The following is a 230,686-nucleotide window of genomic DNA, read 5'->3' on the forward strand; positions in this document are numbered from 1 at the left end:
CGGCCCGGGAAGCGCTGCGGCGCGGGTTGCGGCTGCGCGTGGCGCACGCCTGGGGAGGGGCTGCCGCCAGGACGAGGAACCCGTGACCCTGCCCGAGTTCGAGTTCCGCCGGTACTGGGCGCGGCGGATCCTGCGGGGCACGGTGGACCGCCCTGGGCGAGCGCTACCCGCAACTGTCCCTGGACCCCGAGCAGATCCGCCAGGCCGCCCGTGCCCGCGCTGCTGGCGGACGGGCGGAGTCCGCCGACACGCTGGTGCTCGGCAACCAGGGCTTCGGTGGCCTCGGCGGTCTCCTGGCCGGATCGGTGGCCATGGCGGTGGTGGCGCACGCGCGCACCCCGGTGGTCCTGGTACGGGCGGGCTTCGGCGCCACCGACGAGCATGTGCCCAACGGCGACGGCGCGCCTTGGCCCCTTCAGTCCCAAGGAAGCGACCACCCTGATCGACCGTGTTACGCAACACGAGCAGCCGCAGGCACCAGCGCTGGAGCGATCCCGCTCCAAGGACGCGCTGCTGCACGTCGCCGAACTCTGCGGGCACCTCCCCCTGGCCGTCGCCCTCGCCGGTCGCCGCCTGCGCACCCGGCCGTCCTGGTCCATCGCGGACCTGGCCCGCCGTCTGGAAGCCGACCAGAGCCGACTGCGCCATCTTGCCGTCGGCGGGCGGACAGTGGAGGCCGCCTTCACGTTGTCGTACCAGTCGCTGCCCGAACCCCAGCGCAGGGCCTTTCGCCTGCTGGCCCTGCATCCCGGCACCGACTACACACCGGACTCAGCCGCGGCCCTGCTCAACACCAGCCGCACCGACGCCGAGGACCGACTGGAAGCCCTGCTCGACGAGCACCTGCTGCACAGCTACACCCATGGGCGTTACCGCCACCACGACCTGCTACGCCTGTACGCACGAGACCGCGCCCACGCCGAAGACACCCAGCAAGCGCGCTCCACGGCCCTGCTGCGGCTCGTACGGTGGTACTGCGACACCGCCGAAACCGCGCGCCGACAGCTCGAACCCTGGCAGGCGGACCAAGGACCCGCCCCGGCTCTGGCCCCGGCCGGGGCCGAGCCCGAGACCGGGCCCGCGGCAGCCCTGCGGTGGCTGCAGCGCGAGCGCGCCAACCTGACCGCCGTGACCAAGGAGGCCGCCCGCCGCGGCTGGCACGACTGCACCCAGCGCCTCGCCGCCGCAGCCCACGCCTTCCTCGCCCTGCACGCCTACGGCACGGACAGCCTCGCCGGGCTGCACCTCGGCCTGGAGGCGGCCTGTCAGGCGGGCGAGCGCCACGGCCAGGCCCAGGCCCTGCGCGACCTCGGTGCCGTATATGGCGCTCTGGGACGGCACGAGGAAGCAGCAGAGTTGCACCAGCGCGCCCTTGCCCTCTCCCAGGCCGCCGGGGACGCCCTTGGAGTGGCCAGGGCGCGCTGCGCGCTCGGCCAGACACACGCGGCGCGCGGACACCACCTGGACAGCCGCGAGCAGCACCGCCAGGCCCTCACCGTGTTCCGCGAGCATCACGACAGGCACGGCCAGGCACGCTCGCTGGCCGGACTCGCCCTGGCCGACTGGTTCACCGGCGCCACGCCTCAGCGGAGCACGGCGCAGCACCGGCGTGCGTTCGCGCTGTTCCGGGAGCTCGGGGACGTACGCGGGCTCGCCCTGGAGACCAGCAGGCTGGGCATGGCGCACTGGTTCTTCGGGGACTACCGAGCCTGCGCCGAGCAGCACCGCCGCGCGCTCACGCTGTTCGAGCAGGCCCACGACCGGCGCGGGCAGGCCCTCGCTCGCAGCGGGCTCGCCCTCGCCCAGTGGCATCTGGGACAGCCCGAGCGCTCTCTGGACACATACCGGCGCGCGCTGGCCGCCTACCAGGACACCTGCGACCAGCAGGGCCAGGCCGTGGTGCTGCAACGGCTGGGATATGTGCACTGGGCCACCGGCCACTACGACAAAGGCGAAGCCGAGCTACGCGAAGCACTCGCCTTGTGCGCAATCACGGAGAGCCGCACCACCCAGGCCTGGGCACTCACGTCGCTGGGGTATCTGTACCTGCGGCTGCGGCGGGACGATGGGGCGGCACACCTGCTGGGCCAGGGGCTCAGCCTGTCCCGGGAACTCGGCGACCGGCACTGCCAGTCCAGCGGCCTACTCGGACTCGCCCTCACCGCCCTGAACCAAGGCGACCTGTCCGGCAGCCAGCACTTCGCCCGGCAGTCACTGGACCTCGCGCGTGCCCTCGGCAATCCGCACGGACAGGCCTGGGGGCTGATCGCCACGGGGCTGACGCACCTCCACGGCCACACTCCCACGGAAGCCGCGGAAGCCGCGGAGGCCACGGACTGCTTCCGGACGGCCGCCGCCATCGCCGAGCACATCCACGAACCCCACACCACAGCCATGGCCCGCCACGGCATGGGCTGCGCCGCCGCCCTTCTCGATCACCTCGACGAGGCCGAGGCGCACTTCCGCACAGCCCTCGTCCTGCGCGGCCGGATCATGGATCGGCACGGTGAGGCCGAGACCCGCGCGGAACTCGGCGCGCTCCTGCGGCGTACGGGGAGGCCGCGGGAGGCCCGTGCCGAGGAGGAAGCAGCGTCCGCTCTGTACGCGACCATGCTCACAACAGCGCCAGCGCCACGGCCAGCACCAGCGTCGCTGCCGCTGTCGCTGTCCTCCGGCCGTCCTCGCCGCCCTCGCCGCACCCCCGGTTCCCGTTAAGGCGAGGTGGTGGGTTTCCAGGGTGTGGGAGGGGCTTTTGGTCGGCGTACTTTCCTTTCAGGAATCGTCGGCCTCAGTGGCTCGGGTCAATCGAAGGTGATGTCCAGGCTGGACGAGTAGCCGGAGTCGGCGTCGTCGCGGCTTCCGCGTCTTGGCCTCGTTCCTGCGGTACGGACATGTACGGCACGCCAGTGGTATCCGTCCTGCTCTTCTTCTTCGACGGAGAAGACCACGGAATCACCCACGCTCAGTTCGCGAAATCCGTCCGCGTCGATGCTGGAGAAGTGGGCCCATACGGGGCCTGCAAGGTGTGGGGAGGTCAGCACCCCCCAGCCCTCTTCCACGTTCCACTCGCTGACCACTCCTGAAAACACCTCACCTGAGGCTGCGCCAGGCATAATCCCCCCATTATTCATTATTGGAGTCGCGGAGGCCTTTCGAACCGCTGGTCAGGCAGTCCGTGATCGGCGACCTGGAACGTATCACCGGGGCCATCCGCGAGCAATGCGCGCTTCTGTGGGGAGTTTGGCGGTCTCCTTGCAGCCCCGGAAAGGGGTGGTGTCGGCTGGGCGAGGCGTCAGGGCCGGAAGGTGCGGCGGTAGGTGTCCGGGGGGACGCCCACGCTGCGGTGGAAGTGGCGGCGCAGCGTGGTGGCGGTTCCCATGCCGGTGGCGGCGGCGATGGTGTCCACGGTCGCGGTGGTGGTTTCCAGGAGTTCCTGGGCGTGGCGGATGCGCTGGGTGTGGAGCCATTTGAGGGGTGTGGTGCCGGTGAGGTGTTTGAAGTGGCGGGTGAGGTGGCGGGAGCTCATGCCAGCCTGGCGGGCGAGGTCTTCCACGGTGAGGGGCTGGTTCAGGCGCTCCTGTGCCCAAGGGAGGAGGTCGGCCAGGGGGTGGTTGTCCGGGGCGGGCAGGGGGGTGGAGATGAACTGGGCCTGGCCGCCGTCGCGGTGGGGCGGGGTGACCAGACGGCGGGCGATCTTGTTGGCACCGGCTGAGCCGTGGTCGCGGCGGACCAGGTGGAGGCAGAGATCCATCGCGGCGGCCTTGCCCGCGGAGGTGAGGACGTCGCCGTTGTCGACGTAGAGGACGTCCGGGTCGACGGTGACCGCCGGGTGGCGTTGGGCCAGTTCCTGTGTGTGGGCCCAGTGTGTGGTGGCGCGCTTGCCGTCGAGCAGTCCGGCCGCGCCCAGGATGAACGCGCCGGTGCACAGCGAGGCCACGCGGGCGCCAGCCGTGTGGGCGGTGCGGAGGGCGTCGACCAGGTCGGCGGGCGGTTCGCGGTCGGTGTCGGCCCAGCCGGGGACGATCACCGTGTCGGCGTGGGCGAGGCGGTCGAGCCCGTGATCGGGTTCGAGGTGGAAGCGGCCGACGCGTACCGGGCCGTTCCCGCACAGGGTGAAGTCGTACCAAGGGGCCACGAGGTGGGTCAGGTCGGTGCCGAAGACCTCGATGGCCACGGACAGTTCGTAGGGCAGCATGCCGTCGGTGACGGCCAGCGCGACTGTGGGCATGTCTGGAACTGTATGGGGCGTGTCGTTTCCGACACTCGTGTGCGGTGTTGTCGCGGGGACAGGATGCGGGGGGGCAGGTCGCAGGTCGTAGGCGACCAGCGGGCTGGCGGGCTGGCGGGCTGGCGGGGCAGCGGGCCTGTGAGTCAGGGAGTCCGGGAGTCGGTCGGCCAGCGGCGCGGCGGTGTTTCTCGTGCACAGGAGCGGAACTCATGGGATCAGGTCAGTTGGTGGCGGTGTTCGGCGCGTACGGGCACACGGGGCGGTTCGTGGTCGCCGAGTTGGTCGCGCGCGGGTTCGTTCCTGTCGCGTCCGGGCGTGACGCGCGGGCTCTGCGGGAACTGGCCGACGAGCGCGGCCTTGAGGCGCGGATCGCGTCGGCCGGTGATCCGGCCTCGCTGGACCGGGCCCTGGCGGGGGTGGCGGCGGTCGTCAACTGCGCCGGGCCCTTCGCCTCGACCGCCGGTCCGGTGATCGAGGCCGCGCTGCGGGCCGGGATTCCGTACCTCGACGTCGCCGCCGAACTCGAAGCCAATCTCGACACCTTCGCCCACTACCGCGAGCGGGCGCGGGGCCTGGGCGCGGTGGTCGTTCCCGCCATGGCCTTCTTCGGCGGCCTCGGCGATCTGCTGGTGACCGCCGCGATGGGCGAGTGGACCGCGGCCGACGAGGCCCATATCGCATACGCGCTCAGCAGTTGGCATCCCACCGCTGGCACCCGGCTCTCGGGCGCGGTCTCCCGCGAGCGGCGCGGAGGCCACCGGCTGCGCTACCTCGGCGGGCAGTGGGAGCGGCGGGCCGATGCCGCGCCCACCCTGGAGTGGGCCTTCCCGGATCCGATCGGGACCCGGCAGGTGGTCGGGGAGTTCACCATGGCGGACGTCGTCACCGTTCCCCAGCATCTGTCCATCCCCGATGTGACCGCGTACATGAGCGTCGAGGCGGTCCGTGACATCGCCGCTCCCCACACTCCGGCCCCGGCCGCCGTGGACGCCAGCGGCCGCTCGGACCAGACCTTCCTCGTCGATGTGGTGGTGCGTTCGGGCGGGGCCGAGCGCCGGGTCACTGCCAGCGGGCAGGACATCTACGCCGTTACCGCGCCCCTGGTCGTCGAGGCTCTCGACCGTGTACTGACCGGCCGTACCAAGGTCGTCGGTGTTGCCTCGGCTGGGGAGGTCTTCGACGCGGCGGACTTTCTGCGCGCGCTGGTTCCGCATATCGCAGTCGACCTGCTTCCGGGGAAGCGGATCAGCTGACGCGGTCATCGGCAAGTGGCCGAGGAGCGCGCCGGGTTCGCTGGTCTTCGCCGCGGGCAGCCGAACCGTCTGGAAGGCGGCTGCCCGTACGCCGCGCGCCTGCGCCTTGGCCTGCGCCTGCGCCTGGGAAAGCGGGGCCACGATCGGTCATGCGCCGTGCGCGCTCTCATCACCCCGGTCCCCCTGCTGCGGTGGTTGTGGGTCCAGCCAGCTTCGAGTGAGTGGCTTGAGCTGGGCGTTCGTGGGTTGGGGGCGGTGGCGGGTGCTGGTCCTGGCAGGGGCTTTCGCGGTGTTTGCCGTACGCATGACGGGTTGGCGGAGAGGGGGAGCCATGGTGTGGCTTTCGTCATAGCTGTGGTGATCTTGATGTGGTGGGGTGGGTCTTGACCATCTGGGTACGTGCGTCCCTTTCCGCTCATACGTCATGCGAGACGTGGGGGGATGGAGGTTGGGGTTGGGGGTTGTTTCGTCGTGCCCAAAAGCAGTGCGGGATAGGGGAACTTCGGGCGCATGTCCGACAGCGCGGTCGACCGCACCATGTTGAGGCGCGCCGCTGTGCTCGTCTCCGCGCTCGCAGCTGGTGCGGTCTTCGCCACCAGCGGCGTGGCGCAGGCGGCTGAGGTGGCTCCTCGCGGCGATTCCCTTCGCGCCCAGCGCGCAGCAGGTCGCCTAGGCCGCCTATCCCGGCGACGCCGAGGCCCAGGCCCAGGCCGCCATGCTGCCTGTTCTGGCCAACGACAGGGGCCGCTCCGCCGCCGTCCACACGCCTGCACCTGACACTTCTGGCACTTCTGGCACTTCGGAAAGCCCGCACCTGACTCTGTCTGAGGGGACACGTGACCCTGGAACACGTCTCTGTCGCCGTTCTGGCCTCGGAGATCATCATCATGCTGCTCGCCCGCCTCGGCACCGAAGGGCGGCACTGGCGCCACTACAAGAAGGGTGAGGCGCCGCCCCGCAAGCGGGACGACATCAGACTCGGCCCCGGCCTGGTGTACTCGATCGCCGCACTGGCGCTGATCGCCAAAGCCGTACTCAGCGGAATCGACCTGGAATGGAACATCGGCACGCTGAGCCTGCTGGGTGTCCTTGGTGTCCTGGTTCCCGGATACGCCGCCCACTCCGTCATGCTGCTCGGCACACGCGGCGACAGGAAGCCACTCAGGGGCTGGCAGGAGGCGCTGGCATACGTGCTGGCCGCGCTCGGCGGGGCCGCTGCGGTCGCGTTCGTCTGACCTCCGCTGGCCGCTCGGGCGACCAGCCACACCGACGGTGGTGGGCACCCACCCGCCGGTGCGTGCCCAGCACCGTCTTCCTTTTGGGGCCCGGGCCCTGCCCGGACTTCCACCCGCTGCACCCCAGAACCCCTGGCTCCACACAGGCCCTCACCCGGTGTCCCCGCGACCGCCACCACCGCAGCACGGGCGGGTGCGCCTCCTGTTCGACCTTGCTGACGCGTCGGCCGACCACGTGGCGGGGGGCCGGGGCGCGCCGATCGGCATGCCGCGTCGGAAAGGTGGGCGTCATGAGCGGCATACAGGGCAGGTCGGTGTGTCGGGGAGGTAGAGGGAGCGTTCTTGGGGGGTGACGTCTCGGTGGACGGCTTGGCAGATTTTGCGGATGGATTGGGCGGGGGTGGGTAGTTCGCCGTCCCACAGTTGTACGGTTCCGTAGCCGCTGGTGGCCTGGGTGTGGCCGTCGGGGCTGAGTGCCACCGCGAACATGGGGCCCTTCTGGCCGGTGAGGGTGCGGCGGGCCTTGCCGGTGGCGGTGTCCCACAGGCGCATGACTCCCGTGTCGTCGCTGGTGGCCAGGGTGCGGCCGTCTCTGCTCCATGCCATGGCGTGGACGGAGTCCGTGGGGCCGGTGAGGGTGTGGCGGGGCTTTCCGGTGGCGGTGTCCCACAGCCGTACTGTCTCCGCCTGGTCGCGTTTGACGCTTTCGGCGGCGAGGGTGCGGCCGTCGGGGCTGAGGACCGCCGCGGACACGGGTCCGATGTCGCGGGTGCGTCGGGCTCGGCCCGTCGCGGTGTCCCAGAGTTTCACGGTCCCCGCGTCGGAGACGGCTGTCAGGGTGGTCCCGTCCGGGCTGAACGCCATCGTGTACGTGGGCTCGCCGGGGAAGGGCAGGGTGCGCCGGAGCGTCCCGTCGGCCGTGTTCCACAGTCTCACCGCGGTCCGGTCGGCGGTGGCGAGGAGGTTCTTGGCGGGGCTGAACACTACTGCGGACACGTATCCGTCGTGGCCGGTGAGGGTGCGGCGTGTTCTGCCGGTCGCGGTGTCCCACAGGTGCACGGTGTCGGCGTCGCCGGCGGCGAGTGTGTCTCCGTCCGGGCTGAAGGCCATTCCTCCGACCATGGCGTCGCCGGGTGCGCGCAGGGTGCGCCGGAGCTTTCCGCGGGGCACGTCCCACAGGCGTACGGCGTCCCGGTCAGCGGCGGCCAGGGTGCTTCCGTCGGGGCTGAAGGCCACGTCGGGCACCTCTCCCGTGTGACCGGCGAGGACACGGCGAGGCTGGCCCGCCGCGACGTCCCACGCCCGCACGGTCCCGGTGTCGGCGATGGTGGTCAGGGTGTTCGTGTCCGGGCTGAACGCCATCGTGAGCGGGGCGTCATCGGAGGCGGGCAGGGTGTCTCGGAGCCTGCCGTTGGAGACGTCCCACAGGCGCACCCTCTTCTCGTCGGCGGTGGCCAGGGTGTTGCCGTCGGAGCTGAACGCCACCGCGGACACCGCCCTGATGTGACCGGTGGGGATGCGCCGGGTCCTGCCGGTGGTGGCGTCCCGCAGGTGTACCACTCCGTCGATGTCGGCGGTGACCAGGGTGCGCCCGTCCCGGCTGAACTCCGCTACGGAGAACGAGCTCTCGAAGCCGGTGAGGGTGCTGCTGTCCGCCTTCCCACTGGCCACGTCCCACCGTTGGAGCACCGCCTCGCCGTCTCCGGCACCGGCACCGTCGTCACCATTGTCGGCGGCGCTGACGGTGCTCAGGGTGCGGCCGTCGGGGCTGAACACCACCGCGGACATGGTCGTGACGTGGCGGGTGAGGGTGCGGCGGAGCCTGCCGGTGGCGGTGTCCCACAGCTCCATCCGGCCTCCGTCCTCACCCACGGCGAGCGTGTGCCCGTCCGGGCTGAACACCACCGCGGCCGCGGCGTTGGTGGACTCGATGGAGCTGGGAAGGATGTGACGGACCTTGCCGGTCGCGGTGTCCCACAGGCGGACCTCGAAGATGTCGGCGGTGGCCAGGGTGCGCCCGTCCTCGCTGAACGCCATGGCGAGCGCGGGGACTTCGGCGCCGGTGAGGGCGCGGCGGGGGGTGCCGGTCGCGGTGTCCCACAGGCGCACCGCCTTGTTGTCGGCGGTGGCCAGGGTGCGGCCGTCCCTGCTGAAGGCCGCCACGCGTACGGGGCGGGCGTAGCCGGGCAGGCGGTACCGGCGGGCGAGGTCCGCGGCGGCGTACAGGCTGGTCGTGGCTTCGCTGGTGGGGGCGGTGCGGTAGGCGTGGACGGCCAGCAGGGAGGCCAGGTCGGGGTCGGTGGCCAGCAGCGCGGAGGACTGCGCGGCGAGCTGCCGGGACACGGCGGTCTGCTGGGCGGCCACCGCGCGTGCGCGCTGCTGGTCGCTGGCGCGGCTCTGCTGCCAGGCGAGGACGCCCGCGGTCAGGGCGAGGACGAGCAGCGCGGACACGGCGATGGAGAACCGGCGCAGCCGCCGGGTGGTGCGGGCGGCGGTGTGGCGTTCCTGTTCGCGGGCGGTGACGCTGGCGTGCAGGAAGGCCTGTTCCAGGTCCGTGAGGGGGCCGTGGGGGTGGGGGAAGTGTTCTTCGGCGGTGGCCAGGCGGGTTCCTCGGTACAGTGCGCCCGGGTCGTGGTCGAGTTCGGCCCATGCCGTGGCGGCGTCCGTCAGGCGGCGGTGGGCGCGCAGGCGTTCGCGGTCCTCCTCGATCCAGCCGTGCAGCCGGGGCCAGGCGGTGATCAGCGCTTCGTGGGCCAGGTCGACGGTGCTGTCCTCCAGGGTGATCAGGCGGGCGCGGGACAGCAGGTCGAGCACCGTGCGGGTGTCGGCGTGCCGGTCTTCCTCCAGTTCGCTGACGTCGATGGGGCGGCGGGTGTCCGGGGTGCCCTCGCCGGGGGTGATCAGGCGCAGCAGGATGCGCCGGGCCGTCTCGGTCTGGGCGGGCGCCAGTCGGGTGTAGCAGTCTTCGGCGGTCTGGGCGATGGCGCCGTGCAGGCCGCCCGTGGCCTCGTACGCCTGCGTGGTCAGCGCCCGGCCGCGGCGTCGGCGCCAGGTCTCCAGCAGCACGTGGGACAGCAGGGGCAGTGCCCCCGGCTCCTCCCCCACTTCCTCGATGAGACGCGCGGTCAGCGCGCGTTCGACGATCAGGCCTTCGGCCGCGGCCGGTTTGACGATGACCTCTCTCAGTTCGGCCGGTGTCATGCGTCCGACCGGCAGGCTCGCCTCCCGGATGACCGTGTCCAGGCCGGGCTGTTCCAGGCAGCGGGCGTAGAAGTCGGCCCGTACCCCCAGTACGACGCGCAGTCGGTGCTCGGGGTGTCGGGCGGCCAGCAGGCGGGTGAGGAAGGCGGTCCGCTCGGCGGGGTCCTGGCAGAGGGTGAAGACCTCCTCGAACTGGTCCACCACCAGCCAGGTCTCTCCGTGCCCGGCCGCGGGCTCCAGGGTCTTGGCGTGGGTGCGCAGGGGGTGTGCGCCGGGGGTGAGGACGCGGATCGCCGCCGGGCGCGGCCCGTCGTCCTCGGTGGTGCGCAGGCGCGGGATGAGTCCGGCTCGCAGGAGGGAGGACTTGCCGCTGCCGGACGGGCCGAAGACCACCGTGACCGGGTGCTGTCGGGTGAGCCGTGACAGGTGGCCGGTCAGCTGGTCCCGGCCGAAGAACAGCGGCGCGTCGGCCGTCTCGAACCGGGCGAGGCCGCGGTAGGGCGCCTTGGCGGTGTCCTCGTCGGCGGCGGTGGTTTCGCTCTGCTCGCGGAGGGCCGTGTGCCAGCGCCGGTGCCAGTCCCGCTCGTCGCCTCCGCAGGCCGTGGCGTAGGCGAGCGTGAGGTCCAGGGAGGGGAGTTTGTCCCCCGCGGCGGCCTGGGACAGCGCGGTGATCGAGTATCCGGTGCGCTCGGCCAGTACCCGGTAGGTGATCCCCCGGCCTCGTCGCGCAGTTTGCGCAACTCCACCGCGAACCGCGCCACCGGCCCCGCCGCCGGGTCGACCGGCTTCTCCCTGCGCCCCATCCTGATTCCCCCGACATCCGGATGATCTTTCCGGGTCACGCTACGGATCCGGTACAAGCCGGACAAGCCACCCGTTGGCCATCCCTGGTTCCTCCGCCCGGCCGGAACCCGATTGTTCACCCCCACCGACCTGGGCTGATGAAAAACGCCCCGGCGAGGTGAAATCGGTGCCGGACCGCCTCAGGCGCTCCGGCCCTCCCCTCGGGGTGCACAAACGGGGGTGTGCCCGGCCGGGCTGCGGCCTCTCCGGGCACCGGCACCACACACATGGCGGAGGGCGGGCGCCCGGCGCGCCTCGGGTACGAGGCCGGACGCGGGACCACCGGCACGAGGGTCTGTCTTCTGACCGCTGACACCAAGGAGTTCCACTTTGCGAAGCACACAGTTCGGCCGCGGCGCGGTCATGGCGCTGGCGGCCACCACGCTGGCGGCCAGCGGCGTCCTCGCCGCGTCCGCCTCGGCCCCGGCGCAGCCCACCGCGCAGCGCGGCAGCGCCGCCGCGGCCCCGTCAGACTGTCCGTACGGCTACTTCTGCGGGTACAAGGACGCCAACTTCAAGCGCCTGGCGTTCCGGTACAAGGACTGCTACATGCAGGAGATCCCCGACGGGCTCAACAGCGGCGGCTCCTGGTACAACAACCAGACCAGGGGAACCAAGGCGAAGATGTACAACAAGAACAAGCAGCTCATCTACACCACGCCCGGAGCCCCTTCGTCCGACTCCCACGGTGACTGGGGTCCCGTGTGGTACGTCGACGCCTGCTGACGGACCACCTGGCGGGCCCGCGCTGAGCTACGGCGCAGCGCGGGCCCGGCGCCGCGAGGCCTGTGCTCGAAGGCTCCGTGCGGGTCTTCCCTCGACACACCGACACCAAGGAGTCCCGTCATGTACCACACGGCGTTCGGCCGTGGCGCGGTCATGGCGCTGGCGGCCACTGCGGTGGCCGTCGGCGGCGTCCTCGCCACGTCCGCCTCGGTTCCGGCGCGGACCGCCCCGCAACGCGGTGCCGCCGCCCCGGCGGACTGCCCGTACGGTGCCCTCTGCCTGTACAAGAGGCCCGACTACAAGGACCTGCTGGCCACGTTCACCGACTGCTCCCTGCGGGAGGTCCCCGACGTCGTCAACCGGGGCTCTTGGTACAACAACATGTCCCGGGGAACCAGGACGAAGCTGTACGACAGGAACAAGCAGCTCATCTACACCACGCCCGGAGCCCCCTACGGTTCGCCGCTCGGCGGCGGGAGCCCTGTGCGGTACATCGCCCCCTGCTGACGGGCCACCCGACGGCCACGGCGGACACGGCGGGTTCGGCGGTAGCGTGGCCCTACATGTTCGATTTCAGTACGTCGACCTCGCAGCCCGGTGCGAACGCGTCGAAGCCGTGGTCGATGAGCCAGCGGACGCCCAGCAGGCTGCGCGCGGACCACCATGCTCGGATCACGTCGACGTCGGCGTCGGTGCCGTAGCCGGTGAGGACGTCGTCGAGGTGCTCCTGGTGGCCGAGGGTGAGGGTGGCGACGTCGAACAGGGCATCGCCCCGGCCCGCTTCGGACCAGTCGAGGATGCCGGTGACCCGGTCGCCGTCGACGAAGACGTGCTCGGCTTGCAGGTCGCCGTGCGTGAACGCCGGAGTCCACGGGCGGAGCGCGGCCTCGGCGACCTGGCGGTTGCGGGTGACCAGGTCGGCGGGCAGGAGGCCGTTCGCCACGAGCGCCTCGCACTCGCCGTCGAGTTCCGCCGCCAGTTCCTCGGGGTCGCGGCGGCGTCGGCCGGGCCAGGGCGGCAGCGGCGCCTCGTGCAGCTCCCGGAGGGCGGCTCCGGCCGCGGCCCACGCCCGCGGGGACGCGGTCGACGGCTCGCCGAGGCGGCCGAGCGCCGTCCCCGGCAGCGCGGCGAGCGCGAGCACCGGCGGCTTGCGCCACAGGACCCGCGGGGCCGGGACCGGCGCCAGGGCCATCGCCTCGACCTCGACGTCGACGCGCGTCTGATCGGCGTCCACCTTCAGGAACACGTCGCCGACGCGCAGGGTGGCGCGCTCGGAGTGGGCGACGACGACATTGACCTCGTCCATGGGCGCCCAGTATCCCGGGGGTGATCGCCGATGTCGCCCCGTTTATGGCGTACGGGCGGGGCGTCAGCGCGGGGTGGTCGTCTTGATCCAGTCGTCGACCGGGGTGACGTTCGCCCACTGGGGGAAGAGGCGGTCGACCAGGGCGCGGTGGAGTTCGGGGTCGGGGTCCAGGCAGGCGTCGGGGAGGACCGTGAGGGCGAAGTCCAGGTCGTTGGCCTGGCACACCGTGGACAGGACGACGGCGCTGGTGGCGATGCCGGTCAGGACGAGGTGGTCGATGCCGCGGGCCCGCAGGACCACGTCCAGGTCGCTGCCCGAGAACGCGCTCGCCCGTCGTTTGGTGACCACCACGTCGCCCGGCCGGGGCGCGACCTCGGGGTGGATCTCGGTGCCCGGGGCGCCCTCGACGTAGAGGCCCGCCTGTGCGATGGCGGCCAAGGGCTTGTTGTGGGTGCCGACTTCGGGGAATCCGGGGCGCAGCGCGATGACGACGTAGATCACGGGGATGTCCGCCGCTCGGGCCGCGTCGATCGCCTTGCGTACGCGGGACAGGTATCCGGAGCCGTCGTCGACGGCGTCCACGATGGCCTGTTGTACGTCCATCACGAGGAGGGCGCTGTTCATGTGGTCTCCAGGCCGGTTCCGGGCGGGTTCCAGGGCGAGTTCGCGGGCGATTTCGCGGGCGGGTTCTGGTGTTCGGATCCTATGCGGTGGGGCGGAGGGGGCGCGCCTGGGTGGGGCCGTCCTCGCGGTCGGTGCGGGTGGCCTCTTCGTGGTCCTGGGCCAGGCGGCGCAGCGTGGCGAGGACGGGTTCCAGGAGCACGGTCTGGATCACGGCGTGTTCGGCGGCGGTCAGGGCCGGTGCGGGGGGCGCCTCGCGGTCAAGGTCGATGCGGGCCAGGTCGATGCGGGCCGTGGCGTGGGCGAGCCTGGCGTAGGGCAGCAGCTCCTGGGCGGTCCAGGTGGCGCCCAGGGTGTTCAGGACCTGCTGCGCGGTGGCCAGGGAGCGCAGGTGCGGGCTGTCCGGCGGGGTCGTCCAGCCCGCGGCGTCGCACAGCGCGCGGGCCTCGGTGAGGTACGTGTCCTCCGGTGGCGGGTGTGCGGCCACGGCGGGCGGCACCGTGGAGCGGGCCGCCGCCGCGGCCGAGGGGGTGGTGCCCCTTTCGTCGATGGCGCTGAGCACGTCGGCGGCCTCGGCCACGGAGAGCCCGCCGAGGCAGATCAGTGCGCGCGCCAGGCGCAGGCGCCTCAGGGTGTGTTCGCCGTATTCGGCCTGGGTGGGCGCGGTGCGGTCTCCGGCGGGGAGCAGGCCCTCCCGGATGTAGTACTTGATCGTTGCTACGGGCACTCCGCTGCGTCGGCTCAGTTCGGCCATCCTCACGCGGGCTGCGCCTCCGGTCGGGAACGAGCGGATGGGTCTCGGTCGGGGGGATCGTGAGCGGGTGGATCGTGAGCGGGTGGATTGTGAAGCAGGTGGATCGTGAGCAGGTGGTTGGGGTGGATGCTGTCAGGGGGTGGGGTAAGGGGGCATCTTTCAGGTTGCGGTGTTTTCGGGGGCGCTTTCGGGGATCGGGGCCGCTTTCGGCGAGAGGGAAGGGCAGGAAGGCACGGCGGAAGATGAGGGGGCCCGGGGAGGTGTTCCATCCTCTTTCTCATGATGGGTGCCATGAACGAATCGGTGGGAATATCCGGCTGCCGGGTGTGTGGGAGCGACGTACGCACGTTCATTGACTTCGGGCGGCAGCCCGTGTCGAACGCCTTCGTCGATCCGGCGGACACGGCGGGTGAGGTGTTCTACGACCTCGCGATGGGGCTGTGTTCCGCGTGCTCGATGGTTCAGCAGTTGCACGAGGTGCCGCGGGGCGTCATGTTCCACTCCGGGTATCCGTACCGGTCCTCGGAGTCGCGGTTCGTGCGGGAGCACTTCGAGCGGACCGCGGTGGGGCTCGTGGAGGGGGAACTGGGCCGTCGTGACCCGTTCGTCGTGGAGATCGGCTGCAACGACGGGGTGATGCTGGAGACGCTGCGCAGGAGGGGCGTACGGCACTTGGGCGTCGATCCGTCGGCGGGCGCGGCCGAGGTCGCGCGGCGGCGCGGCATCGACGTGCGCGTGGCGTTCTTCGACGAGGCGTCCGCGGCGGCCATCCGCGACGAGGAGGGGCCCGCCGACCTGATCTTCTCCGCCAACACGATCAGCCATCTCGCGTACTTCGACTCGGTGCTGAAGGGCGTCGACGCGCTGCTCGCTCCCGACGGGGCGTTCGTCTTCGAGGACCGCTACCTGGGGGACATCGTCGAGCGCACCGCGTTCGACCAGATCTACGACGAGCACTACTACCTGCTCACCGCGCGCTCGGTGCGGGCGGCCGCGGTGCGCTTCGGGTTCGAGCTGGTGGACGTGGAGCGCCTGCCGGTGCACGGCGGTTCGCTGCGCTACACCCTGGCCCGGCCCGGCAGCCGGGCAGTGCGCCCGTCCGTCGGGGAGCTGCTGGCCCGCGAGGAGGCGCAGGGCCTGGGGGACATCGCGACGCTGCGGCGGTTCGCCGACGACACCGAGCGGATCTGTACGGACCTGGTGGCGCTGCTGCGGGAGCTGCGCGCGCAGGGGTGCACCGTCGCGGGGTACGGGGCGACGTCGAAGAGCGCCACCGTCCTCAACTACTGCGGCATCGGGCCGGAGTCGGTCGCGTACATCTGCGACTCGACGCGGGTGAAGCAGCACTTGGTGACGCCCGGTTCGCACATTCCGGTGCGGCCGCCCGAGGTGTTCGCCGCCCCGTATCCGCAGTACGCGGTGCTCTTCGCCTGGAACCACGCGGAGGAGATCATGGCGAAGGAGCGGCGGTTCAGCGAGCAGGGCGGCCGGTGGATCCTGTACGTGCCGGACGTCCACGTCGTGTAGGGGGCGGGGGCGTCCGTACGGCAGTCGGCGGGGAGCGGGCCTGGGGTCTCGGCCTGCTCCCCGCCGTGTGTGCGGGCGGGCGTGGGGTGGGGTGGGGGTCAGGTGTGGGCGGGGGTGTTCTGGTAGGCGGCCAGGTGCCAGGTCCCCTGGTCCTTGACGACGGTCCAGGTGGCGCGGATGGCCCGCTCGGGGGCCACCTCGCTCTCGCCGGGGGCGAGGACGCCGCCGCGGGTGATGAGCAGCGCGCAGCTGTCGCTGAGGAACGTGAGGTGGAGGGGGTCGCCGGTCACGCGGGTGCCCTTGAAGGGGCCCGCGAACGACTCGGCCATGAAGGCGCGGATGTCGTCCTGTCCCTTCTTGAACACGCCGGGCAGGATCATCGTTCCGTCCGGGGTGAACACCTGGGCGAAGGCCGCGTCGTCGTGGTCCGCCCAGGCGGCGACGATCCGTCCGGGTACGGCCGCCACCGCCGCCTTGTCCGCGTCGGACGGGCCCGTGGTCGTCGGTGCCATGTCTGCTCCCCTTTTCATGGTCGGATGGTTCGCTTGGTGATTTCTGTGTGTGGTGTCTTCCGGGTTTTGTCTTTCGAGCGTCGCAATGGCTTTGGCTTTCGCGCATCTTCTGAATTGCGGTGAATCCTCCGCATTCTGGGAGATGCGGGGCCGTCGAGCCGCTGGCGACGATGGGGAAATCACCGATGGCACGCCCTCGGCAGAGGGAGGAGAGCGTCTTCATGAAGGCTCTGGTTCTGGCCGGGGGTCGGGTTCCCGATTGCGCCCCCTGAGCAGCTTTATGCCGAAGCAGTTGATTCCCGTCGCGAACAGGCCGGTGCTCGCTTACGTTCTGGAGAACGTGCGGGACCTGGGGGTCACCGATATCGGGATGGTGGTGGGCGACTGGGAGCGGGAGATCCGGCGGGTCGTCGGCGACGGGTCGCGGTTCGGGGCCGCCGTCACGTATCTGCGGCAGGACCGGCCGCGCGGGCTCGCGCACTGCGTGCGGCTTGCGCGGCCCTTTCTGGGGGACGACGACTTCGCGATGTTCCTGGGGGACAATCTGCTGCCGGACGGTGTCGCGGGCATCGCGGACCGGTTCCGGCGGGAGCGGCCCGCCGCCCATGTCGTCGTGCGGAAGGTCGACGATCCGCGGGACTTCGGCGTGGTGGAGGTCGACGCGGCGGGCCGGGTGCGGCGGCTTGTGGAGAAGCCGCGGCGGCCCGCGAGCGATCTCGCCCTGGTGGGGGCCTACTTCTTCACGTCCGCCGTGCACCGGGCAGTGGCCGCCATCGGGCCGAGCGCGCGGGGCGAGCTGGAGATCACCGACGCGGTGCAGTGGCTGCTGAGCCGGGGGGCGGACGTCGGCTGGAGCGAGTACCGCGGGTACTGGAGGGACACCGGCCGCGCCGAGGACCTCCTGGACGCCAACCGGCACCTCCTGGACGGGCTGCGCGACACCCCGGGCGGTGGCGCGGCGGGCGGCGTCGACGAGGTGAGCGTGGTGCGCGGGCCGGTGCGGGTGGGTCCGGGGGCCCGCGTGGTGCGCTCCCGCGTCGAGGGGCCGGTGGTCATCGGGCCCGGCGCCCGGGTCGAGGACAGCTTCGTCGGCCCGTACACGGCCGTGGGGGCGCGCTCCCGGCTGCGTACGGTCGACGTGGCCGACGCGATCATCGTGGACGGCACGCTGCTCCAGGGGCCGTCGTGGGCGCGGGGCGCGCTGTTCGGTCCCGCGGCCGTGCTGCCCGGGGCCCGGCCGTCGGCCGGGGCGGTGCCGGTGGCCGCGGGGGGTGAGGAGCGGGCATGAGGCTGTTGGTGACGGGCGGGGCCGGGTTCATCGGGTCGCACTATGTGCGGACGCTGCTGGGGCGGGGCTACGCGGGGTGGGAGGACTCCCGGGTCACGGTGCTCGACGCGCTGACGTACGCCGGGAACCGGGGCAACATCCCGGCGGCGCATCCGCGCCTTGAGTTCGTGGAGGGGGACGTCTGCGACCGGGCGCTGCTGCGGGAGCTGCTGCCGGGGCACGACGCGGTGGTGCACTTCGCCGCCGAGTCGCACGTCGACCGGTCGCTGGACTCGGCCGACCCGTTCGTGCGCACCAATGTGGGGGGCACGCAGACGCTGCTGAGCAGCTGTCTGGAGGCGGGTGTGGAGCGGGTGGTGCACGTGTCGACGGACGAGGTGTACGGGTCGATCGCCGAGGGGTCGTGGACGGAGGAGTCGCCGCTGCTGCCGAACTCCCCGTACGCGGCGTCGAAGGCGGCATCGGACCTGATGGCGCGGGCCTACCACCGGTCGTTCGGCCTGGATGTGCGGGTCACGCGGTGCACGAACAACTACGGGCCCTTCCAGCATCCGGAGAAGCTCATCCCGCTGTTCATCACGAACCTGCTGGAGGGCCTGGATCTGCCGCTGTACGGCGACGGGCACCACGTGCGGGACTGGCTGCACGTCGACGACCACTGCCGGGCGATCCAGCTGGTCCTGGACCGGGGGCGGCCGGGGCGGGTGTACAACGTGGGCGGCGGCAGCGAGCAGTCGAACCTGGCGGTCACCGAGGAGTTGCTGCGGCTGTGCGGCGGTGACCGGTCGCTGGTGCGTCATGTGGCCGACCGGGCGGGGCACGACCGGCGCTACTCCCTGGACGACTCGCGGATCCGCGAGGAGCTGGGGTACGCGCCGCGCGTGGGCTTCGCCGCCGGTCTGGCCGAGACGGTGGCCTGGTACCACGGGCACGCCGAGTGGTGGAAGGAGGTCAAGTACCGGGCGCGGTGAGGGGCTGGGAACGCCGGTGGGGGTGGCGGACAGAGGACCTGTCCGCCACCCCCACCGGCGTTCCCGTCAGCGTTGACTGACGGGGCGTCACAGTGCTTACAGGTAAAGGGTGTTGGGTTCGAGGCCGCACAGGACGCGGCCGTAGAGTTCGGCGTTGGTGTCGGGGTGCATCAGGGCGTGCAGGGTGACGGCCTGGACGTCGCGCTGGAAGCGCTGGATGGGGACGTCCAGGCGGATGGAGGAGGCGCCGCTCGCGGTGTTGAGGAGGTCGACGGCCTCCTTGGCGAGGCGGCAGACCTCGCCCATGTCGGCGCGGGCCCTGACCCGCTCCGGCAGCGTCCACTCGGTCCCCTCGGCGGCCTTGGTGTCGACCTGCGTGGTGAGGCGGTGGGCGTGGAACTCGGCCTGGTCGACGCGCAGGGCGGCGGCCGCGACCTGGTGGTGCGTCAGGGGGGCCTCGCTCTGGCGCTCGTACGCCGTGTACGTGATCTTGCGTTCGGGCAGTCGGGCGAGGAACGCGTCCAGGGCGCCCTTGGCCATGCCGAGGACGGGGCCCACCGAGGAGGCGGCGGCGACGGGCAGCAGCGGGGCCCGGTAGAGGGCCTGGCCCGCGTTGGCCTCGGAGGCGGACTGGCCGGTGAGGACCGCGCCGAGCGGCAGGACGCGGTGCTGGGGGATGTAGAGGTGCTCGGCGATGGTGCTGACGCTGCCGGTGCCCTTGAGGCCCGCGGTGTGCCAGTCGTCGACGACGGTGAGGTCCGCCATGGGCACCAGGGCCATGACCGGCATGGGGTCACCGCCGCCTCCGGCGAGGACGGCGACGACGATCTGCCAGTGGGCGTGCAGGGCGCCGGTGATGAAGTTCCAGCGGCCGTCGACGACGATGCCGCCGTCGGCGGGGGCGGCGGTCGCGGTGGGGCTGAGGGTGCCGCAGACCCGTACGTCGGGGGTGGCGAAGACCTCCGCCTGGGCGGGGTCGGGGAACAGTCCGGCCATCCAGGTGGGGATCCAGTAGACGGCGGCGGTCCAGGCGGTGGAGCCGTCGGCGCGGCCGAGTTCCGTCGCCACGTCGCACAGGGTGCGGGTGTCGCTCTGGAGGCCGCCGTACTGGGCGGGGGCGCGCATGCGGAAGACCCCGGCGTCGGCGAGGGCCTGGACGGTGTCGTCGTGGATGCGGCGGTTCTCCTCGGACCAGTCGGCGTGCTCGCGCACCGTGGTGGCCAACGCCGAGGCCTTGCTCACTAGTTGTTCCCGTGTGGGAGTCCCTGTCGTCGTCTCAGCCGTCAGCACCGTGTCCTCTTTCTCGCGTGAAGAGATCCGGATGAACCGCTTCGAGCGTGGCACCGGGGCCCGCGCGGGCGCATCTTCAGGATTGCGTCCTGACCGCGTCCCGCCCGGGCCCCCGGGGTGGCCTGGCGCGCGGCGGGGTCAGCGGGGCTCCGCCGACGCGGCGACGGTGTCGGTGTCCGGCGCGTCGGGGGTGCCGGGGCCCTCGTCGGACTGCTCCCCGCCCTGGCCGCTGGGGCGTACGTGGCGCAGCACGGCGACGGACAGCGCGGCGAAGGCGACCATGGCGACGGCGGCCGTGACGGCGACGACGTGCAGCCCGCTGGTGAAGGCGTCGCGGGCGACGGACAGCAGGTCGTCACCGGTGGCGGCGGGCAGCGAGGCCGCGGTGTCGGACGCGGCGGAGATGCTGTCGCGGGCGCTGTCGGCGGCGTCGGCGGGGACGCTGTCGGGGACGTCGGCGTCGTACTGGTGGTGGTAGACGGCCGCGCCGACGCTGCCGAGGACGGCGATGCCCATGGCGATGCCGAACTCGCCGTTGGTCTCGGACATGGCCGCCGCCGAACCGGCCTTCTCGGGCGGGGCGGAGCCGACGACGAGTTCGGTGCTGAGGACGCCCATGGGGCTGGTGCCCGCGAAGGCGACGGCGTAGCCGATGACCACCAGGGCGATGCCGCCGGAGGAGTCGGCCTGGGTGAGCAGCAGCAGCCCGCCGGTGGTGACGAGCAGGCCGAGGGCGATGGCGTAGGCGGGGCGGATGCGGCGCGCCAGGTTGGGGGCGGCCATGTTGCCGACGATGGCCAGCGCGAAGGACGGCACCAGCCACAGGCCCGCCTCCAGCGGCGACAGGCCCGCCACCTGCTGGAGGTGCAGGGAGACGAGCAGGGTGACGCCGCCCATGGTGGCCGAGCACAGCAGGGCCACGCCGAGGGCGGAGCTGAGCGTGCGGTTGCGGAACAGGCCGAGGTCGAGCAGGGGGCTGGTGAGGGTGCGCTGGCGCAGGGCGAACACGACGCCGACGGCGGCACCGGCGACGAGGATCAGCAGGGTGGTGGTGTCGAAGCCGTCGGCGGCGAGCTTCTTGGCGGCGTAGATGACCGGCAGGATCGTGGCGAGCCACAGCAGGACGCTCGGCAGGTCGGTCTTGCCCGCCTCGGGGGCGCGGTACTCGGGCAGCAGCAGGGGGCCGAGGATCAGCAGCAGCACCATGACGGGCACGCCCAGCAGGAACACCGAGCCCCACCAGAAGTGGTCGAGGAGCGCGCCGCCCGCGACGGGGCCGAGGGCCATGCCGCCCATGAAGCAGCTCATCCACACGCCGATGGCCGTGCCGCGCTGCTTGGGGTCCTGGAACATGTTGCCGATCAGCGCCAGCAGCGACGGCATCAGCGTGGCGCCGGAGATGCCGAGGACGGCGCGGGCGGCGATGAGGGTGCCGGGGCTGTCGGCGTAGGCGGCGAGCGCGGAGGCCGCGCCGAAGGCGGCGGCGCCGCACAGCAGCAGCTTGCGGCGGCCGATGCGGTCGCCGAGGTTGCCCCAGGTGATCAGGAACCCGGCGATCATGAAGCCGTAGATGTCCATGATCCACAGCTGTTGGGTGGCGCTGGCGCCGAGGTCCGCGCTGAGGTGCGGCAGGGCCAGGTTGAGCACGCTGACGTCCAGGGACAGCAGGAGTGTGGGCAGGGCCAGCACGGCCAGGCCGATCCACTCCCGCCGTCCCGCCCTGGCGGGCGCCTCGCTGGTCGTGCTCGTATCCGTCGCGTCCATCGCTGAGCCTTCCGTTTTCTGCGTTGGGGGGTGGGCGGTGGCCCGGGGTGGCGCCGGTTGGCCGGAGTGCGGGCGGCGGCCACCGGGGCGGGGATGTCGGGGGCCTTGGGGATGTCGGGGGCCTTGGGGATGTCGGGGGTGGCGCCGGTCGGTCGGGGCGCCGGGGCTGTCGTGGGGGGGCGCCGTGGTCGGGGGTGGCATCGGGCGGCCCGCGGGGGAGTGTGCGACTGCCCGATGCCCCTTCCACCCTGCCCAGCGGCACTTTCGGACCGCTGTCGGACGGCATTCGCCCCGGCTTCGGGGGGCCGCGCGATACCGTGGCCCATGCGTTTCGGTGTGTTGGGTCCCCTGTCGGTACTGACCACGGACCGCCGCGAGGTCCGCGTTCCCGAGCAGAAGATCCGCCTCCTGCTGGCCGATCTCCTGGCGCACGGCGGACGGCCGGTCTCCACCGACCGCCTGGTGCAGGACCTGTGGGGCGACGCGCCGCCGGTCAACCCGGTGGGCGCACTCCAGATCAAGGTCTCCCGGCTGCGGCGCGTCCTGGAGGACGCCGAGCCCGGCGGCCGGGACCTGGTGGTGTCCCTCGCCACCGGCTACGCCCTGAGGACGCCGCCCGACGCGGTGGACGCCGAGCGGTTCGAGGCCCTTGTCCAGCGGGCGGGCGACGCCCCCGAGCCGCGGCGCCGGGCGGCGCTGCTGTGCGAGGCGCTAGGGCTGTGGCGCGGGGCGGCGTTCGCGGACTTCGACGACCAGGCGTTCCTCCAGCCCGCGATCACGCGCCTGGAGGAGCGGCGGCTCTCGGCCTACGAGGACCGGGCCGAGGCCCGCCTGGCGCTGGCCGAGCACCAGGCGCTGACCGGGGAACTCGGGGAACTGGTGGGCCGGTATCCGCTGCGGGAGCGGCTGCGGGCCTCGTACATGCTCGCGCTGTACCGCTCGGGGCGGCAGGCCGAGGCACTGGCCGCCTACGAGGAGCTGCGGCGGCTGCTCGTCGAGGAGATGGGGCTCGACCCGGGCGCCGAACTCGTCGCCCTGCACGGGGCGATCCTGCGGCAGGACCCGGCCCTCCGGCTCGCGCCGGGTCCGGGCGCCGCGCCCGCGACGACCCCGGCGGCGGCCCCGACGACCACCCCGGGGACAACCTGCCCGCCCCGCTCAGCGCGCTGATCGGGCGCGACGAGGCCCTCGCCGAGGTACGGGCCCTGCTGGAGACCCGGCGCCTGGTGACCCTCACCGGGCCCGGCGGCGTCGGCAAGACCCGCCTCGCGCTGGAGACGGCGCGGCGGTGCCGGGACGCCTGCGGGGGTGAGGGGGCCCACGACACTGGCGGTGCTGGTGACGCTCCCGGCGGCTTCGGCGGCTTCGTTGACGGGGTGTGGCTCGTGGAGCTGGCCCCGCTGGCGCCGCCCGGTGTCCCGGTGACGGCAGAGTCGGTGGCGCAGGCCGTGATGGCGGTGCTCGGGGTGCGCGAGGCGGCCGCCGCCGAGCGCGGGCCGGGCCCGGGGCGCGCGAGCCTGGCCGGGCAGCTCGCGGACTACCTGCTGACGAAGCGGATGCTGCTGGTCCTCGACAACTGCGAGCATCTGATCGAGGCCACCGCCGAGTTGGCCGGGGCGCTGCTGCGGGCGGCGCCCGGCCTGCGGATCCTGGCGACGAGCCGGGAGCCGCTTCAGGTGGAGGGCGAGGCGAGGTGGCCGGTGCCGCCCCTTGACCTGCCCGACCCGGTGGACGACGCCCGCCCGGAGGCGCTGCGGTGCTCCAGCGCCGTACGGCTCTTCGTGGCGCGTGTCGGCGACAGCCTGCCCGGCTTCGCGCTGTCCGTGGACAACGCCCCGGCGGTGTCCACGGTCTGCCGCAGGCTCGACGGCCTTCCGCTGGCCCTGGAGCTGGCCGCGACGCGGGTGCGGGCGCTGGGCGTGCGGGGGCTGCTCACGCGGCTCGACGACCGCTTCCGCGTCCTCGCCGTCGGCTACCGGGGGGCCGCGCCGCGTCAGCAGACGCTGCGCGCGATGATCGACTGGAGCTGGGAGCTGCTGACGGAGCCCGAGCGCGTGGTGCTGCGCAGGCTGGCGGTGCACGTCGACGGCTGCACGCTGGAGGCGGCCGAGGCCGTGTGCGGGGACACCGTCGCGGGCCAGGACGTGCTGGGGCTGCTGGCGCGCCTGGTGGACCGCTCGCTGGTGGTGGCCCTGGAGGGTGCCGAGGGGAGCGAGGGTGCTCCGGGGGGTGCGGGGGGCGCGGGGGGCGACGGGCCGCGCTACCGGCTGCTGGAGTCCGTCGCCGAGTACTGCCGCGACCAGCTCGGCCAGGCCCGCGACACGGAGCCGGTGCGGCGCCACCAGGACTACTACCGGGGGCTCGCCGAGCGGGCCGCGCCGCACCTGTACTCCGCGGACCAGCAGCGCTGGCTGCGGCTGCTCGACACCGAGCGCGGCAATCTGAGCGCGGCGCTCGCGGGCGCCATCCGGGACGCGGCCGAGGGCCGGGCGGGCGCCGGGGAGGCGGCGCTGCGGTTCGCCAACTCCCTCGCCTGGTACTGGTTCCTGCGCGGGCGCCTGCGCGAGGGCATGGGGCAGCTGGGCATGGCCCTGGACGCGACGGCCCACGAGGGCGACGCGACGGCCCACGGGGGCGAGGGTCGTGCGGGCGAGGGTCGTGCGGGCGAGGGCCGGGGCGGCGCGGGGGCCGCGGTGAGCGCCGCCCGTGCCGTGGCCATGGCCTGGCACGCCGGGTTCACGGTGCTGTCCGGTGACGTCGCCGACGAGGGGCCGCGGCGGCGTGCGGCGCGGGCGCTGGACCAGGGCGGCGACGAGCCCGCCGACCGGGTCAGGGCCCGCTGGTTCCTGGGGTTCATCGAGTGCGACTTCGGCGACCTCGCGGTCAGCGAGCGGCTGGTCGGCGCGGCGCTGGCCGCGGCCGAGGAACTGGGCGACCGGTGGAGCGTGGCGGCGGCGCTCGGCACGCGCGCCAAGCACGCGATGGTCCGCGGCGACCTGGCGTCGCTGCGGCGCGACGGCGAGCGGAGCATGGCGCTGTTCAAGGACATCGGCGACCGCTGGGGGTACCTCCAGGCGACGGACTCCGTGGGCAACCTCGCGGAGATCGCGGGCCGTTACGAGGAGGCCACCGAGCTGCACTGGAGCGGGCTGCGCACCGCGCGGGAGCTGGGCCTGTGGTCGGAGGTGTCCAGCAGGCTGTCCTGGCTGGGCCGGGTGGCGATGCTCACCGGTGACTACGAGGAGGCCAGGGAGCTGCACGAGCGGGCCATCCGGCTGGCCAGGGAGCACAGCTTCAAACCCGGGGAGATCTTCGGCGAGATGGGGCTCGGCATCGCCGCCCGCAAGGCGGGCAAGCTCGACGTGGCCGAGACGCACCTGCGGCGGGTGCTGGACTGGATGCCGCGGGAGCGCTCGGGCCGGGGCAACACGCTGCCGCTGGCGCTGATCCTGCCCGAGCTGGGGTTCGTCGCCGAGCAGCGCGGCGACACCGGGGCGGCGCTGGCCCTGCACTTGGAGGGCCTGGCCGTGGCCCGGCAGCTGGCGGGCGACCCCCGGGGCGTGGTGATCGCCCTGGAGGGCCTCGCGGGGGCGCACGCGCAGCTGGGACGGCCCCGGTGTGCGGCGCGGCTGCTCGGTGCGGCGGACGGCGTCCGGGAGTCGGCCCGCGCCCCGCTGGCACCGGCGGAGCGCGGGGACGTGGAGCGGGTCACCGCGCGGGTCCGCGCGGCCATCGGCGAGGAGGCGTACACGGAGGCGTGCGCCGAGGGCCGCCGGGCCGACCTGGACGAGCTGGTGTCGGGGGCCAGGGAGTCGCTGCCTCAGGCGTGAGGGGCCGCCGGGGACCGGGCCTGCGTTCAGGGGCTCCGGCGCCGCCGTCCGGCGCTGCCCCGGCGCCGTGTCGCGGGGCTCGTCAGGCGGTGCCCCGGCACTCCCCACCGCCGCCGTGAACTCCCGTACGACGGTGTGGGCTTCGGCGTCGGTGAGGGCCTGGTGCAGGGGCAGCAGCAGCGTGGTGTCGCTGGCCTCGTCGGTGCCGGGGAGGTCGGCGGGCGCTTCGTAGAGGGGGACGTGGTGCAGCGGCACGTAGCGGAAGGTGGTGTAGACGCCGCGCTCCAGGAGGGTCTTGGCGACGCGGTCGCGGATGTTCCCGGCGAGCTGGACCCAGTAGAAGTAGTGGGTGCTGACGTGTCCCGGGGGCGGCGCGGGCGGCAGCCGCACGCCGTCGACCCCGGCGAGGTGGGTGTCGTACAGCGCGGTGAGCGCGGCGCGGCGGGCGACGAAGCCGGGGAGGCGGCCCAGTTGGACCTCGCCGATGGCGGCGGTCATGTCGTTGCCGATGAGGCGCCGCCCGGGGCGCTCCACGTCCAGGCCCCACCACTGGTCGGCGCCCTGGGCGGCGGTGGTGAAGGCACTGCGGTCGCCGAGGCCGTGGTAGGCCAGGCGGTGGGCGGCGCGGGCGAGTTCGGGGTCGCGTACGTGGATCATGCCGCCGTCGCCGGTGGTGATGATCTTGCGGGAGTCGAAGCTCCACACGGCGAAGTCCCCGAAGGTGCCGCACATGCGGCCGTCGACGCTGGAGGCGACCGAGCAGGCGGCGTCCTCGATCAGCGCGACGCCGCGGTCGCGGCACAGCTCGGCGATCGCGGCGATGTCCCCGGGCAGGCCCCCGTAGTGCAGCACCATCACGGCCTTGGTGCGGTCGGTCAGGGCGCGGGCGACGTCGGTGGCGGTGGGGTTGAGGGTGCGCGGGTCGACGTCGCAGAAGACGGGGCGGGCGCCGCTGGCGACGACGGCGTTGCCGTTGGCGACGAAGCTCGCCGACGGCAGGACGACCTCGTCGCCCGGCCCGAGCCCGAGCAGCTCCATGGTCAGGAAGAGGCCGGACGTCGCGGAGTTGATGAACAGCAGGTGCTCGGGGTCCACGCCGAGGTGGTCGGCGAAGCGCCGCTCGAAGCGGGCGCAGCGCGGGCCGTGGCCCAGCCAGTTGTCGGCGAACACCTCGCGGATCGCGTCGAGTTCGGCGTCGCCGACGCTCGGCTGGGACACGTTGATCATCGGTTGCTCCCACGGTGGGCGGCGGTAGGCGGCGGGGATCGCTTTACCGCGGTAAAGCGATGGAGGCGGTGACGGCGGTGATGGCGGTGACGGCGGTACGCGGGTCAGGGGCGGTGCTGGGCGGTGAGCTTCTCCAGGACGGGGACGGTGTCGTGGGGCTCGGCATCGCCTGGTGCTCCGCGCGCAGGCGGGCGGCGCCCTCGCGGAACGACGGCTCGGTGAGGACACGGCTGATCCGGGCGCGCATGGCGTCCGCTGAGGGGGACCCGATGTCCAGGACGAGGCCCGCGCCGTGGTCGAGGACGTGGCGTACGGAGACGGGGGACGCGGCATGCTTGGTGGCGCCCATGCCGTCGTCCGCCTCGACCGCGTGGACGTCCGCCTCGGGGGTGTCGGTGATCAGCTGCGGCACGTCGTGGGCGGCGGCGGCCGAGTAGGTGGCGAGGCCGCCGTGGTGGATGAGGGCGGCGCACGTCGGCACGAGCTGGTCCAGGGGCAGGTAGTCGACGGCGCGGACGTTGTCGGGCAGCCGGGGCACGGCGGCGAGCTGCTTGGCGTTGAGGGTGGCGACGACCTCGACGTCGAGGGTCGACACGGCGTCCAGGAGCGCGGGCACGTGGTCCCAGCCGCCTTCCAGGTACGTGCGCCAGGACAGGCCGAGCGACAGGCCCACCCGGGGCCGGTCCGGCAGCGGGTACAGCCAGTCGGGCATCACGGTCTGGCCGGAGAACGGCACCCAGCGGACGCGGACCGTGGGGGTGCTGACGGGGATGCTCATCGCCTCGGGCAGGGTGCTGACGGTCCACTGGCCGCGGATCAGCTCGTCGTCGAGGCGCTGGCCGTAGCGTGCGGCGACGGGGCCGAGGGTCTGGGTCAGGGGGTCGTCGGCGGACGTCTGGGGCGCGGCGGCGGACCCCTGGGGCGCGGCGGCGGTGGCGGCGCGTTCGGCGAGCCGGTCGACGGACCAGCCCCACCAGTCCGGTGCCGTGATGAGCCGGGCCTGTGCCGCCCCGCAGACGCGGGCCGCGACGGCCGCGCCGGGGAAGCAGGGGTCCCACAGGACCAGGTCGGGGCGCCAGTCGCGGGCGAAGGCGACGAGGGCGTCCATGGCCGGGCGCGGCTCGTCCGGCGACGCCCCCAGCGGGTGGAAGTCCCACATGGCCGGGAGCATGAACTGGCTGAAGGTGTCCCAGAGTTCACGGTCGGCGGCGTCGAGCCGCAGCTCCTCGGTGACGGCCGCCACCCGCGCGCGCTCGGCGGTGTAGGCCCGCCCCGGCCCCAGGGGCACGGGCATGTCGTCCGGGTCGCCGAGGGGTACGGCGGTGAGTCCGGCGGCGGCGATGCTCTCGCTGATCTCCGGATGGGCGGCTATGCGGACGTCGTGGCCCGCGCTCCGGAGCGCCCAGGCGAGGGGCACCACCGGGTACAGGTGCGAGGGGTTGGGCCAGACGGTGAAGAGAACGCGCATCGGGGGCCTTTCTGGTCCGGCTCGGGGAGCAGCAGCGTCGGTGGCGGTGGCGTCGGAACGGGCGGTTCGGTACGGGGGCGTGGGCGCGCGGCGGGTCCGGGGGGGCGGGCGCCCACGGGGGGCGGGCGCCCACGGGGGCCAGGCGCCCCCTACGGAGATCAGGCAGATCCCCGGGAGGCGGCCCCCGGGGAGGAAGACCCCCGGAAGGCGAACCCCGGCAGGCAGCCCCCCGGAAGCCCGGGAAGGGATCAGCAGCGGATGGAGACCGCCGGACTCGGCTTGGTGAACATCATGTTGGGGTCGAACTGGACCGCCCGGTAGGTGTGGGTGCCGCTGCCCCGGCAGGGCCAGTCGGCGGTGGCGGTGTCGCCCGGGGCGATGACGTTCTCGGTGATGGTGTGCCACTCGGAGCGGCCCGCGTCGTAGCGCATCAGCCAGAACGTCGCGGGGGTGCTACAGGCGTTGTGGGACGAGCTGAGGATCCGGAAGCCGCTGGGGCTCTTGTGCGGGGTCTTCGGCGCGGAGATGCACTGCTGCGGGGAGGTGGGCGGTTCGGGGCGCGGCGGCCGCGCGGTGCGGTCCGTGCCGAGGGCGTTCATGGTGGTCTGCTCCAGGGTGTTGCCCCGGGAGTCGGTGAGGTGCGCGCGCAGGGACAGGGTCTGCTTCCCGGTGGGCCGGGGCACCGTCGCCCGCCTCTTCCCGGCGCTGTCCGTCGTCACGGGGACCCGCTGCCAGGAGGCGCCGCGGTCCGTGGAGACGCTCAGGCGCAGCTCGCGGACCGTACCGACGTCCGCGCCCGGGTGCGACTCGGCGGTCAGCGGCAGCGTGACGACGGAGGACGGCTTCCCCCGGCCGCCGTGGCCCCCCTCGCCGTGCGTGCCTCCCTTGCCGTGCGTGCCTCCCTTGCCGTGCGTGCCGCCCTTGCCCGGCAGGAGGTTGTTGTGGAGGTCGACGTCGGGGAAGTACCTGACCACCCACAGCGGGAGCGCCGCGCCGTCGCCGCTCGTGGTGTCGGAGGTGAAGCCCCACACCGACCGCACCTCGTTCGACAGGCGGAACATGGACGTGCGGGAGGCGGTGTTCTCAAGGCGGAAGCGGGCCTTGCCCGGGGGCACCTGGGCGGTCAGCTGGCCGCCGTTCGACTCCCCCACCAGCTTGCCGTCGCGGTAGAGCCGGATGGACGCGCTGTCGGTGAGCGAGCCCGCGCGGTGGTCGTCCTGGTCGGTGAAGAGCGGCACTCCGGCCCACAGGGTGTCGCCCTTGCGGCCCGCGTGGTCGGGGCGGAACAGGAACGGGGCGAACACGGCGGCGTTCCACCGCTCGGTGGTGCGCTCACCGGCCCGGTAGGCGCGGTAGTCGGAGCCCATGGCGGTCGCGTACACGGGGAAACCGTCGGGGCCCGCGGTCTGCTCGCCGAACGCGCCGGACCATTCGGTGTCGCGGGTGTCCAGGTAGTGGGTGACCCGGGACGGCAGGTCGAAGGGCAGCATCGTCCCGGACACCGCGGCGAAGCCGGGGGCCTTGCCGAAGAACCCCTTCACGCCCCGCCTGCCGGTGGTCTGGGCGTGGTGGGCGGCCGTCACCCGGGCGAGCGAGTCGTCGGAGACGGTGCGCGCGAAGCCGGTGAAGAACCGGCCGTGCACGGTGTTGAGCAGGTGGTACGTGTACGGGGTGTTCGCGAAGTCGCCGCGCGCCCCCGGGGCGCCCCAGGTCGAGGAGAGGCCGGAGGTCATCTCCTCGTCGGTGACGGGGGCACCCAGCTGGGCGGTGTACAGGCGCCCGAAGGTCGTGGAGCCCAGGGAGACGCCGACGGTGCCCTCGCCGGTGCGGCGCTCGAAGCCGACGTCGACCGCCGCGGGCCGCGCGCCCTTGCGGGTGAGGGTGGTGGTGAGCGGCTTGGTGGTGCGGGCGTCGACGGTGACGCGGGTGTCCCGGGTCAGGTCGAGGGTGGGCCGGACGATCCGGTGCCAGTTCCTGTCGCGGTCGACGACGTCGCCGACCAGCAGGTAGCGGCCGGGCGGCAGGCGCAGCTCGGCGGTGCCGTCGTCGTCGTACAGGAACTCACGTATGTGGCGTACGGGGGCGTCGAGTCCGATCACCATGGTCTCGGCGTCGGCGGCGGGGGCGCCGTCGCGGCCGAGGTGGCGCACGGTGAGCAGGTGGCCCGCGCCGCGGGTGCGGGCGCGGTCGGGGGTGGCCTTCTCGCCGGTGACGCCGGGCAGGCCGATGCGCGGTACGTCTGCCGGGGTGGCCGAACGGGCCGTGCCGGAGGCGGCGTTGGGGGCGGCCTCGGGGGCGCCCTTGGCAGCGGTCTCGCCGTCGCGCAGGCGCTGCCAGAAGTCGGCGAGCTTCGCGGTGGGCACCCGGCGCTGCTTCCCGCCCACCGTCAGCGGCAGGTCCCGCCTGCGCTCGTCGTACCCGGCGCGCGCCAGCGCCGTCACGTCGAACAGGCGGCGGTCGAGGCGCCCGTCCCGCACCAGGTGCCGGGCGTCCTCCGGGACGGCGTACTGGTGCCCGTCGACGCGGTAGGCGCTGAACCGCACGCCTTCGCGGCCCGGGGCCCGCACCACCTCGGTGCGGGGGCGGCCGGGGCCGGGCACGAGGACCCGGTCGCCGGTGATCAGCGTGACGGCGCGGGGGCGTTCGCTCTTCTCGGCGGCCGGGGCGGTCGGGGCGGCGGTCGGGGTGCCGCCGTCCGCCGCGGCGGGCGGCACCAGGGCGGTGCCGAGCAGCGCCGCGGCGGCCAGGCCGATCAGGCCGGGCCACCGTCCTGGTCCGGGTCGGGTGCGGGTGGTCCGGGCCTCCCTGCGCATCAACGTACCTCCGGTGAGGGGGTGTTCGAGATCCACGGCCATGGTCGTGGGCGCGCTCCGCCGTCGGCATCTTCTGAAGTGCGGTGCTGCGGCGGCCCCGTCCCCAGGGACTGGACGGACTGCGCACTTCAGGAGATGCGGCGGCGCGCGCGAAACGCCAAGGTCGGTGCACCAGACGCGACCCAAGGAGGTACCCGCATGACCCGCGCCAGGAACCGTGCCGTGGTGCTCGGCGGCAGCATGGCCGGGCTCCTCGCCGCCCGGGTGCTCGCCGAGTTCTACGCGGAGGTGGTGGTCGTCGACCGCGACCGGGTGGTCGGGGTCCACGAGCCGCGCCGGGGCACCCCGCACACCCGGCACGCGCACGGGCTGCACGCCCGGGGCCAGCTGATCCTGGAGGACCTGTTCCCCGGCTTCACCGAGGCGCTGGCCGCCGCGGGGATGCCGGTCGGCGACCTCGGGGAGATGCGGTGGTTCTTCAACGCGCGCCGACTGCGGCCCGCCCGCACCGGCCTGAAGTCGCTGACGCCGCCGCGCCCCTACCTCGAAGGGTGCGTCCGGGACCGGGTCGCCGCGCTGCCCAACGTGGTGTTCCGCGAGGAGCACCAGATCCTCGCGCCGACCGCCACCGCGGACCGCGGGCGGATCACCGGCGTGCGGATCCGGCAGGCGGCGACCGGCGCGGAGGAGGAGCTGGCCGCGGACCTGGTGGTGGACGCCACGGGGCGGGGCTCGCGCACGCCCGCCTGGCTGGAGGAGCTGGGCTACCGGCGGCCCGACGAGGAGCGGGTGCGGATCGACCTGGCGTACACCACGCGGCACTACCGCACCGAGCCCGGCATGTTCGACGGCGTGCAGTCCATCAACCCGGTGGCGTCGCCGGACCATCCGCGCGGCGCGTTCTTCGGGCAGGTGGGCCCCGACCGCTGCATCCTGTCGCTGACCGGCATCCTCGGTGACCAGCCGCCGACCGAGCCCGGCGCGTTCCTGGAGTTCGTCCGCTCCCTGCCGGTTCCGGACGTGTACGACGCGGTGCGCGGCGCCGAGCCGCTCGACGACCCGGTGTCGTTCCGGTTCCCGGCGAGCGTGCGGCGCCGCTACGAGCGCCTGACCCGCTTCCCGGAGGGCCTGCTCGTCATGGGGGACGCGGTGTGCAGCTTCAACCCGGTCTACGGCCAGGGCATGAGCGTCGCCGCGATCGAGGCGATGGCGCTGCGCGACCGGCTGCGGCAGGAGGGTCCGGTGGCGCCGGGCCCCTTCCACCGGGACGTGTCCCGCGCCATCGACATCCCCTGGGACGTCTCCGCCGGGGGCGACCTCGCCTTCCCCGGGGTCAGGGGCCGCCGCACGGTGAAGGTGCGGGTGGGCAACGCGTACATGGCGCGCGTGCAGTACGCGGCGACGAAGGACGCGCGGCTGGCGGACGGGATGATGCGGGTGGCGGGGCTCATCGACCCGCCGCAGTCGTTGATGCGGCCGCTCACCGCGCTGCGGGTGCTGCGGCATGCCACTCTGCGCCCGCCGAAGGCGCTGGCGCGCCCGGCCTCGGCGGATCCGGTGGCGCCGGGCCCCACGGGGTGAGTGCCCCTCCCCAGCCCCGCGCCCCTTCGGGGCGCTGCCGTGCCGCCGACGTCGAAAGGGGACCGTGCCGTGTTCGCCGAGCAGCTCGCTCGCGTCTATGACCTGGTGTACTCGGCCCGGGGGCAGGACTTCCGGGGCGAGGCCGAGCTGGTGGCCGGGCTGGTACGCGAACGGGTGCCCTCGGCGGCGTCGCTGCTGGACGTGGGGTGCGGCACCGGCGAGCACCTGGTGACGCTGCGGCGGAGTTTCGCGCACGTGGAGGGCGTCGACCTGTCGGAGGCCATGGCCCGTGTCGCCCGCGGCAAGCTGCCCGGGGTCGCGGTGCACGTGGCGGACATGCGCGACCTCGACCTGGGGCGCGCCTTCGACGCGGTGATCTCGCTGTCCACGGCGGTCGCCTACCTCCCGTCGACGGGCGACCTGGCCGTGGCGCTGCGCCGGATGGTCGGGCACCTCGCGCCGGGCGGCGTGCTGGTCGTGGAGCCCTGGTACTTCCCGGCGACGTTCCTCGACGGGCACGTCGCCGCGGACGTGGTGCGCGGCGAGGGCCGGACCGTGGCCCGGGTGTCGCACGCCGTGCGGTCCCCGGGCTCGGCGCGGGTGCACAGCCACTACGTGGTGGCCGACCCGCACGGCATCGAGCACTTCACGGAGACCCAGGTGTTCGGCCTGTGGTCCGAGGAGGAGTACCTGGCGGCGTTCGACGCGGCGGGCTGCGCGGCGCGGTACCTGCCGGGGGTGCAGTCGGGGCGCGGGCTGTTCGTGGCGGAGCGGCGGTAGCGGCGTACACGTATAGCGCGTACAGAAGGACAGGCCGTGTGCCCGGGACCGGGCACACGGCCTGTCGCACGCGCCCCGCTCAGTACAGGGCGCGCCCCGCTCAGCGCAGGGCGTGGCTCGCTCAGCGCAGGGCGCGGCTCGCTCAGCGCAGGGTGCGCGCGAACTTCCGTATGTCCGCCACGAACGCCTCCGGCTGTTCGAGGGAGGCGAAGTGGCCGCCGTGCTCGATCTCCGTCCAGTGCGCGATGGAAGGGTAGTCGCGCTCGGCGAGGGCGCGCACCGGCGCGAAGTCGGGCTTGAGGACGAGGACGCCGACGGGCGCGGGCACCGGCTCGGGCCGTACGCCCGGCGTGAAGACGTCCCGCATGTACGGGCGCGCCTCGTAGAACATGTGCGCCGAGGACGCGGCGGTGGCGGTCAGCCAGTAGAACATGACGTTGGTGAGCAGCACGTCGCGGGCCACGGCGTCCTCGGGTGCCTTGTCCGAGTCGGTCCACTCCATGAACTTCTCGACGATCCAGGCGAGTTGGCCGACGGGTGAGTCGGTGAGCCCGTAGGACACCGTCTGCGGCCGGGTGGCCTGGAGCTTCATGTAGCCGGACAGCTCCTGGTCGAAGCGGGCCATCTTCTCCAGGCGCGCGAGGTCCTGCGGGGAGAGTTCCGCGAGTTCGCCGGGGTCGCCGGAGGGCACGGTGAGCAGCATGTTGACGTGCGCGCCGAGGACGCGCCCGGGGGCGAGGCGGGCGAGTTCGAGGGAGATGAACGCGCCGTGGTCGCCGCCCTGGGTGAGGTACGTGTCGTAGCCAAGGTCGCGCATGAGCGCGTCCCAGGCCTTGGCGATCCTGCGGTAGTCCCAGCCGGGCCCCGGCGGCGGGCCGGAGAAGCCGTGCCCCGGCAGGGAGGGGATGACCAGGTGGAAGGCGTCGGCGGGGTCGCCGCCGTGCTGGCGTGGGTCGCTGAGGGGGCCGATGACGTCGAGGAACTCCACGATGGAGCCGGGCCAGCCGTGGGTGAGGATCAGGGGTCGCGCGCCGGGTTCGGGGGAGGTCACGTGCAGGAAGTGGATGTCGGCGCCGTCGATGTCGGCGCGGAACTGGGGGTGCTGGTTCAGCCTGGCCTCGACTGCCCGCCAGTCGTACTCCGTGCGCCAGTACTCGGCGAGGTCCCTGAGGTAGCCGAGCGGCACCCCGCGGTCCCACCCGGCGTCCGGACCGGCGTCCGGCCAGCGGGTCCGCTCCAGGCGGTGCCGCAGGTCGTCGAGGTCTTCCTCGGGGATGTCGATGTGGAAGGGCCGCACGGGGTGCCTTTCTGACGTCGGTACGGGGGTACGGGGGTGCGGGGCTGCGGGGCTGCGGGGGGATTGCGGGCGCCCGGCGGTCACCCCGCCGCGGTGGAGAACTGGCCGGGTCTGCGGCCCGCACCGGCCGGGCCCCGGTAGGCCTGGGCGATGCCGAGCCAGTGGTCGGCGACGCCGCCGGTGGCGGTCAGGGCGAGGTCGTCGCGGTGGCGGCGGCGGGTGACGAGCAGGCAGAAGTCGTGGGCCGGGCCGCTGATCCGCTGGGCGGCGTCGGCGGGGCCGTACTCCCACACCTGTCCCGAGGGCCCGGTCAGCTCGAACCGGAAGGGCTCGGCGGGCGGTGTCAGGCCGTGCGACTGGTAGCCGAAGTCCCGCGTCAGGACGGCGAAGGCGGCGATGTGGCGCAGCCAGTCGGCCGGTTCGCGGCGGATGCCGAGGGCGTCGGCGACGTCCTGGCCGTGGGCGAAGGTCTCCATGAGCCCGGCGCAGGCGAGCACCGCCGGGGGCAGCGGGTTGACCAGCCAGGGCACCGTCTGCTCGGGCGGTACGGCGGCGAGGGCCTCCAGGGTGGTGGCGCGCTGGGTGCGCCAGCGCGCGAGGAGGGCGGCCGGGGTGTCGGAGGCGTAGGCGGCGAGCGCGGCGTTGACGGCGCCGTCGAAGTCGCCCGCGGCCTTCTCGGTCATGGCGCGGAACGCCGCCGGGTCGGCCGCGGCGGCACCGGCGAGCTGGAACACGAAGGTGAGGTGGGCTATCTGGTCCTTGACGGTCCAGCCGGGGGCGGGGGTGTCGAGCGCCCACTGGGCGTCGTCGAGTCCGGCCACCATGCGGTCGGTCTCGTCGCCCGCGGCTGCCAAGTCCTTGAGTACGTTCGCCAGTTCGGACATCGCTCGCTCTCGTCTCTGTTCGGGGCTGCACGGGGGCAGCTCGGGGGTCGTACGGGGCAGCGCGGTCAGGGAAGTTCGGTCGGTGGGGGCAGCGCGGTCGGAGGCCTTCGGCGGGAGGGGCCGGGGACACCGGATCCAGCCTGGGGCAGCGCGGATCCGGTGTCTTCTCCCAGAGTGCTGACGCGCCCGTCAGCGGGGCCGGGCGAGCCGGGTGCCCGCCCGCCGGGCCGCCGCCAGGGCCGCCCAGGAGGTCAGTTCGACGAGCCGCTGGTCGGCCGGTCCGTCGACGGTGTCGCGTACGGCGTCGATGTCCGCGGGCGACACCTGGTACGAGGCGAGCGCGGTCAGCAGCGCCAGGCGGGCCGCGGGCCGGGTCCCGGCGGGCAGCGGACGCACCCTGTCCTCCAGCCAGGTGCGCGCCATCCCCGGCGGCCGCCCGTCCCAGTCCGCCAGCTCGGCCAGGACGAGGTCGCGGACGGCGGCGGGCACCGCGCGGGCCCCGGCCGCGTCGACGGCGGCCGCCGCGCGGGCGAACGCGCCCTCGATGTGCGCCTTCCCCGCCGCCCACGCCAGGTCGGCGGGGGGCGGCGCGGCGGGCAGCAGCGGCAGGGAGTCACCGGGGGCGGGAGCCCTGGCGCTCTGGGCACGCAGGGAGCGGGTGACGATCCGCAGCACGGGGCCGCGCGCCGCGGCGGGCGTGGTGGCGGGCAGCGGCGAGTCGTCGAGGAAGACGTTCACCATGCGGTTGAGGTAGTGGAAGGCCACGGCGACGCCCACCAGTTCGGGTACGGCGGCCGGGGCGCAGGGCGGTGGCGCGGCCCCGGCGGAGGCGTCCGGCCCGCTGCCGCGCGCCCAGGCGAAGGCCGGTCCGTCGCGTCCGCCGCGGTCGAGGCCGGACAGGGCGGCGCCGTGGATCTGGACGCAGTACGGGCAGGTGTTGGCCTCGGAGACGCCGGTGGCCACCGCTTCCTTGGCGGCCCTGCTCGCGGCGGCCTCCACCAGCAGGGTCTCCCGGAGCATCGCCCAGGCGGCGGCGAGCACGCCGGGCGCGGGCGAGTGCAGGGCGACGGGCGGCGCGAGGGCGCCGAAGTCCCGTTCGGTCTGGCGGTAGACGGCGGCCACCGTGCCGTGGGCCTCCTCCGGGCGGACGGCGGTGACGTGCCGGATCCGCACCAGGCCGCCGCGCAGGGACGTCGCGAGGAGGCCCCTCATCCCGCCGCCAGGGGGGTCAGCGGCAGCACGCCCCGGCGTCCGCTCGTGGCGCCGTCGGGCGCGGGGGCGCCGTAGGTGACGCGGATGCCGCGCTCCTGGGCGGCCCGCACGATGCCGGGCATGGCGCGTTCCGCGACGGCCGCGATGGTCATGGCCGGGTTGACGGTGAGCGCGCCGGGGATCGCGGAGCCGTCGGTGACGAAGATGCCGGGGTGGCCGCGGAGTTCGTTGCCGTCGTCGAGGGCGGAGGTGGCGGGGTCGTCGCCCATGCGGCAGGAGGCGAGGGGGTGGACGGTGTAGGCGCCGACGACGTCGTTGGTCCAGGGCATGACCTCGGCGAGGCCGTCGCGGCCGAGGATGTCGGCCACCTCGGCGTCGGACGCGGCCCAGCCGCGCAGGGTGTTGGGGGTGGGGTCGTAGCGCAGGTTGCCGCGGCCGAGCATCTGCTGGGAGATGCGGGTGGCGTTGCCGGTGGGCGGCGGCGGGCCGAAGACGCCCTCGTTGTCGTCCTCGCTCATGGTGAAGATGGTCAGCCAGGAGCTCCAGCGCTTGAGGATCTCCTTCTTGTCCCGGCCGAACCAGGAGGGGCCGCTGGCGTGGGCGGCCTGGGCGAGGATGGTGCCGAGGCCGGGCGGGAAGTAGAGCTGCTCCAGGGAGTAGCGGGAGAATTCGGGCAGGTTCTCGTCGAGCCGGTCCCAGTTGGCGACGGTGGGCCCGCGGCCGATGTGGTTGGCGGCGTAGGCGCGCTGCTCGTCGCGGCTGAGGCCGAGGACCTCGGCGACCCGGTCCTCGTTGAGGACGGCGGTGTTGAGGCGCTCGCCGTTGCCGGAGAAGTAGCGGCCGACGGCGTGCGGCATGGGGCCGAGGGCGGCCTCGCTGCGCTGGAGGATGACGGGGGTGGCGCCCGCCCCGGCGGCGAGCACGACGAGCTTGGCGTCGATGGCGCCGGAGCCGGTGTGGACGCGGTAGTCCTCCGCGTCGACGGTCTCGTAGTGCACCCGGTAGCCGCCGTGTTCGGTGCGTTCGATGCGCTGCACCTCGTGCAGGTCCAGGATGCGGGCGCCGTGGGCGAGGGCGGCCGGGAGGTAGTTGAAGAGCAGGGACTTCTTGGCGTCGAAGCGGCAGCCCGCCATCATCCAGTTGCAGTTGACGCAGGCGCCGGTGTCGACGGCGACGGGCAGGGGGTTGGCGGTGCGGCCCGCGTGGTCGCAGGCGGCGGCCCACAGGCCGCCCGCGTAGGTGACGTCGTTCCAGCCCTGCGGGGTGACGGGCATGGCCTCGGCGACGCGGTCGTACCAGGGGTCGAGGGTGGCGCGGGTGATGGCCTTGGGCCACATGCGGCGGCCGATGCTGCCGTGGCGTTCGAAGACGAAGCGGGGGGCGCGGGGCATGGAGGCGAAGTAGACGACGCTGCCGCCGCCGACGCAGTTGCCGCCGAGGACGCTCATGCCGTCGCCGACGGTGAAGTCGAAGGCCCTGGTGTAGGAGGAGCCCAGCTTGTAGTCGTGCTCGAAGTCCTGGCTCTCCAGCCACGGTCCGCGCTCCAGGACCGTGACGCGGGCGCCGCCCGCCGCCAGGTGGTAGGCGGCGATGGCGCCGCCGAAGCCGCTGCCGACGACCAGGACGTCGGTGCTCTGTGCGCTGCTCATGCCGGGCTCCCTGAAGGGGTCGTGTCGGGGTGGAGGCGGGCCAGCGGGCGTCCGTAGCTGAACTTCGGGAAGCGCCACAGCCCGTCGGGGCCGGGCGGGGTGAACCCCATGGCGGTCAGGCCGGGGTGGCCCTGGGCGATCGCGTCGGCGGTGTGCAGGTGGGCGGCGGAGTCGTAGGCCATGTTGCTGAAGAGGGTGAGCAGCACCCAGAACTCCTTCTCCGGGTGGCCCGGCGCGGTCAGCTGCCGCACCAGGTCCGTGCGGTGCTCGAAGTCCAGGGCCACGAAGGGCGGAACGGTCGGATCCAGTCGCAGCCCGTGGGTGTCGGCGTGGTCGCGGGCGTGCCCGTTGAGCAGCCGCGCCAGCTCGTCCAGGCCGTCGGCGAGGCCGGTCGCGTCCCACTCCAGCAGCTCCAACGCCCCGGCCGCGACGGCTCCGCCGCCCTCGGCGACCCCCGCCACCGCCCGGTCCCCGGCCCATCGTTTTTCGCCAGGAACGACGGTGTCCGCATACGCCTCAAGAGTGAGGGTTCTCCCGGTGTCCTCGGCAGTTGCCACAGCCATTGCCTCCTGAATGCATCACTATTTTCGGCCACCACCAAACTAGGAATAGCGAGTTCGTTGAAGCAACTCGCAGATTGCGGAACACGGGCCGGGCCGAGCAATGGGCCGAGGGACCCTTGGCCAGAGCTGTTCGAGCCAGTACTCTCATTGAAGCAGCAAAGATCAGCCATGAAGAAGCGTGGTCACGTGTGCCCTAAACCCGCATCCGGCCCAGCATTTCCTGTGTCGAATCGACCGTGAGTCAACTGCGAGTCATCTGCGAGGGAGCTCATTTTGACCAGTGCTCCGCGGTTACGGGCGGGCCGTCACACCGTCGCCATCTCCGACCTCTTGCCAGCCGATTCCCCCGCCTCGACGGAATCGACGAGCGGCATCTGCGGCGGCTCGCCGACTCGGATGCGGAACTTCCGCCGATCCTGGTGCACCGGGCCACGCTGCGCGTCGTCGACGGAATGCACCGGCTGCGCGCGGCGGCCCTGAAGGGCCAGCGGACCGTGGAGGTGACCTTCACCGAAGGCAGCCGCGAGGAGTTGTTCCTGCGGTCGGTCGAGGAGAACATCGCGCACGGCCTTCCCCTTTCGCTGTCCGACCGCAAGGCGGCCGCCGAGCGCGTCCTCGCGGCGTGCCCGCAGCTGTCCGACCGCACGGTGGCCGCCCGCACCGGACTGTCCGCGAAGACGGTCGCCGCGATCCGCCGGGGCGTGGCCACGGCGGCGCCGCGCGGTCAGGCGGCGGCGTGTTCGGCCGCGGAGTCCGCGCACGCGAACAGCCGCGTCGGCGCCGACGGCCGCTGGTATCCCCTGGACGGGGCGGCGGGCCGGTGGCGGGCCGCCGAGATCGTCGCCGCCCGCCCCGACGCGTCGCTGCGCCAGGTCGCCAGGGCGGCCGGGGTGTCGGTGGCGACCGCCCACGACGTGCGCGGACGGCTGCGGCGCGGCGAGCCGCCGGTGCCCGGAAGGGCCGGGGCGGCGCCCGCCCGCCCGGTGGCCGCGGCGCGGGCGGACGGCGCGGGCGAGCGCCTGTCGATCCTGCGCGAGCTGACCGGCGACCCGAGCCTGAGGCACACCGACGCGGGGCGCGGGCTGCTGCGCTGGCTGCACCTCAAGACCGTCCTCGACGAGGACCTGCGGGCCCTGGCCCACTCGGTCCCCGCCCACCGCGCCGACGCCGTAGCGGAACTCGCCCGGCACTGTGCGCGGGCCTGGCAGCACATGGCCGACGAACTCACTCGACAGGAATCAAACGCATGACGCAGGAGGAGTTATGGAAAGCGCCGCCGAGCAAGCCGTGACACGAGTCATCAGCGCCATGTACGAGAACCTCGGCGAGGAGATCACCATCGATGACATGGCGGAGACCGCCATGTTCAGCAAATTCCACTTCACCCGAATGTTCAAAGGCATGACGGGTACCTCTCCCGGCAGATTCCTCTCGGCTCTCCGACTTCAGGAAGCAAAGCGTCTGCTCGTCAGTACGGAGCTGAACATCGCCGACATCAGCAATATCGTCGGCTATCAGAGCGTGGGCACTTTCAGTTCGCGCTTCAAGAGTTCCGTCGGCCTGGCCCCGACCACCTACCGTCAGCTCGGCGGGTTCGCCGAGCGCATCAACACCGTCGCCTCCGGGCCCACGGGCCGGGCGCGCCCGCTGTCGCTGCGGGGCACCGTGCACGCCCCGCAGGGCAGTCCGGCCGGGTTCGTGTTCATCGGCCTGTTCCCCGGCTGTATCCCGCAGGGGCGGCCGGTGCGGTGCGAGGTGCTCGACCGGCCCGGCCCGTATCTGCTGGAGGACGTGCCCGAGGGCACCTGGCACGTGCTGGTGCAGTCGGTCCCGTACGGGATGGAGGAGGTGGAGGGGACGGGCGAGGACGCCTCGCCCTCCATCGGGGCCTACGGGCCGGTCACCATGAGCGAGGACACCCTCCCCAAGCCCGCCGACATCGAACTGCGCCCCATGGGGGCCCTGGACCCGCCGGTGCTGCTGGCGCTGCTCGACATGCGGATGGCCGCGCTCGAAGCGGTGGCCGCGGCGGGCTGACCGCGGGCCGCCGGGGGGCGGGGTCCGGCCCGCGGGAGGGGCCGGGCGCCGTCCCCCGCGGCTCAGGTCCCGGCGGCACGGACCTGGACGAAGAGCCCGCCCTTGACCCGCAGCGACAGCATCGGCTCGGGGACGGCCTCGCGGCCGGGGGCCGTCCGCAGGCTCAGCTCCCGCGCGATCATGGCCGTGACCAGGACGGCCTCGGTCATGCCGAGGTTGCTGCCGATGCAGAACCGCGGCCCCGCGCCGAACGGGATGTAGGCGTAGCGGGGCCGCTCCACCGGCCGTTCGGGGTCGAACCGCTCCGGGTCGAACCGCTCGGGCTCGGGCCAGAACGCGGGGTGCCGGTGGAGGGTGTAGGGGCAGATGAGCACGTCGGTGCCGACCGGCACGTGGTAGCCGCCGACGTCGTCCGGCCGCTGGGCCCTGCGGGGCAGGATCCACACCGGCGGGTAGAGCCGCATGGCCTCCTGGACGACCATCGTCGTGTACGGCAGCCGGTGCAGGTCCGCGAGGCCGGGCAGGCGGACGCCGAGCGCGGCGACGGCCTCGTCCCTGACCCGCTCGGCCGCCCAGGGGTGCCGGTCCAGGAGGTGGAACGTCCAGCCGAGGGTGCTGGCCGTCGTCTCGTGCCCGGCGAGCAGCAGCGTGACCAGGTCGTCGCGAAGGCGCTGCCGCCCGACGCGGGGGTCGGGCTCCTGCCGGGTGAACTCGATCAGCCGGGAGAGCAGGTCGTCGCCTTCAACGGACCCGGCGCCGCCCTCGGCGGATCCGGCGCCGCCCTCGGCGGACTTGGCGCCGCCCTCGGCGGACCTGGCGCCGTGCTCGGCGACCAGCTGGTCCACGACGCCCTGGAGTTCCGCGCGGGCCCGGCGGAAGCGCCGCTGCCGGGGCAGCGGCGCCCACAGCGGCACCATTCCCTGGGTCACCATCTCGAACATCGCCTGGTCCTGCACCGCTTCGAAGGCGTGCCCGACCGCGCCGTGCGCGGACAGGTCGGTGTCGAGCAGGGTGCGCCCCAGCACGCTGAGGGTGAGGTCGGTCAGCTCCCCGGTGAAGTCGACGGGTTCGCCGCCCACGTGGGTGCGGAGCCGGGCGACGAGCTGCGCCGCCTCCTCGGCGATCACGGCGGCCTGCGCGCCCAGGTGCTTGTGCTGGAACGACGGCTGGGCGGCCCTGCGCTGACGGCGCCACAGCTCGCCCTCGCTGGTCAGCAGGCCGTCGCCGAGGGCGCGTTTGGCCTCGGTGAGGCCGATGCCCTTGTGGTAGGAGGCGCTGTTGTCGGCGAGGACGTGCTTGGCGTGGTCGGGGTGGTTGAAGACGTGCAGCGTCCGGGGGCCGAGGACGACCTGGACGGCGTCGCCCAGCTCGGCGGCCTCGGAGAGCAGCCCGAGCCGGTCGGTGACGAGCTTGCGGAACAGCCGGGGCAGCTCTCGGCGCGGTGGTCCCGGCGGGGTGCGCGCCGCCCAGCTCATGCGGCCGCCTCCGCGCGGCCGGGCGCCAGGGCCCGGAAGCGCCCGTCGACGTACAGCAGCGCGTCCCGGCCGCCGCGCCTGCGCATGGCGAGGACCTCCCCGAGGAAGACGGTGTGGTCGCCGCCGTCGTACTGCCGCCAGGGCGCGCACTCGAAGTGGGCGAGCGCGTCGGCGAGCAGCGGCGCGCCGGTCACCGGGCCCGGCCGCCAGGTCCCCTCGGTGAACTGCCCGAGCCCGGCGGGCCGGGACCGGTCGGCGAAGTGCCGGGCCACGGACTCCTGTCCGGCGCCAAGCAGCGACACCCCGAAGTGGCCCGCCTCCGTGAGGACCTGGTGCATGACGGCCTCGCGGTTGACGCAGACCAGGACGAGCGGCGGGTCGAGGGAGACGGTGGTGAAGGAGTTGGCGGTCATGCCGCGGGGGGCGGGGCCACCGGCGGTGACGACGGTGATGCCGGTGGCGAACGCCCCGAAGGCGCGGCGCAGGTGGGCGGGGTCCCTGACGTCGGTCACCCCGTCGGCGGGGCCCGGCGCGTCCGGCAGCGGGCGGGGGCCCGCGGGGCGGGCGCTCACGCCGTCCTCCGCAGCCGGGGCTCGGTGGACTGCGTGTACGGCTCCAGGGCGCGCACCAGCGCCTCGGGGACCAGGGAGGGGACGGTCGCGGTGTTGGGGCCGCGCATGCAGGCCACGCGCTGGCGGCCCCGGGCGACAAGGGTCTCAAGGGCGCCGGGGGCGCCGGGGCCGTCGCCGCCGCCGGGGTCGAGCTTGACGTAGTCGAAGGTGAACTCCAGCTGGGTCTGGGCGAGGTCGGCGAGCCGCATGCGGATGGACAGCTCGTCGAACGCGGTGATCTCGGCGAAGAACTCGCAGTCGACCTTCAGCGTGAAGAGCTTGAGGTCGGCCCGGATCTCGGCAAGCACCTCCGGAGCGTGCCGCTTGAGGAACATCTCTCGGCAACGCCCCTGCCAGCTCAGGTAGTTGACGTAGTAGACGTTGCCGACGATGTTGGTCTCCTCGAAGCCGACGGTGTGCCGGTGCTCGAAGTAGTCCACGTAGTCCGCGTAGTTCGCGTAGTTCGCGTAGTCCGCCATTTCGCTAGCGCCTTCCTGTGAGGATGGCGAGGACGACGGGTTCCGCCGTCCCGCGCACATGGGTGGCGAGCGTCGCGATCCGCAGGCCGCCCGAGGTGAACACGGCCCAGCCGCCCTGCGGGTCGGGGTCGAGGGCGAGCGGCGCCGGGCCGGTGAGCCCGGCCTTCTGAAGGCACTCGGTCGCCGTCCACACCCGGGTCCGGGCGGTGTCGGGCGCCTCGCCGGTCTCGCGTACGACCAGCTCGGCCAGGGCGGCGCGCTCGCCGCCGAGGAGCGCGGCCCACTGGGTGTCGGGGCGCGGGACGACGGCCTCGACGTCGCAGGCGAGCGCTCCTTCCTCAGGGGAAGCCGCGGTGGCCGCGGAGGCCGAGACCACGCAGAGCGTCAGCCCCGGGCCGTGGGCCGCGGAGACCGCCCCGCCGTCCACCCCGGCCAGCTCCGGCCGCCCGTCGGGCCGGTAGCGCAGCTCGGCGGGGCCGTCCAGGGCGCGCCGCAGGGCGGCGGCGGTGCGCTCCCGGCGCTGCTCGGCGGCCCGGGTGACGTCCCCCTCCCCCGGCTCCCCCGGCCCGCCCGGCTCCCCCGGGCCGTCCGGTTCCTCCGGCTCGACGGCGACCGACACCCGTACCCCCAGCAGGTCCTCGGCCATCCGCTCCAGGTAGGGGCCGAGCAGCGGCGCCGCCCAGGGGCCGCGGCCGTCGCCCTTGCGCACGGCGCGCAGCCGCAGCCCCTCCCACCGCTCGACGACGTCGCCGTCCTCGGTGCGTACGGCGATGTCGTACGTGTAGCTGTCGCCGTCCCGGTGGCGTTCGGTGGCGCTGTAGCGCAGGCGGCCCGCCGTGGGCTTGCCGCCGCAGGGGTGGACGCGCTCGACGCCCTGCGGCAGGAGCGTGGCGTGCGGTACGCAGACCTGGTTGCCGTGCATCAGCGCGTCCCGCATGCCGGGGTCGCCGAGGAGCAGGTCGGCGGGGAGGAACCCGGCGAACCAGCGGTCGCCGCCGGACGTGGCGACCTCCGCGTCCACGTGCCGGGCGGCGGCCCGGTGGTAGCGGCGCAGCCGGGTGAAGCGCCCGCTCTGGAACAGCACGTCTCCGTAGAGGTCGGTGAGCGGGTCGAGCGCCACCGGCGTGGTGCCGTCCGCGGCCTGGTGGGGCGGCCCCTCGGGCACGGCCGCGTCCTCGGCGAACACCAGGCGGGCCTTGAAGTGCTCGGCGGCGAAGCCGGTCTCCGCGCTGTGGATGACCGCCGTGACGGTGTCGTCGTCGGTGGCGACCGCGGCGACACGGATGGTGGTGCTGGATCCGGGCGGGACGACGATCGGGCGCAGGAACTCGGCGTCCTCGATCACCGGTACGCCGGTGCGGCCGGTGAGGGCCGCCGCCACCTGGGCCATCGCCTCCATGCCGATCACCGCGGGGAACAGCAGGTTGCCGTCGAGGTGGTGGTCGGCGAGGTAGGGGTCGTTGCCCACGCTCAGCTCGGCCTCGGTGACCAGCTCCACGCCGTGGTAGCGGACCAGGGGCTTGTCGACGAAGCGCAGCAGCGGCAGCGGCGGCTGCTCGCGCCGCACGGTGCCGACGCCTTCGGTGCGGCCGCTGACCACCACCGTGGTGGGCGCGTCGGGGTCGGCGAGCAGCCGCCGCAGGGCCGCCACGCCCTGGTCGGGCGAGATGGGGGTGATGCCGTCGCGGACCAGGGACTCGACGACGGACAGGCGTTCGCCCATGCCGAGGCCCGACCACACCGACCACTCCAGGCACAGCGCGCGGCACCGCGGGTGGCGCCGCGCCACCTCCTCGGTGAGGTCGGTGAGCCATTCGTTGGCGATGGCGTAGTGGGCCTCGCCGCGCAGCCCGGAGCGGCCGATGACGCTGCCGAAGCTGATGAGCAGCCGCAGCCCGCCGGGGTCGACGGCGTCGAGGACGGCGCGCAGTCCGTCGACCTTGGGGGCGAGGGTGCGGCGGATCGCGGCCGGGTCGAGCTGGGTGAGGGCGGTGGGCTCGTTGCGCCCGGCGCCGTGCAGGACGGCGGTGACGGGGCCGAGTCGGCCGGTGAGGCGCTCGACGGCCGCGCGGACCTGGTCGGCGTCGGTGACGTCGGCGCGGGCGTAGCCGACGGTGGCGCCGCTGTCGGTCATCCGCCGCAGGTTGGCGGCGAGTTCCGGGTCGTCGGCGGGGTCGGAGCGGCCGATGAGGGCGAGCCGGGCGCCGCTGTCGTGGGCGAGGGCGAGGGCGCACTCGGCGGTGATGCCCTTGCCGCCGCCGGTCACCAGGAGCACGTCGGACGCGGTCAGGGGCTGCCGCGGGCGGGCCGGGCGCGCGGGCAGGGCGCGCAGCGTGGGGACGGTGCGCACGCCCGCGGTGTCGTAGTGCGCCTCGGTGCAGTGCGTCGTCGCGGCGGTCTCGGCGCACACCAGGGCGACAGGGTCCGCAGTGTCCGCCGCGTCGACGGGCAGGACCACGATGGTCGTCCGCAGGTAGGGGGCCTCCAGGTGCAGCGACTTGGCCAGGCCGCTGGCGCCGCGCCCGTGCTGGACGAGCACGAAGCGGCGGGCGGTGTCGTTGGCGAGCGCGGCCTGGGCGCCGTCGAGGGCCAGGGCGAGCTGGTCGGGCGTGCACGACGGCGGCAGGCAGACCAGGACGCCGCCGCCGAGGGAGGCCCGTTCGAGGCGCTGGCGCAGCTCCTCGGCGAAGGGGTGGTCCGGTTCGGCGTACAGGGTCCAGGGGCCGTCGCCCTGGTCCGCGGCGGTGGGCGCGGGGGCGGGCAGCGGCAGTTCGACCTGGTCCACGGCGAACGGCCGCACCCAGGCGGCGGCCCCGGCCACCGCGGGGGCGGCCTCGCCGTCCGCCGGGTGCCCGGTGTCGGCCAGTTCCTGGAGGGCGTCGGCGAGTTCGCCGACCGTGGCGGTGGCGAAGTTGAGCGGGGTGTGGGCGGCGGGGATGCCGAGCCGCTGGGCGGCCTGGGTCACGATCTGCCCCACGGTGATGGAGCTGAGGTGCAGGTCGTCGAGGAGGCGTACGCCGCTGTCGACTGTCTCCGGGGGGAGTTCGGCGCGGTCGGCGACGATGCGCCGCAGCACCTCGACGGCGGACCCGTCGGTGGCGCCGGTGTCCCCGGCCGGTTCGGGGGCGGCGGTGTCGCCGCCGGGCGGGGTGGCCGCGCCCTGGCCGCCGCGGACGGCCACCTGGGGTGCCTGTTCCGCGGGGCTGGCGAAGAACCGGAGTTCGGCGCCGACTTCCAGGGGCCGCACCAGGCGGTCCTGGAAGAGCCGGGCGTGGCGCAGCGGCGCCCCGGCCGTCCAGGCGGCACCGGCGACGCGGAGCAGCCCGCGCAGCGACTCGTCGTCGGTGTCCAGGGACAGCGCGGGGGTGCCGGTGGCGTCGGCCGCGAGGTGGCCGAGCACCCGGCCGGGGCCGACCTCCACGAACAGGTCGACGTCGGCGGCGGCGCGCTGGACGGCGGGCGCGAAGAGCACCGGGTCGGTGATCTGCCGCCGCAGCAGGGCGGGGATGTCGGTGTCGGCGGCCAGGGCGTCGCCGGTGACGGTGGAGACGACGCGCCGCCCGACGGGGGTGAACTCCAGTTCGGTCAGGTGGGCGGCGAACGCGTCGGCGGCCGGGGCCACCAGCGGCGAGTGGAAGGCGTGCGAGACGGGCAGCCGGGTGCAGACCACCCCGGCGGCCAGGGCCCGGGCCGCGACGGTGCCGATGGCGTCGACGGGTCCGGCCACCACGGTCTGCTCGGGGCCGTTGTACCCGGCGACGACGACGGGCAGCCCGTCGGCGAGGGCGGTGGCGCCGGTCGCGGACGTGCCGAGGGAGGCCATGGTGCCGGAGGCGCTGTGCTCGGCCATGGTCCGGCCGCGCAGCCGGGCGGTGCGCAGCAGCGCCGCCGCGTCGAGGGCGCCCGCCCAGTGGAGCGCGGTGAGTTCGCCGAGGCTGTGGCCGACGGCGACGCCCGCGTCCAGGCCGAGCGCTTCGAGGGCGCGCAGGCCCGCGACGGAGCCGGTGACGATGCGCGGCTGGGCGCTCTCGGTGGCGACGGTGTCGCCGGTGGCGGGCAGCGCGGCCGCCGCGTACACGTCGGCGGCCTCGCGCATGCGGCGGCGCAGCGCGCCGACGGCGCCGCCGCGCCCGGAGCCCTGCCCGGGGAAGAGGTAGCCGAGCCGGGCGGGCCGCTCGGCGTGCCCGAGGAAGGCCTGGCCGTCCGGGGCGAAGTGCTCGGTCCGGCCCGCGTCCAGCGCGTCGAGCAGCAGCCGGAACTGCCGCTCGGCCTCCTCGGGGGAGGCGGCGACGACCGCCGCGCGGTGGGGCGCGTCGCCGAGGTCGCGCTGGAGGGTGGCGCCGAGGTCGGCGAGCTGGGCGTAGGACAGCCTGGGGACGAAGTCGGCGAGCGCGGCAAGGCGTTCGCGCAGCGCGCCCGGCGTGGCGCCGTCGGCCAGGAGCAGCTCGGCGTCCTGCGCGGAGGCGGCCAGCTCCCGGGTGCGGGGGTCGAGGGGGCGGGAGGGCGAGGCGGCGCCGGTGGCGCCGGTGGCGCCGCCGGTCGGGTCGGCGGATGCGGCGGGCACGGCAGAGGCGGCGGACCCGGCAGAGGCGGCGGGCACGGCAGACCCGACGGACCCGGCAGCCACGCCAGCCACAGTGCCCCTGGCACCCCCACTGGCACCCCCACCGGCACCCCCCTTGTCCAGCACCACATGGGTGTTGATCCCGCCGAAGCCCATGGCGGTGACCCCGGCCCGCACGGGCAGGCCGTCCGGCCAGGGCTCGGCGGTGCGCAGGACGCGCAGGGCGGCGGTGTCGGCGGTGAGCAGGGGGTGGGGGTCGACGCAGCCGACGGCCGGGGGCAGGACCTCCTCGTGGACGGCCATCGCCGCCTTGATGAGGCCCGCCACGCCCGCGGCGGCCTTGGTGTGCCCGATCATGGCCTTGACCGAGCTGATGGCGGCGGCCGCGGCGCCCGGTGCCGCCTCGGCGCGGGCCTGGCCAAGCGCGGTCAGCTCCGTGGTGTCGCCGACCTCCGTGCCGGTGCCGTGGCCCTCGAACAGCGGCACGGTCCCGATGCCGAACCCGGCGCGCTCGTAGGCCCGGCGCAGCGCGAGGCGGTAGCCGTGGGCCTCGGGCCGGGTGATGCCGCCCTGGCCGTCGGAGGAGATGCCCCAGCCCGCGACGGTGGCGTAGATCCGGTGGCCCGCGGCGAGCGCGTCCGGCTCGCGCATCAGGACGACCATGCCGCAGCCCTCGCCGGGCCAGAAGCCGTTGGAGCCGCGGTCGTAGACCCGCATCTCGCGCCGGGCCAGGGCGCCGGTCTTGGCGAAGCCGATGATCTCGAACGGGTCGATGGACAGGTCGACGCCCCCGGCGACGGCCACGTCGATGTCGCCCTCGGCGAGCGAGCGGGCGGCCTGGGTGAGGGAGAGCAGCGACGACGAGCAGGCGCCGTCGACGGTGTAGCCGCCGCCGCCCAGGTCGAAGTGGTTGCAGACGCGCCCGGCGATGGTGTTGGAGAGGCCACCGGCCAGGGTGTCCTCGTCGACGGGCGGGAAGGGGCTCTTGTACGCCGCTTCGGCGCCGTCGAGGAAGGAGGCGAGCCGCTCCTCGTCCCAGCCCTGCTCCTGGAGCGCCGCGGCGAACACCCGGCGTACGTAGGGCCAGCGCAGCCGCAGCAGGTTGGCGCGGGTGAACTCGCCGGTGAGGGTGTTGCCGACGACGACGCCGGTGCGCTGGCGGGGCAGGCCCTCGCCGCCGGGGAAACCGGCGTCGGCCAGGGCCTGGCCCGCGACGTCCAGGGCCAGCCAGTGGGTCAGGTCGGTGGAGCGGTAGGTGCTTCCGGCGATCTTGTGGCCGATCCGGTCGAAGGCGTAGCCCTCGATGACGGCGGCGTTGCGGGCGTAGAAGCGGTCGGGGGTGGCAGGGTCGGCGTCCCAGTAGTCCGCGAGGCGCATCCGCTCGTCGGGCAGCCTGCGGAAGGCGCGGCGGCCCGCGAGGGCGTTCTCCCACAGTTCGCGGGGGGTGGCGGCGTCCGGGTAGCGGCACGCCATGCCGACGATGGCTATGCGGGTCATGCGGCGATTGCCTCCTTGTCGTTCCCGGTGGCCGGGAGGGGGGCCACCGGGGGTGCGGCGGTCACGCCGTGCGGTGCCGCCGCCAGGCTCAGGCCGCGTTTGGCCGAGAGGTCGAGCCACCAGTGGTAGCCGCCGCGGATCAGGCAGACGCCCGCGGTGGCGAAGAAGATCCCGTACGCGATGCCGAGCGCCGTCAGCGCGCCGTACGCCATGGCGACGCCGCCGCCGAAGGCGATCTGCGCCACGGGCTTGGAGGGGGTGGTGCCGGGGTCGGTGATCATGTAGTTGGTGAAGAGCACGAACGCCACGCCGGTCATCACGCCGAGGGCGGCGGGGATCGCGGTGCCGAACAGCAGCCCGCGCAGCACGGCCTGGAGGGCGAAGCCGAGCACCCAGGCGGCGATCAGCCACATGCGGTTGGTGAGCTTGGCGTTCAGCATGGTCCCGGCCATCACGATGCCCAGCGGGATCAGCCAGTCGAGGGCCCCGTCGACGTACTCGGTGAAGTGGTACGGGGGCGCGATGCTGGCCCAGGGGAACAGCAGCAGGATCACCGTGATGCCGAAGTTGGACGGGTTCATGTAGTGCCGGAGCCTGCCGCGGACGGGGGCGCGAAGGACCCACTTGGTGCCGACCGCGACGAGGACGCCGAAGAGCATCACCCAGACCCGGTCGTTGACGTAGGTGAGCATGTTGAGCGCGAGGGCGGTGATGTGCGCGGGGTACAGGAACTCGACCATGCCGCGGACGCCGTTGCCGAGGAAGCGCGGGGTGCGGCCCTCGGCGCGGGCCGCGACGACCTCCAGGACGATCTCCACGGCGTAGGCGGTGGCGACGGCGAACAGCGGCCAGGTCCAGGGCTGTTCGAAGCCGAGCAGGGTGTAGCCGAGGATGTTGAAGACGGAGATGGAGATGGCGAAGCGGCGCAGGGCCGTGACGACCTTCGGGTCGTGGCGCGGCGCGTCGGCGGCGCTCGGCGCGCCGCCCGTGCCGCCCGCCGGTCCGGCGCCGTTGCCGCTCGGGCCGGGTGCGTTGGCCGGGCCTGTCCCGTTGGCCGCGGTCGTGTCCGTCACGTCACTTCTCCTTCGCCGTGGAGCCGAGTTCGATCGTGTGGCGGCCGGGCGCGAGGCGCAGCTTGTCGTCGCGGACCTCGCCGGACCGGTCCCGCCAGCGCAGCGTCACGTCCAGGGGGCCGCGGACGCCGTCGCCGAGTCCGATGTGCACGTCGTGGCTGCGCTTTCCGGAGTGGCCGCCGCCGCCGTCGACCCGGCTGATCCGGCGGGTGCCGTCGGGCAGGGTCACGGAGACCTGCGCGTCGACGGCCGGGGAGCCCGAGGGGTGGAGCAGGCGCAGGCCGAGGTGGCTTCCGGCGGCCTTGCTCTGGTTGTGGTAGAAGACGGGCTCGCCCCACTGCCGGGCGACCGCGAGGTCGAGGCGGCCGTCGCCGTCGGCGTCGCCCGTCGCCACGCCCCGGGTGGGGATGGGCACGGCCATGCCGAGCTTCCCGGCGACGTTGATGTAGCGGCCGTCGTCCTTGGAGAAGAACCGCAGCGTCTGGTTGCCGCCGATGTCGTCGCCCTGCTTCACATGGGGCCACCAGTCGGGGTCGGAGACCAGGCCGTCGTTGGACATGGCCAGCTCCTGGAGCTGGGGCCAGCGGTTGGTCTTGCCCTTGACGAAGCCGGTGGCCTGGACGATCTCCAGCTCGCCGCTGTTGTCGAAGTCGCCGGTCTTGACGTCCCAGCCCCAGCCGGACCAGGCGGTGCCCAGCGGGGCGCTGCGGTCCTCGAAGGGCGCCCTGCCGACCTTGAAGTCCGAGCGCAGGGACTTCTTGTCGGCGGCCTTGTTCATGAAGGTGAAGTTGGACTCCTGGATGCCGAAGGAGGTGGTGATGTTGCTGACGAACATGTCGTACAGGCCGTCTTCGTCGAGGTCGCCGAAGTCGACGCCCATGCCCTTGAAGGAGCTGCGGCCGAGCTGCTTGGAGCGGGGGGTGAGCGGGTCGCGCGGGCCGTCCACGGCGGCGAAGTCGATCTTCCCGGGGCTCGACCGGTTGTGGAGGAGGCGGGAGGTGCCGAAGTCGTGGGCGAGGTACAGCTCGGGGAGCTGGTCGCCGTCGAGGTCGGTGGCGGACGCGCCGAGCGTCCAGCCGTTCCTGACGTCCTTGGGCAGCGCGTCGGCGGCCTTCTCGAAGCCGCGCGGGGTCCAGCGGTAGATGAAGTCCTCGCCGCCGTTCTGGGCGTGCGAGAGCGAGTCGTTCATCTCCACGCCGCCGTCGAGGGACGGGTCGAGGACGGGGCTGTCGGGGAAGTAGTTGCCGACGAGGATGTCGTCGTGCCCGTCGCCGTCGAAGTCGGCGATCGTGGTGGCGTTGGTGTTCCACTGGGGTCCGGTGTACGTGGTCGTGCCCACGCCCCGTACCAGCTCGGCCGGTTCGAACGCGGCGGCGCCGAGCTTCTTGGCGCCGGGCTTGGCGTGGAAGATGACGGGGGTGCGGCCCCAGTAGTAGACGAGCAGGTCGGTGCGGCCGTCCTCGTTGAAGTCACCGGCCGCGCAGCCCATCGGCGCCATGGTGTCGCTCATGGGCAGCGGGGCGGGGTCCAGGACGAACGGCTTGTACCGGTCCGCCTTCTTGCCCGGGGTCGGGGTCACGACGACCTGGTCGATGCGGGGGTCGGTGACGCACAGGTCGTTGGAGAGGCCGTCGCCGTCGACGTCGTTCATCGAGATGCCCGCGCCGACCGAGGAGATCCACGCCTCGATGTTCTTGTAGTCCTTGTTCACCTCGCGGATGGTCTGCTGCTCGAAGCCGGACGGCATGGCCAGGGACATGGGCTGGAAGGAGTAGCTCTCCGCGGCGCGCTCGACGTCGGCCTCGGAGGGGGTCGGCAGCCGCACGGCGTAGAAGGCGCTCACCATCAGGGTGAGGGCGACGATTCCCGGGATCTGCCCGCGTAGGCGGGTGCGCAGGGCCATGGTTTCTAGAACTCCCCTCGTGCGGCGATGTCCTGGGCGACCTGCTGCCGCCACTGCTCGTACGCGAGGCCGTCGGCCGCCGCGCTCGCGGTGCCCGACGGCCGCAGGTCGCGGCACACGCGCGCCGCGTCGGCGGCGTCGAGGCCGCACAGCACCTGGGTGCCGAGGTGGGTCTCGGGCCCGGTCAGTCCGGCCTTCTCCCGGGCCTCGGCGGCGAACGCGGAGCCCTGGGCGAGCTGCGGGCGCAGCTGTCCGGCGCGCTGGGCGAGCTTGCGCAGCTCCGCCTCGTCGGCGCCGCCCGCGTAGGTGGCGGCGAGCCCGATGCCGCTGACGAGGTCGCCGCGGCGCTCCGCCGGGAACCTTTCGGTCAGGGTCATGACAGCATCGGGGTCGGTGCCGCCGACGAACCACAGGGCGCGGCCGATGCCCTGGTCCACGGCGCGCCGCACATACGGGGCGGGACCGTCGGGCCAGCGCAGCGACAGGTCCTGGTAGGTCCCGTACACGTATTTCTCCGTCTTGAAGTACGCCTGGTGGAACCCGTAGCCGTCGAGGATCAGCCAGCGGATGAGCGGGTCGGTCGACGACACGTCGGGCCAGCGGAACCGGGGCAGCCGGGCCATGGCCCAGCCGATCCCGACGTACGCCATGTAGACGTGGTGGCGCCCGTCGCCCGCCAGGAGCGCGCTCAGCCGCTTGCCGCCGCTGCCCGGCAGGGCGTCGAGCACGGTGCAGCCCATCGCCGCGCCCTCGTGGGCGAAGCCGCGGAAGCGCTCGGGCACGCCGTCGAGGCGGTGTTCGAGCTCCGCCAGCGTGCGGGACTCGACGGCGTGGCCGTAGCCCTTGAGGAAGTTCCGGCCGATGGTCTCCAGGAGTTCCTGGGCCATCGGGTCCTTCTTGCGAAATCCCCTTCGGTCGAGGCGTACTTGCGCGACACTGGGGGTGAGAACACGGCGCCGCAGCGCACGCAGGTTTGCTCCCATCACGCTGAACTACCCTTCGTCGATTCCCTTTCGCACACCGGCTGTGTTTCCACACTTCGGCACTTCGGTAATTCGGTGGTCCGGTACTTCGGTGGTCCGGCAACGCGGCCATTCGGTGGTCCAGCAAGGCGGCCATTCGGTGGTCCGGCAACGCGGTGGCCCGGTGTTCCTCAGGAGACGCCGGTCGTGACGCGGTCGCGCACATTGCGCCGCCACAGTTCGTAGGCCGGGGTCCCCCAGGCCCCTCCGGCGGGCACCGCGCTGTCGTCGGCGAGCGCGACGGCCGCCTCGGCGGTCAGGCCCGCGAGCGCCTCGGCGGCGGCACGGGTGTGCTCCGGCACCAGACCGGCGTACGACCGCGCCTTCACCGCGAACACCGCGCCCTGCGCCAGCTCCGCCCGGTGCGCGCCCGCCGCGTGCCGCAGCGCCGCCAGGTCCGCGGGCGCGCACCCGCCCGCGAACGCCGCGGCCAGGCCGACACCGCTCCACAGGTCGCCCTGGCGCCGCTCGGCGAACCGGCCCACGGCGGCGGTGACGTGCGCGGCCCGGCCGCCGTGCACGAACCACAGGGCGCGGCCGACGCCCTGGTCCACGGCGCGCGGGAAGTAGCCGGGGGCGCCCTCCCAGGGGTAGGGGGCGGGCACCCGCTGCTCGTCCACCCACCGCCGGGTGTCGAAGTAGGCGCGGTCGAACCCGTACCCGTCGACGGCCAGCCAGCTCATCTGCGGGTAGTCGGCGCCGGTGAGGTCGGGCGCGGCCTTCTTCCACAGCGGCCTCGGCAGCCTGGCCAGGGCGAAGCCGACGCCGATGTACGCGAGGAAGACGTGCGGCCGGGCGGGGCCGCGCAGCAGGGCGGCGGCACGGCTGCCGGGCCCGGCCACCGGCCCCGGCTCACGGGCGGCGCCCCAGCCCCGCCCCCGGCCCATGGCGTCCCGTACGCACAGGGCCATGATCGCGCCCTCGTAGGCGAAGCCCCGCAGCTCCGGGTCGACCAGGTGGACGCGCTGCTCGATCTCGGCCTGGCCGCGAGCCGCGATGGCCCACTCGAAGCCGCACACCACCGTGCGCGGCACGGCCTGGAGCCGGTCCGCCGCGGCGGACGGCGGCACGTCGAACCCGCGCCGCTCGAACCCCACATGGGCCAGCGGCGGCGCGAGCAGCAGTCTGCGCAGTGCGCCGGGTACGTCAGGCATGGGTCACCCCCTCGTCTGGAATGCGCCTCTGGCATGTGTCGATCCCGTGGCGGCCCCGTGTGAGTCCCGTGGGGGACCTGTCCGGGATTCGTGTCGATGAAGGCCATCGTGAGTCCGGGTCCGTGCAGCGGGCATCTTCCCGCGTGCGTTACCCGGCGGTAGCCGACGGTCGAGGCGGTCGCGGCGGTCGCGGCACCTGCGCGAGGCGGCCCAGGGCGATGTGGAGGGCGGCGGCGAGGAGTTCGCCGACGGCCGGGGGGCCGCCGACGCACTCGCCCCCGGCGCGGACGGGTGCCGCCGGGAACGCCTCCGCGTTCTCCGCGGTCCACGCGGCCTCGACGGCATATCGTTCAAACGCGCCGGAGGGAATTCCGGAGGCGGTGCTGAGCGCGGACATAGGCATCGACGTACCCCTTGTTCCGAAGCAGCGCTTTCACGGCAGCGCTTGAGCGGTGACGATTTCGCAGTGGTGTCTCCACGGCGACGATTCCCCGGAGGTGATTCCCCGGAGGTGATTCCCCGGCGGTGATTCCCCGGTGGTGATTCCACGGCGCTTTTTCCGCAGCGGCGGCGGCGCGGAATCCGCGATGCACACCAACGTAACCGGATTCGTCAGCGGGATCGTCTTCCAGATTGCCGGGCCGGACGCGCGGTCACCTCGTCGTCGGCCACCGGCCGCTCGCAGTCCGTACAGATCAGCAGCGGCAACACCAGGCCCTCGCACCCGATGTGCTCGGTGCGGCGGGTCGGGCCGAGTTCGCCCGCGAGGTGCCGGTCGCCCCAGTGCATGTACGCCACCACGACCGGGGTCAGCTCGCGCCCCATCCGCGTCAGGTGGTACTCGTGCCGCAGCGGCCGCTCCTGGTAGGGCACCCGCTCCAGGACCCCGTGCTTCACCAGGTGGTTCAGACGGTCCGTCAGCACGTTCCGGGCGATGCCCAGCTCGCGCAGGAGCCCGTCGAACCGCCTGATGCCGAGCAGCACGTCCCGGACGATGAGCAACGACCAGCGCTCGCCCACCACTTCCAGTGCGTGGGCGAGGGAGCAGTCCTGGCCCTCGTACGTGCGCCTCAGCATCCGGTCATGCTATCGCGCAGTCAGTTTCTTCAAGAGACTCACTAGGGGTGGCGACGGGGGGCGGGGGCGGGGCGGAAGTGCGCAATCGAGGAGAAGACCGCGCCCCGCACACCTGCTGAGATACCTCGGGGATCCGCCCCCGACGCGCCCCTGACCCGCCTCCGACGCGCCCCTGACCCGTACCCGACGCGTCCCTCCCCCATGCCCGACGCGCCTCTCCCCGTACCCGAGCACCCTCCCCGCAAGCCCCTCGCCCCCCTCCTTCTCCCCCTCCCCCTCCCCCGAAGCCCGGTTGATCCGACAACCGCCCCCGCACGTACGGAACTCACCCATGTCCCCGCCCGTACGCCAGTCGAAGGGAACTCCCCCATGGACCGTTTCCGGCACCGAGGTCTGATCCCGCGCCCGCTGCTGTTCTGGGCGGGCATCGTCATCTGCGCGGCGGGGGTGGCGGAGCACATCCGCATGTACGTCGACGCCGCCGGGATGGACTACCACATGGCCCACATGGACATGGGCCCCACGATGTGGACGGCCATGGTGGCGATCGTGGTGGGCCTGCTCTTCTCGGGCGCCGGGCTCGTGCCGCGCGAGCTGACCGCCGCCGACCGGGAGGCGGCCGCGGCGACGCCCCCGTCGACCGCCCCGCCGACTGCCCCGCACACCGAGCCGCCCACCGGGGTGCCGACCACCCCGCGCCAGCGCACCCGGCTGCGGCGACGGCTGATCGCCGTCCTGTCCTTCGCCCTGATCGTCGATCAGATGAAGCCCGCCACGCTGGCGTTCATCCTGCCCGGCGCGCGGGAGGAGTACGGCCTGACCGCCGCGGAGGTGGCCGCGCTGCCCATGGGCGGCCTGACGGGCACGGTGCTCGGCTCGCTGCTCTGGGGGCACCTGGCCGACCGCATCGGCCGCCGCTCCTCCGTGCTTCTCGCGGCCCTGCTGTTCGTGGCGACCACGGTGTGCGGGGCCATGCCGAGCTTCGAGGCGAACGTGCTGATGTGCGTGCTCATGGGCATGTCGGCGGGCGGCATGCTGCCCATCGTGTACGCCCTGATGTCAGAGGTGCTGCCCGGGCGCAGCGCGGTGATGGTGCTGATCGCGGGCCTGACGACGGTGGGCGGCTACCTGGCGGCCAGCGGCCTGACCGCGGCGTTCGAGCCCCACTACGGCTGGCGGGTGCTGTGGTTCCTGCAACTGCCGCTGGCGCTGGCCCTGTTGGGGCTCAACCGCTGGATCCCGGAGTCCCCGAGCTTCCTGGCGTCGCGCGGCCGCACCGCCGAGGCGCGCCGCATGGCCGAGCAGTTCGGCCTGCACCTGGCGCCGCCGGAGCCGCGGACGAAGGGCGGGGCGCGCGCCCTGGTGGGCCCCGGCTATCTGCGCCAGACCCTGGTCATCTCGGCGTTCGCGCTCTCCTGGGGCCTGGTCTACTGGGGCTTCGTCACCTTCCTGCCGACCGTCCTCGACGACTCGGGCCTGAAGACCCCGGCGTCGCGGATCCTGTTCGCCTCGTCGGTGCTCTCCATCCCGGGCACGGCCGTGGCCGCGTGGCTCTACAGCCACTGGTCGTCGCGGAAGACCATCACGCTGTACGGGGCCGTCACCGCGGGGTCGCTGGTCGCGCTCACCGCGCTGCCCCTGGACAGCCCGCAGGTGGCGATCCCCGTACTGATCAGCCTGCTCACCGGCGCCAGCGGCGTCGTCTCGGTCCTCGGCCCCTACACCGCGCAGGTGTACCCCACGTCGTTCCGCGGCCTGGGCAGCGGCCTGTCCGCCGCGTGCACCAAGTCGGGCGGCATCATCGGCCCGCCGATGGTCGGCTGGATGCTGTCCGCGATGCCGACGGGCCGGGTCGCCACGGTCATCGCGATCCCCATGGCCCTGGCGTCGACGGCGTTCGCCAAGTACGGCCTGGAGACCCGCACGCCCCCGCCCTCCACCCCGAACCGCCCCACGACTCCGCACCGGGACGAACTCACCCCGCGCTAGCCGCGGCGCGCCGGGCGTGCCCGAGCCGCCCTCAACTCGCGCGGTGGGTCGCTTCGGTCGCTTCCGCGGCGCAGAGACGGTCGCGGAGGGGCACGTGACGGCGGGTGGCGCGACCTGCCGGGTGGTGGGGCGGGCGCGGGGCAGCAGGAGGCGTGGGCGCCCTACTCGATGGTCGCCGACCAGGCCCCGCGCCTGAAGTGGCAGGTCCCGTCCGGATCGACGCGGACCCTGGCGCCGTAGACCGGCAGCGTTCCCTCGTGGTTGAGGAAGTGCCGGATGCGCTCCAGTTCGTCCCACAGGCGCCGCGGCCCGCTCTGGTGCACCGTCGGCGGGTCCGTCCAGTACCCCTCGGCGCGGGCCCAGGAGCCGTCGGCGTGCAGCAGCCACACGGTGCGCCGCTTGCCGTCGTCCCGGCGCCGGTGCTCGATGCCGGGAACGGTCAGTTCCAGCGTTGACCACACGTCCCAGGCGTCGGGTACGTAGAGCGCCGGGTAGCGGCCGGTGGTCACCTCGTCCCCCTCCGCCTCCCTCGCCTGCTCGTACACGGCGTCGAGACCGGGCGGGTAGTCGTCGCCCTGCCGGGTCTCCATGAACCCGGCGGGGTCCGGCTCGACGCGACCGACGGCGCCGCCGTCCTTGGCCTTGTCCGCCGTCACGATCAAGCCGGTACCGGCGATCGTCGTCACGAGCCGTCCGCCCGGCTTCAACGCGGTCAGCCACGTAGCGGGTACGCCCCGCACGGACACGGTGGAGACGATCCGGTCGTACGTCCCCGGAAGCGGCCCGGTGATGTCGCGGACGGCCGTCCGCGGGCGCAGGCCGATCTCGTACAGGCGGGCCCTCGCCTTGTCCACCAGGGCGGCGTCGACGTCGATGCTCGTCACGCGCTCGTCGCCAAGGCGCTGGCAGGCGAGCGCGGTGCCGTAGCCCGTTCCGGTCGTCACCAACACGTCCGAGTCGTCACCGATCATCGCGTGCCGGTACATCGTGACCACCAGGCTCGGCAGAGTGGACGACGACGTGGGGCGACCCGTAGCGACCTCGGCGCCCAGCTCGGCGTCGTCGGCGTGCAGCGGGCCCACGCGAGTCACCAACGTGCGGTCGCTGTAGGCCGCCCTCATCCACGCCTCGGGCTCACGGGGCCCGTCCTGAAGAACCCACCGCTCGCCGTCGTTCGCCCACCATCGGGGGACGAAGTAGTGCCGGGGGACGGTCGCGAGCGGCTGGCGCCACCGCGACTCGGGCCGGACCGCGGCGGCGGCCAGGCGCGCGGCGTGTGTCTCCCAGTCCAATGCGACCACTCCTCGTTCCAGTGCGGTTCTAGTGCGCGGGCAGGCAGGCGGGGGTTTCGGCCGGTGAGCAGTCGTCGCCGTCCAGGTCCGGGTTGCAGGCGGTCACGGTCCTGTCCGTATCCGTCCCCGGCGAAGGCTGGCACGAGTCCTCCTTGGGGGTGCAGGAGTCGGGTACGCACGCGCCCCGGCGTGGGCGCGGGATCGCGGAGACGAGAGCCGCCCAGGTGTCTGAGGCGAACACGTCGGCCAGTCGCGAGGTCCGCACGTTTCCAGCGGGGTGCAGGAAGCGGGACAGGACGCACGGCCAGACCTGACCGTCGGGTCCGACGGCGGCGCGACCCTGCCCGCAGGAGCCGCACAACTGCGTGACGGACGGAAGGGCGTCGGCCTTGACCGCGGCATTGCCGACTTCGCGGACACGGTCGACGCGTACGTGCGTGACGCCGAGAGATTCCATCTCGGCGCGGGCCTGATCGCTGCGCTGCCCTTCCCTCATATGGATGATGCCGACCTTGATCGGAATGTCGCGGCGCACTGCCTCAAGGATGTTCGCCCGGGTCCTGTCGTGGCTACCACCGCGCCCCGTGATGGCGTCGTGCTCGTCCGGGTCGTCGGAGTAGTAGGACGTGGCGAGGGTGACGCGCGGGTGGGCGAACAGGGCCCACCACTCGAGCCGTACGCGGTAGAGGTTGCTGAAGACCCGCACCGCGAGCCCGCAGTTCAGCGCGTGCGTCAGCAGGGCGGTGAACTGGGGGTGCGTGGTCGGTTCGCCGCCGATCAGCTGCACCATTTCCACGCCGACGCGGGCGGCGTCACTGATGACGTTCCGCCAGTCGTCGCCGGTCATGCTGCCGTGTCCCCTGGCGGGCCCGGCCTCGGCGTAGCAGTGCGAGGCACACGTGAGCTGACAGCGACGGGTGATCTCCAGTTCGAGGAACGTGGGAGCCGCGGGCGTCGCCGGGGCTGTTGACGTAGTCGTCACAGGTCCTTCCCTTCAGGTGAGTCGGGCTTCGTCCGGCCGGGGGCGGGGCCGTCACCGGTAGAGGCGGCGTTCGCGGACCTGGCTGCGGGTTCCGCCCTCGGGCCGCTCGGGTGGCCGCAGGTGTTCACGGCCTGTCCAGGGCACGCTTGTTCGCCGCCGTGACCTCGGCACTCAGCCGTTCCGCTGAGGTGGCCGGGCGGATCTTCGACGGGTCGGCCTCCCACTCACGGCCCCCGCCGACCGGGCGGAGCATCGCGTACGGCCCCGCCTTGCCCTGGTACTGACCCACTTTCCGCACCGCCGGATCGAACACCAGGGCTCCGCGCTCCGGGACCGACACCGCTGCCTCTTGCCGTGCCATCGCAACTCCGTACGCCGTCACTGTCCGCCCCATTTCCACCCGGACAGCCAATTACTTTGGGTACGTTCAGCGTTGCTCAGCGCAACCGTCGGCCACAACGCCGTGCGCGTGCCACCGGCCGACTGACACGGAAGGGGACACCGTGAGCCGTCGCAATGCCACGGGAGGGGCAGGAGCCACGTCCGCCGCCTTGTTCGGCGAGGTGCTGAGACACCACCGCGAGGCGGCGGGACTCACCCAGGAGGCCCTGGCCCGCAGGATCCCCTGCGACCGCTCCCACGTGGCACGGATCGAGGCGGGCACGCGCGTACCGCAGGACACGTTCGCCAAGGCGTGCGATGAACTCCTCGGCACGGGTGGGGTGTTGCTCCGACTGTGGGCACGCATCGACTGGTACCCCGAGGTCGAGCATCCCGACTGGTTCGAGCGGCGGGCGGAGATGGACGCGGAGGCCGTCGCGCTGCGTGCGTACCAGACGCAGTTCATCCCAGGCCTGCTGCAAACCGAGGACTACGCAACGGCGTTGTTCTCCCTGATCGAGAGCGGCGAGGTAGTCGAGGAGCGTGTCAGGGCGCGCCTCAGTCGACAGCAGCGCTTCCTCGCGCCGGACGGTCCGCTGTACATCGCCGTGCTGGATGAGAGCTGCCTACGCACCGTGGTGGGGAACGCGGCTGTCATGCGGGATCAGTGCGCGCACTTGCTGTCCGTCGGTCAGCGCTCCAACATCCGCGTGCAGGTCGCCCCAGCTGACGACCCTGTACTCAATCGCCCCGCCACGTCCATGTCCCTGATCAAGCTTCCCGACGGGCACGAGTGGGTCTACTCAGAGTCCCTGGACCGAGGCCACTTCAACGACGATCCGGCCGTCTACGCCAGCCATAGCCAGACCTATGATGTGCTCAGGGCGGACGCTCTGTCAGCTCGCGAATCCGCCGCTCTGATCAGTGAGGCGATGGAAGGGTACGGGCACCATGGACAGGCACGAACTCCGCACAGCGACATGGATCAAGAGCAGCTACAGCGCAAACAACGGCGGCGACTGCATCGAGATAGCCCCCGGTATCCCCGGCGCCGTCCCCGTCCGTGACAGCAAAACCCCAGACACCCCCGCGCTCATCTTCGAACGATCCACCTGGCAGTCCTTCGTCACGGCCATACGCCAGGACGCGTTCCACGCCTGAAGAGGGAAGGGCACGGACACCATGCACCGTAACGAACCCCACACGACGGCATGGATCAAGAGCAGCTACAGCGGCGACAACGGCGGCAACTGCATCGAGATAGCCCCCGGTATCCCCGACGTCGTCCCCGTCCGTGACAGCAAGACCCCAGACACCCCCGCACTCCTCTTCCAACGATCCACCTGGCAGACCTTCGTCACAGCCATACGACAGGACACGTTCCACGCCTGAGCAGCGCGGAGGCCGGTCGGAGCCTGGTGCGCTGGCGCTGTGGTTCCTTGCGTCCTTCGCCTCTCCGGCCGCTGGCCGAGACCGGGCGGGTTCCGGCCAGTGGGCTGGCCCGGCCGCTCTCACCTTCCGCTTCCGCGTGAAGTCGCTTCGGTCGCTGGCCGTCGCGGGTGGGGCAGTTCGGCGTGGCGTACCGCGCTGGACGTCAGGGCGATGGCCGCGCCCAGGCTGGCGAAGAGGGCGCAGGCCGCGAAGGCGGGGGCGGTGCCCCAGGTCGCGATGGCGGTGCCGACCAGGGGGTAGCTGAGGGGGGCGAGGCCGACCGTGGCGAGCAGGGCGACGGCGGTGACCCGGCCCAGGTGGGCGGGGTCCGTGGCGGTCTGGATGAGGGCGCTGTCCAGGCCGCCGAAGACGCCCGCGCACAGCCCGATGGCCGCGGCGAGGGACGCGGCCAGCCACAGGGACGGCGCGAGTGCGATGGTGGCGGCGCCCGCGCAGCCCGCGAGCAGGGTGCCCGCCAGCATGAGACCGGCGCGCGGCAGCCAGCCGGTGAGGGCGAGCAGCGCGGCGCTGGCCGCCGCGCCCGTGCCGAAGCCGCCGACGATCCAGCCGTAGCCGGAAGGACCCCAGCCGCGTTCGGCGTTGAGGAGCACCAGGCCGACGTTGAGGGTGCCGAGCAGGCTGCACTCGCAGACGGCGCCCGCGGCGACGAGCGGGCCGATGAGCCGGTGGCGGCGGATGTAGCGCAGGCCGTCGAGCAGGTCCTGGCGGGCCGTGCCCGGACGCGGCCTCCCGGGCGCGTCGGGCTCTGGGGGGCGTGTCCGCAGGGTCAGCAGGAGGGGCAGGGAGAGGGCGAAGAGCAGACCGGCGGCGGCGAAGGCGGCGGCCGGTCCGCCGAGTGCCAGGGCCAGGCCGCCGGTGGGCGGGCCCGCGATCTGCCCGAGGCGCGTCGACAGCGAGCGCAGGCCGCTGACCCGGGCCAGCTGAGCGGGGTGGGTGAGGCGCTGCGGGAGGGCGCCGACCGCGGGCAGGAACAGCGCGTCCACGGCGCCGAAGACCAGCGCCAGCGCGACGAGCAGCCACAGGCTCGGGGCCGTCAGCGCGACCGCGGCGGCGACCGCGAGGATCAGCAGGCAGCGCAGCGCGTCGCTGCCGAGCAGCAATCGCCGGGGGTCGAACCGGTCGGCCAGGACGCCTCCGCCGAGCATCAGCAGCGCCCGCGGCAGTGCGCCCGCGGCCATGACCAGGCCGACCTCGGTGGGGCCCGCGGTCTTCTGGGCGGTCCAGCCCAGGGCGACGAAGTACACGCTGTCGCCGACGAGAGACGCGGTGTGGGCGGCGAGCCAGCGCAGGACGTTGCCGTCGCGGTGGGCCGGTGGGGTGGCGGGCTCGGGCGGGGCGGTCTGTGCGGTGGCCATGGAGGCTCCAGGGGTCCGGGGCCCGGGGCCCGGGTGGGGCGGTCGGGCCGGGGCCGGGGCCGCTCAGGGACGGAAGGGGAAGCCGTACAGGTGCACGGAGACGTGCTCGCGGGCGTCGGTGTCACCGGCCGCCCTCGCGGCCTTGCCGCGCTCGCGCCAGCGCCGGGCCACCTCCTCCAACTCGTCGCTCATCTCGTTCAGTTCGTCCGGGGTGAGGTCGAGCAGCCACTCGGAGCTGAAGGCCGCGTCGGTCCACGCCTCGCCCCAGGCGGCCCGCTGGTCGAGGTAGGTGCGGTACTGGGCGGCGCGAATGTCGAACAGGCCGCGGGTCACCGCGCCGACCGCGGCGGCCCCCTCGGGCGTGTCCGCGAAGTCCGAGTCGCGAAAGCCCCAGCCGTCCTCGGACGCCACCCGCCACCACCGCTCGCGGCCGTCGGAGCCCGCGTCGTCCGCCTCGGTCACGAAGCCGTGCTCGGCGAGCTTGCGCAGGTGGTAGCTGACCAGCGACGGCGTCTCGTCGACGCGCTCGGCGAGCTGGGAGGCGGTCGCGGTGCCAGCCGCGTACAGCATCCGGTAGAGCCGCATGCGCAGCGGGTTCATGAACGCCCGCAGGCGTGCCAGGTCGGTGATCCTCTCCGGTTCGCGCTCGGGTCGCATGCGCCTCACCGTAGATGTGAAGCGAAAACTTCGCAATAAGTGCTTCAGACCGCGCAGACCGCGCCGGATCGCCAACAGCCCCTGGGAGTGGTCGAGTTGGAGGGGGGGCGGGGGCACGAGAGCTGCGGGGGCATGGGGGCTACCGCGCGGGCGGCGGTGGAATGCGGGGCGCGCGGTGCAACCCGACGGGCGGAGATCGCTTCTTTGTGAGCGGCAAGGTCCGTGGAGACGACGAGGGCCCGGGGCTGTGTGGGGGCGTGAGGGGGGTGGGTGTGGGGCGTTCTGCGACTGGTCGTTGATCTCGCATCGTCGCCGTGTCGCCCCCCGTACGCGGGGGCGGGGCGGCCCTCTTCGTTCTCGGAGTCCGTTTCGTGAGACCCCTCGCTCGTTGGCGCACCAGTGGTGCCCTGTGGCTGGCGCCGGTGTGTCTGGCCGTCGTCCTGCTGTACTTCTTCAAGTCCCTGCACGAGGAGCCCGGTTACACGGCGCTCGTCGACGGACCGGCGTGGGCGCCCGCGGTGGTGGCGCGGGCGTTGGACCCGTACTTCTGGTTCGCCTATGCCGTGGCCGCCGCGCTGGGCGCGTGGGAGGCGGGGCGGTTGAGGAAGGACGGGGTGTGGGGGCTGGCCCCGGCCAGGTCGCGGTACCGGGTCGCGGCCGAGGCGCTGCTGCCCGGGGTCGTGGTCGGCTGGGCGATGCTCGCGCTGCCCGTCGCCATGGCGCTGGCCGAGACCCGGACCTGGCCGACGGTGAACTCGCTGCCCCTGCTGGGGATGGGCTGGTTCCTGGTCGGGGCGCACACGACGATCGGGTTCACGGTCGGCCTGTGGGTGCACCGGGTGATCGCGGCACCGCTGCTGGGCGCGGCCGTGCTCTACCTGGTGGGCTGGTCGGCGTCCGACGGCGAGCGGTTGTGGCCGCGGCACCTGTCCGGGCAGTACTCCAGCGGGCTGGGGTTCGGCGAGCTGGTCCCGTTCACCGTGCTGTGGCCGCACCTGGCGTTCACCGGGGCGATCGCGGTGTTCTGCGCGGTGGCCTGGGTGCCGTTGCGGGCGCGGTGGGCGCGGGGCGCGTTACGGGTCCTCGCGGGCGGCACGGCCGCCGCGGTCGTGGCCGCCTGCGTGGCCCAGGTGCACACGTGGGGCGCCGTCGGGCCGCTGTCGGCGAACCACGCGCCGCTGGAGTGCGCGGGCAGCCACCCGCGTGTCTGCGTGCCCCGGGCCGCGGACGCCGACGTGGCGGCCCTGCGGCAGGACGTCGTCGGAGCCGTCACCGCGCTGCGGCGGGCCGGGGTCGACGTGCGGATGCCCGACGCGGTCAACGACACGCTGGGCACCGGGCGGTCCGGCACCCGCTCGACCGGCCGCCAGTGGTGGCTGCCGCTGTCCGGGGCGGCACAGCCCGAGGCGGTGCGGCTCGGCGTCGTACGCCAGTCGGTCCGCTTTCCCTGCGCGCGCACCGACCTCGTCAGGTCCCGCTCGGCCGTGCTGTGGGCGGCGACCGTCGTCAGCGCCGACCGGCGCTACCTCGCCCGGCAGCGGCAGGAGGTGCAGCAGTTCGCCCGCCCCGGCGCGGTGCTGGCGGCCATGCGGCACCGGGTCGCCGAGGCGCGGACGCTGACCCCGGCCGGGCAGGCCGCCTGGTTCCAGCGGGAGCGGGCCACGGCGTGCGGGGGCGCGGGCGCGGGGAAGGGCGACCGACGGTGATCTGGTGGTTCAAGGCCCGGCGCGTCGCGCCCGTGGTCGTGCCGTGCCTGGCCGGGTACGCCGTGATCGTCGCCGTACTCCACGGGGCCACCGTCGAGTTCCCTTCGCTGCTGGTCGGCGGGGCGAACGACGTGCCGGTCCTGCTGCTCGCCCCCGTGCCGCTCACCTCGGGACTCCTCGTGAGCCTCACGTCCCGCCTGGTGGAGGGCGAGGCGGCCGCGTGTCGGCGGGTGTCCTCGTACGACACGGCGCTCACGCTCCTCGCCGGTGCCTGCGCCACCGCGGTCGGCTGCGTCGTGGGGCAGGTGTCCGGCGGCGACGACGCCTGGTCGGTCGGCCGCAACACGCTGTTCCTGACCGGGCTGACGCTCCTGGTCCACACCGTCGCGCCCCAGGGAGCCGCGGCCGTGCCGGTCGGCTGGGTGCTCACCGTGGCCTTCGTCGGCTTCGACCAGTTCCACCAGGCCCACGCCTGGACGGTCCTGCCTCGGCCGCCCGCGGACGTGCCCGCCCTGGGGGCCGCGCTCGTCGTCTTCGCCGCCGGTCTGGTCGCCCACGCCCGTCACCGGCCCCGCCCGTAAGGAGGAACTCTCCCCCATGCCGATCCAGTTCGACGCGTGCTCCTACGCCTACGGGCGCCGCAAGCCCGCGGTCCTCGACCGCCTGACCCTTACCGTCCCGGACGGCTTCACCGTGCTGCTCGGCCCCAACGGCGCCGGAAAGTCGACCCTGCTCCGGCTCGCCGCCGGAGTCACCCGCCCCACGGCGGGCGAGGTGCGCCTCGGCCCGCACTCCTCCCGCGGCCGGGAGTACCGCCGCGCCGTCGCCTGGATGCCGCAGACCATCACCGCCATGACCGGGCTCACCGCACGCGAGCAGGTCGCCTACACCGGCTGGCTCAAGGGCATGAGCCGCGCCGACGCCTGGACCGCGGCCCTGGAGGCGCTCGCCCGGGTCGAACTCGCCGACCGCGCCGACGTGCGGACCGCCCAGCTCTCGGGCGGGCAGCTGCGCCGGGTCGGCGTCGCCGCCGCGCTCGTCCACCGCGCCACCGTGCTGCTCCTGGACGAGCCGACCGCCGGAATGGACCCCACGCAGCGCCGCGTCTTCCGCGAGCTGGTCCTCACCCTCGTCACCGGTGACGTACGGGTGCTGATGTCCACGCACGACGTGGGCGACCTCGCCGAAGAGACCCACCACGTCACCGTGCTGGGCGACGGGCGCGTCGGCTTCACCGGCACCACCGCCGCCTTCCTCGCCCACGCCCCCGCCGGGACCCCCGAGGCGCGGCGCGCCGAGGCCGCGTACGGAGCGCTGGCCGCACGGCCCGGCTGAGCGGGCGCCAGCGACCGAAGCGACCGGGCGCGCGGGTCGGCGGTGGCCGGTCGCGGCGCCGGTGGGCGGGGCGCGGGGCGGCCGCGCATCGTCCCTGAGGGGCGGGTCCTGGTCCACCGTGCGGTGGACCAGGACCCGACTGGGGGGTGATTCCGGGGCGGGTGCGCTACGTGAGGGTGGAGCCATGGCGATGACTCCTCCCCCGCGCCCGGCCCCGGGCCCCGTGGCCCCTCGCGTCTGCGGAGAGCGCCCCGACACGGGCTGGGGCGTCCGGCCTCCCGGGGCGTGAACGGCGTCAGGCGGTGCGGCGGTCGCCCTCGTCGTCGCAGGGCAGGGGGTCGGTGGTGTGGCGGGCGAGGTCGCGGGCGGCCTGGCGTTCGGCCTCGGTGATCGCGGTGGGCTTGACGTCGATGATGCCGCCGAAGGGCCGGTCCACGTCCCGGATGACGCACAGCATCGTGGCGAGCAGGGCGGTGATCACGGTGAGGGTGAGGAGCTGCCCGCGGTTGTTGCGGCGGGGCAGGCAGATGCCGAGGGCCACGACGGTGATGGTCAGGGTGGCCAGCAGGAACCAGAAGATGGGGCTGGGGATGCTGGCGGTGGCCTGGGTGAGGCGTTCCTCGCGTTCGTCGGAGCGCTTGTTGTCGGCGGCGACGAGCATGCCGAAGGCGGGCTTGCCCTGGAGGTCGCGGAAGGCGCGGCGCACGTCGGTGGACCACACGCTGGGAGCGGATGAGCCGTCGCCGTCGGACATGGCGGGCCACTCCTGGGCGCGCACGGCCCGGGCGTAGCAGACGGCGTCGGCCTGGATGCGCGCCCGCTGCGCGTCGGGCGCGTACTCGGCGGCCTCGGTGAGCTGGTCCAGGGCACGGGCCTCGCCCCGGGCGGCGGTCTCGGCCTTGCCGTAGGAGCTGGAGGCGGTGACCAGGACGAACGCGAGCAGCAGCACGGTCAGCGTCAGCAGGGGGCCGACGAGGTCCTTGACCGCCATGCCTGTGTCGTCGTCCTCACTGGTCAGCCGGGGCCGCAGGAAGCGGTTCGCCGCGATGCCCGCGAGCAGGGCGAGTACGGCGACGACGATGACGAGGACGGATGACGAGGACAACGGACGGTCACCTCCGGGAGGAGCGGGCGGCGGGCGGCGGGGCACGAGGGCGGCGCGCCCCGGCGGCGGGACGGCCGGGCACCGGCACACCCGGCCCCCGCGGTCATGTCCCGCCCTCCGGCACCCCGGAAACGGCAGAAACGTTTCCTCGCCTTCCAATGGCCGACCCGCGAAGGCGGCGGACCCGCGAAGGCGGCCGCCCGCGAAGGCGGCGGACCCGGTTCCGCCGCCCCGGCCGGACGGAGGCGTACGGCGCTACAGGTGAGGGGTGATCAGCTCGACCACGTTGCCCTTGGAGGACGGCCCGATCCGGGTGCCGACGATCTTTCCGCCCTTGAAGACGTACAGGGTGGGGATGGCGGTGACGTTGTACTTCGGCGGCGTCTCGGGGCTGCGGTCGATGTCGAGCCGGGCCACGGTCAGGCGGCCCGCGTACTCCTTGGCCACGTCGGCCAGGATCGGGTCGAGGGCCCGGCACACGCCGCTCCACTCGGCGCGGAAGACCGCGAGGACGGGCCCGGACGCCTTGACGACCTTCGGCTCGAAGTCCGCGTCGGTCACGTCGACGACGGTGTCGCTCAGGGGAACTCTCCTCTGTAGGAACGGTGGGGCGGCGGTCGGCCGCCGCCCCTGATTCCTGATGCGGGGTCGGTCAGGGCGTGGCGAGGCCGAACCAGTACGCGAAGGTCTCCAGGAGCCCGTTGAGGGTGTCCAGCGGCTCCAGCGTGCCGGTGGTGACGGTCAGGGCGCCCTCCGCCACGAGCTGGTCGGGGGTGGCCTCGCCGATGGTGAGGCGGTTGAGGCCCGCGCGGGTGACGGCGTACGTGGCGTTGGCGGGCTCGGGGTCGAAGGGGCCCGGCGTGTACGCCAGGACGCCGTTGCGGAGCCGGACCGCGCACCAGGCGGGGTCGTCGGGCAGGCCGTCGGTGATCCGGAAGCCCAGGGTGAGCGCGTGGGCGGCGGCGCGCGGGCCGTTGAGGCGGATGCCGAGGTAGTCGAAGAGCATCCGCAGCGGCATCGCCTCCAGGACGGGCTGGGTGATGATCTGCGGCGACGGCAGCCCGGGCGGGGTGCCGTCGGCGGGCCGGGTGCGCAGCTCGTGGGCGGCGGCGAGGTAGAAGTTGCGCCACGGGCCGCTCTCGGCCTGGTAGCCGAGCTGTTCGAGGACGGCGGCCTCCAGCGCGCGGGCGTCGGTGTCGGTGGGGTCGGCGAACACGGCGTGGCTGAGGAGTTCGGCCGCCCACCGGTAGTCCTCGGCGGTCTTGGCGTCGTCGAAGGCCGCCCGGGCCAGCCGCACGACCTTCTTGGCGCCGCCCATCGCCTCGACGTAGCGGGGCCCGGCCTGCTCGGGCGGCAGGGCGTGCAGGTGCGCGGCGTTGCCGTCGTACCAGCCGAGGTAGCGCTGGTAGACGGCCTTGATGTCGTGGTTGACGGTGCCGTAGTAGCCGCGGTTGAACCACCGCTCCGCGAGGCCGCGCGGGACGTGGGCGTCGAGGTCCTCGGCGATCTCGGTCATGGTACGGCCGTGGTTGGCGAGCCGCAGCGACTGGTCGTGGAGGTAGCGGTACAGGTCGGCCTGGCTGGTGAGGAAGTCGGTGATCTCGTTGCCGCCGTCGCTCTTCCACCGGGGCCAGAAGTGGCTGGCGAACAGCGTGTCCGAGCGTTCGCCGTACCACTCGACGGACTCGTTGAGGTAGTCCGACCAGGCCTTGGCGTCGCGGACCTGGGCGCCGCGCAGGCTGTAGAGGTTGTGCAGGGTGGGCGTGGCGTTCTCCGCCATGCACAGGGCCCTGACGTCCGGCAGGTAGAAGTTCAGCTCCGCCGGGGCCTCGGTGCCCGGGGTGAGCTGGAACTCCAGGTTCACCGGCCCGAACGCGACCACGTGGCCGGGCTTGGCGGTCTCGGCGGTGACGGTGTACGTCGGCGGCAGCAGGCCCGCGAGACCGGCGGAGTTGTACTTGCCGAGCCCGGCGTCGACCTGGCCCCGCGCGGAGCGTTCCAGCAGCGCGCCGTACATGAACAGCGCGCGGCGCTGCATGGCGTTCCCGGCGTAGACGTTCTCGCTCACCGAGTGCTCCAGGAACCCCTCCGGGGCGATGACGTCCACGCCCTCGGGCAGGCGCCGGTCCGCGAACAGGCCGAGGACGCCGCCGTAGTGGTCGAGGTGGGAGTGGGTGAAGATCACGGCGCGGATGACGCGGTCGGCGCCGCGGTGCTCCCGGTAGAGCTTCAGGGCCGCCGCCGCGCACTCCTCGCTGATCAGCGGGTCGACGACCACGATCTCCCGCGAGGCGCCGGTGGGATCCTCCAGGAAGGAGATGTTGGACAGGTCCATCCCCCTCACCTGGTAGACGGCGTCGGGTACGACCTCGAACAGCCCGGTGTTCATGTTGAGCAGGGCGTTGCGCCACAGGCTGGGGTTGACGGTGTCGGGCGCCTCGCCGGTCAGGAACGCGTACGGGACGAGGCTCCACGCGGGGACGCCGAGCGCGCCGCCGTCGGCGCGCTCCACGGTGAAGTCCGCTGGCAGGGCGGCGATCTGCCCCCGGGCGGCGAGGGCCGCCTCGGGGTCCTGGTCCGGCGGCGGTACGGCCACGGCGGCGTTCAGGTCCCGGGTCAACGCCGTCGCGGGCTGCGACTGGGGCTCGGGCTGGGGCTGGGGCTGGCTGCGCGGTGGACTGGACAACGGTCCTTCCCTTCGCTCGGCCGGGCGGGCCCGGCGCGGACAGGGCACCCCCGTTGCGTCTGCACGCCGGGCCGGTCACTCCAGGGAAGCGGTCCCCTACGGAACGTGAGGGCCCGACAGTGCGGACCCTGCCAGGTTGTAGGGGGCACCAAAAGCCACCGAATCAGCCAGTCGGCCAGGGTCCCCTCGCGCGACGGGGTCCGGCCACCCCTTGGGCGGCGTACGAGAGGGACGAGGCACACGCCGCGTACGCGACGCATGAGGCGCAGGCGGCCTACGAGGCGTACTAGGCGTACTAGGCGTACGGCTCAGTCGGCCCGGCGGAAGCGGAAGGGCTTCCCCCAGCCCGGGGGCGTGGCCTTCAGGGTGTCCCCGTCGACCACGACGTCCAGGGCCCCCGGGACGTTGACGCTGAAGCACGGCGAGTCGAACGCGATGCGGTACGCGTCGCCCTCGCCGTCCTCCTCGTCCTTGGCCGTCACCTTGGCGTCGCCGCACAGCCTCATCGGCTTCGTACCGAGCACGGCCTTGTCGCCGTCGCTGACGCGGATCATCGCCTGGTCCCCGAAGTCGGAGAACCCCGGTGGCTGCGGCCCGTCCGCGGCCCACTCCCCGTTGATCGGCTCGGCGTCCGACGAGTCGGAACACCCGGCGAGCAGCAGCCCGGCGGCGAGGGCGGTCACAGCGAGCGTTCGACGCATACGGGTCTCCCGGTGGCGGGGGGCGGGCTCGGCCGCATTCAAGCAGAACGGGCCTTGCTCCGGGGCGAGTTCGCGTACGAAGGGATCACCACGGGGGCGCCGTCGGGCGCCGTACGACCCGTGAAACACCTTCACCGCCAAGGGAGTTGACCCTCCAAGGAGCCCCACAGGGCAGCGGCGCCGCTAGGGCCCGGACGGCGCCGCCGCCAGGGTCGCGAGGCGGGTCAGGCCCGCGCGCAGCCGCCGCTCCCCCAGCTCCGGCAGGAGCGCGGCCACGTGCTCGGCGGCCAGGGGGGCGAGCAGGGCGTGGGCGGCGTACTCGGGGTCGGGCGTGGAGGCCAGCAGGATCGCGGTGTGGCGGTGCCAGAACCGGTAGGCGCCGATGCGGTAGCGGGCGCCGACGGCGGCGGTCTCGGAGGTGCGGACGAGGGTCAGGTTCTCCAGGAGGTAGTCGAGGTAGGCGTCGACGAACGCGGCGAGCCGGTCCACGGCGGGGGCGCCGGGGCCGAGCGGGGGCGGCCCGTACAGGATCGCCTCCTGGAGGACGCGCTCGCGGGCGTCGAGCAGCGCGGCGGCGAGCCCGGACTTGTCGCCGAACCTCCGGTACAGGGTGCCCTTGCCGACCCCCGCCTCCGCCGCGACCTGGTCCATGGAGACCGCCTCCACCCCGTGCTCGGCGAAGAGCCGGGCGGCCGCCTCAAGGACGGCGGCGCGGTTGCGCGCCGAGCGCTGCTGCTCCTTCGGCGGCGGCGTGCGGAGGAGTTCGAGGAGCGTTGCGGAATCGGACTGCGGTCCGTTACTGTCATGAGCCACAACCGGACTATAGTCCGATTCCTGAAAGGCAGTGGCATGACCGCACTCATCACGCGCGACGAGCTGAAGGCCGCGATCGACGCGGGCACCGTGACCGTCCTCGACACGCTGGGCGGCGAGTACTACGCCAAGCAGCACCTGCCCGGCGCGCTCGAACTGGTCCGCGCCGACGTGGACGCCCGCGCCGACGCCCTGCTCCCCGACCGGGACGCCGCGATCGTCACGTACTGCTCCAACCCGGCGTGCCCCAACAGCGGACAGGTCGCCGACCGGCTCACCGCCCTCGGCTACACCAATGTGCGCAAGTACCGCGAGGGCATCCAGGACTGGGTGGAGGCCGGTCTTCCGGTCGAGTCCGCCTGACGTCGGCGGCGGAGGCTCCCGTCCCCTCGCCGGGCGGGTCCGGTCGCCGGGGCGGGTCCGGGGCCTCCACCGCGGGGTGGCCCCGGGCCGCCGGTCACAGGTACTTGCTGAGCAGCAGTTCGTCGCCCTCCCGCAGCCGTGCCCGGATCTCGCTCGCCGGTGTGATGACGGAGTCGGCGAGAACGCCGTGGCAGTGGCACTCCTCGTACGGGTCCAGGGATTCGAGCAGCGCGACCAGGGCGGCCTTGGCGGCCACGCTGTTCTGCTTCATCACCTGGGTCACGCTGTGCGCGCTGACGTCGTCGTAGCCGTCGCGCCAGCAGTCGTAGTCGGTAACGAGCGAGAGCCCCGCGTAGCAGAGTTCGGCCTCCCGGGCGAGCTTGGCCTCCGGCAGCGCCGTCATCCCGATGACGTCCATGCCCCACGACCGGTACAGCTCCGACTCGGCCCGGGTGGAGAACTGCGGGCCCTCCATGCAGCAGTACGTGCCCCGCTCGTGCACCCGCGCGGTGCTCGCGGTCCGCACCGCGGCAGCCAGCCGGGTACGCAGCCGGGCGCAGTAGGGGTCGCCGAAGGGCACGTGGACGACGACGTCGCCGTCGAAGAACGAGGCGGCGCCGCGGCTGCGGGTGCGGTCCACTATCTGGTCCGGCACCACGAGGTCCCCGGGCCGGTAGTCCTCGCGCAGGCTGCCCACGGCGCTGACGCTGATCACCTGCCGGGCGCCGAGGCTCTTGAGCGCGTAGAGGTTGGCCCGGGCGGGCAGCCGCGAGGGGGTGATGTGGTGGGTGCGCCCGTGACGAGGCAGGAACGCGACCCCCACCCCGGCGAGAGTGCCGGTGATGAGCGCGTCACTCGGGGAGCCGTACGGCGTGGGCACACTGATCTCGCGTACTCCGATGAGGTCTTCGAGCTCGTACAGCCCGCTGCCTCCGATGATTCCCACCTGAATATCCGGCGTTGACGTCACACTGTTGGCCACGGGACGGCACTCCTCAATTCACGGGCGACGCGGTTCCTTTGGAGGCTACTGAGGGAAGGCATCAGCGGCCAGGAACCACGGGAACAGCTCTGATGTACCGAAAGACGTAGGGACGTCTCCCTTGTGGGCTGGAATGCCGTACGTGTCTTCTGTGCCGATGGATTCTCCTGGAGAGTTGGTCACGCTGTCACCCCTCTTTTGCTTATCGGAGGAACGCGTGAACTCTTTTCTTTCCGGCCGCGACCGGGCGCCCGCGCGCGCGGCCCTGCTCGCCACCGGCATGACCGCCGAGGACTTGGCGAAGCCCATGATCGGGGTGGCGCACAGCTGGATCGGCACCATGCCGTGCAACCTCAACCACCGGCGCCTCGCGCAGGCCGTGATGGCGGGGATACGGGCCGCGGGGGAACGCCGGTGGAGATCAACACGGTCGCCGTATCGGACGTGATCACCATGGGCACCGCGGGCATGCGGACGTCGCTGGTGAGCCGTGAGGTCATCGCGGACTCGATCGAGCTGGTCGGGCGGGGGCACGCGCTGGACGGACTCGTCACCCTGGCGGGCTGCGACAAGACCATCCCCGCGGCCGCGCTGGCCCATGTCCGCCTGGACGTACCGGGGCTGCTCCTCTACTCCGGCACGATGCTCCCGGGCCTGTTCAGGGGCGACGAGATCACCCTCCAGGACGTCTTCGAAGCGGTGGGCCGCACCGCGGCGGGGGAGCTGGACGACGGAGACCTCCAGGAGATGGAGCGGGCGGCGTGCCCCGGTGAGGGGGCGTGCGCCGGGCACTACACGGCCAACACGATGGCGATGGCCATGGAGTTCCTCGGGCTCAGCCCATTCGGGTCGATGGATCCCCCGGCGTCCGACCCGCGCAAGACCGGAGTGTGCGAGGCCGCGGGCCGGTTGGTGATGCGGCTGGTCGAGCGGGACCTGCGGCCCGGGCGAATTCTCGACACCCGGTCGCTGCACAACGCCATCACGGCGGCGGTGGCCACAGGAGGCTCCACCAACGTGGTGCTGCACCTGCTGGCCCTCGCCCGCGAGGCGGGACTGCCCCTGGACATCACGGAGTTCGACACGATCAGCGCCCGCACACCGGTCATCGCGGACCTGCGCCCCAGCGGCCGCTACACGGCGGTGCACCTCGACCGGGCCGGGGGGACACGGCTGGTCGGGCGCGTGCTGTCCGACGCGGGGCTGCTCGAAGGAGAGGCGCTCACCGTCACCGGGCGCACCGTCGCGGACGAGGTGGCCGAGGGCCGGGCAACACCCGGACAGCGGGTGGTCCGCCCCGTCGAGCGGCCCCTGAGCGCCACGGGCGGGCTGTGCGTCCTCAAGGGCAACCTCGCGCCGCGCGGCGCCGTGGTGAAGACGTCGGCGGCGGTCACCCCGCGCATCGAGGGGCCCGCCGTAGTGTTCGACTCGGAGGAGGACGCCATGGCGGCCGTGCAGTCCGGCGCGATCACGGCCGGTGACGTAGTGGTGATCCGCTACGAGGGGCCGCGCGGCGGCCCCGGGATGCGCGAGATGCTCGGCGTCACCGCCGCGCTCGTGGGGCGCGGGCTCGGCCGGTCGGTGGCCCTCGTCACCGACGGCCGCTTCTCGGGCGCGACCCGGGGGTTGATGGCCGGTCACGTGGCGCCCGAGGCCGCCGACGGCGGTCCGCTGGCGGCACTGCGCAACGGCGACACCGTCACGATCGACCTGGAGAGCCGAGGGCTCTCGGTCGATCTGACGACCCAGCAGATCAGCGAGCGCATGCGGCACTGGGCGCCGCCGACGTCCCCGTACGCGACGGGGGTCATGGCGAAGTACCGCGACGCCGTCTCCTGCGCGTCGCGGGGAGCGGTCACCGTGCCGGGGTGCGACGAGCGCGGCCGGTGGCGGGAACGGCGTGCCACGGGTGGAGGGAAGGCTGAAGGCACTGAGAGGGCTGAGAGGGCTGACGGGAAGGAATGAGAACATGGCGGTCGACCCGACGGGCGCGAGCCTCAAGCAGTTCGTGCAGGACCGTCCCGACTCCCCGGTGACGATGCTCAACCTGCTGCGGTTCCGGGAGGGCGGGGAGCAGGGCTATGCCGCGTACCTGCGCCACTTCCGGCCGCACGCCGAGCGCGTCGGGGCGAGGATCCTCTACTACGGGCTCGGGGACCGGGCCGTGGTGGGCGAGGCGGGCCAGAGCTGGGACGCGGTGCTCCTGGTCGCCTACCCCTCGCGCCGGGCCTTCTCCCAGATGGTGCGGGACGAGGAGTACCAGCGCGGTACGCACCTGCGCACCGAGTCCCTGACGGAGGCGGTGCTCCAGCCCACGGACGACGCCTGGCGGACGGTGTGGGGCGACTGAGTCCGCCTCCCGCGCGCCCCGGCCGACCCCCAGCGACGCCCGGCTGAACGTACGGGAAATCCCGTACAGGACTCCTGTGCGGGATTTCCCGTACGGCGTCAGTGGTGGTCGGGCAGCAGGGTGAGGACGCGGGCGGGGGCCAGGCGGGCGGCTCCGCTGAGCCCCGGCACCGAGGTGATCACGGCGTGACCGGTCACCCGGCCGTCGGCGGCGGCGACGAGTTCGGCGGCCGCGGCGAGGGTGCCGCCGGTGGCGAGGACGTCGTCGACGATCAGGACGCGGTCGCCGGGAGCCACGGCGTCGTGCTGGAGTTCCAGCGTCGCGGTGCCGTACTCCAGCGCGTAGTCGGCCCGGTGCACCGGGCCCGGCAGCTTGCCCTGCTTGCGGGCCAGGGCCAGCGGCAGTCCGCTGGCGGCCGCCACCGCGGTGCCGAGGACGAAGCCGCGGGCCTCGACGGCCAGGACGCGGTCGAACGCGCCGTCGTAGGCGTCGACGACGGCTTCGGACAGGCGCCGCACCAGCGCGGGCCGCCCGAACACGGGGGTCAGGTCCTGGAACTGGACGCCCGGCTCGGGGAAGTCGGGGACGAAGCGGATGGCGGAGCGCAGTTCATCGGTCAGTGACGAGGTGCTGAGCATGGCGGTCTCCTTGAGGGCTGGGCGAGGGGGCTGGGCCGTCGGTGCGGGAGGCGGGGTCACTGGGCGAGGTAGCCGCCGTCGACGGGCAGGACGGTGCCGGTGATGAAGGACGCCTCGTCGGAGGCGAGGAAGCAGATCGCCGCGGCGACCTCCTCGGGCTCGCCGATGCGGCCAAGGGGGTGGCGCCGCTCGATCGCGGCCAGGTACTCCGGTCCGCCCGGCTCGTCGGGCAGCCGTCGCACCCGGTCGGTCCTGACGGTACCGGGGGCGACCGCATTGACCCGGATGCCTCGGTCGGCCCACTCCACGGCGAGGTGCATCGTGAGGCCCGAGGCGACGAACTTGGCGGGTCCGTAGGTGCTCTGCCCTCGCTGTCCGGCAAGACCGGAGATGGAGGAGAGCAGCACCAGGGCGCCCCGCCCGCCGACGAGCATGGCCTCGATGGCGTACTTGCAGGTCAGGAACATGCCCCGGCCGTCCACGGACATCACCCGGTCCCAGTCGTCCGCGGTCGCCTCGGTGATCTCGTGCAGCGGGATCACCCCGGCGTTGGCGACCAGCACGTCGAGGCCGCCGTAGGCGTCGACTGCGGCGGCGACCATGCGGCGGGCGTCGCCCGGGCGGGAGACGTCGCCGACCACGGTGCGGATGTCGCCGCCCTCGGCTTCGAGGGCCTTGCCGAGTTCGGCGAGCGCCTCGGCGTCGATGTCACTGACCACCAGCCGTGCGCCTTCGCGTACGAAGCGCCGGGCCGTGGCCTCGCCGATGCCGCGGGCGCCGCCGGTGATGAGGCAGGCCTTGCCGTCGAGTCGGCCTGGACGGACGTTCACGGGACCTCCTGAGGTATGTCCGCCGCGGTCCTGTCGCGGAGCGTCGGGGCGGACGGCGGCTGTGGTGCGGCCGGCCTGGCGTGCCGGAAGGAGCGCTCAAGCCAGAATCCGGCGATCTGGCAGGTGACGACCGACATCAGGACGAGCGTGGCGAAGAACGAGCCGTTGATGATGCCCGCGTCGTAGGTGACCGTGGCGAGCAGGACCCCGGGCGTCCCCGGGCGTTGAGGGCGAGCGCGAGGCGGGTGGAGACGGTGCGGGTCTCACCGGCCAGGACACCGGCGAGCCAGACGCTGCCGCCCTTGACCGCGCAGGCCAGCACGAGGAACCAGACGAAGAACAGCGGGTCGAGCTGGTGCACCAGATCCAGGTGCAGGCCGACGGTGGCGAAGTAGACCGGCACGAACAGCGCGAGCGAGAAGTGCCGGATGGCGTCCCAGGCGTGCAGCGCCCGGCCCTCCGCCTGGAGGTCGCCGTTGCCCGCGTCGCCGCGGGCCGCGCAGACGCCCGCCATGAGCGCGCCGAAGACGGTGTTGATGCCGAGCGCGGTGCAGCAGCCGACGCCCGCGAACAGGAAGACCAGCCGGAACGCGGTGGGGTTCTGGCGCTCGATGACGTTCCACGGGCGGGACGCCAGCCACTGGAACAGCCGCGGCCCACGCAGCGCGCAGACGCCGAAGAACAGCAGGGTGACAGCGACGTAGTAGGCCGTGGTCGGCAGCAGCGCGTCGGTGCCGACCGCCGACCAGAGCCCGGTGCCCTCGCTGGAGTGGGCCGCCGCCAGGCCCAGAACCACGGCGAGCACGACGTAGAGCAGTGCGTCCTCGATGACCGCGACCATGAGTACGATCCGGGCGAAGGCCGTGTGCTGGATGCCCAGATCCATCAGGATGCGGGAGATGACGGGGATCGCGGCGACCGCGGTGGCGATGCCCAGCGTCAGGGCGAGGGTGACCGCCGTTCCGTTGGGGCCCGTGATGTCCGCGCGGCGCATCACCAGGGCCATGCCGATGCCCGCGGCGAACGGCACGGCGAGACCGGCGGTGGCGACCAGGGCGGCCGTGCGCCGCTCGCGCCGCCCGGCCTGCGTACGCAGCTCCGAACCGGCGAGGAACATCAGCAGGAGGAGCCCCAGTTGGTTGACGACGTCCAGGCCCGCCGCGACCGGGCCGGACGTGGGGAAGAGCGCGTCCATGGCGTCCGGCGCGAGCGCGCCGACGACCGTCGGGCCGAGCAGCAGCCCGCCGACGATCTCGCCGATCACCGGCGGTTGGCGCAGCCGGGCGAAGAGGCGTCCGGTGGTGTGCGCGGCGAGGACGATGACCATGAGGGCGAGCAGCAGGTGCGCGATTTCATTCGTGGACAGCGCCATCAGTCCTCCGGAAGGGGATATGCGCCGGAATGGATTCCGGAAACCATATCGGCCGACGAAAGCCCGGACTATTTGCGGCAGGGAACAAAAAGGGTGCGTATATCGCTCCGACTCCGGTGCACCTAGGGGACATGCACCGATACGCCTTCCGGTCGATGCGCGGCGCCTTCTCGCCCTTCGAAACTGAGGCCGCGTATCCATGCCTCCGTGACTCCGCTGATTTCCGAAGGAGCGGCCCATGATTGTTCTGTATTTCGGGGATGTCGTCGGCGAACGCGCTTCCGCCTTGCTGGCCGAGCGACTGCCCGCGCTGCGCCACGAGCACCGAGTGGACCTGGTCATCGCCAACGCCGAGAACTCCGCCCCCAACGGCCTGGGCATGGGCGGCAAGCAGGTGGAGGAGTTGCTGGCGGCGGGCGTCGACGTCATCACGGGCGGCAACCACTCCTGGGACAGCGAGGAGTCCGTGGGCCTGCTCTCGCTGCCACGGGTGATCCGGCCGGAGAACCTGGCGGCCGGGGTGCCGGGCCGCGGCACCATCGAGGTCGAGGCGGCCGGTGAGACCGTGACCGTGGTCAACCTGGCCGACCACTGCGCGATGAAGTCGGTCAAGGCCACCGCCGGTAAGTTCCTTCCTGCATACGAGAGTTGGTGTGCGGCGAGCAAGAACGGCGTGGTCATCGTCGACTACCACGGGGACCATGTGCTGGAGAAGCAGATCTTCGCGCACGCGGTGGACGGCGCCGCTGCGGCCGTGCTCGGCAGCCACACGCACGAGGCGACCGGGCCGCTGCACATCCTGCCCCGGGGCACGGCCTTCGTGGCCGAGGTGGGGATGACCGGGCCCGGTGACGGCGTCCAGGGCTTCGCCCCCGGCAACCTGGTGTCCGGGCTGCGGGCGACCGGCGATCCGTTCTCCGCTCCGCTGCCGTCGGTGAGCCTCGGCCCCGTCGTCCTCGGCGCGGTGCTCCTGGACATCCGCGACGGGCGGACCGTCGGCCTGGAGCGGCTCGACTGGCCCGCGCCCGTGGGAGCCGCCCAATGACCACCGACGCTTCCGCCGCGCGGGCCGTCGCCGCCGCGCCGGCCGGGGACAGCGACATCGTCGACCTGTCGCTGCCGCTCGCGGAGGACCTGCCCTGTCATTGGTCGACGCACCAGCCCTTCCAGCACAAGGTGTGGAGTTGGTTCGCCACCCGCAAGGAGGGGGCGGGGTCGGTCCACAACCGCGGCGGCGCCCCGTACTCCACGCGCTGGATGACGATCGACGAGCACACCGGGACCCACTTCGACGCGCCGAGCCACTTCATCCCGCCGCCCGGGTCGGGGCTGGAGAACGCGTCCCCGCTGGGCGAGGTCACCGCCGAGAAGGCTCCGCTGTCCCAGCTCATGGGCGCGGCCTGCGTGATCGACGTGTCGGCGCTCACGGACGCGTCCGCCGAGCCGGGGGTGAGTCCGCTGATCGAACCCGGGCACCTCGCGGCCTGGGAGGAGCGGCACGGGCGGATCGGGCACGGCGACGTCGTGCTGCTGCACACCGGCTGGGACCGGCACTACCGTCGCGGGGCCGAAGGGAGCCGCTATCTGCACGACGTGATCGTCACGCGGTCCGCCCCGGGCTGGCCCGCGCCGAGCGTGGCCGCCATGGCGCACCTGATCGAACGCGGGGTGCGGTGCGTGGGCATCGACGCGCCGTCCATGGGGGCGGCGCACGACGGGGTGCCCGTGCACGTGCGGGGGCTCGGCTCGGGGGTCCTGTACGTGGAGGGTCTCACCGCGCTCGGCCAACTGCCGCCCCGGGGCGCCTGGTTCTGCTTCCTGCCGCTGAAAGTGGAGGACGGCACCGGTGCGCCCGGCCGTGCCGTGGCCCTGCTCCCCCGGGTGGACGCGGGCTGACGGCACGGCCGGGCCCTCGCCCGGGGCGTGGCGAGGGGTGGTGGGCGCGTACGGACGGCGTACGGGCGCGGGGCGGAGGGGCCGGATCCACTGGGTCGGGCCCCTTTGTCGCGCACCCCTTAGTCGGCTGTCGCGCACCCTTTAGTCGGCCACCCGCTGGCCGCCGCGCGCCCTGCTGCCCTGTACCTGCCCGTCGCGTACTCGTCCGCGACGGTCCCGTCCGGACCAGGGAAAATAGGTATGGGCAGACGTCCGGCCCGGGCATATGATCACCGCCGTGGCGACGAGACTTGTGCAGATTCACATGAAGGCCCTGGACGACTCCGCCGTGGGCCGGTTCTGGGCCGAGGCGCTCGGCTGGGGCACGGACAGCGAGGGCCCCGGGGTGACCAACCTCGAGCCGAAGGGCTTCACCTACCCCGGCCCCACCGCCGTCTGCATCGACGTCGTCCGCGACCCGAACCCCAAGACGGTGAAGAACCGTCTGCACGTCGACCTCGCCACCACCTCCGCGGCGCACCAGGCCGACCTGGTCGCCCGGCTGCGCGCGCTCGGCGCGACGCCCGCCGACATCGGCCAGGGCGAGGTGCCGTGGACGGTCCTCGCCGACCCCGAGGGCAACGAGTTCTGCGTACTCGAACCCCGCGAGGTCTACCGGGACACCGGGCCGATGGCCGCGGTGGTGGTCGACTGCGCCGACCCGCGGGCCATGGCCCGGTTCTGGGGCGAGGCGATGGACTGGACCGTGCACGAGGTGACCGACGACCAGGCGGCGCTGCGCTCGGCCAAGGGGGTCGGCCCGTACCTGGAGTTCGTCCGCGTGCCCGACGCGAAGACGGTGCGCAACCGCGTCCACCTCGACCTCCGCCCCTACCCCGGCGACGACCACGCGGCGGAGGTGGCCCGGCTGCGGGACCTCGGCGCGACGCCCGCCGACGTCGGCCAGGGCGACGTGCCGTGGTCGGTCCTGTCCGACCCGGAGGGCAACGAGTTCTGCGTCCTCACCCCGATGTGACGCGGCCCCTTCCGCGTCACCGGCGGGGCCACCGCCAGCTCTCGTTCACCCACCGCTCCAGCGTCGCGGCGGGCCGCCCCATGTCGGCTGCGGTGGTCTCCAGGGACGCGCCGCGGTGCCGGAGGCGGTAGTGGTACAGCTCAACCGCGGCGACCTGGTGGTCCGGCGGCGGGGGCAGGGTGCCCGGCTGCTCCGGGCGGGGCGTGCGGTCGCGGCCCTTGAACGCCTTCCTGAGAAAGCCCTTCATGGTTCCTCCCGATGGTGTGGGGGCGGTCAGCTGCGGGGCAGCGCGCGCTGGCTGAGGGCCGCGGTGGCGCACAGCAGCGCGGCGGCGAGCAGGAGGCTGACGCGCAGTCCCCCCAGGTCGTAGGCGTCGTGCTGAGTGGCGACGAGGGAGCCGAAGAGGGCGACGGCGAGCGCGCCGCCGGTCTGGCGCAAGGAGTTCAGCAACCCGGATGCGATGCCGGTGCGGTGGCCCGGTACGGAGTCCATCAGCAGGGCCGTCAGCGCGGGGACCGTGAGAGTGCCGATGCCGAAGGGGAGCAGCAGGAGCAGCAGCGCCCAGTGCGGCGTGCCGGTGCCGAAGCCGAGCAGCACCAGGAGGGAGGCGGCCAGGACGAGTTGGCCCTGGACGATGACGCGGCGGCGGCCGAACCGCTCGACCAGGCGGGGGGTGCGCAGGCTGGCGATGGTGGCGACGAGCGCGATGGGGACGAACATGAGTCCGGCCTGAGTGCCGGACATGCCGCGCAGCTGCTGGTAGTAGAGGCCGAGCGTGAAGAAGGTGCCGTAGTAGCCCGCGCTGATGGCGAAGCCGACGGCCAGTGGGACGCTCACCTCACGCTGGCGGAGCATGTCGAGCGGCACCATGGGGCTGCGGTGGCGGGCCTCGACGGCCCGGAAGGTGACGGCGGCGGCGACGGCGACCGCGAGGGCCGCGGCGACCGGCCAGGACGTCCAGCCCGCGTGGCCGCCCTCGATCATCGCGTAGGCCACGGCGGCCAGGACGAGTACGGCGGCGATCTGACCGGCCGGATCGAAGGGCGCGGGACGCTTGGCGGAGCGTTCGACGCCCAGCAGGAGGGCGAGGATCAGCAGGCCGAGCGGCAGGTTGAGGAGGAACACGGCGCGCCAGTCGGCGGCTTCCGCGAGCACCCCGCCGAGGACCGGCCCGACGGCCATGGCCAGGGAGCCGCCCACCGACCACAGGGCCACGGCGTGCGCGCGGCGCTTGGGGTCGTCGTGAGCCTGGCGGATCAGGGCCAGGGACGCGGGCATGACGACGGCGGCGGCCGCTCCCTGGAGGACGCGTGCCGTGATGAGGGTGCCGATGTCGGGGGCCAGCGCACAGCCCAGCGAGGCGAGCGTGAAGAGGCCGACGCCCCACGCGTAGGCGCTGCGTGCTCCGGACCGGTCGGCCAGGGACCCGGCGGAGAGCATGAGGGCGGCGAACATCAGCGTGTAGGCGTCGACGACCCACTGCTGCCCGGTGATGCCGCCGTGCAGCGACGAACGGATCGCGGGCAGCGCGATGTTGACCGCCGAGACGTCGATGGTGATGACGGCGAAGCCGAGGAGGGCGGCGCAGGTGGCGATCGCGGGCGACCGTCGGCCGGGCCTCGCGGCGGCGGCCGCCTCGGGGGGGCCGAGTAACCGGGCTCGGGGCGTCAGGGCAGGCATGAGCGAGCCTCCGGGGAGAGTGCGGTGCGTGGTGGCGGGTGTCGTGGTGCGTGCCGTAGTACGCGGCGGGGTGGGCGGTGCGGCACGGGCATGGGCGGGCCACGCCGCCGCCCGACGGGGCCGGGGGAGGTACCGGGGCGGCGGCGGGGCCGGTTCGCGGGCCGTGCGGGTGAGGGGCGCGGAGCGGGGCTCTGTCGGGTACACGCGTCCGGTGCACGCGCGGGGGGCGCCCCCGCTGGGGGCGCGGGGTCAGGCGAGGAAGCGCAGCAGGGCCGCCGCGGTGTCGGCCGGGTTGTCCTCGGCGACGAAGTGGCCCGCGTCGGGCACGGTCGCCGTGCGGGCGCCGGGGATGGCCGCGGCGAGGCGCTCGCCGGTGCTGAGGGGGATCCACTGGTCCTGCTCGCCCCACAGGACCAGCGTGGGCACGCTGATCTCGCCGAGGCGGGCCACGGCCTCCCGGGTGTCCTCGAAGCTGACGGCGGCGACCTGGTCGAGCCAGCGCCGCTGGCCCTCGGAGCCCGCCCAGGGGGCCAGGTAGGCGGCGGCCGACTCCGGGGTCAGGGCGCGGTGGGTCGCCGTGCGGAAGCGGGCGGCGACGAGGTCGCCGAAGATGTCCGGGGGCATGGTGCGGTAGACGTCCGCGTGCTGCTGCTGGTGCTCGGTGAAGGGCGTGTTCCACGGGCCGAGGACGGCCGCGTCCACCAGCGCGATGTGACTGGCGGGCACGTGCTCGACGAGGTGCGCCCTGATCACCGTGCCGCCGCCGATGTCATGGCCGACCAGGGCCGGGGCGTCGAGGTCCCAGTGCGCGACGAGTTCGGCGAGAGTGCGGGCCTGGCGGGCGATGGAGGGGGCGGCCCCGGGGTCTGTGCGGGAGTCGCCGAAGCCGAGCAGGTCCCAGACGTACACGGTGTGGCGCCGGGCCAGCAGGGGGGCCACGTCGCGCCACAGGTACGACCAGGCGGGGGTGCCGTGGACGAGCACCACGGGCGGTCCCTCGCCGAGCACCCGGGCCGCCACCTCTCCGCCGGTCACGCGGATGCGCTGGTCGAGCCTCCAGGTCTGCGTGGTCCGCATCGGCTGCGTGGTCTGCGTGGTCTGCGTGGACATGGCACCCACTCCCAACCTAAGGGGTAAACTTGACTTTCTCCGATTACTCTAGCATGGAGTAAGGCTTGAAATTCGATTTTTCAGATTACGCATGGGGGGCGGCGGTCGCGACGGGCCTGGTCAACACCTCCGCAGAGGTGCGCAGCATCGGCGAGGTGCTGACCGACCCCGACGCCTTGGCGCGCTTCCTGGACGAGCACGGGCTGCGGCCGTCCGCCCTGGGCGACGGCGGCTCCCCCGGCCCGGAGGACCTGGCGCAGGTGCACGCCCTGCGCCAGGAGGTCCGGGACATCCTGGAGACGGAGTCCGAGGCCGCCGTCGTCGCGAGCGCCACCGCGCTGATCGGCCGCGGCGGCATGGGCCTCACCCTGACCAGGGACGACAGGGACCAGTGGCAGTGGAGCGTGACGACCTCCCCCGGGGCCACGCTCGCCGAGCAGCTCGCCGTCCTGGTCGGCACCGGCCTGCTGGGCACCCTGCGCACCCTCAGCCTCGGCCGCTTCCGCCACTGCACCGCGCCGGACTGCAACGGCATGTTCGTCGACACGAGCAAGGCCGGTCGCCGCCGCTACTGCATGCCCGAGGTGTGCGGCAACCGCCGCAACGTCGCCAACTACCGGGCCCGCCGACAGACCGCCGCCGCCCCGTCCCGGCGCACCACGCGCCCTTAGGGGCCCGACGGAGCGCTTCCGACGCCGCGGCCCGTACCCGCGGCCTGAATCGTGTCACCGACGCCCGCGGGGCAGACACCGGGCAGCACCGCCTCCCAGACCCGGGCCAGCGGCAGCGGCTCGTCCTCCGCTCCCCAGGGCAGCGCGGCCACGGGGGCCGTCTGCACCGTGACGAGTCCGACGGCGACGACCGCGACCGCGTCAGGGCTGGTTCCCGCGCGCAGCTCCCCGCTGCCCTGCGCCCGCACGCACAGGCCGCGCAGGGTGGGCACCCAGGTGCCGAACCAGCGGTGCTCGTCGTCCAGTCCACCGTGCAGTTCGCCGTCCAGCCGGTAGCTGGCCCGTACCGTTGTGTCGGTGTGGAGCAGCAGGGCCACGGCGTGCGTGATGTCGACGACGGCCTGGAGGGCGCTGGGCGTGCCGTCGGTGATCCGGTCGACCCCGCGCCGGACGACGTCGCTGCCGCAGGCGTGTACGGCGGCGGCGAGCGCCCTCTTCGAGGGGAAGTGGAACATCAGCGCTCCGCTGGTCAGCCCCGCGGCCCCGGTGATGTGTGTGAGGTTGGTGCCCGCGAACCCGCGGCGGCCGAACTCGGCCGCCGCGGCCTCGATGAGACACCGTCGCGTCCGTGCGGCTCTCGTCTGCCTCATATCCGGGTCGTCTTGGTCCCTTCCGTCCCTGTGCCTCGTGCCCCGTGCCGCGGCCGGTCGGCCCGTGCCGGGCTAGGCGCCGCTCTGCGGCACGATGGCGTCCGCCTCGACCTCCACGAGCAGCGCCGGGTGGGCCAGGGCGGACACCTCGACGAAGGCCGACGCGGGCCGGATGTCACCGAAGACGGCGGCGTGTGCCCGCGCGACGGCCTCGAAGTGCGCGATGTCCGTGAGGTAGACGCGGGTGCGCACGACCTGCGAGACGTCCGATCCGGCCTCCTTCAGGGCGGCGGCGATGCGGGCCAGGACCTCGGCCGTCTGCCGCTCGGGGTCGCCGCCGCCGACCGGGCCGTCGGGGCCAGAGGCGGTGGTGCCGGAGACGAAGACGAACGGGCCCACCCGCACCGCGCGGGAGAAGCCCACGGCCGCCTCGAACGGCGACCCGGAGGGGTACAGCGTGCGGTCCGTCGTGGACAGGGTCATGAGGTTCACGCTCCTTGATGTGTGGTCGTGCGCGCCGTGGCGTGCACCGGGGTCAGCCACCCGGGGTGGGTGAAGCGTGCGCCCGTGGTGGCGTTGCGGAAGGCGGTGGCGAGGGTGTCGAACACGGGCCGCTCGGCCGCGTACGCGTGCTCGTCGAGGGCGGCCACGGGTACCAGCTCGCTCGCGGTGCCCGTGAGGAAGACCTCGTCGGCGGCGCGCACGTCCTCGGTCTCCACCGGCCCCTGGTACACGGCGAGGCCGAGCTCGCGGGCCAGAGTGAGCACGGTGTCCCGGGTGATCCCGGCCAGGAGACTGTCGCAGAGCCACGGCGTGTGCAGGGCGCAGTCCCGCACCAGGAACACGTTGGACACCGTCGCCTCGGCGACCCGCCCGGAGCCGGGGTCGAGTTGCAGCGCGTCGTCGTACCCGGCGGCGACCGCCGCGCTCTTGGCGAGCGCCGAGGTGACGTAGGTGCCGACGGCCTTGACACGGGGAGGGAAGGACGACGGCGAGGGGCGGCACCACGGTGAGACGGTGAGACGCACGCCCGGACCGCGGGCGGCGGCCCCGGGCGCGGCCATGGGCCACACCTCGACGCCCAGGGTGAAGGGCAGCCGCCCCACGTCGATGCTGAGCACGGGGTCGGCGGCGAAGAGGCCGGGGCGTACGTAGCAGTCGTGCAGTCCGCTCGCGGCGGTGGCCTCGATCACCAGCTCGCGCAGCCGGTCGAGGTCGTAGGCGTGCCGGATGCCGAGTTCGCGGGCCGAGCCGAGGAGCCGGATGAGGTGGTCGTCCAGGCGGAACAGGTGCGGTTCCCCGGTCGTGGACGCGTAGGCCCGGATGCCCTCGAAGACGGCGCTGCCGTGCTGGACGCTGCTGCTGCCGAACGGTATGCCCCGGCCGGGCCCACACCGCCCGTCGTACGGCCCGTCCCAGAAGGTGTGGGCTGACACAGGTGGTTTCATCTCGCGTGGTCCTTCGTCACAGCGCCGTGAGCACGGCGCGGGTGGTGTCGGCAGTGGTGGCCGATCCGCCCAGGTCGGGCGGGCGCACGCCGCGCCGGAGCGCGGTGTCGACGGCGCTCTCCACGGCATCGGCCGCGGCGGCCCGCCCCAGGCCGTGCCGCAGCATGAGGGCGGCGGAGAGCACCATGCCCAGCGGGTTCGCCAGGCCGCGCCCCGCGATGTCGGGGGCCGACCCGTGCACGGGCTCGAACAGGGCCCGGCGCACGCCGTGTTCGGGGTCCGGCGGGGCGGGCAGCGAGGCGCTCGGCAGCAGGCCGAGCGAGCCCGCGACGGCCGCGGTCTGATCGCTGAGGATGTCGCCGAACATGTTCTCCGTCAGCACCACGTCGAAGGCGGCGGGCTCGGTGACCAGGCGCATGGCCGCGGTGTCCACGAGCAGGTGCGCCACCGGCACGTGGGGGTACTCCCGCGCCGCCAGGTCCTCGACGACCCGCCGCCAGAGCCGGGAGGTGTCCAGGACGTTGGCCTTGTCGATCGAGGTGACACGGGCGCCCGGACCGCGGCGGGCCGCCAGTTCGAAGGCGACGCGGCTCACCCGCTCGATCTCGTGGGCCGTGTAGGAACAGGTGTCGAAGGCCTCGTCGGCGGTGCGCCCGCGGCGGCCGAAGTAGAGGCCGCCGGTGAGTTCCCGGACCACGACGAGGTCCGCGCCCGCGACCCGCTCGGGCTTGAGCGGGCAGACGTCCGACAGTGCCGGGAAGGCCCGTACCGGCCGCAGGTTGGCGTACAGGCCGAGGGCGCGACGCAGGGTCAGCACGCCCGCTTCGGGCCGCGGTGCCTCGGGGTCGGCGGGGGTCTCCCCGGTTCCGACCGCGCCCAGGAGCACGGCGTCGGCCGCCCTGCACGCGGCGAGGGTGGCCTCGGGCAGCGGCACGCCGGTCTTGTCGATGGCCGCCGCGCCGATGAACTGCTCGTCGAAGTGGAAGTCGCCGACGGCGCGGAGCACGTCGAGGGCCGCGTCCATCACCTCGCCTCCGATGCCGTCACCGGCGAGGACCGCGATGCGGAAGGGGCGGGAAGGGCCAGAGGGGCGGCCGGGGGCGGTCACAGGTCGTCCGGGGAGCTGAGGCGACCGCGGACCGCCGTGGCGGCGGCGACCGGCGGCGACACCAGGTGCGTCCGGGCCCGGTCGCCCTGGCGGCCCTCGAAGTTGCGGTTGGAGGTGGAGGCGCTGCGGCCGCGCGGCTGGAGCCGGTCGGGATTCACGGCGATGCACATCGAGCACCCCGCGGACCGCCACTGGGCGCCGGCCTCCTGGAACACGGTGTGCAGCCCCTCGGCCTCGGCGTCCAGGCGCACGCGGGTCGATCCGGGGACCACCAGTGCCCGTACGCCGGGGGCGACCCTGCGGCCGCGCAGCACCTCGGCGGCGGCGCGCAGGTCCTCCAGACGGCCGTTGGTGCAGGAACCGATGAAGACGGTGTCCACGTCGATGGAGCGCAGCGGTGTGCCGGGTTCGAGCCCCATGTAGGCCAGTGCCGCCTCGGCCGCGGCGCGTTCGCCCGGTGCGGCGAAGGAGCCGGGGTGCGGGACCTCGCCGTCGAGCGGTCCGCCCTGCCCCGGGTTGGTGCCCCAGGTCACGTAGGGGCTGAGCGTGGTGGCGTCGATGTGGACTTCCCGGTCGAACTCCGCGTCGTCGTCGGTGCGCAGGGTCCGCCAGTGTGCGAGGGCCTGGGCCCAGTCGTCGCCCCGCGGGGCGAACCTGCGCCCGCGCAGATAGGCGAACGTCCGCTCGTCCGGGGCGATGAGTCCGGCCCGCGCGCCCGCCTCGATGGACATGTTGCACACCGTCATCCGGGCTTCCACGGACAGCTCGCGGACGGCCTCGCCCCGGTACTCGATGACGTGCCCCTGCCCGCCGCCCGTACCGATCCTGGCGATCACGGCGAGGATCAGGTCCTTGGCGGTGACGCCTGCCGGGAGGCGTCCGTCGACGTTGACGGCCATGGTGCGGAACGGCGCGAGCGGCAGGGTCTGGGTGGCCAGGACGTGTTCGACCTCGCTGGTTCCGATGCCGAACGCCATGGCGCCCAGCGCTCCGTGGGTGCTGGTGTGGCTGTCCCCGCAGACGATCGTCATGCCGGGTTGGGTGAGGCCGAGCTGGGGGCCGATGACGTGCACGATGCCCTGCTGTTCGTCCGACAGGTCGTACAGTTCGATGCCGAACTCGGCGCAGTTCTCGCGCAGTGCCCTCACCTGCTCCCGGGACACCGGGTCGGTGATGTCGCGCGAGCCGAGTTCGGTCGGCACGTTGTGGTCCGCGGTCGCCACGGTCAGGTCGGGCCTGCGCACCGTGCGTCCCTGTGCCCGCAGACCGTCGAAGGCCTGCGGGCTCGTCATCTCGTGCATGAGATGCATATCGATGTACACCAGGTCCGGTAATCCGTCGGACTGGTCGACGACGTGATTCCGCCAGATCTTCTCTGCCAGTGTGAGCCCCATGAACGGGAATATTACCCACGGCAATTGGCCCTCGAAAGGAGAGTTCCGCCGCCGCTGGCAGAACACCCGTACCTGGACATCGGCACTACGACCTAAGTCACATCACGGCCGCGGTTCGACACATCAGAGGTGTCCCCGCCGGGCGATATACCCGGCGGTGTCGCGTCGCCAGACTCGGGGGCGTGACTACCTTCCACGGAAATCCCCTGGCCCGCCGCATTCAATCACAGCCGAGCGGAATGCCCGTGCACAAGTACCGCCGGTACCGCCCCTTCACCCTGCCTGACCGCACCTGGCCCGACCGTGTGCCGGAAGAGGCTCCCCTCTGGTGCAGCGTGGACCTCAGGGACGGAAATCAGGCCCTGCTCGACCCGATGGACCTGGACCGCAAACGCACCATGTACGAGCTTCTGGTCAAGCTCGGTTTCAAGGAAATCGAACTCGGCTTCCCCATGTCCAGCCGGTCCGATCTGGAATTCACCCGGGACGTCATCGAGCGCGACGCCATTCCGGACGACGTCACGATCCAGGTCATGTCGCCTATTCGCGACGGCATGATCGAGGACACCGTCAAGGCGATCGAGGGCGCCCCGCGCGCTATTGTCCAGATCTTCAACCCCACGTCGGTAACACAGCGCCACGCCGTGTTCGGAATGAGCCGCGCCGAGGTGAAGGCGCTGGCCCTGCGGGGCGCCGAGACGGCGCTGAAGCTGCGGGATTCCCTGCCGGGAACGGAGATCTACCTTCAGTACGGGACCGAGTCGTTCACCCAGACCGAGCCGGAGTTCGCCCTTGAGGTGCACAACGCGGTCTTGGAGCTGTGGCGGCCGCGGCCGGAGGAACAGGTGCGGGTCGTGCTGCCCGCGTCAGTGGAAGCCTACCCGCCGCACGAGTTCGCCGACCGCATCGAGTGGATGCACCGCAACCTCGCCTACCGCGACGCCATCACCCTCACCCTGCACACCCACAACGACCGCGGCAGCGCGGTCGCCGCCACCGAGCTGGCGGTGCTCGCCGGGGCGGACCGGGTGGAGGGCACGCTGTTCGGCAACGGCGAGCGCGCGGGCAACGTCTGCCTGATCACGCTGGCGATGAATCTGCTGTCGCAGGGCATCGACCCGCGCCTGGACCTGAGCGACCTCGATGAGGCCCGGCGGATCACCGAGCACTGCAACCGCATGCCGGTCTCTCCGCGCCACCCCTGGGTGGGGGACTTCGTGTACACCTCCTTCGCGGGCTCGCACCAGGACGCCATCTCCAAGGGGCTGAAGGCCCTCGAACGAGCCGGGTCGACGGTGTGGGACGTTCCGTACCTGCCGGTCGACCCCCGTGACGTGGGGCGCGACTACCAGGCGCTGATCCGGATCAACTCGCAGTCCGGCAAGGGCGGCATCGCGCATCTGATGCGCACCGAGCACGGCTTCGACCTGCCGCGCCGCCTCCAGATCGAGTTCGCCGCCGTGGTCCAGGCCCAGGCCGAGTCCGGCGGCGAGGTGGCGGCCGAGCAGCTCCTCGACTGGTTCACGCGGGAGTATCTCGCCCCGGCCGGGCCCCCGCGAGCGCTGCCCGCGATCGACTCCCAGGAGGCGGCGGGCCGGGTCCTGAGCGACCTCATGGCCGACCGCGGGGCCAGTGGCACGGTCCGTGAGGTGCACGTGCAGGCGCCGAGCGGAGGCGATTCGGGCCCCTGGGTGGTGTACGTCGAGGCGGGCTCGGGCACCGTGGTGCGCTGGGGCGTCGGCGTGGGCGCCACCGAGCAGGAGGCCGCCGAGCGCGCCCTGCGGTCGACCGCGGAGCGGCTGTTCCGGGCGGTGTCCGCATGAGCCCGGCGCCGCTGTCCGGACACCGCGGGACGGTGATGCCGCTGCGCCGCCGCGATGTGGACACCGACCAGATCATTCCCGCCGAGTTCTGCAAGCGCCTGGGGCGCACCGGTTACGCCGACACGCTGTTCCACCGCTGGCGCGAGGATCCCGGGTTCGTGCTCAACCAGCGGGCGTTCGGCGGTGCCAGCATCCTTGTCGCCGGGCCGGACTTCGGCATCGGATCGTCGCGCGAGCACGCGGTGTGGGCGCTGCGCGACTTCGGCTTCCGGGCAGTCGTCGCACCGGGCTTCGGCGACATCTTCCGTGCCAACGCGGGCAAGAACCAGCTGCTGACGGCCCAGGTCACTGAGGCAGAGGTGGAGTGGCTGTGGCAGCTCGTCGAGGCGGCGCCCGACACCGTGGTGGCGCTGGACCTCACGCGACGCACGATCGCCGCGGGCGGGCGCCGGTTCCCCTTCGGCATCGACGACCACAGCCGCCGGATGCTGCTCGAGGGCCTGGACGACATCCAGCTCACCGCGCGGCGCGCTGGTTCCATCGAGGAGCACGAGGCCTCCCGGCCCGGCTGGCTGCCCCGGCTGCCCCGGGCGCCCCGGTCCGCGGCGGGCTGAACGCGGCCGGTCGGCCCCGTCGCACACTCACGTGGCCCGCAGCCGTGCTGGCTGCGGGCCACGTGAGTGTGCGGGAGTGCCGTCGGGTGCGGTGCCCCTCAGTGACAAGGTGTCGGCCGGTCGGTCACAAGGCGTCGGTCCGGGCGGGCAACAACCGCAGCTCCATGGCCTTGTTGATGGCGTTGAGGCGGGACCGGACGTCGAGCTTGAGGTAGATGTTCGTCAGGTGGCGCTTGACCGTCCCCGGAGAGATGAACAGGCGCGCGGCGATCTCGGTGTTGCTCAGCCCGGTGGCGACCAGACCGAGCACCTCCAGCTCCCGGGCGGACAGCGGTCCCCTCTCGGGGTGTTCGAGCCGCCCCAGGGTTTCCTTCGTGACGGAGAGGACCACCCGGTCGGGGGCGACGCGCACCGCCCGTACGGCGGCGAGGAGTTCCTCGCGCGTCGAGCTCTTGGAGATGTACGCCTGCGCTCCGAGCGCCAGCAGGCTGCTGACCATGCGGGCGTCGTCGTGCATCGTCAGGACGGCGACGCGGGGCGCTGCCCGCAGCGCCAGGATCCGGGTCAGGGTGCGCTCGGCGCCGGGGCCCGGCATCTCCACGTCGAGCAGCACCACGTCGGGTTCCGTACGCCGGGTCAGGTGCACGGCGCTCTCGCCGTCGACGGCCTGCGCGACGACGTCGAGGTCCTCCTCGGCCGCGCAGATCTCCGCGATGCCCTCCCGGAAGAGGGTGTGGTCGTCCGCGATGACGAGCCGGGCGGGGGCGGCCTTCCCGTACATCAGCGGACCGCCATCGGCACGGTCACGTTGACCTGTGTGCCGCCCGAGGGGCCGCGCTCCATCGTGAAGGAGCCGCCGAGCAGCGCCGTGCGCTCCCGCATCGACTGGAGTCCGAGGCTCGCGTGGTGCTCCCGCAGGCCCGGCGCCACGCCGGAGCCGTTGTCCTCGACCGAGGCCGACACGGTGCCGCTGGCGGCGCGCAGGCGGATCGTGATGTCCCGGGCGCCGGAGTGCAGCAGGGCGTTTCCCAGGGCCTCCCGCAGGATGAGGAAGACCTCCGCCTCGTCCACGGGGCACCGGGGGACGGCCTCGGCGACGGCACCGCGCCGCCCGGGCTCCGCGCGCCCGGCGGGCGCGCGGAGGTGCTCGGCCAGTTCCTTGGTCGTGCACAGCGCCTGGCGCAGCGTCTCCTTGGCGCGCGCGTGCTTGGCCCGCGCCTGGTCCGGGTGGTCGGTGTCGGCGAAGTGGCCGCTCAGGTCGAGGCTGTTCAGCGCGGCCGCGATGAGCTGGGCGACCCTGTCGTGGAGCTCCCTGCTCAGGGCTCGCCGCTCGTCCTGGCACAGCGGCAGGCTCCGCTCGTCGTGGGCTGGGCGGGCCTCGGTCCACGGGGTGGGGGGCTCGGTTCTTCGGCGGCCCGGTCAGCGCCGGGCTCTCGGAGGTTGTGCAGGAGACCGGCAGGTAATGCCACGTCAGATCACTTCCCTCAGAAGACACTCATCCGAATCGTGCGAGACGGCTGCGCGGGACGGCGCCGTTGACGCAGTCCCCGTGGGCAGTCCCTGTGGGGGGCGCACAGATCGACCGGGCACGGCGCGTGCGGGCACGCGCCACCCGGGGCCACAACAAAAACATAGTAGCTTTTATGTGTCATGGGTAGAGGGGGTGTACGCCCCCGCGCCGTCGTGAGTGCCGTGGGTCTCCTTGGCCCCTTCGGTGACAGCCGCCGCGTTCCCCGAACGGTGTACGCCTCTGCGCCCCGGCCCGTACCCCGATGGCGCACAGGGCGTTGTGACCTTCGCCCGATGTGCCGCCTCCCCCGCTCGCGGGACGCTCCAGGCATGACGGACGACACGAGCACCAACAGGAGGGTGGCCGTGGTCACCGGCGCCCGGCAGGGCATCGGACGGCGCATCAGCGAACTGCTCGCCACACGCGGATACCGGCTGGCGCTCATCGACCAGGTCAGTGCCGCCGACACCCTCGCCGCACTGCACCGCGACGGCGAGGCGCCCGCCGTCTCCATCGCCGCCGACGTCTCCGACCCGGGGGCCGTGGACCGGGCGAGGGAGGAGGTCCTGGCGCGGTTCGGCCGCGTCGACGTGCTGGTGAACAACGCCGGGATCGGGATGATCACCCCCGCCGAGGAGACCCCGCTCGACCAGTGGCGTCGCGTCATCGACGTCAACCTCACCGGGCCGTTCCTGCTCAGCCAGGCGTTCGGCACGGCGATGCTGGAGTCGCCAGCGGGCGGAGCCATCGTCAACATCGCGTCGATCGCCGCGCTCGGCGGCATCCCGGACCGCGTGGCCTACAACGCGAGCAAGCACGGGCTCCTCGGCCTGACCCGCACCCTCGCCGTCGAGTGGGGGGCGCGGGGCGTGCGGGTCAACGCGGTCTGCCCGGGGTTCGTCAGGACCGAGATGGACGAGGCCGACCTGGCCTCCGGCGCCTACACCGTGGACGACATCGTCGAGCGCGTTCCGCTGGGCCGGTTCGCGGTGCCCGACGACATCGCCGAGGCGGTCGCGTTCCTGGCGGACGCGGAGCGCAGCGCGTACGTCAACGGAGTGACCCTGCCGGTCGACGGGGGCTGGATCGCCGACGCCGCCTGGCGCACGCTCCGCCTGCGCAAGCGGCAGGCCGCACTCGGGACGCCGTCGGGCCACGCCGCCTGACGCCCCGTGCCCCGGGCCGCTCTCGGCCGCACGGTTCCCCCTCCCCCGCCCCCCGGAAGCCACCCACCGTTCCACGCACCGTCCTGGAGCCGACATGACGTCCCAGTTCTTCACCTCGGAGTCCGTGACCGAGGGTCACCCCGACAAGATCGCTGACCAGATCAGTGACACCATTCTCGACGCGCTTCTGCGGGAGGACCCCACCTCGCGGGTCGCCGTGGAAACGCTCATCACGACCGGCCTCGTGCACGTCGCGGGTGAGGTCACGACCAAGGCGTACGCGCCGATCGCGCAGCTGGTGCGCGAGAAGATCCTGGAGATCGGCTACGACTCGTCGAAGAAGGGCTTCGACGGTGCCTCCTGCGGCGTGTCGGTGTCCATCGGCGCGCAGTCGCCCGACATCGCGCAGGGTGTCGACACGGCGTACGAGTCCCGCGTCGAGGGCGCCGCCGCAGGTGACGACGGTGACGAGCTGGACAAGCAGGGCGCGGGCGACCAGGGCCTGATGTTCGGCTACGCGTGCGATGAGACGCCCGAGCTGATGCCGCTGCCGATCCATCTGGCGCACCGCCTGTCGCGGCGGCTGTCGGAGGTCCGCAAGAACGGCACCATCCCCTACCTGCGCCCCGACGGCAAGACGCAGGTCACCATCGAGTACGACGGTGACAAGGCGGTCCGCCTGGACACGGTGGTGGTCTCCTCGCAGCACGCCTCGGACATCGACCTGGACTCGCTGCTGGCTCCCGACATCCGCGAGTTCGTGGTCGAGCCGGAGCTGAAGGCCCTGGTCGACGACGGCATCAAGCTGGAGACCGAGGGCTACCGCCTGCTGGTCAACCCCACCGGCCGCTTCGAGATCGGCGGCCCGATGGGTGACGCGGGCCTGACCGGCCGCAAGATCATCATTGATACGTACGGCGGTATGGCCCGCCACGGCGGCGGCGCCTTCTCCGGCAAGGACCCCTCCAAGGTGGACCGCTCGGCGGCGTACGCGATGCGCTGGGTCGCCAAGAACGTCGTCGCCGCGGGCCTGGCCGCCCGCTGCGAGGTCCAGGTCGCCTACGCCATCGGCAAGGCCGAGCCGGTGGGCCTGTTCGTGGAGACCTTCGGCACGAACACGGTCGACACCGACAAGATCGAGCAGGCCATCAGCGAGGTCTTCGACCTCCGCCCCGCCGCGATCATCCGCGACCTGGACCTGCTGCGCCCCATCTACGCCCAGACCGCGGCCTACGGCCACTTCGGCCGCGCCCTGCCCGACTTCACCTGGGAGAAGACCGACCGCACGGAGGCGCTGCGCCGCGCCGCCGGTCTGTGACCGCCCGTCAGCGACTCGCCGCCGCCAAGGAGAGCACCGTGCACATCGCCGTCACCGGCTCGATCGCGACCGACCACCTCATGGTCTTCCCCGGGCGCTTCACCGACCAGCTGATCGCGGAGCGGCTCGACCGCGTCTCGCTGTCGTTCCTCGCCGACCACCTGGAGGTCCGCCGCGGCGGCGTGGGCGCGAACATCGCCCTCGGCCTGGCCCGTCTCGGCCTCACCCCCCTGCTCGTCGGCGCCGCGGGCACCGACTTCGCCGACTACCGGGCCTGGCTCACGGACGCCGGCGTGGACACGCGGTCGGTGCGGGTCAGCGAGACGCTGCACACCGCACGGTTCGTGTGCACCACGGACAGCGACCAGAACCAGATCGCCACGTTCTACGCCGGAGCGATGGCGGAGGCGGGCGAGATCGACCTGGAGCACACGGCCCAGCGCGTGCGGAAGCTCGACCTGGTGCTGGTCGGGGCCGACGACCCGGCCGCGATGCTGCGCCACACGGCGACCGCCCATCGGCTCAACTGTCCCGTGGCCGCGGACCCCTCCCAGCAGCTCGCCCGCGTCGACCGGCAGCAGGCCAGGGCCCTGGTGGACGGCGCGCGCTACGTCTTCACCAACGAGTACGAGGCGGCGCTGCTCCTGGAGCACACCGGATGGACCGAGTCCCAGGTGCTGGGTCGGGTCGGCACCTGGGTCACCACGCTCGCCGAGCGCGGAGTCAGCCTGGCCCGCGCCGACGGCCGCCACGAGGTCGTACCGGCCGTCGCCACGGACCGGGTCGCCGACCCCACGGGGGCGGGTGACGCGTTCCGCGCGGGCTTCCTGGCCGGTGTCTCCTGGGGTCTGCCCCACCGGCGCGCGGCCCAGGTCGGCTGTGCGCTGGCCTCGACCGCGCTGGAGTCGGTCGGGACTCAGGAGTACAAGCTCGTCCCGTCGGAACTGGCGCAGCGCATCGCCCTGGCCTATGGGCAGGAGGCGGCGGACGCCGTCACCCCGCCCCTGGGGGACGCGCCCTGACCGGCGGCTCCCGGCCGGGCCCGGTTAGACCGCCGTGCAGCCCCCGTCCACGGGCACCGCTCCCCCGGTGATGAAGGAGGCGCGGTCGCTGCACAGCCACGCGGCGGTCTGCGCGACCTCTTCGGGGTCGGCCAGCCGGGGCTGGATGGCCCGGTGTATGAGGTCGGACTCGGCGACCGGCACCGGGCCGTCGAGCACGCTCTGCACCATCTCCGTGCGGGTGGCGCCGACGACCAGGGCGTTGATCCGAATGCCGTGGCGGCCGTACTCGGCGGCGGCGGCCTTCGTCATGCCCAGGACCGCGTGCTTGGCGGTGACGTACGGCGAGATCGCGCCCGTGGCGAACAGCCCGGCCGTACTGGAGGTGTTGACGATGGCGCCGCCCGCACCGCGCTCCACCATGCAGCGCAGCTGGGCGTGCAGGCAGTTCCACACCCCCCGTACGTTGACGTCCATGATCTGCTCGAAGACGGCGTGGTCGACCTCGTGCAGGGAGGGGCCAAGACTGCCCTGACCGGCGTTGTTGAACGCGGCGTCGAGGCCGCCGAACTCCTGCTCGGCGACCTTGACCGCCCGCGCCACGTCGCCGGGCCGGGTGACGTCGCCGACGGCCACCGCGACACGGCTGCCCGACTCGTCGGCCTGCTCGGCCACTTGTCTGAGCCGGTCCTCCCGGCGCGCCATGAGCACCAGGCGGGCCCCCTCGGCGGCGAACAGCCGGGTCGCCGCGGCGCCGATGCCGCTGGAGGCACCCGTGATCATCACGGTCTTGCCGGTGAGTAGGCCACGCCCGTCCGATGCTGTCTCCATGGCACCGCCCCCTGCGGACTCGGTTCCCTATGCGGATGTACCTCGCTACGCGCCCAGATCCACCGTGGCTGCCACCTCCGGGGGAACGATCGCTGGCAGCAGACAGTGCCACATCTCGGCGACACGGGCGGGCAGATCACGCCGATCGGTCTCCAGCTGGGCCTGCATCTGCGCGCCCGTACAGGCGTTGACGATCAGTCGGGCCAGGGCGTGGATGTCAACGTGGTCGTAGAGCTCACCGGCCTTGTGCGCGCTGCTCAGGTCCTCCTCGATGATCATTATCCATTGCGTGTGAGAATTCTCCTGCGAACCCGCGAACAAGTCCTGTTCCATGACCAGGCGGGCACCGGCCAACAGCACCACGTCGTCCTGGAGTTGGCGCGCCCACCCCGTCGTCAGGCTCACCACGCGCTGGAGACCGGTGGCGCCTTCGGGGCGCGCCACGCGGTTGGGCTGGGCGAGCACGATGGCCCTGGCCAGGTCGGCCTTGGACCTGAAGTGGAAGTACAGGGCTCCCAGCGTGAGCCCCGCCCGACCGGCGATGTCGGCTACCTTCGCACCCGCATAGCCTCGCTCGGCGAACTCCTCGCTCCCCGCCTGGAGGATGGCGGCACGCGTCTCGATCGCCCTGGCTTGCCGTGGCTCTGGTGGCATGTCGTTCTCGCTTCACCCTCGACAGAAAAAATAATAATCACTATCTTGCCAGAAGGGTCGCTGCTCCCCCCACCCCCCAGGACACGCCTGTCCGCACACGTACGCCTCTGCCTACCTTCGAGGAGAGACTCCGTATGCCCGTCCAGACCAGTGACCGCGTTCCCCCCACCAAGGCGCCACCGGCAAGGTTCCCGGCAGCCTGGTCCGCAAGACAGTGCCGTCCGAGATACTGATCACGGGCTGGAGCCGACTCTCGGGCACCACGCACCGATTAACCGCGACCTGGCCGCAGGACCACCCCTTCTACATACCCCGCGCGGACCGGTCCGCCTACAGCCCGCAGCTGTTCACCGAGACCGTCCGCCAGGCCCTGAGCCTGCTGACCAACACGGCGCACGGCATCCCGCTGGCCTACCGGCTGGGCTGGGAGTACAGCGCCACGACCGTCAACCCGTCGGCGCTGCGCGTGGGCTCGGACCCCGAGGTGCAGCTGACGGTCGACCTGACCGTGCCCGACCTGCGCCCGACGCGCCGAACGGTCAAGCTGGCGGCCAGGATCCGCGCCACCCGCGGCGGCGAGCCGCTCGGCGCGGCGCACATCCGCTACTCGGCCCACGCCCCGGCCCTGTACGACCGGCTGCGCGGGCGGTACGCCGACGCCAAGGCGTGCACGGCCGCCGCCCTCCCGCCGTCGGCCCCGCTGCCGAGCGCCGTCGCGGGCCGCGCCCGCGCGCACGACGTCGTGCTCTCCCACACCTCCGAACCGTACGTGTGGCGGCTGCGCGTGGACCCCGGCCACGCGCAGCTGTTCGACCACCCGCACGACCACGTGCCCGGCCTGCTCATGCTGGAGGCCGCCCACCAGGCGGCCCAGTGCATGGCGGGACCCGATCCGATCACCCCCACGACGACCCGCACCCAGTTCGACCGCTATGTCGAGCTGGACGCGCCCTGCCTGGTCCGGGCCACTCCCCTGGCGTGGCCCCACCCCGACGTCGGCCACACCAGCCTGGTCGGCACCCAGCGCGGGCGGACCGTCTTCACCACCGAGCTCGTCACGCGCCGCTGACACCCCCGCCGCCCGCTCCGTCCTGCACCCCAAGCCGACCTGACGCCTTGTCAGCGATCCTGCCCGAGCAGCTCGTCGAGGTGCTTGGCGCGCTCGGTGAGCCCGTCGAGCGGTAGCGGGTCGGCGAGTTCGGGGGCGATGTCCGCCACGGCGGCGCGGCAGGCCTCGGTGAAGTGGACGGTGCCGTCGTCCTCGACGCGCTCGACCCCGTCCTGCCGCGCCAGCCGCTCGTTGAAGGAGACGGCCTCCTCCAGGGACTGCCCGGGCGGCAGGTCGAGCGTCACCTGCCCGTCGGTGATCCGCACCGGATAGCCGCCCGGAAGTCCGGCCGGAGCGGGCACCGACCAGTGCAGCGGCTCGCCTCCCCCGAGGAGTGCCTCCAGAACGGGCAGTGTCGCGGCCGCCGTGACACGGTTGTAAATGCGTCCCGGCGCGAGCGAGGGCGCGCGATAGGCGAGGGAATCCCGGCGCTTTCCCTCCGCTCCGAGATAGACCCGGCATCGGTCGTTGGCATCGGCTGGTTCATTCGCCTGCATCACTCCGAAAACCTGCGCGTGGTGGCCGACGATGCGCACGAGCGGCAGTTTCCCGGTGGGCGCGGACATACGCAGCGCGGTGCGTACCCGGCGGAGCATGATTCCCGCGTTGCCGAGGCCCAGGGTCGGGGCCAGGCCGAGCGGCCTGAGGATCGGGCCCACCACGTCCGGGAAGGAAAGGTTAGCGACGGGGCCCGGATACCCGGCGTCCCGCACCGCCCTCATGACCGAGACGACGGGCGGGAGTTGATAGGGCAGGCGCAGCGCGAGTCCCGCCCCGTTCACGGCCCGGGCCGCCGCGTCCGTCCGCCCGAACAGCGCCCAGGGGCTCTGCGACGAGGCGCACTGCACCACGAGGTCGGGGCGGTGCCGGTCGAGGGCTTCGGCGAGGTCGTCGCGGCGCAGCACGTCGGCGACGACCGGTTCCACGAAGCAGTCGGTCTGGCTGGCCACGCACGCGGCCGTGTCCGCGAGTCGCTGAGGCGAACGGCCGACCAGGGTGAGCCGGGTGGTCCTGCCCTGGGCGGCGAGACCGGTGGCGAGGCGTTCGCCCATGTCTCCCATGCCGATGATCATCACATTGCTCATGCGGCCACCGTACGAGCCGGAAGCCGAGCGGAAAACGACCCTTCTACCGGTTCGGGAAAACCGTTCCGGTGATTCTGGCCGGATGTCCCAACCGATGTGCACCAAAAGGCACATCGGTGTTTGTGCCCCGCTGCGAATTGTCCGGCGCGAGCCCGCCGAAGAATGATGAGGGAGGTCAATCGGGAATCACACGACGGAAGGTCGGATCGGTGGAGAACCCCATCATTGCTTATCTGTCAGACATCGGCTCCCACGACGAGGCGCACGCCCTGGGCAAGGGACTCATCCACACCATCGCCCCCGGTGTCACCATCACCGACATCACCCACCAGGTCACGCCGTTCGACGTGCGCGAGGGCGGCCAGTACCTCCTGGACGTGCCGAAGAGCTTCCCCGCCAACACCGTCATCTGCGCGTACGTGTACCCGGAGACCGGCACCTCGACCCGGACCGTCGTGGTCCGCAACGAGAAGGGCCAGCTCATCGTCGCCCCCAACAACGGCCTGCTGACCTGGGCCCTGGGCGCCGTCCCGGCCGTGGAGGCGTGGGAGGTCACCTCGCCGGACGTCATGAACCAGCCGGTGGAGCCGACCTGGTATGGCAAGGACGTCGTCGTCGCCTGCGCCGCGCACCTCGCGGCGGGCGTGGACCCGTCCGCGGTGGGCCCCCGCCTGGACCTCGCCGACCTGGTGCGGCTGCCCACCACCGACGCCGTCCGGCAGGCGGACGGCTCCGTGCTCGGCGAGGTCACCCGCATCGACAAGGCGTTCGGCAACGTGTGGACCAACATCACTTTGGACGCGGTGTCCGGCGGCGGCGAGCTGGAGGGAAAGACGCTCCAGCTCGTCTCCGGTGACGTCACCCTGCAACTGCCGTACCACGCCACCTTCGGCAAGGTTGGCATAGGTGAGCCGCTGGTGTACACCAACAGCCGCGGCACGGTCGCCCTCGGGCTCAACCAGGGCAGCTTCCTCGACAAGTACGGCATCGGCCAGGGCGCGACCCTCACCCTGAGCGTGGCCTGACGGGACCGCGGCCCGGACCGTGGCCCGGCGGTCACGGTCCGGGCCGCGACGGGCCGTGGACCACCCGACGCGGAACTTCCCCGGAGCGTGTCGCATGACGGAAAGCCGCACCATCCTCGACAAGTCACACCAGTTCGACGGCGACGCCAGCCGACTGGACTCCTACTACGGCGACTGGGCCAGCACCTACGACCAGGACGCGCACAACCTCGGCTACCAGGGTCCACACGTGATGGCCGACCTCTTCGCGCGGGCGGTGGCCAAGCACCTGCCCGGGCAGGAAGCCGTCTCCGTCCTGGACGCCGGGTGCGGGACCGGGCTCGTCGGGCCCCTGCTCGTGGCGCGCGGCGCGACCGCGCTGGACGGCTTCGACCTCAACCACGCCATGGTCACCGAGGCGTCCCGGACCGGGGCCTACCGGATTCTGGCCAGCGGCGTGAACCTGGACGGCGGCCTGCGCGAGTTCGCGGCCGACACCTTCGACGTCACGGTCTGTCTGGGCGTCTTCACCACGGGGCATGTACGGCCGAGCGCCGTCGAGGGGCTGCTGCGGGTCACCCGGCCCGGCGGTCTCGTCCTCATGACGACGAGCAGCCGCTATCTGGCGGACACCCCCTTCACCGCGCACCTCGAAGCGCTGGCCGCCGACGGGCACGTCCATGTGCGCGACTGCCTGCCCGACCACACCTACCTGGGCCATCAGCAGGCGCACTACTGGACCCTTCAGCTCCCCGACGGCCCGCGCTGAACCGCCCGAGGCCGTCGCGCCCCGGGCGCGGCGGCCCGCCGCACCGGTCCGTCCCGGACAGGTGGCGTGGTTGAGCCGTGAACGGGGCAGGCTGCTCCCTGGCTCGTCCCGCACGACTTCCGCGCTGGGTCGCTTGGGTCGCTTCGGTCGCTCGCTCCCGGGTCCGGCCGGGACCTCGGCGCGCCCTCGACGATCTGTCGCGGCCCTGACAAAAGTGACCGGATTGAGCCGTCACAAAGGAGTGTCATCTGCCGTTCACTTCTCGGAAGTCTTGGAAGCGGTGCATGGACGAGGGGTATCCACGGTGCGGCGATCTCTGCGCTATCTGTTGTTCGCGGCCGCCACCGCCGTGTTGGCCCTCGCGGTGACGGCCGTGCACGGCGTGGCCGAGCCACGCGGGGCCGTCGCCCTGTACGCCGACGGTCTCCTCGCCCTGTACTGGGTCGTCGTGGCGGTGCTGCTGCTGCGCCGCAAGGCCCCGGGCGGGTGCGGCGGCGACGCTTCCGCTTCCTGTCGCCAGCGTGCCGTGCGGTTCTCCACCGAGGGCGAGCCCCTCGCCCGTACGCACTGGGCCGGTCGTTACCGCCCCTGATCCGGCCAAACTCCTGGTTCGGCCCCGCGCCGGGCGCCCCTGCTTGCGAGCATGATCGGCGGCCGTGTGTCGAGGAGCGCGAGGAGCGCATTGTGACCGAGGTGACCAGGACTCAGACCGGCGGGCCTCAGACGGGCGGGACCCGGGTGAGTTCGGCCGTCATGACCCATCCCGTGCGCCTCGCGCAGGCGCGGGACCTCGCGGACCGGCTGGGGCTCGACGGCCTCGCCGTGGACCCCGATCCGCAGGGACCGCCCTCCGCGCTGCGCACCGCGCTCGTCGCCTGGTCGGCCGCCGGGGCCGGGGCCAGCCACCACCTGGTGGTGCAGGACGACGTCGAGGCGCCCCCCGAGCTGCGCCGGATCGTGGCCGACGCCGCCGCCCGGTTCCCCGACGAGGCGCTGGTGTACTACACCAACTGGCACGCCCGCAACGGCGGCGCCGCGCGGCTCGCGGCGCTCGCGGGCGCCTGCTGGGTGCGGGCCGTGCCCGACGAGTTCACGCCGTCCCTCGCGGTGTGCCTGCCGGTCGCGACGGCCGCCGCGTTCCGCTCGTACGCGAAGGACAGCGCCGAGCGGCACGACGACGAGCTGTTCTCGGTCTTCTTCCGCGGCCGCGGCAGGATGGCGCTGCTCGCGGTGCCGAACATCGTCGAGCACATCGGCACCAGCAGCATCAACGGCCATGCCGCGCAGGGCATCCGGCTCGCCGTCTGCCCCACGTCCGCCGCCGACGCCGAGCCGCTGCTCGCCCACGGGCCCGTCCTTGAGGACCCCGGCTGGGTGCCCTACATGCGGTACGGAGAGGGGTTCATCCGGCTGCCCGGCCAGGAGCGGGGCGCCGACGGCGGGCGCGGGCACCACCCGTGGCGTGAGGCGCTGCCCGCGACCGGGCTCACCGAGGCGGGCGTGGACGCCGCGCGCGCCGCCCACATGCCGGAGGAGCTGGCGGCCGCGGTGGCCGCGCCGTTCGGGCGGGCCTTCGCCGAGGAGCTGTGGACGCACTGCCTGCTGCTCGGGCACCAGGCCGCCGCCGCCCGTCGCCGCGTCGGGGCCGCCCTCGCCGGGTTGCCGGAGGGCGCGCTCGACCGGATGCGGCGGTCGGCCCTGGCTACCGCCGGGCCCGCCGGGTTGCCGCCGGAGCGGCGGCCGGAGGCGGGGGCCGCGGAGGTGCGGGCGATGGCGGCGTTGGCGGAGAGTGCGGTGCGGGTGGGGGAGGCGATGGGGTGACGCTCCGCGGGGGCGCTGCCGCTGTGCCGGGTCGCCGGGCTGTGCCGTGCCGCCAGGCCGCCGCGCCGCCGCGCCGCCGGGGCGTTCTGCCGCGCGATGCCGTCGTTCGGCTGCCGCGCCGTCGTGGCTTGTCGCGCAGTTCCCCGCGCCCCTTTGGGGCGCTCCTCGCACCGGCGGTTCCTAGTCGCGCCCCTGACGCCCCCTAAGAACCCACCCCGTGCGTGATCCACACCCCCGGCTCCCAGTACGTGCACAGGTCCGCGTCCCGGTCCACGTGCAGGGGGGCCAGGCCGTGGGGGAAGACGTAGTCGCCGTCCTCGGGGAAGGCCATGTCCGTCCAGGACTCCCACTCGGCGACCGTGCCGGTGATGCGGGAGGAGTGGGCGGAGGCCGCGGCGATGGTGCCGCCCGCGCCCACCTGGGTGCGGATCCAGGGGTCGAAGGGGGTGCCGTCGTCGCGGGTCCAGGCCGCGTAGCGCTCGATGGGGGCGAGGGGGTAGCGCTCCTTCCAGGTGGGGCGGACGGGGACCAGGACGGTGGCGAGTCCGGCGCGCCGGGCGGTGTCCGTCATACCGTCGAGGAGGACCTTGGACAGGCCCTGGCCCTGGTGGTCCTCGGCGACCTCGATGCCGAGGGCGCACAGCGCGCCGGGGGCGCGTCCGGCGTCGCGGTCGGCGAAGGCCCGGGCGATGGAGTCGTCGAGGCCGGGGCCGAGGTCGCCCGGCGTGCCGTCCCAGGTGCGGGGCAGGGAGCGGCCTGCTCCGGCGATGACGTCGCGCTCGTCGTCGTAGAGGAGGAACTGGAACTCGGGGAAGTCGTCGAACAGGCGGTGCCAGTAGTCGCCGTTGATGTCGCCGTGGAGGTTGTACTCGGGCACGACGCCCGCGAAGCGTTCGGGGATGCGGTCCCACAGCTCGGGGTGTTCGCTGTGGCGGACGAGGGCCAGGGCCATCGGGTCCGGTTCCTTTCTCCGGGTCTGCGAAGGGCTACGCGGGGACTTCCAGGTCCCAGACGATGACGATGGGCAGGCCGTCCCAGGCGGCGCGGGACGCGTCGGCGATGACCTCCTCGTAGCCGCCGGGCGCGAGGCGGCCGTTGAACAGAGGCTCGTGGCAGGCGCGCACGCGCAGCCCGGCCCGGCCGAACGCCTCCAGGTAGCGGCCGGGCAGGTGGACGTGGTTGCGGACGAAGGCGAGTTCGTCGGAGCCGCTGACGAACAGGCACTGGCCCTGGAGGGCGATGACGAACGGGTGCAGGTCGGTCACGACGATCCGCCCGCCGGGCCGCACCACGCGGGCGAGTTCGGCGGCGCCGGTGGTGAGGTCGGGCAGGTGGGTCATGGCGAGCGCGCAGACGGCGAGGTCCACGGAGTCGTCGTCGAGGGGCAGCCGCTCCAGGCGGCCGACGTGGAAGGTGGCCTCGGGCGTGTTCGCGCGGGCCTTGGCGAGCATCTCCGGTGACTGGTCCACGCCGATCACCCGGTGGCCGCGCCGGGCCAGCCTGCGGGTCTGGCGTCCGGTGCCGCAGGCGGCGTCCAGGGCGACGCCGGGCGCGAGGCCGTCCAGGATGGTGTCGACGACCGGCTCCTCGACCTCGATGTAGGAGCTGGGCAGCGAGTCGTACACCGCCGACCAGGCCGCGTACCCGGCGGCCGCGTCGAGTTCGCTGACGGCGGCTCCGCCGTCGGGCAGGTCCTCGTCCTGCGCGTCCGCGAGGGCGAGGCGGCGGATGTCGGCCACGCGCTCGCGCAGGAAGGCGTCGTCGCCGTCCACCGCGTGGCGCAGCAGGGCGAGTCCCTGGATTCCCAGCATCAGTTCCCGTACCCGGAATTCACCGCTCATGCTCTTCCCCCAGTGGTGGGCGGACGGCTCGTTCTTCTGCTTCTCCTGCCGGACCTCGCCTTACCCAGAAGGGGCGTCAGCGATTCAAAAAGCGCCTCCCGTGTCCGAAAACGAGACGGGAATGGCTGGTTGGCCGTGCGTTGTCGTCGTGGGGGCCGCTGTCTAGCATGAGCCGCATGATCGAGGGTTATGTCGGATGTGAAAGCGTCACCGTGGGTGGTGAATTGGTGGTGCATGTATCCACTGATTCCCGTCGTTTTCGGCTGCGTTTCTATCGGTTGGGCCGCACCTTGGCCTTCGTTGGCGATTCGGGTGAGTACGCGGGGTCCTTGTACGACGTTCCTGGGCATCCCGACGGGTTACCCGGCGTGGCGTCCCCGGCCGCCGACTGGGATTGGCCTTCGCTGCGCGTTCCCGTGCCCGACGCGTGGGAGCCGGGAATTCACCTCGTGGAATTCGTGGAGTGCGGGCCCGGTCGCGCGGACGATCCGCCGCTGCTCGACCTGGCGCGTCTGGAAGGGCCCGCGCGGGAATTCTTCGTCGTACGCCCCCGCGTTCCCGGTACGGTCTCGCGCATCCTCTACAAGAAGTCCACCTTCACGCGGCACGCCTACAACCGCGCGGATGGGCCCGGCGCGGACCGGGGCGCGAGCCTGTACGACCACCCCGTGTACGGGCCCGGCGCGGCGGGCGTGCCGCGCGGGCACAAGGTGAGCTTCCACCGGCCCGGCGGCGTCATCGACCTGGCCTACTGGGACGCGCCGTTCGTCGGCTGGCTGGAGCGCCACGGCTATCCGGTGGAGTACTGCACGGACCTCGACCTGCACGCCGACCCCGGCCTCCTCGCCTCGTACGACCTGCTGCTGAGCGTCGGGCACGACGAGTACTGGAGCGAGGCGATGCGCGCCCACGCGGAGGAATTCGTCCGCGACGGCGGGAACATCGCTTTCCTCAGCGCCAACGCCTGCTGGTGGCGGGTCCATCTGACGGATGACGGCACGGCGTTCGTCTCCGATACCGACCACCATGTCGGCACGGAATATCCGCACCTTCCCGCGACCGACCAGTGGTGGGCTCCCCCACCCGACGGCGTCGGGCGCCCGGAGAACTCGCTGACCGGGGTGAGTTTCCGCAACGGCGGAATGTGGCCCGCCACCCAATGGCCCGGCGACCGCCCTCGCGCCGGATACACCGTGCAGCACGCCGACCACTGGATCTACGAGGGGACGGGGCTGCGCGACGGATCGCGGGGAGGGATTCCCGACCGGCTCGGCGCCGGAACTCCGCTGATCGGGTACGAGTGCGATGGCGCCGCCTTCTCCTATGACGAGGACGGAATCGCCCGCGCCACCGGAGAGGACGGAACTCCGAACTCCTTCCTGATTCTCGGCCTGTATGTCCTCGAACCGGTGCACGAGGATTTCCACCACTTCAAGTGGGGGCACTGGAACGGCCCGGTGCGCGAGTCCTCCGTCACCAGTCCGCGCGCCGCCACCATGGGGCTGTACACCGCCGGTGGCACGGTGTTCACCGCCGGGACCACGGACTGGCCGGTGGTGTGCGGGCACGAGCAGGATCCGGCGGTCACGCGGGTCACCCGTAACCTCCTGGACCGGCTGCGCCACCGCTCGCCCCGGTCAGCAGCTCCCCGAGGCCGCTGACGCGTGCCGCCCCGGCGGGCAGGGGCGGCTCGGCGCCCGCCACCGCCCGGTCGGGGCGGGCCACGTGGACGGCCCGCATGCCCGCGGCCAGCGGGCCGAGCACGTCGGGCGTCCACATGTCGCCCACGAACAGCACCTGGTGGGGCGGCAGCGCGCAGCGCTCCAGGAGGGTGCGGTAGATCAGCGGGTGCGGTTTGCGGGCGCCCGCCTGCGCCGAGCCGACGACCACGTCCACGGCGTCGGCGAGGCCGGTCTCCGCGATCCGCTCCCGCAGGTTCCAGAACCAGTTGGAGCACACGCCGATGAGCAGGCCCCGCTCCCGCAGGGCCTTCAGGACGTCCGGCGCGTCGGGGAAGAGTTCCAGGTGGACGGCCTTCATCGCCCGGTCGAGTTCGTCGACCAGGTCCTCAAGGTCCTCCTCGGGCACGCCGCAGGAGCGGGCCCGGCGGCGCAGCCGGTCCCGTTCCCACGCCGTGTACGTCTCCTCGTCCGCCGAGTGCTCCCGGTGGTCCTCGCCTTCGCCGGGGCCCACCGACCACTGGTCGCCCCACAGCTCCCCCTGGGCGGTGAGGCCCCGGCGGGCGAAGATGCCCTGGTGGTCGGGCGGCAGCGGGTCCACCATGCGTACGAGGGTGCCGTAGAAGTCGAAGACCACGGCACCTGTTCCGTCCGGCAGCACCGGTGCGTCTCCTTGCCTGCCGGTCCGCCTAGAAGCGGCCGTACCTGCGGGGGAAGTAGTCCTGGAGGGACCCCTCCCGTTCGATGTCGACGGTGGCGCAGTGCAGTCCGCCGCCGAAGGGGCCGACCGCGCGGAACGGGACCGGGACGATCTCGAAGCCGTAGCCCGCCAGCTGCTCCGAGAGCCGCACCTCGCTCTCCTCGATGCACAGGGTGTTCTCGTCGAGGTTGAGCATGTTCCCGGCGAGCCAGGGGCTGCAGAACGACAGCTTCGGCGGGTGGTCCCAGCTCGCGGGCTGGACGGCCTCGACGATCTCCCAGTCGTTGAGCTTGAAGAACTCCATCAGCTCGGCGTCCGCCAGCCGCTCCCCGCAGTGCAGGACGAGGCCGGGGCGCAGCGGCACCCAGGTGGCGTCGATGTGCAGCGGGTGGGTGTTGGTGGAGGTCACCGCGTGCACCCGGTGGTCGGGGAAGTGGCGGCGCAGCCAGTCGTAGCCGCTCTTGTTGGTGACGAACGACAGCTGGACGAAGAGGTCCTTGCCGAAGCGGGCCACGTCGGCGGCGTCGAAGAGCGGCTCGGCCTCGGTGAGGACCAGGTCGTAGTCGCGGACCCGGGCGAGCTGCTCCTCGGTGGGCAGGTCGTTGTAGGTGTCCCAGAAGGTGGTGTTGTAGGAGGCGTCGGTGAGGCGGGGCTTGGGGGCGGCCTCCCAGCGCATGCGGTCGTCGCTGTCGAACAGGTCCTGCAGGATCGGCCGGTAGCACAGGTACTCGAACCAGCGGCTGCGGTACGACATGGTCGCTTCGAGGACCTCGTTGCCGACCGTGAGCAGCAGGTCCCGCGGTGGCATGCAGCCGAACATGGAGTCGTGCGTCCACTCCGGGGTGCTCACCTGCTGGGTGAAGTCGATGGGGGTGGGCCGGTCCACGCGGATGCCGCGCCGTCGCAGCATGTCCGCGAAGTCGTCGAGCTGCTGCTCCGCCTCGGCGACCATGTCGGCGGGCATCGGACCGTGCGTGCCCAGCGGGAAGCCGTCGTCGGGGTAGTCCCGGCGCACCGCGTGCTCGGGGGCCTGGACGACGGTGCCTTCCGCGCGGCCGACGATCACGTGGCGCAGCGGGTCCCAGCCGTTCCAGGAGTTGACCCGCACGGGGCGGGCGGAGGTGTCGGGTTCGGTCGTCCTCTGCTCGGTCACGTACAAACCCTTCGTTCGGAAGTCGCGGCAGTGCCGCTGGGGGCAAAACTGCGGCACCGCACTGATCACCGTCAAGGGCGGCCCGGTCACGCACCGTCGTGTTCGCGTCAGCGTGGCGGGAGTACGGCCCTGTCGTTTTCCGTGCCGTACGGTGTTCGTGCAGTCCAGCGGTGCGCGACACCGTTCAAGAGGTCTGGACCACCGCCTTCTTCCGGCCGAAATCCCTCTGCCGAGCGAGGAGTTGGGGCCAGCTGGGTAGGGACTCATACCGTCGCCGCCCCCCACGCGCCCCACCCGCCCCGACGCACCTGCATGGAGGAATCCGATGGCACTACGCATGCCCATCCGGCCCCTGGTCCTGGGGGCGCTCCTCGTGCTCACGGCGGCGGGGTGCGGCTCCGGCTCCTCCGGCGGCGGCAAGGACGCCGACAAGCTGACGGTGTGGCTCGCCGTGGACGCCAGGGAGAGCTGGCCGGGCCTGGTCGCGGAGGCCAACGCCCGGTTCCGCAAGGAGCACCCGGGCGTGAAGGTCGAGGTCCAGTACCAGCAGTGGACGACGAAGAACCAGAAGCTCGACGCGGTCCTCGCCGGGCGGAACGTGCCCGACGTGGTGGAGATGGGCAACAGCGAGACGACCAACTACATCGTCAACGACGCCTTCGCGCCCGTGGACGCGAAGAAGTTCGACCACCACAAGGAGTGGCTGCCCGCGCTCGGCGACGCCTGTCGCCACGAGGGCAAGACGTACTGCGTGCCGTACTACGTGGGCGCGCGGGTCGGCGTCTACCGCACCGACTACTACAAGCAGGCGGGCCTGGACCGCCCCGACGACAGCTACGAGGGGCTGATCGACGACCTCGACAAGCTGAAGGAGAAGTTCGGCGCCAAGGACCCGCGGTTCTCGGCGTTCTACATGCCGGGCCGCTACTGGTACGCGGCGATGGCCTTCGTGAAGGACGCGGGCGGCGAGATGGCGGTGGAGAAGGACGGCCGCTGGCGCGGCGCGCTCTCCTCGCCGAAGTCCGTCGAGGGCCTGACCACCTGGAAGAAGCTCCTCGACGAGTACTACGTGGGCGACCGGGCCAAGGACAACGGCGACCAGCCCGCCGTCGTCGGCCAGGGCAAGGTGGGCGTCTTCTACGGCAACACCTGGGAGGCGCAGGCCGCCGCCGACCCCCGGTCCGGCGGCAACCCCGGCCTGAAGGGCAAGTTCGGCACGTTCGCCTTCCCCGGCCCGTCGGGGAAGCCGCTGCCGCCGTTCCTCGGCGGGTCCACCCTGGCGGTGCCCGCGAAGTCGCCGAACGCGGACCTCGCCACGGACTGGATCCGGATCTTCACCGACCGGAAGTCCCAGCGGAAGCTGATCGCCGTGAACACCCTGCCCAACAACAGCGTCCAGCTCGCCGACGTCGCCAAGGGCGGCGTCAACGGCCCGGCCGCCAAGGCCGCGACGCGCGGCTGGGTCACTCCGCTCGCCCCGGGCTGGACGGCGGTGGAGAAGTCCAACATCCTGCCCGAGATGCTGGAGCGGATCGCCACGGGCAAGGCGTCCGTGCGGGACGCGGCGCGCGACGCGGACCGCCGGATAGACGCGGTGATCAATGAGCGCTGATCCGGTTCCGAACGCGGACCGGCCCCTCCTGGAGGAGGGGCCGGACCTGGAGGACGGGCGGACCGCGGACGGCGGCCGGGCCCCGGTGGACGGATCGGGCGCGGCGCGTGGGCCGAGCGGGGTGCGCGGAGGCGGACGGCGTGTCGGGGCGGCCCGGCGAGGCGTCCCCGGCGCGCACACTGGTGCGGTGCGCAAGACCGTCCCGGCCCGGCGGGCCCCGCAGGACCGGCGCGCCGGTGCGCTGCGGCGCCGGGCGCGCCCCCTGGTGCCGTATCTGCTGATCACCCCGACCCTGCTGGCGCTCCTGGTGGTCCTCGGCTACCCGCTGGCCGACATGGTGACCCTGTCCTTCCAGGACATGACCCGCAAGGAGCTGTTCAGCGGGGCGGCGCCGCCCTGGGTGGGCTTCGAGCAGTTCCGGACGATCCTCGGCGACGGGTTCTTCTGGACGGTGGTGGCGCGCACGGTGCTGTTCACCGTGGTGTGCGTGACGCTCACCATGGTGCTCGGGCTGCTGATCGCGCTGCTGATGCGGCGGGTGTCGCCGTGGGTGCGGGCGGTGCTCGCCGGGGTGCTCGTGGCGGTGTGGGCGATGCCCGTGATGGTGGCGTCGGCCATCTTCCGCTGGCTGTTCGACGCGGACTACGGGGTGATGAACTGGCTGCTCTCGCGGCTGCCCGGCGTCGACCTGTCCCGGCACAACTGGTTCACCGACCCCTGGCAGGGCTTCGCCGTGATCACCGCGGTGGTCGTGTGGGGGGCGCTGCCGTTCGCCGCGATCAGTCTGCGGGCGGCGCTCGCGCAGATCCCGCCGGAGCTGGAGGAGGCCGCCGTGATCGACGGCGCCCGGCCCTCGCAGGTGTTCCGGTATGTCACCTTCCCCTGCGTGAAGCCGGTGTTCGTGGTCATCACCACGCTGAGCGCCATCTGGGACTTCGGCGTGTTCAACCAGGTCTGGCTGATGCGCGGCGGCCAGCCCGAGCGCGAGTACTACCTGCTCGGCGTGTACTCGTTCATCGAGTCGTTCGCCGTCAACCGCTACAGCGCCGGGGCCGCCATCGCCGTGGTGACCGTGGTCCTGCTGCTCGTCGGTGCCGTGGTGTACCTGCGGCAGATGCTGAGGCTGGGAGAGGCCGAGTGACACGGACGGAAGCACCGAGACGACCCCGGACCCGACCGCACCGGGGGCGTGGCGCCCGGCCCGGGCGGCCGCCCCGCCGCCGCTACGACGTGCTCGGCCTGCTGGTGGCCGCCGTCCTCGGCTTCCCCGTCTACTGGATGGTCCTCACGGCGTTCCGGCCCGCGACGGACATCCTCAGCGTGACCCCGGAGTTCTGGCCGAGCACCCCCACCCTGGACAACTTCTCGCGGGCGATGCGCTCGGAGAACTTCTGGGCCAACGTCCGCTCCAGCGTCGTCATCGGCGTCGGCACCGTCGTCGCCTCGCTCGTGGTCGGCACGCTCGCCGCGTTCGCCCTGGCCCGGTTCCGCTTCGCCGGGCGCAAGGCGTTCGTCGTGGTGATCCTCACCGTCCAGATGATCCCGCTGTCGGCCCTCATCATCCCCGTATACCTGCTCCTCAACGACGCGGGCCTCACCGACAGCCTGACCGGCGTCGTCCTCACCTACCTCGTCTTCACGCTGCCGTTCACCGTGTGGATGCTGCGCGGCTTCGTCGCCGCCATTCCGGCGGAGCTGGAGGAGGCCGCGATGGTCGACGGCTGCGGGCGGCTCGGCGCGTTCACGCGCGTCGTGTTCCCGCTGCTCGCGCCCGGCCTGATCGCCACCTCGGTGTTCGCGATGGTGCAGGCGTGGAACGAGTACGTCCTCGTCTACGTCCTGCTGTCCACTCCGGAGAAACAGACTGTCAGCATCTGGCTGGTCTCGTTCCAGACCAGCTTCGGCACCGACTACGGCGGGCTGATGGCCGGAGCCACGCTCACCGCCCTGCCCGTCGTCGTCTTCTTCCTGGTGCTTCAGCGCAAGATCGCCGCTGGGCTCGCCACCGGGGCCGTCAAGGGCTGAGCCCTGCCCCGGACGCACGGCGGTCCACCGACGACACCCCGTTCATCCCCGTGGAGGAGAACACCGTGACGCACGACCGCCTCGACCTCGTCTCCAAGCTGTACCAGCCCTCGGGCTGGCCACGGGTCCTGGAGGCAGCTTCCGGTGCGCCGTCGAGCGCACCGCTGGTCGTGGACCTCGACCCGACCACGTTCTGCGACCTCGCCTGCCCCGAGTGCATCAGCGGAAAGCTCCTCAACCAGAGCCGGTTCACCCCCGAGCGGCTCGCGGCCCTCGCCGAGGAGCTGGTGTCCCTGTCCGTACGGGCCGTGGTCCTCATCGGCGGCGGGGAGCCGTTAGCGCACCGCGGTACCCGCCAGGTGCTGCGCACCCTCGGCGAGGCGGGCCTGGGCATCGGCGTCGTCACCAACGGCACGATGATCAAGCAGAACCTCACCGAACTCGCCCAGTACGCCAGCTGGGTCCGCGTCTCCATGGACGCCGGGACCAAGGAGACGTACGGGATCTTCCGGCCCGACCGCAAGGGCCGCAGCGTCTTCGACAAGGTCGTCGAGAACATGCGGCTGCTCGCCGCGGAGAAGAAGGGCGCCCTCGGCTACTCCTTCCTGCTGATGTCGCGCCGGGAGCCGGACGGCCGCGTCGTCACCAACCACCACGAGGTGCTCCAGGCCGCCGAACTGGCCCATGACATCGGCTGCGACTACTTCGAGACCAAGGCCATGTTCGACGACGACCACCACATCGTGCAGGTGCCCGAGGAGATGCTGGAGTCCGTCGACCGGCAGCTCGCCGAGGCCGCCCGCCTGGAGAGCGACCGCTTCCAGCTCGTCAACTCCTCCACGCTGACCTCGCTGCGCACCCACGTCGGCCCCGTGCAGCCCAAGGAGTACCACCGCTGCCGGGTCGCCGAGCTGCGCACCCTCATCACGCCGTCCGGGGTGTACGTGTGCTCCTACCACCGGGGCAATCCGCTGGCCCGGCTCGGGGACGCCGTCACCGACTCCCTCACCGACATCTGGCAGACCTCGGACCGGGGCATCGTCGACCCGAGCCGGGACTGCCGGTTCCACTGCGCGCGCCACGGATCCAACGAGGCGTTGGAGCGGATCGGGCGGGGGGCCGGGGGCAGCCGCTCGCGGAGGACTTTGATCCGTTCCTCTAGCGGCTGAGGGGCTGCCCCGTCCCGTCCTCTGCCGACCGCGGGTGCTCCGGGGCTGAGCGCGCCGTTCCCCGCGCCCCTTCGGGCGCGGGGAACGGCGCGTCTAGGTGCCCGGTGCCGCGCGTACGGGGATGACCCGTGCGCCTGGGTGGGTGTCGGCCAGCGCCCGGGTCAGGCGGGCCGTCGTGTCCGTCGCCGTGGCCGCGGGGCAGACGCCGACTAGGGCGCCGCCGCCGCCCGCGCCGCTGAGCTTCAGCGGCAGGTCGGCGGCGCGCAGCGCGAGGGCCCGCAGGTCCTCCAGGAGCGGCGTCGACATCCGCTGGTGGTCCCGCATGGCCTCGTGGGCCCGGACCATCGCGGCGCCGAGGCCCGGCAGGTCCCGCTCGCGCAGGGCCCGCCACACCTGTCCTGACGCCTCGTCGGCGGTGGCCCGGTAGGCGGCGAGCGCCGGGTCACCGGCGGCGAGCTGGGCGCGGACGTCGCGGATGTGGTGACGGGTGTCCTTGCGGGTGCCGGAGTCCACGACGACGATCCGCCACTCGGGCGGGAACGTGAGGCGCTCCCGCACCGCCGGGAGTCCGCGCTCGCGGCCCTCCAGGAGCAGCGCGCCGCCCTCGACGACCGCCAGGTGGTCCATGCCGCCGCCGTTGAACACGGCGAACTCGAACTCGTAGGCCCACTGGGCGATCGCGGCGTCGTCGACGCGTTCGCCGGTGAACGTCGGGTGGGTGAACGCCCGGAACAGCGCCACGATCCGGGCCGTGGACGACGACAGGCCGCTGGCGGCGGGCGCCTCGCTGGTGGTGGTGACGGCGGGCGGGCGCGGGGCGAGGCCGGGCAGGCGCTGGCGCAGGAACGCCCACACCTCCCCTGCCCAGCCGTCGTCCGCCGCGGCGTCCTGCGCCGTGTCCTGCGCCGTGTCCGCCGGGGCGGCGGGTGCGGCCTCCACGGTCGTCGGCAGGTCGAGGGCGACGCTGACGCTGCGGCCGTCGCCGAGCCAGTCCAGGTCCTCGCCGGACAGGCAGGCGCGGCAGGGCACCACGGCGCGCACCGGGTGCGGGGCGGGGGCTCCGCCGGGTGCGGAGCGGGGTGGGCGGTGGGCTGTGCGGTGGTCTGTGCGATGGGCTGTGCGGTGGGGCGTGTGGGGCTCACCGGGCCTGGAACCTTCCCTCCGTGCGGTACTTCTCGTACAGGGCGAGCACCACGGCCGTCGGCGGGTGCAGCGGGTGCGGCGGGGCGTCGAGCGGCGCGAAGGCGGCCTGGCGCACCTCGTCGGCGCCCGGGGCCAGCTCGCCCGTCCAGCGCCGGGCGACGAAGCACAGCGCGAAGCAGTGCGTCACGTCGCCGTTCGGATAGGTCAGGGTGTGCACGTCCGGGTCGGACAGCGACGCGAACGCCTCCAGGTCGTCGCGCTCCACCCGCAGGCCGGTCTCCTCGGCCAGCTCCCGCACGGCGGCGTCCGCGAAGTCGCCGCCCTCCTCGCAGGCGCCCGCCGGGAGCTCCCAGACGCCGTTGTCGACGCGCTGCTGGAACAGGCCCCGGCCGTCGGCGTCGAGCAGCAGCACCTGCGCGCCGGGCACGAGCAGGGTGCGGGAGCCGACCTGCTGGCGCAGGGACCAGATGTAGGAACCGGTGTAGGTCATGTTCTATCGTCCGTCGGTTCGGCCGTGGATTCCGCCGTGGACTCCGCCGTAGATTCCGCCGTGGATTCCGCCGTGGATTCCGCCAGGGACTCCGCGAGCCAGCGCGGGGTGGCGTCCGGGGTGGCGAGCAGCCAGCGCACATAGCGGTCGACGCCTTCGCGGACGCTGATGCTGGCCTGCCAGCGCAGCAGTTCGCGGGCGCGCTCGGTGGAGGCGTAGCCGCCGAGCGGGTCCCCCTCGGGGCGGGGGGTGGTGATCATGCGGGCGCCGGGGAAGTAGGGGGCGATGAGGTCGGCGACCTCGCGGACGGAGGTGGGGACGCCGGTGCCGATGTTGACGGTCTGCGCGGCCATCTGCTCCTCGATGAGGGCGAGCGCGGTGGCCTCGGCGATGTCGTCGACGTGGACGAGGTCGCGGACCTGGACGCCGCCGCCGTTGAGGCGCATCGGGCGGCCGAGGCGGGCCTGGAGGGAGAGCCAGGGCACCATCCAGGAGTGGCTGCCCGGCTTGGGTATCTGGGGTTCGCCGTACACGGAGAAGTAGCGCACCACGGCGTACTCGGTGTCGCTGGAGGCGTTCAGCATCAGGCGGGTCTGGTGCTCGGCCCACAGCTTGGAGTTGGCGTACACGGACACCGGGAACAGCGGCTGGTCCTCGTGGAAGACCTGGGGCCCTGCGTCGGCGGACGTGCCGTCGCCGTACACGGAGGCGGAGGAGACGAGGACGAGGCGGCGCACGGAGTGCTTGACGGCCTGTTCGAGGACGATCTGGGTGCCTTCGACGTTGGCGCGGAAGGCGATGTCGGGACGGCGCGTGCAGGCGGCGACGTCCGCGTAGGCGGCGGCGTGGACGACGAAGTCGGCGTCCTTGAGCAGCGCGCCGACGGTGTCGGCGTCGCGGACGTCACCGACGACGAGGCGGGCGTCGCTGCGGGCCACGCCGAAGACGTCGTGGCCGCCGTCGGGGTAGGCGTCCATGCGGTCCAGGACGGTGACGTTCGCGCCGGATCTCTGGAGCACGGCGACCAGCCTGCTGCCGACGAGGCCGCCGCCGCCGGTCACGACGACGCGGGCGTCGCGGAGCTTGTCGAGCCGGGAGCGGACGGTCTCCGCGGTGACGTCGGGGGTGGTGGCCGCGGCGGACGTGCGGGGTAACGCGGGCATGGGTGCCCCTTTCGGTGTCGGTGGGGGTGGGTCGAGGCAGGTCCGGGGACGTCGAGGGGGTCGCGGGGGTCGAGAGGGGTCGCGTGGCCGAAGCACGCGGTCCGTGACGTGATCGACGTGCCCGGCCCAGCATTCACGCGCCCCTCACCCGGCTACCAGAGGGCCATTTCGGCACTCTTGCGGGCCCTCGTCGCGGCCCGTACTGTCCGGGACCGGCTGGCGGAAGCGGCCCGTCGGGCGGGGTCCGGAGCCGTCCGGGCCGCCCGGGGCGGGTCCGTTCCGGGCCCGGACGGCCGGGCCGGTCCGGCCGTCCGAGCAGGAGAGGGAAGGATCCCGATGGCGCGTCAGCGGCTCAGCGCGGTGGTCATGACCCATCCCCGGCGCCGTGCGGCGGCCGAGGAGCTGGCGCGGAGCGCGCCACCGGGCCTGGTGCGGGTCGTCATGGACCCCGACCCGACCGGCACGCCCTCGGTGCTGCGCACGGCGCTCGCGGCGTGGTCCGCGATCGAGGAGGGGGCCACACATCAACTGGTAATTCAGGACGACATGACGTTGTCCGAAAACTTCTTCGACCGGGTGCGGTGCGCCATCGAGGAGTTGCCGGACGCGGCGCTCGCGCTGTTCGCCCTGTGGGACTCGCGCAACGGGGCGGCCGTGCGCTGGGGCGCGCTGGCGGGCGGCCGGTGGGTGGAGGCCGTCAACGAGTACTTCCCGTGCGTGGCCATCGTGCTGCCGCGCGCGGTCGCCGAGGGGTTCGTCGCGTACGGCAGGGCGCGGCTCGGCGGCTGGCCCGACGACATCCTGATGCACCGCTACCTGCGCGACCGCGGGGTGCCGCGGTACGTGGCGGTGCCCAACCTCGCCGAGCACCAGGACCACGGCTCGATCTCCGGCAACGCCTTCCGCGGGCCGCGCCGCTCGGTGGGGTTCCTGCCCGGCGACGGCACGCGGGCGGAGGGGCGGACGGTGGCCGCCCCGGACGTGCTGCCGTTCTTCAAGCACGGCGTCGCGCAGTGCGCGGTGCGGGTCCCCGGCCCGGGTCCGGTGCGCCGACTGCACCTGAGCGCCGAGCAATACCTGCGCGGCGCGGGCCTGCCCCAGTCGCTGCTCGACCCGCCGGGCGGGGAGGCGGCCGGGGCCGATGTGCGCGGGACCTGGCTGACGGCGCTCGCCACGGGCTTCGAGGCGGGCCGCGCCGGACTCCTGGCGCCGCCGCCGGACTCGGAGGCGTACGACGCCTATCGGGAGTGCGTGGCCACCATCGGCATCGGCGGCGTCAGCAACGTCAGCACGGAGGAGCACCTGGCGCGGCGCCGGGAGCCGCTGGCGGAGGTCGCGCACCGGGGTCTTGCCGCCGGGCGGGAGGCGGCGGCCGCGCTGCCGCGGAGCGGGCCGGGGCGGCCGGGCGGGCTCGTCTGGCGGGGCGCCGGGAGCCCCCTCGGTGAGCATCTCGTGCGCAGGCTGGCCGACTTGGGGGTGGACGCCGACGCCGTCGTCGACCTGACGCGGCTCGGGGCGCCCGACCCGGCGGTCACCGTCCACCCGCAGGGCGACCCCCTGCCGTACACCCTGGCCGTCGGCGAGGTGTACGGCCCCGGCTGCTCCCGGCACACGCCGGTCGGGCGCCTGGTGTGGGACGCGCTGCGCAGCCAGCCCCTGACGGTGCCGGGCGCCCCGGACGCCGAGGTGCACCCGGTGTACGTCGACGACCTCGCCGACGCCATCGCGGCGGTGCTGCGCGTGCGGCCCGCCGACCGCGTGCTCGCCGCCGCCCCCGAGAAGCCGTGCACGGCGGCGGAGCTGGCGCAGGCGGTGCACGACGCGGTGCGCCCGGTGCCGGTGGCACAGGCGCCGGAGGAGGCGGCCGTGTGGCACTGCCCCGCCGAGGGCGTGCCCCGGCCCCCGGGCTGGACGCCGTCGACCGGTCTGCCGCGGGGGCTGCACGCGTTCTGCCAGTGGCTGGCGTACGAGGGCGTCCTGCTGGAGCCGAACTGACGGACCGTACGCTGGTCGTCCGTGGAAGCACGTACACGCACCGGTCCCGTTCCCCCGCCCGCCGCCCCGCTCAGGGTGTTCCTCCTCGACGACCACGAGGTGGTACGGCGGGGGGTGCGGGACCTGCTTGAGGCCGAGCCGGACATCGTGGTGGCCGGGGAGGCCGCGAACGCCCGGGAGGCGCTGGCGCGGGTGCCCGCCGCGCGGCCGCACGTCGCGGTCCTCGACGTGCGGCTCGGCGACGGCGGCGGTGACCGCGCGGGCGTGGAGGTGTGCCGGGAGCTGCGGGACCGGATGCCGGGGCTGGCGTGTCTGATGCTGACGTCGTTCGACGACGACGAGGCGCTGTTCGACGCCGTCATGGCGGGGGCCGCCGGGTACGTCCTGAAGCGGATCGACGGCCCGGGCCTGGTGGACGCCGTGCGCACGGTGGCGGGCGGCGCGTCGACGCTGGACCCGCGCGCGACGGCACGGGTGCTCGCGCGGCTGCGCGATCCGCGCCCGGAGCCCGCGCTCGCCCCGGAGCTGGAGCGGCTGTCCCCGCGCGAGGCGGAGATCCTCGCCCTGATCGGCGAGGGGCTGACGAACCGGCAGATCGCCGACCGGCTGTTCCTCGCGGAGAAGACCGTCAAGAACCGGGTGTCGTCGCTGCTGGCGAAGTTGGGCGTGGCGCGCCGGGTGCAGGCGGCGGTGATCGCCTCACGGCTGCGGTAGCGCTCCGCCGGGGCCGTTGGGCCCTGGGGGCGGGCCCGGGTGGGGGCTGTTCGGCCCTGGTGGGGCCGGGGGTGCTCGCGGGGATCATGTGACGGCGGCCGGGGAGCGCCGCGGTCATCCCCCGTAGCGGGCGCTTCCCGGTCACCGTCGACGTGAGCGATGACCAGGGCCTTTCGGCCCTGTGAGGTGGGGCCCTCCGGGCCCCTGAGCCCGGTGCGACACTGGCGCCGCCCTCCCCCGGGAAGGCGCGCCCGACCCTCATCGGCAGGAGACCCCCAGGTGACACCCGACCCCGCGTCCGACCAGTACTCCGACCAGTACGAGGAGTACCGCGCGCTGCTCTCCCGGCAGGAGGCGATGCGGCTGCGGCAGCGCCTGCTGGCCCCGACCGCCGCGCAGGGCCCGGCCGACACCGCGTACGCCGACGGCCTCGGCGAACCCGACGCGCCCGGCGGACCCGGCGCACCCGGCGCACCTGGTGGCCCGGCCGACGACCACCGTCTGATCACCCAGACCCTGCACCTGGTCACCCCCTTCGACGAGCTGATCACCGACCTGTACGCGGCGCTGTTCGCCGAACACCCCTATCTGCGGGGCCTGTTCCCCGAGTCGATGGCCTTCCAGCAGGCCCATCTGGAGCGAGCCTTCCGCTACCTCATCGACCACCTGGACCGCCCGGACGAGGTGACCGCCTTCTGCACGCGCTTGGGCCGCGACCACCGCAAGCTCGGGGTGCGGCCGGTGCACTACGAGGTGTTCGAGACGGCGCTGGTGACGGCGCTGCGCCACCGCGGGGGCGCCTGGTGGCCCGCGGACGCCGAGGAGGCGTGGCGGCGGATGCTGCGGCGCGCGGTGGCGGCCATGGTGCGGGGCGCGGAGCGGGCCCTGGCCGAACGGCCCTTCTGGGACGTCACGGTGACGGCCCATCAGCTGCGGGGGCCGGATCTGGCGGTGCTCAGGGTCGCCCCGGCCGAGCCGTACCCCTACCGCGCCGGTCAGTACGCGCTGCTCCAGTCGCCGCTGCTGCCGCGCGCCTGGCGGCCGTTCAGCGTGGCGTGCGCGCCGCGCCGGGACGGCGAGCTGGAGTTCCACGTCCGCCGCACCGGCCGGGGCGGGGTCAGCGACGCGCTGGTCACCGGCACGGGCGTCGGCGACGCGCTGCGCCTGGGGCCCGCGCAGGGGGCGATGACCCTGGCGGACGGCGACCTCGGGGACGATGTGCTGATCGTGGCGGGCGGCACCGGCCGGGCCGGGGCGAAGGCGCTCGTCGAGGACCTGGCCCGCAGGCGCCTGCCGGGCCGCGAGGCGCGGCTGCTGCTGTGCGGGCCGCCGTACGCCCCCGGCGCCGACGCCGAGTGGGAGGCGCGCTGGCCGTGGCTGCGCACGCTCTCCCTGGCCGACGAGACCGCCGTGCTCACCGCCCTGCCCCACCCGCCCCGCGCCACGGTCCTCGTCAGCGGCGCCCTGCCCGCGACCGTACGGCACCTGACGGCCCTGGGCCTGCCCGCGGACCGCGTACGGCACGACCTCACCGGCCTCCCCGACGCCTGCCCTCCGGTGGCGCGAAGGCCCGGCGCGTGAGTGGGTCCCCCTCCTGCCCGTGCGGGGTCTCGGGCTGCCGTCTCCACGCGGCCAGTGGCCGAAGTGCCTCCCCCCTACGGAATCGTCCTCACGGCGGGCAGGACCAAGGCGCGGGCGGAGAGGCTGTAGCGCAGCGTGTCGTCCCTGACGGTGACGCGATACAGGGCGCCGCGGCGCAACGTGGCGAGCACCCGGTGGTACTCGGTGCCGACGGGTTCCGCCGCCAGCTCCGCCCACAGCCGTAGCGCGTCGGGGCCGTCGTGCTGCCCCCGATGACCCTTATGGCCCGCACGGGGACCCACGGAGCGTCGAGCGGCGGGGCGATGTGGTCGGCCAAGTGCCGCGCCTGGGCCGTCAGCCACCGCAGGGCCAGGCGCGGGCTGGGCGCCAGATAGCCGCGCACCAGCCACTCGCGGGCGCACTCGGGAGCGACGGCCTCCGCCGCGGTGGCCTCGCACCACAGGGGCGGCGGGCCGAGGGCGGTCACTGCCAGGCCCCGGGGACGGCGCGGTAGGGGCGCGTGATGTGCTCGCGGTAGTCGAGGTGCGCCGGGTTGGCCCTGAGGTGGGCGAACGTCCACTCCTCACCGTCGGCGCCCAGGCCGCTGGGCGCGCTGGCCGCGCCGCAGCGCGTGCACTCCCGCCACCACGTCCACGGCTCGGCGTCGGCGTCGGTGTTCGGGGCGAGCGTGTACGTCCGGTACGCGGCGCGGAAACGGGTCACCGGTCGACCTCCTGGCGCAGGGTGGCGAGATGCCGCGCGATCTCCTTCTGGAGCTCGGCGATGCGCGCCGTCAGGCGGTCGGCCCTCGGCTCGCTGACGGTGCGCTGCTCCGGTGGTTCCTGGTCTGTCGGCATGCGGGGCCCCTCAGCAGATGGGCTGTACGGGTGTCTTCGCCACTCCGGGCAGGAGTGGCCGTCACCGCATGGTGGCCCCGCGCAAAGGCCCCGACTATCAAGAGATGCTGATAATCGGGGCCAAAGCGTGACGGACCGCTATGCGCCGAGCCAGGTGCCGTAGGAGAGGAAGCTGTCGGGGAGCTGCCGCTTCGCGGCCTCAAGCCCGGCGTAGGTCTCCCGCACCGTCGGGTGGTACCGCGCCTGTTGGGGGGCGGCTTTCCGGGACTTCAAGAGGTTGTCGAACGCGGCAGGGAGGTCACCCGTCCACATCAGCGAGCGGGCATACTCTGCGTAGTGGTGGCTACGGCGTGAGGCTGGCCAGTCCTTCGGGAACCGCACCGTGCGCCCGGCGCTGACGGCATCGGCGTACTCATCGAGTTCGGCGGCGACGCTCACCCTGTGCACGGCTACGTTGGTGGGCCCGAAGCTCAGCCAGTGCACGGTGACGGCCTCCCCCGTGCGCTCGGCCATGCGCTCGGCTTCGTTCAGGTGTCCCTCCGCGCGGTCGCCGTCGTGCGCGCGCCCGGCCATGACGGCGGCGCCGAGGTGGAGTTGGCCGGTGACTACGTCGCGTTCGCGTCCGGGGTCGGCCTGTTCCAGGATGCCCAGTCCCATGCGGACCAGGCGGTCTCCGGTACGGAACTGGCCTTCGCGGAGATAGGTCAGCGCGCGCATGTAGCGGTACATGCCTCCGAACACGGCGTCGGAGCCGCGGTGCGCGGCCCAGTCCATGCGGGACAGCGCGATCGCGGCGAGGTCCGCGAAACCCAGCTTGGTCGCGACGTCATAGGCCGTGCGATAGGTGCTGGCGAGGAGCAGCCATCCCTCGGTGGTGTTGGCGGTGTGCGCCGCAGTGGTGACTTCTTGAATCAGTCCGGCGACTTGGGCGGCCGCGTGTTTGATCTCTCCGGCGCGGACCGCGACGAGCAGGCTTTCGGCGTCGTCGGCCAGGAGCGCGTGCGGGCGGGGGAGATGTCGGGGTCGGCTCCCAAGTCGTAGACGTCAAGCGCCTCCCGGATGGGCCGTATCAGAACGTCGAGCTCATCCATGCGCAGCTCGGCCAGGTACGGCTGGCCGTTGATGGTCGCGACGTCCACACGCAGCGCACGCGCGACACTGGCGATGAGGTGAGGGCTGGCCGGAATGACGCCCTGCTCTGTCTTGGTGAGGGTGCTGTACGGCACTTGGGAGAGATCTGACAGCGCGCGCTGGGTGAGGTGGCGCTCCAGGCGCAGGCGCTTGATGCGCCTGCCGGTGTGGTCATGAGGTAGAGCGTGCATGGCTGGCTCCTGTCTGACGCGACACCTGAACGGTACCCGTAGGGATTCATGGGGATCAGCGGCTCCGGGCTGACGCGTACGCGGTGGCGTGCCGTCGCCGGGTCCGCGGCGCGGGTGGTTGCGCAGCCCGCCAACGGGCACCGGGTCACGACCTACGATCTCGGCTTCGGTGACGGGCACGTGGCCGAACGCTCCCTCCGTTACTGCCGTTCTTTCACGGCTACCGTGGAAGTAGTTGCCGACTTGGGGAGAGCAGACGTGGATCGTCGAACGTTCATGGCAGCAACACCATTCGCCGCCGTGGCGGCGGTCGGCCCGTCGCGCGACTGGTTGCTCAGCACCCTTGATCAGGACACCCCCCGCACAGGGCCACGAGTGCGGCTGGAGGACGTGACCGCCGTGCGCAACATGTTCGGCGAGTTCCAGCGGATGGATGTCCTCCAGGGGGGCGGGTCCGGGCGCCTCATCCTGGCTGAGTACATGACGCAACACGTCTTCCCGCTGCTGCGCCGCACCTACTCGGAGTCCGTGCGGCGGGCTCTGTGCGAGGCCGCCGCCGAGCAGACGTACCTGTTGGGATGGATGGCGTACGACAACGGCGAACACGGCATCGCGCAGCGCTACTTGATCCAGTCGCTGCGGCTGGCGGAGGAGTCCGGGAACTCAGCCTTGGGCGCCCATGTGCTCGCGGGCATGGCTGATCAGACGACGCTGCTCGGCGCTCCGGAAGAAGGTCGCCGCTTGGCGCAGGCGGGGCGCGCCGGGCTGGGGAAGAGGACGTCTCCGGCCTGCCTCGCCGACCTGTGGGCCCTGGAGGCGAGGGCCCTTGCCAAGCTGGGTGACAGGAGCGCGGCCGCACACGCCGTCGCCCAGTCCGAGGCGGCGTTCGAGCGTGTGCGCGTGGACGAGGAGCAGGAGTGGGCGGCCTTCATCGATCCGGCCTACCTGCACGGCGAGCACGCCAACACGTTCCGGGACCTGGACCGGCCGCAGGAGGCGGCGCGGCACGCCCGCACGTCGATCGACCACGCGCGCAAGCAGGGGCGTGCCCGCCGCGGCGCCATGTCCCAGGCGGCACTCGCGGCCTCGCACTTGCAGAGGCGGGACCTGGAAGCGGCACACGCGGCGGGCCTGCGCACGCTGAAGCTGGCTCGGCAGGTCAGGAGTTCACGCTGCGTCGAAGCGGTGCAGGATGTGCGGCGGCGTATGGAACCCTTCGGCAGCCACCGCCTCGTAGCCGACTTCACGGAACGCGCGCACGACCTCGTCGCGGCGGCTTAGGGGACCGGCGGACCAGGGCGGTGGCCGTTCCGCTCACGGCTCCGGGCCGACGCGTACGCGGTGGCGTGCCGTCGCCGGGTCCGCGGCCGGTCGTCGACGTCCAGGGCGACGATGACCCGGCTCAGCACGGGGTGCCGTTCTCGGGCGGCGGCCAGGGCTGGGTCAGGCGGTGCAGGGCGCGGGTGGCCGGTGGGCCCCAGGTGGGTTTGCCGCCGGGGCGGCCGCGGGTGCCCGCGTCGCCGATGAGGGCGCAGCTCAGGGCCTGGGTGGCCGCCCAGCCGCGGGCCCGGCGCAGGGTCGCGGTGTCCAGGGCGGGGCGGTGGGCGCGGTGGAAGCGGGCGGCGGCCTCCTCCGGCAGCAGCAGCCACGCGGAGGCCAGGTCGCAGGCCGGGTCGCCCGCGCACAGGTCGCCGAAGTCGACGACGCCGCACAGCGTGCCGTCCGCGGTGAGGACGTTGGCCGGGTGCAGGTCGCCGTGCAGCCACACGGGCGGGCCCGTCCAGGCGGGCGCGGCGGCGGCGTCCTCCCAGACCGCGCGCAGCGCCTCCGGGTCGGCGACGAGGCCGAGTTCCGTGGCCGTGGCGAGCTGCCGGGCGAACCCCTCGGCGTGGTCGGCGAGCCTGCCGCCGCGCCCGAAGCGACCCACCGGCGCGTCGTCGGGCGCCGCCTGGTGCAAGGCCGTCAGGAACGCCGCCAGCGCCTCGCCCGCCTCGGCCCGGGTGACCGGGGCGCGGTCGGCGGGCGTCCCCGGCACCCACGTGGTGACCGTCCACGGCCGCGGGAACCGCCGCGACGGCTCGCCCAGGCGCCGCGGCACGGGCACCGGCAGCGGCAGCCGCGCGGCGAGCGGCGGCAGCAGGGCGTGCTCCTTGCGCAGCAGGTCGTCCGCGGCCGCCGTCGCCCACGGCAGCCGTACCGCGAGGTCGTCGCCGAGCCGCCACAGCTGGTTGTCCCAGCCGCGCGCCCCGAGCCTCAACGGCCGGTCCGCCAGGTCGGGATGCTGGTCCCGCAGCAGGTCCCGGACCAGCTCCGCGGTGATCTCGATGTCGGTGTGGGTCATGCGCAGCCACCGTAGCGGGGCGCGGGCCCCGGGCCGGGGCCGCTACGGCGCCCGGGGCCCTGCGGACGGCACGCGATGAGTTACGCCCGCCGATCGCGTAGCGCCGGGTGCGTGGAGGGCCCTTCGGCGCGGTCGTGCGGGAGGTCGCCGAGGAGACCGGCCGCACCGCGGTCGTCGAGCACCTGCTGGGCGTCGGCTCACGGGCGGTCCCGGCGGCCGCCCGAGGCCCGAACGGCCCGGAATCGGCAGCGGCGCACCCGCCCGGCCACCGGCCACGTGGCGCCCGTACTGGTCGGGGCCTGATCCGGCACTGATACGAACACTGTCCCGACCGGCCTTCTGGCGCCGCGCCACCAGCCGCGTCCGCGCCCACGCCGGGCCGCCGCAGGGCGTGCCTGGCACCGCCGCTCAGGGGGACCACGTCCGGCGCGAGGACGTCGGGCAGGCCCCGCGACTCGCCGGTCCCGACGGCGCGTTGGAAGCCTCGGAGCGCGGCCCGGGTCCGCGCCGGGGAGCGGGCCCGCTCGCCGCGCGCGTCGCCCTCGGCCTGGCCCTGTGCGCGATCACGCTCCGCGCGCGGGCGGGCGGGGCGCCAAAGCTGAAGGCTCGCGCTCCGCGCGCGCGGGCGGGCAGCCGTGTGTCGACGACGCAGCCGATCTCGACGAGCTGTCCGGGCAGGGTCAGTTCGGTGACGCCCACGACCGTGCTCGCGGGGGGGTCCCCGAAGTACGCCAGGTTCCCCGCGGCCGTCGCCGCCGCGTTCCGGCGCAGGTCCACCACGTACACCGTCTGCGAGACGACCTGGGCGCGGGTGGCGCCGTAGTGCGCCAGGACCCTGTCCAGGTCGGCGTGGGTCCGGCGGAGCTGGGCGGCGAAGCCGTCCGCGTGCCGGAACGCGCCCGCCTCGTCGAAGGCGAGCTGTCTCGATACCCTCACCGAGCCGGGCCGCGGGCTGCGCGCCACGGTCGACGCCCTGTGCGGCTGGACGCACCAGCACCTCGGCCACATCGAGGGGGCGCGGCGCCGGTTCGACGGGGCCTGACGGGCGCCGGACCGACGGGGGCGGGACCTCCCGGCACCCCAGGTTCTACGCCTCTGTAGAGTAACGGCGACTTTTGCCCGCCTTTACTCGGCATTTGCCGCTACATGACCCATATCCGCAGGAGACAGAGCATGCCCCCCTTCATACGCCCGCGCCGCGCCACGGCACTGCTCGCCTCCTCGCTCCTCGCGGTCCCCGTCCTCGCCGGGTGCGGCGGCGGGTCCGACGGCGGGGACGAGAAGGGCGAGCAGCACGACAAGGGGAGGCCGAAGGCCACCGGGGCGGCGGCCGGGCTGCCCGCGGCCCTCACCGGCCAGCGCCTGGCCTGGCGCTCCTGCCCCGCGCCGTCCCCCGCGCAGGGCACCGACGAGGCCCCCGGCAAGGAGTGGCAGTGCGCCGCCATGAAGGCCCCGCTGGACTACGCCAAGCCGAAGGGCGAGACCGTCGACGTGGCGCTCATCCGCAAGAAGGCCACGAAGCCGGGCGAGCGGATCGGCTCCCTCGTCTACAACTTCGGCGGCCCCGGCGCCTCCGGCGTCGCCACGCTGCCGCAGGCCGCCGGGGACTACGCCAAGCTCAACGCCGCGTACGACCTGGTCGGCTTCGACCCGCGCGGCGTCGGCGACACCACGCCCGTGAAGTGCCTGGACGACAAGGCCCTCGACCGAGGCGCGGACAGCGGCGACGCGTTCAAGGACATCAAGCGGTTCACCAAGGCCTGCGAGAAGAACTCCGCCAAGGTGCTCCCGCACGTCTCCACCGCCACCACCGCCCGCGACATGGACCTGCTGCGCCACGTCCTCGGCGACGAGAAGCTGCACTACTTCGGCATCTCGTACGGCACCGAACTCGGCGGCGTCTACGCGCACCTGTTCCCCAAGAACGTGGGGCGCGCGGTCTTCGACGCGGTCGTCGACCCGAGCCAGGACCCGGTGCGCCAGAGCCTCGCCCAGACCAGGGCGTTCCAGAAGGCGCTGGAGTCCGCCATGGCGTACTGCGCCAAGGAGTACGGCGCGAAGTGCCCGACCGGCAAGGGCCCCGCCGAGGGCAACCGGCGCCTCACCGCGCTGCTCGCCGAACTGGACGAGAAGCCCGCGCCCACCACCGAGGGCGACCGCGAGCTGACCAAGGAGCTGGCCCTGACCGCCATCGGCGCGACGCTGTACGAGGGCGAGGACGGCTGGAAGTTCCTGGCACAGGCCCTCGGCGAGGTCATCGAGGACGGCACCGGCGACAACCTGCTGATGCTCGCCGACCTGTACAACGGCCGTGACGACAAGGGCCGTTACAGCAATATGCACGCCGCCCACGCCGCGATCACCTGCGCCGACACCGCCCGGCGCTACACCCGCGCGGACGTGGCCGCGCACCGGCCCGCCTTCGAGAAGGCCTCCCCGGTCTTCGGCCCCTCCCAGGTGGACGGCCTGCTCGGCTGCTCCCAGTGGCCGGTGCGCGGCACCGCCGACAAGCCCCAGGTGGCGGCGCCCGGCGCCGCCCCGATCCTGGTCATCGGCAACACCGGCGACCCGGCCACGCCCGTCGCGGGCGCCCGGCGCATGGCGGAGCGGCTCGGCAAGGGCGTGGGCGTCACGCTGACCGTGCGCGGCGAGGGCCACGGCACGTACGGCGACAACCGCTGCGCCACCAAGGCCGTCGACGCCTATCTGCTCGACGGCGAGACCCCGGCCGACGGGACCGTCTGCGCGTAGCCGCGAGGACCTGGCGGCTGGCTCCGCGGGCGGCCCTGGCGGGCGGCTTGGCGGACGGCCTAGCGGGCGGCCCTAGCGGGCGGCTTCGCGGGCGGCCGAGAGGTCGCGGACGGTGTCCGAGATGATCCCGGCGACGTCCTCGCCGTATTCGTCGAGGTAGAAGTGGCCGCCCTCGAAGACGCGCAGGGCGAACGCGCCGGTGGTGTGGTCCCGCCAGGCCTCGGCCTCGGCGACCGTGGTGTGCGGGTCGTCGTCGCCGAGCAGCATGGTCAGCGGGCAGTCGAGGCGGACGCCGGTGACGCGGGGGTGGGTCTCGATGGCCGTGTAGTCGCCGCGGACGGCTTCGAGGATGGCGGTCCGCAGGTGCTTGTTCTCCAGGTAGACGGGGTCGGTGCCGCCGACGGAGCGCAGCTCCTCGATGAGCCCGGCCTCGTCGCGCCGGTGCACGGTGCCGCCGCGCAGCCTGGAGGGCGCGGGGTAGCCGGAGGCCAGCAGCCAGGCGGGCGGGGCGCCGGTGTCGTCCTGGTAGCGGCGGGCCACCTCGAAGGCGAGGATCGAGCCCATGCTGTGCCCGAAGAACACGGTGGGGCGGCCGTCGTCGGCGCGGCGCAGGGCCGCGTAGGTGAGGTCGGCGAGTTGGGCGAAGTTCTCCACGCAGCCCTCGGCCCGCCGGTCCTGGCGCCCCGGGTACTGGACGGTGAGCACGTCCAGGCCGGGGGCGAGCGCCTCCGACAGCGCGTAGAAGTAGCTCGCCGCGCCCCCGGCGTGCGGGAAGCAGACGATCCGGAACTCACTGTCGTCGGTGGGGTGGAAGCGGTGGATCCACTCCCCGGGGTACTTCTCGTCGCCGTTCGCGCCGACGGTCGCGCCGCCGTTCGCGCCGACGGTCGTGCCGCCGTTCGCGTCCTTCTTCGCCGACCCTGTCATGCCGGACCTTTCTGTGGGGTCTCTGGAGTCTCTGGGGTGGTCGTGTGCTCGGTCGTCAGGTCGTGGCACGGCCGTCGAGGAGGGACGCCACCAGGCTCGGCTCGGCGTTGCCGCCCGAGACCAGGACGCCGATGTCGCGGGCGCGGCCCTCGGCGGCGAGGCGCAGGGCCCCGGCCACGGCGGTCGCGGCGGCGGGCTCGACGAGCAGCCGGGCGTGGACGAGGACCAGGCGCAGCGCGTCGGCGATGGCGTCCTCGTCGAGGGTGAAGACCCCGGCGACCGCCCGGTGCGCCAGGTCGTAGGGGAGCTGGCCGACGCGGTCGGGGCGCAGGCCGTCGGCGATGGTGGGCCCCGCGTCCACGGTGACCGGCCCCCCGGCGCGCAGCGCGGCGGTCAGGGCGGGCACGGCGGTGGGCTCGGCGCCGTAGACGTCGATGCCGCGGCCCGCGGTGGCCAGGCAGGCCCCGGCGATCGCGCTGCCGCCGCCGACGGGGACGACCACCGCGTCCAGGTGGCCGCCGACCGCCTCCACCTGGTGCAGCAGGTCGGCGGTGGCGGTGCCCTGGCCCGCCACCACGTCGGGGTTCTGGTAGGGGTCGATCTCGTCGTAGCCGCGGGTGGCCCGCACGTCCCCGACGACCGCGATCCGCTCGGCGAGGGTGGTTCCGGCCTGGAGGACCTCGGCGCCGGTCTCGCGGATGCGCCGCACCTTGGTGGGGGCGGCGTCGGTGGGCAGCACGAGGACGGCCGGGAGCCGGTGCTCGGCGGCGGCCATGGCCACGGCGATGGCGTGGTTGCCGGTGGACTGCGCGACCACGCCCGGGCTGCCCACCGCCCGCAGCCGCTCCACGGCGAGCAGGGCGCCGCGCATCTTGAAGGAGCCGCCCCGCTGGAGGTTCTCCGCCTTCAGCCAGAGGCGGGCGCCGTGGGCGGCCACCCGCTCCAGTTCCTCGCTGCGTACGACGGGGGTGCGCACCACGCGGTCGGCGATGCGGCGCCGCGCCTCGTGCACGCCCTCGTGGCTGAGCGGCGGCAGTTGGTCGGCGAGTGACATGGTGCGGCTCCGTTTCCGGTCTCGGGGGCGGGTGCGGCGCGGGCGGGGGTCGGCGGGCCTCGCCGGTCGGGGTCGGGGGACCTCGCCGGGGGGCGGGGGCCTCGCCGGGGGTCAGAGGACCTCGCCCTCCTTGGTGCGCCTGCGCAGCGTGGGCCTGCTCGCCTGGGCGGTGCTGTCCTGCCACTGGTCGGCGAGTCCGGCGATGGTGCGGGCCGCGAACAGCGTGCGGATGGACACCTCCTGCTTCAGCTCGGCGCGGATCAGGCCGACGAGGCGGATGGCCCGCAGCGAGTTGCCGCCGAGGTCGAAGAAGTCGTCGTCGATCCCGATCCGGTCCAGTTCGAGGGCCTTGGCGAAGACCTCGGCGAGCACCCGCTCGGTGTGGTTGCGCGGCGCCCGGTACGGGTCGTCGGCGGGCCGGGGCTCGGGCAGCGCCGCCCGGTCCACCCGGCCGTCGGCCGTCCGCGGCAGCCGGTCGAGGACCGTGAACGCCGACGGCACCATGAACTCGGGCAGCCGCCCGGCGGCGAAGCGGCGCAGTTCGTCGTCGGCGGGGCCGGTGCGGCCGGGCGCCGGAACCACGTACGCCACCAGGCGCCGCTGTCCGGACGGGTCCTGCCGGGCGGTGACCACCGCCCGTGCGAGGCCGGGGTGTTCGGCCAGCGCCTCCTCGACCTCGGCCAGCTCGACCCGGGCGCCGCGGACCTCCGCCTGGGCGTCGGCCCGGCCCACGTACTCAAGGAGGCCGTCGGACGTCCAGCGCACCCGGTCGCCGGTCCGGTACATGCGCGCGCCCGCCGGGCCGAACGGGCAGGGCACGAAGCGCTCCGCGGTCCGCCCGGGGTGCGCGGGGTAGCCGCGGGTCACGCCGGGCCCGGCCACGTACAGTTCGCCGGTCACGCCCGCGGGGACCGGCGCGAGGCCCGGACCCAGCACGTACAGGGCGGTGTGGTCCACGGGGCGGCCGAGCACGGGGTGCGGCGCCTCGGGCGCGGCCGGGCGGTGGGCGGCGGCGGACGCGGTGGTCTCCGCCGGGCCGTGGCCGGTGACGACCGTCAGCCCGGGGCAGGCCCGGCGCACCCGGCGCAGCGCCGCCGCGGGGACGCGGTCGCCGCCGGTCCACACCTCGCGCAGCCCGGCGAGGCGCTCGGGACGGTCGGCCGCGATCGCCGCGAACTGGTCCGCGGGCAGCCGCAGGGTGGCGGGGCCGTGCGCCGCGGCCAGCGCCTCGACCGCCTCGGCATCGAGGTCGCCGTCGGGCGCGACGACGATCCGGCCGCCGTTCAGGAGCGGTACCCACACGTCGAGGGCGAGGGCGTCGGCGGACCGCGTGTGCGGGGCGTGCCATACGACGGTGCGGGGGGCGCCGTCCCGCCAGTGGTGGTCCAGGGCCAGGCGCTCCAGGTTGCGGTGGGTCACGGCGACGTGCGTGTCGGTGTCGGTGCCGGGCAGGACGGCGAGGAGGGCGTCCTGGCGCGCCGGGGCGTCACCGGGGGCGCCAGGGGCGGCAGGGTCCGCGAGGTCGGCCCGGTCGTCGAGGTCGGCCAGCAGCACCGTCGGTACGTCCGGCGCGGTGCCGAGCGCGCCCGCGGTCGCCGCGTCGGTGAGCAGCAGGCGCGCGCCCGTCCCGCCGAGCGGCGGCGCGGTCGCCGCCGGGTCGACCGGCAGGTAGGCGCCGCCCGCCCGGACCACGCCGAGCAGGGCGGCGACCAGGTCGGCCGAGCGGGGCAGCGCCACCGCCACGACCGTCTCGGGGCCGACGCCCCGGCGGCGCAGCGCGGTGGCCAGGCGGCTGGAGCGCTCGTCGAGTTCCCGGTACGACAGGGCCGTGTCGCCGGACACCAGGGCGACGGCGTCGGGGGTCCGCGCCGCCTGGCGGGCGAACAGCTCCGGGACCGTCAGGCCCGGCAGCGGCGCGGCCGTGGGGTCCGGCGCGGCCAGCAGCCGGTCGCGCTCGGCGCCGCCGACCACGTCGAGGGCGCCGACCGGGCGCTCGCCCGCGGCCACCACGGCGCGGACGTGGGCGATCAGGTCCTCGCCGATGAAGCGCAGCTCCGCGCGGGAGTACAGGCTCGCGGGGGCGTCGAGGCGGATGTACAGGTCGCTGTCCGGGCTGCCGTCGGTGTAGACGCCGACGGCGAGTTCCTCGAAGGTGCCGGTCGTGCCGCAGAGGAAGCGCGCGGGGCTCTCGGCGAAGTGCAGCCGCTCCGCGAACTCGACGACGTTGATGACGGCGCCGAAGCCGCCGCGGTCGTTCAGGGCGGTTCCGCTGGCCCGCTGGATCTCCGAGTAGTGGCAGGCGGAGTGGTCGAAGATGTCGTACGTCTCGTCGCCGATGGCGTCGGCGATATCGGCGAAGGTCGCGTCGAGCGGGACGCGCACCCGCACCGGCACCACGTTCACCGCGAGGCCGGGCGTCCGGCTCGCCACGCCGACCCGGTTGGCGACGGCCAGCGACAGCAGGAACTCCGGGCGGTCGCAGCGGTGCCGCAGGTAGACGGCGGTGGCCGCGGTCAGCAGCGACGACATCCACACGCCCAGGGACTTCGCGGCCTCCGTCCAGGCGTCGGCGTCGGCGCGCGGGACGGTCAGGGTGCGGCTGACCATGCCGATGGGTTCGGTCAGCTCGCCCCAGCGGTCGGCGCTGCCCGTCGGCTCGTCGAGCGCGGCCCGCGCCGCGTCGGTCAGGACGACGCGGGGGACGCGCGCGGGGGGCGGGGCGTCCCTGAGGTAGTCGCGCCAGAACGCGGTGTCCTCGGTGAACCGCTCGGACGCGCGGTAGTCCGCCGCCTCGTTCGCGAACGGCTCGACGTCCCAGGGGTGCGGCAGTTCGGGGACGTCCGCGCCGCGCGCGAGGGCCGTGTACGCCTCGGCGAGGCGCCGCGTCAGCAGTCCGGCGGCGCCGAACCCGTCGGATATGAGGTGGTGGTAGATGATGACGAGCACCGAGCGGGCCGCCGCGAGCCGGACCACGCCGAGCCGGAACAGCAGGTCCCGCTCCAGGTCGAAGGGCTGCCGCAGCAGTTCGGCCAGCTCCTCGCGGGCCGCTCGCTCCGGGTCGTCCGCCGCGCTGACGTCGAGGAGGAACGGCCGCCAGTCCCCCAGTTCCCTCGGCACCAGGCGCAGCCCGTCGTCGCCGTCGACGAAGGTGACGCGCAGCACCTCGGCCTCGCCCATCACGTGCAGGAACGCGGCCTCCATGGCCACCGGGTCCAGGTCGCCGTCCACGTCCCACAGGGTCAGCGCGTGGTTGAGGGTGTCGGGGAACATCTCTTGCGCCCGCCACAACCCTTGATGCGCGGACGACGCACGGAACGAACGCACGGAGATCATCCCCCTCAGCAGAATCAGCAGAACCAGCAGAACCAGCGGAATCAGCAGAACTAACGGAACCAGCGGAATCAGCGGGACCAGAACGGCCGGGAACCGGAGGCTTCACCCTCGTGGAAGTGGATCAGCCGTACAAGGCACCCGGGTGGCGCCCGCGGGCCCGGTGACCGGCGGGCTTGCGTCCCGCCGGCGGGACGGTGCGCGGAGCCCGGGCGGGCTCCGCGCGCGGTCGGGTCACGTCCGGCCGCCGCCGGTCATCGAGGTGACGATGTGTCCGGCGACGCGCCGCGGCGTCGGGTGCCGCAGCACCATGCTGGGCCGCAGCCTGAGCCCGGTCGTCGTGGTCAGGCGCTTGCTGAGCTGCACGGACAGCAGCGAGTCGAAGCCGATGTCCTTGAACTCCCGGTCGGGGTCGATGGTGTCGCCCGACGCGTGCCCGAGGACGACGGCGACCTTGGCGAGGACGTGGTCGAGGACGGCGGCGGCGGCCTCGTCAGCGGGGAGCGCGGCGACCAGCTCCGGCAGCGGAACGGTCTCCTCCTGTCCGGTGGTTCCGGGCTGTCCGGGCAGCTCGATCGACGGTGCCTCGGCGGTCGCGCCGCCGGAAACGGAGTTCAGCCAGTAGCGCTGCCGCTGGAAGGCGTACGTCGGCAGGTCCACGCGGCGGCGCGGGCCGAGCACGGCGTTCCAGTCCACGGCTCCGCCCTGGGCGTGGAGCTGGGCGAGGGAGCCGAGCACGGCCTCCGCCTCACCGCGGTCGCGCCGCGCCGAGGACAGCACGACCGCCTCGTCGGCGCCCGCGGCACCGGCGGAGTCGGCCGCATCGTGGGACTCGGCGGCGTCGGCGGCGTCGGCGGCGTCGTCGAGGATCTCCTGCACGGGGACGGTGAGGACCGGGTGCGGGCTCATCTCGATGAACACCCGGAAGCCGTCCGCCGCCAGCCGCCGTACGGAGGACTCGAACCGCACCTGCTCGCGCAGGTTGGTGTACCAGTAGTCGCCGTCCAGCCGCGCGGTGTCGATGGTCTCGCCGTACAGCGTCGAGTAGAACGGCAGCGCGGACGTGGTCGGGCTCAGGTCGGCCAGCGGGGCGATGACCTGGTCGCGGACGCGGGTCACATGGGGGGAGTGCGAGGCGTAGTCGACGGAGATCCGCTTGGCCTGGGCACCCTCGGCCTTCATCTTCTCGACGAACTCGTCGAGCGCGTCGGGCTCGCCGGAGACCACGACGGAGCGGGGGCCGTTGACGACGGCGATGCTCACCCGGTCCCGCCAGGGGGCGAGGCGGTCCTCGACGACGGCCGCGGACTCCGCGACCGACGCCATGCCGCCGTGCCCGATGAGGTCCACCAGGGCCTTGCTGCGCAGCGCCACGACCTTGGTGGCGTCGCGCAGGGACAGCGCGCCGCACACGTGGGCGGCGGCGATCTCGCCCTGGCTGTGCCCGATGACCGCGGCGGGCTCCACGCCCCAGGACCGCCACAGGGCGGCCATGGACACCATCACGGAGAACAGCGCGGGCTGCACCACGTCCACGCGGTCCAGAGCGGGCGCCCCCTCGGCGCCGCGCACCACGTCGAGCAGCGACCAGTCGACCCACTCGGCGAGGGCGTCCGCGCACGCGTCGAGGCTGCGCGCGAAGACGGGGAAGGCGGCGTACAGCTCACGGCCCATGCCGACCCACTGCGAGCCCTGCCCGGGGAACACGAAGGCGGTGCCGCCGAGGTCGCGGGCGGTGCCGCGCACCACGGCGGCGGACTCGGTGTCGTCGCCCAGCGCGGTGAGCCCGGCGAGGAGTCCGTCCCGGTCGTGGCCGAGGACGACCGCCCGGTGCTCGAACGCCGTCCGGCTCGCCACCAGCGACCAGGCGGCGTCGGCGAGGTCCAGGCCGGGGGCGGCGGCGGTGAAGTCGCGCAGCTTGCGGGCCTGTCCCCGCAGGGCGGCCGGGGTCCTGCCCGACAGCACCCAGGGCACCAGGCCGCCGGGCGGCTCCGCGCCGGGCTCGTCCGGCCGCTCGCTCGGCGGGGCCTCCTCCAGGATGACGTGGGCGTTGGTGCCGCTGACGCCGAAGGAGGACACCGCGGCCCGCCGGGGCCCGTCCGCCGGGGTCCACTCCCGGCCCTCCAGGAGCAGTTCGACGGCGCCGGACGACCAGTCCACGTGGTGCGAGGGCGTGTCCACGTGCAGGGTCTTCGGCAGGTGCCGGTGGCGCAGGGCCATGACGGCCTTGATGACGCCGCCGACTCCGGCGGCGGACATGGAGTGCCCGATGTTCGACTTCAGGGAACCGAGCCACAGCGGTCGGCCCTCGGCCCGGCCCTGCCCGTAGGTCGCGAGGACGGCGCCCGCCTCGATGGGGTCGCCGAGGGTGGTGCCGGTGCCGTGGGCCTCGACGAGGTCGACGTCGGCGGGTGTGAGGCCCGCGTTGGCCAGGGCCTTGCGGATCACCTTCTCCTGGGCGAGGCCGTTGGGGGCGGTCAGGCCGTTGCTGGCGCCGTCCTGGTTCACGGCGGAGCCGCGCAGGACGGCGAGGACCGGGTGGCCGTTGCGGCGGGCGTCGGACAGCCGCTCCAGGAGCAGCACGCCCACGCCCTCGGCCCAGCCGGTGCCGTCGGCGGCGTCCGCGAAGGACTTGCACCGGCCGTCGGGCGACAGTCCGCGCTGCCGGGAGAACTCCACGAACAGCGCGGGCGTCGCCATCACCGACGCGCCGCCCGCGAGCGCCAGGGAGCACTCCCCCGTGCGCAGCGACCGCATCGCGGTGTGGATGGCCACGAGCGACGACGAGCAGGCCGTGTCGACGGTGATCGCCGGTCCGGTCAGGCCGAGTTCGTACGCCACCCGGCCGGAGGCGACGCTGAGGGTGCTGCCCTGCACCAGGTAGCCCTCCAGGTCGCCGCCGCTCGACTCCAGGAAGCGGTTGCCGTACTCGGGGAAGCTCACCCCGGAGAACACGCCGACCTCGGTGCCGCGCACGTCGGCGGGGAGGATGCCCGCCCGTTCGAGGACCTCCCAGGACGTCTCCAGGAGGAGCCGCTGCTGCGGGTCGACGGCGAGGGCCTCGCGCGGGCTGATGCCGAAGAACCCGGCGTCGAAGTCGGCCGCGTCCCTCAGGAACCCGCCGTGGCGCGTGTAGGAGGCGCCGAGCGTGTCGGGGTCGGGGTCGTAGATGTCGCGCCAGCCGCGGTCGGCCGGGAAGTCGCCGACGACGTCGCGGCCCTCGCGGACCACGTCCCACAGCTCCTCGGGGGTGGCCACGCCGCCCGGGTAGCGGCACGCCATGGCGACGACGGCGATGGGTTCGCCGCACCCGGCCTTCAGGGCGTCGTTCTCCTGCCGGAGGCGGTCGCGTTCCTCAAGGAGGGCGCGCAGCGCCCGCTCGACCCGGTCGCCGCCCCGCGCCGGGCGTGCCGCGGCGTTGTCCGTGCTGTCCGTGCTGTCCGTGCTGTCCAGGTGGCCCATGTCAGTTGCCCCTCTCGTCCAGAGCCAGGTCGACGAGTGCGTCCAGGTCCAGGGCGGCCAGTGCGTCGGTGTCGGTGTCTGCGGCTGTGTCGGCGGCGACCGGAGTGCCGTGGGTGTCAGTGGTGCCGTGGGTGCTCGCGGTGCCGTGGGTGTGGGGGCCCGGACCGGCGGCGTCCAAGTCGGCGGGGGCGGCGCAGGCGAGGACGAGGTCCAGGACGCCCGCGCTGCGCAGCCGTTCGATGGGGACGGTGCGCAGCACTTCCCGGATCTCCGCGTCCCCGGCCGCCGCGCCGGGGTCCGCCGCGGGACGCAGCAGGCCGCCGAGGTGCCGCGCCAAGGCGCTCGGGGTCGGGTAGTTGAAGACGATCGTGGGCGCCAGCTTCAGGTCGGTCGCGGCCGCCAGGCGGTTGCGCAGCTCGACGGAGGTCAGCGAGTCGAAGCCGAGTTCCTTGAACGCCTTCTCGGTGTCGATGGTGTCGGGCGTGTCGTGGCCCAGTACGAGGGCGACGTTGCCGCGTACGAGGGTGGCGAGGGCGTCCTCGGCCTCCTCGGGGGTCATCCGGGCCAGGCGGTCGCGCAGGGTGGCGGCGCCGGTCGCCGTGGCGGCGGCTCCGGCCCTGCGGGCGGGTGCGCGCACCAGGCCCTGGAGGACGGCGGGGAGGGTGCCCGCCTCCTGGTGGGGGCGGAGCAGGGCGGGCGCGATCCGGGCGGGGACCAGGGTGGCGGCGCCCGTGGCGCGGGCGGCCTCGTACAGCGCCACGCCCTCGTCGGCGGTGATCGGTTTGATGCCGAGGCGGGCCATGCGGGTGCGGTCCACGTCGTCCATGTGGCCGGTCATGCCGCTGCTGTCGGACCACAGGCCCCACGCGAGGGAGGTGGCGGGCAGCCCGGCGGCGCGGCGGCGCTCGGCCAGCGCGTCGAGGGCGGCGTTCGCCGCCGCGTAGTTGCCCTGGCCCGGGGTGCCGAGGACGCCCGCCACGGAGGAGAACAGCACGAACTCGGCGAGGTCCGCGTCCCGGGTCAGCTCGTGCAGGTGCCAGGCGGTGTCGACCTTGGGGCGGAACACCCGGTCGACGCGCTCCGGCGTCAGCGAGGTGACGGTGGCGTCGTCGAGGACCCCGGCGGTGTGGACGACGGCGGTGAGGGGGTGCTCGGCGGGGACGGTGTCGAGGAGCGCGGCGAGGGCGTCGCGGTCGGCGGTGTCGCAGGCCGCGACGGTGACCCGGGCGCCCAGTGCCCGCAGCTCGGCGGCGAGTTCGGCCGCGCCCGGCGCGTCGGGCCCGCGCCTGCTGGTCAGCAGCAGGTGCCCGGCCCGGCCCGCGGCCGCGTACCGGCGGGCGAACAGCCCGCCGAGGGTGCCGGTGCCGCCGGTGATCAGGACGGTGCCGCCCGCGACGGGCTCGGGCGCGGCGGGGGCGTCGGCGCCGGGCGGGGCGTGCCGCACGAGCCGGGGCACGTGGGGGGCCGGGCCGTCGTGGCGGACGGCGAGTTGGGGCTCGCCGCTGGCGAGGGCGGCGGCGAACGGCTCGGCGGGCACGGCATCCTCGTGGGCGACGCCGTTCCCGGCGGGCAGGTCGATCAGCGTGAACCGCTGCGGGTTCTCCGCCTGTGCCGTACGCAGCAGGCCCCACGCGGCGGCGGCCGCGGGGTCCGGCGTCTCGCTGTCGGCGTGGACGGCGACCGCGCCCCTGGTGAGGAGCACCAGGCGGCTGTCGGCGAGCCGTTCCTCGGCGAGCCAGGCCCGCGCCAGGTCCAGGGCGTACCGCACGGACTCCCGTGCCGCGCCGGGCAGTTCGCGGTCCCCGTCCGTGCCGGAGCGGCCCAGCAGCCCGGTCGCGACGACCACGTCCGGCGGCGCGGCGGAGTCACGGGACCCGTCGGGCCGCGCGGTTCCGTCGGCCCCAGCGTCCCCGTGGGCGCCGTCGGCCTCGCCGGGGAGCAGCGTCGCCAGCTCGGTGTGCCGCTCGGCCGTGACGCCCTCGGGCAGCGCGGTGAGCAGCGCCTCGGGCACGGCCTCGCCGAGGTACGCCACGCGCGTGGCCGTCAGGGGTCCGGCGGCGGGCGCGGGCGTCCAGGTCAGGCGGTACAGGTGGTCGTCGCCGCCCGCGGCGGCGGCCCGCGCCAACTGCTCGGTGCTGATGGGCCGCAGGGCGAGGGAGGCCGCTTCGGCGACCGGCTGCCCGGTGGGGTCGGCGAGCCGGACGCGCACCGTGTCCGCGTCGGCGGGGCTGATCTGGACGCGCAGCGCCCGGGCGCCCACGGCGTGCAGGGCGACGTTCGACCAGGCGAACGGCAGCAGCACCTGGTCGGCGTCCCGCTCGGGCCCGGTGCCGACGACCGGGTGGAGCGCGGCGTCGAAGAGCGCGGGGTGGATGCCGTAGGGGGTGGCGGCGCTGTCGGCGGGGTCGTCGGCGGCGAGGGCGAGTTCGGCGTACAGGGTGTCGCCGTGCTGCCAGACGCCGGTCAGGCCCTGGAAGGCGGGGCCGTAGTGGTAGCCGCGGTCGGCGAGGCGGTCGTACAGGGCGTCGACGGACACGGCGGTGGCGCCGGGCGGCGGCCAGGCCGCGAGGTCCGCCCAGGCGGCCGGGTCCGGCGCGGCGGGCGCGCGGGGGGTGAGGGTGCCGTGGGCGTGGCGGGTCCAGGCCTGGTCGGGGGTGGCGTCGTCGGCGCGGGAGTGGAGGGTGACGGCGCGGCGGCCGTCGCCGTCGGGGGCGGCGACGTGCACCTGGAGGTGGCGGCCGCCGGTCGCGGGCAGGGTGAGGGGGGCTTCGAGGGTGAGGTCCTCCAGGTGCGGGGTCTCGGTGGCCTGCCCGGCGTGCAGGGCGAGTTCGACGAACGCGGTGCCGGGCAGCAGCGGCGTGTCGTGGACGGCGTGGTCGGCGAGCCAGGGCTGGCCGCGCAGCGACAGGTGCCCGGTGAAGAGGTCCCCGCCGCCGTCGGCGAGGGCGACGGCGGCCCCGAGCAGGCCGTGGTCGGCGGTGCCCAGGCCGAGCCCGTGCGGGTCACCGGTGGTGGTGGCCGCCGTGATCCAGTACCGCTGCCGCTGGAAGGGGTAGGTGGGCAGGTCGGTGTGGGCGGGCCGGGCGGCGGGGAAGAAGCCCGCCCAGTCGACGCCGGTGTGCGTGTGGGCGGCGGCCAGCGAGGTCAGCACGCGCTGCCAGGTGTCGTCGTCGCGGCGCAGGGTGCCGGTGACGGCGACGGCGCCCTCACCCAGGTGGTCCTCGGCGGTCTCCTGGAGCGGGTGGGTGAGCACGGGGTGCGGGCTGACCTCGACGAACAGGGTGTGCCCCGCGTCCAGCAGGGCACGGGTCGTCGCCTCGAACGCCACGGTGGTGCGCAGGTTCTCGTACCAGTAGGCCGCGCCCATGGCGGTGGTGTCGCTCAGGGCGCCCTCGGCGCGGTCGCCGACCGTCGAGTAGAACGCGACGTCGGCCGCGCGGGGGCGCACCGGGGCGAGGAGTTCGAGGAGTTCGTCGTGGAGCGCCTCGACGTGCGGGGTGTGGGACGCGTAGTCCACGGGGATCCTGCGGGCGCGGACGTCGCGGCTCTCGCAGTGGGTGACGAGTTCGTCGAGGGCGTCGGCGTCCCCGGCGACGACGGTGGCCGAGGGCCCGTTGACGGTGGCGATGAACACGCGCCCCCGCCAGCGGTCGGCCAGCTCCTGGGCGTCGGCGAGCGGCAGCGGCAGGGACACCATGCCGCCGCGGCCCGCGATGTGGGCGATGGCCTGGGAGCGCAGCGCCACGACGCGGGCGGAGTCGTCCAGGGACAGCACACCGGCGATGTGCGCGGCGGCGATCTCGCCCTGGGAGTGGCCGACGACGGCGTCGGGGGTGACGCCCAGGTGCTCCCACAGCCGCGCCAGCGAGATCATCATCGCCCACAGGGCGGGCTGGATGACGTCGACGCGGTCGAGTCCGGGCGCGCCCGGCTCCCGCCGGAGCACGTCGAGGAGGTTCCAGCCGGTGTACGGCTCCAGTGCCGCCGCGCACGCCGTGAGGTGCGCCGCGAACACCGGTGACGTGCGCGTCAGTTCCACGCCCATGCCGACCCACTGCGAGCCCTGCCCGGGGAAGACGAACACCGTCCCGCCGGGCTTGGCGGCGGCGGTGCCGGTGATGACCTGCGGGGCCGGTTCGCCGTCGGCGAGGGCGGCGAGGGCGCCCCGGAAGTCGGCCGGTTCGCGTCCGATCACCACGGCCCGGTGGTCGAACGCCGACCGGGACGCCGCCAGCGCGTGCCCGATCTCCGCCGGGGTGGCCTCCGGGTGCCGGTCGAGGTGGTCGAGCAGCCGCCGCGCCTGCTCGCCGAGCGCGGCCCGGGACTTGGCGGACAGCGGCCACGGCAGGGTGCCGTCGGTGGCCACCACCGGCTCCGGGGCGTCTTCGCCGGGCGCGGCGCCTGAGGTGTCGTCGGGGGTGTCGTCGGGGGCCTGCTCGACGATGAGGTGCGCGTTGGTGCCGCTGATGCCGAACGACGAGACGGCGGCGCGGCGCGGGCGGTCGCGCTCCGGCCAGGCGCGGTGCTCGGTGAGGAGTTCCAGGGCTCCCGCGGACCAGTCGACGTGTGGGGTCGGCGCGTCCACGTGCAGCGTCCTGGGCAGTTCGCCGTGGCGCATGGCCATGACCATCTTGATGACGCCGCCCACGCCCGCCGCGGCCTGGGAGTGGCCGATGTTGGACTTCAGGGAGCCCAGCCACAGCGGCTGGCCCTCGGGGCGGTCCTCGCCGTACGTGGCGAGCAGGGCCTGCGCCTCGATGGGGTCGCCGAGGGTGGTGCCGGTGCCGTGCGCCTCGACGGCGTCGACGTCGGCGGCCTCCAGGCCCGCGCTGGCCAGGGCCTGGCGGATGACGCGCTCCTGCGAGGGGCCGTTGGGGGCGGCCAGGCCGTTGGACGCGCCGTCCTGGTTGATGGCGGAGCCCCGGATGACGGCGAGGACCCGGTGGCCGTTGGCGCGCGCGTCGGAGAGGCGTTCGAGCAGCAGCAGGCCCGCGCCCTCCGCCCAGGCGGTGCCGTCCGCCGCCTCGGCGAACGCCTTGCACCGCCCGTCCGCCGAGAGGCCGCGCTGGCGGCTGAACTCCACGAACATGCCCGGCGTCGCCATCACGGCCACGCCGCCCGCGAGGGCGAGGGAGCACTCGCCGCCCCGCAGCGCCTGCGCCGCCATGTGCGTCGACACCAGCGAGGACGAGCAGGCGGTGTCCACGGTGACGGCGGGGCCCTGGAGGCCGAGGGTGTACGCGATGCGGCCGGAGGCGACGCTCGCAGTGGTGCCGGTGAGCAGGTACCCGTCGAACCCGGCGGCGCCGTCGTGCAGCTGCGGGCCGTACTCCTGGGTCATGGCGCCGACGAACACGCCGGTCTGGCTGCCGCGCAGCGCGGCCGGGTCGATGCCCGCCCGCTCGATCGCCTCCCAGGAGACCTCGAGGAGCAGCCGCTGCTGCGGGTCCATGGCCGTGGCCTCGCGCGGGCTGATCCCGAAGAACGCGGGGTCGAACGCCGCCGCGTCGGAGAGAAAGCCGCCCTTGGCGACGTACGTGGTGCCGGGGCGCTCCAGGTCGGGGTCGAGGAGCCGCTCGGTGTCCCAGCCGCGGTCGGCGGGGAAGTCGCCGATGGCGTCGACGCCCTCGCTGACAAGCCGCCACAGGTCCTCGGGGGCGCGGACGTCACCGGGGTAGCGGCAGGCCATGCCCACGATCGCGATCGGCTCGTCCGCGTCGGCGGCGGCGCGCGCGGTGCTGTCGGCGGCGGTGGTGCCGGGTTCGTCGGGGCCCAGCAGTTCGGCCTGGAGGAAGCGGGCGACGGCGGTGGGGGTGGGGTGGTTGAACAGCAGCGTCGTCGGCAGGTCGAGGCCGGTGAGGGCGTTGAGGCGGTTGCGCAGTTCGACGGACGCGAAGGAGTCGAAGCCGAAGTCCCTGAAGGTGCGGTCGCCGTCCACCGCGTCGGCGGCGGCACGGCCGGTGATGGCGGCGACCTCGGCCCGGACGCGGTCGGTGAGGATCTGCTCCCGCTGGGTCCGGGAGGCCTTGGTGAGCCGGTCGAGCAGCGGCGAGGATCCGGCGGGTTCGGCGGGTTCGGCGGGTTCGGCGGTTTCGGGTGCCGGGGCGGGGGCCTGGGCGTCGGCGTGGAGGTCGGTCTGGCCGTCCGTGGGCAGGTCGATCCAGTGCCGCTGCCGCTGGAAGGGGTAGGTGGGCAGGCCGGTGTGGGCGGGCCGGGCGGCGGGGAAGAAGCCCGCCCAGTCGACGCCGGTGTGCGTGTGGGCGGCGGCCAGCGACGTCAGCACGCGCTGCCAGGTGTCGTCGTCGCGGCGCAGGGTGCCGGTGACGGCGACGGCGCCGTCGCGGCCCTCGGGGCCCTCGTGGCCCCGGACGGTCTCCTGGAGCGGGTGGGTGAGCGCGGGGTGCGGGCTGACCTCGACGAACAGGGTGTGCCCGGCGTCCAGCAGCGCGCTGGTGGCGGTCTGGAAGTGCACGGCGGTGGCGAGGTTCTCGTACCAGTACTCGGCGCCCATCACGGTGGTGTCGGCCATCGGGCCGCCCAGGTGGCCGTCCACGGTCGAGTAGAACGCCACCGAGCCGGGGCGTGCCCGGACCGGTGCCATGACCTCCATCAGCTCCTCGCGCAGCGGGTGCACGTGGGAGGTGTGCGAGGCGTAGTCGATGGGCACCTTGCGGCCGCGCAGGCCCTCGGCCTCGCAGTGGGCGAGCAGTTCGCGCACGGCGGCGGTGTCACCGGCGACGACGGTGACCGAGGGGCCGTTGACGGTGGCCACGACCAGGCGTCCCTCCCACCGGGCGATCAGCGCCTCGGCGTCCGCCAGGGGCAGCGGCAGCGACACCATCCCGCTGCGGCCCGCGATCCGCACGAGCGCCCGGGACCGCAGCGCCACGATCCGCGCGGCGTCGTCGAGGGTGAGGATCCCGGCGACGTGCGCGGCGGCGATCTCGCCCTGGGAGTGGCCGACGACGGCGTCGGGGGTGACGCCCAGGTGCTCCCACAGCCGCGCCAGCGAGATCATGACCGCCCACAGCGCGGGCTGGATGACGGCGTCGCCCTCCAGTGCCGGTGCGCCCTCGGCCTGTCGGAGCACGTCGACGAGGGTCCAGCCGGTGTACGGCTCCAGCGCCGCCGCGCACGCCGTGAGGTGCTCGGCGAAGACGGGGCTGGCCGCCATGAGCCGCACGCCCATGCCGACCCACTGCGGGCCCTGCCCGGGGAAGACGAAGACGGTCCTGCCCGGCTGGGCGGGGGCCGTTCCGGTGACGACCCGGGCGGAGGGCTCGCCGTCGGCGAGCGCGGTCAGCGCGCTGTGGAAGTCGCCCGGTTCGCGTCCGATCACCACGGCCCGGTGGGGAACACCGACCTGGCGGCCATCAGCGCGTGCCCGATCTCCGCCGGGGTGGCCTCAGGGTGCCGGTCGAGGTGGTCGAGCAGCCGCCGCGCCTGCTCCTCAAGGGCGGGCCGGGACTTGGCGGACAGCGGCCACGGCAGGGTGCCGTCGGTGGCCACCACCGGCTCCGGGGCGTCCTCGCCGGGGGTGGTGCCGGTCCACTCGCGCAGCACGACGTGGCAGTTGGTGCCGCCCATGCCGAAGGAGCTGGTGCCCGCGATGAGGGGGCGGTCGGGGCGGGGCCAGGGGGTGAGGTCGCTCTGGACGCGCAGGCGCAGCTCGTCGAAGGCGATGTCGGGGTTGGGGGTCTCGAAGTTGAGGCTGGGCGGCAGCTCCCGGTGCCAGATGCTGAGGACCGTCTTGAGCAGGCCGACGACGCCCGCGGCGCCCTCCAGGTGGCCGACGTTGGTCTTCGCGGAGCCCACGCGCAGCGGCGCGTCGGCCCGGCGCCCGGTGCCGAGGGCGGCGCCGAGGGCCGCGGCCTCGATGGGGTCGCCGACGCGGGTGCCGGTGCCGTGCAGTTCGACGTACTGCACGTCGTCGGGGCGGGTTTCGGCCTGTGCGTGGGCGCGGCGGATGACGTCCTCTTGGGCGCGGGCGCTGGGCACGGTGAGGCCGGGCGTGGCGCCGTCGTTGTTGACGGCGCTGCCCTCGATGACGCAGTAGATCCGGTCGCCGTCGGCCACCGCCCGGGACAGGGGCTTCAGGACCAGGTAGGCGCCGCCCTCGCCGCGTACGTAGCCGTTGGCGCGGGCGTCGAAGGTCTTGCACAGGCCGTCGGGTGACAGGCCGCCGAACTTGGTGGAGCCGATGGTGCTCTCGGGGACGAGCGCGAGGTTGACGCCGCCCGCGAGGGCGAGCGCGCAGTCCCCGGCGCGCAGGCTCTCCGCGGCCAGGTGCACCGACACCAGCGACGAGGACTGGGCCGCGTCGACGGCGAGGCTGGGGCCCTGGAGGCCGAGGGTGTAGGAGAGGCGGTTGGCGATGATGCCGCGGTGCAGGCCGGTGACGGAGTGGTGGTTGACGCGCTGGACGCCGTGCTTGTAGAGGCGCAGCGCGTAGTCGTCCCAGATGGCGCCGACGAAGACGCCGGTGCGGCTGCCCGCGAGGTCCGCGGGGACGATGCCCGCGTCCTCCAAGGCCTCCCAGCCGAGTTCCAGCATCAGGCGCTGCTGGGGGTCCATCATGGCGGCTTCGCTGGGGGCGATGCCGAAGAAGTCGGCGTCGAATCCGGCGACGTCGTCGAGGTAGCCGCCCCGCGTGGTGGTGATCCGGCCGGGGGCCGCGGGGTCGGGGTCGAGCAGTCGGCGGGCGTCCCAGCGGCTCTCCGGTACGTCGGTGATGCCGCTGCGGCCCTCGCGCAGCAGCTCCCAGAAGGCGCGCGGGTCCGCGGCCCGGGGCAGGCGGCACGAGACGCCCACGACGGCGATGGGCTCGCGGGCGGCGTCCTCGCCGACGCCGCGTCGCGAGCGGGACCGGAAGTTGTCGACGTCCTGCACCAGGGCCTCCCCCAACGGTTGCTCAGAGTTACGGATGTGACCGCGCGGGCGCGCTGTCGCTGTGCGGGTCCGCGGTCGGCCGGTTCGCGAGAGACGCGAGAGCCGTGACGGTGGGCGGCGGCGCGGTGGCGCCGCCCGCCTCCCTCACCGCCAGGCGGACAGCCGCTTCAGGAGGGCGTCGGGCGCGTGCATGAAGTCGTAGTGCCCGCCGTCGATCACCTGGAAGTCGACGGAGTCCGCGTAGCGGCGCCAGCCCTGGAGGTCGTCCAGGCTCAGGTCGGGGTCGTCGCGCCAGTGCAGGACGACGAGGGGGCAGTCGAGCCGGGTCGGCTCGGTCCGCCGGTAGGAGCGCGCGGCGGCGAGGTCGCGCAGCAGCACGACCAGGCCCAGGTCGATCATGTCGGGCCGCGGTTCGATGCCCCGGCCGCGCAGGAACTCCGCGAGTTCGGCGCGCAGTTCGTCCTCGGTCATGGTGAGCATGCGGTCGCGGGACGCGTCGTGCGGCGCGGGCTGCCCGGACACGAACAGGCAGCGCGGCCCCGGCAGGCCCGCCGCGGCGAGCCTGAGGGCGGTCTCGTACGCGGGCAGCGCGCCCGCGCAGTGCCCGAAGAACGCGTACGGCCGGTCGAGCAGCGGCACCAGGGGTTCCAGGAGGCTCTCGGCGAGGGCCTCGTAGGTGCCGTAGTGGGGGTGGGCCAGGCGGTTCTCGCGGCCGGGGAACTGGACCGGGGAGACCTCGACGCCGTCGATCGCGGTGGGCCAGGCGCTGAAGGCCGACGCCCCGGACCCGGAGAAGGGGAAGCAGAACAGCCGGGCGGTCCGGTCGGCGAGCGGCGGCCGGACGAACCACGGCGACGTGGCGGAGGTGGAGCCGGAAGTCATGGCGTCTTTCGTTCCTTGGCGACGATGGGCAGGTGGGTCATCCCGGAGATGAAGTACGAGCGCAGGTGCTCCGCCTCGCCGACGAGTTCGATCGACTCGAACCGCTGGAGGAGTTCCTCGAAGAACACACGCAGGGTCATCCGGGCGAGCGGGGCCCCGATGCAGAAGTGCGGTCCGAACCCGAACGCGACGTGCCGCTTGGCGTTGTCCCGGGTGAGGTCGAACTGGTGCGGGTCGGTGAACTGCGCCGCGTCCCGGTTGGCCGACCCGATCCACGCGACGACCGCCGCGCGGGCCGGGATGGTGCCCCCGGCGATCTCCACGTCGTCGACGGCGTACCGCATGAAGTTGCAGGCGGCGGAGGTCCAGCGCAGCCCCTCCTCGACCAGGTTGGGGATCAGCGAGGGGTCGGCCTGCGCCTTCGCGAACTGCTCGGGCCGCTCGATCAGCGCCTGCACGGTGCCGGAGACGGTGTGCGGCGTGGTCACGTTGGCGCCGAGCAGGATGCTGTAGCCGTCGAGGGCGATCTCCTCGTCGGTGAGCGGCGCGCCGCCGGGGCGGACGCTCATCAGGTGGTGCAGCAGGCTCTCGTCCTCGCCTCCGGCGGCCCGGCGCGCGGTCACCCACTCCTTGACGTACGTGACGAGTTCGTGGTGGGCGATGGCCAGGGTCGCGGCCTCGCTGCCGTGCCGGAAGTGCCGGTCCGCGGGAGCCGTCACCATCGCGGTCAGCTGGACGAGTTCCGCCCAGTCCTTCTCCGGGATGCCGAGCAGCGGGCCGGTGACCATCGCCGGGAGGAGCAGCGCCCGCTCGGCCAGGTCGAAGGGCTCGCCGTCGAGGGCCGGGGCGAGGAAGCGCACGATCGTGGCGCGGATCGAGTCCTCCCAGGACTTCACGGCGCGCGCGGTGAGCCTGGTGCCGATGGGCCTGCGGACCTCGGTGTGCCGCGGCGGGTCGGTGGAGGTGAGCAGCACGCCCGCCGCGGGGTCGTCGACACCGACGTGGGTGGGTGTGGTGCCGCGCTCGGAGGTGAACTCCCGGTGGTCGCCGAGGACCCGGCACACGTCGTCGTAGCGCGTGACCGACCAGAACTCCCGCCCGTCGGGCAGGACCTGGTGGTGCAGCGGCGCCCGGTCGCGCATCGCGTCCCAGACGGGGTGCGGGTCGCCGGAGGTGTACAGGTCCAGGTCGAACAGGTCGAGGCCGTCGAGGTCGACCTCGCGCGCGGGCCCCGGTGTCAGCCTCACGTGCGGGCCCCTCCCCGTGCGCCGCCGCTCGCGATCAGCTCGGCGACCCGGGCCGGGGTCTGCGCGAGGTAGAAGTCGCGCACGGACAGCTCGACGCCGTAGTCCTGGGCCACCCGGTCGATGACCTTGATGCCGATCAGCGAATTGCCGCCGAGTTCGAAGAAGTCGTCGTCCGCTCCGACCGCGCGGCCGTCGAGGTATTCCCCCCACATTTCCGAGATCTCCCGCACCAGTGACTCGGGCGCGCTCGAAGGCGCGGCCTGTTCTGCTGCCTTGTCCTGTCCAGTTCGCTGGTGGACCTGCGGCGACGATTCCATTGCCCGATTTCCTTCCTCCGCCGACGGGGCGCCCGTCCAGCCGTGCACGGCCCCGTCCCCGGACCGTCACCACCCTTACGGCCGCTGGGCCTTGAGCGTCCCGCCGGCGAGACAGCGGCCAGGGGACAGCGCGAGTCTGCCGCGGTCGCCCGCCGCCGGGGCCGTGCCGCGGGCGGCGGACGCCCGTCGCCCGGGCGGGGTTGAGCGGGGGCCGCGGAGCGTTCATGCTGATGCGGGTCACGGGTGCCGCGCCCGCCGTACGGGCGGCCTGACCGGCGGCGGCGCCACGGGCCGCGCGGGTCCTTGGGAACGCCCGAGCGGGGGCGCGGGTGCGCGGGAATGAGCGTGAGTCCGTGTGTCCGCCGGTATCCGTCGGTGTCCGTCTGTCTCCGTCGGTATCCGCGTGCGGCTGTATCCACGTGCGGCCCGGTGAATCCGAGCGGATACGGAAAGCGAGCTGTTTTCCGCGCAAACGCGAGCGAATACGTCCTTTTGCGGCACGGATACGACGCCGTCCTCGGCCCGGATCCCCACGGGCCCCGTACGCAGCGGGACCCCGCCCTCGTACCAAGCGGCCCGGACCCCGTACGAAGCGGCCTTCCCCACCTGGTCAGCGCGCCCGCGCGGTGGACTATTCCCACGGGGAAATCCTTTGGGGCGCCGGGAATTGGATGCCCGCCAAACAGCGTGGCAAAATCAGCGGGTGCAGATCGCGATGCTGGGTCCATTCGAGGTGCGCACGGACGACAGCGGATGGGTCGACGTGCCGGGCGCACGGCTGCGCGGCCTGCTGATCGCCCTCGCGCTGAAGCCGGGCCAGGTGGTCCCCAAGGCGTCGCTGGTCGACTGGATCTGGGGGAGCACCCACCCGCCGACGCGACGAACGCCCTCCAGCGCCTGGTGTCCCGGCTGCGCAAGGTCCTGCCGCACGGCGCGGTCGAGGGGCACACCGACGGCTACCGCCTGCTTGTGGAGCCCGACGCCGTCGACGCCGTGCGGTTCGAGCGCCTCGTCGCCGCGGGCCAGCCCCGCGCCGAGGACGCGGGCCGCCGGGCGCGGCTGCTGAGCGAGGCCCTTGAGCTGTGGCGCGGCGCCGCCATGCAGGACGTCGGCCTCCAGGACAGCGCCGCGTTCGACGCCGCGGTCACCCGGCTCGACGGGCTGCGCCTGACCGCCCTGGAGGAGCGCTACGACGCCGAGGTCGCCCTCGGGCGCGGCGCGGAGGTGGTCACGGAGCTGACCGACCTGGTGGCCGCGCACCCGCTGCGGGAGCGGCTGGTGGCCACGCTGATGCGCGCCCTGGTCGCCGCGGGCAGCGACAGCGAGGCGCTGCTGGTGTTCCAGCGCGCCAAGGAGGCCCTGGCGGGCGAGCTGGGCGTCGACCCCTCGCCGGAGCTGGCCGCGCTGCACGTGGCGCTGCTGCGGGGCGAGTTGGGCACGCGGGAGCAGTCCCGCAGGACCAATCTGCGGGCCGAGCTGACCACCTTCATCGGCAAGGACGCCGACGTCGCCGCGGTGCGCGACCTCATCGCCGGGCACCGGCTCACCACGGTGATCGGGCCGGGCGGCGCGGGCAAGACCCGGCTGGCCACGGAGACCGCGCGGTCGCTGCTCGCCGACCTGCCGGACGGGGCCTGGCTGGTGGAGCTGGCCGCCCTCAGCACCGACGGCGACGTGTCCGACGTGGCGCAGGCGACGCTCGCCGGGCTCGGCCTGCGCGACGCGCTGCTCGGCGGCGCCCCGAACGTGGAGCTCACCGACCGGCTGATCGCCGCGATCCGCGAGCGCGACGCGCTGCTGATCCTGGACAACTGCGAGCACGTGGTGGACTCCGCCGCGGTCTTCGCCCACCGGGTGCTCGGGGAGTGCCGCAGGCTGCGGATCCTGGCGACCAGCCGGGAGCCGCTCGGCATCATCGGCGAGGCGCTGTGGCAGGTGGAGCCGCTGGCGCTGCCGGGGCCGGACGCGAGCCCCAGCGAGATCGAGTCCGCGCCCGCCGTGCGCCTGCTGCGGGACCGGGCGGGCGCGGTGCGCCGCGACCTCGCGACCGACGCGGGCACGCTGGCCACGATGGTGCGCGTCTGCCGTGCCCTGGACGGCATGCCGCTGGCCATCGAGCTGGCCGCGGCCCGCCTTCGCACCATGTCCATCGACCAGCTCGCCCACCGCCTCGACGACCGCTTCCGCCTGCTGACCAGCGGCAGCCGCACCGCCCTGCCCCGGCACAAGACGCTGCGCGCCCTGGTCGACTGGAGCTGGGAGCTGCTGACCGACGCCGAGCGCCTGGTGCTGCGCCGCCTCGCGGTGTTCTCCGGCGGGACCAGCCTGGAGGCCGCCGAGCGGGTGTGCGCGGGGGACGCCGTCGAGCAGGACCAGGTCCTCGAACTGCTCACCTCGCTGACCGAGAAGTCACTGCTGCGCACCGAGGAGGTCGGTGACGGCGCCCCGCGCTACCGCATGATCGGCACGATCAAGGAGTACGCCGGGCAGCGGCTCGCGGAGGCGGGCGAGGCGGAGTCGGCGCGCCACGCGCACCTCGCGTACTTCACCGAGCTGGCCGAGACCGCGGAGCCGCACCTGCGCCGCGCCGAGCAGTTGCAGTGGCTGGCCACGCTGGAGGCCGAGCACGACAACATCGCGGCGGCGATGCGCGGCGCGATCGCGGCGGGCGAGGCGGCGGCCGCGATGCGGCTCGCGGCGGGCGCGGGCTGGTACTGGTGGCTGAGCGGGCACCGGGCCGAGGGCCTGGAGCTGATCACCGCGGCGATCAAGATGCCCGGCGAGGTGCCCGACGAGACCCGGGCCACGATGTACGCGCTCGTCGTGCACTTCCTCAGCTCGGGCCCCGGCGACGAGCACCAGGTCGCGGAGTGGATCCACAAGGCGTACCGGTTCAGTCGGCACAGCCAGAGCCACCATCCGCTGATGGGCTTCATCGCCCCGCTGCGGCGCATGCTCCAGGGGCCCGAGGCGTTCCTGCCCGCGTTCGAGCCGCTGCTGGACGACGAGGACCCGTGGGCGCGGGCGCTGGCGCGGCTGCACCTGGGCAAGATGCGGATCATGCTCGGCCAGGGCGGGCGGGAGGCGGACGCGCACCTGGAGCAGTCGCTGGCCGAGTTCCGGGCGCTCGGCGAGCGGTTCGGGGTGTCGTTCGCGCTGACCGAGCTGGCGGACCGGCTCGCCGTGCGCGGCGAGTTCGCCGCCGCGTGCGAGCACTACGACCAGGCGGTCGAGGTCGTCACCGAGGTCGGCGCCACGGAGGACATCATCCAGATGCGGGCGCGCCAGGCCCAGCTGTACTGGCACCTCGGGGACGAGGAGGCCAGCGCGGCCGCGATCGCCGAGGCGCAGCGGTACGCGGAACGGGTGGCCTGGCCGGGCGCGCTCGCCGTGCTCGCCCTGTCGAAGGCGGAGCTGGCGCGGTGGAGCGGCCGCCCCGAGGAGGCGCGTCGGCAGCTCGACCACGCGACGGCCCTGCTGGGCGAGGAGGCGGAGCAGGCGCACATCCGCATGGTGACGCACAATCTGCTCGGCTATCTCGCCGAGGACCTGGGCGAGGCCCGGGCGCACCGCGTCGCGGCCTGCACGGCGGCGACCGAGGCGGGGCACGCGCCGGTGGTGGCGCAGGCGATCGTGGGGGTCGCGGACCTGGCGCTGCGCCGCGGCGAGGTGGAGCAGGCGGCGCGGCTGCTCGCGGCGAGCACCAGTGTGCGGGGGCTGCCGGACCGGTCGCACCCGGACGTGGCCCGGATCGAGCGGGCGGCGCGCAGCCGCCTCGGCGACGCGGGCTTCGTCGAGGCGGCCCGGGAGGGAACGCGCCAGAGCTGGGCGCGCCTGGTCGAGCAGACGCTCACCCCCTGACCACCGCGGTCGCCCCACCGCCGAGACCGGACACCCGGCCCGCCCGCCGCCCGCCCGCCGGGACCACGCTCGCCTCCTGACCGCCGTGCGCGGACACACCGCCCGACCGTCGAGGCCGGGCGCGGCCCCACCGCCGATGCCGGAGGCCCCGCCCGCCGCCCCGCCACGCACCACCGCCCCACCACGCACCACCGCCCCGCCACGCACCGGCGCACCGCCCGCCCCTTGCGTGCCCCGGAAACGCGAGAAGCGCGCGGCTCTCGGAGGGGGTGAGAGCCGCGCGCGCTTCTCGAACGCGGAGGGGGAACGCCGAGGGGAGGAACGCGGCGGTCAGGCGCGCTTCTTGAACGAGGAGACCGCCCAGACGTAGCCGAGGACGGCGAGTCCGACGCACCAGGCGACGGCCGCGATCGCGTCGCCGCTGTCCACGCCGCCGAAGAGCAGGCCGCGCAGCGTCTCGATGATCGGCGTGAAGGGCTGGTACTCGGCGAACTGCTTCACACCGGCGCCCATCGAGTCCGCGGGCACGAACGCGCTGCTGAGGAACGGCAGCATGATCAGCGGCACGGCGGCGAGGCCCGCGGACTCCGCGGTCTTCGAGGCCAGGCCCATGGCCACGGTCAGCCAGCTCGCGCCGATGGCGAGCAGCAGGAACAGGCCCAGCACGCCCAGCCAGTCGGCCGCGCTGGCGTTGGGGTCGAAGCCCATCGCGAAGGCGACGCCGACGATGGCGGCGCTGGCCACCAGGCAGCGCACCGTGGTGACGATGACATGTCCGGACAGGATAGCGCCGCGGGAGACGTCCATGGTCTTGAACCGGTTGATGATGCCCTTGGTCATGTCGTAGTTCACGGATGTCGCGGTGGCGCCGAGGCCGTAGCTGACGGCCATCACGAGCATGCCCGGCGTCGAGTAGTCGACGTAGTCGTCGCCGACGTTGAAGGCGCCGCCGAAGACCTTCACGAACATCAGCATGATGACGATCGGGAACAGGACCGCGTTGAACACCGTGACCGGGTTGCGCGTGGTGTGCTTGAGGTTCCGGCGCAGCATGATCGCCGAGTCGGTCAGGGCGGTAGACACAGCGCTCACTTGGAGATCGCCTCCTTGCTGGTGTCCTTGCTCGCGTCCTTGGCACCGCGATCGGTCAGAGCGAGGAAGACGTCGTCGAGGTCGGGGGTGTGCACGGTCAGTTCGTCGGCCTCGATGCCGACGGAGTCCAGCCAGTCGAGGATGGAGCGCAGTTCGCGCTGGGTGCCGTCGCTGGGGATCTGCAGGGTCAGCGCCTCGTCGTCGGTGGTGACGTCGCGCAGCGCGACCGCGGCGGAGCGGTAGGTGGCGGGGTCGGTGAAGCGCAGCCGCACGTGCCCGCCGGGGATGAGCCGCTTCAGCTCCTCGGCGCTGCCCTTGGCGACGATCCGGCCCTCGTTGAGCACCGCGATGCGGTCGGCCAGTTCGTCGGCCTCTTCGAGGTACTGGGTGGTGAGGAAGATGGTGGTGCCGTCGGCGACCAGTTCGCGGACGATGCCCCACATGGTGCGCCTGCTGCGCGGGTCGAGGCCGGTCGTCGGCTCGTCGAGGAAGATGATCTCGGGGTTGCCGACCAGGGTCATCGCCAGGTCCAGCTTCCGGCGCATACCGCCGGAGTAGGTGGCGGCCATCTTGTCCGCCGACTCCGCGAGGTCGAACCGCTCAAGGAGGTTCCCGACCACCTGGTCGGCGGAGCGGACGCGCTTGAGGCCCGCCATCATCTGGAGGTTCTCCCGGCCCGAGAGCAGTTCGTCCACCGCGGCGAACTGTCCGGTCACGCCGATGGCGGAGCGGACCTGCTTGGTCGCGGTCGCCACGTCGTGCCCGGCGACGTGGGCCGTCCCGGCGTCGGCGTGCAGCAGCGTCGCCAGGATGTTGACCGTCGTCGTCTTGCCCGCCCCGTTGGGGCCGAGCAAGGAGAAGATCGTGCCCGTGGCGACGTCGAAGCTGACGCCGTCGAGCACGGTCTTGTCTCCGTATGCCTTCCGCAGCTCTGAGACTGCAATCGCTGTGCTTCTCATGGCTCCACCGTCGCGCTCGGGCCTGTCACCCACCTGTCACGCCTCTGACATGGCCCCTGACAGCGCGGGCGGGCCGCTGACAGCCCCGCTCCCCCACGGTCGGCAACCGCTGTGACCTGCGCGTTCCCGGGACGCGGCGAGGCTCCGGCCGTCCGGGGCGGCTGTGGGGAGCCGCCCCGGAAGGCCGGAGCCTCGGGACCTGCGCGCGGGCCGTGGGGAGCCGCGTGTCAGGCGACCGTGAGGGCCTCGTTCGAGGCGACCTGGATGGTGGGCAGGATCTCGCGGGACCGCAGCACCATGCCCTGGCAGTAGTTCGCGTTGTGCTCCAGGCTGCGCTGCGGCTGGTACGGCATCTTCTGGCGGCCGCGGTGGTCGATGTGCAGGGTGATCCGCTCGTCCCCGAGGGACCCGGCGGCCCCGGCGGAATCAGCGGACCCGGCGGAGCCGTCGGCGTCGGCGGGCGCGATCATCTCGCGGTCCACCAGGAGGCGGTACAGCTCCGGTGACACCTCCACCAGGAAGCCCCGGTCGTCGGGCTGGCCGCGCAGCGCGACCTCGGTGAACTCGTGGTCGGGGGTGCGCACCGGCTCGCGGTAGATGTAGGCGCGGGCGAGCAGGTCCAGTTCGAAGGCCTGGCGGGCCATCGGGTCGGACCACCAGTCCTGGGCGGTGACGAAGTCGGTCAGCAGCCGGTCGAACTCCTCGCGGTGCGAGCTGAGGATGAGGTGGGCGGTCTTGCCGGTGTTCAGCAGGTCGAAGTTGGCCAGGTCCTTCGTGGACTGGATGAAGAACTGGCACACCTCGGAGTCGGTCCTGGTGCGGAAGTAGCGGGACACCTGGGCGAACAGGTCGCCGTAGGAGACGATGCCGTGCGCGTCGAGGTAGCCGGAGAGGACGAACAGCGCACGCATGTTGTAGAGCGTGTACAGGGCGTGGTTGACCCAGTACCCCTCGTAGCAGTCCTCCTCGGACACCCACTTCGTGCCGAGCACGACCTCCGCCTCGGACACGTCGCTCGCCGCCTCCGCGGTGATGATGCCGAGGGTGTCCCGCTGGGCGTACATGGGCGTGTTGTGCAGGAACAGCTGGGGGTAGACGATGATGGTGTCGGCGTAGCTGCGGCAGAGCCGGGTCAGGCCGTCCTTGAACGACTCCAGGGTCTCGCCGGGCAGCGGCCAGATCATCTCCACGTACGAGCTGATGCGCTTCTCGCGCAGCAGGCGCTGGAGGCCGATGTAGGTCTCCTCGCGGATGTTCTTGCGGTCCACCATCTCCAGGGCCGACTCGTTCATCGTCTGCAGCGAGATGGGCTGGCTCACCATGAGTCCGCCGCGGACGAAGATCTCGGTGATCTCCGCCATGCGCTCGGGGCGGTTCTTGGCGGCGGCCATGTGCACGATCAGCGGGTAGCCGTTCTCCTCGCTGCACTCGACGATGTACTCGCTGAGGCTGACGTCGCGGGGCGACAGGCCCCAGTTGGCGTCGGCGATCATCAGCGCGGAGTAGCCGTTCTCACTGATCCACTTGAGTTCGTCCCTGATGCGCTGCTCTTCGTACTTGTTGACCTTGGAGTTGGTGGCGGCGCCCCAGTAGCAGAAGGTGCAGCGGAACGGGCAGCCGCGGTTGGTCTCCATGATGGCGAAGCTGAACTCGTGGCCCTCGAAGACGCCGTTGAGGAACGGCGAGGGGATGTCCATCAGGTTCTGGATGCGGGGCGCCGCCTCGGTGGTGACGAGTTCGCCGCCGTCCCAGAAGCTGAGGCCCGGCACCTGGTGCAGGTCCGGTGCGCCCGTGGCGAGTTGGCGCAGGTACTCCAGGGCCGTCTTCTCGCCCTCGCCGTTGCAGATGGAGACGTTGTGGGGGCGGTCGCTGAGGTAGGTGGAGGCGTGGTTCATCACCTGGGGCCCGCCGAGCAGGTAGTGCGCGTCGGGGCGCAGGGCGCGCAGCTCCTTCAGGACCCAGCGCACCAGCTTCATGTTCCAGATGTAACAGCTGAACGTGTAGAGGTACGCGTCCTTCGCGGCCAGCTCCTCGACGATCTGGTGCCGGTCGGCGGAGACCGGCAGGGAGACGATCTCGAAGCTGTGGCTCGCGGCGACGGCCTCGTCGCCCTGGGCGTAGGCCTGGATGTAGCCCGAGGCGAGCGGCAGAATGTTCTCGTAGGTGGGCAGCTCCACCAGGACGACCTTCCGGCGGTCCAGCGTGGCCGTCCCGGCGGCCGTGCCCCCGGTGAGTTCTTGGCTAGACATGCTCACGGTCTCCTATTCCGTCGGCCCGTCGTGCGCGCTCGCGAGGTGCTTGGAGATGGTGGCCGTGAGGGCCGCCATGTTGTCGAGGTAGAAGAAGTGCCCGCCCGGCAGGACGTGCGTGGCGCACTCCCCGGCGGTCAGTTCGTGCCAGCGCTCCGTCTCGGCGGCGGGCACCAGGTCGTCGCTCTGCCCGCCGAACGCCACGATCGGGATGTCCAGGCGGCGCCGCTCGCCGCCGTAGGCGTACTCGCGGAACAGCACGACGTCGGTGCGCAGGGTGCCCAGGGCCTGGCTGAGGGCGTCCGGGTCGTTCAGGAGGTCGGCGGGCAGGCCGTCGTACATGGTGAGGATCTTCAGCAGCCACTCGTCGGTGATCTCCTCCGCCGTCGGCGGGTTGGGCCGGTGGCGGTGCGGGGGCACGGCGCCGGAGGCGAAGAGCGCCACGGGCGGGTTGCCCGCCTGCTGCAGGCGCCAGCACAGCTCGTACCCGATGTACGAGCCCATGCTGTGGCCGAAGACGAACAGGCGTCCCTCGACGTCGCGCAGCGCGTCGAGGACCTCGGCGATGACGCTGCCGAGGTCGGCCGGTGCCGCCTCGTCGGCGCGCGCCGCCCGGCCGGGGTACTGGGCGGCGAGGATGCGCACGTCTTCGGGAAAGTACTCCGCCCACGCCGCGTAGTTCTGGGCCGAGCCGCCCGCGTGCGGCAGGATCAGCAGCGTGTCCTGCGCGGCGCCCGCGGTGCCCGCCCGCATCTCCCACAGGCAGGCCCCGGACCGGTTGGCGCGGGTCGTCGCGGCGGCCGGTTGGGCGGTCGGCTGCCCGGACTTCGACGCCCGCTGGTCGATGAGTTCGGCCAGCTCGGCGAGGACCGGCGCGTCGTTGAGGACGCGGACGGTGAACTTGATGTCCCAGTCCTTGCGCACCCGCAGGACGACCTTCGTGGCCATCAGCGAGTCGCCGCCCGCGTCGAAGAAGTCGTCGTCGCGGGTGACCTTGTCCCGCCGCAGGATCTCGGACCAGATCGCCGCGAGCCGTTCCTCGGTGGGCGTCCTGAAGTCGTTTTCCGCCATGCGCCACCCCTGTTTTCGGATCGATGCCGTTCGTGCGGTGCCGTTCGTACGGGTTTGTGCGTACGGGCCTGCGCGTATGGGTCTGTGCCTGTGCGTACGGGCCTGTGCGTATGGGTCTGTGCGTATGGGTCTGTCCGTACGCGGGTCTGTGCGTACGGGTCTGTGCGGACGTGCTGACCGCGGGTGCGGCGTCGGTGTCAGGGCGACGACGGCGCGAGTGCGGCGGCGACCGCCTTCCGGTCGGCCTTTCCGCTGGGGGTGCGCGGCAGTTCCGGCAGGACGGTGAGCGAGACCGGGATGAACTGCTCGGGCAGCGACTCGGTGAGCGCCTTGAGCGTCCTGGCGGCGTCGAACGCGTCCTCGTCGACGTCGAGGGTCACGGCGGCGCGCAGCTGCCGGGAGCCCTCGGCGATGTCCACGACCACGGTGACCGCCTCGACGACGCCGGGCTGCTCCAGGAGGCAGGCGTCCACTTCGAGGGGGTTGACGCGGACGCCGCGGATCTTCACCTCGCTGTCGATGCGGCTGAGCAGGTGCACGGTGTCCCCCTCGACGCGCACCAGGTCGCCGGTGCGGAAGGCGCGGCGGTGCCCGCGCGGCGTCGGCTCGTCGAGGGTGAGGTAGCGCTCGGCGTTGAGCGCGGCCTGGTTGAGGTAGCCCACGCCCAACGGGGCTCCCGCGACGAGGAGTTCGCCCACCGACGGGTCGTCCGGGTCGCTGGGGGCGACGAGGAGTTCGCAGCCCGGCAGCGGGCCGCCGATCGGCGGGAGCATGGGCCACTCGTCGCTGGTGCCGGTGAGCGTGTGCACCGTGACCATGGCGGACTCGCTCTGCCCGTAGTGGTTGTTGAGGCGGCAGCCGGGCAGCCGACGGAACAGCTCCCGCACCGCGGGCGTGCACACCAGCTGCTCACCCGCGGTGTTCACCTCGGCCAGGGCGAGGTGGTCGAGGCTGTCCTCGGCCTCGGCGACCACGGCGAGCATGTGCAGGGCGACATAGGGCAGGAAGAGCCGCTCGACGCGGTGCTCGGCGAGCCAGTCGAGCAGGGCGATGGGGTCGCGCCGCAGCGGCTCCGGCATGACGACCAGGGTGCCGCCGCCGCACAGCGTGCCGAGCACCTCCTGGAACCACACGTCGAAGTTGAGCGGCGCGAACTGGGCCGTGCGCAGGTCGCGGCGGACCGAGTGCCGCCACTGCCAGGCCGCCATGTTGTCGACGCAGCGGTGGGGCAGGGCGACGCCCTTGGGGAGGCCGGTGGAGCCGGAGGTGTAGATGACGTACACCGGAAGGTCGGGCTCGCAGGGCAGGCGCGTCAGGGCGGCGGCGGCCTCAGCCGCGGTCGCCGGGTCGGCCGGGCCGGGCGCGGCGGGGATGCGGACGGCGGGCGCCTTCAGGTCGAGGGGCGGCGCCTGGCCGGTGTACAGCAGCAGCTTGGCCGCGCTGTCGTCGGCCATGTGCTCCAGGCGCCTGACCGGGTACTCGACGTCCAGCGGGACGTAGGCCGCCCCCACGCTCACCGTGGCGAGCATGGCCGCGACGATGGCGGCGCCGCGGGGTCCGGTGACCGCGACGCGGTCGCCCGGAGTGATTCCGTGGGCGTCGAGGACATCCGCCACGTCGCGCGCCCACACCAATAGCTGACTGTATGTCAGCTCATGTTCCTCGTCCTTTACGGCGATGCTCTCACTCCGCGCCGCCGCGGTTTCCGCCAATGAATCGAGAAAGCATCGGAGTTCGGCGTCGCCGCCCCAGAGCGAGTACGTTCCCAGGTTTTGCGCAGGTGCATGTGACTGCTTTACCACCGCTGCCCCCAGGGCATATTGATATACGGCGGCCAATCGCCGCCAAGCTCAATCACCTATTCTCCGCACGGTATCCCAGGCGCGACCGGCGTGAAAAGCGTATCGCGGAACCTACAGGGCCCTTGTCCCGTCGACGGGACAGCGTGATACGGCCGGGTGCGCGGGCAGTTCCGATTCCGCCGCGATAATGATCCACACCCCTCCCCGCATGGATCGGAATCACCCGCGCTAAAAAACCGTCAAGGCCGCGGATCCGGTTGAAAAAGCCAGCCGCATCGGCTATTTCCGCGGCGGGTCATCACGCCTGAAGGGTGCCGTTCACACAGGTCACGCTCGCGCCCGCCACCCAGATGTCCTCGCCCCGCGCCTCGACGGTGAGCACGCCCTGGCGGCCCAGGCGCGCGCCCTGGCCGACGCGGAAGTCGCGCGGCGCCGCCCCGCTGCCGATGAGCCACTGCGCGAGGCCCGCGGTGAGGCTGCCGGTGACGGGGTCCTCGCGCACGCCCTTGGGCAGCGCGAACGCGCGGACCTCGTACGCCACGGGCGAGCCCGCGGGGTAGGCGCCGATCACGCCGAGGGTGAGGTCGCGCATGTGCTGGTCGTCCGGCTCCAGGGCCAGCACCTCCTCGGCGGAGGCGAGCTGGACGGCGGCCCAGCCGGGCCCGTTGTCGACCCACTGGTGGCCGGTGATCCGGGCGCGGTCGACGCCGAGCCCGCGGGCGACGCGCTCCACCAGCTCCTCGTCGAGGGGCCCGTCGCGGCGCAGGGCGGGCGCGAGGAAGCCGAGCCCGCCGTCGGTGATCCGCACCGGCACGAGCCCCGCGCCGCACTCCTGCGTCACCTGCCCCGGCTTCCTCGGGGTGCCCCCGGCCTCCAGCCAGGCGTGTGCGGAGCCCAGCGTGGGGTGCCCGGCGAACGGGATCTCGCCGCCGGGCGTGAAGACGCGCAGCCCGTAGTCGGCGTCGTCGCCGGAGGGCGGGACGACGAACGTCGTCTCGGACAGGTTGGTCCACCGCGCGATCCGCGCCATGTCCTGGTCGGGGATCCCGTCGCCGTCGAGGACGACGGCGACGGGATTGCCCAGGTAGGGGACCTCGGTGAACACGTCGACCTGCGCGAAGCGGCGCGCGCGGGAGGGCCGCGGCGTCATGCGTCCGCCCCCGGCTCTCCCCGCTCCCCTGGTTCTCCCCGCTCCCCCGGCTCGCCCGGCTTTCCCGGCTCTCCCAGGCCCTCGCCCTCGCCCTCGACGAGGACCAGGTCCATGTGCGTGCCCTCGCGCAGCGGGACGATGGCGCGGTACTCGGGCGAGGTGTACCAGCGGCGGGCGTCCGCGGCCGTGGGGAAGCCCATCACCGACAGGTGCTGGGGCCGCCAGTCGCCCTCCAGGACCTCGAACTCCCCGCCGCGGATGACGAATCCGCCGCCGTAGAGCTTCAGCGTCTCCAGGACCTTGGCGCGGTACTCCGCCATGGCCTCCTTGTCGCCGATGACGCCGACGTTGCCGATCAGTAGTGCCGTCATGCCGTGTCTACCGTGTCCTCTCGGATGAGCCGCGGGGGTGTGGGGGGTGCGCGGGCGGGGGTCAGCAGCTGAAGTCGACCTCGGTGCCGAGGCCGAGGCGGCGGGCGGCGCGGACGACGGCGAACCCGGAGGCGACGTCCTGCGCGGCCATGCCGAGCGATTTGTAGAGCGTGCGCTCGGCGGGGGCCGTGCGGCCGGGGTGCTTGCCGAGGAGCACCTCGCCGATCTCGGTCAGCGGCCGGTCGGCGGGCACCAGGCCCTCCTCGACGGGCGCCGCGATCTCGGAGGACTCCCGCTGGGCGCCCTCCCTGCTGTCCACGAACACCGTGCAGGACGCCACCGCGGCCGCGTCCAGCTCGCGCTTGCCGGGCACGGACGAGCCGACGGCGTTGACGTGCACGCCCTGGGCCAGGTCCGCGGCCCGCACCACGGGTTCGACGGTGTCGACGGTGGTGCACACCAGGTCGGCGCCGCGCAGCGCGTCCGCGGGCGTGGCGGTGAGTTCCACCTCGACCCCGGCCCGCTCCCGCGCCCACGCCACGAACTCCTCGGCCCGCTGGCTGCCCCGGTTCCACAGCCGCACCCGGCGCAGGGTGCGGATCTCCCGCAGCGCCAGCAGATGGCTGCGCGCCTGCGTTCCGGCGCCGATCAGGGCCAGGTCGCCCGCGTCGGGCGCGGCCAGGGCCTCGGTCGCCACGGCGGACGCGGCGGCCGTGCGCAGCGCGGTCACGGACGCCCCGTCGATCAGGGCCAGCGGCTGCGCGGTCTCGGGGTCGAACACCACCACCATGCCGACGTGCGTGGGCAGGCCGCGGGCGGTGTTGCCCGGCGCGTGCAGCACCGCCTTCAGGCCGTACCCCGTGTCGGGGTCGCCGCTGACGTGGCAGGGCATGACGCCGAGCAGCGAGGAGTCCCCCGCGCCGAGCACGGTGCGCACCGGCTGGACGACGTCGCCGCCGCTGTAGCGGCGCATCACCTCGGCCACCACCCGGTGCGCGTCGGCCACCGGCAGGGCCTGGCGCACCTGGTCTCCGTTGAGGAGCAGCATCAGCTCGCCTCCTTCTTCCGCTCGTAGGACGCGCTCTGCTCGTACGACGCCCTCGGTGCCTGCGGGGAGTGCGCCGCGGTCCTGCTGAACACCGACCAGACCATGCGGATGGGCCGGGTGCGGGAGATGAACTCCAGGCCGTGCAGCTGCGCCGCGGGCACGGTGGTCAGCGCGAGGTCGGCGGTGCCCTCGACGGCGGCGCGGGCGGCGGCGCTGGTGGAGTTGTGGTGGATGACCTTGTACGACTCGTGCCGGTGCGGCAGGAGCTGGGCGATGATCGGCTCGGGCGCGGGGTGGCTGGCGATGGTCGGGGCGTCCGGCACCAGGTGGCCGCCGCGGCGCACGGCGATGCCGTACAGCGGGGTGTCCATGACGAAGACCCCGGCCAGTTCGATGTCCGGGTCCATGTAGAAGGGGTTGATGCCCTTGTAGGCGTTGGCCACGACGATGTGGCTGACCTCTCGGGCGTGGAGGGCGTCGCCCGCCTTCTCGTAGGTGTCGAAGAGGTGGATGTCGGCGGTCGGCCCGTCGGGCCCGGCCATCTGAGCGGCGTACCGCTTCGCGGCCACTTCGCTGCTCGTGCCGGGCGGTCCGAGCGTGCCGACCACCGCGGGCTGGTCGGAGCCGGGGCGCAGGAGAGAGATGAAGTTAGGCAGCGTCATCCGCTTTTCCCTTTGCTTTGCCTGGGTGTGAGGTGGTGGGGCCCGCGGGTGCGGGGGTGAGGGGGGTGAGCCACTCGGGGTGGGCCGGGGAGCCCTCGCCGGTCACGGCCGCGGTGTACAGGGCGGCCACCCGGGCCGCGACGGGCCCCGCGGCGCCGCCGCCGACGTCCCGGCCGGACAGCTCGACCACGGCGGCGACCTCCTTGCCGGTGGAGGTGAGGAACACCTCGTCGGCGGTGTACAGGTCCGCGGGGCTGAGCGGGCGCTCACGGACCGGCAGCCCGGCCTCCTGGCACAGGGTGAACACGGTGTCCCGGGTGAGGCCGGGCAGCAGGTCGCCGGAGTCCGGCGGGGTGGTGAGGACGCCGTCGCGCACCGCGAAGACGTTGGCGGTGCTGGCCTCGGCGACGTTGCCCGCCTGGTCGAGCAGGATGGCGTCGTCGTATCCGGCGGCGCGGGCCTCGTCGCAGGCGAGGGCGCTGGTCACATAGCCGCCGGCGATCTTCGCCTGGGCGGGGAACGCGTCGCGCGGCGGGCGCCGCCAGGAGCTGAGGGCGCAGCGCACCTCGTGCACGCCGCGGGCGGTGGGGTAGCCGAACGTGGTGATGGACAGCGCGTCGGACACCCCGGCGAGGGAGACCCCGGGGGGCGTGCCCGGCAGCAGGGACAGCTTGTGCGCGACGGGGCGGACGTAGACGTCGCCGTCGTGCTCGTTGCGGCGCAGCAGCTCGGCGGTGATGTCGACGAGTTCGCCGGGGGTCGCCGGGATGTCGGTGATGCGCAGTGTCCGGCAGGCGCGCAGCATGCGCGCGTAGTGCTCGTGCGCGCGGAACAGGCGCAGGGCGCCGTCGTGCCCGCGGTAGGCGCGGATGCCCTCGAACACCGCGGTCCCGTAGTGCAGTCCCTGCGTGGACAGCGGCAGCCGCGGGGCGCCCGAGGGCACGAACTCGCCGCGGTCGTACGCCCAGGGGCCGAGGCCCAGCTGGGAGCGGCGCTGGGCGGGGGCGGAGGGGGTCTCCGCGGCGGGGCCCTCGGCGGCGGGGCTCTCGGCAGCGATGGGGCTCTCGGCGGCGGGGCTCGGGGCGGAGGCGCCGGGCATCAGGCCCTCCCCGCCGCGATCCGCTCGGCCGAGTGGGACTCCACCGAGGACCCGGCGCCCGCCTCGCGGAGGTCCACCACGCGCGCGGCCTTCCAGCTGACCATGGCTCCGGTGCTGGTGATGGGGCCGGGGTCGCCGAAGGTCACGCTCAGCGCGGTGTCCAGCTCCGCGCGGCAGTCCGCGGCGGCCCGGTCGATGGCGTCGGCCCAGGGCCGGTCCTGGTCGGCGTGCAGGGTCAGGGACAGCAGGTCCCTGCCCTGGTCGTCGCTGGTGACGGTGATCTGGTAGTCGAGGTAGCCGCGCAGGTGGCGAAGGAGCAGGTGCTCCAGGTCGTAGCCGTTGACGAGGTGCCCGTTGAGCCGGAGCCGGTCGCGGACGCGGCCCACGGGCTCCAGGGACGGCGCGGGGACGGCGGCGTCGGGCCCGGGGTCGGTCAGGCGCACCATGTCGCCGGTGCGGTAGCGCACGAGGGGCTTGGCGCCGGTGTACAGGTTGGTGATGACCAGTTCGCCGTAGCGCACGCCGTCGGGGCCCGGCGCCACGGGTTCGCCGGTGGCGGGGTCGATCACCTCGTACAGGTTGATCAGCGGGGCGGTGCGCAGGGTGCCGTCGGCGGTGGCCGCGGCGAGGACGGAGGCCTCCTGGGAGGCGTACAGGCAGTTGTGCGCCTCGGCGCCCCAGAGCGCGCCGATGTTCTCGCGCAGGCTGGGGGACATCAGCTCGCCGGTGAGCATGAGCACGTCGAGCGAGAAGTCCTTCTGGGGGTCGAGGCCCGCCTCGACGGCCTTCTTGGCCAGGCGCAGCGCCATGCCGGGGGTGCAGAACAGGCCGGTGATGGGCAGCAGCCGCATCACCTCGAGGGCCCGGTCGAAGCCGATCACCGGGGAGTGCGGCCACATCTTGGCCACCGCGTGGCCCAGGTTGCGGCAGACGTCGCCGAAGGTGTCGCCGGTGGCGTGCAGTTCCGTGGGGCCGGAGACTCCGATGACCTGGCCGTCGCCGTGCGGGGCGAAGATGTCCCGGTAGTAGGCCGTGAGCACGGTGTTGTTGTGGATGGTGTCCCCGTTGGTGCGGGGGCAGGGGGTGGGCTTGCCGGTGGTGCCGGTGGTCTCGTAGAACGTCCAGGCCTCGGAAACCGGCAGCGACAGCATGTCGAACTGGGCCTGCTGGAGGTCCTGCTTGGTGGTGAAGGGCAGGCTCCCGACGTCGTCCAGGGTCAGCCCGGCGATCTGTGCCTCGGAGAGGTCGGCCAGCCTGGCGCGGTAGAACGGGGAGCGGGCGCGGACGTAGGCGAGCACCTCGCGGAGCTTGCCGGTCTGGTGGGCGGCGAGGTCGTCGGCCGTCCACTTGCCCCGGCCGAACTCGTCGAAGAGGCCCCGCAGTTCGTCGGTGAGCGCGGCGGCGCCCGGGTCGTATCGCGTGAACACTCGGTCCTCCCTCAGTCGTTAAGGTCGGCGACGACCCAGTCGGATATCGCCCGCCACTTCTGCACGGACTCCTGGTGGAACGCGTTCTTCTGGTACTTCTCCAGGGCGTCGAGGTCCGCCAGTACGCCGATGACGGCGAAGTCATAGGAAATGGCACGGTCGACGACGTTCCAGCCCACCCGCCATTCGACGAGTTCCGGCACGTGCTCGCCGACCTGGCGGGCGAACTTCTCCGCCTCGATCACGGCCGGGTCGGAGCGTTCGATGCCGTCCTTCAGCTTGAAAAGAGCGATGTGCGTGATCACGACTGCCTTTCGTGCGGGTAGGGGGCCCGTTTCCGGTGGGTCTCGCCGGGGTGAGCCGTGCGGGTGGCGGCCGTGGCACTGTCCCGCCGGCGGGACCGGCGAAACAAGGGACGCCGCCCCCTGGCGGCCACGGGTCGATTTCCTCTACTGCCGCGGGGTATTTCCCCCCACACGGCCGCGGGCGGTTCGCGCTAACGGCCGCGGGCGGATTCCGCCTCGATCACATCGAGGATCTCCCGGCCCTGGTCGACCAGGTACATGTGATCGCCCGGGAATTCCACATAGCCGAACGCGCCGGACGTGGTCGCGTCCCGCCACTGCCGCGCCTCGTCGGCCGTGACCAGGCCGTCGCGGTCGCCGCGCAGCGAGCAGATCGGCACCGCGACCGGCTCGTCGGTGCTCGGCACGTAGTTCTCGTGCATCTCGCAGTCGGCCTGGAGCACGGGCAGGATCAGCTCCCGCATCTCCGGGTGGTCCAGGGCCTCGTGGCGGAAGCCCGCGAACTCCTCGACCCGGGCGAGGAACTCCTCGTCGGGCAGGCCCGTCGCCCGCCGCTCGCGCTGGGTCCACGGCCCCGGCGAGCCGCTGACGACAAGCCGCTCGACGCGCACGCCCCGCTGGCTCAGCAGGTGCGCCAGCTCGTAGGCGAGCACGGCGCCCAGGCTGTGCCCGAACAGCACGGTCCGGGTGCCCGCGCCGAGTTCGGCGACCACGTCGTCGACGGTGTTCTTGGCCGCCTCGACGACGTTCCGGTACGGCGTCTCCAGGAGCCGCTTCTCCCTGCCGGGCAGCGCGACCGGAACCACGCGCCACCGGTCACCGGCCAGTTCGCGCCACGGGTGGAAGAACGAGGGCCCCGCTCCCGCGAACGGCACGCACACCAGCGCGTCCTGGCCCAACTCCCCCGTCGACATGCCGGGCTCTGTCACCCCGACCAACCCCCATCAGACATCAGCATCGCGTTCAGCGTTCGGATCAGCGTTCGGAATCAGCGTTCGGACGTGCGCCACGGCCGCGGGCCGGTCACCCGGCGAGCTCCGCGAGCTTGTGGTTGATGACCCGCATCACCTCGGCCACGGCCGCGGGCATGTTCATCTCGTGGTGCGTGGCGCGCACGTCGTGGACCTCGATGGAGCCGCGCACATAGGGCCGCCACAGATGGGCGTACGACTGCTCCTGGAGGGTGGCGTTGAAGAACAGGACGTCGCCGTCGTACACGGGCGACTGGAAGTCCATCATCAGCAGGTGGTTGTTGGTGAGGACCTTCGCCATGGCGTCGAGGAAGTCCTGCCGGTTGTCGGTGCCGATGTACTGGCCGAAGAACTCCTCCAGCTCGGCCCGGTAGTCCGGCAGCTCCTTGCCCTGGTGGACCTCCACGAAGCCGTGCCCGCCCGGCTGGGAGTCCAGGATGGCCACGAAGGCGATCTCGTGGCCGCGCCGGTCGAGGGCCTCGGCGATGGCGTGCACGACGGTGCCGCCGTAGGACCAGCCGATGAGGTGGAAGGGCCCCTCCGGCTGGATCTTCAGCATCTCGCTGACGTAGTCCTCGACCATCTCCTCCACGGACGCCGCCAGCGTGTCCACGCCGTCGGACCCGCGGGCCTGGAGGGCGTAGGCGGGGTGGTCCGGGGTGTGCGCCACAAAGCTGAAGTACGTCCAGCCGAGGCCGCCGCCGCCGTGGATGAACCACAGCGGGGGCTTGCCGTTGCCGGGGTCGGCGTTGAGTTCGAGGACCACCGCGAGCGGGTCGGAGGACTCAGCGGGCGTGGTGACGAGCAGCAGCGCGGCCAGCTCGCCCGCCGTGGGGTACTTGATGATCGTGCGCAGCGGGATGTCGATGTCGAACGCGGCGCGGATGCGGGTGCTGAGCCGGGTGGCGAGCAGGGAGTGGCCGCCGAGTTCGAAGAAGTCGTCGTCGACGCCGACGCGCTCGACGCCGAGGAGTTCGGCGAACAGGGCGCACATCGTCGCCTCGTGGGAGTTGCGGGGCTCCCGGCTGACCTCGACGGCCGTGTCCTCGGCGGGCAGGGCCGCGCGGTCGAGCTTGCCGTTGGGGGTGAGCGGGACCTCGGTGAGCGGGATGAGCGCGGCGGGCACCATGTAGTCGGGCAGGCTTCCGCGCAGGTAGGCGGGCAGCTCGGCGAGCAGCGCCGGGACGCCGCCGTCGGCCGCGGCGGCGGCGGGCTCGGGCACCACGTAGCCGACGATGCGCTTGTCCCCTTCCTGGTTCTCACGGACCGCGGCCGCCGCCTGCGCGACGCCGGGGTGGCCGGTCAGCAGGTGCTCGATCTCGCCGAGTTCGATGCGGAAGCCGCGGATCTTCACCTGGAAGTCGGTGCGCTCCAGGTACTCCAGCTGGCCGTCCGCGTCCCAGCGCACCAGGTCCCCGGTGCGGTACATGCGTGCCCCCGCCGGGCCGAACGGGCAGGCCACGAACCGCTCCGCGGTCAGCTCCGGCCGCCCCTGGTAGCCGCGGGCCATCCCGGCCCCGGCGATGTACAGCTCGCCCGGCACCCCGCCCGGCACCGGGCGCAGCCGCGCGTCGAGGACGTACACCCGGTGGTTGCCCATGGGGCGTCCGATGGGCGCGCCCCGGCCCGGCTCCACGCGGGCCTCGGTGCACCAGGTGACGGTCTCGGTGGGGCCGTACATGTTGAACACCTCGGCGGCCTGGCGGGCCAGGGTGTCGGCGAGGCGCACCGGCACGGCCTCCGCGCCGATGATGATCCGCAGGTCCTTCGCGGCGTTCGGGTCGTGCATCAGGAGCATCTGCCAGAAGGCGGGCGTGGCCTGGACGACGGTGACCGCGTGGCGGCGCATCAGGTCGAGGACGGCCGCCGGGTCGGTGACGGTGTCCTTGTCCGCCACCACCATGGTGGCGCCGGAGACGAACGGCTGGTACAGCTCGGTGTTCGCCATGTCGAAGGCCACGGTGGTGCTGAACAGGACGCGGTCGGCGGCGGACATCGGGAAGCGGCGCTGGTTCCCGGCCAGGTAGTTGGCGACGGCGCCGCGCGGGATGGTCACGCCCTTGGGCCTGCCCGTGGAGCCCGACGTGTAGATGACGTACTGGGCGTTCTCGGGCCGGACCGTCACCTCGGGCGGGGTGTCGGGGTGGGCGGTCCAGTCGACGCCCGCCAGTGTCTCGGCGTCGAGGACGAGCAGCGGGTCGGCGTGGTCGAGGATGTAGTCGATGCGGGAGCGCGGGTGGTCGGGGTCGATCGGGACGTACGCGCCACCGGACTTGATGACCGCGAGGAGCGCCACGACGAGGTTCACGGTGCGCGGCAGGAGGACGGCGACCCGTGACTCCGCGGCGACGCCGCGCCCGGCGAGCCAGTGCGCGAGCCGGTTGGAGCGGGCCTCGAGCTCCCGGTAGGTGAGCGTCTCCTCGGCGCCGATGACGGCCGTGGCGTCGGGGGTGGCCGCGACCTGGCGGCGCACCGCCTCGATCAGGTCCAGGGTCGGTTCGGCGGTGTCGTTGACGTCCACCACGAGGTGCCGGCGCTCGGCGGCGCTGAGCACGTCGACGTCCCCGACGCACATGCCCGGGTCGGCGACGAACTGCTCCAGGACGCGCGCGAAGCGGATGCCGATGGTGTGGACGGTGTCCCGGTCGAACACGTCGGTGGCGTACGAGATGTCGCCGCGCAGGGCGCCCTCGTCGTCCAGGGCCATGTTGAAGAACAGGTCGACCTTGGACGTGGTGGGGACGGTCTGCTCGACCTCCAGGGTGAGCCCGGCGAGCTCCAGGTCGGGGCGGGCGTAGTTCTGGAAGCCGAGCATCACCTGGAACAGCGGCTGGTAGGCGGCCGACCGCTCGGGGTTGAGGGCCTCCACCAGCGTGTCGAAGGGCACGTCCTGGTGCTCGTAGGCGGCGAGGGACTTGTCGCGCACCTGGGTCAGCAGATCGGTGAAGGAAGGATCGCCGGACAGGTCGACGCGCAGCACCTGGGTGTTGACGAAGAACCCGACGAGGTCGGCGAGGGCCTCGTCGGTGCGCCCGGCGATGGAGCTGCCGATCGTGACGTCGTCGCCGCCGCCGAGCTTGCGCAGCAGCACCGCGAGCGCGGCGTGCAGCACCATGGACAGGGTCGCGCCGCGCTCGTCGGACAGCTTCTGGAGCCCGGCGGCGACCTCCGGCTCCACGGTGAGGCCGACGGTGGCGCCGCGCCCGCTGGCGCGGGCGGGCCGGGGGCGGTCCAGGGGCAGGTTCAGCGGCTGCGGGACGCCGGACAGCTCCGTGCGCCAGTAGGCGACCTGCCGGGCGGCGAGGCTGTCGGGGTCGTTCACGTCGCCCAGCAGCTCGCGCTGCCACATCGTGTAGTCCTTGTACTGCACGGGCAGCGGCTCCCACGCCGGGGCCCGGCCGTCGAGGCGCGCGGTGTACGCGGTGGCCAGGTCCCGCACCAGGGGCGCGCCGGAGCTGCCGTCGGTGGCGATGTGGTGGATCACCAGGGCGAGCACGTGCTCCTCGGGCGCGCAGCGGAACAGCCGTACCTGGAGCGGGAGTTCGGCGGCGAGGTCGAAGCGGTAGGCGAAGGCCTCCTCGACCGCCGCGGACACCGCGTCGGGTGCCACGTCGATGAGCGGCACCTCGGGCGCGGCCTCGGCGGTCGGCAGGATGCGCTGGTACAGCTCGCCGTCGCCGGTCTCCCCGTAGACGGTGCGCAGGATCTCGTGCCGGTCGACCACGTCGCGCAGCGCGGCGGTGAGCGCGTCCCGGTCCAGGGGCCCGGTGAGGCGGAAGGCCGCGGGCATGTTCCAGTTCTCCGACCCGCCCTCGAGCTGGTGCAGGATCCACATGCGGCGTTGTGCGAAGGACAGCGGAATCATCGCTTCTTACTCCTCTACGAACATCTTGCGCAGGCCGGGGCGACGCGGAGCAGCCGATTCCTCCGACCACGCGGCGAGCGCGGCCACTGTCGGCAGGTCGAAGACCTTGCGGATGGGTATCTCGATGCCCAGCTCGGCGCGGGCGCGGCTGATGAGCCGGGTGGCGAGCAGGGAGTGCCCGCCGAGTTCGAAGAAGCTGTCGTCGACGCCGACCCGGTCCACGCCGAGCACCTCGGCGAACAGCTTGGCGAGGGTGTCCTCGCGGGTGGTGCGCGGCGCCCGGTAGGCGGCGCCGCCGAACTCCGGCTCGGGCAGCTCGGCCCGGGCCAGCTTGCCGTTGGGGCCCAGCGGCAGCTTGTCGAGGAGCACGAACGCCGACGGCACCATGAAGTCCGGCAGCCGCTCGGCGACGAAGGCGTGCAGCTCCCGCGTCTGCGGGGCGCCGTCGGCGTCGGCGTCGGCGGTGGCGACGGGCACCACGTAGGCGACGAGCTGCTTGCCCGCGCCCGCGCCGCGCCCGTCGCGGGCGATGACGGCGGTCTGCGCGACGCCGGGGTGCGCGGCGAGCGCGGCCTCGACCTCGGCGGGCTCGATGCGGAAGCCGCGCACCTTGACCTGCGCGTCGCCGCGGCCCGCGTACTCCAGGACGCCGTCGGCGGTGAAGCGGCCCAGGTCGCCGGTGCGGTACATGCGCTCACCGGCCGGGCCGAACGGGTCGGGCAGGAAGCGCTCGGCGGTCAGCACGGCCCGCCCGTGGTAGCCGCGGGCCACGCACCCGGCGATGTAGATCTCGCCGACCGTGCCCGGCGGCACCGGAGCGAGGCCGGGGCCGAGGACGTAGCCGCGCAGGTTGCCGAGCGGCGCTCCGGCGGGCGCGCTGCCCTCCGGGACGCGGGCGTCGTCGCCGTGGATGGTGTGGGTGGTGGCGTAGAACGACTCGGTCTGCCCGTAGGCGTTGACGATCCGCACGCCGGGGAAGGCCTCGCGGGTCTTCTCCACGAGGGCGGCGGGCAGGGCCTCACCGGCGAAGACGAGGGTCTCCACGCTGGTGTGACCGGCGATGTCGTCGACGAGTTCGGCGAACACGGACGGCACGGTGTGGATGACGCAGCCGCTCCAGTCCTTGCGGTCGCCCAGGACCAGGACGTCCTCGACGACCTCGACGACGCCGCCGACGGACAGGGTCATGAAGTACTCGAACGCGGAGATGTCGAAGTTGATGGACGCGGCGGCGAGGATCCGCTTGCCCGGGCCCATGCCCACGATGGGCGCGAGCTGCCGTACGCAGTTGACGACGTGCGCGTGGGTGATGGCGACGCCCTTGGGCTTGCCGGTGGAGCCGGAGGTGTACATCACGTACGCCAACTGGCCCGGGTCGACGGGGCCGACGGGGACCTGGTCGGGCGGGACGTCCTTGTCGAGGTCGAGCGCGTCGAGCAGGAGGTCCGGCGCGTCGTGCGCGGGCAGCACGCCGACCGTCGCGGAGTCGGTGAGGACCAGGCGCGGCCGGGCCTCCTCGACGATGGCCGCGAGGCGGTGGCTCGGGTACTTGGGGTCGACCGGCAGGTAGGTGCCGCCCGCCTTGAGGATCGCGAGCAGGGCGACCACCAGGTCCGCCGTGCGCGGCAGCGACACGCCGACCATCGACTCGGCGCCCACGCCCCGCTCGGCGAGGGCGTGCGCGAGCCGGTCGACCCGGGCGGTCAGCTCGCGGTAGGTGAGCGAGCGGCCGTCGGACACCACGGCGACGTCGTCCGGGGTCCGCGCGGCCTGCGCCTCGATGAGCTGGGTGACCGTGACGCGCGGCATCGTGAGGGCCGTGTCGTTGTACGCGACGAGCAGCCGCTCGCGTTCGGCCGGTGCCAGCACGTCGAGCCCCGCGACCTTCCGCTCGGGGGCGGCGGCGAGCTGTTCGAGGACGCGGGTGAACCGGGCCGCGTACGCCTCGACGGTGTCCCGGTCGAACACGCCGGGCGCGTACTGGAGGAGGAACTGCAGGTGGGTGTCGACCGCCGCCATCAGGGCCAGCGGGTAGTGGGTGCCGTTGGTCGGGCGCAGGCCGGTGATGGCGAGCCCGCCGGTGGCCTCGGTGGCGGAGCCCAGGCCCTCCCGGTCGACCGGGTAGGACTCGAACACCACCAGCGTGTCGAAGAGGTTCTTCAGGCCGACGGACTGCTGGATCTCGGTGAGCCCGTAGGAGTGGTGGTCGACCAGGGCCGCCTGCCGTTCCTGGAGCCCGGTGAGGACGTCGGCGAGGGTGTCGCCGGGCGCGTACCGCACCCGTACGGGCAGGGTGTTGATGAACATCCCGACCATCGTCTCGACGCCCGCGACGGCGGGCGGGCGGCCGGAGACGGTGGCGCCGAACACCAGGTCCCGGCGGCCGGTGAGCTGGCCGATCAGCAGCGCCCAGGCGCCCTGGACGAGGGTGTTGATGGTGACGCCCACCTCGGCGGCGCGCCGGTGCAGGGCGGCGGACAGCTCCGGCGGGACGGTGATGTCCAGCTGGTCGAGGCTGTCGCCGGGCGCGGCGCCGGGGGCGAGCAGGGTCGGCTCGTCGACGCCGTCCAGCTCGGCGGCCCAGGCGCGGGCGGACTCCTCCTCGTCCTGGCGCGCGCGCCAGGCCAGGAACTCGCCGTAGCTGCGGGTGGCGGGCAGCCCGGACGCGTCGCCGTGGGCGGCGTACAGCGTCAGCAGGTCCTGGAGCAGCACCGGCGAGGACCAGCCGTCGGCCAGCGCGTGGTGCACGGTCAGCACCAGTTCGGCCCGGCCGGGCTCCAGGGTGGCCAGGGCGAGGCGGATCAGCGGCGGTGCCGCCACGTCGAAGTGGGCGGCCTGGTCCTCGGTGAGGAACCGCTCGAACGCCTCGGTGCGCTCCGCGTCGCCGAGCCCGGTCAGGTCGAGGTGGCGCCACGGCAGGGTCACGCCCGCCGCGGGCACCACCTGCACGAGGTCGCCGTCGGCCCGGTTGACGAAGGCCGCGCGGAGGCTGGTGTGGCGCTCCAGGAGCTTCTGCCCGGCGCGGCGCATCCGCTCGGGGTCGGGGTCTCCGGAGAGGTGGAACACCAGCTGCACGTGGTAGGCGTCGAACGACGACCCGGCGAGCAGCGAGTGGAAGAGGATGCCGGACTGCGCGGGCGTCACCGGCCATACCTCGGCCAGGCGGCCGTAGCGGGACTCCCAGGCGTCGATCTCCTCCTGGCGCACGCTCACCAGGGGCGCGTCCGTCGGCGTGAGGCCACCGGCGCCGGGGGTGGCGGCGTGCCGGGCGAGCGCGGTCAGCGCCTGGACCCACAGCTCGGCGAGTTCGGTGACCTCGGCGGCGGTGAGCAGGCCGGTGGGGAAGCCGAAGTAGGCGGTCAGCTCGTCGCCTGAGCCGGTGTCGGTGGCCACCGCGTTGATCTCCAGGGCCGACATCACCGGCATGTCCGCGTCGGGTGCGGCGATCAGGTCCTGGTGGGTGGTGTCCGGGGTCCAGCCCTGGCCGCGCAGGTGCTCGGGGGTGTCGGTGCCGGACGCCCGGCCGAGGTAGTTGAAGCCGATCTGCGGCTCCCGCTCGGCGGCCAGGGCGGCGGCGGTCTCGGGGTTGAGGTGGCGCAGCAGCCCGTAGCCGATGCCGTCGCCGGGGACGGCCCGCAGCTGCTCCTTGACGGCCTTGACGGCGCGGCCCGCCGCGGGCCCGCCCGCGAAGGCGTCCGCCACGTCCACCCCGGCCAGGTCGAGGCGCACCGGGTACATCGCGGTGAACCAGCCGACGGTGCGCGACAGGTCCGCTCCGGGCACCGCCTCCTCCTCCCGGCCGTGCCCTTCGAGGCGTACGAGGGCGGAGGCGGCGGCCGTGCCGCGGGTCTCGCGCCAGCGGGTGAGGGCGAGCGCCAGGGCGGCGAGGAGGCCGTCGTCGGCGCTGCCGCGGAACAGCGCGGGCAGGGTCGTCAGGACGGTCCCGGTGACGTCGGCGGGCACCTGGACGCGCACGGTGTCCACGGTGGCGGCGACGTCCCGGGCGGGGTCGAGTTCGCGGGCGCCGAGCGTCGGCTCGTCGGCGTCGAGGACGGACCGCCACACGGGGAGTTCCGCGACCCGCTCCGGGCGGGTGGCCTCTTCGGCCAGGGCGTGGGCCCAGCGGCGCAGCGAGGTGCCGGGGGCGGCGAGTTCGGGGGTGCGGCCGCCCTTGACCTGCTGCCAGGCCTCGCCCAGGTCCGGCAGCAGCAGCCGCCAGGAGACGCCGTCGACGACGAGGTGGTGCAGCACGATCAGGAGGCGGTCGGGGGCGGCGGTGTCCGCCGGGGCCGCGCTCGTGTCCGCGCCCGAGGTGAACCACACGAACTGCGCCATGACGCCCGCGTCCGGGTCCAGCCGGTCGGCGGCGGCGTCCAGTTCCGCGTGCGCGTCGGCGCCGTCGGCGGGGACGGCCCGCAGCAGCGCGTCGGCGGACACGCTGCCGCGGGGCTCGACCGTCAGGCCGCGCTCGGCCCGGTCGAGCCGGGACCTGAGCGCGTCGTGCCGGTCGAGGACGGCCTGGAGGGTGGCGACGAGGCCCGCGCGGTCGATGCCTTCGGGCAGGGTCAGCATCATGGACATGCACAGTCGGCCGAGGCCGCCGCCGAGGCCGAGCACATGCTGGCCCGTGGGCAGCAGCGGCATCGGACCGACGCCGCCGCCGGGCAGTTCGGCCAGGGTGACGCGCTCGTCCTCGCGTCCCTCGACCAGCTCCGCGAGGCGGGCGACCGTGCGGTGCTCGAAGATCTCGCGGGTGGAGACCTCGATGCCGCGGGCCCTGGCGCGGGCGACGATCTGGATGGAGCGGATGCTGTCGCCGCCGCTGGCGAAGAAGTCGGTGTCGATGCCGACGCTCTCCACGCCGAGGACTTCGGCGAACAGGCCGCTCAGGACGGACTCGGTCTGGTTGCGCGGGGCCCGGCCGGTGACCGTCTGGCCCTGGTCGGGCGCGGGCAGCTCGCGCTGGTTGAGCTTGCCGTTGGGGGTCAGCGGCAGCTCCGCGAGGGGCACGATCGCGGGCGGGACCATGTACTCGGGCAGCCGCTCGCCGAGGTAGGCGGGCAGTTCGAGGAGGAGCGGGCCGATCGACCGGGCCAGGGCGGGGTCGTTGGCGCGGACGCGTCCGGCGGCGCCGCTGGGCACGAAGGCGCCCGCGACGGTGTGCGCGCCGGGGGATCCCGCGGGCAGCAGCACGGCGTCGTAGTACCGCGTGTCCGCGCCCGACCAGGTGAGCAGCGCCTCCCGGCCGTGCCGGCCCGCCCAGTGGAGGAGTTCCTGCGGGTCGAGGGGGTCACCGGCGGTGGCCACCGGGTCGAGGAGGCCCGTCGCCACGGCGAGGGAGACCTCCCCGGTCAGGCGGGCGTTGGGGATGCCGGTCACGCGCAGCGGGCCGCGGGCCCGGTCGGCGAGGGCGGCCAGCTCGTCCAGGTCCTCGACGCCGTCCTCGTCGCCCCACGCCAGGGACGGCGCGTCGGTCACGTCGAGGACGTCGGAGGGCTGCTTGTGCAGGACGACCTCGTAGCGGTGCCGGGTCAGCTCGTTGTGCGCCTCGCCGGGCTTGAGCCGGATGTCGGCGACGGCGGAGCACCGGGCCGCCCAGTCGGTGAACCACTCGGGGGCGAGGGTCAGTTCGCGCTCGGCGAGCAGTTCCCGCTTCACCAGGGTGCGCAGCTCGTCGGGCGAGGCGTGCGGGTGGGCGGTGCGCTGCACGGCGGTGTGCATGAGGACGCGGGTGGCGGCGCTGCGGACGTCGCCGACGACGATCCGGCCGCCGGGCACGAGCAGGTCCATCGCCTGGCGCAGGACCTGGTCCAGGTAGGCGGCGTTCGGGAAGTACTGCACGACCGAGTTGAGGACGACGGTGTCGAAGCGGCCCTGGGGCAGCCCGGTCAGGTCGTCGGCGGCCTGGGCGCTGACGTGGACCCGGTCGCCGTACCCGGCCTGTTCGGCCTGGGCGCGGACGCGGTCCACGACGGTGGCGGAGATGTCGGTGCCCCAGTACTCCTCGACCCGGTCGACGATCTTCGCCAGGAGCAGGCCGGAGCCCACGCCGAGTTCCAGGATCCGCCGGGGCGCGTACCGCAGCACCTGGGCGACGGCGGCGTCCTGCCAGGCGCGCATCTCCTCAAGGGGGATGGGCTCGCCGGTGTAGCTGGAGTTCCAGCCCTGGAAGTCCTCGCCGAGCAGGCCGTCGCTGGAGTCGGCGTAGCTGTCGTCGTACAGGTCGCGCCACTCGTCGACCTGGGCGTCGGCGACGGCGGCCTCGTACGCCCGGGGCACGACGTAGCCGACGAGCTGCTGGGCGCCCTGGTGGCCGTCGCGGACCACGACCGCGGCCTGTTCGACGCCGGGGTGGGTGGTCAGGGCGTGCTCGATCTCGCCCAGCTCGATGCGGAAGCCGCGGATCTTGACCTGGAAGTCGGTGCGGCCGAGGTATTCGAGCTGCCCGTCCCTGGCCCGGCGCACCAGGTCGCCGGAGCGGTACATGCGGGTGCCGGGCTCCCCGTAGGGGCAGGCCACGAAGCGGCCCGCGGTCAGGCCGTGGCGGCCGAGGTAGCCGCGGGCGAGGCCGGGGCCCGCGAGGTACAGCTCCCCGGCGACGCCGGGGGCGACGGGGCGCAGCGCCGAGTCCAGGACGTAGGCGCGGGTGTTGGTGACGGGCCGTCCGATGGGCGGGGTGCGGCCGTCGCCCACCATGGGCTCGCTCATCGCGGCGCACACGGTGATCTCGGTCGGACCGTAGCCGTTGATCATGCGGCGGCCGTCGGACCACTGCGCGACCAGCTCGGGGGTGGACGCGGAGCCGCCGACGACCAGGGTCTCCAGGGTCGGCAGGGAGCCGGTGGGCAGCGCGGCGAGCACGGCGGGCGGCAGCGTCGCGTGGGTGACGCGGTGGGTGGCGACGGTGTCGATGAGGGGGTCGCCCGCGCCGAGGTCGTCGGGGTCGGCGAGGACGAGGCGCGCACCCGCCGACAGGGCCATGCCCCACTCCCACAGCGACTGGTCGAAGCTCGGCGAGGCGAACTGCAGGACCCGGCTGTCGGGGGTCACGCCGAGCCGGTCCGCCTGCGCGGCGACGAGGCTGGCCATGCCGGTGTGGGTGACGGCGACGCCCTTGGGGGTGCCGGTGGAGCCGGAGGTGTAGATGACGTACGCGGTGTGGGCGACGGTCACCGGGCCGTGCCGGTCGGCGTCGGTCACCGCGCCGGGGTCGGCGTCGGCGAGGGCGGCGACGACGTCGGGGGCGTCGAGGCGGAGCACGGGCGCGGGCAGTTCGGGCAGCTGCCTGGCGGCCGCCGCGTCGCCGAGCACGAGCCGCGCCCCGGAGTCGCTGACCATGAAGGTGACGCGCTCGGCCGGGTAGGCTGGGTCGACGGGCAGGTAGGCGCCGCCCGCCTTGAGCACGCCGAGGATCGCGACGGCCCACTCGGGTGTGCGGGACACGGCCACGGCCACCACGGACTCCGGGCCCACGCCGCGTTCGATGAGCACGCGCGCGAGCCGGTTGGCCCGCTCGTCGACCTCGCGGTAGCTGAGCGCCGTCTCGCCGCGCTCCACGGCGACGGCGTCGGGGGTGGTGGCGGCCCACTCGGCGAAGATCGCGTCGATGGTCCGCTCGGGCACCTCGGCGACGGCGGCGTCGGGGCCGTCCAGGGCCTGGGTGCGCTCCTCGTCCGACAGGACCTCGATGGCGCTGAGCGGTGTCGCCGGGTCGGTCAGGACCTGGTCCAGGATGCGCACGAACCGCCGTACGACGCCTTCGGCGGTGTCGTGGTCGAACAGGTCGGTGGCGTACTCCAGGAGGCCGTGGGTGCCGCCGGAGGCGTTCGGGACGATGTTGAAGAGCAGGTCGAACTTGGCGGTGCCGGTGCCGACGGGCAGCGGGGTGACCTTCAGGCCCGGCATCTCGATCTCGCCCCACACGAACTGCCAGCCGAGCGCGGTCTGGAACAGCGGCATGTACGCGGTGGTGCGGTCCGGGTTGAGCAGTTCCACGAGCCGCTCGAAGGGGACGTCCTGGTGGTCGTACGCGGCCAGGGCCTTGTCCCGCACCTGTTCGAGGAGGTCGGCGAAGGTCGGGTTGCGGGAGAGGTCGGCGCGCAGCACCCAGGTGTTGACGAAGAACCCGATGAGGTCGTCGAGCTGTTCGTCGCCGCGGCCCTCGATGGGGCTGCCGATGGGGATGTCGTCGCCCGCGCCCAGCTTGTGCAGCAGCACCGCGAGGACGGCCTGGGCGACCATGGGCGGGGTGGCGCCGTGGTCCACGGCCAGCTTCTGCACCCCGGACAGCGTCTCGGGGGGCAGCACGAACGGCACCTCGCCGCCGAGGTGGCTGGCGGTGGCGGGCCGGGGCCGGTCCAGGGGCAGCTGGAGCGGCTGCGGGACCTCGGCCAGCTCCTTCTTCCAGTACGCGATCTGCTCGGCGGCGGTGCTCTCCGGGTCGGCCTCGTCGCCGAGGAGCTGGCGCTGCCACAGCGTGTAGTCCTTGTACTGCACGGGCAGCGGCGTCCACTTTGGTGCCTCGCCGCGCAGGCGGGCGGTGTACGCCGACACCAGGTCGCGGACGAACGGCGCGACGGACGCGCCGTCGGCGGCGATGTGGTGGAAGACGAACACCAGGACGTGCTCCTGGGGGCCGGTGCGCAGCACGGTGGTGCGCAGGGGCAGTTCGGTGTCCAGGTCGAAGGGCTCGCGGGCGGCCTCGTGCACGGCGGCGTCCACCGCGTCGGCCCTCACGTCGACGACGCGGAAGGGGAACTCGGCCTCCTCGGGCGGCAGTACCCGCTGTTCCGGTGTGCCGCCCGCGTCCTCGACGACCAGGGTGCGCAGGCTCTCGTGCCGGTCGGTGACGTCGGTGACCGCCGCGGCGAGGGCCGTGGTGTCCAGGGCCCCGTCCAGGCGCAGCACGAACGGGACGTTGTAGGTCGCGGACGGGCCCTCCAGCTTGTGCAGGAACCACATCCGGCTCTGGGCGAAGGACAGCGGGATCATCGACGGTTCTCCTGTACGTTCATCGGGCGAAGCCGGGGACGTTTCGACGTGGCCTGCTTCTCGATCTTCTTGGCGAGCTGGGCGACCGTCGGATTGCGGAACACCGTCGTGACCTTCACGTCGGCGTCGAGTTCGGTGCGGATGCGGCCGATCAGGCGGGTGGCGAGCAGCGAGTGGCCACCGGCGTCGAAGAAGTCGACGTCGATGCCGATCTCCTCGACGCCGAGGAGTTCGGCGAACAGGCGGCAGAGGACTTCCTCGCGGTGGTCGCGCGGCCCGCGTCCGGCCGTCGCCTCGGTGTGGTCCGGGGCGGGCAGGGCGTTGCGGTCGAGCTTCCCGCTCGGTGTGGTGGGGAGCGCGGCGAGCGGCACGATCGCGGAGGGGACCATGTACTCGGGCAGGCGCCCGCGGGCGGTCTCGGTGAGGGCGGTGACGTTCAGCCGGGCCGGGTCGGGCGTGCCGCCGCCGGGGACGACGTACGCGACGAGGCGCTGGTCCCCGGCGCGGTCCTCGCGGACGACGACCACCGCGCTGTCGACGTCGGGGTGCGCGGTCAGCGCCGACTCGATCTCGGCGAGTTCGATGCGGAAGCCGCGGACCTTGACCTGGAAGTCGGTGCGGCCGATGTACTCGACCTGCCCGTGGTCGTTCCAGCGGACCAGGTCGCCGGTGCGGTACATGCGGGTGCCGGGCTCGCCGTAGGGGCAGGCCACGAAGCGGCCCGCGGTGAGGGCGGTCTGTCCGAGGTAGCCGCGGGCGAGTCCGGCCCCGGCGAGGTACAGCTCGCCCGCCACTCCCGGCGGGACCGGGCGCAGGGCGGCGTCCAGGACGTACACCTGGGTGTTCCAGACCGGGGTGCCGATGGGCACCTGGTCCGCGCCGGGCACGTGCTGGTGGGCGGTGACCTCCACGGCGGCCTCGGTGGGCCCGTACAGGTTGTGCACCCCGCAGTCCGGCAGGACGCCGACGGCCTTGTTGGCCAGGGCGGCGGGGAAGGCCTCGCCCGCGACCTCGATCCAGCGCAGGCTGTCGCACTGCTTCGCCGAGGGCTCGGCGAGGAACGCCTCCAGCAGGGAGGGCACGAAGTCCGCGCCGGTGACCTTCTCCCGCTGGATCAGCTCGGCCAGGTAGGAGGGGTCGCGGCGCCCGTCGGGGCGGGCGATGACCACGGCGGCGCCCACCTGGAGCGGCGCGAACAGCTCGGGCACCGACACGTCGAAGCTGGCCGACGTGCTCAGCAGCACCCGGTCGTCGGCGCCCACGCCGAAGTGCGCCAGGCCCCACTTCAGCCGGTTCATGATCGACCGGTGGGACACCTGCACGCCCTTCGGTCCGCCGGTGGAGCCGGAGGTGAAGATGGCGTACGCGGCGTGGTCGGGGGACAGTTCCCGCTCGGGGTCGGTGGTCGGGTGGGCGGAGACGTCGGGGAGCGTGCCGTCGAGCACGAGGAGCGGTTTGGCGCCGTCCAGGATGTGCCGCACCCGGTCCTCGGGCAGTTCGGTGTCGACCGGCACGTAGGCGGCGCCGGACTTGACGACGGCGTAGATCGCCACCATGAGGTCGACGGAGCGCGGCACGCGCACGGCCACCAGCCGCTCGGGGCCCGCGCCCTGGGCGCGCAGCCAGTGCGCGAGCTGGTTCGCCCGCCGGTTGAACTCGGCGTAGGTGAGGCGCTCCTGGTCCCCGATCAGCGCGAGCCGGTCGGGGTCGCGCGCCACCTGGGCCTCGAAGGCGCCCGGCAGGGTGTCGGGGGCCACGGGGTGCGCGGTGTCGTTGACCTGCCGCACCAGGTGGTCCCGCTCCTGCTGGGACAGCACGTCGACGGCGCCGACGGGCATGCTCGGATCGGCGAGCACCTGGTCGAGGACCCGGACGAGCCGGGCGGCGATCAGCTCGGCCTCCTCGCGGGTGTAGAGGTTGTTCTGGTAGTCGAGCGAGGTCCGCAGGTAGGGGTCGGAGGCGTTGAGGGTGAGCGGGTAGTGCGAGCCCGCGTACGGGCGGATGGCGTCGATCGTGAAGCCCGCCGCGGTGTTGGCGTCGACGATGCCCGCGCGGTCGATCGGGTAGTTCTCGAAGACGACGATGGTGTCGAACAGGGCGGGCAGGCCGACGTCGCGCTGGATGTCGGCGAGCCCGTAGTAGTGGTGGTCGAGCAGCGCGGTCTGGCGTTCCTGGAGCCCGGTGACGACGTCGGCGACGCTCTGCTCGGGGCGGCAGGAGGCCCTGGTCGGCAGGGTGTTGATGAACAGGCCGACCATGGAGTCGGAGCCGGGCAGCTCGGCGGGGCGGCCGTTGACGGCGGCGCCGAACACCACGTCCCGCTGCCCGGTGAGCTTCGACAGGAGGATGCCCCAGGCGCCCTGGAGGAGGGTGTTGAGGGTGACGCCGAGTTCCGCGGCGCGCCGGGCGAGTTCGCGCCCCTTGTCGATGGAGAGCGGCACCTCGACGCGGCCGAGCGCGGACGCCGCCTCCTGGACGGGGGCGCCCGGGGCGACCAGGGTCGGCTGGTCGAACCCGGCGAGTTCCTCGGACCAGCGGGCCGCCGACGCCTCGCGGTCGCGGGTGGCGAGCCAGGCCAGGTAGTCGCCGTAGGAGCGGACCGGGCCGAGGTCGTCGGTCGCGGCGTACAGCCGGATCAGGTCCATGATGACCAGCGGTGACGACCAGCCGTCGAACAGGGTGTGGTGCGCGGTGATGATCAGCTTCGCCTGGCGCGGCCCGCAGGTGAGCAGGGCCAGGCGCATCAGCGGCGGCCGGGTGGGGTCGAGCCGGTCGGCGCGGTCGTCGGCGAGGGCCCGGTCGAGGGCGGCGGTCTGCTCGGCCTCGGTGCGGCCGGTCAGGTCCAGGTGCCGCCAGGGCAGGGTGACGTGCTCGGCGACGACCTGCACGGGGTCGCCGTCGGCTCCGGAGAGGAACGCGGAGCGCAGGTTCGGGTAGCGGCCGAGCAGCGCCTGCCCGGCCGCGCGCATCCGCTCGGGGTCGACGGGTCCGGTCAGGTGCAGCACGAACTGCATGTGGTAGACGTCGAAGGAGCCGTCGGCGAGCGCGGCCTCGAACTGGATGCCGGACTGCCCGGGGGCCTGCGGCCACACCTCGGTGAGGCGTCCGTAGCGCTCCTCCCAGGCCTCGATCTCGTCCTGCCGGACCGTGACCAGCGGGGCGTCGGAGGGGGTGAGGCCGCCGGTGTCGGGGCGGGCGGCGTGCGCGGCCATGCCGTGCAGCACCTGGACCCACACGTCGGCCAGTTCCTGCGCCTGGGCGCGGGTGAGCAGCCCGGTGGGGAACAGGAACGCCGTCTGGAGCCGGGGGCCTTCGGCGGTGTCCGTGGCGAAGGAGTTGACTTCGAGGGCGGACAGGGCGGGCAGGTCCGGGTCGGGCATGGCGATGAGGTCGGCGGACCACGGGGAGGGGCCCCAGCCGTGCGCGCGCAGGTGCTCGGGCACGTCGGTGTCGGAGATCCGGCCGAGGTAGTTGAACCCGATCTGCGGCGCCGGGTAATCCGCGAGCTGGTCGGCGGTCTCCGGGTTCAGATAGCGAAGCAGGCCGTATCCGATGCCCTTGTCGGGGACCTGGCGCAGCTGCTCCTTGACCCGCTTGACGGCCGTTCCGGCCGCGGCGCCGCCCGCGAGGACGTCGGCGACGTCGATGCCGCTGACGTCGACGCGGGCCGGGTACATGCTGGTGAACCAGCCGACGGTGCGGGACAGGTCGGCGCCGGGGACGACGTCCTCCTCGCGCCCGTGGCCCTCCAGGCGGACCAGGGTCGAGCGGTCCGCGCCGCGCCACCGGTTCACGGCGAGGGCGAGCGCGGCGAGCAGTACGTCGGTGCCGGTGCCGCGGAACGCGGCGGGCAGCGTGGTGAGCACCGCCTCGGTGACGTCGGCGGGCAGTTGCGTGCGCACGGTGTCGACGGTGCCCATCACGTCGACGGCCGGGTCGAAGGCCCGCGCGCCGAGCGGCGGGTCGGGCACTTCGAGCAGGTCGCGCCAGTGGGGCAGCTCCGCCTCCCGCTTCGGGGACAGCGCCTCGGTGGCGAGGGCGGCGGCCCAGCGGCGGGCGGAGGTGCCGACCGGCGGCAGCTCGGGCGTGCGGCCGGTGCTGACCCGCTGCCAGGCCTCGGCGAGGTCCGACATCAGGATCCGCCAGGAGACGCCGTCCACCACCAGGTGGTGCAGGACCACGAGCAGCCGTCCCGCGCCCGTCTCGGGGGCGAACCAGACGAAGTCCGCCATGGTCCCGGCCCGCGGGTCGAGCCGCCCGAGGGCGTCGTCGAGTTCCGCCTTCGCCGCCTCGAGGGCGGACGGCTCGTCCCACCGGCCGTCGCAGGGCACCCGGCGGATCAGGTCGGCGGCGCGGACGCCGCCGACGGGGCGCACGTCCAGGGCGGGCTCGTCGCCGGGCACGAGACGGGCGCGCAGCAGGTCGTGCCGGTCGAGCACGGCGTCCAGGGTGGCGGCGAGGCCGTCGGCGTCGATGCCCTGGGGCAGCTCCAGGGTCATCGCCATGGCGAAGCGGTCCGTGCCGCCGCCGTGTTCGAACACCTGCCGGGCCACGGGCTGGAGCGGCATCGTGCCGATGCCGCCGCCCTCGTCCTCGGCGAGGACGGGCGCCCGGTCGCGGCGGGCGGAGGCCACCTCGGCGAGCCGGGCCGCCGTGCGGCACTCGAAGATCTCCCGGGTGGTCAGCTCCAGGCCGCGGGCGCGGGCGCGGGCCACCACCTGGATGGAGCGCAGGCTGTCGCCGCCCACGGTGAAGAAGTCGTCGTCGGCGCCGACCCGCTCGACGCCGAGGACGTCGGCGTACGCAGCGGTGATGATCTCCTCGGCCTCGGTGCGCGGCTCGCGGTAGGTCTCGCCCAGGAACTCCGGCTCGGGCAGCGCGGAGCGGTCCAGCTTGCCGGTGGGGCCGAGCGGCAGCCGGTCGAGGGCCACGAAGGCCGACGGCACCATGTAGTCGGGCAGCCGGGCCGCGACGAAGGTGCGCAGCTCGGCGGCGGACGCCCCGGCGAGCACGTCGACGTCGCCGATGCCTCCGGCGCCGTCGTCGCCGACGGCGCCCTCTCCGGCGTGCACGACGTACGCGACGAGCCGCCGCCCGCCCGAGGGCACCTCGCGGCTGATCACCACGGCCTCGCTGATGCCGGGGTAGGCGGAGACGGCGGCCTCGACCTCGGCGGTCTCGATGCGGAAGCCGCGCACCTTCACCTGGCCGTCGCCGCGGCCCAGGCACTCCAGCTGGCCGCGCGCGTTCCAGCGGGCCAGGTCGCCGGTGCGGTACAGGCGCTCGCCGGGCGGGCCGAAGGGGCTGGCCACATAGCGCTCGGCGGTCAGGCCGGGGCGGTCGTGGTAGCCGCGGCCCAGGCAGGTCCCGGCGACGTACAGCTCGCCGACGGCGCCCTGCGGGACGGGGGCGAGTCCGGGGCCGAGGACGTAGGCGCGCATGTTGCCCAGCGGGGTGCCGATGGGGGCGACCTCGCTCTGGGTCCACTCCTCGCCCGGGGCGAGGGCGAAGGCGCTGACGTAGAAGCTCTCGCTCTGTCCGTACGAGTTGACGACGCGCGCGCCGGGCAGGGCCTCGCGCACCTGGCGCACCAGGCGGGCGGGCAGCACGTCGCCCGCGAAGACGACGGCGCGCACGTCGGGCGCCTTGTCCAGGTGGCCGACCAGCTCGGAGAGCACCGAGGGGACGCCGCTGACGACCTGGCCGTCCCAGGAGCCGCGCTCGGCGAGGGCCAGCGCGTTGTCGACGAGTTCGGCGGTGCCGCCGGTGGACAGCGCGGTGAGGAGTTCGAAGACGGAGACGTCGAAGTTCACGGACGTCCCGGCGAGCATCCGCCAGCCGGGCGGCGTGGCGTCCGGGCCGAGGACGTCCACCAGCTCCCGTACGCCGTTGACGATGCCGCGGTGGCTGATCGCGGCGCCCTTGGGCTTGCCCGTGGAGCCGGAGGTGTACATCACGTACGCCAGGTTGTCCGGGGCGAGGGGCGCGGTCCTGGCGGTGTCGTCCGGGGCGCCGTCGGGGGTGTCCCAGTGGGCGCGGCCGTCGACGTCGACGGCCGTCATGGTGTGCGGCGGCAGCTCGCGCGCGGTCGCGGTGTCGGTGACGACGAAGCGCGGGCGGGCCTCGGACAGGACGCTCTCGGCGCGCCCGGCGAGGTACTGCGGGTCCATCGGCAGGTATCCGGCGCCGGACTTGAGGACGCCGAGCAGCCCGGCGACCAGGTCCTCGGTGCGCGGCAGCGCGAGGACCACCAGGTCCTCGGGTCCGGCGCCGTGCCGCAGCAGCTCCCAGGCGACGGCGTTCGCCCGGTCGTCGAGCTGCCGGTAGGTGAGGGTGCGCTCGCCGTGGACGAGCGCCGGGGCGTCGGGCGTCCTGGCGACCTGGGCTTCGAACAGCTCGGGGACCGTCAGCTCGGGCAGGTCCCTCGCGGTGGCGTTGAACTCGGTGAGCAGCCGGTGCCGTTCGGCCGCGTCGAGGGCGTCGACGCCGCCGATGCGGCCCTCGGCGTCGGCGACGAGTCGGGTCAGGACGCGGACGAAGCGCTGGGCGAGGCCTTCGGCGGTGGACCGGTCGAACAGGTCGGTGCGGTATTCGAGGCGGCACTGCGCCGCGCCGGTGCCGTCCGGGATCAGGTCGAAGAACAGGTCGAACTTGGCCGTGCGGGTCTCCAGGCGCTCGGAGACGGCCTCGGCGCCGGGGAAGTCCACGACCGGCACGGACGGCTGCCAGGCCAGCATCACCTGGAACAGCGGGTTGTACGCGGTGGACCGGTCGGGGTTGAGCAGCTCCACCAGCCGCTCGAAGGGCAGCTCCTGGTGGTCGTAGGCGGCCAGGGCGCGCTCCCGCACCCGCTGGAGCAGTTCGCGGAAGGTGGGGTTTCCGGAGAGGTCGACGCGCAGCACCCAGGTGTTGACGAAGAACCCGACGAGTTCGCGCAGGTCCTCGTCGGTGCGGCCCGCGATGGGCGCGCCGATGGGGATGTCGTCGCCGCAGCCGAGGTGCTGGAGGAGTACCGCGAGCGCGGAGTGCATGACCATCGACACAGTGGTGTCGGCCTGCGCGGCGAGCTTCTCCACGGCCCGGAGGAGTTCGGCGTCGAGGGCGAAGGGCACCATGTCGCCGTGGTGGCTCATGGCCTTGGGGCGCGGCCGGTCGGTGGGCAGCGCGAGGGGCTGCGACAGGTCGGCGAGGGTTTCGCGCCAGTACGCGAGCTGCTTGGCGGCGAGGCTGTCCGGGTCGGTGTCGTCGCCGAGGACGTCCCGCTGCCAGAGCGTGTAGTCCGCGTACTGCACGGGCAGCGGCTCCCACGCCGGGGCGCGGTTCTCGCGGCGGGCCTCGTAGGCGGTGACGAGGTCGCGGCACAGCGGCCGGAAGGACTCGCCGTCCACGGCGATGTGGTGCATCACCAGGACGAGGGTGTGCTCGCGCGGTCCGCGCCGCACCAGGGTGGCGCGGATCGGCAGGTCGGCGGCCAGGTCGAAGGTCTCGGTGGCCGCCTCGTCGACGGCCGCGGCCCGCTCGTCCTCCGTCGCGGCCTCGACGGTGCGCAGGCCGAACGGGTACTGCCCCGAGGGCAGCACCCGCTGGTGCGGGACGCCGTCGTCGTCCTCGGCGATGACCGTGCGCAGGGCCTCGTGCCGGTCGATGACGTCGCGGAGCGCCGCCTGAAGCGCGCCCGCGTCCAGGTCACCGGTCAGGCGCAGACCGAGGGGCCCGTTGTAGGTGGGCGAGGGACCTTCGAACCGGTCCACGAACCACAGTCGGCGCTGCGCGAACGACAACGGGATCATTGCTTCTCCAAATCGGCGAAACCACGAGGGAGTTCGGCGGGGCCGCGAAAGAAAGGGGGCGCGCGCCACGGGCCCCGTGTGGGGGCGGGCCGCCGCTCAGCTCTGGTCGAGCAGCGTCAAGAGTTCGGTGTTGTAGAAGTCGTCGAAGGAACAGGCGCCGGACAGCGTCGCGAAGTAGCGGTCGATCAGGTCCTGGTGGCCGACGAGCTTGCGGAGGAAGTCGGCCCGCCCCTCGGGCTTCAGCTCGGCGACGTTGAGGGCGCTCTGGTAGAAGTTCGCGAAGTCCTCGTCGAGGTCCTCCTCGTAGGCTTCGAGGGCTTCCTGGAGTGCCGCCTCGTCGTGCAGGTCCTCGCCGATGTGCCCGGTGAGCGACTCGGCCTGGAGGAAGGCGTCGGTGATGCCGCGGGCGGTGATGGAGTCCTTGTGGTGCACGGCGTCACCGATCAGCGCCCAGCCGGGCCCGAAAGCCTTGCGGAAGTAGTTCTCCTGGTGGCCGGTGCCGTAGAGCTGCTCCACGCGCTCGCCCGCGGCCATCCGCTCGCGCAGTTCGGGCGCGGTGCTGCGGACGGCCTCCAGATAGGCGGGCTCCACCGCGGTGCGCACCTGGTTGAACTCGTCCTGCGGGAAGTACGTCATGATCAGCGTGAGGTCGTCGTTGGTGGGGATGACGCCGACCCAGCGCCCCTGGCGCTCGTACAGCTCGAAGTGCGCGGGCACTCCCGCCCAGTAGCTGTAGTAGGTGCAGGTCATCCGCGGGTGTTCGACGACGAAGGGGGCGCCGGTCTTGCGGGCCACCAGGGAGCGCATGCCGTCGGCGCCGACGACCAGGCGCGCCCGGTCGGTGGCCTCGGCGCCGCCGGGCGTGGTGTACCGCACGCCGACGACCCGGCCGTCCTCGATCACCAGGTCGTTGACGGCGCAGGAGTCCCGGAACTCCACTCCGGCCGCGACGGCGCCGTCCGCGAGGATCGGGTCGAGCACATAGCGCCGGGGCGCGTACGTGGTGCGCTGGCCGTCGACCGGCAGCGAGAAGCCGTCGAGGCGCACGCCGGGGGCCTCGTAGCTCTGGTGGTTGATGGGCGTGCAGCCCGCCGCGCGGAGCCGGTCGAGCAGCCCCCAGCGGTTGAGCAGGGCCACGCCCGGCTGGTGGATGTAGTGCGAGGACAGCGTGTCCTGCGGGAACCGCGCTTTCTCAAGGAGCAGCACGCGATAACCCTGTTGTGCGAAGAGCATGGCCGTCGGCGAACCCGCACAACGGGCACCTATGACAATCACGTCGTACATGGCGCCTCTCTTACCGAGTGGTTTTCTGAGTACCAACGGCCGCAGCCGGAATCGTCAGGGAAATGACGGGTCTTGGGTCCTGAAACGCGCGTCCGCAAGGGCGGATGGACCTATCCGCCGGATATCCACGGGCACGTACGCCTGTGATGCTAGCCGCCGGAAGTCGCGGACTGAACAGAGCAACAGGGGTGCCGTGTGGGCGTCTCGCCGGCGAGACGCCCACACGGCACCGACCTGCGCGGACGCTAGGGAGTGACCGCGCCCTGGGTTTCGATGTAGGCGGAAATGGACGCCACCGTGGGGTTGAGGAACATCTGGTCCATCGGTACTTCGACGCCCAGTTCCTCTAGGTACGCGCCCTGAATCCTGGCCATGATCACGGATTGGCCGCCCAGGGCGAAGAAATCGTCGTCGGCCGCTATGTCGTCGCGCTGGAGTTCCCGGCACCAGATCGCGCGCACTCGTTCGGCAGTCATCACAGTCCTCTCGAATTCCGCGGGTTCTCGTCCGCGATTACGCCGTGGTGCCGCTGCCCGCGTATTCGCTGCCGTGGGCCTTGAGCAGGGCGGCGCGGTCCACTTTTCCGTGCGGGCTCAGGGGAATTCCGGGGACGCTGACGAACCGGGCGGGGACCATGTTCCGCGGCAGTGTCTCCGCCAGGGCGGCCCGCACCTCGTCGGCGGCGAGTTCGCCCGCGGCCGGGACGACGAACGCGATCAGCTCGGCCTCGCCGGACGCGGGGTGCGCGATCGCCACGGCGGCCTCGCGGACCGCGGCGAGCCTGCCGAGCGCCCGCTCGATGTCGGTGGGGTCGATGCGCATGCCCCGCACCTTCACCTGGGCGTCCATCCGGCCGACGACGACGAGGTCGCCGTCCTCGTTGACGAAGCCGCGGTCGCCGGTGCGGTAGAGCCTGCGCGGGGTGCCGTCGGCGTCGACGGTGGCGAACTTCTCGTTCTCGGGGCCGCTGCCGCCGACGTAGCCCGCGCCGACGCTGGCCCCGGAGATGCAGACCTCGCCGTACTCCCCCGGCGCGACGGGCCGCAGGTGCTCGTCGAGCAGGTGGATGTCGTTGTTGTAGACGGGCCTGCCGACCGGTGCGATGTCCTGTTCGCCGGGCCGGTGCAGGGCGAGGTCGAAGGAGGTCGCGACGTCGGTGCACTCGGCGACGCCGTACTGGTGCAGCAGGGTGCAGGTGTTGCCCTCGCGCCCGGCCCAGTCGGCGATGCGCTCGACCTTCAGCGGCTCGCCGCCGAAGAGCACGTAGTCGAGGCGGCTGAGCGCGTCGCCGCCGCGGGCGGTCTCCCAGTCGACCAGCAGGTACAGCGTGCTGGAGGCGCAGTGCACCGTACGGATGTCGTGCTCGCGCAGCACGCGGTACGCCATCATGGCGTCGAAGTTCCGGCTCGCCAGCAGGTACTGGGTGGCGCCGCAGAACAGCGGTGTCATCAGGCTGCGCTGGGAGAGGTCGAACCCGAAGGCGCTGACGACCAGGTTGTGCGACCCGCTGTGCAGGCCGTACTCCAGGGTCAGCCAGTTCATGAGGTTGTACCAGCCCTCGTGCCGCACCGCCGTCAGCTTCGGGGTGCCGGTCGAGCCGGAGGTGAACACCGCGTAGCACACGTCGTCCCCGGTGACGTCGGCGTCGGGCCCGGTCACGGGGAGGCCCGCGAGTTCGCCCGCCAGCTCGCCGAGGTCGATGACGTCGGCGGTCGCCGACGCGACCTGGTCCGCCGTCGCGGGGGAGGCCACGATCAGGGCCAGGTCGGGCACCTGCCCGAGCAGCAGGCGCAGCCGGGCCGCCGGGTAGGCCGGGTCGAACGGCACGTAGGCGGCGCCCGCCTTCAGCGTGCCGAGGATCGCGACGACCATGTCGACCGAGTAGTCGAGGCACACCCCGACCTTCGCGCCGCGGCCGTGCCCCCGGGCGGTGAGGAAGTGCGCGAACTGGTTGGCCCGCGCGTTCAGCTCCGCGTACGTCACCCGCTGCCCGGCGTGCACGACGGCCGGGGCGTCCGGCGTCGCCGCCGCGTGCTCCTCGAACCGCCGGTGCACGACGGGCACCGGGGGAGGGCGACCCGCTTTCCCTGAAGGATCATCAACTGACTCCGAAACCGACTCCGATGGGACACACGTGACTGGTGGGCCGAGCGAGCACGCCGAGCCGCGACGACGCGGGCCCCCGGGTCGCTGGCTGCCTTGCGCGGTGCGCCGCCTACGCGGTGCGCCGCTCGGCGGCGTCGAGCACCTGGGTCACCCACTTGTCCACGGAGAGCCCGTGCGCGGCCGCCACCTTCGAGTAGTAGTCGAGCTGCCCGGGAGACAGCTCGATGGTGAGCCTCGCGACCTTGCGGCGCTTGTCCGCTCCGGCGGACTCGGACAGCTGGGTCACTTCCTGCTTCTCGTCGCCGTTCGACTGCGACGGCGACAGCTCGCGGGTCTGCTCCGCCAGGCTCGCGCGCACCGCCTTGCGCAGTTCGTTGCGCGACCACTTCTGCTGCTCTGCCTTGCGCAGCCAGTAGTCCTGCTCCGGCGGCGAGAGCCGGGTCACCTCGGCGTGGTGGGCGAAGCTGAGGCTGTCACGCCTGCGGTGGTGCTCGAACCGCCGGGCCACCCAGGCGTAGTTGCGCAGGGTCTGGTAGTCGAGCCCGGTGCGCTCGATCGCCTCCCGGTAGCGCCGCCACCCGTAGGTGGCCTCGCCGAAGATCAGCCAGTCGGCGAGCCACCACGCCGAGGAATTGGTGAGCTCGCGCAGGCTGGAGCCGATCCGCTCCCAGGAGCGCTCCGACAGGTCCCGCGGCAGGATCATCCCCGACTTCTGGACCGTTGCCTTCTTGTCCACGAAGGACAGCACCACATCGCGCTGCGCGGGTTCCCCGCGTGTGCCCGTCGGCCCCGCCTTGTATCCGTTCGCGATTCGCACAGGACGCGCGCCCACAGCCTTCATCTCCCCACCACAGTGTTCTCCTGGGCGACGATCGCTCGACCGAGCCCCCGGACGGTGATCACCGTCGTTCTCCTTCGGTCAGCCTGCTCGGTCGGCCTCCCCCTGGGAGAGGCCGACGGTGTCACTGCGCCGCCATGGCCTCACGCAGGCTCTTGGGGCGCAGGTCGGTCCAGTTCTTCTCGACGTACTCCAGGCACTCGGCCCGGGCCGCCTCGCCGAAGACGACGCGCCAGCCCTCGGGCACCTCGGCGAACGTCGGCCACAGGGAGTGCTGCTCCTCGTCGTTGACCACGACGTAGAAGCGGCCGTCCTCGTCGTCGAAGGGGTTCGTGCTCAACTGCCACCGTCCTTGTCCGTCACGGAGTGACTGGGGATGGGTTCGCGTGCGGGAACGTCCGGTCCCGGCGCCGGGACAGCTCACGTCCCTGGCGATCCCGGGGCAAAGGGGACCGGTCCCGGCGCCGGGACAGTCGGCGTCCGTCGTTCCCCCGATCACTGAAACGCCACGCTAGGACCGCCCTGACGGCATCAACAAGGGCGGCGGGAGCGCCCCGCCCGGCCCCCGGACCGAAACCTGTACCCCCGCCGGTTTCATGTGTCACCATCCCCGGTCGCCGCCGCCTCCGCGCGCCCGGCACACCCCAGTACTCTGTGATACTGTGTACTAGTACTCAGTACTACGCAGTACTGGGCAGACGGCACCGGATGGAGCGAAGAGGGCCCGCGATGAACGACCTGGCAAAGACATGGACGATCTGACGGAGATGCTGAAGGGCACCCTTGAGGGCTGCGTCCTCCAGATCATCAGCGGCGAGGAGACCTACGGGTACGCCATCACGCGCCGGTTGAACGAACTCGGCTTCACCGACGTCGTCGAGGGGACGGTCTACACCATCCTGGTGCGGCTGGAGCGGAACGGACTCGTCCAGGTCACCAAGCGGCCCTCCGGGCAGGGCCCGCCGCGCAAGTTCTTCACCCTCAACGACGCCGGGCGCGAGCACCTGGCGACGTTCTGGGCGAAGTGGGAGTACCTCTCCTCACGCATCGACAAGCTCAAGGAGAGCGGGCGATGAGCTTCTGGCAAACCCTCACGGGCAGCGACCTCACCAGGGAGTGGCAGGCGTTCGAGGCCAGGGCCGCGGCCCTGCCGGACGACCACCGGGCGGCCTGGGAGGAGATCAAGGCGCGCACCGCCCCGCACGCGGACTTCACGGGCCGCAATCTGACGCCGATCCTCGACGGCGCCCTGGGGCTGCTTGAGGAGACCGCGGCGGACGGCCAGGGCGTCCACGAGGTGCTCGGCGACGACATCGCGGGGTTCTGCGCGGCCCTCCTTGGCGGGGAGCGCGCCCGCACCCACCGCGACCGGTGGCGCGAGCAGCTCAACGACAACGTCGCGAGGAAACTGGCCCGGCTGGGAGGCTGACATGAGCGTCCACGACATGATCCAGGGCAAGAGGCAGTGGCGGGCCCACAGGGCACGGGTCCAGGCGCTGCCGCCGGACTACCGGATCGTCTACCAGGAGATGCAGCGGTACCTCTTCAAGGTCGGCCCGGTCGACCTGCTCGACGGGCCCCTGCTCCCGGGCATCGTCGACTTCTTCGAGGAGGGCGCGGCCTCCGGCAGGGGCGTCCTGGACGTCACCGGTCACGACGTCGCCGCGTTCTGCGACGACCTCATCAAGGACTCCCCCACCCACGCGGACGTCTACCAGCAGTCCCTCGACAACAAGCCCGGCACGGCCGGGAAGTAGCACCCGTCACCCACCGGCACGGGACCGCCCGAACAGCCGGGCGGGCGAGCGGCCGGGAGACCGGGCGGGCGGCCGGGAAGCCGGGCAGCACATTCGCGCTAGCGCATCCCTCCCTCCGCGCTCGGCGGGGGCGGCACCGCGGGCGGGAGGGAATCGGCGCGGCGCGGGCGGACGGGCGCAGGTAGCATGCGAGCGGGCAGAGTCGTCGACGAACGGGGTAAGCGGCATTGATCCGCGGTGAATTGACCACGCGGAAGGCGCGGACGGCGCGGCGGCTCGGCGGCGAGGTCAGCAGGTTCGGCACGGTGGGCGCGGTGGGCTGGGTGGTGGACACCACCGTGTTCAACCTGTGCCTCCATGCCTTCCAGTTGCAAACCGTGCGGTCCGGTCTCCTCGCCAGTTCGGTCGCCGTCGCCACCACGTACGCCGGAAACCGCTGCTGGACCTACCGCCACCGCGACAAGAGCGGCCACACCCGCGAGGCCACGCTCTTCGTCCTGTTCAGTGTCCTCGGCATGCTGATCCAGAACGGCGTGCTCGCCCTGTCCCACTACGGCTTCGGCTACACCTCCGCGCTGGGGGACAACGTGGCGAAGAACGTCGTCGGCCTCGGCCTCGCCAGCGCCTTCCGCTTCTGGTCGTACCGCACCTGGGTGTTCCGCGACCGCCCGAGGGTGCGGCCCGCCGCCGACGACGCGCCCCCGCCCCGCACCCCCGTGGACGAGGCCTACCGAGGCTAGCCGTACGGAAGTTGCCCCCTCCCCCGCCGGGGCCCGCCCGGAAACCGAGCGGCCGTCAGGGGCGCGTCACCGTCTGGAAGGTGCGCCGGGCGAACACCAGCGGGGCGGCGTCGGGACGGTGGACGCGGGCGGTGGCCACGGCGCCGATGGCGAGGGTGTGGTCGGCCACGGCGACCCGGCGGTCCAGGTGGCAGTCGAGGACGGCGACGCTCTGGGTGAGCACCGGGTTGCCCGTCAGCTCGGAGGGCCGCCACGGCACGTGGAGGAAGGGGTCCTCGTCGGGCCCGGAGCGGGCGAACAGGACGGCGAGGTCCTCCTGGTCGGCGGCGAGGACGTTGACGGTGAAGCTCGTCGCGGCGTCGAGGATCGCGTGCGTGACCGTGTCGTGGTGCACCGCGGCGAGCACCGTGGGCGGCCGCAGCGAGACCGACATGACCGCGTTGGCCGTCATGCCGTGCGGACCGGCCGGGCCCGTGGTCGTCAGGACGGTCACGCCGGTCGGGAAGTGCCGCATGGCGGCGCGGAACTCCTCCACCGCCGCGCCCCGCGGCGGCACGGCGGCGCCCGTCGCGGGCGGGTTCACCACGCGGGTGCCTCCGGCTCGGGGCCCGCGAGGGCCGGGAAGCGCGGGGCGACGTCCTCGGCGAGCTGGGCGACGACCTCGGCGGCGGGCCTGCGGCCGTGCTGCACGCCGAGCGCGACGTGGTTGACGCCGCGCTCCTGCCACCGGTGCAGCTGCTCGACCAGCGCCCGGGTGCCGATCCGCAGCACGAAGCCGCCACGCAGCGGGGTCGGCGGCGTGCGCGGGTCCTCCGTGAGGTCGATCCACTCGTTGGTGGCCACCGGTTTGAACCGGCCGCCCGGGATCAGCTCCCGCCAGGCGGCGGCCTTGCGGCCGAGCGCGTCGGTGGCCGCGATCGAGTCCGGCCCCCCGGGGTAGACGAGCCAGCCGTCGGCGTGCTCGGCGATCCACTCCGGCTTCTGCTGCGACGATCCGGTGACCAGGAGCGGGATCCGCCCGGCGACCGGCTTCGGCAGCAGGTCGAGGCCGCCGCCGAAACTGCCGAGCGCGGAGGAGATGCTCGGCGCCGCCGTCTCCGTCAGCTCGCGGAACCAGGCGAAGGCCTCCCGGTACCGCTCGCCCCGGGCGGCGTGGTCGATTCCGTACGCGGGGAACTCCGAGCCCCGGTCGCCGGACGCCGCTCCGAGGACCAGGCGTCCGCCGCTGAGCTGGTCGATCGACGCGGCCTGCTTGGCCAGGTCGATGGGGTGGCGCAGCGTGAAGACGGCGCTGCCCGCCGCCAGGGAGAGCCGCCGGGTGTGCGCGGCCAGCCAGGCGAGGTAGGTCCAGGGGTCGTAGACCTGGCCGACGTCGCCGAACCCCGGGTCGTACAGCGGCACGTCGCGCACCCACAGCGCCGCGAACGGCGACCCGTCGGCCCGCTCGATCGCCTCCGCCTGCCCGGCCATGGCCCGCATGTCCCCCGCGTACGGCCACAGCGGCAGGAAGAGACCGAGCGTCAGCCGCTCGGGAGCGAACATGCGCCCGAACCCCGGGTGGGCGGTGCGCACGGATACGTCGTTCATCACGCCTCCACTGGATCGATCGATCTAGTGGAGCGTAACAGACTAGATCGATCGATCTATCCAGCCGGATGGTTGGGTACGCTGACGTCATGAACGCCGCAGCCGCCGCAGCTTCCGCCGCCCCCGAGGAGCACGCGGGGCGGACGACAGCCGAGCGGACGACAGCGGGGCGGGCGGCGCCGGGCGACACCCGCACCCGGCTCGTCGCGGCCACGGCGACCCTGCTCCAGCGCCAGGGGTACGAGGGCACGAGCGTCAAGCAGATCCTCAAGGAGGCCGCGGCCACCTACGGCTCGCTGTACCACCACTTCCCCCAGGGCAAGGAGGAGTTGGCCGCCGAGGCGCTGCGCTTCGGCGCCGCGGAGTTCACCGCGCTGCTGCGCGAGGGCCTGTCCAGCACGGACGACACCGCCGACGCGGTCGCGAGGTGCGCCCACCTGATGGCCGACTCGCTGCGGGACTCCGACTGGACCGACGGGTGCCCCGTCGCCGCGACGGCCCTGGAGATCATCGGGCGCTCCCCGCTGATCCAGCGGACGTCGGACGACGCGCTGCGCCAGTGGCGCGAACTGATCGCCGCCAAGCTGAGCGACGGCGGCGTCCCCCGGAGCAGTCCGCGGCGCTCGCCTGCACCATCCTGTCGACGCTCGAAGGCGCCGAACTGATCAGCCGCGTCTCCAGCGACGACACCCCCCTGCGCCTGGCGGCACACCACCTCGCGACCCTGGTCCGCGCCGTGCGGTAGCGCCGCGCGACGCCGCGGGAAATTCGTGCCGCCAACCGGTCACATCTGTCTCCCGGTGGCCGTCATAGCGGTGAACGCCCCGCGCGGGGCGCCCCACAGGGCGCACCGCGCGGGGCGCGCTACCCAGATGACGTGGATGAAGGAGACAGTCATGGAAGCACGCGCGATCACGGCCGAGGTTCCGCTGGTGCCGCGGATGTCCGACGACCCCGCGGAGCTGGTGCCGGAGCTGGCGGACGTCTCGGCGGCGCTGTTCAGGGTCACCGGCAACGGTTCGGTGCCGCGGTCCACGATCAGCCTGGTGCAGCTGCGGGCGGGGCAGATCGTCGGCAGCACCTATCTGACCGTGCTGCACACGGGGTTCCTGCGCAAGGCCGGGGAGTCGGAGGAGCGGATCACCTCGGTGGCGTCGTGGCGGGACTCGCCGTACTTCACCGCTGCCGAGCGGGCCGCGCTCGCGCTCGTGGAGGCGGTGCTCCAGCCGTCGGCGGAGGGCGAGCGGGTGCCGGACGAGCTGTACGCGCTCGCCGCGGAGCAGTACGAGCCCAAGGCGCTCGCCACGCTGATGTTCGCGATCGGCCAGGTGAACTTCTTCATCCCGGTGGCGCTCATCGCCAAGCCGGTGCCGGGCCGCTCCTTCACCGACCCCTGGAAGTGACGGCGCCCGGTCAACCGACCGGGGCCTGTCCGGCGCCATCCGCCGGACAGGCCCCGGCCCCTTGGGCTGGCGGGCTCAGCGCTTGAGCGTGAAGGTGAAGTCGCCGGTGAGCCTGCCGTTCAGGCGGACCGCGGAGACGAGCCCGCCCTCCGCGATCAGCCGCTCGACCTCGGCCCGTGACAGGCCGCAGCCCTCGGCGATCAGCCGCACCGGCCGGACGGGGATCCGCGCCGCGAAGCGGACCGACACGTCGACGACCTCGGCGTCCAGGTGGTCCGAGCCGCCGGTGTCGAGGCGCCAGGCGCCCTCCCAGTCGAGGGCGACGCGATTGCGCCGCAGCAGGACCGGATTCTGAAGCAACTCGGCTGCCAGGGAAGGGTCGTTGGCGTGCATGCGGTCCAGGAGTTCGGGCCGTACGGAGCGTACGGTGACCCGCTCCAGGACCGTGAGCTTCGCGGTCTGGCCGCACCCCGCGCACAGGACGAGGAGCCAGGCGTCGAGGGCCTTGTGGTGGGCGTTGACGCGGAACTTTCCGTTGGCCCGGAAGCGCCCGGAGGCGCAGTCGTGGCAACGGCGGAGGACGGTGGGAAGGCAGGTGGGCATGACGACCCAGGTGTGGAGCACAGGTGTACACCGGTTTCAGTGAGAAGTCCGCAGCAAAAAGCAGCGCGGCGCGCGGGCGGTGGTGGTTCCGCGGTGCGCGGCGCGCGACGAATCAGCGCTCGGGGGGTCTCACAGGGTGTACAACGGCACGTCCTTGCCTAGACGACTCGGTCCGGGAGCACAGTAGGGGGACGCGGTGGCGCCGCTCCATCGAATTTCCGGGCGGCGCGCAGCGCGGAGGCCGAGTGCGTCAGGCACCCCCGCCGGGGCGTGTATGATCATCACGTAACTCCGGCGCGGGGCACCAACTCCGGTGCCGCGTACGGGAGTCACGCGTCTGTGGTCCAAGGAAAGACGCCCATCATCCGATGGGAAATGCAGGTGCAAGGCCTGCCGGGCGCTCCAAGCAGCCAAGGCCCCTCTCGTCCGCGAGAGGGGCCTTCGCCGTTCCCGAGACCTCCCCCGGCGCCGCCGTCAGCCGCTAGCTTCTGCGGCATGACCGGTGCCGAGACATCCGACGCCGCCCGGACGGGCCGGGCCGCGCCCCCTTCACGCGGTCGTCTCTCCGTCGCGGAGACCGGGCTGCTCGCGCTGGCCGTGCTCGGCGTCACGGCCACCGCGCCGCTCGCCGCGTCCGCGCAGGCCCCGGCGCTGGCCATCGCGTTCTGGCGCAACGCCGCCGGGAGCGCCGTCCTCCTCGGCGGGCTCGCCCTCCGCAGGGGCGAACGCCGCAGAGGCGAACGCCGCAGGGGCGAACGCCGCAGGGGCGGGCGGGCGGCGCGGCTCTCGCTGCTGTCCGGGGTGTTCCTCGCCGCGCACTTCGCGACCTGGATCCCCAGCCTGACCATGACGTCGGTGGCCGCGTCGACGGCGCTGGTGTGCGCCACGCCGCTGTGGTCGGGCCTGCTGGCGCGCGTGCGCGGGGCGCGGCTCGGCCGCCGGGTGTGGGCCGGGATGGCGCTCGCCCTGAGCGGCGTACTCCTCATCGGCGGGGCCGACTTCACGACCTCGCCGAGGGCCCTGACCGGTGACGCGCTCGCCCTGACCGGGGCGCTGTGCATGGCCGCGTACCTCGCCGTCGGCGAGTCCGTGCGCAGCGCGGTGGACACGGCGACGTACGCCGCCACGACGTACGCCGCCGCAGCGGTGGCGCTGCTCGTGACCTGCCTGGTGTCGGGCAGCGCCCTGTTCGGCTACTCCGGGCGCACCTGGCTGCTGCTGGCCGCGCTCACGGTGTGCGGGCAGCTCATCGGGCACACGCTGTTCAACCGGGCCCTGACCCGGCTCAGCGGGCACAGCGTGGCCACCCTCACCCTCCTGGAAGTCCCCGGCGCCGCGCTCCTGGCCGCCGTCTGGCTCGGCCAGACCCCGCCGCCCGCCGTCGCCGCGGGCATCGCGGTCGTGCTGCTCGGGGTGTACGTGACGCTGTCCGTCCCCGCGGCGCGCGGGCGCCGCGGCGGCGCCGAGGGGGGCCTCAACAGGGGTGCGGCGCGGCGGTGAAGTGCCGCGCGAGCGGGCACCCGCCGGGCTCGGCGGCGGGGGCGAGGCGCTGCCGGGACCGCGCGGCCAGGAGCACGCCGTACCGCTCCGCCCGGCGCTCCACGCGGTCGCAGCCGAAGACGTCGTCCGCGTACAGGTGGAACACCTCGTGCCCGAAGATCGTGATCTGCTGGAACAGCGGCGCCGTGGCCTCGACGACGATCAGGTCCCGGTCGGGCCCCCGCACGGACACACCGGTGACGGACGTCCCGGCGGGGAACGCCACCAGCGCGTAGTCGACGGCACGGCCGCGGTCCCGGCTGAGCAGGGCGCACCAGAGCGGGAAGATGTCGTGGGGGGTGGGCAGCGCGGACGGGGCGGGCGCCGGGTGCTCGTCCAGGGCGTCACGCACGTCGAGGGTGCCCCGTACGTCACGCACGTCCAGCGCATCACGTACGTCCAGCGCATCACGTACGTCCAGACGTACCTCCAGCGCATCACGCCGCGCGTCAAGTGCCCCGAGCGCACTGACCAGTTGGTGGCGCAGGCGGCGCGCGGCGAGCCGTGTGCGCCATCGCCGCCTCGCCGCCCGGACGGCCCTGGCGACCTGCGTGGCCGTCACGGCCGTCATGTCTCTTACCGGGCTTGCCGTTGCTACCGGTCCCACTGAGCCCCCCTGGCCGTTGACGTGCCCCCGACGGGTCAAATTTACCCCAGGCCAATTTCGCCCGCCGTTCCCCGGTCCCCTGGCTACCATGCACCTGCCGTGTCAGCCAGCCGTACGGGAGTTCCCCGATGTCCCCACGCCATGTCGATGGCCCGCTGCTGCGCACCGCCCGCCTGGCTGCCGGACTCACCCAGGCCGAGCTGGCCCGGGTGCTGGGCGTCACGCGTCAGACGGTCGGCTTCTGGGAGAAGGGCAGGGGGCCCGACCCCGAGCGCCTCCCGGCCGTCGCGGCGGCGCTCGGCCGGGACGTCGACCGGCTCTTCCCCCGGTACGGGGCGCCCGACCTCGCCGACCTGCGGTGCGACGCGGGCTTCGCCCAGTACGCGATCGAGCGGCTCATCGGCGCCAAGGACGCCGTACTGAAGGCGGAACGCGGTGTCCGGAGGCTGGCTCCCGCCCAGGTGACGGCCCTGGCGACGGCGTACGGAGTGACGGAGGCGCGCCTGCGGGCAGCGGAGGACCGGAGCTTCGGGGAGACCGGAGGCGCCGGGGGCACCAGGGGCGCCGAGGGTGCCGCGGAGGCGGGAGCGAGCGGCGCGGCGGGCTCGCCGCCGGTTCCGACGACGATCTCCGAGAAGGTCAACTACCTTCTGGAGCACGCCTATCCGGACGCCCGCAGCCGTCCGTCCGACGCGGACATCGCTCATGGCATCAACCTCTCCGCGGGCGCGCACGTGATCTCCGTACAGGGTGTGGCGGAGCTGCGCCTGAGCGCGGAGACGGAGACGTCACCGGCGATCCGGCAGGGGCTGGCCCAGGTGTTCGGGGTCGACGAGTTCTTCTTCCGGGACAACGAGGGGATGGCCGACGCCATCGTGGCCGGGCTGCGGACGCTCCAGCGGGTCCGCACGGGCCGCATCGGCCGTATCGCCGCCCGCGGCCTGGGACCTGAGGGCCTGTCACCGGAGCTGATGCACGCGGTGAACGCCCTCGTGGACAGCCTGACCAGCGAGGACGAGGAAGCCGACGAGCCACGGGCGGGCACCTAGGGCGTCCCGTCCGGCAGTGCCCGCAGCGCCTGGGAGACGGCGACGAGCCGCCGTACGACGGCCTCGCTGTCGTCGTCCTGGGGCGGCGCGGGCGGGATTCCGCGCCGGGGTCCGGCGTGCCCGCCGCGCACGGACTCGGCCGCGCGCCTGAGCCGCACCGCCAGCTCCTCGGGGGCGACGGACGCCCAGGAGGGCGGGGCGGGCGCTGCGGGTTCCCCGGAGCCGAGGTGGGGGCCGATGCGCAGCAGCCCGTCCTGGCACTCCACGACGCGGCGGGCGTAGCGCCGGTGGGCGCCGCGGGCCCGGCGGCCCCGGCCCGGCTCGCGCAGCACGGTGTCCGGGAACGTCGTGGACAACAGGCGCCACAGGGGCTCGAGTTGGTCGTGCACGCGCCGGTGGTGGCGCCGGACCCGCCAGGCCGCGAGGCGGCTCCGGGCGCCGGGCCAGGTGACGCCCGCGACGAACGCGGGGATCGCCGTCACGAGCAGCGCTCCGGAGCCAGCGGTCAGCCAGTGCGGCACGGTGCCGCCCAGCGCGCGGACGACGACGAGGACGCAGCGGACCGCCGTGGCGGCGACGAAGGCCAGCAGGCCGAGGGTGGCGACCCACAGCCCGGCCGCGTCGGAGCCGCTGGCCCTGCGGGCGTAGCCGTGGGTCCTGCGGCAGCAGACCGCGAACACATAGCCGAGGTAGAGGCCGAGGCCCAGGTAGAACGCGAGCACCTGGGGGATCGTCATGTCGGCGTCCCTGAAGGTGCTGTGCGCGACCGCGTGGTGGGGTGCCGTGGCCGACGCCGTGACCACGCCGCCCGCGGCGGCCAGCAGGACCAGGCCCTCACGGCGGATGCGGCGCCGGGCCGCCCGGCGGGCCGCCGCGCCGTCGGCGGTGCTGAGGTAGCAGGCCATGAGGCTGTACGCCATGACCATGATCAGCACATCCGAGAAGACCTTGGCGGTGCCGGTGCCGCCCAGGCCGTCGACGGCGTCCTGGACGGCGGGCACGGCCAGCGGGTAGGCGCCCGTGGCGCACAGCAGACATACCGTCAGCCAGCGCAGCGGCCGGTGCTCGGGCGCGCGCGCGAGCTGGTGGAGCTTCCATCCGGCCGCGGCGGCGAGGGCCACGAAGAGCAGCGCGTAGGACATCCCCGTACCCCCTACAGCCACCCTTGCCGGTCGCCGAACGCGAGCTGCACGGCGCGCAGTTCGGGGTCGGCGGGGGCGGCCGTGGCCACCGAGTCCAGGACGTACCGCCAGGCCGAGACGATGTCCGCCGCGCGCTCCGCCTCGCACTCGGAGGGGTCGTCGTACGAGCAGCGGGCGAGGCCCGTCACCCGGCGCACCGCCTGCGGGCCGAGGCCGGGCACGGCCAGGTCCCACTGGGCGGCGGGGTCGGGCCTGTGGTCGCCGCAGATGTGCCCCATCACCTCGTGCAGGGTGATGTGCTCCTGGTGCATCGGGCTGGTGTGCTGCTGGTAGACGACCAGGTCGAGGCCGGGGGTCTCCACCCACAGGCCCTGCGGGCCGGGGGTCGGCAGCGGCAGGGGCCGCAGGACGATGCGGCGCCCGCGTCGGCGCGCGAGCGCCCGGCACAGGTCCTCGATCCGCAGCGGCGGCTGCACCCCCAGTTCCTGGAGCTGCTGGCGCAGTCGGCGGTGCAGCTCCCGCTCCGCCGCCCGCCCGCGCCGGGCGGCCCGAAGCCGCCCGGCGGCCCGCCGCAGCGCCCCGCTCCCCTCGCGGGGTCCCCCCGTCATCGGCATCCGCAGGTCGCCGCCTTCTCCCTGGTCCTGTTGTTCCCTTGGCTCACGTACGAGGTGACGTACGGCGTACCGGACGGCGTGACACGCGGCGCGCCCCGCCGTGCGTGGGGCCGTACGAGGTGACGTGCGCGGCGTGCCGTACGAGGTGACGGCGGCGACGGGCACACCGCGACGCATGGTCGCATGCCGGGCGGGGGGACGGGTCCGCGGGGGGCCGGGCGAAGGGAACGGGGGCCGCGGGGTCAGGGGGGGGCAGGTCCTGAGGCGTTCGCGGTTGCTGGTTTCGCAAGGGAACCATGGGGGGTGGGGTGGCGCACCCGGATCGGTGTCACGGCGCCGGTCGCTTCGGTCGCTTGGGTCGCTGCGGGGAGCGGGGCGGGATGCGGGGTGCCGCGGGGCGTGGGGCGGGACGCGGGGCGCTGGGCGGCGTGGGGCGGGATGCGGAGTGCTGGGCGGCGCGGGCCGGGGCGTCGGCGCGTACGCTTCGGGGTCCAGAAGCACCCGGGGGCGGGACGCCCTGGCGGGGCGTACTCGGAAGGGGCCCGCGTCATGGCGTACGTACCCGGGAAACCCGGCTCCGGCAGCGACAGCGGGGCCCTCACTGTCACGCTCGTCCGGGCCTGCCTGCGGGAGGGAGGCGGCGGGAGCCCCACGGCCGTCGTCGCCGGGCACTCCTGGCTGTCCGACGATGAGCGGCGGGCGGTGCCGGGGCGCGCCGGTGCCTCGCACGCCGTCTTCGTGGAGGGCGGGGGCGGGACGGCGGCGCGGCTGCGGTTCTTCACCAGCGAGGGGGAGTTGCCCGGGTGCGGGCACGGGACGATCGCCGCGTTCGCCTTCCTCGCTGATGGCGTCCCCGACGCGGCGGACCACCGTGCCGAGACCCTGTCGGGCGGCGTACGAGGACGGGCTTCCCGGCGGGAAGACGGCCTGGTGGAGGCGGAGTTCGAGGCCGGGGAGGTGGCGCGGCGCGCGCCGACGGCCGACGAGGCGGCGCTCGTGCCGTCCGCCCTCGGCCTCCCGGCCCGGCGCCTGCCCGCCCCCGGCGCCTGCGTGGCGACCCTGGGGCGTCCCCGCATGCTGGTCCCGGTCCCCGACCGCGCCGCCCTGGCCGCCCTGCGCCCGGATCTGGACGCGCTGCGGGACGCCTGCCTCCGCCTCGGCCTGCTCGGCTGCTACGTACACACCGTCCCGCGCCCCGGCGAACCCCGCCTCGCCGCATGTTCGCCCCCGCGATCGGCGTGCCGGAGGACATCGCCAACGCCAACAGCACCGCCTGCCTGGCCGCCCACCTGCACGCGGCGCACCCGGGCGGCGGGGCGGGCATCGCCGTGGACATGGGGGACGCGCTGGGCGCCCCGGCCACGATCACCGCCGCCGTCACCACCTCCGAGCAGGCCGGTTCCGCCGTCCGCGTCGGCGGCACCGCGAGGATCGGGTCCACCGTGTCGCTGCGCCACCCCGGCTGACGCGGAGACGCAGGTCACATCCCTCCGTGTCACAGGGCGGCGCACCACCTCGTCTCAGGGGTGTAGCCACTGAGCCCCTCACGAGCACGGAGGAACACACCATGAACGCACGGCTGAACTACTTCGCCAGCCCCCTCGCCGCCAAGGTCATGAAGCAGTTCATGTCGGTGGGCAAGGCGGTCAAGGAGTCGTCGGTGCCCGCCGCGACGCAGGAGCTGGTCGCCCTGCGCGTCAGCCAGATCAACGGCTGTGCCTTCTGCGTCGACATGCACACCAAGGACGCGGCCGCCGCCGGTGAGTCCGCGGTGCGGCTGAACCTGGTCGCCGCGTGGCGGGAGGCGACCGTCTTCACCGACGCCGAGCGGGCCGCGCTGGCGTTCGCGGAGGAGGGCACCCGGGTCGCCGACGCGGGCACCGGCGTCAGCGACGAGGTGTGGGCACAGGCCGCCAAGCACTACGACGAGGAGGAACTCGTCGCCTTGTCGCTCATGGTCTCCTTCATGAACATGGCCAACCGGATGAACATCATCGCCCAGACACCGGCCGGTGACTACGAGCCGGGCTCGTTCCACCACTAGTACGCGCTGAGTTGGGGAGCCGGGTAACTGGGGAGCTGGGGAGCGAGGGGTCGAGGATGCGGAAGGAGACCGGTGTGAGCGGGAGCAGGGTCGAGGAGTTCGAGGAGCTGCGGCCGCTGCTGTTCTCGATCGCCTACCGGATCCTGGGCAGCGTCGGCGAGGCCGAGGACGCGGTGCAGGAGGCCTGGCTGCGCTTCGACGGCTCGCCGACCCGGCCCGCGTCGGCCAAGGCCTTCCTGTCGACCACGGTGACGCGGATCTCGATCGACGTACTGCGTTCGGCGCGGGCGCGGCGCGAGGAGTACGTGGGCCCGTGGTTCCCCGAGCCGCTGCTCAGCGACCCGTACGAGGACCCGGCGCGGGCGGTGGAGCTGGCCGACTCGGTGTCGATGGCGGCGCTGCTGCTGCTGGAGCGGCTCAGTCCGCTGGAGCGGGCGGTGTTCGTGCTGCGGGAGGTGTTCGGCTTCGGGTACGACGAGGTCGCCGCGGCGGTGGACCGCTCGGAGGCGGCCTGCCGTCAGCTGGTGGTGCGGGCGCGGCGGCACATGCGGGAGGGGCGGCCCCGGTTCGCGGCGGACCGGCGGGCGCGGCAGCGGCTGGCCACGCGGTTCTTCGACGCGCTGAAGGACGGCGACGTGGGCGGGCTGCGGGAACTGCTCGCCGCCGACGTGCAGTTCGTCGGCGACGGCGGCGGCAAGGCGCCGCAGCTGGCCAGGGCCGTCGTCGGCGCGGACAAGGTGGCCCGGATGCTGGCCTCGGTCTTCCCGTACCTGGCCGCGATCGACGTGACGGCGGAGCCGGTGGAGGTCAACGGCCAGCCCGGCGCCCTCTTCCGCGACCGGGACGGCAAGGTCCTCAACGCCCTGGCGCTCGACGTGCTCGACGGTCAGATCCAGACCGTCCGCTCGGTGAGCAACCCCGACAAGCTGGGGCACCTCGGCCCGGTGGCGGACGCGTGGGCCGCCGACCGGGCGGTGAAGCAGGCGCGGCGACGGCTCAGGGGGCGGGAGCGGGGGGTGCGGGGGAGCGGGGGAGCGGGGGGAGCGGGGGCGGATGGGTCGGTAGCGGGGGCGGGTGGGCTGGGGACGGACGGGCTGGGGACGGACGGGCTGGGGACGGACGGGCTGGGGACGGGAGCGGACGGGTCGGGAACGGTAGCGGACGGGTCGGTAGCGGGAGCGGGCGGGCCGGTGGCGGGAGCGGGCGCAGACGGGGCGGCGGCTGCTGGAGCAGGCGGGGCGGGGTGTCCCCGGCCCGCTCCCCCAGCTCCCTGAGCGCGGCGACCTCCACGGCGTCCGGTTCGCCCTCGGGACGGGTCACCGTGACCCCGTACCGCTCGGCGGTGGTGAGGATGCTGTGCACCACGGCGGGGCTGCCCAGCAGGAACGCGACCGGGTACAGGCCCGCCTCGCACGACTTCGCCCGCCCGAGCGCGCCCCGGTACACGATCTCCCCGGGTACGAGGACGTCCTGGACGGTGCCGGACTCGTCCGCCGCCTTGAGGTGGCGGAACAGCAGCGAGGTCAGGGCCTCCGCGACCCGGTCCAGGACCCAGTCGCGGCCGGGTACGGCGATGAGCACGTTCCGGATGCCGTCGAAGGCCCCGTCGACCGCCTCCTTGGTGAGCGAGCGGTAGCCGCCGACGAGCCGGATCTCGGTGACCTTCTCCCAGGGGACGTCATCGGCGTCGAAGCCGACGGAGTCCGGGCCCACGCGTACGGAACCGAAGCGGTTGAGCAGCTTGAGCGGCTTGCCCAGGGCGTCCGGTACGCGGGGGTGGCTGCTGATCAGCGTGCCGAGGGACATCTCCCACGGCGCGGTGGCGGGCGCGTCGGGCACGTCGATGCGCTCCAGGGCCTCCATGACCCAGTCGCCGCCCGCGGCGGCCTGGTTGCGCCCGGCCGCCGCCGCGGCGCGCCCGGCCGCCGTCGACCTCCCGGCGACGCCCCGCCCCACGGCGGCGGCCCGTCCGGCGGCCGTTCTCCCGGCGGTGGCGGCGCGCCCGATGGCGTCGCCGACCCCTTCCAGCCGTCCCCTGATGGTCACGGTCCCCCCTTGCTGGTTCTGCTGGTGCTGCTGGTTCTGCCTAGTACTGGTACTGGTACTGCTCCTGCTGGCCCTGCTGGCCCTGCTGGCCCTGCTGGTAGCCATGGGCACGGCTGGCTTCGCTGGTGTGCCGACGGCCCCGCTGGTGTGCCGAACGTGTGCAGCATGGTGCACCGCGTGCCGCCGCGGCAGTGCAGGGGGGTGCGCTCGGGCCCCTTGGCTGGCTCCTGGCCCCCTCCCCCGGCCCGCCTGTCACCCGACCCGCCTGTCACCCCTGCCCGCCTGCTGTCACCCCTGCCCGAGCACACTCGCGTAGTAGAGCCCCAGCACGGCTTCGGCGCCGGAGCCCTGCGCGGTGAGGATGCGCTGGTAGCGCGCGGACCGCAGGTCACCCGCGGTGCGTACGCGGGGGTGCTGGGCCTGGGGAGGGCAGTACCCGTCGTCGGCGCGTGCGAGGCCGGGGAGCGCGGCGGGGGTGTTGCCGAGGTTCGTGAGGAGTGTGTGCGCGGTGTGCGTGGTGCGCCGTCCGGCGCGGTCACGGACGTCCACGGACCAGGCGGCCGCTCCGGGGACGGCGGCTTCCGCCGCCTCACCGGTGTTCGCGGTGACGGAGTCCCCCGCCTCTCCGGAGGCGTCGGCTTCGAGAACCGTCACTCCAGAGACCGGGATCAACCGCACCCGGTCCTCCCCTGCCACCCCTGCTACCTCCGCCGCCTTGTAGTCGTCCTCCGGAGGGCACAGCACCCGTAGCGTCACCCGCGCCCCTGGGTGCGACCGCAGCCACGTCCCCAACGGCCGGTCGGCGCCCAGCACATACGCGGCTCCGCGCACGTCGTCCGGTACCGCCCGCCACAGCGGCGGCGCGACCAGCCCCGCGGGCGCCGTCAGCCACGGCGCGTCGGCGGCGGTCAGCGGTGTGACACCGGTGGCGACCACGACGCCCGGCGCGGTAAGGGCCCGGCCGTCGGCGAGCGTGACCTCGGCCCGGTCCTCGTACCCCCGCACGGCCGTGGCACGGGCCCGCAGCACCTGGCACCGGCCCGCCTCCCGCAGCGCGGCCAGGTCCGCGTCCAGGGCACGCGCGAGGCCCGGACCCGTGTGCCAGCCAGGGACGTTCTCCACCGCCCCGATCGCCTGGAGCCTGCCGCCGACGCGCTCGGCCTCCACCACGGTGACGCGCAGGCGCAGGCTGGCGGCCATGAGCGCGGCGGCTCCGCCTGCCGGGCCCGCGCCCACGATGAGCACGTCGGCGTCGTACGGCGCTGTCACGGCGCAGCCTCCTGAGATCCCTGGACACCCCACCGGCATCATGCGCGGAAGAGGAACCGCCGCGCTCACGGCGACGACGCGGACGCCCATGGCGGAGGTTGCACGAGGGCGTGCGGCGGAAGCAGCGGGTAACACCCCGCCGCGAGTTGGATGCCGAACTTGTCCGCTTGGCGCTCCACGCGTTCGTCGTGACCGGAGCACACCGCGACGGAATCGGCGTCCGGTTTTTTACCGCGGTAAAGGTGGTACACCTCGTGCCCGAAGATCGTGATCTGGTGGCACAGCGCGGCATCGGCCTCGACGACGAGCAGATCGCGCTCGCGGCCCGGGAGGCAGAGCCCGGTGATGCCGCTGTGGGGTGGAAAGGCCACCAGCTCACAGATGACGGGATGCGCACGGTCCGCGCTCAACACGCCGCACCAGGAGCCAAACAGGGCACGCGGCACCAGCGGCACGTGGCTGCCGTCTCGCGCGTGGTCACGGCCCTGCACGGGGCCGACGCCCTGCACGGGGCCGACGCCCTGCCCATGGGCACCGCTCTGCCCATACAGAGCGTCGGCCTGCTCCCCCAGCGTGCCGACCTGCTCCTCCAAGGTGAGGATCAGCCGCTCGCACAGCCGCTTCAGGGCACTCCCACCCGCCCGTGTCCCCGCCGCGTCCACGCGCACACGGCGACGACGGTCGGTACCCGACGGACTGCTTCGCACCGGTCCTCACCCTCAGGAGACGTCATGGAGGGGCAACTCACGTGGTGGTGGGGGCAGCTCACGCGGGGCACAGCGTGGGGGGGGAGGCACAACGTGGGGGCAGATCACGGGGGGGGCGACGCATGCGGGAGTGACGTATGCGGGGGCGACGTATGTGGGGGGGTGGCGTGTGGCGGTGACGTGTGAGGGGGCGGCGACGGCCCGGGCGGTGGCCGGTCAGTGGCCCATCGCCGCGCCGCCGTCGACGGGGATGACCGCGCCGGTGATGTACGAGGCCTCGGGCGAGGCGACGAAGGCCACGGCCGCGGCGATCTCGTCGGGGGTGGCCATGCGCTGGAGCGGGACCTGCGCGGTGAGTTCGGCGAGCTTGCTCTCGGGGAGCTGACGCGTCATGTCGGTTTCGGTGAGGCCGGGCGAGACCACGTTGAAGGTGATGCCGCGGCCCCTGACCTCACGGGTGAGCGCGCGGGCGAGGCCGATCAGACCGGCCTTCGACGCCGCGTAGTTGGCCTGTCCGGCCTGCCCGAAGAGGGCGGAGGCGGAGGAGATGAAGATGACCCGTCCGTTCTTCTTGCGCAGCATGCCCTTCAGCGCGCGCCGGGCCGTCCAGGCGGCGCCGACGAGGTTGGTGTCGATGACGCCGGTGAAGGCCTCGTCGTCCATCCGCATCAGCAGGTTGTCGCGGGTGATGCCCGCGTTGGCAATCGCGACGTCGACCGGACCGTGCGCCTCCTCGACCTCCCGGTAGGCGGCGTCGATCTGCGCGGAGTCGGTGACGTCGCACCGTACGGCGAGCACGCCCCGCGGCGCCGGGCCGCTGCGGTAGGTCACGGCGACCTTGTCGCCCTGCTGGGCGAAGCGCGCGGCGATGGCCTGGCCGATGCCCCGGTTGCCACCGGTGACCAGTACGGAACGGCTCATGTCCTCCCTCTCCCGCCCCCGCCGCCGGATGGCGGCTTCTGCGCGCGTCCGCAGAGCGGGGCCTCGATTCGGCCATTCATGGTTGCGAAGCAGAAGGCCGGAATCTATGGCGAGTTCGTTGCAACAATTGTTTTCGGGCACTTCGGTGACGGCACCCGCGGGAGGGAGGTTCAGTGGCTCGGACGGCCCACGGCACGGCACGGGGGCCGCATCCGATCGGTGCGCTCCTGGCGCCGAAGCGACAGCTGATCCGCCCCGAGTGGGTCGGCCTGCCGCCGCGCGCGGCGGCCACGCGCGGCCCGCGGCAGGAGGGGCTCCGGCAGGTCGACATGGACGCGCTGACGGGACGGGCGGAGCGCACCTGCAACCGCCTGGAGCGCGGCCAGCTGGCCAAACCGTCGGCCGACTACCTGGCGGCGGTGGCCCGGATCCTGCGCCTCTCCCCCGACGAGTACGTGCTGCTGTGGCTGCACGCCCGGGGCCAGCGCCCCACCCGCCCCCTCGACCCCACGGTCGGCCTCTCCGTACCGGACGGATGGCAGGAGGCCTGCGACGGCCACCGGGACATGATGTACGTGACCGATCTGGCGTGGACCGTGCTGGCGCACAACCAGCCCTTCGCGGACATGTTCACCGGTGGCCGCGTCCCGCGGAACACCGCCCGCTGGGCGCTCCTGAGCGAGGAGGCCCGCGCCACCCTGATCGACTGGGAGCAGCAGTGGGTGCCGTCCTTCGTCACCCAACTGCGGGCCGCCGTCGCCGAGAACCCCGACAACGAGGTGCTGCGCCGCCTCGTCGCGGACGTGCACGACGACCCGGTGGCGGGGCCCCTGTACGCCGCCGGTGGCATGTCGGCGATGGCCACGGACGGAGCGAAGCGGCGGCTGCGCCACGCCCTGTACGGCAACGGCGTCGCCCACACGGTCGCCGCGACGCCGCACGCCGCTCCTGGGGCGCGGGTCATCATGGTCCACTTCGTTCCGGACGCCTCGTGAGCCTGTGCCGGTCTCCTCGTGAGCCTGCGCTGGGCGCCCCTGCCGCGCGCAGGGCCACTCCCCGCACCGCGCTACTCCCCGCACCGCTCCCACGGATCCGGTGTGCCGTGGGACAGGACCAGGCCGTACGACTCCGGCAGTTCGCAGTCGTTCTGCTCGGTCCACTGGTACGCCAGGAGGGACCACACGGCGGCCACGACCACGGCGATGATGCCCGGCAGGCTCCAGCGGGACCGCCCGCCCGGGTCGCCGCCGTCGTCCCGGGGCCGCCTCGGCGGCTCCTTGGGCGGTTCCCAGCCCGGTCCGTCATATCCCTGCGGCCGCCACCCGCCCTGGTCGTTTGACATGCCCATCAAGGTAGGCGCGGAGGCCCATCTTCCGTACCCACAAGGCGAGTTGCGTTCCCACCACCGTGCCCTCCGTAGCGACCGCGGGCCTCCTCCCCTGCGGAGGAACTGCCCTGCTCGGACGGCCGCCCTCCGTAGCGGACGGCCGCCCTATGTAGAGAGGTCTCCCCTACGTAGGGAACTCCCCGACCCACTCCCGGTCGAACAGGGCCAGCGGCAGATACGGCGATCCGACGGTGCGGGCGTCGAGGGGGAAGTCCCAGTCGCGGGCGAGGCAGGCCAGGGCGAGCGGGCCGAGGGCGACGCGGCCGCGCGGGTCGTGCGGCCTGTCCCGCCAGTAGGTCTCGTGGTGGGCGAGCGCCTCGGTGAGTGCCTGGGCGAAGGCGGCGTGATCGTTGGTGATGAGCCGGTGGAAGAGCGCGACAGGCTGGTAGTCGACCAGGTTGAGGAAGTCGCTCGGGGTGCGCGTGGCCACGTGGGGGTGGGAGGTCTCCATGGTGGTGACCAGCTTGGGGACGATGTCGTCCATGGGGCGCCGTAGCCAGTGGCTCTGGAGGGTGTCGATCCAGTGGAACACGTACGCGTCGTGCTCGCCCGCCCGCCGCAGATCGTCCAGCGGCACCCGGCACAGCCGCGTCACCCGGTCGTACTCGCGGCAGACCAGGGCGAGCCAGAAGGCGTCAAGCCAGGCGCGGGCGTCGGCGCCCGGCACGGGCCCGGTGACGGGGAGGGCCAGCACCCGGTCACCGATCCGGCACTCCACCGTGCCCTCACCGGCCAGGGTGGTGGCGAACAGCGCGGAGCCGATCTGCATGGCGGCGACCCAGGCCTCCCAGGTCTCCAGCAGGTTCGCCTTGGGGTCGCTCGCGCACAGGGCGAGAGCCTCGGCGAGGGCCGTCGCGAAGGCGTCGGGCAGGGCGCCCGGTTCCTGTTCGACACGAGCGGTGAGCGCGGCCAGAGCGGAGGCGAGCTGGTCACGGTCGGGGCGCTCGGTGGCGTACGAGGGTGACGTGACCTCCTCGCCAGGCGTGGCTCCCGCATCAGGCGTGGCCCCCGCGTCCGGAGTGGACCGCTCGCCAGGCGTGGCCTCCATGTCTGTGGCGGCGCCGGTGTCGGCCCCCGCACCCGTGGCATCGGGCGTGCCCGCGTCGGCGCCGTCCCGCTGTCCGTGCAGCGCGCGCATCACCTCCAGCAGCTCCGGCGGCGGCGCCAGTGACAGGACACGGCTGTCGGGGTCGAAGACGGTCAGGCAGACCAGGTTCCCCTGGTGCCACCAGTACACGCGCGGGGTGAGCGACCCAGGTCCGTCTTCGTAGGCGCCCAGGCCGTAGGCGGCCAGGTCGTTGGCGGCGTCCACCACGGTGCCGTCGACGATCGGATGGAACACCAGCAGATGCCGCGTCGGCACCACGACGAGTGCCCCGGCGTCCGGCAGTTCGCGTCCGGTGACGGCCAGCGCGAGGTCGGACAGGACCAGGGCCTTGCTCGCGACGAAGTGGGAGTCGCCGCTGACCGAGTGCAGCAGCGCCCCCGAGGTGCCGCGCACCTCCACGTGCTCGACCGGCTCCCCCAGCAGGTTCGCCCGGCCCGCCGCCCACAGCTCCTCGAGGCCGGCGCGCGCCACGTCGGCGTCGGTGAGGATCCGTACGGACGTGGGCGCGTCCAGGGCCAGTGCCACGACCAGGTCCTCGGCCACCGGCCGCACGTACCGGAAGTGGTCGGCCGCCTCCCCCGCGAGCGCATCGGAGGACAGCAGCCGGGGGTACGCGCCCCGCAGCAGTTCCTCCGCCCCCTCCCCTCCTTGGGACACCTCGTCGAGGCGCGCGAAGTGCTCGGCGACCAGCCGGGGCCACTGCTCCTCCGGCACCACGCGGCACCGCTGCGCCAGCGTCGTCAACGGCCTGACGCCGCCCTCGATCTCCACGCCCCCTCCCCCGACGGCGGATCGCGAACCGCCCCGGGCCTGGACGTGATCGGCCACGAGACGGCGCAGGCGGTCCGCCTGCGCCACGGTGAGCGCGGGCAGATGGGCGTCAGCTATGCGGTCTTCAGTCACCCCGCGACTCTAGGAAACCCGCCGCGCCCCGACAGAACCCGGTCCGGGTCAGGGGCGCGTCGGCTTTACCGCGGTAAAGCCCACCCGGCGGCGCCCGACGAAGAACAGGTCGCACCTGATGTCAGCCGAGCCCCGGGCCCCCGGTAAAGGCCCCTGACGTCCTGTGAAGGGAGCAAACACCTGACAGAGTCGCTTTTCTAACGTGTCGTCGGGCCTCAACACGCCACGACGTTAGTAAAGTAGCGCCCATGAGTTCTCCAGCCACCTCGAACGACCGCGAGAAGGTCGTGTCCAAACTGCCGGGATGGCTCCGGCAGAACCTGAAGATCAGAGCGGCTCAGCACGGCATCGAGATCCAGGCGGCCGTCGAGCAGGGCCTCGAAGCGTGGATCGCGCTCGCCTCCACGCCGGGCCCCGTCGACACCGCGGGTGCCGACTCGTTCTCCACCTTTCTCCCCCACGGCCAGTGGGACCGGTTCCGGCAGACGGCGACGGACCGGCGCGTGTCCCTCACTCAGGGACTCGCCCAGTCGGTTCAGTTGTGGCTGGAGAAGAACCCCGCCCCCAGTGTGCGGCGCGCGAAGCACCCGCGGCGACGCATCGTGTGCAACCAGAAGGGCGGCGTCGGCAAGACGGCTGTCGCCGCGGGCCTCGGCGAGGCGTTCGCCGAGGAGTCCGAGGCCCTGCACCCCGTACGGATCTCCCGCCACCTGGCGGCGCAGTTGAACGGCGGCGAGCCGAGCGACCCGCTCGACGTCGAGGACCTGCCGGGGCTCGGCCGCCGCACCCTCCTGGTCGACTACGACCCGCAGCGCCACCTGACCAAGCAGCTCGGCCTCGCCGAGATCCCCATGGACTCCGGCGTGGACAGCCTCAGCAAGCACATGACGGGTGAGGCCAAGGGGGACATCCGCGACCTCGTCGTACCGATCTCCGACGACCGCTACGGCGGCCGCCTGGACCTGCTGCCCGGCTGCCAGGACGGCTTCCTGCTCGACGTGGCGCTCTCCAAGGTCCGCTTCCGGGAGGCGGCCCTGGAGCGGGCGCTCGCTCCCCTGGAGCCCCTGTACGACGAGGTCATCGTCGACTGCCCGCCGAGCCTCGGCCTGAGCATGGACGCGGCGATCTACTACGGACGGCGCCGCGAGGACGAGGCCGCCGGCAGCTCCGGTCCGCTCATCGTGGTGCAGGCCGAGGACAGCAGCGCCGACGCGTACGACCTCCTCATCACCCAGATCGAGGACCTGCGCAGCGACATGGGCGTCGAGGTCGACTACCTCGGCATCGTCGTCAACCTCTACGACCCGCGCCGCGGCTACATCGCGACCTCGTCGCTCGAAGCGTGGATCGACATAAAGGATCCGAAGGTGGTCGCCGTCATCGGCGACCTGACCGACCAGCGCAAGGCGGTGCGTCTGAAGCAGCCGCTGCTGTCGTTCGCCCCGCGCGGCGAGCAGGCGGCCACGATGCGCGCACTGGCAAGGGAGATCTCATGAGCGGCCGCGTAGCCGACCAGTTGGGGACCGGCGCTTCCTTCACCCGGACCCGTGGGGGCGTCAGCGCCCGTCGGCAGGCCGTCGCCGCGACGACCGGCGCCCCGACGACGGGCGCCCCGGACAGCCGCCTGCGGACCCTGCCTTTGGCCCAGCTCGTGCCGACCCGCTTCAATCCGCGGCGGAACTTCGGCACGGAGGACGACCTGCGCGAGTTCGGGCGGCGCCTGGACAAGAAGCAGCTCCAGCCCGCGGTGGCCGTCACGCGGGCGGCGTACCTCGCGCTGTGGCCGGACGAGGCCGACGCGGTCGGCGACGCCAAGTACGTCATCGCCAGCGGCGAGCGCCGCTACCGGGCGAGCCGGGCAGCGGGCCTTCCCACCCTGGAAGTCGTCGTGGACGACGAGGTGGCGCGCTCCCGGGGCGACTTCCTCGACGCGGTCCTGTCGGAGAACAACGACCGCGAGGACCTCGACCCCATCGAGCGGGCACTCGGCATCAAGACGATGGCCGACGAACTGGGCGGCAAGGCCAAGGTCGCCGAGTACTACGGCAAGTCGCCCGGCTGGGTCACCCAGCAGATGTACCTGCTGAACCTGGTGCCCGAACTCCAGGTCCTGGTCAGCTCCGGGGAACTCCCGGTCCGCGAGACCCGGTCCCTGGTGAAGCTTCCGGCCGACGAGCAGTGGGCGGCCTGGCAGGCCCGGCAGGTGGAGCGGGAGGAGGAGAAGTCCCAGCCCCGGCCGCCCCGCACCCGCCAGACCCCGGCGGCACAGGACCCGACGCCGTCGGCCGACGCCCCGAGGCCCGAGCCCCAGCCGGATCCGCTCGCGCCCCCGCAGCCGCACGCCCACACAGAGCCGGGGAGCTTTACCGCGGTAAAGCCGGAGCCGTCCTCCCACGACGGAAACGCCTCCGATGCCCAGGACGCGGTCCACGGTGCGACCCGCCACCCGGTGCAGGAGCCAGCCCAGGACCCGGTCGGCGGCTCCGACGGCTTTACCGCGGTAAAGCCGAGCGGCGAGACCCACAGCGAGGCGGCGGCCCAGCGCTCGGGGGCGGCCCTGCCGGACCAGCGGCCGGGCCCGTCGGTGGTGTCGCCGGAGCGGAAGCCGCCGGTGAAGATGCCCTGGGCCGACGGCGTGGCCAGCATGGACATCATCTTCGCGAAGCTCTCCCCGCCCAGCGGCAGAAGGCGATCGCCCGCTACGTCCAGCTGCTCGGCACGCCGGAGGAATTCGTCCAGGACCTGGTGGCGGGGACAGACCGCGAGTTCCGCAGGAAGGTCGCGGAGCTTCTCCTCTGCACCCCCTGACACGCGGCCGCTCCAGCTGACCGCCCCTCCCCCACGGCCCTGGGGGCACCCCCGCACCGGTGCCCTCAGGGCCTTCTGCTGTCCCGCCACGCCCGACCACTCGGACAGCGCCTAGTACGCGATACGGCACACGAGAAGGCATCACAGCGCCCGCGCGATGAGCTGCGCTAGGCGCTGTCCTAGGCGCTCCGCGACCGGCCGTGCCAGCAGCCCGACTACACGCCCAACCACCAGCCGGGCCAGGCTCCGTGCCCGGACCGGCACCTGGAGCCGTACGCCGACACGTCTGACGACCCCCGCTCCGGGCCACCGCCAACCGGGTGGACGAGAACACGGACCCCTGTGTCGCGCTGGACGGGCACCCCCTCACCCGTAACGTCGAAGATCACATAATGTCCATAAAGTGAGGGGATGTGATGTTCATGCCTCTGCGTACGGTGGGGCTCGACATCGTTGACCTGGAGCCAGCGAAGGGCGCGCTGCGCCGTCGGCTGCAACTGGTGAGTGAGGGCATCCACGACCGCAAGGTCCTGGTGATCGTGAACGGCAAGGGGGAGTCGGCAAGACCAGCCTGTCCGCCGCGCTGGCCGTGGCGCTGGCCAAGACGGGGCTGAAGGTCCTGCTCGTCGAGATCGACGAACAGGGCAACCACAACGAGGACCTCGGCACCACCGGCAGCGAACTCGCCGACGACGGCCAGGCCCAGGCAGCGGCCATCCTCGAGGGCAAGCCCTTCGCCCCGGTCGGCGAGGCGCGCCCGAACCTGTTCGTCATTCCCGGCGGCACCGAACTCCAGGACGTCGTGGAGGAGCTGTACTGCCAGCGGCGCGCCGCCGCGCTCAGTGACGACGCGGAGGACCAGCTCGCCTGGATGGGCATGTACACCGCCGCCATCGACGCCGTACGGCACCTGTACGACGTGATCCTCCTGGACGTCGCTCCCGGGTCGGAGCCCCTTCAGTTGCAGGCGCTCGTAGCCGGGGACATGGTCCTGGTCCCCACGCGCTCCGACCCCTCGTCCCGCAAGGGGCTGCGCACCGTCGCCCGCCGCTTCGGACAGGCCAGGCCCCTGAACCCGCTGCTGCGCCTCCTGGGCGTGGTGGTCTTCGCGACGGCGTCATCGGCCACCCGCGTCCAACAGAAGATCAAGAGCCAGCTGACCGAGGACCTCAACGGGGTGGCCGGGGTCATGGAGCAGACCATCCGGCACGTCGAGGCGGCCGCCGTCGCCTGCCGCACCCACGGCAAGGTGCCACAGGAGCTGGCCGCCGACCCGGACCTCGACCCGGCACTCCGGCGCTCCCTGCACGCCCTGGCAGGGGACTACCGCTCCCTCGCCCTGGAGGTCCTCCAGGCCAAGGCAGAACTTGACCACGCCGACACGCGCCCGGAGGAGGCAGCATGACCAAGCGCACCACGACCCCGAAGACGCCCGCCAAGACCCCCGCCAAAGCCCCGTCCAAGTCCTCCGCCAAGCCGCCCGCCAAAGCCAGGAGCACCGCGTCCAAGGCGGCCAAGAACGGTGGCCGCGAGGTAGGGGGCGGGCTGCCCAAGGACGACGCCCTCGACGCGTTCGGCCTCGACAGCGGCACCGCCCTGGCCGCCTTCGCCCCCCGCGCCCCCCGCCCGGCCGCCCCCGAGTCCCCCGCTCCGAAGACGACCGCCACCGGGGGAGGGGAGGCCCCCCGGCCCACCTCCCCCGTACCTCCTCCCGCGCCGGAACCCTCGACCCTCACCGCTCCACCGCAGACCGAAGCCCGAGCCGCACCCCCACCAGTTCCAGCCCCGACACCGCCCTCGGCACCGGCACCGCGCCCGGTCGACGTCCCCACGACCTACGTCACCGAGGTGGGCAACGACCCCACCCAGTGCACGATCATGGTGCGCCGCACGGTGCGCGAGCGGTTCAGGCGCTACCAGGCCACCGTGAACGCCGAGACGGGTTCCGAGCCCACCAACGCCGTCGTGGTGAAGCGGGCCTTCCTGCACGCGCACAAGCACGAGCTGTGGGCGCGGCTCAGGGAGGCGGTCCGCCATCGGCAGCACCCCGTCAGTGAGGCCGACGACGATCCCAGCGGCCTGTTCGGCGAGGTCCCGGCCCGGCGCGTGGACCGGGGCGGAGTCAAGCACGGGGTCCAGCAGAGCTTCCGCCCGTCGCCTCAGGAGCTCGCGGTGTACGACAGCTACGCCCACACCCACGGCTTCGACAACCGCTCCGACTTCCTGGACGCCGTCCTCGACGAGTTCCTGCCGCCGCTGTCTCCCACCCGGCGCCCGACCCGGTGAGGCAAGCGAGGAACAACAACGGGGGAGGGCGATGCCAGCAGTGGCACCGCCCTCCCCAACGCACTCCGCGCGAACCCGTTCCCCGGCTAGCCGCCCCGGTACTCCGACATGGTCTCGCCGATACCGCCTAGGACCTCGTCGATCTCATCCACCAGTGCGCGTGCCTTGTCCGGAGCATCCCTCAGGGCCTGCCGCACCGTGACCCTGGTGAGGGAACGGCTGGCCTCCCACAGCAGCGTCCGCACCTCCAGCAGTCGTCGCACATCCGGCGACTGCTCGTCGTCGTAGTCGGCGGGATCACCAGCGAGCAGGGCCCGCTGCTCTCCCGGCTCCCCACATCCCGACTCCCCAATTGGGGAGTCGCTATGGCCGTAAAGATTGCCATTAGTCCGATTCGCGAAGCCGGTTTCGTCGCTTCCGCTGCCCGGCCCGGTGGGGGAGGAGCCCGCTGCGCCCCGCTCCGACTCCCGTGTGGGCGACAGCGCCTCGCGCACCATGGTCTGGATGTCGAACGGGCTCGTCTCCGGGCTCAGCGGGGGGAGCTGCCGTGTGACGTCGTGCAGGAGCTTGGCCGTGACGCGCTTCTCGGCACGCGCCACCGTGTCGTAGACGATGACGGCCGCCTCGTCACCGGCGGCTCGCTTGACGGCCGCCAGCTTGCGCACCTGGGACTCGCGCGGCCGGTGGCCGAGCTGGGAGAGGGCCTCGCCGATGCGCCACTCGTCCATGAGGCGGTACACCTGGGACTCGGAGATCTCCCAGTTGTGCCACACGTACTCGGCGAAGCTGGGGAAGCCCTCGTTGCGGTGCAGGTTGCCGACCTGCATCGTCTCCAGGCTCTTTCCGGCGATCCAGAAGGCCTCGTGGAGGTTGTTCAGACCCGCCTTGCAGGCTTCGAGGGCCGACTCCTCTTCCGGGGTGAGTGCGCCGTCGCCCGCAGGCGGGCGGGGCGGGGGAATCGAGTCGAGAGTGGTGCCGACGGGTGCCTTGACGACGACGGTGGCTTCCTGGAAGAGCGCGGGCACTCCGGCGCCCAGCAGGCCCTTCGCCCCGGTGAGGGCGCCCGCGGGCTGGTCGTCGTCGAACGCGCCGGTCATGAGAGGGAGGCCTTCCTGCAGTGAGCGTCGATTTCGGCGTTGAGGCGGTCCATCTCGGCGGCGAGCGGCGCGATGGACTCCGGTACGACGTCGGCCCGCGTGGCTCGGCCCGCGGCGACGTCGTAGCTCTTGGCGCTGGTGGGGAGCAGCGCGGCGTACTCCCCGAAGGTCAGGCCCTTCTTGCGGGCGTTGACCGCTGGCATCTCGCGGTAGCCGACGACGGTGTGGAGCATCGGGGTGTGCTGGCCGAGCACTCCGAAGACGTCACCGCGTACCTCTTCGTGCAGTTGCCTCGCGTTCGGGTTAGAGCCGTACAGGCAGGCGCCCGCTACGGAGAGCGCCGGGTTGAGCTGGCGGCGTACCAGCTTGAAGTTGCGGGCTATGCGGCGCATTCCGCGGATCGAGGTGTCGTCGGAGCGGGTGGGGACGAACAGCCAGCGGGTGGCGGCCAGGGTGAGCTGTTCCAGGCTGTCCTGTTCGGGGGCGCTGTCGAACACGATCTGGTCGTACCAGCGGGCTATGGGGGCCAGGGCGCGGGCGAGGGACTGCACGACCTGGACGCCTTCGACGGCCATCCGCGCGGTGAGCAGCGTCAAGAGTTCTCCGACGGCTTCGCCCCCAGGGACGACATCCAGGTTGGGGCGTACCTCCCGAACGGGCAGCAGCGGGACGCGGTCGTGGACCGAGCGGTACAGGCCCTGGCCGTTCAGCACGGAGGGGCCTTCGGGGTGGATGCCCCGGTTGAAGCGCTCGATGCCGAGGTCGTCGTCGTCCTGGCTGGTGACGCAGACCAGCAGCGTCCGTTCGCCCCGGGCCGCGTGCCAGGCCGCCTTGTGCGCGGCGATGGTGCTCTTGCCGACCCCGCCCTTGCCCGTCCCGATCATGACGGACCGCTCGGGCGGTTCGATGAAGTCCATCGCATCGCTCAGCACCGGAAGGGCCTCCTCAAACACACGGCGCCCGGATCAGGCACAGCACGAATCCTGGCACACCCTCAGTTCGCCCCTCACCGCGCCGGTTGTGACGCCCGCGAGGGCGGTGACCTTGGGGTTCGGTGGGTAGGAGACATGACGTGGCGTAGATATGTGCGACTGCCTGACGTATGTTCGGCATGCTCACCGCGTTCGCTCTGTTCACGCCAAGAGCCTGATGGGGGAGGGGTGTTGAGCGGGTGGGTCTCAGCGACTCAGGAGCGGTGCGAGGTGGGAAAGAGCTGCGGCGAGGGGTCACAGAGGGGCTACAGGGGCGCCTGACGGCCTGAGAGGTGCTTCCTGGCCCTTTCCTCGTGGGGGCGCCTCCCAGGCTCTCAGAAGCGCCCAGAGGGCTTTTTGACGGTGGGGAAGGTCCGGGACCGGTGGTGTGCCGCGCACGAGAAGCCTGCGAGCGGTACGCGGAGGGGCGGCGAGGCAACGAGGCCGAGCGGCCCGAGCAGGGGGGGCGGCCTGAGGAGGCCGACGAGTCAGGGCAGCTACTCAAGCGACCGAAGCGACTCAACGACGGACACAGCACAGCACCAAGCACAGCCAGCGAGGGGGCGTCCGATGAGGGAGGGGTCGCGGCTTCAGTCGCTCCGGTCGCTCCAGTCGCTGTTCAGTCGCTGCGGTTCTGAGGGCCTTTTCCGGGCAGCGACTGAAGCTCAGCGACTGAAGACGGCTTCGGTCGCTGTTCAGTCGCTGGATAAAAGCGCAGGTCAGAGGCATGGTGCAGGGGACACAGCGACTGAAGCGACTCAAGGTTGCCATATATGAAGACATTCCTGCGTGCGCGTGTGCGTCATATATAGAAGCCTTCAGTCGCTTCAGTCGCTGTTTTGGTTTTTGAACCCCATCTGACCTGCGGTTTTATCTCGGGACTCAGAGCAGCGACTGAAGGGCGTTGAGTCGCTGTTGCCGGGGGGTCTTCAGTCGCTGTGCCCCGGACCGGCCCCGGGGTCCGGGTGGCTTCGGCCGGATGGCCGCGTCGTCGACACCCCGCCGGGCTTCTGCGCATGTGCTACACGCCCTCACCGGCCACGTTCGCTACGCTGTGTCCGTCGTTGAGTCGCTTCGGTCGCTGATAGGGGATGTGGATGCCTGCTGAGCTGCGGTTTTCTCGCAGCGACTCACGGCAGCCCGCCGGTGAGACGTCAGCCGCCAGCCGTTCGCTGGCCTCGGCCAGCTGGTTCGCCCGCCGGGGCTGGCCCGTGCATCCCCTCGCCGCCGGGCGCAAGACCCCAGCCGCGAACTGCGCGGAGTGCCGGGGAGCACAGCACGCGCCCGCCCACTGCCCCTGCCTCCCGGCAGGCCGCTGGTGCCACGGCTTCCACGCCGCCACGCTCGATCAGCGCCGGATCGAACAATGGTGGGGCAGGCACCCCGAGTTCGGCGTCGGCGTGGCGTGCGGCCCGGCCCGCCTGGTCGTCATCGACATCGACGCGCACCACGCCGAGCCGCCCAGCCGCGACCGGATCCTGCCGGGCATCCCCATCGCCGACCACGTCGACCTCACCGGCCTGGCCACCGGGTTCCACACGCTGGCCGTCCTGGCCGCGCTCCGGGGTCGGCCGAGCCCCGCGGACGACGGCTCGACGCTGCGCGTCCGCACGCCGTCCGGCGGGCTGCACGTCTGGTACCGGGCGGGGGACAACCGCCGCTGGCAGTGCTCCACCGGCTCCACCCAGGGCCGCGCGCTCGCCTGGCAGGTCGACGTACGTGCCCACGGCGGCTACATCGTCGCCCCGGGCACCACCACCAGCGACGGCACCTACACGCCCGTCGACGATGTCCGCGAACCGGCCGTGCTGCCCGCCTGGCTGGCTCAGGAGCTCGAACGCACCGGACACCTGCCCGCGCCCAACATCCCAGCGCCACGCCCGGTTCCGCCCCGTGCCCAGCAGGCGGTCCTCGCGGCGGGCGGCGGCCGCGGCCGCGTGCGCGGCACCCTGGAGGCGGTCCTCGCGCCGGTCGTCGAGTGCGGCCGGGTCTCCGAAGGAGCCGGTTTCTCCGACGCCTTGAACCGGGCCGCGTACACGATCGGCGGCCTGGTCGCCGCCGGACGGCTGCCCCAGGAGGAGGCCGAGCAGGCCCTGAAGGACGCGGCGACCGCCGCCCGCCCCGGGCAGGAGCGCCGCGCCGAGCAGATCATCCGCAGCGGCCTGACCGCGGGCCTCAAGCGTCCCCTGCACGCCCAAGAACGCCCCCTGCACACCCAAGGGGGTGCCTGTGACCTCGCCCGGTAACGAGACCCTCTTCGACTTCGACCCCGAAGCCGTCGCCGCCCAGATCCGTGACCAGGGTGGAGGATCCTTGCCTGCGCAGACCGACGCGACGCGAGCATCGGTCGGCGAAGCCACGGCGGACGGCCTGCTGCCCGACACCCTCTCCGACCGTGGCAACGCCAAGCTGTTCGTCAAGCTGTACGCCAACGACTACCGGCACGTGCCCGGGATCGGCTGGTACCGCTGGGACACCACGCGCTGGCAGATCGACGAGGACGACACCGTCCTGTGGGCCGCCGGTGACCTCGCCGAGAACATCGCCACCCACGACCCCCGTGCGATGTTCCCCACCCAGGCCCTCCAGCAGCACCGCCGCCGAGCCCTGTCCACCACCGGCATCAACGCCATGCTCGCCCAGGCCAAGTCCGCGCCCGGCATGGTCCTGAACGCCGCTCTCCTCGACGCCGACGCCTACGCCCTGTGCACGCCCGACGGCATCGTCGACCTGCGCACCGGCCTGGTGAAGACCCCCGACCCGAACAAGGACTTCCACTCCCGCTCCACCACCGTCGGGCCCCAGCAGATGCCCACGCCCCGCTGGGACCGGTTCCTCACCGACACCTTCGGCGCCGACGCCGAAGGCCGGGAGATGATCTTCTTCCTCCAGTTGCTGCTGGGCTACTCCGTCACCGGTGATGTTGGCGGGCAGGTGCTGCCATTCCTGTTCGGCTCCGGTAAGAACGGCAAGTCCGTCCTCCTGGACGTGCTGATGAAGCTCCTCGGTGACTACGCGGATGCCGCGCCGCCGGGCTTCCTGATGGCGCGTCCCTACGAAGGGCACCCCACCGACCTCGCCGAACTCCACGGCCGCCGCGTCATCGTCTGTTCCGAGGTCAAGCCGGGGGACAAGTTCGACGAGGCGCGGGTGAAGCTGCTGACGGGTGGTGACCGGATCAAGGCGCGGCGGATGCGGCAGGACTTCTTCAGCTTCCAGCCCACGCACAAGCTGTGGCTGCTGGGCAACCACCGCCCGGAGGTCGGCACCGGCGGGTTCGCGTTCTGGCGCCGCATGCGCCTGATCCCGTTCGAACGCGTCGTCCCCGACGACCGCAAGATCGACAACCTCGCCGACATCCTCGTCACCGAGGAGGGACCCGGCATCCTCGGCTGGCTGATCGACGGCGCCCGCCGCTACCTGGCCGGTGCCCGCGACCTGACCGGCCCCGAGCGCGTTCGCATCGCCACCAACGCCTACGCCGAGACCGAAGACCACACCGGACGGTTCTACGAAGAGTGCTGCAAACTCGGCCCAGACCTCAGAGCCGAGCAGACCGCCCTCTACGCCGTGTATCGGACGTGGTGCCAGAATGAAGGGGCGCCCGCCATGTCGTCGCGTGCCTTCGCGGCCCGTACCCGCGAACTGGTTGGCCTCGCCTCCCCCAAGGAGATGATCCTGTCCAACCAGCGCAAGCACTACCCGGGCATCGGACTGCTCACCGACGAGGAAAGGGAAGCCACCCCATGAGCTCCCTGATCACCGAGGACGAGATCAGCCAGGAGACCGAGCTCGTCTGGCTGGAGGACATCGAGCGGCTCGACTACGTCCGCCAGAGCCTGGACCGGCTGCCCACCCGACGCGGCAAACCGGCCTACCACCGCGACGGCCGCATGGTCGGCTACGCCTGCCTCGGCCCGGCGGCCAAGGCGTCGCGCTCCTCGGGCACGTTCCGCCGCCGCGTGTTCTGGCTGCTGCCCCACGACCGGGACTCCAAGCCCGACGGCCTGTACACCAAGGGCGCCCCCGCCGAAGCCGTCGACCCGCGCACCCTCGACCCGCGCGTCAAGGGGTACAAGACGGAACGCTCCGAGGGCGGGCCGCCGTCGACGGCCATGCAGGAGCTCGGCATAACCCTGCCGCTGTGACCGCTGGCGATAACAAGCCCTTAATCCAGACCAAGCCACCAATTCGGGCAACTAGCTACTTTTGCTGCTAAAGCAACTCCCCAATTGGGGAGTCGGCGGAGGGTTGCGGAGGGCTTGGGGGAGCCCTCCTTCCTTGAGTCGCACTGCACCGCCTCCTGGCGCGGTCACAGTGCCCCAACCGGTTGACGGCTGGTCCGTGTGTGCGATTAGTGAGTGATCCGGCGCGTGGTCCAGTGAGTGGTGTGGTTAGAGTGCTCGCTGGAGGTGTGCGCGGTGGCCACGGAGAATGAGTTGTTCGGCGCGGTCGACGCGCTGTTGGAGCAGGTGGCGCAGGACGACCTGCCGTCCCCGGCCGAACGCAGGCGGCTGCGCGAAGCCGCCGGGCTCAGCCAGGCGCAGATCGCCACGGCGCTCGACACACGCCGCGAAGCGGTCGGCAACTGGGAGAGCGGACGCACCGAGCCCCGCCCGCCCAAGCGCGCCGCCTACGCCCGCCTCCTGGAAGGCCTGGCGGCACGCTTCCCCGCTGCGCCGGAGACCACCGAAGCCGCTGGCCACTCCACCGAAGTCGTCGCGCCCCCCGCGCCCGCCGAGGCCCCGGCGCCCGTTGCCCCCGCGCCCCACCCCCCGGCTGGCCACCCCGCCAAGGCCCCCGAGACCGGCGCTGCCGCCGAGGCCGCCACCTCCGCCCCTGCGGCGACCGCAGCCCCGTCCACCGCGTCGGCGCCCGACGCCACCGCGGCCTCCGTACGGGCCTCCCGCCCCGCAGGGGCCACGCGACGCCCCAGCGCCCGCAAGCCCTCCGCCAAGGCCGCCGGGCCCGCTGCCGCTTCCGCCCCCGACCCCCGCTTCGCCAACGGCCCCCTCGCCGTCCTCGACGCCGACGCCGACGGCCACGTGTCGGCGTACTGCCTGGGCGGGCTGATCCTCGACGTGCCCGCCAAGTCGCTCGCGGCGCTGGTCGACTGGACGCTGCGGGAGGCGCGGCTCGGGGCGCCACGGTTGAACGGGGCGGGGCAGGACGCCGACCCGCTGGTCGTGCTCACCGCGTCCGCGTGCGAGCGGTACGGGCTTCCCGTACGGCTCTCCCAGGAGGAGCGGCTCGCCGGGCGGCTGCCCGAAGGGCACCCGGTCGTCAAGCAGTTGGCGCGGGCCGAGTGGAAGCTGACGCAGCGCGGGTTCGGGCCGTGGGCGCGGATCTACCGTCCCGCGCAGGGCGGCCGCCGCCAGTGCGTCCAGCTGTGCGTGCCGTCGTGGGACGCGCTGGACGCCCGGCACTGGGGCGGCGCGGCGCAGCTGCCGCCCCCGGAGCTGGTCCGGCTCCTGGGCACGTACGCGACGCGCGTGATGACGCCGCGCGGCTCCACCGCCGTCACCGGACTCGAGCTGATGACCGCCCTGCACCCGCCGACGCGGGCGAGCGCCCCCGACGAGACCGGCAGGCGGCACAGCGAGCACAACCCCGGCTCCCTGGGCACCGAACCCGTCTCCTGTGCCCCCTGTGAGGCCCCCGACGGGCATCCGCTCCTCGCCGACCTGCCGCGCTTCCACCAGCGGGGCCCGGCGGAGATGCTGTTCGAGGAGGCGTACGACTGGTCGCGGCCCCTCACCGACGAGGAGTGCCTCAAGCCCTACGTTGTGGGCATCGACGTGAACCTCGCCTTCGGAGCGGCCGCCAACGGTACGGTCGTCGGCCTCGGCGCCCCCACCCACGTGGTGAACCCGCAGTTCGACCCGAAGCTGCCCGGCAGCTGGCTCGTGGACCTCTCCCACGTGGAGCTGGATCCGCGCCTGCCGTCACCGTTCACTCCCAAGGGCGACCGGCCTGAGGGACCGGCCTGGTACGCGACGCCCACGGTGGCGTACGCGGTGGAACTCGGCTACGGCGTCGCCCCGTTGGAGGCCTGGGTGCGGCCCGACAGCGGGCGCTACCTGGACGCCTGGTACAACCGGCTGCGGGACGCGTACGTCGCCACCATGGCCGACCTGGGCGTGACCGCCGACCTGACGCCCGAGGGCTTCCTCGCGGCGATGGACGGCCACAAGGAGCGCGACCCGCACATGGCGATCGTCCTGGCCGCCGTGAAGGCGACCGTCAAGGGCGGCATCGGCAAGCTCCGCGAGCGCCCCCGAGGCGGCGGCTGGCGCCCCGGGCAGCCCTGGCCCGCCCTCAACCGGCCCACGTGGCGCCCCGACATCCGCGCCGCCGTCATCTCCAAGTGCCGGGTCAACATGCACCGCAAGATGCTCAAGCTCGCCCAGGCGACGGGCCGCTACCCGGTGGCGATCCTCTCGGACTGCGCCGTGTACGCCGCCGACGGGCCCAGCCCCCTGGACGTACTGCCCTACCGCGACGGCAAGCCGCTGCCCGGCGGGTTCCGGCTCGGCGTGAGCCCCGGCATGGTCAAGCACGAAGGCACCCAGACCACGCTCTGGGCCGAGGGCGTCCGCGAGGAGCACGGCCAGGGCCTCAACCTGGCCCGCTACATCAAGTCCGGCGAGGTCACCGCCGCCGACGACGGGGAGTAGGGCAGGCCCATGGGCATCGTCGGAGACGGCCTCGACAAGGCGGTGCGGGCGGCGTTCACCCGCCCCGTCCCCAAGTCGGCCGGTGCGCGCGTGCGGTACCTGGTCCGGCAGCACCAGGGCAGCACCAAGCGCGTCGCCCAGCTGCTCGGCGTCTCGCAGCGCACCGTCGAGCGGTACGTCCGCGACCAGATCAAGCGGCCCCGCAGGGACCTGGCGGACCGCATCGAGCGGGAGGTCACCCGGAGGTGGCAGCCGCAGGTGCGGGCCCGCGCGCGCAAGGCCGCCGCCGACACCGGCGGCCTCGTCGTCGACACCCGCGCCCGCTTCGGCTACACCGCCGCCCCCGGAAGCACCGACGACGCCCGCCTGCGCCACCTCACCGTCGCACTGCCGCCCCAGTACGCGGCCCGCCTCTTCGAAGCGCAGGAACAGGGCGCCAGCGAGCAGCGCCTGCGCGACATCACCGCAGAGGGCCTACAGGAGATCTACTTCAAGGACCACGGCCGCCGCGCCCAGGGCCTCCTGGTGGAGTTCACCGACCTGGAGCACCTGGAGTTCGGGCTCTGAGGGGCGCGTCGACGACGCGTTGAGCGCGCCGCCGCTGAGCCGACGCACGATAGCGGCGGCCGTGGCGGCGGTTCAGACGGTCGCGGTGATCGCTCGGGTGACGGCCGTGATCGCCGGAGTGGGGTGGCCGCCGAGGCGCGCCACGAGTACGCGACGGATCTCGGGGGGTGCGCCGTCGACGCGCAGCAGGCTTACCCCCGGCGGCAGGACCGGCGAGAGGGGGAGGGCACTGTGGTCACGCCGAAGCCGCCTGCGACCAGCTGGAGTTTGGTCAGCCAATCGCGCGCCGAGTGGACGATGCGCGGCCGTCCGGGCAGGCCGGGCCAGACGCCGAGCAGCGGCTCGCCACCTGATGACGGGGTGGCGATCCACGCGGCATCGACCAGCTCGTCGACGTGCACCGTGGTGCGCCCGGCGAACTCTCCGGTCGAAGGCACCGCCACGACCAGTTCGGTGTCCGCGACGGCCTCGAGGTGCAGACGCGGCGAGTCGCCGTCGAAGGGACGGTGAGGTGGGCGGGATGTCAGCACGGCGAGGTCGAGCGAGCCCGCGCGCAGCGCCCGGATCAGGGTGGGTGTGGTGCCCTCGCGGGTGGTGACCGTGATCTGCGGGTCGGCCGCCGCGAGGTGTACGAGTGCGGCGGGCAGGATCGCCGAACCCGCGCTCAGAACCGCCCCGAGCCGTACAGGTTCGGTCCGTGGGGCGCTCCCGGTGAGCTCACGCTCGGCCGCCGCGAGCGAGGCGAGGACCGTGTGGGCGTGCCGCAGCAGGGTCAAGCCGCCGGGAGTGAGCCGTACACCGTCCGGGCGGCGTTCGAACAGGGCGGTGCCGACGCTGCGTTCGAGGGCGGCGGCCTGGCGGGAGACGGCCGACTGCGTGTATCCGAGCCGGGCAGCCGCCGCGGTGAAGCTGCCGGACTCGGCGATCTGCCGCAGGACCCGCAGTCCCGTGCTCGAGATGTCCATGCGCGATACGCATACCACAGATGACGGATCCTCGCTTCCCGCATTTCCGTCCCGCTCCTAGTGTCGATCTCAAGAGCACGGACAACACGGAGGTCATCACGTGCGAGCAGCAGTTCTGACGCGGTTCGGCGCCCCACTCGCGGTGCGGGAGGTACCGGACCCCGAGGCCGGGGGCGGTGAGGTGGTGGTCGAGGTCCTCGCCGCCAACGTGGCGCCCTACGCGGCTGAGGTCTTCAGCGGCGCACGGAACTACCCCCTCGTCCCCCTGTCGTACCCGGTGTCGGCGCGGTGGGGCGGATCCTCCACGTCGGCCCGGACGCCACCCGGCTGCACGTCGGCGACCTGGTGTGGTGCGACTCGACGGTGCGCTCGCGGGACGACGCCCTGACGCCCGACATCACGCTCCAGGGCTGGAGTTCGCGCGGCGAGGGCGGCGCGCGGCTCGCCGAGTACCTGCGCGACGGCGCGTTCGCCGAGCTCATGCGGGTCCCCACCGAGAACGTCTACCCGCTGCCCGCCGCGGCCGGGGAGGATCCGGCCCGTTGGGCCGCGCTCACCGTGCACACCATCTCCTACGGCGGGCTCCTGGCAGGCAGGCTCGCGGCCGGGGAGACGCTGCTCGTCAGCGGGGCCACCGGCAACCTGGGCAGCAGCGCGGTCGCGGTCGCGCTCGCGATGGGCGCGGGCCGCGTGGTCGCCCCCGGCCGCAACGAGGCCGCGCTCGACCTCCTCGCCGACCGGTTCGGCCCGCGTCTGCGCCCGGTCCCGCTGACCGGGGACGAGGCCACCGACCGCGCGGCGATGTCCGCGGCGGCCGGTGGCCCGATCGACATGGTGATCGACCTGCTCCCGCCGAGCGCCCCCAGCTCGGCCTCGCGTGCGGCGGCCATGACCGTGCGCGAGTACGGCCGCGTCGTCCTCATGGGCGGCGTCGGCATGCTCGGTGGCGACGACCTCGCGCTCCCGTACCCATGGATCATGCGCAACTCGGTCACCGTGCGCGGGCAGTGGATGTACCCGCGCACAGCCAATGTCGGCATCATCCGGCTCCTCGCCTCGGGCACATTGGATCTCGCCCCCGAACGGGTCCGGTCGTTCGGCCTCGATGCCGTCAATGACGCCATCACGTACGCCGCCGCGCACGGTGGCCCGTTCGACCGCACCAGCCTCACCCCTTCAGCCAACTGACACGGCCCACTGATCCCCTCCCCTCGCACGCCCCCGCCCTCACGGACACAGGCAGCCATACCGCTGCTGTCTGACGGGCACGATGCCGATGGGGGCAGACGCCGTAAGCCAGCTCGGCCCTCCACCGCTTCGGCCGCGCCACGAACCCGCCGTTCAGAGCCCCGGTTCCGGCGGCCCGGAGTCCCGCCACAAGCCCGCCCGCGTGACACCTGTCGTGCTTCGGCTCAGCCGCCCCTAGCGACGCCCTGGCGGCTCCGCGCCCCGACGGGGCTTTCACGGCGCACCGGAGCGCCCGGTTGGCCAGCGGGCACGAGCGTTGGCCAGACTGGGCGCGCCAGGGACACGTCAACGGGGGATGTCATGGAGATTCAGACGCGGGTGGGCGGGGAGAAGGCCCGCCGGTGGCTCATGTTCGGGATGCTCGCGGTCGGCGCGGTGTCGTTGGTCGTCGGGCTGGTCCTCGCGGGGATCTCGGTCTCGTTCCTGGTGGACGCGGAGCGCGCCCAGGGCACCGTGGTGGCCCTGGAGTGGCGGTCGAGCGGCGGCGACAGCGACGGCGGCACGTCGCGCAGGACGCGCGGGGACGACGAGCCGACGGCGTACCCGGTGGTCGAGTTCAGGACCGAGGACGGCACTCCGACGAGGTTCAGGGACTCCACGGGCTCCAACCCGGCGGCGTACGAGGTGGGGGAGCGGGTCGAGGTGCTGTACCGCGCGGACTCGCCCGAGGACGCGC

At 73.3% G+C, this 230,686-nt stretch carries 177 protein-coding genes and 13 pseudogenes (1 of these 190 cut by a window edge); 78 read left to right on the top strand and 112 right to left on the bottom strand.

Annotated elements, in window-relative coordinates; genetic code table 11:
• Window positions 1-194: 194 nt before the first annotated feature.
• Together ACOBQU_RS38925 and ACOBQU_RS38930 are read left to right on the top strand one after the other, a co-directional pair.
• A pseudogene (locus ACOBQU_RS38925) lies at window positions 195-344 on the top strand (universal stress protein); the annotation flags it as partial.
• Window positions 345-381: 37 nt separating this feature from the next.
• A complete protein-coding gene (locus ACOBQU_RS38930; protein WP_423635084.1) occupies window positions 382-2,715 on the top strand; it encodes a tetratricopeptide repeat protein in 2,334 nt (777 codons plus the stop codon).
• Between the two features lie 86 nt (window positions 2,716-2,801).
• Here the strand turns inward: ACOBQU_RS38930 and ACOBQU_RS38935 are convergent, their stop codons facing one another.
• Both ACOBQU_RS38935 and ACOBQU_RS38940 read right to left on the bottom strand, forming a co-directional pair.
• Window positions 2,802-3,077, bottom strand: coding sequence for a cold-shock protein (locus ACOBQU_RS38935; RefSeq protein WP_423635086.1), 276 nt, complete (start codon window positions 3,075-3,077; stop codon window positions 2,802-2,804).
• Between the two features lie 215 nt (window positions 3,078-3,292).
• Window positions 3,293-4,228, bottom strand: coding sequence for a helix-turn-helix domain-containing protein (locus tag ACOBQU_RS38940; RefSeq protein ID WP_423635088.1), 936 nt, complete (start codon window positions 4,226-4,228; stop codon window positions 3,293-3,295).
• A gap of 209 nt (window positions 4,229-4,437) precedes the next feature.
• Between ACOBQU_RS38940 and ACOBQU_RS38945 the strand changes: the two genes are divergently transcribed.
• Window positions 4,438-5,481, top strand: coding sequence for a saccharopine dehydrogenase family protein (locus tag ACOBQU_RS38945; protein WP_423635090.1), 1,044 nt, complete (start codon window positions 4,438-4,440; stop codon window positions 5,479-5,481).
• A gap of 836 nt (window positions 5,482-6,317) precedes the next feature.
• Complete coding sequence (locus ACOBQU_RS38950; protein WP_423635092.1) at window positions 6,318-6,716, top strand: hypothetical protein; 399 nt, start codon at window positions 6,318-6,320, stop codon at window positions 6,714-6,716.
• 288 nt (window positions 6,717-7,004) lie between these two features.
• Here ACOBQU_RS38950 and ACOBQU_RS38955 read toward each other — a convergent pair whose 3' ends face one another.
• Window positions 7,005-10,628, bottom strand: a complete 3,624-nt coding sequence (locus ACOBQU_RS38955) for a hypothetical protein (protein ID WP_423635589.1) — start codon at window positions 10,626-10,628, stop codon at window positions 7,005-7,007.
• A 462-nt stretch (window positions 10,629-11,090) separates the two neighbouring features.
• On the opposite strand from ACOBQU_RS38955, the gene ACOBQU_RS38960 reads away from it, so the two are divergent.
• Together ACOBQU_RS38960 and ACOBQU_RS38965 are read left to right on the top strand one after the other, a co-directional pair.
• Complete coding sequence (locus tag ACOBQU_RS38960) at window positions 11,091-11,486, top strand: hypothetical protein (protein ID WP_423635094.1); 396 nt, start codon at window positions 11,091-11,093, stop codon at window positions 11,484-11,486.
• Window positions 11,487-11,606: 120 nt separating this feature from the next.
• Complete coding sequence (locus tag ACOBQU_RS38965) at window positions 11,607-11,993, top strand: hypothetical protein (RefSeq protein ID WP_423635096.1); 387 nt, start codon at window positions 11,607-11,609, stop codon at window positions 11,991-11,993.
• 52 nt (window positions 11,994-12,045) lie between these two features.
• Here the strand turns inward: ACOBQU_RS38965 and ACOBQU_RS38970 are convergent, their stop codons facing one another.
• From ACOBQU_RS38970 to ACOBQU_RS38980, 3 genes are all read right to left on the bottom strand, one after another.
• Complete coding sequence (locus tag ACOBQU_RS38970; RefSeq protein WP_423635098.1) at window positions 12,046-12,792, bottom strand: phosphotransferase; 747 nt, start codon at window positions 12,790-12,792, stop codon at window positions 12,046-12,048.
• Window positions 12,793-12,855: 63 nt separating this feature from the next.
• Window positions 12,856-13,416 carry a cysteine hydrolase family protein gene (locus ACOBQU_RS38975; RefSeq protein ID WP_423635099.1) on the bottom strand — a complete coding sequence of 187 codons (561 nt, stop codon included), beginning with the start codon at window positions 13,414-13,416 and terminating at the stop codon, window positions 12,856-12,858.
• Window positions 13,417-13,495: 79 nt separating this feature from the next.
• Entirely contained in the window at window positions 13,496-14,167 is a 672-nt protein-coding gene (locus ACOBQU_RS38980) for a MerR family transcriptional regulator (RefSeq protein WP_423635591.1), read from the bottom strand.
• Between the two features lie 291 nt (window positions 14,168-14,458).
• Between ACOBQU_RS38980 and ACOBQU_RS38985 the strand changes: the two genes are divergently transcribed.
• Window positions 14,459-15,694, top strand: coding sequence for a methyltransferase domain-containing protein (locus ACOBQU_RS38985; RefSeq protein WP_423635101.1), 1,236 nt, complete (start codon window positions 14,459-14,461; stop codon window positions 15,692-15,694).
• 98 nt (window positions 15,695-15,792) lie between these two features.
• On the opposite strand, the gene ACOBQU_RS38990 is transcribed toward ACOBQU_RS38985, so the two are convergent.
• Window positions 15,793-16,206 carry an SgcJ/EcaC family oxidoreductase gene (locus tag ACOBQU_RS38990; RefSeq protein ID WP_423635103.1) on the bottom strand — a complete coding sequence of 138 codons (414 nt, stop codon included), beginning with the start codon at window positions 16,204-16,206 and terminating at the stop codon, window positions 15,793-15,795.
• Window positions 16,207-16,486: 280 nt separating this feature from the next.
• Between ACOBQU_RS38990 and ACOBQU_RS38995 the strand changes: the two genes are divergently transcribed.
• Window positions 16,487-17,494, top strand: coding sequence for a glucose-1-phosphate thymidylyltransferase (locus ACOBQU_RS38995; RefSeq protein WP_423635105.1), 1,008 nt, complete (start codon window positions 16,487-16,489; stop codon window positions 17,492-17,494).
• A complete protein-coding gene (gene rfbB, locus ACOBQU_RS39000; protein WP_423635107.1) occupies window positions 17,491-18,465 on the top strand; it encodes a dTDP-glucose 4,6-dehydratase in 975 nt (324 codons plus the stop codon). Before ACOBQU_RS38995 ends, rfbB begins: the two co-directional genes overlap by 4 nt.
• Window positions 18,466-18,561: 96 nt before the next feature.
• Here the strand turns inward: rfbB and ACOBQU_RS39005 are convergent, their stop codons facing one another.
• Both ACOBQU_RS39005 and ACOBQU_RS39010 read right to left on the bottom strand, forming a co-directional pair.
• Window positions 18,562-19,755, bottom strand: coding sequence for an acyl-CoA dehydrogenase family protein (locus ACOBQU_RS39005; RefSeq protein WP_423635109.1), 1,194 nt, complete (start codon window positions 19,753-19,755; stop codon window positions 18,562-18,564).
• Window positions 19,756-19,893: 138 nt separating this feature from the next.
• Complete coding sequence (locus ACOBQU_RS39010) at window positions 19,894-21,519, bottom strand: MFS transporter (protein ID WP_423635111.1); 1,626 nt, start codon at window positions 21,517-21,519, stop codon at window positions 19,894-19,896.
• A gap of 324 nt (window positions 21,520-21,843) precedes the next feature.
• Between ACOBQU_RS39010 and ACOBQU_RS39015 the strand changes: the two genes are divergently transcribed.
• Both ACOBQU_RS39015 and ACOBQU_RS39020 read left to right on the top strand, forming a co-directional pair.
• Window positions 21,844-22,689, top strand: a complete 846-nt coding sequence (locus ACOBQU_RS39015) for an AfsR/SARP family transcriptional regulator (protein WP_423635113.1) — start codon at window positions 21,844-21,846, stop codon at window positions 22,687-22,689.
• Window positions 22,690-22,745: 56 nt separating this feature from the next.
• Window positions 22,746-25,349 (top strand): ATP-binding protein, encoded by a 2,604-nt coding sequence (locus tag ACOBQU_RS39020; protein ID WP_423635115.1) that lies wholly within the window; start codon window positions 22,746-22,748, stop codon window positions 25,347-25,349.
• A gap of 180 nt (window positions 25,350-25,529) precedes the next feature.
• Here the strand turns inward: ACOBQU_RS39020 and ACOBQU_RS39025 are convergent.
• From ACOBQU_RS39025 to ACOBQU_RS39035, 3 genes and pseudogenes are all read right to left on the bottom strand, one after another.
• Window positions 25,530-26,576 (bottom strand): annotated as a pseudogene (locus ACOBQU_RS39025) (DegT/DnrJ/EryC1/StrS family aminotransferase); the annotation flags it as partial.
• Window positions 26,577-26,619: 43 nt separating this feature from the next.
• Window positions 26,620-28,044, bottom strand: a complete 1,425-nt coding sequence (locus ACOBQU_RS39030) for a nucleotide disphospho-sugar-binding domain-containing protein (protein ID WP_423635117.1) — start codon at window positions 28,042-28,044, stop codon at window positions 26,620-26,622.
• 248 nt (window positions 28,045-28,292) lie between these two features.
• On the bottom strand, window positions 28,293-30,857 hold the full coding sequence (locus tag ACOBQU_RS39035; RefSeq protein WP_423635119.1) for a peptidase S8: 2,565 nt from the start codon (window positions 30,855-30,857) through the stop codon (window positions 28,293-28,295).
• A gap of 198 nt (window positions 30,858-31,055) precedes the next feature.
• Here ACOBQU_RS39035 and ACOBQU_RS39040 point away from each other — a divergent pair, with 198 nt between their 5' ends.
• On the top strand, window positions 31,056-32,438 hold the full coding sequence (locus ACOBQU_RS39040) for an FAD-dependent oxidoreductase (RefSeq protein ID WP_423635120.1): 1,383 nt from the start codon (window positions 31,056-31,058) through the stop codon (window positions 32,436-32,438).
• 69 nt (window positions 32,439-32,507) lie between these two features.
• A complete protein-coding gene (locus ACOBQU_RS39045) occupies window positions 32,508-33,218 on the top strand; it encodes a class I SAM-dependent methyltransferase (protein ID WP_423635122.1) in 711 nt (236 codons plus the stop codon).
• A gap of 142 nt (window positions 33,219-33,360) precedes the next feature.
• On the opposite strand, the gene ACOBQU_RS39050 is transcribed toward ACOBQU_RS39045, so the two are convergent.
• From ACOBQU_RS39050 to ACOBQU_RS39070, 5 genes are all read right to left on the bottom strand, one after another.
• Complete coding sequence (locus ACOBQU_RS39050; RefSeq protein ID WP_423635124.1) at window positions 33,361-34,515, bottom strand: epoxide hydrolase family protein; 1,155 nt, start codon at window positions 34,513-34,515, stop codon at window positions 33,361-33,363.
• A gap of 80 nt (window positions 34,516-34,595) precedes the next feature.
• Complete coding sequence (locus tag ACOBQU_RS39055; protein ID WP_423635126.1) at window positions 34,596-35,399, bottom strand: TIGR03084 family metal-binding protein; 804 nt, start codon at window positions 35,397-35,399, stop codon at window positions 34,596-34,598.
• Between the two features lie 189 nt (window positions 35,400-35,588).
• Window positions 35,589-36,611 carry a carboxymuconolactone decarboxylase gene (locus ACOBQU_RS39060; protein WP_423635127.1) on the bottom strand — a complete coding sequence of 341 codons (1,023 nt, stop codon included), beginning with the start codon at window positions 36,609-36,611 and terminating at the stop codon, window positions 35,589-35,591.
• A complete protein-coding gene (locus tag ACOBQU_RS39065; protein WP_423635129.1) occupies window positions 36,608-38,260 on the bottom strand; it encodes an FAD-dependent oxidoreductase in 1,653 nt (550 codons plus the stop codon). The genes ACOBQU_RS39060 and ACOBQU_RS39065 overlap by 4 nt, the downstream gene beginning before the upstream one ends.
• A complete protein-coding gene (locus tag ACOBQU_RS39070) occupies window positions 38,257-38,823 on the bottom strand; it encodes a DUF5987 family protein (protein ID WP_423635131.1) in 567 nt (188 codons plus the stop codon). The genes ACOBQU_RS39065 and ACOBQU_RS39070 overlap by 4 nt, the downstream gene beginning before the upstream one ends.
• A gap of 419 nt (window positions 38,824-39,242) precedes the next feature.
• On the opposite strand from ACOBQU_RS39070, the gene ACOBQU_RS39075 reads away from it, so the two are divergent.
• Window positions 39,243-40,073 (top strand): ParB N-terminal domain-containing protein, encoded by an 831-nt coding sequence (locus ACOBQU_RS39075; protein WP_423635133.1) that lies wholly within the window; start codon window positions 39,243-39,245, stop codon window positions 40,071-40,073.
• 13 nt (window positions 40,074-40,086) lie between these two features.
• On the top strand, window positions 40,087-40,860 hold the full coding sequence (locus tag ACOBQU_RS39080; protein ID WP_423635135.1) for a helix-turn-helix domain-containing protein: 774 nt from the start codon (window positions 40,087-40,089) through the stop codon (window positions 40,858-40,860).
• Between the two features lie 62 nt (window positions 40,861-40,922).
• On the opposite strand, the gene ACOBQU_RS39085 is transcribed toward ACOBQU_RS39080, so the two are convergent.
• The 9 genes from ACOBQU_RS39085 to ACOBQU_RS39125 form a co-directional block, all read right to left on the bottom strand.
• Window positions 40,923-42,335 carry a cytochrome P450 gene (locus ACOBQU_RS39085; RefSeq protein WP_423635136.1) on the bottom strand — a complete coding sequence of 471 codons (1,413 nt, stop codon included), beginning with the start codon at window positions 42,333-42,335 and terminating at the stop codon, window positions 40,923-40,925.
• Window positions 42,332-42,907 (bottom strand): flavin reductase family protein, encoded by a 576-nt coding sequence (locus ACOBQU_RS39090; protein WP_423635138.1) that lies wholly within the window; start codon window positions 42,905-42,907, stop codon window positions 42,332-42,334. Before ACOBQU_RS39090 ends, ACOBQU_RS39085 begins: the two co-directional genes overlap by 4 nt.
• Entirely contained in the window at window positions 42,904-43,425 is a 522-nt protein-coding gene (locus ACOBQU_RS39095) for an acyl-CoA thioesterase (protein ID WP_423635140.1), read from the bottom strand. Before ACOBQU_RS39095 ends, ACOBQU_RS39090 begins: the two co-directional genes overlap by 4 nt.
• 4 nt (window positions 43,426-43,429) lie before the next feature.
• Window positions 43,430-49,486: a type I polyketide synthase gene (locus ACOBQU_RS39100; RefSeq protein WP_423635142.1), complete on the bottom strand. Its 6,057-nt coding sequence runs from the start codon at window positions 49,484-49,486 to the stop codon at window positions 43,430-43,432.
• On the bottom strand, window positions 49,483-50,415 hold the full coding sequence (locus ACOBQU_RS39105; protein WP_423635593.1) for an enediyne biosynthesis protein: 933 nt from the start codon (window positions 50,413-50,415) through the stop codon (window positions 49,483-49,485). The genes ACOBQU_RS39100 and ACOBQU_RS39105 overlap by 4 nt, the downstream gene beginning before the upstream one ends.
• 145 nt (window positions 50,416-50,560) lie before the next feature.
• Entirely contained in the window at window positions 50,561-52,462 is a 1,902-nt protein-coding gene (locus ACOBQU_RS39110) for a CRTAC1 family protein (RefSeq protein ID WP_423635144.1), read from the bottom strand.
• A 5-nt stretch (window positions 52,463-52,467) separates the two neighbouring features.
• Entirely contained in the window at window positions 52,468-53,445 is a 978-nt protein-coding gene (locus ACOBQU_RS39115; RefSeq protein WP_423635595.1) for a DUF1702 family protein, read from the bottom strand.
• Window positions 53,446-53,615: 170 nt separating this feature from the next.
• The gene (locus ACOBQU_RS39120; RefSeq protein WP_423635146.1) at window positions 53,616-54,638 is read right to left on the bottom strand and encodes a DUF1702 family protein; all 1,023 of its coding nucleotides are present in this window, start codon (window positions 54,636-54,638) and stop codon (window positions 53,616-53,618) included.
• A gap of 612 nt (window positions 54,639-55,250) precedes the next feature.
• Window positions 55,251-55,715 carry a winged helix-turn-helix transcriptional regulator gene (locus ACOBQU_RS39125; protein ID WP_423635148.1) on the bottom strand — a complete coding sequence of 155 codons (465 nt, stop codon included), beginning with the start codon at window positions 55,713-55,715 and terminating at the stop codon, window positions 55,251-55,253.
• 369 nt (window positions 55,716-56,084) lie between these two features.
• Here ACOBQU_RS39125 and ACOBQU_RS39130 point away from each other — a divergent pair, with 369 nt between their 5' ends.
• Window positions 56,085-57,704 carry an MFS transporter gene (locus ACOBQU_RS39130; RefSeq protein ID WP_423635150.1) on the top strand — a complete coding sequence of 540 codons (1,620 nt, stop codon included), beginning with the start codon at window positions 56,085-56,087 and terminating at the stop codon, window positions 57,702-57,704.
• Between the two features lie 161 nt (window positions 57,705-57,865).
• Here the strand turns inward: ACOBQU_RS39130 and ACOBQU_RS39135 are convergent, their stop codons facing one another.
• The 3 genes from ACOBQU_RS39135 to ACOBQU_RS39145 form a co-directional block, all read right to left on the bottom strand.
• Window positions 57,866-58,996 carry a protein-L-isoaspartate(D-aspartate) O-methyltransferase gene (locus tag ACOBQU_RS39135; RefSeq protein ID WP_423635152.1) on the bottom strand — a complete coding sequence of 377 codons (1,131 nt, stop codon included), beginning with the start codon at window positions 58,994-58,996 and terminating at the stop codon, window positions 57,866-57,868.
• 28 nt (window positions 58,997-59,024) lie between these two features.
• A complete protein-coding gene (locus tag ACOBQU_RS39140) occupies window positions 59,025-59,978 on the bottom strand; it encodes a radical SAM protein (RefSeq protein ID WP_423635154.1) in 954 nt (317 codons plus the stop codon).
• Window positions 59,979-60,102: 124 nt separating this feature from the next.
• Window positions 60,103-60,339 (bottom strand): hypothetical protein, encoded by a 237-nt coding sequence (locus ACOBQU_RS39145; protein WP_423635155.1) that lies wholly within the window; start codon window positions 60,337-60,339, stop codon window positions 60,103-60,105.
• Window positions 60,340-60,481: 142 nt separating this feature from the next.
• Between ACOBQU_RS39145 and ACOBQU_RS39150 the strand changes: the two genes are divergently transcribed.
• The 3 genes from ACOBQU_RS39150 to ACOBQU_RS39160 are packed head-to-tail and all read left to right on the top strand — an operon-like array spanning window position 60,482 to window position 61,751.
• A complete protein-coding gene (locus tag ACOBQU_RS39150) occupies window positions 60,482-61,426 on the top strand; it encodes a helix-turn-helix domain-containing protein (RefSeq protein WP_423635157.1) in 945 nt (314 codons plus the stop codon).
• Window positions 61,389-61,520, top strand: coding sequence for a DUF397 domain-containing protein (locus tag ACOBQU_RS39155; protein ID WP_423635597.1), 132 nt, complete (start codon window positions 61,389-61,391; stop codon window positions 61,518-61,520). Before ACOBQU_RS39150 ends, ACOBQU_RS39155 begins: the two co-directional genes overlap by 38 nt.
• Before the next feature lie 21 nt (window positions 61,521-61,541).
• On the top strand, window positions 61,542-61,751 hold the full coding sequence (locus tag ACOBQU_RS39160) for a DUF397 domain-containing protein (protein ID WP_423635159.1): 210 nt from the start codon (window positions 61,542-61,544) through the stop codon (window positions 61,749-61,751).
• Between the two features lie 119 nt (window positions 61,752-61,870).
• Here the strand turns inward: ACOBQU_RS39160 and ACOBQU_RS39165 are convergent, their stop codons facing one another.
• On the bottom strand, window positions 61,871-63,166 hold the full coding sequence (locus tag ACOBQU_RS39165) for an MFS transporter (RefSeq protein WP_423635161.1): 1,296 nt from the start codon (window positions 63,164-63,166) through the stop codon (window positions 61,871-61,873).
• A gap of 63 nt (window positions 63,167-63,229) precedes the next feature.
• Window positions 63,230-63,823 (bottom strand): ArsR/SmtB family transcription factor, encoded by a 594-nt coding sequence (locus tag ACOBQU_RS39170; RefSeq protein ID WP_423635163.1) that lies wholly within the window; start codon window positions 63,821-63,823, stop codon window positions 63,230-63,232.
• 371 nt (window positions 63,824-64,194) lie between these two features.
• Between ACOBQU_RS39170 and ACOBQU_RS39175 the strand changes: the two genes are divergently transcribed.
• The 3 genes from ACOBQU_RS39175 to ACOBQU_RS39185 are packed head-to-tail and all read left to right on the top strand — an operon-like array spanning window position 64,195 to window position 66,864.
• The gene (locus ACOBQU_RS39175; protein WP_423635164.1) at window positions 64,195-65,529 is read left to right on the top strand and encodes a hypothetical protein; all 1,335 of its coding nucleotides are present in this window, start codon (window positions 64,195-64,197) and stop codon (window positions 65,527-65,529) included.
• On the top strand, window positions 65,526-66,110 hold the full coding sequence (locus ACOBQU_RS39180; protein ID WP_423635166.1) for a hypothetical protein: 585 nt from the start codon (window positions 65,526-65,528) through the stop codon (window positions 66,108-66,110). The genes ACOBQU_RS39175 and ACOBQU_RS39180 overlap by 4 nt, the downstream gene beginning before the upstream one ends.
• Window positions 66,111-66,126: 16 nt before the next feature.
• Window positions 66,127-66,864 carry an ABC transporter ATP-binding protein gene (locus tag ACOBQU_RS39185; RefSeq protein WP_423635168.1) on the top strand — a complete coding sequence of 246 codons (738 nt, stop codon included), beginning with the start codon at window positions 66,127-66,129 and terminating at the stop codon, window positions 66,862-66,864.
• 295 nt (window positions 66,865-67,159) lie between these two features.
• On the opposite strand, the gene ACOBQU_RS39190 is transcribed toward ACOBQU_RS39185, so the two are convergent.
• The 5 genes from ACOBQU_RS39190 to ACOBQU_RS39210 all read right to left on the bottom strand — a co-directional run bounded on the left by ACOBQU_RS39190 (window position 67,160) and on the right by ACOBQU_RS39210 (window position 72,169).
• Window positions 67,160-67,969 (bottom strand): hypothetical protein, encoded by an 810-nt coding sequence (locus ACOBQU_RS39190; RefSeq protein ID WP_423635170.1) that lies wholly within the window; start codon window positions 67,967-67,969, stop codon window positions 67,160-67,162.
• Between the two features lie 255 nt (window positions 67,970-68,224).
• Window positions 68,225-68,530 carry a thioredoxin family protein gene (locus tag ACOBQU_RS39195; protein ID WP_423635172.1) on the bottom strand — a complete coding sequence of 102 codons (306 nt, stop codon included), beginning with the start codon at window positions 68,528-68,530 and terminating at the stop codon, window positions 68,225-68,227.
• A 91-nt stretch (window positions 68,531-68,621) separates the two neighbouring features.
• Window positions 68,622-70,655: an alkyl/aryl-sulfatase gene (locus tag ACOBQU_RS39200; protein WP_423635174.1), complete on the bottom strand. Its 2,034-nt coding sequence runs from the start codon at window positions 70,653-70,655 to the stop codon at window positions 68,622-68,624.
• A 308-nt stretch (window positions 70,656-70,963) separates the two neighbouring features.
• On the bottom strand, window positions 70,964-71,356 hold the full coding sequence (locus tag ACOBQU_RS39205; protein WP_423635176.1) for a hypothetical protein: 393 nt from the start codon (window positions 71,354-71,356) through the stop codon (window positions 70,964-70,966).
• Window positions 71,357-71,539: 183 nt separating this feature from the next.
• Complete coding sequence (locus tag ACOBQU_RS39210; protein ID WP_423635178.1) at window positions 71,540-72,169, bottom strand: TetR/AcrR family transcriptional regulator; 630 nt, start codon at window positions 72,167-72,169, stop codon at window positions 71,540-71,542.
• Between the two features lie 36 nt (window positions 72,170-72,205).
• Here ACOBQU_RS39210 and ACOBQU_RS39215 point away from each other — a divergent pair, with 36 nt between their 5' ends.
• Window positions 72,206-72,532 carry a rhodanese-like domain-containing protein gene (locus ACOBQU_RS39215; RefSeq protein WP_423635180.1) on the top strand — a complete coding sequence of 109 codons (327 nt, stop codon included), beginning with the start codon at window positions 72,206-72,208 and terminating at the stop codon, window positions 72,530-72,532.
• A 94-nt stretch (window positions 72,533-72,626) separates the two neighbouring features.
• Here ACOBQU_RS39215 and mtnP read toward each other — a convergent pair whose 3' ends face one another.
• On the bottom strand, window positions 72,627-73,478 hold the full coding sequence (gene mtnP, locus ACOBQU_RS39220) for an S-methyl-5'-thioadenosine phosphorylase (RefSeq protein ID WP_423635182.1): 852 nt from the start codon (window positions 73,476-73,478) through the stop codon (window positions 72,627-72,629).
• Between the two features lie 253 nt (window positions 73,479-73,731).
• Here mtnP and ACOBQU_RS39225 point away from each other — a divergent pair, with 253 nt between their 5' ends.
• From ACOBQU_RS39225 to ACOBQU_RS39235, 3 genes are read left to right on the top strand one after another with little or no spacing between them, the layout of a single operon-like run.
• Window positions 73,732-73,962 (top strand): hypothetical protein, encoded by a 231-nt coding sequence (locus tag ACOBQU_RS39225; protein WP_423635184.1) that lies wholly within the window; start codon window positions 73,732-73,734, stop codon window positions 73,960-73,962.
• Window positions 73,929-75,479, top strand: coding sequence for a dihydroxy-acid dehydratase (locus ACOBQU_RS39230; RefSeq protein WP_423635186.1), 1,551 nt, complete (start codon window positions 73,929-73,931; stop codon window positions 75,477-75,479). The genes ACOBQU_RS39225 and ACOBQU_RS39230 overlap by 34 nt, the downstream gene beginning before the upstream one ends.
• 4 nt (window positions 75,480-75,483) lie before the next feature.
• The gene (locus tag ACOBQU_RS39235) at window positions 75,484-75,864 is read left to right on the top strand and encodes a DUF1330 domain-containing protein (RefSeq protein WP_423635188.1); all 381 of its coding nucleotides are present in this window, start codon (window positions 75,484-75,486) and stop codon (window positions 75,862-75,864) included.
• Between the two features lie 98 nt (window positions 75,865-75,962).
• Here ACOBQU_RS39235 and ACOBQU_RS39240 read toward each other — a convergent pair whose 3' ends face one another.
• The 3 genes from ACOBQU_RS39240 to ACOBQU_RS39250 form a co-directional block, all read right to left on the bottom strand.
• Window positions 75,963-76,502, bottom strand: a complete 540-nt coding sequence (locus tag ACOBQU_RS39240; RefSeq protein WP_423635190.1) for an adenine phosphoribosyltransferase — start codon at window positions 76,500-76,502, stop codon at window positions 75,963-75,965.
• A 56-nt stretch (window positions 76,503-76,558) separates the two neighbouring features.
• Window positions 76,559-77,332 carry an SDR family NAD(P)-dependent oxidoreductase gene (locus ACOBQU_RS39245; RefSeq protein ID WP_423635192.1) on the bottom strand — a complete coding sequence of 258 codons (774 nt, stop codon included), beginning with the start codon at window positions 77,330-77,332 and terminating at the stop codon, window positions 76,559-76,561.
• Window positions 77,333-77,468: 136 nt separating this feature from the next.
• Window positions 77,469-78,704 carry a cation:proton antiporter gene (locus tag ACOBQU_RS39250; protein ID WP_423635194.1) on the bottom strand — a complete coding sequence of 412 codons (1,236 nt, stop codon included), beginning with the start codon at window positions 78,702-78,704 and terminating at the stop codon, window positions 77,469-77,471.
• Between the two features lie 238 nt (window positions 78,705-78,942).
• On the opposite strand from ACOBQU_RS39250, the gene ACOBQU_RS39255 reads away from it, so the two are divergent.
• The 3 genes from ACOBQU_RS39255 to ACOBQU_RS39265 all read left to right on the top strand — a co-directional run bounded on the left by ACOBQU_RS39255 (window position 78,943) and on the right by ACOBQU_RS39265 (window position 81,615).
• Complete coding sequence (locus tag ACOBQU_RS39255; protein ID WP_423635196.1) at window positions 78,943-79,749, top strand: YmdB family metallophosphoesterase; 807 nt, start codon at window positions 78,943-78,945, stop codon at window positions 79,747-79,749.
• Window positions 79,746-80,600 carry a cyclase family protein gene (locus ACOBQU_RS39260; RefSeq protein WP_423635198.1) on the top strand — a complete coding sequence of 285 codons (855 nt, stop codon included), beginning with the start codon at window positions 79,746-79,748 and terminating at the stop codon, window positions 80,598-80,600. The genes ACOBQU_RS39255 and ACOBQU_RS39260 overlap by 4 nt, the downstream gene beginning before the upstream one ends.
• Window positions 80,601-80,877: 277 nt before the next feature.
• Entirely contained in the window at window positions 80,878-81,615 is a 738-nt protein-coding gene (locus tag ACOBQU_RS39265; protein ID WP_423635200.1) for a VOC family protein, read from the top strand.
• 16 nt (window positions 81,616-81,631) lie between these two features.
• Here the strand turns inward: ACOBQU_RS39265 and ACOBQU_RS39270 are convergent, their stop codons facing one another.
• The 3 genes from ACOBQU_RS39270 to ACOBQU_RS39280 form a co-directional block, all read right to left on the bottom strand.
• Entirely contained in the window at window positions 81,632-81,862 is a 231-nt protein-coding gene (locus tag ACOBQU_RS39270) for a hypothetical protein (protein WP_423635202.1), read from the bottom strand.
• Window positions 81,863-81,888: 26 nt separating this feature from the next.
• Complete coding sequence (locus ACOBQU_RS39275) at window positions 81,889-83,295, bottom strand: MFS transporter (RefSeq protein ID WP_423635204.1); 1,407 nt, start codon at window positions 83,293-83,295, stop codon at window positions 81,889-81,891.
• Between the two features lie 249 nt (window positions 83,296-83,544).
• On the bottom strand, window positions 83,545-84,405 hold the full coding sequence (locus ACOBQU_RS39280) for an alpha/beta fold hydrolase (protein WP_423635206.1): 861 nt from the start codon (window positions 84,403-84,405) through the stop codon (window positions 83,545-83,547).
• Between the two features lie 65 nt (window positions 84,406-84,470).
• Here ACOBQU_RS39280 and ACOBQU_RS39285 point away from each other — a divergent pair, with 65 nt between their 5' ends.
• The gene (locus ACOBQU_RS39285; RefSeq protein ID WP_423635208.1) at window positions 84,471-85,076 is read left to right on the top strand and encodes a CGNR zinc finger domain-containing protein; all 606 of its coding nucleotides are present in this window, start codon (window positions 84,471-84,473) and stop codon (window positions 85,074-85,076) included.
• Here the strand turns inward: ACOBQU_RS39285 and ACOBQU_RS39290 are convergent.
• The 5 genes from ACOBQU_RS39290 to leuC all read right to left on the bottom strand — a co-directional run bounded on the left by ACOBQU_RS39290 (window position 85,073) and on the right by leuC (window position 89,676).
• The gene (locus ACOBQU_RS39290; RefSeq protein WP_423635209.1) at window positions 85,073-85,726 is read right to left on the bottom strand and encodes a TetR family transcriptional regulator; all 654 of its coding nucleotides are present in this window, start codon (window positions 85,724-85,726) and stop codon (window positions 85,073-85,075) included. The two genes, ACOBQU_RS39285 and ACOBQU_RS39290, sit on opposite strands and share 4 nt — an antisense overlap.
• Window positions 85,727-85,798: 72 nt before the next feature.
• Window positions 85,799-86,209: a RidA family protein gene (locus ACOBQU_RS39295; RefSeq protein WP_423635211.1), complete on the bottom strand. Its 411-nt coding sequence runs from the start codon at window positions 86,207-86,209 to the stop codon at window positions 85,799-85,801.
• Window positions 86,210-86,214: 5 nt separating this feature from the next.
• Entirely contained in the window at window positions 86,215-87,162 is a 948-nt protein-coding gene (locus tag ACOBQU_RS39300) for an aminotransferase class IV (RefSeq protein WP_423635213.1), read from the bottom strand.
• Between the two features lie 28 nt (window positions 87,163-87,190).
• Window positions 87,191-88,282, bottom strand: coding sequence for a 3-isopropylmalate dehydrogenase (gene leuB / locus ACOBQU_RS39305; RefSeq protein WP_423635215.1), 1,092 nt, complete (start codon window positions 88,280-88,282; stop codon window positions 87,191-87,193).
• Window positions 88,279-89,676 carry a 3-isopropylmalate dehydratase large subunit gene (leuC, locus tag ACOBQU_RS39310; RefSeq protein WP_423635216.1) on the bottom strand — a complete coding sequence of 466 codons (1,398 nt, stop codon included), beginning with the start codon at window positions 89,674-89,676 and terminating at the stop codon, window positions 88,279-88,281. Before leuC ends, leuB begins: the two co-directional genes overlap by 4 nt.
• Window positions 89,677-89,915: 239 nt before the next feature.
• On the opposite strand from leuC, the gene ACOBQU_RS39315 reads away from it, so the two are divergent.
• Both ACOBQU_RS39315 and leuD read left to right on the top strand, forming a co-directional pair.
• Window positions 89,916-91,499, top strand: a complete 1,584-nt coding sequence (locus ACOBQU_RS39315; protein ID WP_423635218.1) for a 2-isopropylmalate synthase — start codon at window positions 89,916-89,918, stop codon at window positions 91,497-91,499.
• Window positions 91,496-92,113 (top strand): 3-isopropylmalate dehydratase small subunit, encoded by a 618-nt coding sequence (leuD, locus tag ACOBQU_RS39320; RefSeq protein WP_423635220.1) that lies wholly within the window; start codon window positions 91,496-91,498, stop codon window positions 92,111-92,113. The genes ACOBQU_RS39315 and leuD overlap by 4 nt, the downstream gene beginning before the upstream one ends.
• A 124-nt stretch (window positions 92,114-92,237) precedes the next feature.
• Here the strand turns inward: leuD and ACOBQU_RS39325 are convergent, their stop codons facing one another.
• The 3 genes and pseudogenes from ACOBQU_RS39325 to ACOBQU_RS39335 form a co-directional block, all read right to left on the bottom strand.
• The gene (locus ACOBQU_RS39325) at window positions 92,238-92,894 is read right to left on the bottom strand and encodes a response regulator (RefSeq protein ID WP_423635222.1); all 657 of its coding nucleotides are present in this window, start codon (window positions 92,892-92,894) and stop codon (window positions 92,238-92,240) included.
• Window positions 92,894-93,184 (bottom strand): ATP-binding protein, encoded by a 291-nt coding sequence (locus ACOBQU_RS39330; protein WP_423635224.1) that lies wholly within the window; start codon window positions 93,182-93,184, stop codon window positions 92,894-92,896. Before ACOBQU_RS39330 ends, ACOBQU_RS39325 begins: the two co-directional genes overlap by 1 nt.
• Before the next feature lie 72 nt (window positions 93,185-93,256).
• Window positions 93,257-93,463 (bottom strand): annotated as a pseudogene (locus ACOBQU_RS39335) (histidine kinase); the annotation flags it as partial.
• Window positions 93,464-93,952: 489 nt separating this feature from the next.
• Here ACOBQU_RS39335 and ACOBQU_RS39340 point away from each other — a divergent pair.
• The 3 genes from ACOBQU_RS39340 (at window position 93,953) to ACOBQU_RS39350 (ending at window position 97,129) form a co-directional block, all read left to right on the top strand.
• On the top strand, window positions 93,953-94,789 hold the full coding sequence (locus tag ACOBQU_RS39340) for an SDR family NAD(P)-dependent oxidoreductase (RefSeq protein WP_423635226.1): 837 nt from the start codon (window positions 93,953-93,955) through the stop codon (window positions 94,787-94,789).
• A 94-nt stretch (window positions 94,790-94,883) separates the two neighbouring features.
• Complete coding sequence (metK, locus tag ACOBQU_RS39345; protein ID WP_423635227.1) at window positions 94,884-96,107, top strand: methionine adenosyltransferase; 1,224 nt, start codon at window positions 94,884-94,886, stop codon at window positions 96,105-96,107.
• Between the two features lie 38 nt (window positions 96,108-96,145).
• Window positions 96,146-97,129, top strand: a complete 984-nt coding sequence (locus ACOBQU_RS39350) for a carbohydrate kinase family protein (protein ID WP_423635229.1) — start codon at window positions 96,146-96,148, stop codon at window positions 97,127-97,129.
• A gap of 24 nt (window positions 97,130-97,153) precedes the next feature.
• Here the strand turns inward: ACOBQU_RS39350 and ACOBQU_RS39355 are convergent, their stop codons facing one another.
• The gene (locus ACOBQU_RS39355; protein ID WP_423635600.1) at window positions 97,154-97,891 is read right to left on the bottom strand and encodes an SDR family NAD(P)-dependent oxidoreductase; all 738 of its coding nucleotides are present in this window, start codon (window positions 97,889-97,891) and stop codon (window positions 97,154-97,156) included.
• A gap of 93 nt (window positions 97,892-97,984) precedes the next feature.
• On the bottom strand, window positions 97,985-98,593 hold the full coding sequence (locus ACOBQU_RS39360; protein ID WP_423635231.1) for a ScbR family autoregulator-binding transcription factor: 609 nt from the start codon (window positions 98,591-98,593) through the stop codon (window positions 97,985-97,987).
• Window positions 98,594-98,792: 199 nt separating this feature from the next.
• Between ACOBQU_RS39360 and ACOBQU_RS39365 the strand changes: the two genes are divergently transcribed.
• Entirely contained in the window at window positions 98,793-99,662 is an 870-nt protein-coding gene (locus ACOBQU_RS39365) for a ScbA/BarX family gamma-butyrolactone biosynthesis protein (protein WP_423635602.1), read from the top strand.
• Between the two features lie 50 nt (window positions 99,663-99,712).
• Here ACOBQU_RS39365 and ACOBQU_RS39370 read toward each other — a convergent pair whose 3' ends face one another.
• Entirely contained in the window at window positions 99,713-100,786 is a 1,074-nt protein-coding gene (locus ACOBQU_RS39370) for a KR domain-containing protein (protein WP_423635233.1), read from the bottom strand.
• Window positions 100,787-100,995: 209 nt separating this feature from the next.
• Between ACOBQU_RS39370 and ACOBQU_RS39375 the strand changes: the two genes are divergently transcribed.
• The 4 genes from ACOBQU_RS39375 to ACOBQU_RS39390 all read left to right on the top strand — a co-directional run bounded on the left by ACOBQU_RS39375 (window position 100,996) and on the right by ACOBQU_RS39390 (window position 104,380).
• The gene (locus ACOBQU_RS39375) at window positions 100,996-101,811 is read left to right on the top strand and encodes an SAM hydrolase/SAM-dependent halogenase family protein (RefSeq protein WP_423635235.1); all 816 of its coding nucleotides are present in this window, start codon (window positions 100,996-100,998) and stop codon (window positions 101,809-101,811) included.
• A 94-nt stretch (window positions 101,812-101,905) separates the two neighbouring features.
• Window positions 101,906-102,559, top strand: a complete 654-nt coding sequence (locus ACOBQU_RS39380) for a class I SAM-dependent DNA methyltransferase (protein WP_423635237.1) — start codon at window positions 101,906-101,908, stop codon at window positions 102,557-102,559.
• A gap of 304 nt (window positions 102,560-102,863) precedes the next feature.
• Window positions 102,864-103,151, top strand: a complete 288-nt coding sequence (locus ACOBQU_RS39385) for a hypothetical protein (RefSeq protein WP_423635239.1) — start codon at window positions 102,864-102,866, stop codon at window positions 103,149-103,151.
• A 161-nt stretch (window positions 103,152-103,312) separates the two neighbouring features.
• The gene (locus ACOBQU_RS39390) at window positions 103,313-104,380 is read left to right on the top strand and encodes a hypothetical protein (RefSeq protein WP_423635241.1); all 1,068 of its coding nucleotides are present in this window, start codon (window positions 103,313-103,315) and stop codon (window positions 104,378-104,380) included.
• 202 nt (window positions 104,381-104,582) lie between these two features.
• On the opposite strand, the gene ACOBQU_RS39395 is transcribed toward ACOBQU_RS39390, so the two are convergent.
• Together ACOBQU_RS39395 and ACOBQU_RS39400 are read right to left on the bottom strand one after the other, a co-directional pair.
• Entirely contained in the window at window positions 104,583-105,332 is a 750-nt protein-coding gene (locus ACOBQU_RS39395) for an N-acetyltransferase (RefSeq protein ID WP_423635243.1), read from the bottom strand.
• 34 nt (window positions 105,333-105,366) lie between these two features.
• Complete coding sequence (locus ACOBQU_RS39400; protein WP_423635245.1) at window positions 105,367-106,221, bottom strand: class I SAM-dependent methyltransferase; 855 nt, start codon at window positions 106,219-106,221, stop codon at window positions 105,367-105,369.
• Window positions 106,222-106,397: 176 nt separating this feature from the next.
• On the opposite strand from ACOBQU_RS39400, the gene ACOBQU_RS39405 reads away from it, so the two are divergent.
• Window positions 106,398-107,882, top strand: coding sequence for a N,N-dimethylformamidase beta subunit family domain-containing protein (locus ACOBQU_RS39405; protein WP_423635604.1), 1,485 nt, complete (start codon window positions 106,398-106,400; stop codon window positions 107,880-107,882).
• Here ACOBQU_RS39405 and ACOBQU_RS39410 read toward each other — a convergent pair.
• Window positions 107,815-108,561, bottom strand: a complete 747-nt coding sequence (locus ACOBQU_RS39410; RefSeq protein ID WP_423635247.1) for an HAD family hydrolase — start codon at window positions 108,559-108,561, stop codon at window positions 107,815-107,817. The two genes, ACOBQU_RS39405 and ACOBQU_RS39410, sit on opposite strands and share 68 nt — an antisense overlap.
• 28 nt (window positions 108,562-108,589) lie before the next feature.
• Complete coding sequence (locus ACOBQU_RS39415) at window positions 108,590-109,753, bottom strand: serine/threonine protein kinase (RefSeq protein ID WP_423635249.1); 1,164 nt, start codon at window positions 109,751-109,753, stop codon at window positions 108,590-108,592.
• 325 nt (window positions 109,754-110,078) lie between these two features.
• On the opposite strand from ACOBQU_RS39415, the gene ACOBQU_RS39420 reads away from it, so the two are divergent.
• The 4 genes from ACOBQU_RS39420 (at window position 110,079) to ACOBQU_RS39435 (ending at window position 114,559) form a co-directional block, all read left to right on the top strand.
• Complete coding sequence (locus ACOBQU_RS39420; RefSeq protein WP_423635251.1) at window positions 110,079-111,365, top strand: extracellular solute-binding protein; 1,287 nt, start codon at window positions 110,079-110,081, stop codon at window positions 111,363-111,365.
• A 187-nt stretch (window positions 111,366-111,552) separates the two neighbouring features.
• Entirely contained in the window at window positions 111,553-112,506 is a 954-nt protein-coding gene (locus ACOBQU_RS39425; RefSeq protein WP_423635253.1) for a carbohydrate ABC transporter permease, read from the top strand.
• Window positions 112,503-113,390 carry a carbohydrate ABC transporter permease gene (locus ACOBQU_RS39430; RefSeq protein WP_423635255.1) on the top strand — a complete coding sequence of 296 codons (888 nt, stop codon included), beginning with the start codon at window positions 112,503-112,505 and terminating at the stop codon, window positions 113,388-113,390. The genes ACOBQU_RS39425 and ACOBQU_RS39430 overlap by 4 nt, the downstream gene beginning before the upstream one ends.
• 65 nt (window positions 113,391-113,455) lie before the next feature.
• Window positions 113,456-114,559 carry a radical SAM/SPASM domain-containing protein gene (locus ACOBQU_RS39435; protein ID WP_423635257.1) on the top strand — a complete coding sequence of 368 codons (1,104 nt, stop codon included), beginning with the start codon at window positions 113,456-113,458 and terminating at the stop codon, window positions 114,557-114,559.
• Window positions 114,560-114,652: 93 nt separating this feature from the next.
• Here the strand turns inward: ACOBQU_RS39435 and ACOBQU_RS39440 are convergent, their stop codons facing one another.
• The 3 genes from ACOBQU_RS39440 to ACOBQU_RS39450 all read right to left on the bottom strand — a co-directional run bounded on the left by ACOBQU_RS39440 (window position 114,653) and on the right by ACOBQU_RS39450 (window position 117,355).
• Window positions 114,653-115,591, bottom strand: a complete 939-nt coding sequence (locus ACOBQU_RS39440; RefSeq protein ID WP_423635258.1) for a mevalonate kinase family protein — start codon at window positions 115,589-115,591, stop codon at window positions 114,653-114,655.
• A gap of 106 nt (window positions 115,592-115,697) precedes the next feature.
• Window positions 115,698-116,192, bottom strand: a complete 495-nt coding sequence (locus tag ACOBQU_RS39445) for an NUDIX domain-containing protein (protein WP_423635260.1) — start codon at window positions 116,190-116,192, stop codon at window positions 115,698-115,700.
• Window positions 116,189-117,355: an NAD-dependent epimerase/dehydratase family protein gene (locus ACOBQU_RS39450; protein WP_423635262.1), complete on the bottom strand. Its 1,167-nt coding sequence runs from the start codon at window positions 117,353-117,355 to the stop codon at window positions 116,189-116,191. The genes ACOBQU_RS39445 and ACOBQU_RS39450 overlap by 4 nt, the downstream gene beginning before the upstream one ends.
• Before the next feature lie 336 nt (window positions 117,356-117,691).
• Between ACOBQU_RS39450 and ACOBQU_RS39455 the strand changes: the two genes are divergently transcribed.
• The 3 genes from ACOBQU_RS39455 (at window position 117,692) to ACOBQU_RS39465 (ending at window position 121,645) form a co-directional block, all read left to right on the top strand.
• Window positions 117,692-119,350: a hypothetical protein gene (locus ACOBQU_RS39455; protein WP_423635264.1), complete on the top strand. Its 1,659-nt coding sequence runs from the start codon at window positions 117,692-117,694 to the stop codon at window positions 119,348-119,350.
• 21 nt (window positions 119,351-119,371) lie between these two features.
• Complete coding sequence (locus ACOBQU_RS39460) at window positions 119,372-120,064, top strand: response regulator (RefSeq protein ID WP_423635266.1); 693 nt, start codon at window positions 119,372-119,374, stop codon at window positions 120,062-120,064.
• A gap of 279 nt (window positions 120,065-120,343) precedes the next feature.
• The gene (locus ACOBQU_RS39465; RefSeq protein ID WP_423635268.1) at window positions 120,344-121,645 is read left to right on the top strand and encodes a globin domain-containing protein; all 1,302 of its coding nucleotides are present in this window, start codon (window positions 120,344-120,346) and stop codon (window positions 121,643-121,645) included.
• Between the two features lie 74 nt (window positions 121,646-121,719).
• On the opposite strand, the gene ACOBQU_RS39470 is transcribed toward ACOBQU_RS39465, so the two are convergent.
• The 4 genes and pseudogenes from ACOBQU_RS39470 to ACOBQU_RS39485 form a co-directional block, all read right to left on the bottom strand.
• Window positions 121,720-121,947 carry a hypothetical protein gene (locus ACOBQU_RS39470; protein WP_423635269.1) on the bottom strand — a complete coding sequence of 76 codons (228 nt, stop codon included), beginning with the start codon at window positions 121,945-121,947 and terminating at the stop codon, window positions 121,720-121,722.
• A gap of 181 nt (window positions 121,948-122,128) precedes the next feature.
• Entirely contained in the window at window positions 122,129-122,368 is a 240-nt protein-coding gene (locus ACOBQU_RS39475; RefSeq protein WP_423635271.1) for a hypothetical protein, read from the bottom strand.
• The gene (locus ACOBQU_RS39480) at window positions 122,365-122,502 is read right to left on the bottom strand and encodes a hypothetical protein (protein ID WP_423635273.1); all 138 of its coding nucleotides are present in this window, start codon (window positions 122,500-122,502) and stop codon (window positions 122,365-122,367) included. Before ACOBQU_RS39480 ends, ACOBQU_RS39475 begins: the two co-directional genes overlap by 4 nt.
• A 138-nt stretch (window positions 122,503-122,640) precedes the next feature.
• A pseudogene (locus ACOBQU_RS39485) lies at window positions 122,641-123,824 on the bottom strand (helix-turn-helix domain-containing protein).
• A gap of 48 nt (window positions 123,825-123,872) precedes the next feature.
• Between ACOBQU_RS39485 and ACOBQU_RS39490 the strand changes: the two are divergent.
• Complete coding sequence (locus ACOBQU_RS39490) at window positions 123,873-125,105, top strand: transcriptional regulator (protein WP_423635275.1); 1,233 nt, start codon at window positions 123,873-123,875, stop codon at window positions 125,103-125,105.
• 121 nt (window positions 125,106-125,226) lie between these two features.
• Here the strand turns inward: ACOBQU_RS39490 and ACOBQU_RS39495 are convergent, their stop codons facing one another.
• Window positions 125,227-126,165 carry an aminoglycoside phosphotransferase family protein gene (locus tag ACOBQU_RS39495; RefSeq protein WP_423635277.1) on the bottom strand — a complete coding sequence of 313 codons (939 nt, stop codon included), beginning with the start codon at window positions 126,163-126,165 and terminating at the stop codon, window positions 125,227-125,229.
• A gap of 119 nt (window positions 126,166-126,284) precedes the next feature.
• Here ACOBQU_RS39495 and ACOBQU_RS39500 point away from each other — a divergent pair.
• A pseudogene (locus tag ACOBQU_RS39500) lies at window positions 126,285-126,407 on the top strand (NUDIX hydrolase); the annotation flags it as partial.
• A 382-nt stretch (window positions 126,408-126,789) separates the two neighbouring features.
• Here ACOBQU_RS39500 and ACOBQU_RS39505 read toward each other — a convergent pair.
• Window positions 126,790-127,095 (bottom strand): annotated as a pseudogene (locus ACOBQU_RS39505) (RidA family protein); the annotation flags it as partial.
• On the opposite strand from ACOBQU_RS39505, the pseudogene ACOBQU_RS39510 reads away from it, so the two are divergent.
• Window positions 127,094-127,207, top strand: a pseudogene (locus tag ACOBQU_RS39510) (transcriptional regulator); the annotation flags it as partial. The pseudogenes ACOBQU_RS39505 and ACOBQU_RS39510 overlap by 2 nt on opposite strands.
• Before the next feature lie 131 nt (window positions 127,208-127,338).
• The gene (locus ACOBQU_RS39515) at window positions 127,339-128,916 is read left to right on the top strand and encodes an alpha/beta hydrolase (protein ID WP_423635279.1); all 1,578 of its coding nucleotides are present in this window, start codon (window positions 127,339-127,341) and stop codon (window positions 128,914-128,916) included.
• A gap of 72 nt (window positions 128,917-128,988) precedes the next feature.
• On the opposite strand, the gene ACOBQU_RS39520 is transcribed toward ACOBQU_RS39515, so the two are convergent.
• The 9 genes from ACOBQU_RS39520 to ACOBQU_RS39560 form a co-directional block, all read right to left on the bottom strand.
• Window positions 128,989-129,843 carry a thioesterase II family protein gene (locus ACOBQU_RS39520; protein WP_423635281.1) on the bottom strand — a complete coding sequence of 285 codons (855 nt, stop codon included), beginning with the start codon at window positions 129,841-129,843 and terminating at the stop codon, window positions 128,989-128,991.
• A gap of 55 nt (window positions 129,844-129,898) precedes the next feature.
• Window positions 129,899-130,897, bottom strand: coding sequence for a threonine ammonia-lyase (locus tag ACOBQU_RS39525; protein WP_423635283.1), 999 nt, complete (start codon window positions 130,895-130,897; stop codon window positions 129,899-129,901).
• A gap of 111 nt (window positions 130,898-131,008) precedes the next feature.
• Window positions 131,009-134,230, bottom strand: a complete 3,222-nt coding sequence (locus ACOBQU_RS39530; RefSeq protein WP_423635285.1) for an AMP-binding protein — start codon at window positions 134,228-134,230, stop codon at window positions 131,009-131,011.
• Window positions 134,231-134,461: 231 nt separating this feature from the next.
• Window positions 134,462-137,689: a type I polyketide synthase gene (locus ACOBQU_RS39535; protein ID WP_423635287.1), complete on the bottom strand. Its 3,228-nt coding sequence runs from the start codon at window positions 137,687-137,689 to the stop codon at window positions 134,462-134,464.
• Window position 137,690: 1 nt separating this feature from the next.
• The gene (locus ACOBQU_RS39540; RefSeq protein ID WP_423635289.1) at window positions 137,691-145,031 is read right to left on the bottom strand and encodes an SDR family NAD(P)-dependent oxidoreductase; all 7,341 of its coding nucleotides are present in this window, start codon (window positions 145,029-145,031) and stop codon (window positions 137,691-137,693) included.
• The gene (locus ACOBQU_RS39545) at window positions 145,025-146,500 is read right to left on the bottom strand and encodes a type I polyketide synthase (protein ID WP_423635606.1); all 1,476 of its coding nucleotides are present in this window, start codon (window positions 146,498-146,500) and stop codon (window positions 145,025-145,027) included. The genes ACOBQU_RS39540 and ACOBQU_RS39545 overlap by 7 nt, the downstream gene beginning before the upstream one ends.
• Window positions 146,501-146,722: 222 nt before the next feature.
• A complete protein-coding gene (locus tag ACOBQU_RS39550) occupies window positions 146,723-147,460 on the bottom strand; it encodes a thioesterase II family protein (RefSeq protein WP_423635290.1) in 738 nt (245 codons plus the stop codon).
• Entirely contained in the window at window positions 147,457-148,707 is a 1,251-nt protein-coding gene (locus ACOBQU_RS39555) for a cytochrome P450 (protein WP_423635292.1), read from the bottom strand. Before ACOBQU_RS39555 ends, ACOBQU_RS39550 begins: the two co-directional genes overlap by 4 nt.
• Window positions 148,704-149,024, bottom strand: coding sequence for a phosphopantetheine-binding protein (locus ACOBQU_RS39560; RefSeq protein WP_423635294.1), 321 nt, complete (start codon window positions 149,022-149,024; stop codon window positions 148,704-148,706). The genes ACOBQU_RS39555 and ACOBQU_RS39560 overlap by 4 nt, the downstream gene beginning before the upstream one ends.
• 703 nt (window positions 149,025-149,727) lie before the next feature.
• Here ACOBQU_RS39560 and ACOBQU_RS39565 point away from each other — a divergent pair.
• Window positions 149,728-152,885 (top strand): annotated as a pseudogene (locus ACOBQU_RS39565) (BTAD domain-containing putative transcriptional regulator).
• Window positions 152,886-153,215: 330 nt separating this feature from the next.
• Here ACOBQU_RS39565 and ACOBQU_RS39570 read toward each other — a convergent pair.
• The 21 genes from ACOBQU_RS39570 to ACOBQU_RS39670 all read right to left on the bottom strand — a co-directional run bounded on the left by ACOBQU_RS39570 (window position 153,216) and on the right by ACOBQU_RS39670 (window position 192,305).
• Complete coding sequence (locus ACOBQU_RS39570) at window positions 153,216-153,977, bottom strand: ABC transporter permease (protein ID WP_423635296.1); 762 nt, start codon at window positions 153,975-153,977, stop codon at window positions 153,216-153,218.
• Complete coding sequence (locus tag ACOBQU_RS39575; RefSeq protein ID WP_423635298.1) at window positions 153,974-154,936, bottom strand: ATP-binding cassette domain-containing protein; 963 nt, start codon at window positions 154,934-154,936, stop codon at window positions 153,974-153,976. The genes ACOBQU_RS39570 and ACOBQU_RS39575 overlap by 4 nt, the downstream gene beginning before the upstream one ends.
• A gap of 227 nt (window positions 154,937-155,163) precedes the next feature.
• Entirely contained in the window at window positions 155,164-157,185 is a 2,022-nt protein-coding gene (locus tag ACOBQU_RS39580) for a B12-binding domain-containing radical SAM protein (protein ID WP_423635300.1), read from the bottom strand.
• Window positions 157,186-157,197: 12 nt separating this feature from the next.
• The gene (locus tag ACOBQU_RS39585; protein WP_423635301.1) at window positions 157,198-158,256 is read right to left on the bottom strand and encodes an alpha/beta fold hydrolase; all 1,059 of its coding nucleotides are present in this window, start codon (window positions 158,254-158,256) and stop codon (window positions 157,198-157,200) included.
• A 197-nt stretch (window positions 158,257-158,453) separates the two neighbouring features.
• The gene (locus tag ACOBQU_RS39590) at window positions 158,454-160,058 is read right to left on the bottom strand and encodes an AMP-binding protein (RefSeq protein ID WP_423635303.1); all 1,605 of its coding nucleotides are present in this window, start codon (window positions 160,056-160,058) and stop codon (window positions 158,454-158,456) included.
• 298 nt (window positions 160,059-160,356) lie between these two features.
• A complete protein-coding gene (locus tag ACOBQU_RS39595; protein ID WP_423635305.1) occupies window positions 160,357-161,208 on the bottom strand; it encodes a PhzF family phenazine biosynthesis protein in 852 nt (283 codons plus the stop codon).
• Entirely contained in the window at window positions 161,205-161,579 is a 375-nt protein-coding gene (locus ACOBQU_RS39600) for a DUF1330 domain-containing protein (protein WP_423635307.1), read from the bottom strand. The genes ACOBQU_RS39595 and ACOBQU_RS39600 overlap by 4 nt, the downstream gene beginning before the upstream one ends.
• Window positions 161,580-161,640: 61 nt before the next feature.
• Window positions 161,641-162,627, bottom strand: coding sequence for an ornithine cyclodeaminase family protein (locus ACOBQU_RS39605; protein WP_423635309.1), 987 nt, complete (start codon window positions 162,625-162,627; stop codon window positions 161,641-161,643).
• Window positions 162,627-163,289: a prephenate dehydratase domain-containing protein gene (locus ACOBQU_RS39610; protein ID WP_423635311.1), complete on the bottom strand. Its 663-nt coding sequence runs from the start codon at window positions 163,287-163,289 to the stop codon at window positions 162,627-162,629. The genes ACOBQU_RS39605 and ACOBQU_RS39610 overlap by 1 nt, the downstream gene beginning before the upstream one ends.
• Entirely contained in the window at window positions 163,276-164,388 is a 1,113-nt protein-coding gene (locus ACOBQU_RS39615; RefSeq protein WP_423635313.1) for an aminotransferase class IV, read from the bottom strand. Before ACOBQU_RS39615 ends, ACOBQU_RS39610 begins: the two co-directional genes overlap by 14 nt.
• The gene (locus ACOBQU_RS39620) at window positions 164,388-165,815 is read right to left on the bottom strand and encodes a phenylacetate--CoA ligase family protein (RefSeq protein WP_423635315.1); all 1,428 of its coding nucleotides are present in this window, start codon (window positions 165,813-165,815) and stop codon (window positions 164,388-164,390) included. The genes ACOBQU_RS39615 and ACOBQU_RS39620 overlap by 1 nt, the downstream gene beginning before the upstream one ends.
• Before the next feature lie 11 nt (window positions 165,816-165,826).
• Window positions 165,827-166,120, bottom strand: coding sequence for a Dabb family protein (locus tag ACOBQU_RS39625; RefSeq protein WP_423635317.1), 294 nt, complete (start codon window positions 166,118-166,120; stop codon window positions 165,827-165,829).
• Between the two features lie 191 nt (window positions 166,121-166,311).
• A complete protein-coding gene (locus ACOBQU_RS39630; RefSeq protein WP_423635608.1) occupies window positions 166,312-167,034 on the bottom strand; it encodes a thioesterase II family protein in 723 nt (240 codons plus the stop codon).
• 109 nt (window positions 167,035-167,143) lie between these two features.
• Complete coding sequence (locus tag ACOBQU_RS39635; protein WP_423635319.1) at window positions 167,144-170,956, bottom strand: non-ribosomal peptide synthetase; 3,813 nt, start codon at window positions 170,954-170,956, stop codon at window positions 167,144-167,146.
• Between the two features lie 6 nt (window positions 170,957-170,962).
• Window positions 170,963-179,947, bottom strand: a complete 8,985-nt coding sequence (locus ACOBQU_RS39640) for an amino acid adenylation domain-containing protein (protein ID WP_423635321.1) — start codon at window positions 179,945-179,947, stop codon at window positions 170,963-170,965.
• Window positions 179,944-187,737, bottom strand: a complete 7,794-nt coding sequence (locus tag ACOBQU_RS39645; RefSeq protein ID WP_423635323.1) for an amino acid adenylation domain-containing protein — start codon at window positions 187,735-187,737, stop codon at window positions 179,944-179,946. Before ACOBQU_RS39645 ends, ACOBQU_RS39640 begins: the two co-directional genes overlap by 4 nt.
• A 96-nt stretch (window positions 187,738-187,833) precedes the next feature.
• Window positions 187,834-189,021, bottom strand: a complete 1,188-nt coding sequence (locus tag ACOBQU_RS39650) for an NAD(P)/FAD-dependent oxidoreductase (protein ID WP_423635325.1) — start codon at window positions 189,019-189,021, stop codon at window positions 187,834-187,836.
• 245 nt (window positions 189,022-189,266) lie between these two features.
• Window positions 189,267-189,497 carry a phosphopantetheine-binding protein gene (locus ACOBQU_RS39655; RefSeq protein ID WP_423635327.1) on the bottom strand — a complete coding sequence of 77 codons (231 nt, stop codon included), beginning with the start codon at window positions 189,495-189,497 and terminating at the stop codon, window positions 189,267-189,269.
• A 37-nt stretch (window positions 189,498-189,534) separates the two neighbouring features.
• On the bottom strand, window positions 189,535-191,085 hold the full coding sequence (locus ACOBQU_RS39660) for an amino acid adenylation domain-containing protein (protein ID WP_423635329.1): 1,551 nt from the start codon (window positions 191,083-191,085) through the stop codon (window positions 189,535-189,537).
• Between the two features lie 151 nt (window positions 191,086-191,236).
• The gene (locus ACOBQU_RS39665; RefSeq protein WP_423635331.1) at window positions 191,237-191,863 is read right to left on the bottom strand and encodes an LmbU family transcriptional regulator; all 627 of its coding nucleotides are present in this window, start codon (window positions 191,861-191,863) and stop codon (window positions 191,237-191,239) included.
• Between the two features lie 226 nt (window positions 191,864-192,089).
• Window positions 192,090-192,305, bottom strand: a complete 216-nt coding sequence (locus tag ACOBQU_RS39670; protein ID WP_423635333.1) for an MbtH family protein — start codon at window positions 192,303-192,305, stop codon at window positions 192,090-192,092.
• A 409-nt stretch (window positions 192,306-192,714) separates the two neighbouring features.
• On the opposite strand from ACOBQU_RS39670, the gene ACOBQU_RS39675 reads away from it, so the two are divergent.
• From ACOBQU_RS39675 to ACOBQU_RS39690, 4 genes are all read left to right on the top strand, one after another.
• Window positions 192,715-193,041: a PadR family transcriptional regulator gene (locus ACOBQU_RS39675; RefSeq protein WP_423635335.1), complete on the top strand. Its 327-nt coding sequence runs from the start codon at window positions 192,715-192,717 to the stop codon at window positions 193,039-193,041.
• Window positions 193,038-193,394: a DUF1048 domain-containing protein gene (locus ACOBQU_RS39680; protein ID WP_423635337.1), complete on the top strand. Its 357-nt coding sequence runs from the start codon at window positions 193,038-193,040 to the stop codon at window positions 193,392-193,394. The genes ACOBQU_RS39675 and ACOBQU_RS39680 overlap by 4 nt, the downstream gene beginning before the upstream one ends.
• 1 nt (window position 193,395) lies before the next feature.
• Window positions 193,396-193,722, top strand: coding sequence for a DUF1048 domain-containing protein (locus tag ACOBQU_RS39685; protein ID WP_423635339.1), 327 nt, complete (start codon window positions 193,396-193,398; stop codon window positions 193,720-193,722).
• A gap of 242 nt (window positions 193,723-193,964) precedes the next feature.
• Complete coding sequence (locus tag ACOBQU_RS39690) at window positions 193,965-194,462, top strand: GtrA family protein (protein WP_423635341.1); 498 nt, start codon at window positions 193,965-193,967, stop codon at window positions 194,460-194,462.
• 55 nt (window positions 194,463-194,517) lie between these two features.
• On the opposite strand, the gene ACOBQU_RS39695 is transcribed toward ACOBQU_RS39690, so the two are convergent.
• Window positions 194,518-195,048, bottom strand: a complete 531-nt coding sequence (locus tag ACOBQU_RS39695) for a flavin reductase family protein (RefSeq protein ID WP_423635343.1) — start codon at window positions 195,046-195,048, stop codon at window positions 194,518-194,520.
• Complete coding sequence (locus tag ACOBQU_RS39700; RefSeq protein ID WP_423635345.1) at window positions 195,042-196,049, bottom strand: LLM class oxidoreductase; 1,008 nt, start codon at window positions 196,047-196,049, stop codon at window positions 195,042-195,044. Before ACOBQU_RS39700 ends, ACOBQU_RS39695 begins: the two co-directional genes overlap by 7 nt.
• Before the next feature lie 89 nt (window positions 196,050-196,138).
• Here ACOBQU_RS39700 and ACOBQU_RS39705 point away from each other — a divergent pair.
• Window positions 196,139-196,794: pseudogene (locus tag ACOBQU_RS39705) on the top strand (TetR/AcrR family transcriptional regulator).
• Window positions 196,795-196,945: 151 nt separating this feature from the next.
• Entirely contained in the window at window positions 196,946-197,452 is a 507-nt protein-coding gene (locus tag ACOBQU_RS39710) for a carboxymuconolactone decarboxylase family protein (RefSeq protein WP_423635347.1), read from the top strand.
• Window positions 197,453-197,527: 75 nt separating this feature from the next.
• Here ACOBQU_RS39710 and ACOBQU_RS39715 read toward each other — a convergent pair whose 3' ends face one another.
• Window positions 197,528-198,076: a DUF1062 domain-containing protein gene (locus tag ACOBQU_RS39715; protein WP_423635349.1), complete on the bottom strand. Its 549-nt coding sequence runs from the start codon at window positions 198,074-198,076 to the stop codon at window positions 197,528-197,530.
• Between the two features lie 474 nt (window positions 198,077-198,550).
• On the opposite strand from ACOBQU_RS39715, the gene ACOBQU_RS39720 reads away from it, so the two are divergent.
• The gene (locus tag ACOBQU_RS39720) at window positions 198,551-199,555 is read left to right on the top strand and encodes a DMT family transporter (RefSeq protein ID WP_423635351.1); all 1,005 of its coding nucleotides are present in this window, start codon (window positions 198,551-198,553) and stop codon (window positions 199,553-199,555) included.
• Here ACOBQU_RS39720 and ACOBQU_RS39725 read toward each other — a convergent pair.
• Window positions 199,530-200,165, bottom strand: coding sequence for a hypothetical protein (locus ACOBQU_RS39725; RefSeq protein WP_423635353.1), 636 nt, complete (start codon window positions 200,163-200,165; stop codon window positions 199,530-199,532). The two genes, ACOBQU_RS39720 and ACOBQU_RS39725, sit on opposite strands and share 26 nt — an antisense overlap.
• A 164-nt stretch (window positions 200,166-200,329) precedes the next feature.
• Here ACOBQU_RS39725 and ACOBQU_RS39730 point away from each other — a divergent pair, with 164 nt between their 5' ends.
• A complete protein-coding gene (locus tag ACOBQU_RS39730; RefSeq protein WP_423635355.1) occupies window positions 200,330-201,250 on the top strand; it encodes a helix-turn-helix transcriptional regulator in 921 nt (306 codons plus the stop codon).
• On the opposite strand, the gene ACOBQU_RS39735 is transcribed toward ACOBQU_RS39730, so the two are convergent.
• Window positions 201,247-202,392, bottom strand: coding sequence for an MAB_1171c family putative transporter (locus ACOBQU_RS39735; protein ID WP_423635357.1), 1,146 nt, complete (start codon window positions 202,390-202,392; stop codon window positions 201,247-201,249). The two genes, ACOBQU_RS39730 and ACOBQU_RS39735, sit on opposite strands and share 4 nt — an antisense overlap.
• An 11-nt stretch (window positions 202,393-202,403) precedes the next feature.
• Window positions 202,404-203,000, bottom strand: coding sequence for a hypothetical protein (locus ACOBQU_RS39740; protein ID WP_423635359.1), 597 nt, complete (start codon window positions 202,998-203,000; stop codon window positions 202,404-202,406).
• A 555-nt stretch (window positions 203,001-203,555) separates the two neighbouring features.
• Between ACOBQU_RS39740 and ACOBQU_RS39745 the strand changes: the two are divergent.
• The 4 genes and pseudogenes from ACOBQU_RS39745 to ACOBQU_RS39760 form a co-directional block, all read left to right on the top strand.
• Window positions 203,556-204,110, top strand: a pseudogene (locus ACOBQU_RS39745) (PhzF family phenazine biosynthesis protein); the annotation flags it as partial.
• Between the two features lie 113 nt (window positions 204,111-204,223).
• On the top strand, window positions 204,224-204,472 hold the full coding sequence (locus ACOBQU_RS39750) for a PhzF family phenazine biosynthesis protein (RefSeq protein WP_423635361.1): 249 nt from the start codon (window positions 204,224-204,226) through the stop codon (window positions 204,470-204,472).
• A 101-nt stretch (window positions 204,473-204,573) separates the two neighbouring features.
• Entirely contained in the window at window positions 204,574-205,050 is a 477-nt protein-coding gene (locus tag ACOBQU_RS39755; protein WP_423635363.1) for a carboxymuconolactone decarboxylase family protein, read from the top strand.
• Between the two features lie 56 nt (window positions 205,051-205,106).
• Window positions 205,107-206,045: pseudogene (locus ACOBQU_RS39760) on the top strand (RNA polymerase sigma-70 factor); the annotation flags it as partial.
• Window position 206,046: 1 nt separating this feature from the next.
• Here the strand turns inward: ACOBQU_RS39760 and ACOBQU_RS39765 are convergent.
• The 4 genes from ACOBQU_RS39765 to ACOBQU_RS39780 form a co-directional block, all read right to left on the bottom strand.
• Window positions 206,047-207,096 carry a hypothetical protein gene (locus tag ACOBQU_RS39765; RefSeq protein WP_423635365.1) on the bottom strand — a complete coding sequence of 350 codons (1,050 nt, stop codon included), beginning with the start codon at window positions 207,094-207,096 and terminating at the stop codon, window positions 206,047-206,049.
• A gap of 288 nt (window positions 207,097-207,384) precedes the next feature.
• On the bottom strand, window positions 207,385-208,365 hold the full coding sequence (locus ACOBQU_RS39770; protein WP_423635367.1) for an oxidoreductase: 981 nt from the start codon (window positions 208,363-208,365) through the stop codon (window positions 207,385-207,387).
• A gap of 65 nt (window positions 208,366-208,430) precedes the next feature.
• Entirely contained in the window at window positions 208,431-208,958 is a 528-nt protein-coding gene (locus ACOBQU_RS39775) for an ImmA/IrrE family metallo-endopeptidase (protein WP_423635369.1), read from the bottom strand.
• 330 nt (window positions 208,959-209,288) lie between these two features.
• Window positions 209,289-209,993 (bottom strand): SDR family oxidoreductase, encoded by a 705-nt coding sequence (locus tag ACOBQU_RS39780; protein ID WP_423635371.1) that lies wholly within the window; start codon window positions 209,991-209,993, stop codon window positions 209,289-209,291.
• Window positions 209,994-210,166: 173 nt separating this feature from the next.
• Between ACOBQU_RS39780 and ACOBQU_RS39785 the strand changes: the two genes are divergently transcribed.
• Complete coding sequence (locus ACOBQU_RS39785) at window positions 210,167-210,988, top strand: XRE family transcriptional regulator (RefSeq protein ID WP_423635373.1); 822 nt, start codon at window positions 210,167-210,169, stop codon at window positions 210,986-210,988.
• Window positions 210,989-211,059: 71 nt separating this feature from the next.
• On the opposite strand, the gene ACOBQU_RS39790 is transcribed toward ACOBQU_RS39785, so the two are convergent.
• Both ACOBQU_RS39790 and ACOBQU_RS39795 read right to left on the bottom strand, forming a co-directional pair.
• Complete coding sequence (locus tag ACOBQU_RS39790) at window positions 211,060-211,335, bottom strand: hypothetical protein (protein WP_423635375.1); 276 nt, start codon at window positions 211,333-211,335, stop codon at window positions 211,060-211,062.
• Window positions 211,336-211,504: 169 nt separating this feature from the next.
• Window positions 211,505-213,391 carry an immunity 49 family protein gene (locus tag ACOBQU_RS39795; protein WP_423635377.1) on the bottom strand — a complete coding sequence of 629 codons (1,887 nt, stop codon included), beginning with the start codon at window positions 213,389-213,391 and terminating at the stop codon, window positions 211,505-211,507.
• A gap of 248 nt (window positions 213,392-213,639) precedes the next feature.
• Here ACOBQU_RS39795 and ACOBQU_RS39800 point away from each other — a divergent pair, with 248 nt between their 5' ends.
• The 5 genes from ACOBQU_RS39800 to ACOBQU_RS39820 all read left to right on the top strand — a co-directional run bounded on the left by ACOBQU_RS39800 (window position 213,640) and on the right by ACOBQU_RS39820 (window position 218,485).
• Window positions 213,640-214,887 (top strand): ParA family protein, encoded by a 1,248-nt coding sequence (locus ACOBQU_RS39800; protein WP_423635379.1) that lies wholly within the window; start codon window positions 213,640-213,642, stop codon window positions 214,885-214,887.
• Complete coding sequence (locus ACOBQU_RS39805; RefSeq protein WP_423635381.1) at window positions 214,884-216,314, top strand: ParB/RepB/Spo0J family partition protein; 1,431 nt, start codon at window positions 214,884-214,886, stop codon at window positions 216,312-216,314. The genes ACOBQU_RS39800 and ACOBQU_RS39805 overlap by 4 nt, the downstream gene beginning before the upstream one ends.
• A 307-nt stretch (window positions 216,315-216,621) precedes the next feature.
• Window positions 216,622-216,813, top strand: a complete 192-nt coding sequence (locus tag ACOBQU_RS39810; protein WP_423635383.1) for a hypothetical protein — start codon at window positions 216,622-216,624, stop codon at window positions 216,811-216,813.
• Window positions 216,789-217,604 (top strand): ParA family protein, encoded by an 816-nt coding sequence (locus tag ACOBQU_RS39815; protein ID WP_423635385.1) that lies wholly within the window; start codon window positions 216,789-216,791, stop codon window positions 217,602-217,604. The genes ACOBQU_RS39810 and ACOBQU_RS39815 overlap by 25 nt, the downstream gene beginning before the upstream one ends.
• On the top strand, window positions 217,601-218,485 hold the full coding sequence (locus ACOBQU_RS39820) for a hypothetical protein (RefSeq protein ID WP_423635386.1): 885 nt from the start codon (window positions 217,601-217,603) through the stop codon (window positions 218,483-218,485). The genes ACOBQU_RS39815 and ACOBQU_RS39820 overlap by 4 nt, the downstream gene beginning before the upstream one ends.
• A gap of 86 nt (window positions 218,486-218,571) precedes the next feature.
• On the opposite strand, the gene ACOBQU_RS39825 is transcribed toward ACOBQU_RS39820, so the two are convergent.
• Together ACOBQU_RS39825 and ACOBQU_RS39830 are read right to left on the bottom strand one after the other, a co-directional pair.
• Window positions 218,572-219,582 carry a hypothetical protein gene (locus ACOBQU_RS39825; protein ID WP_423635388.1) on the bottom strand — a complete coding sequence of 337 codons (1,011 nt, stop codon included), beginning with the start codon at window positions 219,580-219,582 and terminating at the stop codon, window positions 218,572-218,574.
• Window positions 219,579-220,514 (bottom strand): ParA family protein, encoded by a 936-nt coding sequence (locus tag ACOBQU_RS39830; protein ID WP_423635390.1) that lies wholly within the window; start codon window positions 220,512-220,514, stop codon window positions 219,579-219,581. The genes ACOBQU_RS39825 and ACOBQU_RS39830 overlap by 4 nt, the downstream gene beginning before the upstream one ends.
• Before the next feature lie 1,136 nt (window positions 220,515-221,650).
• Between ACOBQU_RS39830 and ACOBQU_RS39835 the strand changes: the two genes are divergently transcribed.
• The 5 genes from ACOBQU_RS39835 to tpg all read left to right on the top strand — a co-directional run bounded on the left by ACOBQU_RS39835 (window position 221,651) and on the right by tpg (window position 227,797).
• Window positions 221,651-222,799 (top strand): bifunctional DNA primase/polymerase, encoded by a 1,149-nt coding sequence (locus tag ACOBQU_RS39835; RefSeq protein WP_423635392.1) that lies wholly within the window; start codon window positions 221,651-221,653, stop codon window positions 222,797-222,799.
• On the top strand, window positions 222,783-224,303 hold the full coding sequence (locus ACOBQU_RS39840; RefSeq protein WP_423635394.1) for a DNA primase family protein: 1,521 nt from the start codon (window positions 222,783-222,785) through the stop codon (window positions 224,301-224,303). Before ACOBQU_RS39835 ends, ACOBQU_RS39840 begins: the two co-directional genes overlap by 17 nt.
• The gene (locus ACOBQU_RS39845; RefSeq protein ID WP_423635396.1) at window positions 224,300-224,701 is read left to right on the top strand and encodes a DUF6009 family protein; all 402 of its coding nucleotides are present in this window, start codon (window positions 224,300-224,302) and stop codon (window positions 224,699-224,701) included. The genes ACOBQU_RS39840 and ACOBQU_RS39845 overlap by 4 nt, the downstream gene beginning before the upstream one ends.
• 273 nt (window positions 224,702-224,974) lie before the next feature.
• Window positions 224,975-227,230 carry a telomere-associated protein Tap gene (gene tap, locus ACOBQU_RS39850; protein ID WP_423635398.1) on the top strand — a complete coding sequence of 752 codons (2,256 nt, stop codon included), beginning with the start codon at window positions 224,975-224,977 and terminating at the stop codon, window positions 227,228-227,230.
• Between the two features lie 9 nt (window positions 227,231-227,239).
• Window positions 227,240-227,797: a telomere-protecting terminal protein Tpg gene (tpg, locus tag ACOBQU_RS39855; RefSeq protein ID WP_423635400.1), complete on the top strand. Its 558-nt coding sequence runs from the start codon at window positions 227,240-227,242 to the stop codon at window positions 227,795-227,797.
• A gap of 72 nt (window positions 227,798-227,869) precedes the next feature.
• Here the strand turns inward: tpg and ACOBQU_RS39860 are convergent.
• Window positions 227,870-228,762: pseudogene (locus ACOBQU_RS39860) on the bottom strand (LysR family transcriptional regulator).
• 100 nt (window positions 228,763-228,862) lie between these two features.
• Here ACOBQU_RS39860 and ACOBQU_RS39865 point away from each other — a divergent pair.
• Window positions 228,863-229,950 (top strand): annotated as a pseudogene (locus ACOBQU_RS39865) (alcohol dehydrogenase catalytic domain-containing protein).
• A 360-nt stretch (window positions 229,951-230,310) separates the two neighbouring features.
• Window positions 230,311-230,686, top strand: partial view of a DUF3592 domain-containing protein gene (locus ACOBQU_RS39870; RefSeq protein ID WP_423635402.1) — the 5' portion only. 113 nt of this gene lie beyond the right edge of the window; 376 of the gene's 489 nt are visible here — the first part of the coding sequence; its start codon is at window positions 230,311-230,313; its stop codon lies off the right edge, out of view.

The sequence above is a fragment of the Streptomyces sp. G45 genome (assembly GCF_049542095.1).
Classification (GTDB): Bacteria; Actinomycetota; Actinomycetes; order Streptomycetales; family Streptomycetaceae; genus Streptomyces.

Excerpts from the sequence above, each read along its gene's own strand:
- ACOBQU_RS39515 (WP_423635279.1), top strand. The coding sequence starts at position 127,339 with ATGCCCCCCTTCATACGCCCGCGCCGCGCCACGGCACTGCTCGCCTCC.
- ACOBQU_RS39740 (WP_423635359.1), bottom strand. The coding sequence starts at position 203,000 with ATGACGGGGGGACCCCGCGAGGGGAGCGGGGCGCTGCGGCGGGCCGCC.
- ACOBQU_RS38940 (WP_423635088.1), bottom strand. The coding sequence starts at position 4,228 with ATGCCCACAGTCGCGCTGGCCGTCACCGACGGCATGCTGCCCTACGAA.
- ACOBQU_RS39295 (WP_423635211.1), bottom strand. The coding sequence starts at position 86,209 with ATGACCCTGTCCACGACGGACCGCACGCTGTACCCCTCCGGGTCGCCG.
- ACOBQU_RS39215 (WP_423635180.1), top strand. The coding sequence starts at position 72,206 with ATGACCGCACTCATCACGCGCGACGAGCTGAAGGCCGCGATCGACGCG.
- ACOBQU_RS39035 (WP_423635119.1), bottom strand. The coding sequence starts at position 30,857 with ATGCGCAGGGAGGCCCGGACCACCCGCACCCGACCCGGACCAGGACGG.
- leuC (WP_423635216.1), bottom strand. The coding sequence starts at position 89,676 with ATGGGGCTCACACTGGCAGAGAAGATCTGGCGGAATCACGTCGTCGAC.
- ACOBQU_RS39455 (WP_423635264.1), top strand. The coding sequence starts at position 117,692 with ATGGCGCGTCAGCGGCTCAGCGCGGTGGTCATGACCCATCCCCGGCGC.
- ACOBQU_RS39100 (WP_423635142.1), bottom strand. The coding sequence starts at position 49,486 with ATGACCCGCATAGCCATCGTCGGCATGGCGTGCCGCTACCCGGACGCC.
- ACOBQU_RS39085 (WP_423635136.1), bottom strand. The coding sequence starts at position 42,335 with ATGAGCTGGGCGGCGCGCACCCCGCCGGGACCACCGCGCCGAGAGCTG.
- ACOBQU_RS39685 (WP_423635339.1), top strand. The coding sequence starts at position 193,396 with ATGAGCGTCCACGACATGATCCAGGGCAAGAGGCAGTGGCGGGCCCAC.
- tpg (WP_423635400.1), top strand. The coding sequence starts at position 227,240 with ATGGGCATCGTCGGAGACGGCCTCGACAAGGCGGTGCGGGCGGCGTTC.
- ACOBQU_RS39520 (WP_423635281.1), bottom strand. The coding sequence starts at position 129,843 with ATGACAGGGTCGGCGAAGAAGGACGCGAACGGCGGCACGACCGTCGGC.
- ACOBQU_RS39280 (WP_423635206.1), bottom strand. The coding sequence starts at position 84,405 with ATGTCCACGCAGACCACGCAGACCACGCAGCCGATGCGGACCACGCAG.
- ACOBQU_RS38990 (WP_423635103.1), bottom strand. The coding sequence starts at position 16,206 with ATGGCACCGACGACCACGGGCCCGTCCGACGCGGACAAGGCGGCGGTG.
- ACOBQU_RS39700 (WP_423635345.1), bottom strand. The coding sequence starts at position 196,049 with ATGAACGACGTATCCGTGCGCACCGCCCACCCGGGGTTCGGGCGCATG.
- ACOBQU_RS39315 (WP_423635218.1), top strand. The coding sequence starts at position 89,916 with ATGCCCGTGCACAAGTACCGCCGGTACCGCCCCTTCACCCTGCCTGAC.
- ACOBQU_RS39825 (WP_423635388.1), bottom strand. The coding sequence starts at position 219,582 with ATGACCGGCGCGTTCGACGACGACCAGCCCGCGGGCGCCCTCACCGGG.
- ACOBQU_RS39355 (WP_423635600.1), bottom strand. The coding sequence starts at position 97,891 with ATGATCACGGGTGCCTCCAGCGGCATCGGCGCCGCGGCGACCCGGCTG.
- ACOBQU_RS39800 (WP_423635379.1), top strand. The coding sequence starts at position 213,640 with ATGAGTTCTCCAGCCACCTCGAACGACCGCGAGAAGGTCGTGTCCAAA.
- ACOBQU_RS38970 (WP_423635098.1), bottom strand. The coding sequence starts at position 12,792 with ATGGACGAGGTCAATGTCGTCGTCGCCCACTCCGAGCGCGCCACCCTG.
- ACOBQU_RS38945 (WP_423635090.1), top strand. The coding sequence starts at position 4,438 with ATGGGATCAGGTCAGTTGGTGGCGGTGTTCGGCGCGTACGGGCACACG.
- ACOBQU_RS39635 (WP_423635319.1), bottom strand. The coding sequence starts at position 170,956 with ATGATTCCGCTGTCCTTCGCACAACGCCGCATGTGGATCCTGCACCAG.
- ACOBQU_RS39160 (WP_423635159.1), top strand. The coding sequence starts at position 61,542 with ATGCACCGTAACGAACCCCACACGACGGCATGGATCAAGAGCAGCTAC.
- ACOBQU_RS39390 (WP_423635241.1), top strand. The coding sequence starts at position 103,313 with ATGACCCATCCCGTGCGCCTCGCGCAGGCGCGGGACCTCGCGGACCGG.
- ACOBQU_RS39260 (WP_423635198.1), top strand. The coding sequence starts at position 79,746 with ATGACCACCGACGCTTCCGCCGCGCGGGCCGTCGCCGCCGCGCCGGCC.
- ACOBQU_RS39255 (WP_423635196.1), top strand. The coding sequence starts at position 78,943 with ATGATTGTTCTGTATTTCGGGGATGTCGTCGGCGAACGCGCTTCCGCC.
- ACOBQU_RS38965 (WP_423635096.1), top strand. The coding sequence starts at position 11,607 with ATGTACCACACGGCGTTCGGCCGTGGCGCGGTCATGGCGCTGGCGGCC.
- ACOBQU_RS39575 (WP_423635298.1), bottom strand. The coding sequence starts at position 154,936 with ATGAGAAGCACAGCGATTGCAGTCTCAGAGCTGCGGAAGGCATACGGA.
- ACOBQU_RS39810 (WP_423635383.1), top strand. The coding sequence starts at position 216,622 with ATGCCTCTGCGTACGGTGGGGCTCGACATCGTTGACCTGGAGCCAGCG.
- ACOBQU_RS39595 (WP_423635305.1), bottom strand. The coding sequence starts at position 161,208 with ATGACGCCGCGGCCCTCCCGCGCGCGCCGCTTCGCGCAGGTCGACGTG.
- ACOBQU_RS38985 (WP_423635101.1), top strand. The coding sequence starts at position 14,459 with ATGAACGAATCGGTGGGAATATCCGGCTGCCGGGTGTGTGGGAGCGAC.
- ACOBQU_RS39735 (WP_423635357.1), bottom strand. The coding sequence starts at position 202,392 with ATGTCCTACGCGCTGCTCTTCGTGGCCCTCGCCGCCGCGGCCGGATGG.
- ACOBQU_RS39490 (WP_423635275.1), top strand. The coding sequence starts at position 123,873 with ATGGGGATCAGCGGCTCCGGGCTGACGCGTACGCGGTGGCGTGCCGTC.
- ACOBQU_RS39010 (WP_423635111.1), bottom strand. The coding sequence starts at position 21,519 with ATGGACGCGACGGATACGAGCACGACCAGCGAGGCGCCCGCCAGGGCG.
- ACOBQU_RS39610 (WP_423635311.1), bottom strand. The coding sequence starts at position 163,289 with ATGACGCTGCCTAACTTCATCTCTCTCCTGCGCCCCGGCTCCGACCAG.
- ACOBQU_RS39805 (WP_423635381.1), top strand. The coding sequence starts at position 214,884 with ATGAGCGGCCGCGTAGCCGACCAGTTGGGGACCGGCGCTTCCTTCACC.
- ACOBQU_RS39125 (WP_423635148.1), bottom strand. The coding sequence starts at position 55,715 with ATGCTGAGGCGCACGTACGAGGGCCAGGACTGCTCCCTCGCCCACGCA.
- ACOBQU_RS38930 (WP_423635084.1), top strand. The coding sequence starts at position 382 with ATGTGCCCAACGGCGACGGCGCGCCTTGGCCCCTTCAGTCCCAAGGAA.
- ACOBQU_RS39110 (WP_423635144.1), bottom strand. The coding sequence starts at position 52,462 with ATGGCCCTGCGCACCCGCCTACGCGGGCAGATCCCGGGAATCGTCGCC.
- rfbB (WP_423635107.1), top strand. The coding sequence starts at position 17,491 with ATGAGGCTGTTGGTGACGGGCGGGGCCGGGTTCATCGGGTCGCACTAT.
- ACOBQU_RS39070 (WP_423635131.1), bottom strand. The coding sequence starts at position 38,823 with ATGGCTGTGGCAACTGCCGAGGACACCGGGAGAACCCTCACTCTTGAG.
- ACOBQU_RS39560 (WP_423635294.1), bottom strand. The coding sequence starts at position 149,024 with ATGGAATCGTCGCCGCAGGTCCACCAGCGAACTGGACAGGACAAGGCA.
- ACOBQU_RS39600 (WP_423635307.1), bottom strand. The coding sequence starts at position 161,579 with ATGACGGCACTACTGATCGGCAACGTCGGCGTCATCGGCGACAAGGAG.
- ACOBQU_RS39655 (WP_423635327.1), bottom strand. The coding sequence starts at position 189,497 with ATGACTGCCGAACGAGTGCGCGCGATCTGGTGCCGGGAACTCCAGCGC.
- ACOBQU_RS39240 (WP_423635190.1), bottom strand. The coding sequence starts at position 76,502 with ATGCTCAGCACCTCGTCACTGACCGATGAACTGCGCTCCGCCATCCGC.
- ACOBQU_RS39275 (WP_423635204.1), bottom strand. The coding sequence starts at position 83,295 with ATGCCTGCCCTGACGCCCCGAGCCCGGTTACTCGGCCCCCCCGAGGCG.
- ACOBQU_RS39165 (WP_423635161.1), bottom strand. The coding sequence starts at position 63,166 with ATGGCCACCGCACAGACCGCCCCGCCCGAGCCCGCCACCCCACCGGCC.
- ACOBQU_RS39650 (WP_423635325.1), bottom strand. The coding sequence starts at position 189,021 with ATGTACGACGTGATTGTCATAGGTGCCCGTTGTGCGGGTTCGCCGACG.
- ACOBQU_RS39720 (WP_423635351.1), top strand. The coding sequence starts at position 198,551 with ATGACCGGTGCCGAGACATCCGACGCCGCCCGGACGGGCCGGGCCGCG.
- ACOBQU_RS39120 (WP_423635146.1), bottom strand. The coding sequence starts at position 54,638 with ATGCCTGACGTACCCGGCGCACTGCGCAGACTGCTGCTCGCGCCGCCG.
- ACOBQU_RS39675 (WP_423635335.1), top strand. The coding sequence starts at position 192,715 with ATGGACGATCTGACGGAGATGCTGAAGGGCACCCTTGAGGGCTGCGTC.
- ACOBQU_RS39480 (WP_423635273.1), bottom strand. The coding sequence starts at position 122,502 with ATGCCGACAGACCAGGAACCACCGGAGCAGCGCACCGTCAGCGAGCCG.
- ACOBQU_RS39400 (WP_423635245.1), bottom strand. The coding sequence starts at position 106,221 with ATGAGCGGTGAATTCCGGGTACGGGAACTGATGCTGGGAATCCAGGGA.
- ACOBQU_RS39290 (WP_423635209.1), bottom strand. The coding sequence starts at position 85,726 with ATGAGGCAGACGAGAGCCGCACGGACGCGACGGTGTCTCATCGAGGCC.
- ACOBQU_RS39115 (WP_423635595.1), bottom strand. The coding sequence starts at position 53,445 with ATGGGAGCAAACCTGCGTGCGCTGCGGCGCCGTGTTCTCACCCCCAGT.
- ACOBQU_RS39370 (WP_423635233.1), bottom strand. The coding sequence starts at position 100,786 with ATGAGCAATGTGATGATCATCGGCATGGGAGACATGGGCGAACGCCTC.
- ACOBQU_RS39095 (WP_423635140.1), bottom strand. The coding sequence starts at position 43,425 with ATGGCGGACTACGCGAACTACGCGAACTACGCGGACTACGTGGACTAC.
- ACOBQU_RS39360 (WP_423635231.1), bottom strand. The coding sequence starts at position 98,593 with ATGCCACCAGAGCCACGGCAAGCCAGGGCGATCGAGACGCGTGCCGCC.
- ACOBQU_RS39065 (WP_423635129.1), bottom strand. The coding sequence starts at position 38,260 with ATGAGCAGCGCACAGAGCACCGACGTCCTGGTCGTCGGCAGCGGCTTC.
- ACOBQU_RS39750 (WP_423635361.1), top strand. The coding sequence starts at position 204,224 with ATGTTCGCCCCCGCGATCGGCGTGCCGGAGGACATCGCCAACGCCAAC.
- ACOBQU_RS38980 (WP_423635591.1), bottom strand. The coding sequence starts at position 14,167 with ATGGCCGAACTGAGCCGACGCAGCGGAGTGCCCGTAGCAACGATCAAG.
- ACOBQU_RS39535 (WP_423635287.1), bottom strand. The coding sequence starts at position 137,689 with ATGGGCCACCTGGACAGCACGGACAGCACGGACAGCACGGACAACGCC.
- ACOBQU_RS39710 (WP_423635347.1), top strand. The coding sequence starts at position 196,946 with ATGGAAGCACGCGCGATCACGGCCGAGGTTCCGCTGGTGCCGCGGATG.
- ACOBQU_RS39185 (WP_423635168.1), top strand. The coding sequence starts at position 66,127 with ATGCCGATCCAGTTCGACGCGTGCTCCTACGCCTACGGGCGCCGCAAG.
- ACOBQU_RS39420 (WP_423635251.1), top strand. The coding sequence starts at position 110,079 with ATGGCACTACGCATGCCCATCCGGCCCCTGGTCCTGGGGGCGCTCCTC.
- ACOBQU_RS39605 (WP_423635309.1), bottom strand. The coding sequence starts at position 162,627 with ATGCTGCTCCTCAACGGAGACCAGGTGCGCCAGGCCCTGCCGGTGGCC.
- ACOBQU_RS39645 (WP_423635323.1), bottom strand. The coding sequence starts at position 187,737 with ATGATCCCGTTGTCGTTCGCGCAGCGCCGACTGTGGTTCGTGGACCGG.
- ACOBQU_RS39060 (WP_423635127.1), bottom strand. The coding sequence starts at position 36,611 with ATGAGGGGCCTCCTCGCGACGTCCCTGCGCGGCGGCCTGGTGCGGATC.
- ACOBQU_RS39450 (WP_423635262.1), bottom strand. The coding sequence starts at position 117,355 with ATGCCCGCGTTACCCCGCACGTCCGCCGCGGCCACCACCCCCGACGTC.
- ACOBQU_RS39585 (WP_423635301.1), bottom strand. The coding sequence starts at position 158,256 with ATGGCGGAAAACGACTTCAGGACGCCCACCGAGGAACGGCTCGCGGCG.
- ACOBQU_RS39530 (WP_423635285.1), bottom strand. The coding sequence starts at position 134,230 with ATGATCTCCGTGCGTTCGTTCCGTGCGTCGTCCGCGCATCAAGGGTTG.
- ACOBQU_RS38975 (WP_423635099.1), bottom strand. The coding sequence starts at position 13,416 with ATGAACAGCGCCCTCCTCGTGATGGACGTACAACAGGCCATCGTGGAC.
- ACOBQU_RS39395 (WP_423635243.1), bottom strand. The coding sequence starts at position 105,332 with ATGGCCCTGGCCCTCGTCCGCCACAGCGAACACCCCGAGCTGTGGGAC.
- ACOBQU_RS39270 (WP_423635202.1), bottom strand. The coding sequence starts at position 81,862 with ATGAAGGGCTTTCTCAGGAAGGCGTTCAAGGGCCGCGACCGCACGCCC.
- leuD (WP_423635220.1), top strand. The coding sequence starts at position 91,496 with ATGAGCCCGGCGCCGCTGTCCGGACACCGCGGGACGGTGATGCCGCTG.
- ACOBQU_RS39205 (WP_423635176.1), bottom strand. The coding sequence starts at position 71,356 with ATGCGTCGAACGCTCGCTGTGACCGCCCTCGCCGCCGGGCTGCTGCTC.
- ACOBQU_RS39820 (WP_423635386.1), top strand. The coding sequence starts at position 217,601 with ATGACCAAGCGCACCACGACCCCGAAGACGCCCGCCAAGACCCCCGCC.
- ACOBQU_RS39340 (WP_423635226.1), top strand. The coding sequence starts at position 93,953 with ATGACGGACGACACGAGCACCAACAGGAGGGTGGCCGTGGTCACCGGC.
- ACOBQU_RS38995 (WP_423635105.1), top strand. The coding sequence starts at position 16,487 with ATGCCGAAGCAGTTGATTCCCGTCGCGAACAGGCCGGTGCTCGCTTAC.
- ACOBQU_RS39325 (WP_423635222.1), bottom strand. The coding sequence starts at position 92,894 with ATGTACGGGAAGGCCGCCCCCGCCCGGCTCGTCATCGCGGACGACCAC.
- ACOBQU_RS39725 (WP_423635353.1), bottom strand. The coding sequence starts at position 200,165 with ATGACGGCCGTGACGGCCACGCAGGTCGCCAGGGCCGTCCGGGCGGCG.
- ACOBQU_RS39780 (WP_423635371.1), bottom strand. The coding sequence starts at position 209,993 with ATGAGCCGTTCCGTACTGGTCACCGGTGGCAACCGGGGCATCGGCCAG.
- ACOBQU_RS39015 (WP_423635113.1), top strand. The coding sequence starts at position 21,844 with ATGCGTTTCGGTGTGTTGGGTCCCCTGTCGGTACTGACCACGGACCGC.
- ACOBQU_RS39405 (WP_423635604.1), top strand. The coding sequence starts at position 106,398 with ATGATCGAGGGTTATGTCGGATGTGAAAGCGTCACCGTGGGTGGTGAA.
- ACOBQU_RS39170 (WP_423635163.1), bottom strand. The coding sequence starts at position 63,823 with ATGCGACCCGAGCGCGAACCGGAGAGGATCACCGACCTGGCACGCCTG.
- ACOBQU_RS39680 (WP_423635337.1), top strand. The coding sequence starts at position 193,038 with ATGAGCTTCTGGCAAACCCTCACGGGCAGCGACCTCACCAGGGAGTGG.
- ACOBQU_RS39380 (WP_423635237.1), top strand. The coding sequence starts at position 101,906 with ATGACGGAAAGCCGCACCATCCTCGACAAGTCACACCAGTTCGACGGC.
- ACOBQU_RS39525 (WP_423635283.1), bottom strand. The coding sequence starts at position 130,897 with ATGTCACTCGCCGACCAACTGCCGCCGCTCAGCCACGAGGGCGTGCAC.
- ACOBQU_RS39550 (WP_423635290.1), bottom strand. The coding sequence starts at position 147,460 with ATGACTTCCGGCTCCACCTCCGCCACGTCGCCGTGGTTCGTCCGGCCG.
- ACOBQU_RS39630 (WP_423635608.1), bottom strand. The coding sequence starts at position 167,034 with ATGTCGACGGGGGAGTTGGGCCAGGACGCGCTGGTGTGCGTGCCGTTC.
- ACOBQU_RS39250 (WP_423635194.1), bottom strand. The coding sequence starts at position 78,704 with ATGGCGCTGTCCACGAATGAAATCGCGCACCTGCTGCTCGCCCTCATG.
- ACOBQU_RS39845 (WP_423635396.1), top strand. The coding sequence starts at position 224,300 with ATGAGCTCCCTGATCACCGAGGACGAGATCAGCCAGGAGACCGAGCTC.
- ACOBQU_RS39145 (WP_423635155.1), bottom strand. The coding sequence starts at position 60,339 with ATGGCACGGCAAGAGGCAGCGGTGTCGGTCCCGGAGCGCGGAGCCCTG.
- ACOBQU_RS39580 (WP_423635300.1), bottom strand. The coding sequence starts at position 157,185 with ATGTCTAGCCAAGAACTCACCGGGGGCACGGCCGCCGGGACGGCCACG.
- ACOBQU_RS39835 (WP_423635392.1), top strand. The coding sequence starts at position 221,651 with ATGCCTGCTGAGCTGCGGTTTTCTCGCAGCGACTCACGGCAGCCCGCC.
- ACOBQU_RS39730 (WP_423635355.1), top strand. The coding sequence starts at position 200,330 with ATGTCCCCACGCCATGTCGATGGCCCGCTGCTGCGCACCGCCCGCCTG.
- ACOBQU_RS39055 (WP_423635126.1), bottom strand. The coding sequence starts at position 35,399 with ATGTCCGAACTGGCGAACGTACTCAAGGACTTGGCAGCCGCGGGCGAC.
- ACOBQU_RS39640 (WP_423635321.1), bottom strand. The coding sequence starts at position 179,947 with ATGATCCCGCTGTCCTTCGCCCAGAGCCGGATGTGGTTCCTGCACAAG.
- metK (WP_423635227.1), top strand. The coding sequence starts at position 94,884 with ATGACGTCCCAGTTCTTCACCTCGGAGTCCGTGACCGAGGGTCACCCC.
- ACOBQU_RS39755 (WP_423635363.1), top strand. The coding sequence starts at position 204,574 with ATGAACGCACGGCTGAACTACTTCGCCAGCCCCCTCGCCGCCAAGGTC.
- ACOBQU_RS39030 (WP_423635117.1), bottom strand. The coding sequence starts at position 28,044 with ATGCGCGTTCTCTTCACCGTCTGGCCCAACCCCTCGCACCTGTACCCG.
- ACOBQU_RS39235 (WP_423635188.1), top strand. The coding sequence starts at position 75,484 with ATGGCGGTCGACCCGACGGGCGCGAGCCTCAAGCAGTTCGTGCAGGAC.
- ACOBQU_RS39495 (WP_423635277.1), bottom strand. The coding sequence starts at position 126,165 with ATGACCCACACCGACATCGAGATCACCGCGGAGCTGGTCCGGGACCTG.
- ACOBQU_RS39790 (WP_423635375.1), bottom strand. The coding sequence starts at position 211,335 with ATGTCAAACGACCAGGGCGGGTGGCGGCCGCAGGGATATGACGGACCG.
- ACOBQU_RS39445 (WP_423635260.1), bottom strand. The coding sequence starts at position 116,192 with ATGACCTACACCGGTTCCTACATCTGGTCCCTGCGCCAGCAGGTCGGC.
- ACOBQU_RS39615 (WP_423635313.1), bottom strand. The coding sequence starts at position 164,388 with ATGCCCGGCGCCTCCGCCCCGAGCCCCGCCGCCGAGAGCCCCATCGCT.
- ACOBQU_RS39130 (WP_423635150.1), top strand. The coding sequence starts at position 56,085 with ATGGACCGTTTCCGGCACCGAGGTCTGATCCCGCGCCCGCTGCTGTTC.
- ACOBQU_RS39040 (WP_423635120.1), top strand. The coding sequence starts at position 31,056 with ATGACCCGCGCCAGGAACCGTGCCGTGGTGCTCGGCGGCAGCATGGCC.
- ACOBQU_RS39080 (WP_423635135.1), top strand. The coding sequence starts at position 40,087 with ATGGAAAGCGCCGCCGAGCAAGCCGTGACACGAGTCATCAGCGCCATG.